This is a genomic window from Nocardia sp. NPDC127526 (genome assembly GCF_042672265.1).
Classification (GTDB): Bacteria; Actinomycetota; Actinomycetes; order Mycobacteriales; family Mycobacteriaceae; genus Nocardia.
Genome location: NZ_JBHXVO010000001.1, coordinates 120,385 through 323,566 on the forward strand (window position 1 = coordinate 120,385; position 203,182 = coordinate 323,566).

The window sequence follows — 203,182 nt, forward strand, 5'->3', positions numbered from 1 at the left end:
TGGTTGAACCAGGACGGGGGTTTCCTCCGGCGTGCCGCGAAGGGTTCGGTCGCGGCCCGGTCCTGTTTCAAGCCGCCCGGAACGGCATAGCGGTCAGCGCCGCCGCGTATTCGAGCGCCGCATGCAGATCACCGGCCGCCAACCCCGGATTGTCCGACAGAATCTCCGCCGCGGGCACCCCCGCCGCGAGCAGGTCGAGCAACAACTCGACGGGATAACTCGACCCCCGGATCACCGGCCTCCCTTTGCAGACGGCCGGGTCGGAGGTGATGCGCGCCAGATCGGACATGCCCCTCACACTACGGACAGACCGTAACCGCTCCTTGTGGGTAACTTGACCGAGCTCTGTGGTTCTGGGACAGGTATCGACCATGGTGTCCTTGATGCAGGACTCGATATCAATCTGTGGGAGGCCGCAATGGTATGGACCATGATCGACCTCGATGATCAGCTGGTTTCCGAGGTATCGAAGGCACTCGGGACCACTACGAAGAGGGATACAGTGCATGCGGCGCTGCGCGAGGTTCGGGATGTCAGGCGTCGTGAGCTCGCTCTGATGCGGATGCAGGCTGCGGTCGCAGCCTACGCGTTCGATCTCGAGCTGCTCGAGGATAAGCGGAGCTACCGCCGCTGAGCGCCGCGCAGTCTCCGCACTAGTTCACGGCTCTCGAGGCGAGGCTAGAGTCGGACGCTATGGACGAGATCGTGCTGTACGGAGCGGACTGGTGTGGTGACTGCCGGCGCGCGAAGGTCTGGTTGAAGGAACGCGGGGTGGCGTTCACCGAGATCGATGTGGAACAGGATGAGGTGGCGCGAGAGCGGGCCGTTGAGCTCGCCGGTGGGCGGAAGAATATTCCGGTGATCGTGGTGCCAGGCGGTGCGGTGCTGGTGGAGCCGACCAATGCTCAACTTGCCGAGGCACTCGGGCTCTGAACCCTTGGGCGAGAACGGTCGCCGTTGATGTTCAGACTGCGATCACTTCGGGCTTGTCTTCGGCACGGCGGTATTGGCCTGGGGCCGAGCCGTATTCGCGTTTGAAGGCCTTGGCGAAGGCGAATTCGGATTGGTAGCCGACCCTGCGGGCCACGGCGGCCAGTGGGGTGTCGGTTTCGCGGAGGAGGCGGGCTGCGGTGAGCATGCGCCAGCGGGTGAGGTAGGACAGCGGGGGCTCGCCGACCGTGGCGGTGAAGCGGCGGGCCAGGGTGGCGCGGGAGACGCCCGCCAGGTCGCTCAGTTCGGGGACGGTCCAAGCGCGTTCCGGCGCAGTGTGAATGGCGCGCAGGGTGGTGGCGACCGCGGGGTCGGTGAAGGCGCCGGACCAGCCGGTGGCGCGGGCCTCGGCCTGTTCGTCGAACCAGGCGCGCAGGATGAACAGCAGCAGCGAGTCCAGGAGTGCGGGGATGGCGGCGTCGCTGCCGGGGCGCGGCTCGGCGATCTCACCGGCCAGCAGGTCGACGGCGGCCCGTAGCGAGGGATGGCGGCCGGGGCGGGCCGGGAGATGGATGAACTCGGGTAGATCGTCCACCAGGGGATGACTGCGGCGGCGGCCCAGTTCGTAAGCGCCGCAGAGCAATGCGGTGCGGGCGCCCGGGCCGGGGATCTCGCGGGGTTCGCCGGGGCGGGCCATCTCGGTGATCGGGCTGCGCGGATCGTCCGCCAGGTCGTGGTCGGCGCCGCGGGGCATGAGCAGGACATCGCCGGGGCCCATCGCCATCGGTTCGCCCGACGGCGGGATCACCCAGCAGGAGCCTTGCAGCACCACATGGAATCCGACGCCCGGCACCACCGGATAGCGGCGGCCCCACGGTGCGTGCCGGATGAACAGGCCGGAGGCCGGATTGCCGGTGCGCAAGGCTGCGATGGTTTCGCTGAGGATGTCCACCGATCAACCATACCGCTCATAATATGAGCGTTTCGAGCATTTCCATGAGCAATCGAGCCATTCATTTGCTCATATCGAGCGAATAACTTCTGAGTCATGACGAACAAGGATCTGACCCCGACCATCGCCGTCTACGGAGCGAACGGCCACACCGCCGGCCACCTGCTCACCGAGCTGCGCCGCCGCGGCATCACCCCGATCCTGGTGGGCCGCAATGCCGAACGGCTGCGCGAGGCCGCCCTGGCCGCCGATCTTCCCGACGCCGAGATCCGGCTCGCCGATCTCGACGACCGCGCCGCCCTGGTGGCCGCCTTCACCGGCGCGGACGTGGTGATCAGCGCCCTGTCCGCGTTCGCCGTCCTGGGCGCCCCGGTGGTCGAGGCGGCCATCGCGGCGGGTGCGCACTACACCGACACCTCCGGTGAACAGCTCTTCGTGAAGCGCGTGCTCGAGGAGTACGGCGACCGCGCCGCGGCGACGGGCGTGACCGTGATTCCGGGCATCACCGACAACAACCTGCCCGGCGATCTGCTCGGCCACCTCACCAGCCGCCGGGTGCCCGGCCCGGCCGCGCTGGTGGTCAGCCATCTCAGCCGCAGCAAGGGCAACGGCTCCAAGGGCAGCGCCAAAACCGTTCTGGCCAGCCTGGATTGGTTCACCTCCGGCGGCTACCACTACGAGGACGGCGAACTGCGCACCGGCCCGCTCACCCGCTTCACCGAGGTGACCATGCCGGGCGACACCACCCCGACCGCCGTATCGAAGTTCCCGCAGTCCCCGGTCATCACCATCCCCCGGCACTCCGACGTCGCCTACGTCGCGGGCATCCTGGACAGCGAAATCCTCACCCACCTAGGCGAATTCACCCCCGAAGCCCTCGAATCCATCCCGGACGCACCGAGTTCCGACCTGCGCTACCACGTCATCGTGGATACCGTCGGCACGGACGGCACGCAGGTGCGCGGCCTGGTCAGCGGCGTCGACTCCTACCGCGACTCCGCCCTCATGGCCGCCGAGGTCGCCACCCGCCTCGCCACCGGCACGGCACGTCCGGGCGCGCTTGCTCCGGCCGAAGCCTTCGATCCGGTGGACCTGCTGGATTCCTTCGTCCCGCACGGCCTCACCTGGACCATCGAGTCCCGCTGAGTTGGTCCCCCAGGCATGTGATCAAGCGCCTACCCTGGCACCATGAGCGACGACCGGCCGAAGCTGGCTGCCGAACTGGATCTGCTACCGCATCCCGAGGGCGGCTGGTATCGGGAAACCTGGCGCAGCGGAGTCGAATTCGAGCCCGCGGGCTACGGCGGCAAGCGCGCCAGCGCGACCGCCATCTACTTCCTGCTGCTGCCGGGTGAGAAGTCCGCACCGCACACGGTGGCCTCGGACGAACTGTGGATGTGGCATCGGGGCGGGCCCCTGCTGCTGAACATCGGGGGCGAGGAGATCGTCCTCGGACCCGATGTCGAGCAGGGCCAGCGCCCCCAGGCGGTGGTTCCCGGCGGAATCAGCCAGGCCGCCCGGCCGGCGGGCGACGACTACGTGCTCGTGAGCTGTGTCGTCGCGCCGGGATTCGACTTCGCGGACTTCCGTCTCGACTAGTCGTCTATCTCGAGCAGCCCCTCCGCGATGGCATGCTCGATGGTCTTCTCCAGGTTGGGGCAGGAGTCCGGTTTGCCGAAAACCGGTCCGGCTTCGGCCATTTTGCGGAACACCGGGCAATGGTCGGCCGGATTGACCGTCCACTGCACGGTTTTCTGGTGCGCGCTGTGCTTGCGCACCAGCACCTCGGTTCCGCAGGACTGGCACGCGATGGGCGTCAGCCCGGACTCCATGTAGTGCTCTTTGTCGAGGACCGTCTGGGCGCGCACCCGGGCCTGCTGGTCGGGACGATCCGCGAAGTCGGGTGCTTTCGCCCAGCTGGTCATCAGACTCCCGCCTCCTGCGATTCCGCCGCGGCGGCAGCGGCTTCGGCGGCCTCCTTGGCTTCCTGGCGCTTGCGCAGGTTCTCGGCGACCTCCTTCTCCCAGGCCTCATTGGCCTTGGAGGTGTCGACCTCGAACTCGAAGCGCTGCGTCATCTTCGGATCGATGTCGGCGACGTCCACATAGAACTGCTCGTACCAGCGGCGCAGCTGGTAGACCGGCCCGTCCTCCTCGGTGAGGAGCGGATTGTCGATCTTGGACTTGTGCTTCCAGATCTCGACATCCTGCAGGAAGCCCTCGGAGATGCCCTCGGTCATCTTGTCGGCGAAGCTCTGGGCCTGCGCGTCGGGCAGGCCCTTCGGCTTCTCCAGCGTCACGCCCCACTGCAGCACGAAGGAGTCCTGCGTGACCGGGTAGTGGCAGTTGATGAGCACCGTCTTGACCTCGAAGCCGCTGTAGATATTGAGCAGCGGATTGATCATGTACGACGGCCCGAAGTACGAGGCCTCGGACTCCAGGGTCACGTCGATGCCCGCCTCGGCCGCGGAGCCGATATCGGGACGGCCCTTGGTCTTCAGGTACTGCGTCGCGACATGCCCTTCCAGGACGTTCTTGAAGTACGTCGGGAAGGCGTAGTGGATATAGAAGAAGTGCGCCATATCCACGACGTTGTCGATGATCTCGCGGCAGTTGGAGCCCTCGATCAGCATGGAATGCCAGGTCCAGGGCGTCCAGCCGTCGTTGAGCGTCTCGGCGGGGGTGCCGTCGGCATTGGTGAACGGCCCGTCGATGTAGGGGATGGTCACCTCGTCGGTGGGCTTGGACCCCTCGTGGTCGTGCCAGACGAACAGCTGACCATTGCGTTCCAGCGTGGTCCAGGCCCGGGTGCGGGCCAGCGGCGGCACCCGCCGGGCATAGGGGATCTCGGTGCATTTGCCGTCGCCGCCCCAGCGCCAGTCGTGGAACGGGCATGCGATGGAGTCGCCCTTGACCTCGCCCATGGACAGGTCGCCGCCGAGGTGGCGGCAGTAGCTGTCCAGTACCTTCAGCTCACCCTTGCTGTTCATGAAAACGACCAGCTTGGTGCCGAAAGCATTGACCGCGTGCGGTTTCCCATCACGGAACGTGCCGGCCAGTCCCAGGCAGTGCCAGCCCCGGGCGTAGCGGGTGGGCATGGAACCCACGTCGATCTCGCGGACCTTCCCGCGGGGCCCTTGGGGGGTTGTCGCCATCGTTTTCCTCCTTGGAAGTACTAGAACACGTTACAAAATTGATCGAAAGTTGGCCAGTAGAACGTCCAACTACCTGGCTGGGGCTGGTTCGAGCCGCGTTTGAACGCCGTTCTCGACAGGAATAGGAACGTGTTCTACTCTCAGGGGCACAGAGGAACCGCTTCCCGATACCGATTCACCAGGCAGGAGCAACTGGCGAGATGACGCAAGAAGTAGTTGAGCGGGTCGAGGCGCTGCTGCCCACGCTGCGCGAACGCGCGCAGGAGGCAGAGGATCTGCGCCAGATCCCGGAGGAATCCATCAAGGATCTTCAGAGCGCCGGGTTCTTCAAGTTGCTGCAGCCGCGCCAGTGGGGCGGCTACGCCGCGGATCCGGTCGTCTTCTACGACACCGTCCGCAAGATCGCCAGCGCCTGCGGGTCCACCGGCTGGGTGGCGGGCATCATCGGCGTGCACAACTGGCACCTGGCGCTGTTCGATCAGCGTGCGCAGGAAGAGGTCTGGGGCGAGAACACCGATGTCCGGATCTCCTCGTCCTACGCGCCCATGGGCGTGGGCGCGGTGACCGAGGACGGCAGCGGCTACACCGTCAACGGCTCCTGGGCGTGGTCGTCCGGCTCCGGGCACGCGGACTGGGTGGTCGTGGGCGGTCCGGTGATCAAGAACGGCAAGCCGGTCGACTTCGGCAGCTTCCTGATTCCCCGCAGCGAATACACCATCAACGACGTGTGGCACGTGGTCGGCCTGCGCGGCACCGGCTCGAACACCATCGTCGTCGAGAATGTGTACGTACCCAAGCACCGTTTCCTCAGCTTCCGCGCCATGAGCGAGCTGAAATCGCCTGGCCTCGAGCAGAATACCGACCCGGTTTACAAGATGCCGTGGGGAACCATTCACCCCACGACCATCTCGACCCCCATCGTGGGCATGGCCTACGGCGCCTACGAGGCGCACGTCGAGCATCAGGGCAAGCGCGTGCGCGCCGCCTACGCCGGCGAGCACGCCAAGGACGATCCGTTCGGCAAGGTCCGCATCGCCGAGGCCGCCAGCGATATCGACGCCGCCTGGCGGCAGCTGTCGGGCAATGTGGCCGAGGAATACGCGCATCTCGTTGCGGGCGAGGAAATCCCGTTCGACCTGCGCGCTCGGGCGCGCCGCGATCAGGTGCGGGCCACGGGCCGGGCCATTCAGTCCATCGACAAGCTCTTCGAGGCCTCGGGTGCGACCGCCCTCGCCAATGGCACTCCGCTGCAGCGGTTCTGGCGGGATGCGCACGCGGGCCGGGTGCACGCGGCCAATGACGCCGAGCGCGCCTACGTCATGTACGGAACGCACGCCTTCGGGCTGCCCGTCGGCGACACGATGGTGTAGCCCGATGACTTCAGTGGGAGAAATCACCTTCGAATCCACCTCGCGCTACGCGCAGGTGCGGCCGGATCTGAAGCTGCACTATCACGAGGCGGGCGTCGGCAACGGCCCCACCATCGTGCTGCTGCACGGCGGCGGGCCCGGCGCCACCTCGTGGTCGAACTTCTCGAAGAACATTCCGGTGCTGGCCAAGGACTTTCACGTCCTCGCCGTGGACCAGCCGGGCTTCGGGCTCTCGGACAAGCCGACCGAGCACCCGCAGTACTTCGTGCACAGCTCGTCGGCGCTGAAGGATCTGCTGGACACCCTCGGCATCACCGATCGCGTTCACCTGCTGGGCAATTCGCTCGGCGGCGGCGCCGCGACCCGGTTCGCGCTGGACTACCCCGATCGCGCCGGGAAGCTGGTGCTCATGGGTCCCGGCGGGTTGTCCACCAACCTGTTCGCGCCGGATCCGACCGAGGGCGTGAAGCTGCTGGCGAAGTTCAATTACGAACCGACGCGCGAGAATCTGGAAGCCTTCCTGCGCATCATGGTCTTCGACCAGTCACTGATCACCCCCGAGCTGATCGAGGAGCGGTTCGCGTCCGCGAGCAAGCCGGAGTCGCTCGCGGCCACCCGCGCCATGGGCAAGTCCTTCGCCGGACCGGATTTCGCCAAGGGCATGATCTGGCGCGACGCCTTCAAGCTGCGCCGGCCCGTGCTCATGATCTGGGGCCGCGAAGATCGCGTGAACCCGATCGACGGCGCTCTCGTAGCCTTGAAGATGGTGCCGCGGGTACAACTGCATGTGTTCGGCGGGTGCGGACACTGGGCGCAGCTCGAGAAGTTCGACGAATTCAACCGCCTGGCAACCGACTTCCTGCTCGGCGTCAAGGAGAAGTAGGCATGGGGATCAAGGCACTGGGGTACATGCGCATCGAGGCCACCGATATGGCGGCCTGGCGCGAGTACGGCCTGAAGGTGCTCGGCATGATGGAGGGCGACGGGCCCGATCCGGACGCGCTCTATCTGCGCATGGACGAGTTCGCCGCGCGCTTGGTGATCGTGCCCGGTGAGAAGGACCGGCTGCTGGTCTCGGGTTGGGAGGTCACCGACGCCCCTGCGCTGCAACGGCTTCGGGAGACGCTGTCCAAGGCGGGCGTGGCCTACACCGAGGGCACCAAGGAGGAACTGGCCGAGCGTCGCGTCGAGGGCATGATCCGATTCCAGGATCCCTCCGACAACACCCTCGAGGCGTTCCACGGCGCGCAGTACGTCGGCCGCCGGTTCGTGAGCCCCTACGGCCACAAGTTCGTGACCGCCGAGCAGGGTCTCGGACACGTGGTGCTCACCTGCACCGATGATGCTGCGGCACAGGCGTTCTACCAGGATGTGCTGGGCTTCCGGCTGCGCGACTCCATGCGGCTGCCCCCGCAGCTGGTGGGCCGCCCCGCCGACGGCGATCCGGCGTGGCTGCGGTTCTACGGCTGCAATCCGCGCCATCACGCGCTGGCCTTCCTGCCGCTGCCCAATCCGACCGGCATCGTGCACCTCATGGTCGAGGTGGAGAACTCCGACGACGTCGGCCTCTGCCTGGATCGCGCGCTGCGCAAGAAGGTGAAGATGTCGGCCACCCTGGGCCGGCACATCAACGACAAGATGCTGTCGTTCTACATGAAGACGCCCGGCGGATTCGATATCGAATTCGGTTGCGAGGGACTGGAAGTCGAAGACGAGTCGTGGATCGCCCGGGAGTCCACCGCGGTGAGCCTGTGGGGTCACGACTTCTCGATCGGGTTCAAGTAGCGATGACGGACGGGGCGGAGAACATGACAACGACAGACGCGCACCCGGTCATCGACCCGCGGGCGTTCCGGAATGTGCTGGGCCAGTTCTGCACCGGCATCACCGTCATCACCACCTTCGGCGAGGACGGCGCCCCGATCGGCTTCGCCTGCCAGTCCTTCGCCGCCCTGTCCCTGGAGCCGCCGCTCGTCCTGTTCTGCCCCACCAAGGGCTCCCGCTCCTGGGCGGCGATCGAGCGCAGCGGCACCTTCTGCGTCAATATCCTCGCCGAGGAACAACAGCCCGTCTGCGCCCGCTTCGGCTCCCGCGAACCCGACAAGTTCGCCGGAATCGCCTGGCGCACATCGGACCTGGAGCTCCCGCTCCTGGACGACGCCCTCGCCACGATCCAGTGCACTGTGGACCAGGTCGTCGACGGCGGCGATCACTACATCGTGATCGGCCGAGTACAGGCCCTGTCGGAGTCCACCGACTCCGGCAGGCCGCTGCTCTTCTACCGGGGCCAGTACACCGCCATCGAACCGGAGAAGACCACCCCCGCGCCCTGGCGCGCGGACCTCGAGCACTTCCTCACCACGACCACGCTGGACACCTGGCTGTGAGGTACCGGCAGTGAGGGAGGTTCCCCCTCGAATCGGCAACGGCCCCCGCGAAATCCGCGGGGGCCGTTGCTGTTGCGTCGACCTCATCGTGCACTCAACTCGTCGGGCAGCTGCCCGGTGCTCCAGCGTGCGTACGTGGCGTGCGGTTCAACCGTGATCACATCGGCCACCTGAACCAGCGCGGCGGGCACGGCCCCGCCGAAGTGCTCGAGGTTCGGCACGATTACGGCCTCGGCGCCGACACTACGAATGACGTTGATCAGCCGCTGGATCGGATCATCGGTGTGCCGACCGAACACGACGGTTCTCGAGAGGCTGTACCCGAGACGCTTCGCCATGCTGCGATTTTGAACCTCGTCCCAAGGCTGACGTGCACCGGAGACATCGGCCCGCAGGTACGCGATGGCCGTGGACTGTCCGAGCACGGTCACCACCTCCCGACCGGTGCAAAGGTGTGGCAGTGTTCGGCGTCCAGACGTGCCTCGATGGCGGCCACGGTCAACCCGTCACGATGCCGGCCGGTGCGCGTGGTGCCGGTGCGGGCGGATAGGGCTGCCGCGAGCGATACTGCGGCGAGCAGGAGGGCGAGGATGACTTCCATGTCTGGCACCTCTTCGGGTCCTCGACGGTCGTGGAGGGCGTCCGGTGCAGTGCGCTCCATCCCGGCACCAGGCGCTGTCAGCAAGTTCACTGCACGGCTGCCGACGTCGTAAGACGTGCGGCGCGGGTGGGTGTGTGCATAGAGGGCGTGCACGCTGTTCGATTGATAGCCCACCTGTATCGCAGCTGCCACACTCCAGATATGGGACGTCGTCCGAAGCAACCGAATCGACAACTTCACGAGCTGGTCGAGGAAGCCGGCGGGGTGCGCAAGGCGTTGGCCCGCCGCGTTGTCGACCGAGGTCGAGGATTGGGACTCGAGCTACGCTACGACCACAGCTCGGTGGGGCGCTGGCTCGCAGGCGAGCAACCGCAAGCGCCGGTGCCGCAGTTGATTGCGGATGTACTGACCGAACTGCTCGGCCGCAGGATCACACCGGCGGCGTGCGGCATGGCCGACAACTCCGAGGCTGCGGCAGACCTCGGTTTGGAGTTCTCGCTCAGCCTTTCCGGTGCGGTCTCCGCGGCTACTGCCCTGTGGCGCAGCGATGTTGAGCACCGGCGATTCCTGCAGGACACCTCATACGCTGTTGCGGTCTACCCTGCGGCATCGATGCGTTGGCTGACATTGCCCGGTCCCGAGCATCCTGTGTCGTGCGAGTCGTCGCGGCGTATTGGTCAGACGGACGTCGATGCTGTGCGGACGATGGCCGCCGCGTTCCGCGATCTCGATAACAAGGTCGGCGGAGGCAAGGTCCGCTCGACGATTGTGCAATACCTGCACAGTTCGGTCTCACCGCTGCTCCGAGGCAGCTACAACGAGCGGATCGGCCGCCAATTGTTCGGCTCTACAGCTGAATTGGTGAGGCTGGCCGGCTGGGCAGCCTACGACCAGGAGGACCATGGGCTTGCACAGCGCTATCTGATTCAAGCATTGCGACTCGCACGCGCGGCCGGTGACTCGGGGCTGAGTGCCGAGATCCTCGCAGCCATGAGCCACCAGGCAACCTATGTCGGCCGCCCAGGCGACGCTGTAGACCTTGCCCGCGCAGCCCGATTCGCAGCGCGTGGGGCAGCACTGCCGGCACTCGAATCCGAATGCCACCTGGTCGAGGCCCACGGCCATGCAGCGCGCCGGGATGGTTCGTCCTGCGCATCGTCGCTCAATGCGGCCGAGCGTGCATTCGGCAAGGCCGAGCGAGGCCGACAGCCGGAATGGCTGAGCTATTTCGACAGCGCGTACATGGCTGCAAAGATGGCGCATTGCTTCCGCGAACTCGGCGATGAAACGCGCACAGCGTATTTCGCAGAGAAGTCGCTCGGGATGTCCGCCGGATACCAGCGTGGCCGTGCCTTCAATCTCACCTTGCTCGCCTCGGCTCGGGTATCTGGAGATCCCCGGGAAGCTGTTCGGATAGGGAGAGGTGCGCTCGACATCGCAACCGAACTCGAGTCCCGCCGTAGCCTGTCTTACCTGCGCGACTTGCGGTATCGATTGGGCCGCTACGACGGGATCGTCGAGGTCACCGATTTCCGGCAGCAGGTTCGTGAGCTCACCGGTCGGCGAGGTTGAGCGCTCGATAGATCGCGACAACCGTTGCCGCACCGACGATCTCGCCACGATCGATCATGGCCGCCGCTTCATCGAGGGGAATCCATCGAATGTCTTCCGCTTCGTTGATATCCGGGGGTGTGTCGGTGAGATCGGCGCCGCGGGCCAGATAGATCTCTTGGGGCTGGTCCAACGACCCGATGGACGGCTGATAGGTCACCAGGCGCTCCATACTTCGAGGCCGCCAGCCGGTTTCCTCTTCGACCTCGCGCGCCGCCGCCGCCGCGACGTCCTCGGCGTGGTCCACATAGCCGCCCGGAAGCTCCCATACCCACTGGTCGATGATGAAACGATGTCGGTACATCAACAGGGCTTCGTGGTTCTCATTGAGCACCAGAGTCATTGCGCAGCGCGGCATGTGCGCTACGTACTGGGTGAACCGAACACCATCCGGTAATTCGATATCGACGGTCGAAAGACGGATGTGCCGATTCTCATCGACCAGCCGCTCACCGAGGATCTTCCACTGGGTAGGCCGCTTCACGGTTCCGACAGTACGTGGTGATGGCCGGCGCGGTGCCAGTCTGCAAGGTCCGCGTCGATCAGATGCGCCGCCGCAGCGATAGGCGAAATGCCCTGGCTCGGTCCCCTCCGACCGGACTACCCTCGGGCGAGTGACGGACTGGCGAACTCGCAAGGGCCCGATCGGCGTACTGACCGGTGCGGGCATTTCGACGGATTCCGGGATTCCGGATTTCCGTGGGCCGCGGGGAGTGTGGACCAAGGATCCGATTGCGGAGTTGCTGTCCACGTATCAGAACTATGTGGCGGATCCGGAGTTGCGGGTGCGGGCCTGGTTGGCGCGGCGGGACAATCCGGCGTGGCAGGCACGGCCTAATGCGGCGCACGAGGCGCTGGTGCGGCTTGCCGCCGAGCGTGAGGTGGGGATCATTACGCAGAACATCGATCGGCTGCATCAGCGGGCGGGGTCGGGGACCGTGGTGGAGATTCACGGCAATATGTTCGAGGTCGTCTGTATCGACTGCGATTTCACCGTGTCCATGGCGGCGACGCTGGAGCGGGTGGCGGCGGGGGAGGCGGATCCGGACTGCCCGGACTGCGGCGGGATTCTGAAGGCGGGTGTGGTCATGTTCGGCCAGCAGCTGGATTCGGATGCCATCCGGGGGGCGGTGGAGATCGCGGAGAGCAGCGCCATTTTCCTGGCCGTGGGCACCTCGCTGCAGGTGGAACCGGCCGCGTCCATGTGCGCGGTGGCGGTGGATGCGGGCGCCGATCTGGTCATCGTGAATGCCGAGCCGACGCCCTACGACCCGTATGCCGCCGAGGTGGTGCGCGACCCTATCGGGGTCGCGCTACCGCGGTTGGTCTCGGAAATCCTGGGGGAGTAGCGGATTCAGCTGAACGGGCTCTGCGGCCGGGCCTGCAGCTCGCCGTCCACCCAGATGTCGACCTTCTCGTTGTAGAAGCAGGCCATTCCCGCGATCTTCTGGCTCTCCGGCAGCGGGGTGCGGTAGATCCACACCAGGTCCGGGTAGTCGTTCTCGCCGATCCGGATGTTCCAGTATTCGGCGGTGCCCTTGTAGGGGCACTGGGACGTGGTGTCCGAGGGCCGCAGCAGATCCAGGCGGACATCGGTGAGCGGTAGGTAGTAGCGCGCCGGCAGGCCCGTCTCGAACAGGATGCGCGGGGCGTGCGAGTCGGCGACCGTCTGCCCGTCGATCTCCACGCGAATGTGGCGGGAGCTGCCGAGGATGTCGACCCGGCTGTAGGGGTCGCGGGGATGGACGTAGATGGGCTCGTCCTCCTCGAACCACTCGTCCATGGCGTCGAACTTCAACCGGACCAGATCGCGCAGCTCCTCGATGGGGGAGTCCGGGTAGCGCACGGCCGCGCCCGCCGCGACGGTCCCGTCGGCCACCACGTCGAATTCGAGGCCTTCGCCGCGCTCCGCGGAGGTGCGGCTCGCGCCCGTCGGTTCGAGCTTGGCGCGCAGATCGGCGGCCGGCAGGTAGTAGGTCGGATAGTAGGGGTGCTCCCACACCAGCCGGGGGCTGCTGGAATCGGCGACCAGATGGCCGCCCAGGTAGACGCGCACTCGCTTGGCGCACGGTTCGACGCGTACCTGCCCCGTCTTCGGCTCGGTCATGAGTTCGACGGTACCCCCGTTCGGAAGCGGCAGGCAGGGAACGTAATTCGGGCATTTCGGGGGTATTGGACGGCTATCGGGCGCACCTGCGATTTTTATAGCCTGACCAGCCCCGATATGGTATTCGGGCAACACTCGAGCAACATGAAGGTGGCGGTCAGATGTCGGAACCGAGCAGCACCGAGCAGCAAGGGCTGCGGACCGGACTGCGCCGTCGCCATATGACCATGCTGGCCATCGGCGGCGCCATCGGCGCCGGCCTGTTCGTCGGCAGCGGCTCGGTGATCGGCACCGCCGGTCCCGCCGCCATCCTGTCCTATGCCGCCGCCGGGCTGCTGGTGCTGTGCGTCATGCGCGCCCTCGGCGAGATGGTGGTGGCCCGCCCGGTGGCCGGCTCGCTGGCCGAATACTCGCGCATGGCCCTCGGCCCGTTCGCCGGGTTCACCATCGGCTGGCTGTACTGGTACCTCTACGTCATCCTGGTCGGCGCGGAAGCGGTGGCCGGGGCGGCCATTCTGGCGAGCTGGATCGATCTGCCGCAGTGGGTGCTCTCGGCCGGGCTGCTGATCGTCATGACGGCGGTCAACCTGGTGTCGGTGAAGTCCTTCGGCGAATTCGAGTTCTGGTTCGCCTCCATCAAGGTCGTCGCCATCGTGCTGTTCCTGGTCATCGGCGCGGCCTGGGTCTTCGGCCTGTGGCCCGACGCGGAAGCCGGGTTCGGCAACCTCACCGCTTTCGGCGGCTTCGCCCCCAATGGCGTCACCGGCATCTTCTCCGCCATCGTCATCGTCATGTTCGCCTTCGGCGGCACCGAGATCGTGACGGTCGCCGCGGCCGAATCCCGGGAGCCGGGCCAGGCCGTGGCCCGCGCCACCAATAATGTGCTCTGGCGCGTGGGCCTGTTCTACGTGGCCTCGATCTTCCTGGTCGTGACCATCCTGCCGTGGAACGACGCCCAGGTCCTGAAGAGCCCGTTCGTCAGCGCCCTCGACCGCATGGGCGTCCCGGCCGCCGGCACCATTATGGAGGTCGTCATCCTGACGGCCGTTCTCTCGGTGTTGAACTCGGCCATCTACGTCTCCTCCCGCATGCTCTACGTGCTCACGCGCGACGGCGACGCCCCCGCCTCTCTGGTCAAGGTCAACAAGCGTGGCGTGCCCGCGCGCGCTGTCCTGCTCGGTACGGTCGCCGCCTGGGGTGCGGTCATCGCCTCCTACGTCTCGCCGGACAAGGTCTTCAACTTCCTCGTCAGCTCCATCGGCGTGGTCCTGGCCTTCGTCTACCTGGCGATCATGTTCTCCCAGCTGCGCCTGCGCGCCCGGCTGCGCCGCGAGGACCCGTCGGCGCTCACCTACCGCATGTGGGGCTACCCCTACATCAGCTGGGCGGTCATCATCGCCATCTTCGCGGTCTTCGTGGCCATGGCCACCAAGGACGACCAGCGCTACCAGCTGATCGCGGCGACGGTCAGCCTGCTGATCGTGGCCGCCGTCTACCCCCTGCGCGCCAAGCTCGGCCGCAAGGCTCCGGTCCGCGAGGTCGAGGTCCTGCAACACTGACGTGAACACCGATCGGCCCCGCAAGGGATTGCGGGCCAACGGAATTCGGGTCATGCGAGGCTCTTCGGCCATCGGATAGCTTCTGCCATCAGAAGATCGCCCGAAGGAGCATCCATGACCACCGCAGTCCGCACCCTGATCACCGGCGCCCTGCTGTCCGCCGCCGCCGTCGTCTCGATGGCGACCGCCTCCGCCGAACCGCTCGAACTCGCGCCGCAGCAACCGGATCGGGCGGCGACGCCGATCAACTGCGACCCGAACAACTGGAACCAGTGGGCGTGCCTGTTGAGCGGCTCGTCCTCGCTCTCCGCCAAGTAGTACCCGGGTATCGCCCGGCTAGGCCGGGCGCGCGAGCGGGCGTGCGGGTGCGCCGAACAACTGGGCGTCCCCGTGCGCGCGCTTGAAGAACAGGTGCGCGTCGTGCTCCCAGGTGATGGCGATGCCGCCGTGCATCTGCACCGTCTCCGAGACAACGGCATTCAGCGCGGCGGTGGCGTGCAGGCGAGCGGCGGCGATATCGATCGCCTCCGCGGTGCCCTCGGCCAGCCCCGAAATCGCCAGATAGGTCAGCGAGCGCGCGGATTCCACCTGGACGTACATATCGGCCATGCGATGCTTCAGCGCCTGGAAGCTGCCGATGGGACGACCGAACTGCACGCGGGACTTGCTGTATTCGACCGTCATCTCGAGACAGCGATCCGCCGCGCCGACCTGTTCGGCGGTGACCGCGGCCCAGGCGATTTCCCGCAGCCGTGAGATATCGACGGAGCCGAGCGTGGTGGCGGGCACCGACTCGAAGGTAATGGTGGTGAGCCGCCGCGTCGGGTCCATGGTGGGGACCGCCGTCCGGGTCACGCCTGCGGCGCCGCCGTCCACCTCGAACAGGCCGTCCGCGGTGAGCACCAGAAGAGTGTCCGCGTAAGTGCCGTCGAGCACGTAATGAGCGGTGCCGGAGAGGTTTCCGTTCTCCGCGCGCACGCCGAACGCATCCCAGCCCTGCGCCCCGGCCCAGCACACCGCGAGGGTGCGGGTGCCTTCCGCGACCTCGGGCAGCAGCCGCTCGTTCGCCTCGGCGTTTCCGGCCAGCAGCAACGCCTGTACGCCCAGGACGGCCGACCCCAGCATGGGCGGAGCAGACAGTGTGCGGCCGAGTTCCTCGATCACCAGCAGTGATTCGACCAGACCCACGCCGACGCCGCCGAACTCCTCCGGAATGGCAAGCGCCGCAACGCCGACCTGCTCGCACAGCAGCGCCCACAACTGCTCGTCATAGCCGCGCTCGCTCTCGAGGCCACGACGCATGGCAGCGCTGTCGCCGTGCTTGGCCAGCACCGCTCGCACGGTCGTTGCGAGTTCCTGCTGCTCACCCGTGATGCTCATGCTTCCGATCCCGTCGACTCGTGCTGGTTCACACCCGAAGTTGCTGGTTCACACCCTGTTCGGGCGGTCGGCAAGAAATCGCCGACCCGATGGGGCGTGGCATACGGGCCAGCGGAATTCGTCGCGAGCCCAGAGGTCATGCGGCCGCTCCAGGGGAGGGCGCGCGGAGTGCGGTGGCGATCCGCGCACGATGGAAGGCCGGTGTGCCCCAGGCCGAGCGGATTGCGGTGACCTTGGTCAGCCAGAGGGACAGGTCGCATTCGGCGGTGTAGCCGATGGCGCCGTGCACCTGCAGGGCGGTGCGGGCCGCCTGATAGGCCGCTTCGCCGCAGGCCAGCTTGGCGGCCGAGATGTCGCGGGCGCGGGTCTGCGCGTCGGCGTCGTCCTGGAGGGTCAGGGCGGCGCGGTAGAGCAGGGGTTGGGCCATGTCGAGGCCGATGAGGACATTGGCCAGGTGGTGCTTGATGGCCTGGTATTGACCGATCGGTTTGCCGAACTGGTGACGCTGCTTGACGTAGTCGACGCTGGTGTCGAGCAGGGCGCGGCCCGCGCCGAGCAGCTGTGCCGCCGCGGCGAGAGCGCCTGTGTCGAAGGCTTTTTCGACGGCCTCGGCCACGCCTTCGCCTTCGGCGAGGACGTCGCCGGCGCTCACGGAGAACAGGCGGCGGGCCGCGTCGATGGACTTCGCCTGATCGCCGACGGAAGCGATGGAGACGCGGTCTCCCTCGGCGAGCAGGATCAGATCGGCGATATCAGCGTCGAGGGCGACGGGGACCCCGGAGGCCGCGAGCGCGCTGATCGCACCGACGGAACTTTCAGCCGTCCCGGTATGGGTCTCACCGGGGGGATCGTCGGTCCCGGGCCTGCCCGTAGTGGTGGCCACCGCGAGGGTGCCGAGCTTCGTGCCCTCGGCGAACTGCGGAAGCCATTCGACGGCAGCGGCGGAGTCCGGAAGGGCTTGCAGCAGTGCGGGAATGGCGGCGGCGGTTTCCACCAGGGGGCCGGGTGCGGCGGCGCGGCCGATTTCGGTGAAGGCCACGATCAGTTCGAGGGGGCCGGCGCCGAAGCCGCCATTGTCCTCGGAGATGGTCAGGCCCAGGGCTCCGGCTTCGGCGAGCTGGTTGATCAGGGCTCGTCCGGCGGCGGGATCGCCCGCGCCCCAGGCGCGTACGACCCCCGGGGTTTTGGCGGCCTCGCTCATTTTGCGCAGGCTGGCGGCGAAATCGAGTTGTTCTGCGGTCAATGCGAATCGCATGTCGTCCTCCGGGGGTCTCAGCGTGGCAGGCCGAGCAGGCGTTCGGCGATGATATTGCGCTGGATCTCGTTGGTGCCCGCGTAGATCGGGCCGGCCAGCGAGAACAGGTAGCCGTCGGTCCAGGGGGATTCCTGTTCACCGGCGGCGCCGTGGATTTCCAGGGCGGTTTCGTGCATGGCGATGTCCAGGTCGGACCAGAACACCTTGTTCACCGAGGATTCCGCGCCGAGCTGTCCGCCTGCGGCGAGCCGGGTGACGGTGGCCCAGGTGTTCAGGCGGTACGCCTCGGCGCCGACCCAGGCGTCGACGACGCGGTCGCGGACGGCGGTGTCGGACTCGGAAGCCGTTGTGCGCCACAGGTCGATGAGCTTGGCGGCGGTGGCGTTGAAGCGGCCGGGACTGCGCAGCGACAGCCCGCGCTCATTGCTGGAGGTGGCCATGGCGACCTTCCAGCCATTGTTCGGCTCGCCGATCACGTCCTGATCGGGAACGAACACATTGTCCAGGAAGATCTCCGCGAATCCGGGCTCACCGTCCAGCTGCGGGATGGGGCGCACGGTAATGCCCTCGGCCGTCAGCGGGAACATGAGATAGGTGAGGCCGCGGTGCCGTTCGGCCTCGGGATCGCTGCGAAACAGACCGAAGCCCCAATCCGCGTAGGAGGCCCGGGAACTCCAGGTCTTCTGGCCGTTGAGGAGCCACCCGCCCTCGGTGCGCCGCGCGGTGGACCGGATGCCGGCCAGGTCGCTGCCCGCCTCCGGCTCGGACCAGGCCTGCGCCCAGATATCCTCGGCGCGCGCCATTCTCGGCAGGATGCGGGCCAGCTGCTCGGGCGAGCCGTGCTCGAACAGGGTGGGCGCGAGCAGGAAGATGCCGTTCTGCGAGACCCGCCCCGGCGCTCCGGAAGCGTAGTACTCCTCTTCGAACACAACCCATTCCGTCAGCGAGGCGTCGCGCCCGCCGTACTCCGCGGGCCAGGCCACACACGACAGCCGGGCATCGGCCAGCGTGGCCTCCCAGGCCCGGTGCGCCTCGAAACCCTCCTTGGTGTCCATGGACGGCAGGGGAGCGGCGGGGACGTTGGCCGTCAGGAACTCGCGCACCTCGCGGCGGAATTCCTCGGTCCCGGCATCGAATTCGAGATCCACTTACTTCGCCCCGTTCTGTTCGGTGCCGGCCGTGGCGGCGGCCTTCATGGACTTGGCGTTCATCCCGCCGAGAGAGTCGGCGCCGACCTCGGCATTGTGGGCGTGCGCGAAATGGTGCAGCCCGAAGACCGAATCCATGCCGGCGCGCATCCCCATCAGGTCCTCGCACTGGTTGACGGCCTTCTTGGTCAACGCCAGCCCGAATTGCGGCATCTCCGCGATCTTCTCGGCGAGCGCGAAGGTTTGGGCCTCCAGTTCGGCGCGCGGCACGACCCGGTTGACCATGCCCCACTCGTAGGCCTGCGCCGCGGTGAAGCGCTCACCGGTGAACAGGATCTCCTTGGCGCGCCGCGGTCCCAGCACCCACGGGTGCGCGAAGTACTCGACGCCCGGAATGCCCATGCGCACCACGGGATCGGAGAAGAAGGCGTCCTCGGAAGCGACGATCATGTCGCACGACCAGGCCAGCATGAGCGCGCCCGCGATGCACGCCCCCTGCACCATGGCGATGGTCGGCTTGGGAATCTCCCGCCACCGCCGGCACATGCCCAGGTAGACCTCGGTCTCCCGGGCGAACCGCTGGTCGCCGCCGGGCCGGTCGGTGTGGTCCCACCACAGCGCGGCCTTGTTCTCGTACTCGACGTGATGGTCGCGCCCCGGGGTGCCGATATCGTGCCCGGCGCTGAAATGCTTTCCGGCCCCGGCCAAGACGATCACCTTCACCTCGGCGTCCGCCACGGCCCGCACGAAGGCGGCGTCGAGCGCATAGGTCATGACCGAGTTCTGCGCATTGCGGTAGTCCGGCCGGTTCAGCGTGACGACCGCGATCGGCCCGCGCTTCTCGTACAGGACGACCTCGCCCTCATCGGGAACGGAACCCGGATTGCCACTCTCGTCGGCACTCACGCCTTCTCCTCACGTAGTTGCCGCTTGAGCACCTTCCCGGCGGCGCTGTAGGGCAGCTGATCGCGGAACTCCACGAACCGCGGCACCTTGAAATTGGCGAGCAGCGCCTTGGCATGCGCCACCACGTCGTCCGCGGTCAGCGTGGCGCCGGGCCTGCGCACCACGTACACCTTGCCGACCTCGCCCATCCGCTCGTCCGGCACGCCGATGACCGCGGTCTCGGCGACGCCGTCCAGCCGCGCCAGCGCCTGCTCCACCTCGGCGGGGTACACATTGAACCCGCCGGAGATGTACATGTCCTTGAGTCGGTCGGTGACCTTCATGTACCCGCGCTCGTCGATCACCGCGACATCGCCGGTGTGCAGCCAGCCGTCCCGGTCGATGGTGTCGGCGGTGGCCTGCGGATCGTCCAGATAGCCGAGCATGATCTGCGAACTGCGCAGCAGCAGTTCGCCATTGTCGGCGAGTTTGATCTCGAACCCGTCGATGGCCCGCCCGCAGGTATTGGCAATGGTCTCCGCCGAGTCCTCCGGCCGGCACATGGTGCCGAAGCCGCCGGATTCGGTCTGCCCGTAAGCGGTCAGCACCACGTCGAAGCGCAGTTCCGCGCGCATGCGCTCGATGAGCACGACCGGCACGGTGGCCGCGCCGGTGACCGCCACGCGCAGCGAGGACAGGTCGGCCTGCTGCCGCGCCGGATGCTCGAGAAGGGTCTGGAAGATGGTCGGCGGCCCGGTGAGCACGGTGATGCGCTCGTCGTGAATGAGCCGCATGCTCTCCGGCACATCGAAGGTGGCCTGCGGCACGATGGTCGCGCCGGTGGCGAGGCAGGCGAGAATGCCCGCCTTGTAGCCGAAGCTGTGGAAGAACGGCGGCACCACCAGATAGCGGTCGTCGCTGTTCAGCGTCGCGCAATCCGCCCAGGCGCGGGCGCTGGTCAGCGCCTTGCCGTGCGAGATGAGCACGCCTTTGCTGCGCCCGGTGGTGCCGGAGGTGAACAGGATGTCCGAAAGGTCGTCCGCCCGCACGGATTCCGCCCGCGCAATGGCGTCCTCGAGGCCGACGGCCTCCGCCAGCTTCGGCAGTTCGCTCCAGCCGATGGCATTGTCGACGGCCGTCTCGGTCCCGGCCGGAATGACGATGACGGTCTCGATCGCCAGTTCGGGTGCGGCGGCCCGCAATTCGGCCAGCCGATCGCGGCCGAGGAACTCGCCCACGATGAACAGCGCCTTGGCGTCCACCCGGCGCAGCACATCCGCGGCCTCGTCGGCCACGTACCGGGTGTTCAACGGCACGATGGCCGCGCCCACGTAGTGGGTGGCCAGCACCGCGGTCACCCAGTGGTGGGTATTGGGAGCCCAGATGCCGATCCGATCGCCGCGTTGAATGCCGCGCGCAAGCAGGACGCGGGCAGTCTCACGGACCGAGTCGAGCAATTGTGCCCAGCTCAGCCGCGCGGCACCGTCGCATACGGCAGGTGCGTCGCCGTAGGCGCTCGCGGCGGCGTGCAGCGCGAGCGGGGTGGTCTGCGGTGGGGATGTCACGGGGTCTCCGAGCGTCCGGGAATGGGTCTAACAAAGCAAGTGCTTGGTAGGTTACTCTACGGAGGTGAGCATGATCCAGACCCCCGAACCGGACAGCGGGACGACCAGCGCCGATGAGGTGAATTTTCGCTCCGAAGTGCGGGAATGGCTGGCCGAGAACCTGAATGGGCAGTTCCGCGAACTCCGCGGACTGGGTGGTCCGGGCCGCGAGCACGAGGCGTTCGACGAGCGCCTGGAATGGGATCGGGCGCTGGCCGCCGCGGGGCTGACCTGCCTGGGCTGGCCCAAGGAATGGGGCGGGCGCGACGCCACGCTGCGGCAGCAGGTCATCTTCCACGAGGAGTACGCCAAGGCCGATGCGCCCAGCCGCGTCTCGCATCTGGGTGAGGAACTGCTCGGCCCGACCGTGCTGGCCTTCGGCACCGAGGAGCAGAAGCGCCGCTTCCTGCCCGGCATTCGCAATGTCACCGAGCTGTGGTGCCAGGGCTACTCCGAGCCCGGCGCCGGCTCGGATCTGGCGGCCGTGGCCACCTCGGCGTATCTGGACGGCGACGAATGGTCGATCACCGGCCAGAAGATCTGGACCTCGCTGGCGCACCTGGCCGACTGGTGCTTCGTGGTGGCGCGCACCGAGAAGGGCTCGCAGCGCCATCACGGCCTGTCCTATCTGCTGGTGCCCATGAAGCAGCCCGGCATCGAGGTGCGCCCGATCATCCAGCTCACCGGGACTGCGGAATTCAACGAGGTCTTCTTCGACAATGCCCGCACCGCAGCCGATCTCGTGGTCGGCGAGCCCGGCGACGGGTGGCAGGTCGCCATGGGCACGCTCACCTTCGAGCGTGGCATCTCCACGGTCGGTCAGCAGATCCGCTACGCGCGCGAGCTCGCCGATCTGGAAGCCGTCGCGCGCAAGAACGGCGCGTTCGAGAACCCGGTGCTCGCCGATCGCTTCGACACCGCCTGGGTCGGCCTGCGGGTGCTGCGCGCGCATGTGCTGCGCACCCTCGAATCCGGGCACGACGGCGCGTCCGTCGATGCCCGCACCGCCGCCGGGCAGGCATCGGTCACCAAACTGCTGTGGGCCAACTGGCATCGCGGCCTGGGCGAGCTGGCCATGGACGTGCTGGGCGCGCCCGGTCTCATCGCCGACGCCCCGGGCGCGGATCTCAATGCCTGGCAGCGGCTTTTCCTCTTCACCCGTTCCGACACCATCTACGGCGGCTCGAACGAGGTGCAGCGCAACATCATCTCCGAGCGCGTGCTCGGTCTACCCCGGGAGGCTCGTCCGTGACGGATCTGTCCATCGCTCCTGAAATCACCGGCGGGCACAACCTGCTGGCCGGCAAGACCGCGGTCGTCACGGCGGCCGCCGGCACCGGCATCGGCTCGGCCACCGCGCGCCGCCTGCTCGCCGAGGGCGCGGATGTGGTGATCTCCGATTGGCACGAGCGCCGGTTGAAGGAGACCGAGGAAGCGCTGACGGCCGAATTCCCGGACCGCCGAATCGCTTCCGTGCCGTGCGATGTGAGCAGCACCGAACAGGTGGACGGGCTCATCGCCGCAGCCGCGCAGGCGCTGGGCCGCATCGACATCATGGTCAACAATGCCGGTCTCGGCGGTGAGACGCCGGTCATCGACATGACCGACGAGCAGTGGGACAAGGTTCTCGACATCACCCTCAACGGGACCTTCCGATGCACCCGCGCGGTGCTGAAGTACTTCCGCGACGCCGGTCACGGCGGCGTGATCGTCAACAATGCCAGCGTCCTGGGCTGGCGCGCCCAGCACGGGCAGGCCCACTACGCCGCCGCCAAGGCCGGGGTCATGGCGCTGACCCGGTGCAGCGCGGTCGAGGCCGCCGCGTACGGCGTGCGCGTCAATGCCGTGGCGCCCAGCATCGCCCGGCACGCCTTCCTCGACAAGGTCACCTCCGGTGATCTGCTGGACCGTCTCGCCGCCGGTGAGGCCTTCGGCCGCGCGGCCGAACCGTGGGAGGTGGCCGCGACCATCGCCATGCTCGCCAGCGACTACACCACCTACCTCACCGGTGAAGTGGTTTCCATTTCCAGTCAGCGGGCCTGATTTCGCGATTTCGGATTTGCGCCGTTGATTTCGCTTCGGCGCAACCGAATTCCTGCGTTCGGGATGATGTGGAAAGCCGTGTCGCCGAGTAGCAGATTTCCTCACTGCCGCGTTCCGAGGGGGCGCGGCGGTGCGTATTTCGGCCGAGGCGGAAAATGGCTGGCGCGCGGGTGGTGCCATTGTGCAATCCTGGTTTAGGCCGGTTCCGCTAGTCGAAGGGCGCGACCCATGGGTCCGGATCGCCGAACACAAGCAGCCCACGAACCCCACGAAGAACTGGAACTCGAACTCGAGCTCGTGCGCGAGGTCGTTTTGGCGCGCCGAAGACTCGACAATGTCGTCCTGGCGGCATTGACCTTGGGTGCGGAATTGCTCGATCACGATTCCGAGCGCGCGACGGCCATGCGCGCCGCGCAGATCCTCGAACAACACGCGGTCGACGAGGGCGAGGTGTCCCGCGACCCGAAGGCCGCCCTCCGCCGCGACATGGTCCGCGACCGGGAACGCGCCCGCCGCATCGGCCTGGCCCGGGAATCCCTCCAGGGCCTCTCCGAAACCGAGAAGCGCCGCCGCAAACAGACCGCCCTACTGTGCGAAGTACGCGCCGACCTCCTCGAAGTGGTCCGCCAATGTCGCCGCCTCCGCTTCGACCACACCGCCTTCGCCGACGGCATAGCCCAGGGATTGTGCGCCGCCACGGACAAACTGGTGGTTGGAGCAGACATGGAGACATATCGGGCATGGCAGCGCGGCATGGTCCTCAAGATCAGCGAAGTGCCCACCCAGGACGGCGGCCTGCCCCGCGCCATGGTCACCGTCGACGCCGGTCCCGGCCGCGAACCTCTGACCGTCGAATGGGACAGCCCGGAACGCCGCCTCGCGCTGGTTGCCCGCATGGCCAGGGCCGGAATCTCCCCCGTGGTCATCTGCGACCGTCTATTGGCAGATCTGTCGATGTCCTCGCCGCTGAGGTACTCAATCCGCTAGCCGGCTGTACCAAGCAAATGCTTGGTTGTATATTGGGGCGGTGACCCCACCACCGGACCCCTCCAAGTCTGCGCGCCGGAGCGAGCTGCTCGGCTTGGCCGCCACCCTGTTCGCCGAGCGCGGACTGCGCGCCACCACGGTTCGCGATATCGCCGATGCGGCGGGGATTCTATCGGGGAGTCTCTACCACCACTTCGATTCCAAGGAAGCCATGGTGGACGAAATCCTCCGCGGCTTCCTCGACGACCTCTTCGGACGCTACCGCGAGATCGTCGCCGCCGGGCTCAGCGCCCGCGACACGCTCGAAGCGCTGGTGACCGCGTCCTACGAATCCTTCGATCACTGGCATGCGGCCGTGGCCATCTACCAGGCCGAGGCCAAACGCCTCAGCGGCACACCGCGGTTCGGCTACATCGACGACTACAACAAGGAATTCCGGGAGCTGTGGCACCGGGTGCTCACCCAGGGCGTCGCCGACGGCAGCTTCCGCCCCGAGATGGATATCGAACTGGCCTATCGATTCCTGCGCGACACCGTGTGGGTCTCGGTGCGCTGGTATCAGCCCGGCGGCCGCATCACCGTCGACAGCCTGGCCAAGCAATACCTCACCATCGTGCTCGACGGGCTCACCAATCCCGAAGCGAAATAACCCACTCTGGGGAATCTCAGGGGCAAGTCCTGAGACCCCGGGAGTTCCAGCGTTCCAGTAGGAGTTCCAATGTCTGCACCGTCCCGCCGTCAGTACACGCCGATGCGGGAGGCGTACGTGATCGACGCCGTGCGCACCCCGGTCGGCAAGCGCGGCGGCTCGCTCGCCGATGTGCATCCGGCCGATCTGGGCGCGGCGGCGCTGCGCGGACTGCTGGGCCGCAACAAGATCGACCCCACCGCCGTCGACGATGTGGTCTTCGGCTGCTGCGACACCATCGGCCCGCAGGCCGGCAATATCGCCCGCACCGCGTGGCTGGCGGCCGGCTATCCGGAGTCGGTGCCGGGCGTGACCGTGGACCGGCAGTGCGGTTCCTCGCAGCAGGCCATCACCTTCGGCGCGCAGGCCATCATGTCCGGCACCGCCGAGGTGATCGTGGCCGGCGGCGTGCAGAACATGAGCGCCATCCCGATCTCGGCGGCCATGCTGGCCGGTCAGCAGTACGGTTTCGACGCGCCGTTCGTGGGCTCCGAGGGCTGGGATCACCGCTACGGCACCGGTGAAGTGTCGCAGTTCAATTCGGCCCACATGATCGCCGAGAAGTGGAACATCAGCCGCGTCGACATGGAGCAGTGGGCGCTGCGCAGCAATGAGCGCGCCCGCAAGGCCATTGTGGAGGGCAAGTTCGAGAACGAGATCGTGCCGGTGCGCGACTTCTGGATCGACGAGACGCCGCGCGAGACCAGCATGGAGAAGATGGCCGGGCTCAAGCCCCTCGCCGAGGGCAGCCGCATCACGGCCGCGGTGGCCAGCCAGATCTCCGACGGCTCCGCCGCCACGCTGCTCGCCTCGGACTGGGCGGTCCAGGAGTACGGGCTGACCCCGCGGGCGCGCATCCATCACGTGAGCGCGCGCGGCGCGGATCCGATTCTCATGCTCACCGCGCCGATTCCGGCCACCAAGTGGGCGCTCGAGAAGACCGGGCTCACCATCGGCGATATGGACGTCATCGAGATCAATGAGGCATTCGCCTCGGTGGTGCTGGCCTGGCTCGAGGACACCGGCGCGGATCCGGAGAAGGTGAACGTCAATGGCGGCGCCATCGCGCTGGGTCATCCGCTGGGCGCGACCGGCGCCAAGCTGTTCGCCTCGCTGCTGCACGAGCTGGAGCGGGTCAACGGCCGCTACGGGTTGCTCACCATCTGCGAGGGCGGCGGCACCGCCAATGTCACGATTATCGAGCGGCTCGGCTGAAATCGTCTGAGCCACAGCTGATATGCGGCCGCGCACCGATTTCCGGTGCGCGGCCGCCATCATTTTGTGTCCGTAATGCCGTTTTAGCCCCATCCGATAGACCAGTTGAATAACGAAAAAGCACTGCCCCGGATGCCATGAGTATTCAGGGGAGAGAATCAACTGATCATGAACGCGAACCTGCCCAGACGGGGGTTCCTCCTGGGGGCTCTCGGCATTCTCGGACTCGGCGTCACCGCCACCGCGGGGGCCGATCCCGTTCCGCTGCCGCCGCCGCCGATTCCGATCCCGCCGCTGCCGCCGCCACCCCTGACCCCGCTGAACTATCACTCCCCGCCGCTGCAGCCGTTCGTCGACGTGCTGCCCATCCCCGAAACCGTCCCGGCCGCCGGGGAATTGGCCGCTACCGCCGATGTTCACCGCTACCACCGGGACCTCCCGGAAACCCGCAGCTGGGGATTCTCCCGCCCGGTACTCGGGCCGAATCTGGAGGCCTGGCGAGATCGGGTGGCGCGCATCGCCTTTCCGCAACGGCTCGGCGAGCACGTGCTGGCCTCGCACGTCGACGTGACCATGCACGGCGTGACCGACCTCGACCGCACCGATCCCCGCTTCACCGTGCACCTGCACGGCGGCGCGAACGCGCCCGACGCCGACGGGCATCCGCTCATCGGCTGGCGCAACGGCGGCCGGCCGAGCTTCACGTACACGAATCGGCAAGAGGCGGCGACGCTCTGGTACCACGACCACGCCATGGGCATCACCCGGCTCAACATTCAGGCAGGCCTGGCCGGAATGTACTACGTGCGCGATGAATTCGACACCGGCGCCGCGGACAACCCCCTCGGCCTGCCCAGCGGCGAGTTCGAGATCCCGCTCATCGTCCAGGACCGCACCTTCAACCCCGACGGCAGCATCCAGCCCATGGTCGGGGTCTATATTCCGGAGGGCTACAACCAATCCGGCCAGCTCGGCGACGTGGCCTGCGTCAATGGCATGGTCTGGCCGTGGCTCGGCGTCCGCCGCACCCTGTACCGGTTCCGGCTGCTGAACGGATCCAACTCGAGACCGTACATTTTCGAGTTCTCCAACGGCATGCCCTTCTTCGCCATCGGCGGCGATCTGGGCCTGCTCGACGCCCCCGTGCCCACGACCTCGATTCGCGTGAGCCCCGGCGAACGCGTGGACCTGCTGGTGGATTTCAGCGGGCTGCCCGACGGCACGGCGGTCGAGCTGATCAATACCGCCCTCAACGACCTCGGCAATACCATCTTCATGGTCCCCGAACTCCGGAACATCATGCGCTTCACGGTCTCCGGGCCGGGGCCGCCGGCCATCGTGCCGCCGGTGCTGCGGGGTTACGACGGGCTGCCGGAGGCCCTCGAACCGATCTACTCGCCGGAATCCGTTCGCGTCATGACCCTCATGGGCCTCAATGACGATTCCCGCTCGGCGGCCGTCTTCCCGACCATGATGTCGCTCAACAACCTGCCGTTCCTCAGCTCCGATATCGATATGGCCCGGGCGGGCACCACCGAACGCTGGGACATCGTCAACTGCACGCCCTTCGACCACCCCATTCACATCCACCTGGCCCGGATGCGGGTGATCAGCCGCCAGCCCATCCTCACCTTCGCCTACTGGCTGGCCAACTATCCGCCCGCCTTCGGCATCCGCTGGGCGCCGCCCGCCGACGCCCACGCCCTGGGGCCCGAACAACTGCCTCCGCCTTGGGAACTCGGCTGGAAGGACACCGTCGAATGCCCGACCGACACCATTACCCGCGTGCTGGTGCGCTGGCCGTCGGTCGAGGAGCTCGGCTTCGATCCGGACGCCGCCATACCCGTGCCCGCCGGGGCCGAGGCCATCGCGCCGTCGGGAACCCATGGCGCGGACCATCTCTCGGGACACGAGGACATCCGCGGATATGTCTGGCACTGCCACAATCTCGATCACGCCGACCACGACATGATGCAGCAGGTCCGGGTCACGACGGATTGAGCGACGGATGCCGGGAATCCGGGCGTGTGATTCGCGGCGGCGGACTATCAATGGGCTATGCAGGGGCGGTTCGAGGAGATCGGGCGCAGGGCCCGGCGCGTGCAGGAGGCCGTCGACCGGGTGCGGGGCGGTGCGCGCGTGGGCGGGGTGCGGATCGAGGTGGCGGCCGACGGGCGCATCACCGAGCTGGAATTGCCGGACCCGGCTGTGGCGCACGCGGTTCTGTTCGCACACGAGAAGGCCCTGCGGCAGGCGCGCGAACGCGCGGGGGAGTTGCGACGGGAATTGACGGATGATCCCGCCGTGGCGGAGGCGATGCGGCGGTTCCTCGCGGCCGAGGGCGCCGCTGGCGATCGGGTAGGGGCCACCGCCGGCGATCAGGCCGGGGCCGCCATCGGCGACCGGGCCGGGTCGCAGGACCGCGCCGGGAGCGCGGCGGCGCGGCCGGTGACCGATCCCGGTGAGGATCCCGGCTACGAGAATCCGTACGCGCTGCCGCCGGAGGTGCGGCGGCGACTGGGGATGTAGGCGGATCGTCGAATCGAGCACAGCGCGCCGCGCCTCGGTGCGGTGATAAACCGAACGGTTGCTCGCCTACGATGTCGGGGATTATCCGACCTGGTAGAAAGCGACGACACTATGGACCTCGGCGTGCGCTGGACTCTGCACGGCGACGGGCGAACTCCCGCGCCGGGCGCTGTGGTGAAGCCCGATGAGCGGCTGTCCTGGCCGCGCACCTTCGGACTGGGCGCCCAGCATGTGGTGGCCATGTTCGGGGCCAGCTTCGTGGCGCCGGTCCTCATGGGTCTGGATCCCAACCTGGCCATCATGATGTCGGGCGTCGCCACGGCGGTGTTCCTCTTGGCCACCAAGGGCCGGGTGCCGAGCTACCTCGGCTGCTCGCTGTCGTTCGTCGGCGTGGCGGCGGTGATCCGGGCACAGGGCGGCGGCAGCGCCGCGGTCACCGGCGCGTGCCTGGTGGTCGGGCTGGCGCTGTTCCTGGTCGGCCTGGCCGTGCAGCGGTTCGGGGCGCGCATCATTCACGCCGCCATGCCGCCGGTGGTGACCGGTGCGGTGGTCATGCTCATCGGCTTCAATCTGGCTCCGGTGACCGCCTCCACCTACTGGCCACAGGACCAGTGGACGGCGCTGTTCGTCATGCTGTTCACCGGTCTCGCGGTGGTCGCGCTGCGCGGATTCTTCTCGCGCATCGCGATCTTCCTCGGCCTGGTCTTCGGCTACGGCCTGTCCTGGGTGCTGGATCGCGTCTTCGGCAAGATCCACTCGGCCGACGGCAGCGGCGCGGTGACCGAGCACTGGCGCCTCGATCTCTCCGGTGTGTCCCAGGCGAATTGGATCGGGCTGCCCGATTTCCACGCCCCGGCCTTCGAATGGTCGGCCATCCTGGTGGCGCTGCCCGTGGTGATCGCGCTGGTCGCCGAGAATGCCGGCCACGTCAAGGCGGTCGGCGAGATGACCGGCCGCAATCTCGACGACAAGCTCGGCACCGCCATCGCGGCCGACGGCGCCGCCTCCATGCTCTCCACCGCGGTGGGCGGCCCGCCCAACACCACCTACTCCGAGAACATCGGCGTCATGGCGGCCACCCGCGTGTACTCCACCGCGGCCTATTGGGCCGCGGCCCTGTTCGCGCTGCTGTTCGGCCTGTGCCCGAAGTTCGGCGCGGTGGTCGCTGCCATTCCCGGCGGCGTGCTGGGCGGCATCACCGTCATTCTCTACGGCATGATCGGCCTGCTCGGCGCGCAGATCTGGACCAATGCCAAGGTCGATCTGCGCAATCCGCTGAACCTGGTCCCGGCCGCGGCCGGCCTGATCATCGGCATCGGCAATGTGAGCATCGAGTTCACCGAGAACTTCACCCTCAGCGGTATCGCGCTGGGCACGCTGGTGGTCATTACCGGCTATCACGTGCTGCGGCTGTTCGCCCCGGCGCACTTCAAGGTGGAGGAGCCGCTGCTGGACGAGGGCACCTCGTCCTATGACGAACCGTCCGAGCCGAAGTCCGACCGCTGAACCGTCAGCTGCGGGATCCGGCGTAACCGGTCGCGGTGTGCGAGGGGCCGTGGGACTGCTCGCAGTGCGAGGCGGTGTCGCGGCCCAGCGCCAGCACGCTGGGCGTGGCGTGATCGACCTGCAGGGTGGCGTGGTCGATGTGGAAGTCGTGGGACAGGAAGTGCGCCAGGTCTTCCCGGACCGCGTGGCAGTCGCTGCCGGGCTCGACCAGGACGTGCGCCGACAGCGCGGGGGAGCCGGAGGTGATCTCCCAGATGTGCAGGTCGTGCACCTCCACCACCTGCTCGCGGGCGGCCATGGCCGTGCCGATGGCGACCGGATCCAGGCCCTCGGGCGCGGCCTCCAGGAAGATCCGGGTGGAGGCGCGGACCAGGTCGACGCCGGCCTTCACCATGAGGGCCACCACGATCATGGTGGCGATGACGTCCGCCTGCACGAAACCGGTGAGCATGATGACCGCACCGGCGACCGCGGTGGCGATGAAGCCGTAGAGGTCATTGAGAATGTGCTGGTAGGCGCCCTCCACATTGAGGCTGGTGCGGTTGGCGCGATTGATCATGAGGGTGGCGATGAGATTGACCACCACGCCGATCAGGGCGGTGACCAGCACCAGGCCGCCGGTGACCTCGGGCGGCTCGAATAGTCGGCGCACGGCCTCGTAGGTGAGCCAGGCGGCCAGCAGCAGCAGGGTTGCGCCATTGGCGAAGGCGGAGAGGATCTCCACCCGCTTCCAGCCGAAGGTCATGCGGCCCGCGGCCGGGCGGGCGGCCAGCCGGATGGCCCAGAGCGCCAGCACGATGGAGGCCGCGTCGGTGAGCATGTGCGCGGCGTCGGAGAGCAGGGCCAGCGAGCCGGAGATGATGCCGACGACCACCTCGCCCGCCATGAAGACGACGATCAGCGCGAGGGCTCCGGCCAGCCAGCGCTTATCGCTGTCGGCCGTGGCGCCGTGCGTATGGCCGTGGCCGTGCGAATGTCCGTGATCGTGACCGTGCGCGTGTCCTGCACCCACCGTGTTCTCCTTTCGTGCAACCGCAGGCGATCATATGCACACATCACTATGTATGCAAGGGCAATGGACATCCGCCCAGCGTGCACGATGTGAGCCGGCGCTCACCCAGCGCGCGATTCCGCCAATTCCGCGGTGGCACAAGGAAGTTGCAGCACCGTCCAGGACTGCTCGGCCCGATAGCCCGGATGGCTGGAGGCCTCCGGATCGGCGCCCAGACCCTCCACCCGTGTCCACCGCCCATCCCCGCAGGCAATGGTCTCGGTATAGCGATAGTGCAGGTGACCGTGGAAATGCAGGCCCGGCTGCAGCGTCTGCACCACCAGCTGGATCCGATCCTGGTTCGGGAAGCATTCCGGCCGGTCCTTGCGATTGAACTTCGGCTCGGTGGCCCGCGGCTTGTCGTGGGTGAGCAGCACGTCCACCGGGGAACTGTCCGCGATGAGCAGGGCGTCCAGCTCCTCGTCGGTCATCTCCTCCTCCGGAAACCAGAGCGTCCCGGCCGTCATCGGCCGCCGCGAGGACCCGTACCCCCGCCGCCGCGCGGCCTGCTCCTCCTTGCGCGCCTCCCGCGCCAGCCGCCACCCCTTGTCCGTCGACCGCGCCCCGCCGAAGGCCGCGAACCGCGTCCCCTCCCACATCCACCGATGCCCGCGCGGCGCGTACCGCACGAACTTCCGGCACACCAGAAACCCCTCCTCGTCGCGCCGCTCGTCGTACATCTCGTGCAGCAGCGAGGACTTGTCGTGATTCCCGTCCAGGAAATACACCGTCACCCCGGCCTTCTTGGCCGCCCTATTCACCACGTCGAAGTACCGCCGCCCCGACGGCATGTGCTCCCACGCCCCGAAATCCCCCACCGCGAACATCCGCGCACAGTTCTCCCGCACCGCGACCTGCACCATGGCCAGCGCGTGGCTGGTGTTCCCGTGGAAATCCCCGACAATCAGCACATTCCCCATCGCCCCATGGTGGCAGCCGTCCGCCTCCGAAGCACCCCCAATTCCCGCCCTGCACGGGTGTGCGAGCGCTCACCCGACGCGCGATCCCGGCAATTCTTTGGTGGCACTCGCCGTTACGCCGCTCGGTCGACGAACTCGACCGCCAACTCCTCTCCCATGAACGACAGTTTGAGTTCCGCCTGCAGAGCGATGGACAACCTGTGCAGCAGGGGCAAGGTCGGCGTGACATCGCCGCCCTCGAGGCGACTGACCTGTGGCTGTGTCATACCAGCTCGATGCGCCAGCTCGGTCTGCGTGATGCCCAGCCTCGTCCGCCTGTCGTGGACAGCCTGGGCCAGTGCGAAAGCGTCAGCCGAGGCGATGTACTCCGGATCGGCTCGATGTTCGTCCGGGATCTTCCAGCGGCTGTGATGGCCACGGTTCATTGCTGATCCTCCTCGAAGTGCCTGTCGTAGATATGCGTCGCGGAGCCGTGTTCGGCTTCGCACTCCTTCTGGGCTTGGATCACTCGATCGACTTCGCGCGTCTCGCGCATTCGCGTTTTGTGAAACACGGTCAAGAGGACCACCCGTCGACCGGGAGCGAGCCAGTATCCGATTCGGATGGAAGCGCCACTCAATCGGAAACGTAGTTCACGTACCGGGCCGTCCAGCTGGCGCGTCCATGGTTCACCCAAAGTCGTTGGACTGTCGGCCAGTCTGTCGACCTTGAACTCGACTGCTCGATATTCGGCCTTGGTGAGCGTGTCGAGCCAAGCGCGGACCTCGGGTTCGAGTTCGATCGCGTACGGCTCCTCCATGCTTCGGACTGTATATACCATGCAGTGTATAACACCTGGTAATGGTCGGCGAGAGGGAATTGGGGGAAATGCGAAGACCGTCCCCGGGCGAGAGGTACCGGGGACGGTCCGTGCGCGACCGAACGGCTGTTGCCGCGCAATCGGATCCGGTGTCTTCCGGATCCGTCATACGCGGCCGGATTGTGGCGGCCGCGTAAGTCGGGGGTGGGTCAGGCGGTGGCGGTGTCGGTGACGCGGTAGCGCGCGAGACCGTCGATCCGGGCCACCGCGTCGTCGATGATGCGGTCGATGAGTTCCCGCACGGTGGGCAGGTCCTCGATGATGCCGGTGACCTGGCCCGCGGCCAGCACGCCCGCTTGGGTATTGCCTTCCACCAGACCGGCTTTGAGCAGCATGGGGGTATTGGCGGCCATGATCACCTGGGACCAGGTGAGGTCCTTGTGCTTGCGCATGGCCAGACCGTCCTTGACGATGGCCGACCATTTCATGCCGGTCATCCCCTTGAACTTCATGGCGTTTCCGGCCGCCGCGACGAACCCGCGGGCCTTGCCGGAGTGCTCCAGTTTCTGCACCAGCTCGGTATTGAGCACCCGGTGCGGCATGCCGTCCACCTTGGTGGAGACCACGGTGTCCTGCAGGCCGCGCCGCAGATACTCCTGCTTGACCGAGTCCGGCACACTGCTTTCCTGCGTGAGCAGGAAGCGAGTGCCCATCGCGACGCCGGCCGCACCGTAGGACAGCGCCGCGGCCAGGCCACGCCCGTCGAAGAAGCCGCCACCGGCGACGACCGGGATGTCGACCGCATCGAGGACCGAGGGCAGCAGCAGCGTGGTGGCGACCGGACCGGTGTGGCCGCCGCCTTCGCCGCCCTGCACGATAACCGCGTCGGCGCCCCAGGACGCCACCTTGACCGCGTGCTTGGCCGCGCCGATGGATGGAACCACCACGACCCCTGCGTCTTTCAGCCGGGCGATGAGTTCCTTCTTGGGTGCCAGCGCGAACGACGCGACCTTCACTCCTTCTCTGATGAGCAGTTCGATCCGCTCCGGCGCATCGGTGGCGTCGGCGCGGATATTCACGCCGAACGGCTTGTCCGTCTGGGCCTTGGTTTTGGCGATCGCGGCTTCCAGTTCGGCGAAGGTCATGGTCGCGGAGGCGAGAATGCCCAGTCCGCCCGCATTCGCGGTGGCCGAGACCAGGCTCGGACCGGCGACCCACCCCATGCCGGTCTGCACGATGGGATGCTCGATGCCGACCAGCTCGGTCAGCGGGGTCTTCAGCCGCGGTGTCATGCCGTCACCTCCTTCTCCCGGAAGCCCTTGGGGTCCAGCACGGTTCGAATGATCCGCAGCTCTTCCTCGGTGGGCAGCCGGGTCTCGCCCGCCGCGGCGAGCCCGGCGATCTCGAAGGAGGTGTTCTCGGCGACCTCGTCCGCGCTCACACCGGGATGCAGCGACAGCGCGCGCATGGTGTGCTCCGGCCCGCCGAAGTCGAAGACGCCCAGGTTCGAGACCACCCGGTGCAGGTGGTGGAAGCGGAAGGCCGGATTCTCCGGATCGACCTTGTCGTAACCGATTCCGGAGACGATGTCGACGTTCTCGCAGAACACCCGCTTGTTGTGCTTGGGCACGAAGTAGCTGGTGGCGTGGTTGATGGTATTGCCGGGCGCGCCGCGCACGCCGAACATCTGCCGGGTCGGCTGCTGCAGCGGGCCGAAGGCGGACAGGTTCTGATTTCCGAAGCGGTCCAGCTGATTCGCGCCCATGACGACATGGCGGCGGCCGGAGGCGACCACGTCGAACACCTTGGAGAACGGAATCCAGCCCTCGATCGGCGCCTTGCCGCCGATGGCCGGGACCTCGGCGAAGAACAGCGCCTCACCGTCGGACAGCAGCAGGTCCGGCTCGAAGGTCAAGCGCGCCAAGCGCGCTCCGATGGTGGTGACGGTGGACATGGGGCTGGCCATGATCTCGCCCGCGCCGCGGAAGATCTCGGCGGCCGCGACGACGCAGATCTCGGCCCGGGTAATGGTCTGGGTCTCGGTCATTACTGCTGCTCCTCGGCGAAAGCACGGACGGCGGCCTGGTATTCGTCCTCGGACACGTCCAGGTAGCGGGCCTTGAACGCCGCCCACGATTCGGGCGTCTTGGCGGCCTCGACATAGTGCCGCTGGAACTTCTCGTCCCGGCCGTAGCTGCCGGAGAAGGTGAAGTGCGCGCCGCCCGGCGCCTCGACCACACCGTCGACCATCATGCGGTTGAGAATGATCGCCTGCTGCGGCACGGCTTTCACCAGCTCGTCGGTCTCGACGAGCCGATCCACCGACAGGTACCGCCGCTCGGCGGCGAGCGCGTACAGATCGTCGAAGTACGGATCCACGCCGGTGTAGGCGGCATTGCCGTGCTTGTCACCCAGATCCAGATGCACGAAGGCGGCGTCCAGATTCAGGGCCGGCATGGCGATGAGGGTTTCGCTGCGCCCGTCGGCATCCTGGTACGGCGACTGCACGGTTTTCAGCTCGCCCTCCCAGAAATCCACCACGGCCGAACCCAATCCGGCGCGAATGGGCAGGAACGGCAGGCGCGCGGCGGCCGCTTGCAGCCCGCACTTCACCATGCCCTCGTCCATCTCGCGCACGGTGATCTCGCCGCCGGTGCGCGCCTTGGCGAACCAGGGATCGTAGAACGGCGCGGAATCCAGGGATACGAAGCCGTAGTAGGCCTTTCGCACCTTGCCCGCCGAGCACAGCAGGCCCAGATCCGGCCCGCCGTAGGTGACCACGGTCAGATCCTCGAGGTCGGACTTCAGAATCGCCCGCACGAAGGCCAGCGGCTTGCGCCGCGAACCCCATCCGCCGATGCCGATGGTCATTCCGCTGCGCAGCTCGCCGACGACCTCGTCGAGCGTCATTCGCTTGTCGCGCATACTCTTACGACTCCTTCTGCTGCGCTGATTTCTGGGCGGCCAGATCGTCGTCGAAGCGCGCCCGGATCTCGTCCGCCACGCCCGCCAGGTTGAGCTCCATGGTGAAGCCCTGTTCGAACCGGTAGGAGCGGTGCACGTCCTGCACGTCGATGCCGTTGAGCGCCTTCTTGGCGGCGCGGATGACCCGCCCGTCCTTGTTGGCGATGTTCTTGGCGACTTCCATTGCGGCGGCGTCGAGTTCGGCCCGCGGCACCACCTTGTACACCGATCCGTAGTGGTGCAGCTGCTGCGCGGTGAGGGTGCCCGCGGTGTAGAACATGGTCCGCATCAGATGCTGGGGCACCAGCCGCGCGAGGTGGGTGGCCGCGCCGAGCGCGCCGCGATCCACTTCGGGCAGCCCGAAGGTGGCGTCGTCGGAGGCCACGATGACATCGGAATTGCCGACCAGGCCGATGCCGCCGCCCAGGCAGAAGCCATTGACGGCGGTGACGACCGGCACCTGGCAGTCGTAGACGGCGGCGAAAGCCTCGAAGCAGCCGTGGTTGGCGCGAATGAGCGCGGTGTGCCCGGTGTCCCGGTTCATCTCCTTGATGTCGACACCGGCATTGAATCCCCGCCCCTCCGCACGCAGCACCACGACCCGGGTCGCCGGGTTGCGGCCGGCCTCCCGGATGGCGTCGGCCAGGGCGAACCAGCCGTCCGAAGGCAGGGCGTTGACCGGCGGGTAGTCGACGGTGACGACGTCGACGCCCTCGGTTTCGGTGTGACGGTTGATCCCCATCGCGTGTCCTTGGAGTTGTAGGAGCCATCGTTGGCAAAACAAGCAAGTGCTTGGTAGGTTAGCACGGTGGCAATCGAAGTGAACCTCTCCGGCTCGGTCGTCCTGGTCACCGGCGGCGTGCGCGGGGTCGGGGCCGGTATCAGCCGGGTCTTCCTGGACGCCGGCGCGACCGTGGTGGCCTGTGCGCGGCGGCCCGCGGACGTGCCCGTGGAAAGCAATGGACGGGGTATCGACTTCCTGCCGTGCGATGTGCGCGACCCGGATTCGGTGCGCGAGCTGATCGACGCCGTGGTGGGGAAGTACGGTCGGCTCGACACCGTGGTCAACAATGCGGGCGGTGCGCCGTTCGCCCTGGCCGCCGACGCCGGCGCCAACTTCCACTCCAAGATCGTGCAGCTGAACCTGCTTGCCCCGCTGCTGGTTTCACAGGTCGCCAATGAGGTGATGCAGAAGCAGGAGACCGGCGGCTCGATCGTGATGATCTCCTCCGTCTCCGGGCACCGGCCCTCGCCGGGCACCGCCGCCTACGGCGCCGCGAAAGCCGGTGTGGACAGCCTGGTTTCATCACTGGCCGTCGAATGGGCCCCGAAGGTGCGGATCAACTCGGTCATCGTCGGCCTGGTCAACACCGAGTCCTCGCATCTGCACTACGGCGACGAGGAAGGCATTGCCGCCGTCGCGCGCACCGTGCCGATGCAGCGCATGGCCGTGCCCGAGGACATCGGCCGCACCGCAGCCTTCCTGGCCTCGCCCCTGGCCTCGTACATCAGCGGCAGCGCACTGCTGGTACATGGCGGCGGCGAGAAACCGGCCTTCCTCGAAGCCTCCACCGCCGATGTTCCCGCCGGCCACTAAGCGCCCCTCTCCCTCCCAAGGGTGCCAACGTTCCAGCCGGCCGCCAGGCCCCCTCCTCCCTCCCGGGGTGTTGGGGCGTAGCCCCCAACTTCCCTCTTTCACTCCAGTGAGTACTCCAGCGAGGTAATCGATATGACCGACAACAAGATCTGCGAAGGCCGCGTCGTCATCGTGACCGGTGCGGGCCGCGGTATCGGCCGCGCGCACGCGCTCGCTTTCGCCGCCGCGGGCGCCAAGGTCGTGGTGAACGATCTGGGTGCCGAGCTCGATGGCGCACCCAGCCCGGAGTCCCCGGCCGCCCAGGTGGCCGAGGAGATTCGCGCCGCCGGCGGCGAGGCCGTCGTGAACGGCGACGACGTCTCCGACTGGGAGGGCGCCCGCCGCATGATCGCCACCGCCGTCGAGACTTTCGGCCGGCTCGACATCCTGGTGAACAATGCGGGAATCGTTCGTGACCGGATGCTGGTCAATCTCGGCGAGGACGAGTGGGACGCCGTCATCAAGGTGCACCTCAAGGGCCACTTCGCCCCCATGCGGCACGCCGCGGAGTACTGGCGCAACGAATCCAAGGCCGGCCGGCAGCCCGAGGCCCGGATCATCAACACCAGTTCCGGTGCGGGCCTGCTGGGTTCGGTGGGCCAGGGCAACTACTCGGCCGCCAAGGCCGGAATCGCGGGCCTGACCATCACGGCGGCAGCGGAATTCGCGCGCTACGGCATCACCGTCAATGCCATTGCCCCGGCCGCGCGCACCCGCATGACCGAGACCGTCTTCGCCGACACCATGGCCGCCCCGGAGCAGGGCTTCGACGCCATGGCCCCGGAGAATGTGTCCCCGCTGGTGGTGTGGCTGGGCAGCGCCGATTCCGCCGGCGTCACCGGCCGCATGTTCGAGGTGGAGGGCGGCAAGGTGACCGTGGCCGACGGCTGGCGGCACGGCGTCTCCATCGATCGCGGTGCGCGCTGGGAGCCGGCCGAGCTCGGTCCGGTGGTGCGGGATCTGCTCGCCAAGGCCACCGCGCCGGAGCCCGTGTACGGCGCCTGATTTCACAACCGCGCCACGAGTATTCGTCGCCGGCGTCCCGGAATGGGGCGCCGGCGATTTTTTCGTTGCCATCGGTGTGGCCTGTTTTCGGCCACGGCTATCGGTTTTGGGTCGCGGCGGGTGTGCCGGGGCGCCGGAATCGGTGGGCAGCAAGCGTCTGGAGACGCTTGTGAAGCGTGTGATGCTGGCCACTTTCAAGGTGGAATGTGATCTCCATCGGCATGTGCCGGGTTGTCCGGTTCGCCCGGATTGACCGAAGGGCAATGGGGCACTTGCGGCGAAACGCGTGACAGATGGGGCTGATGTAGGGGTCTGAGGTTGCGAAGACGGCCAATTGGCCTGTGCCGCTTGTTGATATTGGGCATGTCGGGGAGGACGCAGGCGTACGGTTTGTGAGCCCCCCTAATGCCGCCAGAACTTGTGTGGGGTCACATGGTGACCGGTACGATGACCGCGTTCCGCAAAGTTCCGGCAATCGGGGCGACCGGGCATTGTGTGAAACTGTCTCACCCCGCCTGATGCGGGTTGGGATTCCCGTATCGATCGGGGAGTTCTTCCCTACCCGCTGCGGGAGCAAAAGCCGACTGCGCAGTATCGATGAGGGGATGGCTGGCGCATGATCGTTGGTCGCGCATTGCGCCTGGTGGCAGTGATCGCAGCTGTCACCGGTTCGGCCCTGCTCGGGCCCGGGAGTGCCGGTGCGCAACCGGGCATCCCGCTCGAGCCCGCGCCGGACGATCCGGGCACCAGCCTGCCCCAGCAGCAAGAGGTCGGCGCGCCCGTCCCGGTGAATCCCGTTGCCGGTCCCGAGGATCTGGTGGCCGCCATCCTGGGCGTCGGCACCGGCTCGGCCGCGGTGGGTTCCGCGGGCGTCGGCTCGGCGGGCGTCGGCTCGGCGGGCGTGGGCTCCGCCGGCCTGGGCACCATCCTCGGCGGCACCGGCTCCGGCGTGCTGGGCACCGGTTCGGCCGCCGTCGGGTCCGCGGGCGCGGGCCTGGGGTCGGCGGCCGTCGGCACCGGCTCGGCCGGTCTGGCCACGGGTTCCGCGGCACTCGGAACCGGTTCGGCGGCAGTGGGTTCCGCCGGTCTCGGCGCCGGATCCGCCCTCGGTCTCGGTTCGCTCGGCGTGGGTTCGGCCGGTGTCGGCACCGGCTCGGCGCTGCTGGGCCTGCTGTTCGGAACCGGGTCCGCGGCAACGGGTTCGGCCGCCGTTGGTTCCGCCGCCGTCGGTTCCGCCGGAATCGCCGCGTTCTGCACCGGCTCCGCCGCCGTCGGCTCCGCCGGAATCGGTTCCGCCGCCGTGGGTTCCGCCGGTGGTTCGGCGGGCGCCGGTTCGGCGGCCGGTTCGTCCGGCGTTGGTTCGGCCGCGACCGGTTCGACCGGTGTGGGCTCGGCCGCGGTCGGTTCTGCCGGAGCCGGTTCGGCCGCAACGGGTTCCGCGCTGACCGGTTCGGCCGCGACGGGTTCGGCCGCGGTCGGTTCCGCCGCCACCGGGTCCGCCGCGCTCTGCGCCTCCCCGCTGCTGCTCCTGCTGATTCCGCTGCCGAGCCCGCCCGCGCCGGCGCCGCCGCCGGTCCCGCTGGAGATTCCGCAGCCCCCGAGCGCGCCCGCGCCCGCCGCCGTCGCTCCGGTGGTCGCGCCGGCCCCGCCCGCGCCGGCACCGGCGCCCGCCCCGCCGCCACCGCCGCCCGCGCCGGCTCCCGTTCTCGCGCAACCGGATCCGGCCGTGACGCCGACCTCGGCCAATAGCCCGCTGCCGCCGCTGAAACTGCTGTCGGTGGTGGGCGGCCTGATCGCGCTCACCCTGGCCGGCACCGGGTCGGGCGCGGTGAGCTTCCAGAGCGCGTCGGCGGCGCAGGGGCGGATCGACGCCGCCCGGGCCGCGTTCTTCGGACCGAGGCTGTGAGGGGACCGCGATGACGGAGAGCAAGGCGCATAGCATCGGGTCCTACCGCAGGGTGGCGGCCGCGGTGGACGCGGTGTGCGCGGTGGCCGCCGATTTCGACGCCACCACCCTGGACGAGGTCGTCGCCGCCATCTCGGCGGAGCGGCGCCGGCCCATCGAAATCGCCAGTGCGCAACTGGGTCCGGGCGTGTGCGGTCAGCGCCGCAGCTATCCGGACAAGGATGTGATCGTGCTGGCCCAGGCGCTGCCCAGCCGCGAGCACACCCTCGCGCACGAGCTCGGGCACATCGTCTTCGACCATCCCGGCGAGGCGGCCACCGAGGTGGTGCTGGAGGCCAGCGACGATCTCATCGCCTACATGCTCAGCCAGCGCGCCCATCAGAAGATCGTGGATCTGGGCGAGGACGAGCAGTGCGAATGGGAGGCGGAGACCTTCGCCAGCATGCTCATGACCCGGTTGCGTGTGTTCAACACCCGGGGCGCAGGCGTCTCGGTCCTTCGATTCGATGAGGCACTCGGATGACCTTCTGGTTGACGGCCATGCTGGTCTGGATGGCAGCCGGCGCCCGGGTGGGCCGGGTGCTGGTGAAGCCGGCCACCACCGCGCGCGTGGCCATAGTCGTCGCGGTGGCCGCGGTCGCCCTCACGGTCACCGTCGCCGTGCCGGATATCGGTGTGGCGGTGGACCATATCCTGCCGGCCGGCTTACGCGGCATGTGGCTGTCCGACCGGGCCACCACCGCCGCCTGGATCCTCTTCGCGACCGCCACCGCCGTGGTCGCGGCCGCCGCCTGGCCGGTGGTGTCGCGCCGCAATCTGCGTCAGATCGCCTGGATGATGTATGCGGGCGGTCTCATCGCCATGGTGCTCACGCTCATGTGGTCGGTCACCTTCGGCTGGGTGATCGTGCTGCTGGAGTGCGTGTTCATCGTGATCACCGGTGTGCGCAATCTGGACTGGACCACACTGGGCCGCGGTATCGCCTTGTACACCACCGGAACTCTGCTGGTCGGCGTGCTGGCGGGGCTGTCGGTGCGGCGCAATTTCCAGAATCAGCCCATGGCCGAGCCGGGCGACGGCGATTGGTTCTGGCCGGCCTGGCAGGCGGCGAGCCTGCTCATCGCCATCGGCGCGGTGTGGATCGTGATCGAGCTGTGGGTGCGAGCGCGCAGGCTGCTCAAGGACATTCGACCGCTGCACCGAGTGCTGATCGGGCGCTTCCCCGAGGTGGTGGCCAAGGATCAGACCGGGTCCACCACCCAGTTGAAGGCCTCCGATCAGGTCGCCCAGATCATGGACGCGCTCTACCTGCAGTCCGGCGGCGGTGTGGAGCTCGCCGCGGCGGGCGCGCCGCCGGAGGCGATAGCCGAGCGCGCGGCGCGGGTCGCGGAGTGGGCGCGGAATCCGTTCGGGGACGTATTGATCGACGGTCGCTGGATTGCCCCGCCGCCGGGCGTCGGGCCGCGCCGCTGGGTGCATGCCATTGCGCGGGCATTCACGGCGAGTAGCGAGAGCCGCACTCCCAGCGGTAGCCGCTGAATCGAACGTTCTATCCACTGAAACGAACCCCTGTGCACAGCACAGGGGTTCGTTTGTCGTACTTCGTGCATTGGGGGCGAAACACTCACAACGCGCAATTCGACATACTGCACAAAACAACTGGTCGGATAACTCGGTTTGACCCGAGCGCGTTTATGCCAGGATTGTGCATAATGCACCAGGCGCAGCGTTCTACGCCACATGGCCTCAGCGCCCTGAGACCGGTGCAACAGTCTTCGGCCGATCCGAATGGCTCAGCGGAGGAGCGACGCCGCCCTGCAAGCAGCGCCCCTCCGTCCGATCACCACCGCCACTACAGCGGGAGCAGTCCTGTTACAAACCAACACAGTGCGGCCTCCGAGCCAGCCGCACTGTGTTGCCTTGAGACGGGGCCTATTCCGTGCCGTCCGGAGGAATTTCGGGCAGCCCCTCGGAGGCCCGCAACTTCTCCGCCATGGAGGTGAGGAGGTTCTGAGATTCTTCGGACAGGTCGAACGCCCTACTCGACAGCCGACGCAGTCCGTAGCCCTGCAGCTGGGACAGCAGCTCTAGATCGTGATCGATCTTGGCCGCGTAGATGTCGTTGAAGAAGTAGTCCGGTTTTACCTTGAAGAACTTTGCCAGCGCGGCCACCGTCTCATCAGACGGGTTGGTCCGCTGTCCCGACCGCAACTGCGACAGATACGGTTTCGAGATCGGATGGCCGGACGCCGTCAAGGCAGCCGCCACCTCTGCGTTCGTGTGCGGCTTACGCCCCGGGGGATGCACGGTTTCGAACAGCTTGTTCAGCCGCGCCGCGAAATCAGCCATTGTGAGCCGCCCAATTCCCTTCGCTGTACTAACAGTCGTTATCTCGGATACGTATCATTGATATTAGCGGCTCAGTAACTGAAAACCTACGCCTGATTCGCGATTTCCTTGAAGCTTCTAGGCGGTGATCCGGGGAACCGGCCGTGGCTTGGGTGTTTGCGGGCCAACCCCACGGTTCTTGCGAGCCGCTTAAGAGCCCCGGTTCTGGCCCGTCGCGAGGGTCTTCTCCGACGGGCCACCGGTAGCCCTAAGATAGCTGACGTCTCATCTTCTTGTCTGTACCGGAGTTTGTGTGGCGTACGCCACGTTTCGCGGCACATGGGATGAACGTTCAACCATGGCCCAAATTGATTGGTATTGACTAGATCCGCTCGATGATGGTGCCTGTCGCAAGTGCGCCACCGCAGCACATCAGGATCATGGCGGTGCTCTTTCCGGAGCGTTCCAACTCGTGCAGCGCCGTGGTGATGAGCCGAGATCCGGTGCTGCCCACCGGATGACCGAGCGCAATTGCACCGCCGTTCACATTCACGCGATCGAAGTCCGGCTTGTGCACCGAGGCCCAGGACAGCACCACCGAGGCGAAGGCCTCGTTGATCTCGAACAGATCGATATCGGACATGCTCATGCCGCTGCGATCGAGCAGGCGCTGGCAGGCCTGCACCGGGCCGTCGAGGTGGAATTCCGGCTCCGAGCCCACCAGGCACTGCGAGACGATGCGCGCCCGCGGCCGCAAACCCGCACGCTCGGCGGCCTTTTCATCCATCAGCAGCACCGCGGCCGCGCCGTCGGAGACCTGCGAGGAGGTGCCGGCGGTGTGGATGCCGCCCTCGAGCACCGGCTTCAGTTTGGCCAGGCCCTCTTTCGTGGTCTCGCGCAGGCCCTGGTCCTTGGCGACGTCCAGGGTGTCGCCGGTGAGGTTGCCTTCCTTGTCCACCTGCGGGGCGTCCTTCAGGGCCAGCACTTCGCGATCGAAACGGCCCTCGGCCCACGCCTGTGCGGCCAGTCGCTGCGAGCGCACGCCCAATTCCTCGACATCGTCGCGAGAAATACCGCGCCGCTTGGCAATTCGCTCCGCTGCCTCGAATTGGTTGGGCATGTCGATATTCCACGAGGCGGGCCGCCGCGGCCCGGCGTGCGTTCCGACGTTGGCGCCCAAGGGAACATGCGACATGGACTCGATGCCGCACGCGAGGCCGATGTCGATGGCGCCGGTGGCGATGAGCCCGGCCACCATGCCCGCGGCCTGCTGTGCGGAACCGCACTGATTGTCGATGGTGACCGCACCGGTCTGCCACGGCAGCCCGGCATGCAGCCACGCGGTGCGGGTGACATTGTTGGACTGCTCGCCCACCTGCATGACGCAGCCGCCGACCACCTGCTCGACCAGTGCCGGGTCCAGGTGCGCGCGCTCCAGCACACCCTTCTGCGCGGCGCCGAGGAGCTCCGCGGCGTGCAGCCCGGCCAGCCAGCCATTGCGCTTGCCGATGGGGGTGCGCGCGGCCTCGACGATGACGGGTGTGCCCATTTCTTTCCTTCCGGTACAGAACTGCAACAAGTTCTCTGCGGGTGGTCAACCTTAGTTAACGGTGTTTTCCATTACCTCTTCTCCTGGTTTACCACCCGTGCTTCAATAACGGTAGAACAGGTTTCAGTTAGTCAAAGGAGACAGCTGGTGGCGGAGACGCACACACGCCCGAACGTGCCGGACGGATTCGATCTCACCGACCCGGAGATGTGGGCGCAGCGCGTGCCCGCCGAGGAACTCGCCGAACTGCGCCAGGCCGCCCCCGTCTGGTGGAACCCCAAGTCTCCGGAGATCGGCGGCTTCCACGACGACGGTTTCTGGGTGGTCAGCAAGCATGCCGACGTCAAGACGGTCTCGCGGCGCGACGATGTGTTCTCCACCTACGAGAACACCGCCATCCCGCGCTTCAACGACGACATCACCCGCGAGCAGATCGAACTGCAGCGCTTCGTCCTGCTGAACAAGGACGCCCCCGAGCACACCAAACTGCGGAAGATCATCTCCAAGGGCTTCACCCCGCGCGTCATCAATGGTCTGCGCGCCGAGCTGACCGCGCGGGCCGAGGCCATCGTGCAGGCGGCGGCGGCCGCCGGGACCGGGGACTTCGTGGAGCAGGTGGCGGCCGAACTGCCGTTGCAGGCCATCGCCGAACTGATCGGCGTGCCCCAGGAGGACCGGTTCAAGCTCTTCAAATGGTCGAATGAGATGACCAGCTACGACGATCCGGACAGCGACGCCGATCCCGTGGTCGCCTCCACCGAGATCCTGGGCTACTCCTACCAGATGGCCGAGGCCCGCCGGGCCTGTCCGGCCGACGATATCGTCACCGAGCTGATCAATGCCGATATGGACGGCGAGGCGCTGCTGCCCGAGGAATTCGGCTTCTTCGTCATGATGCTGGCCGTGGCCGGCAACGAGACCACCCGCAATGCCACCACCCACGGCATGGCCGCCTTCCTCGAAAACCCGGACCAGTGGGAGCTTTTCAAGGCCCAGCGCCCCAAAACCGCCGCCGACGAGATCATCCGCTGGGCCACCCCCGTCAGCACCTTCCAGCGCACCGCGCTCGAAGACATCGAACTCGGTGGGGCCCAGATCAAGAAGGGCCAGCGCGTCCTGCTCTCCTACCGCTCCGCCAACTTCGACGAAGAGGTCTTCGACGACCCCTTCACCTTCAACATCCTCCGCGACCCCAACCCCCACCTCTCCTTCGGCGGCACCGGCGCCCACTACTGCATCGGCGCCAACCTGGCCCGCCTGGAAATCGAGATCATCTTCAACGCCATCGCCGACCACATGCCCGACATCACCAAACTCGGCGACCCGAAACGGCTGCGCTCGGGCTGGCTGAACGGTGTGAAGGAATTCCAGGTCGACTACAAGACCAAGGGCGGCGGCTGCCCCGTCGCACACTGATCCGGCTGAAGCAGGGCGGGCGACCGGATTCCGGTCGCCCGCCCTGCATTTCACCACCCCTACGCGATCGGCCGCATCGTCGACCTCCCACCCCGGGCGTAAGTCTCCTCGGGATGCAGGGTGACAACGTCGACCTGCTCAACCAGCGCCCCCGGCACCCGCCCACCCTCGAAATGCTCCGGCCCGGGAACAATAACGGCCTCGGCATCGAGCCGATTCACCTGCGCCTTCAGCCGCGCCAGCGGCGGCCGCCCCGACGCGGGGTCATAAACGACCACACCCGCGAAGTCATACCCCAGCTGAGCGGCGCGCTGTCGCATCTGGCTCTCGTCCCAGAGCTGCCCAATCCCCGACACATCGGTCCGCAGATACCCGAGACACGTTGCCCTGAAACGCATATCCGCCCTTTGTTCAGTGGAATCGTCTCCGTAGTCGTTGACCTCCAAGAACCCGCCCGGGAACTCGAAGACCCGCTTCTGCCAAGACATTTCGCCCCTCCGTCCGCCGTTGATACGGCGGCTCGGAGCCGAGCCGACTGCACCGTCTCCGAGCGCCCGACCTTGACGCTCAACGGCTGCATTGCTGCAACTCCAGGAGCTTGCAGCAGCTTGCGCGCATTCCTCCAAACCATCTCAAGGCCGACAACAACGGAGGATCATGAGACGTGCAATCCGCAAGGTGCTGCACAGCAACGGGAGGACAGGCCATGAATCCTGAACAAACCACCGGACTGCGGTTCCTGGGCAAAGGCGGTACTACCGCCAACGGGTGCCCTTCCGCCTACGTCACCGGCCACGGCACATTCCTCATCCAGGGTTGGGTAACCGATCGGCCGGATACAGTTGAAATCCCGCACCTACTGCTAGGTTTCGTCGAGCCGGACACCTTCATCGGCGCGCATCTGTCCGATACCGGACGCGGAACCTTCCTGCTGACCGGGCGCGCCGTGACCGAACCCGAGGCGTTGGCGCAGCTAGACCTGTACGAAGACGAGGCCGCCATCGAGGTGCCGCTGTGCGAGAGGACGTTCTACGGTGTTGCTGCTGCCAGGTAAGGCGTTCAACGAGCCATTCGAGTCCTGCCAGAGAGAAGCCTTCCACTACGAGGTGCAGGACACCTACGAGACGCCGGAGGAGTCCGAGCCATTCACCAGGTTCCTCGCCGGGCAACCTGATGACTACGTGTGGATGGAGGGCTGGCTCGACCTGGTGCGGTCGATGACGGCACGTGGCGTCCATGTCCGTCGAGCCAGGGTGGTCACGGTTCCGCACACCGACTACACCCGTTTCGCACTTGAGGTCGCTATCCGGTGCAATTCCGTCGCGGGCGAGGAGATCAAGTACCTGCCCCGGCACCTGATCGACGCCAACCTCCTGACCACCGATGATTGGTGGCTGATGGATGACGAGACCGTGGCCTTCACGGTGTTCGAGCCGACCGGGCAATTCATCGGCGGCGCGGTCACCACCGATCCACGAATCGTGAGCTACATCAGGGAAGTGCGAGACCGGGTGTGGGAGCAGGCCATTCCGCTTGCTGACTACGGGGACCAGCCCTCTCGGTGACAAAAACAGCTCATGAGGCACGCGAAGCTCTCGGTATCCGGCTCCGGGAGCTTCGTCGTGATGCGGGACTGACCGGTCGTCGGCTCGCCGACCTCGCGGGCTGGCACGAATCGAAGACGAGCCGCATCGAGTACGGCAAGCAAACCCCCACCGAGGCAGACCTTCGCGCCTGGTGCGAGCACACCGGCAGCCTCGACCAACTACCGGACCTGATCGCGACCCTGCGGAACCTTCAGGCCGCCTACATGGAGTGGCGGCGAGTTCTAGGTACCGGCACGAAGCGCCGTCAGAAGATTCAGGTGAAGCTGGAGTCCGAAACCAATGCGATGCGTTGGTATGAACCATCTTTGGTGCCGGGATTGCTTCAGACACCGGAGTACATCGAGGAAGTCCTCACGCGCGTCATCAGATTCAACGCCATCCCCGATGACCTCGAACAGGGAATGACTGCCCGGATCGAACGGCAACGGGTGCTGTACCACGGCGCGCACCGGTTCTCCTTCGTGATTGCCGAACAGGTTCTGCAGACCACTTTGGGCAATGACTCGGTGATGGTAGGGCAGCTGGATCGGCTGCTGTCGATAATGGCGCTGCCCAGAGTTGCGATCGGGATTGTGCCCCGCCGCACCGCGATCGAGGCCCCGGCGCCCAACGGGTTCGTGATCTATGACAACCGTCTGGTGCAGGCGGAGACGGTAACCGCCGAGCTGTCGATCACCCAGCCCCGCGAGATCGCCTTGTACGGCAAGCTGTTCACCCACCTGACCAAGCAAGCCGTCTACGGCGAGGCAGCCCGCACTCTGATCATGTCCGAACTGGACCGGCGACGATCCCCATGAGAAACGGCCCACGGGTTTTCACCCGTGGGCCGTTCGCGCATGTCGCCGGACTGCACCGGACCACCCCGGCGCTCCACCGTGCCCGGCGACAAGGTCCCTTTAGTTCTCCCGGTACTCCATCGGAAGACCGAAGAGCGGGAAGAGCTTATCGGTATCGAGGAAGAAGTTGAGACCCGCGACCCGATCGCCGTCGATCTCGAGCATGGTGATCGACCACGGCACCCACACGCCGGGCTGATCCGCGCTCGGCTTGTAGTGCGCGAAGGCGGGCATGCCGTTGGCGCCGACCGGCACCATGCGCGAATTGCGGCAGGCATGGCCGGTGCCGAGCATGAACGCGGCCACGTTCTCCGGACCGGAGACCCAGAGCGGGATGGGCGGCATGGACAGCGCCACATCGGCTTTGAGCAGCTCGGTCAGCGCTTCCATGTCGTAGGACTCGAACGCCTTGACGAAATCGTCGATGAGCTTGCGCTGCTGCTCATTGGATTCGTCGAAGACATCCGAGGGCGTGGCCACCTCGTTCACCTTGGACATGGTGGCGCGGGCGCGCTGCAGCGCGCTGTTCACCGAGGCGGGCGAGACATTGAGCATGTCCGCGGTCTCGCTGGCGGAAAACCGCAGCACCTCGCGCATGATCAGAATGGCGCGCTGGGTGGCGGGCAGATGCTGGACCGCGGCCACGAAGGCCAGCCGCAGCGTGTCCTTGGCGCTGGCGGCCTCGGCCGGGTCCGCGCCGAAGGCCAGGGCATTCGGAATCGGTTCCACCCAGACGTAATCCGGCTCCGGCATGGGGAGCGGTGAATCGGGGGTGGAGGGACCGGACAGATCCATGGGCCGGGCGCGGCGCTGCGGACCGTCGAGCATGTCCAGGCAGACATTGGTGGTGATCTTGTAGAGCCACGAGCGGAGGCTCGAGCGGCCTTCGAACGCGTCGTAGGACTTCCACGCCCGGGTGAAGGATTCCTGCACCGCGTCCTCGGCTTCGAAGGACGAGCCGAGCATGCGATACGCGTACGCGCACAGCTCGCGCCGGTGCCCCTCGAACGATTGCAATACCTCGTCCGTGATGGTGCCGGACGGCCCTGCTGGCTTGCTCATGACTGACACTCTTGCACAGGCCACCGACAAGAAACACCGCTCGATTGCGCCATTTTTGCCACTTCAGAAACAGCCGTGCCCACCTGTATCAACAGGTGGGCACAGCGATAGCCGTTCTCGCCTATTTGGTCGTCGGCGCCTGGGCGTGGTTGTCGGCCTCGCGCGCCTCGGTCTGCGCCTTGGCCCACTTGTAGTCGGGCTTGCCGGCCGGCGACCGCTTGATCTCGTCCACGTACCACAGGCTGCGCGGCATCTTGTAGGAGGAGATCTCCTGAGTCAGCGTGGGGCGCAACTCTTCCAGGGTCGGGCGCTTGTCGTCGCGGCAGTGCACGACCGCGACCACGCGCTGTCCCCAGCGCTCGTCGGGCACGCCGACGACGAGCGCGTCGAAGACATCGGGGTGCGCCTTGAGCGCGCCCTCGACCTCCTCGGGGTAGATCTTCTCGCCGCCGGAGTTGATGGACACCGATCCGCGGCCGAGCATGGTGACGGTGCCGTCCTCCTCCACGCGGGCGTAGTCGCCGGGGATGGAGTAGCGAATCCCGTTGAACTCCTTGAACGTCTCCGCGGACTTGACCGGGTCGTTGTAGTAGCCGAGCGGGATGTTGCCGGTGCGGGCGAGCAGGCCGACCTGCCCGGAGCCCGGCACCACCTCGTTGCCGTTCTCGTCGAGCACCTTGGTGGAGCCGTCGATCTTGACGCGCGGTCCGCCGGTGTGGGTGGCGCCCTTGGTCGCCACGGCCAGCCCGCCGAAGCCGGTCTCCGAGGAGCCGATGGAATCGGTGATGAGCGCGTTCGGGAACTTCTCGATGAACTCGTCCTTCAGCGCCGGCGAGAACAGCGCCGCGCTGCTGGCCAGCACCCACAGGCTCGAATGCTGGTACGGCGCACCGGTTTCCGGATTGCCCTCGCGCAGCGCGTCCAGCATCGGGCGGGCCATGGCGTCACCGGTTATGAAGATCATGTTGATGCCGTGCCGCTCGATGGCCTGCCATACGCCGTGGCCGCTGAACTCGGGCAGCATGACGGCCTTGCCGCCGTCGAACAGGCTGTGCAGGGTCGCGGTGAACGAGCCGCCGTGGATCAGCGGCGGGATCGGGTAGCGCACCATGGCGGTGGCGCCGCTGGCGCCGCCCTTGGACTGCTCCCACTCGTCCTGGATGAATTCGCCGGTGTAGAAGTTGATGCCGCCGCCGAGGACGCGCCACCAGTCCTCTTGCCGCCACATCACGCCCTTGGGCAGGCCGGTGGTGCCGCCGGTGTAGATCATCATGATGTCGTCGGAGGAGCGCTCCTCGAAATCCCGTTCGCCGTGCGAGCCGGCAAGCGCGGCTTCGTATTCCACCGCATTCGGGGGGAGCGGGAGATCGGTGCCGTCCTCGACGGTGATGACCGATCCGATGGCGGCCACATTCGGCAGCACATTGGCCACCTTGTCGCTGTAGCGGCGCTCGTGGATGAGCGCGACCATATCCGAGTTGGTAAAGATGTATTGCAACTCGTTCTCGACGTACCGGTAGTTCACGTTGATCATGACTGCCCGGGCCTTGAAGATGGCCACCATGGCTTCCACGGCCTCAATGGTGTTGCGCGAGTAGACGCCGACCTTGTCGCCCGGCCGCACCCCCTGTTCCTGCAGGTAGTGCGCGAGCCGATTGGCTCGGTCCTCCAACTCGGCGTAGGTCACCGAACGAGTGTCATCGGCCAGCGCGACACGTTCCGGCATGAGGTCGATGGTGTGCTCGACGAGGTCCGCTATGTTGTAGCTCACAGGATGAAAATAGAACGTGTTCTTGCTCGCCGCAAGGTTGGATTTCGAGACCGGATTCCGCACCGATCGAGCGGGCGATGTGTCCCCCGTCACAGACTATGCGGTCAGATGACCAATCGCCAGCCCGAATGCGGATTTGAAACGCGTTCTACGACTGAATAAGCGGCTGCAACCGTTCCATTTGGGCGAGATCCCGGACGCCGACGAGCAGCATTGTCACGCCGGCCTTTTCCCATACCCGCAACTGCTGACGCACATGCGCCTCGTCGCCGATGATCATGGTGTCCAGAATCAGCTCATCGGGCACCGCGGCCGCCGCCTCGTCCTTCTTGCCCGCGCGGAAGAGCCGGGTGATCTCGTCGACCTGCTCGCCGTAACCCATGCGGCGGTAGACCTGCGCGTGGAAATTGAGCTCCTCCGCGCCCATGCCGCCGATGTACAGGGACATGACCGGGCGCAGGCGATCGAGCTCCGCCTTGGGGTCGTCGGTGAGGATGACCTGTGCGGTGGCGGCGATTTCGAAGTCCGCGCGGGAACGGCGCGCACCCGGCCGCGCGAAACCCTCGTCCAGCCAAGCGTTGTACATGTCCGCCAGCCGCGGCGTGTAGTAGATGGCCAGCCAGCCGTCGGCGATCTCGGCGGTCAGCGCCACGTTCTTCGGCCCCTCCGCGCCCAGCCAGATGGGCAGGTCCGCGCGCAGCGGATGGGTGATGGGCTTGAGCGGCTTGCCCAGCCCGCTGGCGTCGGATCGGTTGTAGGGCAACGGATAATGCGGCCCCGCGCTGGTCACCTTGCCCTCGCGGGCCAGCACCTGCCGGATGATGTCGACGTACTCGCGGGTGCGGGTCAGCGGCTTGGCGAAGGGCTGGCCGTACCAGCCCTCCACCACCTGCGGGCCCGAGACGCCGAGGCCGAGGATGGCCCGGCCGCCGCTGAGGTGATCGAGGCTGAGCGCGGCCATGGCGGTGGCGGTGGGCGTGCGCGCCGAGAGCTGCACCACGGAGGTGCCCAGGCGCACCCGGTCGGTGCTCGCACCCCACCAGGCCAGCGGCGTGAAGGCATCCGAACCCCAGGACTCGGCGGTGAACACCGCGTCGAATCCGGCGTCCTCGGCGGCGATCACCAATTCCTGTGCATTGGCGGGCGGCTGCGCGCCCCAATATCCGAGTTGCAACCCAAAGCGCATGTTCGGTTCCCTTCCCACTTGGGCTCTTGCGACCGTTGTTAGAACCTGTTCTACTCGATCTCGTGACTCTGGGGAACACCGAAGTACTCGCCGCACCGCTGCGGATGACGTTCGATTACACCCGCTCCACCGGCCCGACCATCGGACGCTTCCTGACCGGGCTGCGCGCCGGGCGGATCGTCGGGGTGCGGGGTTCCGATGGGCGCGTGATCGTGCCGCCCGCGGAATTCGATCCGATCACGGCGGAACCGCTGACCGAATTCGTCGACGTGGCCGATGTGGGCACCGTGCGCAGCTGGAGCTGGGTGGCCGAACCGCTGCCGGGCCAGCCCTTCGACCGGCCCTTCGCCTACGCGCTCATCGAGCTGGACGGGGCCGACACCGCGCTGCTGCACGCCGTGGACGTCGCCGCGCCCGAGGATATGAGCACCGGCATGCGGGTGCGGGCGCGCTGGGCCGGCGAGCGCGGCGGCTCCATTCACGACATCGCCTGCTTCGAGCCGGGTGAAACCTCGGTCGCGGCAAGCCCTTCCGAGCAGGAGGGCGAGCCGATCACCGGCATCGTCACCCCGATCGACCTGAGCTTCAAGCACACCGCCGCCCCGCAGGAGACCGAATTCCTGAAGGCCCTGGTCGAGGGCCGCCTGCTGGGTGCGCGCGCGGGCAATGACGGCAAGGTGTACTTCCCGCCGCGCGGCGCCGATCCGCGCACCGGCGCGCCCACCGAGGATTACGTGGAGCTGCCCGACACCGGCATCGTCACCACCTTCTGCATCGTGAACGTGCCGTTCCAGGGCCAGCGCATCAAGCCGCCGTACGTGGCCGCCTACATCCTGCTGGACGGGGCCGATATTCCGTTCCTGCACCTGGTGCTCGGCCTGGCGGCCACCGATGTGCGGATGGGCATGCGGGTCAAGGCGGTGTGGAAGCCGCGCGAGGAATGGGACTACGGGCTGGACAACATCCTGCACTTCGAACCCACCGGCGAGCCCGACGCGGCCTACGAGTCCTTCGCGCACCACCTGTAGAGAGGCGCTGAAACACCTTGAGCAACACAGCAAGTGACATCGCGGTGGTGGGGTTCGCCCACGCGCCGCACGTGCCGGAGACCTTCGGCACCACCAATGGCGTGGAAATGCTGCAGCCCTGCTTCACGGAGCTGTACGCGAAGCTCGGCATCAAGACCGCCGATATCGACTTCTGGTGCTCCGGATCCTCGGATTACCTTGCCGGGCGCGCCTTCTCGTTCATCTCCGCCATCGACTCCATCGGCGCGGTGCCGCCCATCAATGAATCCCACGTGGAGATGGACGCGGCCTGGGCGCTGTACGAGGCGTGGGTGAAACTGCGTTCCGGACAGGCGAAGACGGCCCTGGTCTACGGCTTCGGCAAGGCGTCGGCGGGCACGCTGCGGCAGATTCTCACCCTGCAGACCGATCCGTACCTGGTCGCGCCGCTGGGGCCGGACGCGGTGTCCATGGCCGGATTGCAGGCGCGGGCGGGCCTGTCCGCCGGGCGCTGGACCGAGCGGGACATGGCCGCGGTCGCCGCCAACGCCGCCGCCAATGGCGCGGGCGCCGCCACCGCGCGCACCGAGACCGATATCGACAAGCTGCTGGCCGCACCGTATGTGGCCGATCCGTTCCGCGCCCATGACATCGCGCCCATTACCGATGGCGCGGCCGCCATCGTGCTCGCGGTGGGCGATCGGGCGCGCGAGCTGTGCGAGCGGCCCGCGTGGCTGACCGGGATGGCGCACTACATCGACACCCCCATGCTGGGCGCGCGCGATCTCACCGTGTCGGCGTCCACCGCCAAGGCGGCGCGTGCCGTCACCGGCGGTGATGCGAGCGGATTCGATGTCGCCGAGCTGAATGCCCAGTTCAGCCATGAGGAGATCATTCTCAAGGAGGCGATCGGGCTGAACGGCTCGACCCGCATCAACCCCTCCGGCGGACCGCTGGCGGGCAATCCCATGTTCGCGGCGGGCCTGGAGCGCATCGGCTTCGCCGCCACCGAAATCATCAATGGCACCGCGAATCGCGCACTGGCCCATGCCAGTAGCGGTCCGGCGTTGCAGCAGAACCTGGTCGCCACCCTGGAGGCACGATGAGCAACCCGGCCGCCGTACTCGGCACCGGCCAGACCCACCATGTGACCAAGCGGTCGGACGTGTCCATGCCGGGCATGTGCCGCGAGGCCATCGACCGTGCGCTCGCCGATGCCGAGCTCACCATGGCCGATATCGACGCCGTCGTGGTCGGCAAGGCCCCCGATTTCTTCGAGGGCGCCATGATGCCGGAGCTGTTCATGGCCGATGCCCTGGGCGCGACCGGTAAACCGCTGCTGCGGGTGCACACCGCAGGTTCGGTCGGCGGTTCCACCGGCATCGTGGCCGCCAATCACGTGCAGGCGGGCGTGTACGGCAAGGTGCTGGCCGTCGCCTGGGAGAAGCAGTCGGAATCCAATGCCATGTGGGCGCTGTCGAATCCGGTGCCCTTCACCAAACCGGTCGGCGCGGGCGCGGGCGGCTACTTCGCCCCGCACGTGCGCGCCTACATCCGCCGCGCCAATGCCCCGCTGCACATCGGCGCCATGGTGGCGGTGAAGGATCGCCGCAATGGCGCGCGGAATCCGCTCGCGCATCTCAAGCAGGCCGAGATCACCATGGAATCGGTGATGGCCTCGCAAATGCTGTGGGACCCCATTCGTTTCGACGAGACCTGCCCGTCCTCGGACGGCGCCTGCGCCATGGTCATCGGCGACGAGGCCTCGGCCAAGGCGATGGAGGCCCGGGGGCGCAAGGTGGCGTGGGTGCACGGCACCGCCATGCGCACCGAACCGCTCGCCTACTCCGGGCGCGATCAGGTGAATCCCCTTGCGGGACAGGAGGCCGCCCGCGCGCTGTGGCGGCAGGCCGGGATCACCAATCCGCTCGAGGAGATCGATGCGGCCGAGATCTATGTGCCCTTCTCGTGGTTCGAGCCCATGTGGCTGGAGAACCTGGGCTTCATGCCCGAGGGCGAGGGCTGGAAGCTCACCGACTCCGGTGACACCGCCCTCGGCGGCAAGCTGCCGGTCAATCCCTCCGGCGGCGTGCTGTCCTCCAATCCGATCGGCGCGTCGGGCCTGATCCGGTTCGCCGAATCCGCCAAGCAGGTCATGGACCGGGCCGGCGACTATCAGGTCGCGGGTGCGCGCAAGGCCTTCGGCCACGCGTACGGCGGTGGGTCGCAGTACTTCTCGATGTGGGTCGTAGGAAGCGAGCAGCCATGACAACCGAGACCGGTACGACCACCGGAACCGATCATCCGGCGCGGGTGGCCGCCTTCGCCTCGCAGTCCGCGGTGCGCGCGCGGGACAAGGACACCTGGGTGTCGCTGTTCGCGGCGGACGGCATTGTCGAGGATCCTGTCGGCCCGTCCTTCTTCGATCCGGACGGCAAGGGACACCGCGGGACCGAGGCCATCGCGGCGTTCTGGGACAAGGCGATCGCCATGACGGACTCGATCGAGTTCCTCTTCGACGATTCCTTCGCCTGTGGTTCGGAGATCGCCTTCACCGGCCGCATCCGCTCCACCGTCGGCGGGAATGTCATCGACGCCGAGGGCGTGTTCACCTACAAGGTCGACGCGGACGGGAAGATCCTCGCGCTGCGCGCCTTCTGGGAGACCGAGCGCGCCATGGCGACCGCCAAACCCGCGTAAGAGGCCGAAAAGCAGGGCGGGCGACCGGATTCCGGTCGCCCGCCCTTGCGGCTTTCGGGTCAGTTCGCGCCCGGGTAGTCCATGTAGAACGGCTCCCACTGGTGCCCGTCCGGATCGATGAAGGTGCGGCCGTGCATGCCCGCCTGGGCTTCCTGGGCCCGCTTGTCGTCGTTCACCTCTTCGGTGGCGCCGGCGGCGAGCGCGGCCTCGGTGAGGGCGTCGACTTCCTGGGCGCTGCCCAGCGACAGGGCGTAGGCGGCGTGGATGGCGGACTTGGTGTCGGCGATCGGGCGCTTCGAGAAGGTCGGGAAGAAGTCCTTGGTCAGCAGCATGAGGCAGATGTTGTCGTCGATGACGATGCATGCGGCATTGCCGTCGGTGAAGTCCTGGTTCACCTTCCAGCCCAGCGCCTCGTAGAAGCCCTTCGACCGGTCCAGATCGGCCACGGGGAGGTTGATGAAGATCATTTTGCTGGCCATGTCGGCTCGTCCTTTCATCCGCATGTCGAGTGCGCTTCGTTGATGTCATGGATAGGGACGAACCGGGCGGTAAAAACTCATCGGTGCCGCGCGATCTGCCCGACCGTGACAGAGTGGCGGACAGGAGGTGCCCGATGACGTACAGCTACCTGGTCGCGCTGACCGGAAGCGGGGGGACGGTACCGGCGGAACTCGGGGTGGTGCGCAGGCTCGTGCGACGCGGGCACGAGGTCACGGTGCTGGCCGAGGAATCCCTGGCCGCGGAGGTGACGGCCGCGGGGGCGCGCATGCGGTCCCGGGCGGGCGCCGGCTTCGCGTGCGATACCGCCGCCGAGATCGACAGTGCGCGACCGGATCTGGTGCTGGCCTCGTATTTCGCGTTCGGCGCCATGGTGGCGGCGCAATCGCGCGGGGTGCCGTTCTCGGTGCTGATCCCCGGCATCTATCCGCTGCCGGTGGAAGGCGGCCCGCCGCCCGGATCCGGTTTCGGCCCGGCCCGCGGCCCGCTCGGACGCTGGCGGGACCGGATCATCGGGACGCTCGTGCAGCGCCGCTGGGACCAGGAACTGCTATCGCAGTTGAACGCGCTGCGCGCCGAATTCGATCTGGAGCGCCTGGCCCACTATCAGGATCAGGTCCAACTCGCCCATCGCCAGCTCGTATTGTCCAGCGAGGCATTCGATTTCCCGGCGCAGCACCCCGATGGCGTGCGCTGGGCAGGCCCCATCCTCGACGATCCGTCCTGGACGAGCGAGACCCCCTGGACCGTCCCCGACGGCGGCGACCCGCTCATCCTGATCTCCCTCTCCACCACCTTCCAGCGCCAAACCGATTGCCTGCAGCGCATTGCCACCGCCTTCGCCGATCTCCCGGTGCGCGGCATCATGACCACCGGCCCGGCCATCGATCCGGCCGTGATCACCGCCCCGCCGAATGTGACCGTCCTGCGCACGGCCCCCCACCACGAGATCATGCGTCACGCCAGCCTGGTCATCACCCACGGCGGCCACAACACCGTCCTCAAGGCCCTGGCCGCCGACCTCCCCCTGCTGGTCCTCCCACACGGCCGCGACCACGCCGACAACGCAGCCCGCCTGCGCGCCCACCGCGCCGGAATCACCCTGCCCCGCACCGCCACCCCACCCCGCATCGCCCGCACCGTCCGCCGCCTCCTCCGCAGCCCCGCCCACTACCGCGCCGCCGCCGAACTCGGCCGGGTCATCCGCCGCGACGCCCTGGGCGCGCAGTTGCTGCGGGAGCTCGAACCCGCCTCCGATAACGCGGACCCGGTCGCGGCCCGCGATTTCCCGGTGCGTGAGCTGGAATCGTGAGTCGCCGGGTGCCGGAGCGCGATCGGCTTTACGGTATCGGCATGGATTACATGGCCATTCTCCGCCAGCGGCTCACGGCGTTCGGTGAGCTCATCACGCCGGATCTGCCGTTGGGCGCGCCGGTGCCCGGGTGTGGTGATTGGACCTTCTATGAGCTGGCCGATCATCTCGGGCAGGGGAATATGTGGGTCGTGACGGCGGTCGCGGAGGGGCGGGGGGATTATCAGGGGGAGCCCGCGCCGAAGGATCCGGTGGAGTTGCGGGACTGGTTCGATCGGAGCTCGGAGGCGATCGTGGGGTCGCTGTCGGTGGATCCGGAGACGCCGGCGTGGACGTTCACCAGTCAGATGCCGCGGACCGTGGGGTTCTGGCAGCGGCGGCGGATGCACGAGACCGCCATGCATCTGTGGGATGGGCAGGATGCGCTGGGGACCGCCGCGCCGTTCGAGCTCGAGCTGGCGGTGGACGGGATCAATGAGGTGTTCGAATTGTTCGCGCCGCGCATGATTCTGCGCGGGCTGGCCACCGAACCCGATGTGGCGCTGCGGGTTCGGGCCACCGATACCGGGCCGCAGTGGACGTATGGGCCGGGGGAGCCGGTGGCCGAGATCTCCGGCACCGCATCGGATCTGCTGCTGGCGCTGTGGCAGCGCAAGCCGGCCACCGGCCCGGCCTTCGCCTGGGAGGGTGACCGGCTGGCCGGCGAGCGGGTGCTCGCCGGACCGCTGGTGCCCTAACCGGCCAGCAGGCCGCCGAGGGCGCGCAGGTGATCGGTGGCGCCGCCGAGGACGAACTCATTGTGCTTGGCGGCGGTGAAGTACTGGTTCACGATGTGGTCGCGGTCGATGCCGACGCCGCCGTGCACGTGCACCACGGTGTGGGCGACGCGGTGACCGGCCTCGGCGGCCCAGAACTTGGCGGTGTGGATCTCGGCGTCGGCGGACAGGCCCTCGGCCAGCCGCCACGCGGCCTGCTGGACGGCCAGCCGCACCGCCTGCACATCGATGTAGGCGTCGGCCAGGCGCTGGGCGACGGCCTGGAAGCTGCCGATCTTGCGATTGAACTGCTCGCGCTCCCGGGCGTAGTCGGCGACCAGCTCCAGGCCCTTCTCCAGGGTGCCGAGCTGCTGGGCGGCCAGGCCCAGCCAGGCGCGGTGCAGCAGCCAGTCCAGGATCTCCGGCCCCTGCTCCAGGGTGCCGACCAATTCGGCGGGCGCGCCCTCGAATTCGAGCTGCGCCTCGGGGGAGCGGTCGGTGACGATCTGATCGGCCAGGTGCACGGTCGCATCGGACGGGTCCACCAGGAAGAGCGCGGCCTGCCCGGAGACGGTGGCGGGCACCAGGATTCGGGTGGCCTGCCGTGCGAACGGCACGGTGGTCTTGAGACCGGTGATGCGCCAGGCGCCGTTCTCGTCGGCGGTGGTGACGGGCTTGGCGGGCTCCCAGTTGCGCTCCTCGGCCAGCGCCACGGTGAGGATGGCCTCGCCGGCGGCGGCCTGTGCGGCCAGCTCGCGCTGGGACTCGGAACCGAACCGCGCCAGCGCGCCCGCGCCGAGCACGATCGACCACAGGTACGGGACGGCGGCCACGGCCTTGCCCAGTTCCCGCAGGATCGACGTCTGCTCCAGCACGCCGAAATCGCTGCCGCCCACGGTTTCCGGGAGCGCGGCGGCCAGCACGCCGGTCTCGGCGAGCGAGGCCCACAGCGTCTCGTCGAAGCGCACGGTGCGCGCACCGGAGGCATCGGTGTTCTTGTCGAGGGCGCGCAGCTTGTCGGCGGTGACCAGCTTGCCGGTCACCTCGGCGGTGAGCCGGGCCAGGTCCTGCTGCGCTTCGGTGAGCGTGAAATCCATGTCTGATACCTAGCTTTCGATCAGCGCGCGGCCGGGGGCTGCTTGAGGGCGGTCATGGCGATGATGTCGCGCTGCACCTCATTGGTGCCGCCGCCGAAGGTGAGGATCAGGCAGGCGCGGTGCATGCGCTCGAGGCGGCCGCGCAGCTGCGCGCCCGGGGAATCCTGGCGCAGGTAGGCCTGAGGGCCGAGGACCTCCATGAGCGTGCGGTAGGCCTCGGTGGCCAGCTCGGTGCCGTACACCTTGCAGGTGGAGGCATCCCACGGCCGCGGCGCGGCATCCCCGCCGGCATCGGCGCGGGAGGCGATCTCCCAGTTCAGCAGCTTGAGGTACTCCACCTTGGCGTGCACGCGGGCCAGCGCGATCTGCACCCATTCCTCGTCGATGACACGGGAACCATTGCTGTTCTTGGTGTTGCGCGCCCATTCGGTGGTCTGCGCGACGGCCAGGGCCAGCGGCGCGGAGGAGGTCAGCGCCACGCGTTCGTGATTGAGCTGATTGGTGACCAGCGACCAGCCGCCGTTCTCCGGGCCGACCATATCGGTGTGCTTGACCCGCACGTCCTGGTAGTAGGTGGCGCTGGTGTCCGGGCCCGCCATGGTGTGCACCGGCGTCCAGGAGAAGCCCTCGGCCGAGGTCGGCACGATGAACATGGAGATGCCCTTGTGCTTCTTGGCCTCCGGATCGGTGCGCGCCGCCAGCCAGATGTAATCGGCGTAGGCGATGAGCGAGGTCCACATCTTCTGGCCGTTGATGATCCACTCGTCGCCGTCGCGCACCGCGGCGGTGCGCAGCGAGGCCAGGTCGGTGCCCGCGCCCGGCTCGGAATAGCCGATGGCGAAGTGCAGTTCGCCCGCCGCGATCTTGGGCAGGAAGAACTTCTTCTGCTCCTCGGTGCCGTAGTGCATGATCGTCGGCGCCACCGAGTTGATGGTCAGGAACGGCACCGGGGCGCCGGCGATGGCGGCCTCGTCGGTGAAGATCAGCTGATCCATGGTGGAACGGTCTTGCCCGCCATACTCTTTCGGCCAGCTCAGGGTGAGCCAGCCGGCGCGGCCCATCTCGGCCACCACCTCGCGGTAGACATTGCCCGAGCCGTATTCTCCGGTCTGGGCCGAAAGCGCTTCCCGCCGTTCGGGAGTGATGAGACGGGCGAAATAATCACGCAGCTCAGCGCGCAGCTGTTCCTGTTGCGGCGTGTATGCGATCCGCATAGCAGTACCTCTAGCCTTCGTTTCAGGGTTCAGCCGATCATTGCACAGCTAGTGAAACATGTTCCAGTATCGCACCCTGGACGGGCCGTTTCGGCTACCCGTGCGCACCCGTGCTTGTTACGCTCGGGCCATATCCGTGGTGAAGGAGTCAGCTATGAAGCTCACTGTCGATCTCGACCAGTGTGAAGCGAACGGAATCTGCGTCGGAATCGCCCCCGACGTCTTCGATCTCGATGACGACGATGTGCTGCACATCGTCGAGTCCGAGGTCACCGAGGCCAATAAGGCCGATATCGAGACGGCCGTGGCGCAGTGCCCCAAGGCGGCGCTGAAGCTGGGCTGAATTCGCTATTGCCCGGCAAGTGGAACACGTTCTAGAGTCGGCCCGGTGAGCGATTCTGATGTGAGTCTTGCCGGCCGGGTTGCCGTGGTGACCGGGGCCGGCGCCGGGCTGGGCCGGGCCGAGGCCCTCGAGCTGGCCCGCGCCGGTGCGTCGGTCATTGTGAACGACCTTGCCGAAAACGACGCGGTCGGCGCAACCCTCGCCGACATCCGGGCGCTCGGGGCCAAGGCGGAGTTCGTGGCCGGCTCGATTGCCGAGCGGTCCACCGCCGACGCGCTGATCGCCACCGCCGAGGCGGCCTTCGGCGGGCTGGACATCGTGGTCAACAATGCCGGGATCACCCGGGACAAGATGCTGTTCAACATGTCCGACGAGGACTTCGACGCGGTCCTCGCGGTGCATCTGCGCGGGCACTTCCTGTTGACCCGCAATGCCGGGGCCTACTGGCGGGCCAAGTCCAAGGAGGCCGGCGCGCCGGTGTACGGGCGCATCGTCAACACCTCCTCGGAGGCGGGTCTGCTCGGTCCGGCCGGGCAGGCGAATTATGGTGCGGCCAAGGCCGGTATCACCGCGCTGACGCTGTCGGCCTCGCGCGCGCTGGCCAATTTCGGCGTGACCGCCAATGCCATCGCGCCGCGGGCGCGCACCGCCATGACCGAGAAGGTCTTCTCCGCGGCCCCCGAAGAGGGTCCGGATCCGCTGTCTCCCGATCACGTGGCGCGCTTGGTGGCCTATCTGGCCTCGCCCGCCGCCGCGGCCGTCACCGGCCAATTGTTCGTCGTCTACGGCCCGATGGTGGCGCTCATGGCCGCTCCCGTGGTGGAGCGTCGCTTCGATGCCGAGGGTGAGTGGACCACAGCGGGTCTTGCAGAAACACTCGGCGGATATTTCGCCGATCGTCCTGCGGGCGCGAGTTTCTCCGCGTCGTCGCTGATGGATCTTGGTTAGTCGACCCTCACATCAGTTGTCGGAGGGTTTCGGCCCTCTGATCAGCGGTTGATCATGCGATCAAACGTTGGTAGGAATGGGGACTAACTATGTGTGACGCCTCACAAAGGCGTCATGCTCGTGACGGTGGGCGTGAGGTGAACGTGTTCTCAAAACTGGACACCAGTTCAGAAAGAAGCCCTGTTCAAAACCGTCGAAATCTTCCCGAACGGCACGAGAACGTGTTCTAATCTTCGAGTAGGGCCGGGATCACAAATCAATCTCGGCTGCTATGGCCAGGCAGGGGCAGGAGGAATCGCGGGAATGAATGATGTCCTCGCCGTACCGTTGCGGGCGGTCGGAGGGTTCTTCGAACTCGCCGGCGCCGTCGCCCGCGCATCGGTGCGGCCACCATTCCAGCGACGTGAATTCGTTGATCAATCGTGGTTTGTCGCAAGGGTTTCCATTCTTCCGACGGTGCTCGTGGCGATTCCGTTCACGGTGCTGGTGAGCTTCACGCTCAACATCCTGCTCCGGGAGATCGGCGCCGCCGACCTGTCCGGGGCGGGCGCCGCCTTCGGCGCGGTGACCCAGATCGGGCCCATGGTCACGGTGCTCATCGTGGCCGGTGCGGGCGCCACCGCCATCTGCGCGGACCTGGGCGCGCGCACCATCCGCGAGGAGATCGACGCCATGCGGGTACTGGGCATCGACCCGGTGCAGCGCCTGGTGGTGCCCCGCGTGCTCGCCTCCATGTTCGTGGCGGCGCTGCTCAACGGCCTCGTCTGCACCATCGGCATTCTCGGCGGCTTCCTGTTCTCGGTCTTCCTGCAGGACGTCAACCCGGGCGCGTTCGTCAACGGCATCACGCTGCTGACGAATCTGCCCGAACTCGTCATCTCGGAGGTCAAGGCCACCCTGTTCGGACTCGTCGCCGGACTGGTCGCCTGTTATCTGGGCCTGAACGTCAAGGGCGGGCCGAAGAGCGTGGGCGATGCGGTCAATCAGACCGTCGTCTTCGCCTTCATGGCACTGTTCGTCGTCAACGTGGTGGTTACCGCCGTTGGCATCAAGTTCACGGCGCGGTGATCAGATGGCTTTCGTGATTCAGTCCCGCTTTCCGAAGGTCATGCGGCGCGTGCGCCGGACCGGCGACGCCGTCGACTCGGTCGGCAAGCACGCGCTGTTCTACGCGCAGTCACTGGCCTCGGTGCCCAAGGCATTCGTGCACTATCGCACCGAGACCATCCGGCTGATCGCCGAGATCTCCATGGGCACCGGCGCTTTGGCGGTCATCGGCGGCACCGTCGTGATCGTCGGCTTCCTCACCCTGGCGGCGGGCGGCACCATCGCGGTGCAGGGCTACAGCTCGCTGGGCAATATCGGCGTGGAGGCGCTGACCGGCTTCTTCGCCGCCTTCATCAACGTTCGCATTGCGGCGCCGGTGATTTCGGGCATCGGGCTGGCGGCCACCATCGGCGCCGGCGCGACCGCGCAATTGGGCGCCATGCGCGTCGCGGAGGAGATCGACGCGCTCGAGGTCATGGCCATCCGCCCGGTTCCGTTCCTCGTCGGGACCCGGGTGCTGGCGGGCATGATCGCCATCATTCCGCTGTACTCCCTGGCCGTCATCGCCTCGTTCATCGCCAGTCGCTTTGCGACAGTGGTGATCTATGGGCAGTCGGCCGGCGTCTACGACCACTACTTCGAGACCTTCCTGATTCCCAGCGACATCCTCTGGTCGTTCGCACAGGCGATCGTCATGGCCATCACGGTCATGATGATCCACACCTACTACGGCTATCACGCCGCGGGCGGGCCGGTGGGCGTGGGAATCGCGGTGGGCAATGCGGTGCGCGCCTCCCTGGTCGCGGTCGTCACGGTGACACTGCTGATCTCGCTGGCCATCTACGGCACCTCCGGCAATTTCCATCTCTCCGGGTAGGGGCGGGACATGGTGACACAACAGCACCCGGTGCGGAGCCCGATCGGCTCCGGCTTCGTCGAGAAACAAAGGCCCAAAAGAGCATCCGAACAGGGCTGGGTCGTCAAACTGGCCGGCCTCGGGCTGATTCTGGGGCTCGTCGTCGTCGTGGTGATCTGCCTGGTCAGCTTTGCGGGCGGCTTCACCCGGACGGTCACGGTGACGGTGGCCGCACCCCGCAGCGGCCTGGTGCTGGATCCGGACGCCAAGGTCAAGGTGCGCGGCGTGGAAATCGGCCGGGTCCAGGATATTACGCAGACCGCCAGCGGCGCGAACATCGAATTGGCTTTGGACCCCGAGCAATTGAAACTAGTGCCCGCCAATGCGCTCGTGGATATTCGCTCCACGACCGTGTTCGGCGCCAAGTACATCAATTTCATGATGCCGGACAAGCCCTCCAGCGACTCCCTGCGGCCCGGCGCGATCGTGCAGGCGACCAACGTGACGGTCGAATTCAATACGCTTTTCCAGCATCTCAACGATGTGCTCGCCAAGGTCGAGCCGGAAAAGCTGAACGCCACCCTCTCCGCGCTCGGTTCGGCCCTGGAGGGCCGCGGCGAGAAGCTCGGCCGGCTGCTGGTCGACAGCGACGCCTTCCTGCGCGAGATCAACCCCGCGCTGCCGGCCCTGCAAGAGGATCTGCGGAAGACCACCCACGTGACCGGCCTCTACGCCGACACCGTGCCGGACCTGTTGCGCACCACCGACAATGCGGTGGTCACCAGCGGCACCATCGTGGACTCCGAGCAGAAGATCGACGCGGTGCTCACCAATCTCATCGGACTCGCCGATACGACCACCCCGATCCTCACCGAGACCGAATCACCTCTCGTGGAAGCACTCCGGCTGCTGCGCCCGACCACCGAGACCCTGTACGAGTACCGGGATGCGCTGTACTGCACCATTGTCGGCCTCGGCTCGAACATGCCCCTGGTCGGCGATATCTTCGGCGGCCGGTACGCGGCGGTCACCATGAACGCCAGCATCATGCCCGCCGGCGAGCCCTACAAGTATCCGGAGGACCTGCCGAAGGTGAACGCCACCGGCGGCCCGCACTGTGAGGGCGTGCTCGACCACAAGCCCGGCGACGAGGCCAACTACCTGGTCACCGACACCTCGGAGGGGCGCATCTTCCAGCCCTCGACCGAGTGGAAGGGCTCCGAGGGCACCATCTTCCAGCTGTTGTTCGCCGGACTGCCGGGGGTGAAGTAGTGAGGTTCAAGCCGCGCGCGGTCACCGTCAAGCTGGGGCTGTTCACCCTGGTCATGGTGCTGGTGCTGGGCATGCTCGGCATTGTCTTCAGCCAGATGCGCTTCTCCCGCGAGACCGCCTACAACGCCATCTTCACCAGCTCCTCCGGAATCCTGCCGGGCGCGAAGGTGCGCATCGCCGGTGTGCCGGTGGGCTCGGTGTCGAGCGTCGAGGTGGGCAAGGACAATCTCGCCCACATCGAGTTCGACGTGGACCGCAAGTACAAGCTCTACGGCAGCACCATCGCCGCCATCCGCTACGAGAACCTCGTCGGCGACCGGTATCTGGAGCTGCTGGAAGGTCCGGGGACCTCCGAGGTGCTGCGCGAGGGCGCCACCATGGGCACCGATCGCACCAAACCGGCCCTGGATCTGGACATGCTGCTGGGCGGGATGAAACCCCTGCTGCGCGGCCTGGATCCGGCGCAGGTCAACGATCTCACCGAGGCGCTGCTGCAGATCTTCCAGGGCCAGGGCGGCACCCTGGTGTCGCTGCTCAACAGCTCCGGCTCGTTCGGCCGGACGCTGTCGGAGCGAGATGCGTTGATCGGCAGCGTGATCGACAATCTGAAGACGGTGCTGGCCACCATCGACGACCGTGATCAGGAATTCGCCACCACCCTCGACGAACTGCAGCGATTGGTCAGCGGCCTGGCCGCTGACAAGGATCCCATCGGCGACGCCATTCCGCGCCTGTCCGGGGCCACCGGTGATCTCACCGAGCTGCTCGCCCAGGCGCGCCCGGATCTGAAGGACACCATCACCCAGCTGGGGCGCACCGCCGAGACCCTGGACAACGATTCCACCGAGGTCGAGTGGATCATCCAGAATCTCCCGGAGTCCTACAAGAAGCTGGTCCGCATCGGCTCCTACGGTTCCTTCCTGAACATCTACGTCTGCGGCACCAATTTCCTGGTCGACGGCCCCAATGGCCCGCTGCTGGTCAACCTGCCCGGCGCCCAGACCACCGGGAGGTGCGCGAAGTGAGCGAACAACGCTCGCCCGCAATCAATGTGGGCATCATCGGCATCGTGCTCGCGGTGACCGTCTCGCTGGCCGCCCTGCAATTCGACCGGTTGCCGTTCATCGCCTCCGGAGCCCAGTACACCGCGTACTTCGGTGACGCCGGCGGTCTGGTGCCCGGCGATCAGGTGCAGGTCGCGGGTGTGAAAACCGGACGGGTGGAAGAGGTTTCGCTCGACGGCGCCAAGGTGCTGGTGCGGTTCTCGCTGGAGGAGGGAATCCGGCTCGGGGACAGGACCGGTGCCGCCATCAAGACCAATACGGTGCTCGGGCGCAAATCGCTCGAGGTCACCCCGGCCGGCGGCGGCTCGCTCCGCAAGGACGATCCGATTCCGCTCGAGCGCACCACCTCTCCGTACTCGCTCAACGACGCGCTGGGCGATCTGGCCACCACCGTGCACGGCCTGGACATGGAGCAGGTGAACACCACCCTGGACGCGCTGTCGGAGACCTTCGCCGACACTCCCGCGCCCTTGCGGTCGGCGCTGGACGGCATCACCGCCCTGTCACGCAGTATCAATACCCGCGATCAGGCGCTGACCGAACTGCTGAGCAAGGCCCAGGGCGTCACCCAGGTGCTCTCCGATCGGGCCGCCAAGATCAGCGCGCTGCTGGTGGACGGCAATTCGCTGCTCGGTGAACTGGATGCCCGGCGCACCGCGCTGAGCCAGCTCATCGTGTACGTCAACGGCCTGGCCCAGCAGCTGACCGGCTTCGTCAACGACAACGAGGCGCAGCTCAAACCCACTCTGGATCGGCTGAATTCGGTGCTGGATCTGCTGCAGCGGAACAAGCAGGACCTCTCCGACGCGCTCGACGCCCTCGGCCCGTACGCGGGCGCCCTGGGCGAGCAGGTCGGCGGTGGCCCCTACTTCCAGGCCTACATCTCCAATGCCAGCAGCAAATCGCTGCAGCCGCTGGTGGATGCCCTGGTCTGGCCCCAGCACCTGCCCGCGGACCTGTGGTCCTATCTCGACAACAGTCCCGGTCTCCCCCCTGGCCTCTATCCCGCAGAGACGGAGCCCGGCAAATGAACGCTTTGCAGAAGGTCGGATCGCTGCCGCGCTGGGCGCGCATCGCGGCGATCGTGGCGCTGGTCGCGATCGTGGCCGCGCTCGCCTATCCGGCGCTGAACCGGATCGGCAAGACACGGATCACCGCCTACTTCCCGTCCACCAGCGGCCTGTATCCCGGCGATCAGGTGCGGGTGCTCGGGGTGCGGGTCGGCACCGTGGATTCGGTGGATCCGGGCAAGAATCAGGTCACGGTGAAGATGACCGTCGACCGCGGCGTCGATCTGCCCGCCGACGCCAAGGCCGTCATCGTCTCGCCCTCGCTGGTGTCCGCGCGCTTCGTGCAGCTGGCCCCCGCCTACACCGGCGGCGCCAAGCTGGAGAACGGCGGCACCATTCCGATCGAGCGCACCGCCATCCCGGTGGAGTGGGACGACATCAAGGCCGAACTGTCCAAGCTGGCAACGACTCTCGGCCCGGTGGGCAATGACGAGCAGGGTTCCTTCGGCCGCTTCGTCGATACCGCCGCCGACAATCTGGACGGCAACGGCGAGGCTTTCCGCAGTACGCTGCGGGAATTGTCCAGCGCCCTGAACACGCTCTCGGACGGTCGCACCGACCTGTTCGCCACCATCCGGAACCTGCAGCTGTTCGTGGACGTGCTGTCCAAGAGCAATGATCAGATCGTGCAGTTCGGCGGCCGGCTCGCCTCGGTGTCCTCGGTGCTCGCCGGGGTCTCCACCGATCTCGGTGCGGGACTGGACAATCTGGATATCGCGGTCGAGGACGTGCGGCGCTTCATCGAATCGCGCGGCGGCGCGCTGACCGAGGGCTTGCAGCGAATGGCCGACGTCACCCAGCTGCTGGTGGACAAGCGGCCCGAGATCGAACGCGTGCTGCATTCCGGTCCCACGGCGCTGGTCAACTTCTACCAGCTCTACAAGCCCGCGCAGGGCACGCTGACCGGTTATCCGGTGCTCACGAACTTCGCCGATCCGCTCAGCTTCCTGTGCGGTTCCGTCGAAGCGCTGGACACCAATGAGAGCGACAAGACCGCGGATCTGTGCGCCCAGAACCTGGCTCCGGTCCTGCAAGGACTGGCCATGAACTATCCGCCGCTCATGCTCAGCACGCCGACCAATGCCACCGCCTATCCGGAACAGCTGACCTACAGCACCCCGGAGGTCGCGGCCCAGGCGCAGGGTCAGGCCGCCGCTGAGGTCAGCGTGCCCGGCAGCCTTGCCGAACTGGCTCTTCCGGGAGGCATCCGATGAAGACTCTGCGCGGACGCCGCCGGGTGGCCGGCCTGGCGATCGGTCTGGCGATCGCCTTGGGCGCCACCGGATGTCAGTTCGACGGCCTGAATTCGCTACCCCTGCCGGGCGCGGAGGGCACCGGCGCGGATGCCTGGCAGGTCAAGATCCAGATGCCGAATGTCACCACGCTGACCCGCAATTCGCCGGTCCGCGTCAATGACGTCACCGTCGGCACGGTCACCGGCATCGAGGTGGAGGGCTGGCACGCGCTGGTCACGGTGAGCCTCGAGAAGGGCGTGACACTGCCTGCCAATGCCACCGCCAAGATCGGGCAGACCAGCTTGCTGGGCAGCAATCACCTCGAGCTCGGCGCACCGGAAGGGGTTGCGGCACAGGGCGAACTGAAGCCGGGCGACACCATTCCGCTGGAGCGGGCCGGTGCGTACCCGACCACCGAGCAGACGCTGTCCTCGCTGTCGGTGGTGCTCAATGGCGGCGGCATCAGCCAGCTGGAGAACATCACCACCGAACTGAACAAGGCGCTGACCGGCAATACCGACGCCATCCGCGACCTGCTGCCGCAGCTGAATACGCTCATCGGCACCCTCGACACCCAGACCAGCGACATCATCGCCGCCATGAGCGGGCTGGACCGGTTCTCCGGAATCCTCGCCCAGCAAAAGGATCAGGTGACCTCGGCCATCGAGAACATCCATCCGGCGCTGACCGTGCTGGCCGATCGGCGCGCCAACATCACCGGTGCGCTCAGCGCGCTGGGCGGTCTCAGCGATGTGGTGTCGCGCATCGTCGACGAGGGCGGCGACAATCTGACCGCCGATCTGGCCAACCTGTGGCCCGCGCTGGAACAGCTGGCCAATACCGGCACCAATCTGACCGCGGCGCTGAGCATGCTGCTCACCTTCCCGTTCCCCATGCACCAGATGGACGGCGCGGTCCGCGGCGACTATCTGAATGTGAAGATCACCTTCGACCTCACCGCGGCGCGCCTGTCGAAGAACTTCCTCACCGGTACCCCGCTCGGCCCGCGCTATGCGGGCGTGGAGGGCGCCCTCGGCCAGATGGGCGGCACCGCAGGCGATCCCGTCGACCCGAAGACCGCGCCCTTCCGGCCGGAGTCGCAGCAGCCGACCCTGCCCGGAATCGGGCCGATCCCGGGACTGCCCGCCATTCCGGGCATTACCGTGCCGCAAGGGAGTGGACAGTGAAACTCACCCGCTTCGTCAAGATCCAGCTCGCCATCTTCTCGGTGCTGACCGTTATCGGCATCACGGTGATGAGCGGTGTGTACGTGGGTGTTCCGGCCATGGTCGGCATCGGCCGCTACGACGTGATCGTGCAACTGGAGGCCACCGGCGGGCTCTACGAGAACGCCAATGTGGCCTATCGCGGCACCAATGTCGGCAAGGTGCAGGCGGTCCGGCTCACGCCGCAGGGCGTGAACGCCGAGCTGTCCATCGACAGCGACTACAAGATCCCCGCCGATGTGGACGCCTGGGTGCGCAGTGTGTCGGCGGTCGGCGAGCAGTACGTGGACCTGGTGCCCGCCGCGGATCCCAAGGGCGGCAACCTCTCCGACGGCTCGGTCATCCGGGTCGATCGCACCAAGCTGCCGCAGGATGTCGGCACGCTGCTCGATCAGACCGACCGGCTGCTCAACAGCGTCGCCGACACCAAGCTGCGGCAGGTCATCGACGACGCCTTCAAGGCCTTCGATGGGGCCGGGCCGGACCTGCAGCGCTTCATCGACTCCGCGTCGCTGCTGGTGCAGGAGGCCAAGAACAACACCGCGGCGACCAAGGACCTGATCGAGAAGATCGGCCCGCTGCTGGACACCCAGGTGCAGTCCGACGATGCCATCCGGTCCTGGACCCAGGATCTGGCCACGCTGACCGACCAACTGCGCGAACACGATCCGGCGCTGCGCAATGTGCTCGCCAAGACGCCCGGCGCGGCCACCCGCGCCACCCAGCTGTTCCAGGATCTGAAACCGACCCTGCCGCTGCTGGCCCGCAATCTGGTGAGCGTCGGGCAGGTCACCTACACCTACGATGCCAGTCTCGAGCAGTTGCTCGTGGTTTTCCCGCCGCTCATCGCCGGCCTGCTGACCGTGGCCACCGGCGGGCCGCTGGAATACGGCGCCATGGTGGACTTCATGGTCAGCGTGAATGATCCGCAGGGCTGCACCACCGGCTTCCTGCCCGCCGACGAACGGCGCTCGGCCGCCGAACGCGATTTCCCGGACACCCCGGAAGGTCTGTACTGCAAGGTGGCGCAGAACGCGCCCTTCGATGTGCGCGGCATTCGCAATACGCCGTGTATGGAAGTCCCGGGCAAGCGCGCACCGACCCCGGAACTCTGCCGTGACCCGCAGGGATACATTCCGCTGGGCGACAATCCGCCCTTCGGCGATCCCAATCCGGTGACCCCGGACGGGCAGCCCGCCGGTGCGGCCAATGGGACCCAGCCTGCTTCGGTGGAGACCCGGCCGTACGATCCGCTTACCGGAACTTTCCTGGGCGAGGACGGTCGGACGTACCGCATCGCCAATGTCGGAGCCGACGGCTCCGGGGTGGTTCCGGCCAGCCTGACAGCGATGGTCCAGGAGCAGTTGCGATGAATGAACCGAGTGCGGGGAAGAAGCGGACCCGGCGGCGGGCCGTGCGATCGGAGGGGCCGCCTGCCGAGGAGCAGACCACCACACCGGGGAGCGAGACCGTCGTCCCGGTGAGTGGGACCGCCGAGCCGCCGGCGGAGGAAGAGCGGATTCCGCAGCCACCCGTCGTCGCCGAACCGGTCGCGCTCACCAAGGTCTCCGACCAACCGGCCACGCCGGAAGCCGAGACCCCCGCCGACGAAGCCGAAGCGCCCGCAGCCGCTTCGGAGGACAAGTCGACCCGGTGGACCTGGTTCGTCTCGGCCGCCGCCCTGGTGCTCGCGGTCGCCATCGCCGCCGCGACGGTCTTCATGGCCGTGCAGCGCAACGAGCTCAGCAACGAGGACGCCCTGCGCGCGGACTACGTGCACGCCGCCAAGCAGGCCATGCTGAACATCACCAATATCAATGCCGACACCGCGCAAGACGACATCGACCGCGTGCTGGCGGTGACCTCGGGTGATCTGAACACCGAATACGCCCAGCGCAAGGAGGATTACGCGGCCATCGTGCAGAAGGCCGAGGTGCGCGCCAAGGGCGAGATCATCGAGGCCGCGCTGCAGAGCAGCGACGACCATTCGGCCATTGTGCTGGTGGCCGTCAAGCAGACCCTCACCAATGCCGGGGCCGAAGGGCCGCAGCAGCGGCAGTTCCGATTCAAGGTGACCATCGTCCGGGGCGAGAACGGTTTCACCGCAACCGCGATGGAGATGGTGGTATGACCGCGAAACTGCGTGATCTGCTGATTCTGGCCGGCGCCGCGGGCCTGCTGGTGATCAGCGTCGGAGCCGGGTCGTGGGTCGGCTACGGCTGGTGGCAGGACAATCAACTCGATTCCGCCCGTGAGGAATCCGTCGTGGTGGCGCGCCGCGCGGTGCAGGGCATGTTCGGCTACAACTTCCGCACCATCGACGCGCAGATGCCGAAGGTGATGGCGGATATGACCCCGGACTTCCAGGAGGACTGGAAGAAGGTCACCGAAACCGTGCTCGCGCCCGGCGCGAAGGAGAAGGAACTGACCGTCGAGGCCACCGTGGTGGAATCCGGCGTCATCAGCGCCGAGGACGACAATGCCGAGGTCATGATCTTCCTGAACCAGAAGAGCACCGGCAAGGATCCGTCCAAGGGCACCTACGATGCCAGCCGGCTGCGTGTGAAGCTGGACAAGGAGGACGGTCGCTGGCTGGTGGCCGACGTCGACCCGATCTAGGCTCCTGAGGTCCGTCCAAGGGGGCCTCAGGTGTCAGGAAGATCGAGTTGGGTGCCAAGAAGACGCCGTGGACCGCGGCCGACATACCGAATCTGCAGGGCCGCACCGCGATCGTGACCGGCGCCAGCGCCGGGCTCGGGCTGGAAACGGCTCGAATGCTCGCCGAGCACGGCGCTCACGTGGTGCTGGCCTGCCGGAACATCGAGAAGGCCGCCGGGGTGGCCGAACTCATTCGCCGGACCGCTCCGGCGGCCGAATTGACCGTCGTGCCACTGGATCTGGCCTCCCAGGAATCGGTGCGCACGGCCGCGGCGAAGGTGTGCGCCGAGTTCGATCGGATCGACCTGCTGATCAACAATGCGGGAATGATCAGCCAGCAGCGCGCGGTCACCGAGGACGGGTTCGAAACCGCCTTTGCCGTCAATCATCTCGGGCCGTTCGCCTTCACCGGACTGGTGCTGAATCTGCTGCGCGCCACGCCCGGTGCGCGGGTGGTGACCGTCAGCAGCGGCGGTTCCGAGGATTTCAAGCCCACCCTCGACCTGGACGATCTGTTCTGCGAGCGGCGCAAGTACAGGCCGCTGCAGGTGTACGCGGCGTCGAAGCTCGCGAATCTGTTGTTCACCTTCGAATTACAGCGCCGGCTCAATGGCGCCGATGCCGAACTGGAGTCGCTGGCAGCGCATCCGGGGGTGGCGCGCTCGGACTTCGCGGACAATATGGGCCCGTTCATCCGCTTCCTGCACCGGCCGTCGATGAAGTGGACGACCGATTGGCTGCTGCAGTCGGCGGAGATGGGCGCACTGCCGACGCTGCGGGCCGCGGTGGACCCCAAGGCGCGCGGCGGTGAGTTCTACGGTCCCTCGGGCAAATTCCGCGGCTACCCGGAATTGAACCGGGCCGGGCAGGCCGCACACGATCCGGACCTGGCCGCCGCCCTGTGGGCGGAATCGGAGCGCCTGACCGGGGTGTCCTACACCTTCGGCTGACGGATTGCGGCGCTGATCGCTCAGCGCCGCAACCATTCACAGCCCGCCCACTCCGGTCGCTACTGTCGTGGCGACCGAGGCCCTGCTCACTCGGGTTGTGATCGATGCCCCCTGTCGGGAGTCAACTGCCGACCTTTCAGTGGTCGAACTTGCAGCTCCTTCCCCTGACTGGCTGTCAGGGGAAGGTCCACGTCCAGCACCTGGCTAGGCAGGTGCAGGGGCCGTTGACTCGGCCCCGCGTTCCCAAACCACCGCCGCTTCGGCCGCGATGTTGTGAGAAGCATTCACGTCCGCGTGCGCAACGACGCCACACGAACGGCAGCGAAACTTGGCCTGGCTCACCCGATTGTTCTTGTCCACGTACCTGCACGCCGAGCACATGCGTGAGGTGTCGTGCGGGTCCACGAACACCACCGGCACACCGCGTTGGCGCGCCTTGTATTCGATGAACGTCCCGAGCTGGGCGAATGCCCACGAATGCAGTGTGGTCCGTTGGGGCTTTCGGAGCCGTGCCCGTTCACGGATACCGGTCAGATCTTCGAGACCGATTCCGTGCCCGGTGCGTTGAGCCTCGACCACAATGCTTTTCGAAATCACGTGATTGATGTCGGTTGCCCGGCGGGTCTCCTTGCGGCGCTGCCGTTTCAGTACCCGCTTGGCCGACTTCGTCCCTTTGGCTTGCAGTTTGGTTCGAAGTCGGCGCTTCTGTCCCCGGTGCCGATTCAATCCGCGCCCAGCAGCGCGGTAGCCGCCGCTGGTGGTGGCAATGTTGACGATCCCAAGATCGACACCCACCCACCCCTGGGGGTCGATCGGCTCGCCCTCGGGGATATCGCAGGTCGCGTACAGGAACCACATGCCGTCGCGGTATACGAGGTCGCTTTCTCCCTGCCGGTACAGCTGCAGTGTCTTCAATTGGTCCGGAGATCCTGTGAACCGCAGGTCTTTCAGGCGGCCTCGGGTCGTCCAGATGGAGACGGTGCCGGCGTCGTGCTGCCAGGACAGGCAGCGATCGTCGAACGGTTGCGCCGCATTCGGACGGAATCGGATTGGCCGCTCTGCAACACGTCGATAGCGGTCACCGGATGCCGGACCGTAGTTTCCAGCCCGAAGATTCGCCGACCGGAGTGTGTAGGCGTCAGCAACCTTGCGGATCACGTGCAAAGCGGGTTGCGCGGACAGGCCAAGCGCCTTTACGTCCCGATAGTGGTCTCTCTGCAATGCGGTCCGGCCACATCGCCGCGGATTGGCCTGCGCACGCTCGGAGAGCCGACAGGCAGCGTAGTTCGCGGTGCGGAGGGTGTCTTCGAGAGCGGCAACCTGTCCGCTATCAGGGAGGAGCTTGACCTGCACGACCAGCTTCACACCACGGAACCTATCATCTGTCTATGTCACCGCGATGGGAATCGAATAATGACTTACGCAGGGGACGGAGTGTCGTTCACGACCTACATGCGCATTTGGTCTTCGTCCCGAAATATCGGCGTGGACCGTTCACCGATGAGATCCTCTCGCGGTGTGAGGAGGTGATGCGGAAAGTCTGTGCCGACCTCGGCGCGGAGCTACAGGAGTTCGATGGCGACGCCGACTACGTGCACCTGCTGGTGAACTACCCGCCGCAGGTCAAGCTGTCCACACTCGCGGGGAGCCTCAAAGGTGTGTCGGCGCGACGGTTACGACAGGAGTTCCCCGACCACATCCAGTCGCACTCGTGGGGCACGCATTTCTGGTCTCCCTCATACTTCGCCGGATCATGTGGCGGTGCTCCGCTGGCCATGGTCCAGGAGTACATCGAGCAGCAGAAGGCGATCTGAGCACCTCGGCCGGCAATTCGAGTCGAGTTGAACGGCGGAGGAGCCGGAAAGTAGTGGCCGGCTTCCAGATTCGCTCAGCGCGATCAATAGGCGGCCACCTCGGGAGCCGAGATGGCCGCCATCGAGCCCCCCGTCGGGATCGAACCGACGACCTTCGCTTTACAAGAGCGGTGCTCTACCACTGAGCTAGGGAGGCGGAAGCGGTGCCCATCATAACCAGGCGCACCGGCTCTGCGGAAAAAGCCGGGTGCCCGGTTGGGCCGATATCTGGGCGGGCGGGACCGAAGTACGGCCGCGCGGGGCTTATGGCACCGCGCGGCCGTATTCGGAAGCCGTTCTGCGCAGTATCGGGCTAACCGCAGCTGTCTAGGATTGAGCCGCCTGACGTGCCGCATCATCGGCGGCCATGGCGTCACGCAGGCTCTTCGGACGCATATCCGTCCAGTTCTTCTCGACGTACTCCACGCATGCGGCGCGCGAGTCCTCGCCGAACACGACTCGCCAACCCGCCGGAACCTCGGCGAAGGCCGGCCACAGGGAGTGCTGTTCCTCTTCGTTGACCAGGACGAAGAACCGGCCGTCTTCGTCGTCGAAAGGATTGGTGCTCATTTCACCTCACTGGATACTGGCGCTGTGTACGGGAACGCTGAAGGATCGATTCCGGTGCTGGTTTGGCCCACAGCACAGGAGCGAACCCCCGACGTTGGATTCGACCCTAGCAAGGCAGGCGTTACGCCAGGGCGGTTACCTTCACCCAGCGAAGAAATCCAGCAGGATCTTGTTCACCGTCTCCGGGCGTTCCAGATAGCCGAAGTGGCCGGCATCGGGGACTTCCTGATAGCGGGCGCCCGGAATGACCTCGGCGACCTCGCGCGACAGATACGGCGGGATCATCCGGTCATCGGCGAAACCGACCGATAGGCACGGCACGGTGATACCCCGGTAGGCGGCCGTGCGGTCGAAATCATGGTCCATCCGGCGCTGCGCGCGCACGCCCGGCGACACGGGGCCGCCGGTGAACTCGAACAGATCCAGCCAGTCCCGCGCGGCATTGGTGTCGGCCATGGTGGCCGGGGACAGGTTCATGAGCGCGGTGATGGCGGCCTCGTACTTGGCGGGCAGCCGCACCCCGGAGGCGTCGAATTCGTGCTCGCCCAGCGAGAGCGTCTTCTGGAACTGGTCGAGGCGGGCGTGCCCGGCCAGGAAGACGGCCTTGCGCACCAGCTCCGGACGGGCCAGGGCGAGCTCCTGGGCCACGCGCGAACCCATGGACTGGCCGACCACGAGCGCCGGTCCCTCGTCCAGGAATTCGATGAGCGCGGCGGTGTCGCGCACCAGTTCGTCGATGGTCATGCCCTGCGCGGCCTCGAAAGAGGGTGCGATACCGCGATTGTCGAAGGTGCAGACCCGGTATCCGGCCGCGACCAGCGCGGGCACCTGGTGCAGTTCCCACACCCGGCCCGGGCTGCCGGTGCCCATGATCATGACGACCAGCGGCCCGCCGCCCTTGACGTCGGTGCCCTTGGCGCGGTCCCCCTTGACCTGGTAGTTCAGCGAGATTCCGTTCACCGTTGCCAACGGCATTGCTGTGACCCCTTCATCAGGACGTGCGACTGCTGCTTCCGCCCACCGTATCGGTTCCCCGCCCGGTCCGTTTCGGGTGGCAGATACGATGGAACTCTCGTAACCGAGGCAAACTCCCCGAGAGGACATGATGATGGCCGCGAAGAGCAGCGCCAACGACATCGCGGACGACGATCTGGAACCGCTCGCCGATGAGACCGCCCGTCAGGCTCAGCGCGTGGTGGCCGCCTATGCCACCGACGCCGACGAGTGCCGCATGCTGCTGTCGATGCTGGGCATCGGTCCGAACGCGCGAGGCGAATGACCCGTGAACCCGGATAGCTCCGGCTCGGGTTTCGTCGTCGTCGCCAACCGGCTGCCGGTCGACCTGGAACGACTACCCGATGGCACCACCCGCTGGAAGCGCAGTCCCGGCGGCCTGGTGACCGCACTGGAGCCGGTGCTGCGCAACAACAAGGGCGCCTGGGTCGGCTGGGCCGGCGTTCCGGATGTGGATATCGACCCGATCGTCGAGGACGGTCTGGAACTGCATCCGGTGCCGCTGTCCTCCGACGAGGTCGCCGACTACTACGAGGGCTTCTCCAATGCCACGCTGTGGCCGCTGTATCACGATGTGATCGTGCGGCCGGTCTACGACCGCACCTGGTGGCAGGCCTACGTCCAGGTGAACCGCCGGTTCGCCGAGCACACCGCGAAGGTCGCCGCCGAGGGCGCGACGGTGTGGGTGCAGGACTATCAGCTGCAGCTGGTGCCCAAGATGCTGCGCATGCTGCGGCCGGATCTGACCATCGGCTTCTTCCTGCACATTCCGTTCCCGCCGGTGGAACTGTTCATGCAGATGCCGTGGCGCACCGAGATCGTGGAGGGCCTGCTCGGCGCGGACCTGATCGGCTTCCATCTGCCCGGCGGCGCGCAGAACTTCCTGTACCTGGCCAGAAGGCTTGCCGGACAGCCGACTTCGCGCGGCAATGTGGGTGTGCGCTCCAAACTCGGTGTGGTGCAGGTGGGTTTCCGCACCGTGCGGGTGGGCGCGTTCCCCATCTCCATCGCCTCCACCGAGCTGGACGAGTACTCGCGGCGGCGCGGTGTGCGCGAGCGGGCCGCGAAAATCCGTGCGGAGCTGGGCAATCCGAAGACCATCCTGCTGGGTGTGGATCGACTGGACTACACCAAGGGCATCGATATCCGCCTGGCCGCGCTGGAGGAACTGCTGGCCGAGGGCCGCGTCGATCCCGCGGACACGGTCATGGTGCAGCTGGCCACCCCGAGCCGCGAGCGCGTCGAGTCCTACATCCAGATGCGCGGCGATATCGAACGCCAGGTGGGCCGGATCAATGGCGAGTACGCCCGCGTGGGCTATCCGGTGGTGCACTACCTGCACCGCCCCATCCCGCGCGAGGAGCTCATCTCATTCTTCGTGGCCGCCGACGTCATGGTGGTGACGCCGCTACGCGATGGCATGAACCTGGTGGCCAAGGAGTACGTGGCCGCCCAGGGCGGGCTGTCCGGCGCGCTGGTGCTGAGCGAATTCACCGGTGCGGCAGCGGAATTGCGGCAGGCCTACTTGTGCAATCCGCATGACCTGGACAGCGTCAAGGAGGCCATCGCGGCCGCCATCGAGGACGACCGCGATACCCGGCGCCGCCGCATGCGCTCGCTGCGCCGCCAGGTGCTCACCCACGATGTGGACCGCTGGGCGCGCGCCTTCCTGGACGCGCTGGCCCAGGACCGGGTGGCGGGCAGCGCACTGCTCACCGACGATGACGTCGATCCCGGCGTGCGCCGCTGATAAACACCGTTCCCAGGAAACGGGCCTCGGACGAGAAGATGCGCCGGTTCGTCGCCGCGCGGCGGCACCGGCCTGGGGCTGTCGATCGTGCAGGCGCTGGTCACCGCGCACGGCGGTACGGTCGCGGTGACCAGCGTCCCCGGCGAAGGCGCGACCTTCACCGTGCGGCTGTCCGGGGCTCAGGCCGGCACGTTGGCCCCGTAGCCGAGATCGCGCAGCGCCTGCTTGATCTTGGCCTGGGCCTCGTCGAGGGATTCCTTGCTCGGATCCGGATCCGCGCCGGTGATATCGAAATCGCCGAGCTCGAAGGCCGGGAAGACGTGTACGTGCAGGTGCGGTACCTCCAGTCCCGCGATCAGCAGGCCCGCGCGCGGCGCGTCCCATGCCGCGCGCACCGCCTGGCCGATCTTCTGGGCGAGGGCGGTCATCCGCGCGAAGGTCTCCGGATCGACGTCCTGCCACTGGTCGATCTCCTTGCGCGGCACCACCAGCGTGTGACCCTGCGTCACCGGGGCGATGGTCAGGAAGGCGACGAATTCGTCGTCCTCCCAGACAAAGCGGCCCGGCAGCTGGCCGTTGATGATTGCGGAGAAAACAGAAGCCATGCCCGGAGATTACGCGGAAACCCGCTGGGGGGCCTCCACCTACACCGCCACGAAATGCGACAGGATGCCCTGCACCTCGTAGATGTCGACCTGGCGGTTGAACCGCTTCTGCAGCGGCTCGCCCGTGCCCGCGATCCAGATCATCAGCTCGGCGTCCAGGTCGAAGGTGCCCGCCGTCTCCACCGAGAAGTGCGTGATGGCCCGGTAGGGAACGCTGTGATAGCTCACCTTGCGGCCGGTCAGACCCTGCTTGTCGACCAGGATGAGGCGGCGATTGGTGAACAGCATGGCATCGCGCACCAGCAGGTATGCCGCATAGATCTGTTCGCCCTGACCGAGTAACTTGCCGTACTCCTGTTGTGCGCCCGCGGGATCGATGCGTCCCGCATTGCCCATGATTCCGTCGATCAAGCCCATAGCAGGCACATCCTCTGATCGCTCGCGGTGACGGTCGCCACTGTCCATCATCCCCGGCGCGGTGCCCCCGCGCATGAACTCCGGGTGAGCGCCGGGTGGCCGAACAACCGCCATGATCAGTGCCGACGGCACCCTCTAAGCTGTCCGTCGTGCGCGTACTCGTCATCGGCTCCGGAGCCCGTGAACATGCCCTCGTCCTCGCCCTGCGCAAAGACCCGGCGGTGAGCGCCGTGTACGCGGCGCCCGGCAATGCGGGCATCGCCCAGCACGCCGAGGTGCGGCCGGTGGACGCCTCCTCCGGTGCGGAGGTGGTGGAACTGGCGCGGGAGCTGTCGGCCGATCTCGTGGTGGTCGGGCCGGAGGTGCCGCTGGTGCTCGGCGTCGCGGATGCGGTGCGCGAGGCCGGAATCGCCTGCTTCGGGCCGTCGGCCGCCGCCGCGCGCATCGAGGGCTCCAAGGCGTTCGCCAAGGATGTGATGAACACGGCCGGTGTGCGCACCGCACACAGCGAGATCGTCGACCATCCGGGCGAGCTGGACGCGGCGCTGGACCGGTTCGGGCCCACCTGGGTCGTGAAGGACGACGGGCTCGCCGCCGGCAAGGGCGTCGTGGTGACGGCCGACCGGTCGGTGGCCCGCGAGCACGGCGCCGAACTGCTCGAGCAGGGCCACCCGGTGCTGCTGGAATCCTTCCTCGACGGTCCCGAGGTGTCGCTGTTCTGCCTGGTCGACGGTGAGACCGTGGTGCCGCTGCTGCCCGCGCAGGACCACAAGCGCGTCGGCGACGGGGACACCGGGCCCAACACCGGCGGTATGGGGGCCTACACGCCGCTGCCGTGGCTGCCGGCGGAGACCCTCACCGCCATTGTCGACGATGTGGTGAAACCCGTTGCGGCGGAAATGGTTCGCCGCGGCGTGCCGTTCAGCGGCCTGTTGTACGCGGGCCTCGCCATCGGCCAGGCCGGACCGGCCGTGGTCGAATTCAACTGCCGCTTCGGCGATCCCGAGACCCAGGCCGTGCTGGCCATGCTCGACAGCCCGCTCGGCGAACTGCTGAACGCCACCGCCACCGGCACCCTCGACCGGGTCGCCGCGCCGCGCTGGAAGGACGGCTCCGCGGTCACCGTCGTGCTGGCCGCCGAGAACTACCCGGCCCGCCCGCGCACCGGGGATGTCATCACCGGCGCCGAATCCTCCGGCACCGGAACCGAATCCGAGGTCCTGCACGCGGGCACCGCACAGCGGGCCGACGGCGCGCTGGTCTCCGCCGGCGGCCGCGTGCTCGCCATTGTCGGCCAGGGCGCCGACCTGGAGGAGGCGCGAAAGAACGCCTACGACCGGCTCGCCACCGTCAAGCTCCCGGGCGGGCACTTCCGCACCGACATCGCGCTGGCCGCCACCGAGGGCCGCATCAGCGTGCCGACCCCGGCTGTCTGAGCCCGGCTCCTCCACGCCGCATCCCTCGTCGTCGCCTCGTCATCCCGGCGTGCTTGTGGCCGGGATCTCCCGCGCCGCTGTGGATTCCGGCCAAGAACGCGCCGGAATGACGAGGCGAACTCTGTTCGCTGGAGTCTGTCTATCCGAGCCGCAGCCCGTGCAGCGCCAGCCAGGCTTGCGGATCCACCCGCTGCCCGTTCTGGATGATCTCGAAATGCAGGTGCGGCCCGGTGGAATCACCGCGGTTGCCGATGCGGGCGATCTGCATGCCCGCCGGGACGCGCTCGCCCACCGAGACGAAGAAGTCGTACATGTGCCCGTAGACCGAGATCGTCCCGTCGTCGTGGCGGATCTGCACCCACAGCCCGAACCCCTGCGCCGGTCCGGCCGCGACGACCGTGCCCGCCGCCACCGCGTAGATCGGTGACCCGAGCGGCGCCGCGATATCGATGCCCGCGTGGAAGGTGCCCCACCGCGGCCCGAACCCGGAGGTGAACGCACCCCGCGCGGGCAGCGTGAACGCACCCACCCCGGGCAGTACGAACGTGGGATCGGTGCCCGCGGTCATCCACGGCTGATACTCCCCGGCCACCGCCGCGGCCGCCTCCGCCTTGGCCCGCTCCAGCGTATTGCGCGCCGCGGCCGCCACCACCGCCTGCTCACGAATCCGCTCGCCATTGGCGATGGCATCCAGATACCGCTTGGTCGTCGAGGCGGGCATCTGCACCTGCAAGGGATGCGCCGTCGGAACCCGCAGCGCCACACCAGGTTCCACCGCCGCATCGATGGGAATCCGCCCCAGCGTGCTGTCCGCTCCCGCGAAAACGAGCACCGCCGTGACCCCGGCGATCAGCGCCCTGTGCCGCAGCGCCCACTCCCGTGCCACCGGCGCCTGCCGCCGCACCTCGTCCCGGCCTCGCCCGACGAGTTCGGTCACCTCCGCGCGAGACCTGGGCCGCCGCGCCCACAGCGCCACGCCCTGATCCCGCATCCGCGGTGCGCGCGCACGTGCCCACGCCACCCCGTTCGCGGCTGCCCGCGCCATCCGTGCGCTCTGCCCCCGCGGCCCGTGACCGCGCGGCCCCGTCAGTTCCGAGCGCACCCCCGGGACATAGCTGCCCTCGCCGACACGAAACCCGTGGTCCCGGTCGGCAGCGTCCGCATCCGAGCTTCGATCGCTCGTAGCGGCCCCTTCGTCCGCGTCGTCCGACTCGGCCACGGCGAGCTCGCGTGATGCGGCCGGGTCCACGTCATCCGGCGGCACCCGTGCGGCGCGCTCGGCTCCGTTCCCGTGCGCGGCCGGTGCGGTGGGTGGGGTTTCTTGTTCAGCGGGCTTGCTCCCGTTGGCGGCCGGAGCCGTCGCGGACGGGGCGGCAGCAGATGGCCGCTTTCCATTGGTCGCGGGCTCGGCGGGCGCGGACTGGTGCCCCGCCGAGGTCTCCTCGGTGGTCTTTCCCCCCGGCACGAATCCCTCCTCAGCCATTCCAGGGGCCATTAGGGGACAGGCGGGGGAGCGGGTGCTCTACCGTCTGTCTCGTGCGTATCGAATCTCGCCGGTCGACCATTCCACCTTTTTACGTGATGGACGTCTGGAAAGCAGCAGCTGAACGGGCCCGGACACACGGGGATGTGCTGGTGCTGGCCGCGGGGCAGCCGTCCACGCCGGCGCCGCGGGCGGTGCTGCGGGCGACCCGGCAGGCAATGGACAGCGAATTGCTGGGATACACCGAGACTTTCGGAATCCTGGAGTTGCGACAGGCCATTGCCGAGCATCACCGGTCCACCTACGGGGTGACGGTGGACGCCGAGGACGTGGTGGTGACGACCGGGTCGTCGGGCGCGTTCACGCTCATCTTCCTGGCGGCGTTCGATCCGGGGGACGCCGTGGTGGTGGCCCGGCCCGGATATCCGGCGTACCGGAATACGCTCACCGCGCTGGGCTGCGAGGTGGTGGAGCTGGACTGCGGGCCCGAGACCCGGTTCCAGCCGACGGTGGCCATGCTGGAGGCGCTGCCGGAGCCGCCCGCGGGCCTGATCGTGGCGAGCCCGGCCAATCCGACCGGCACCATGATCGCTCCGGATGAGCTGGCGGCGCTGGCCCGCTGGTGCGACGACCACGGCACGCTGCTCATCTCCGACGAGATCTATCACGGCATCGTCTACGACGACACCGAGCCCACCTCCTCGGCGTGGGAGACCTCCCGCGAATCCGTGGTGATCGGTTCGGTCTCCAAATACTTCTCCATGACCGGCTGGCGGCTGGGCTGGATGCTGGTGCCCGCCGTCCTGCGCCCGGCCCTGCAGCGGCTGGCCTCGAATATGACCGTGTGCCCGCCGGCCATCTCGCAGTACGCGGCCGTGCACGCCTTCGGCGCGGAGGCCAAGGAGGAACTCGACGGGCATGTGCGCCGCTATGCGGCCAACCGTCAGCTGCTGCTGTCGGGACTGCCGAAACTGGGTATCACCGAGCTCGCTCCGGCCGACGGCGCGTTCTACGCCTACGCGGATATCGCTCACCTGACCGATGATTCGATGCGCTGGTGCACCGAGGTGCTCGATCACACCGGGGTGGCGCTGGCGCCCGGCATCGACTTCGACACCGTCAACGGGTTGCACACGGTTCGCTTCTCGTTCGCCGGGGCGAGCGCCGATATCGAGGAAGCGCTGGACCGGTTGGAACGCTATATGGCCTGATCTGCCAAGACTTTCCGGTCTCGCCCCCGAGCCCGCACAGATGCGGTACAACAGCAGTATCGCGTTTCCGCACGGCTCGTCCGATCGCCCACGAACCTGGGAATCCCCACAGATCGCACAGATTTGGCACAGATGAACCGATGATGACTGGCACGATTGCACCGTGACCACTGCGACGACTCCGAAAGGCGAACGGCGTCGCCAAGCGCTGGTTTGTGCTGCCGCCGAGCTGTTGCTCGAGGGCGGCTTCGAAGCGGTCCGGCACCGCTCGGTGGCGACCCGGGCGGAGCTGCCGCTGGCATCCACCACCTACTACTTCGACTCGCTCGAGGATTTGATCGCCCGCGCGGTGGAATTCTCCGGCAATGCCGAATTGGAGGCCATGCGCCGGCGCGTGGGGGAGGTGACCCACCGCCGCCGCGGGGCCGAGGCCACCGTCGATCTGATCCTCGATCTGCTCGTCGGCCCGGAGAATCCGGACGAGGACGCCCGCGGTCAGCTTATTGCCCGCTACGAACGCTCGGTGGCCTCCGCCCGCCATCCCGAACTACGCGAAGTCCAGCTCCGACTACGCGCCCAGCTCGACGAGTTGCTGGGCGACGTGCTGCGCCGGTCCGATCGGGTGGTTCGGGCCGAGCAGACGCGCCGCTTGGTCGCCGTGGTCGACGGCGCCGTGGTGACAGCCCTGGGTGAAGCTGATCCCCAACCTCGCCGCATGGCCCGGGGCGCACTGCTGGAGATCATCGATATCGTCGCTCCGCCTGCCTGAAGACAAGCTCGGAGTTCGCGGCCGTCCCGATTCTGGACCGAGTGCAGCGCGCGGGGGAGCGAAGCGGAGGAGCGTGCGGAGGGAGGGAAGAATCGGGACCAAGGGGCCGCGAACCCGCCGGAGCGCAGCGGAGGCAAAATAGACGCCGTGAGTCTTGTGCCGAACGTCCTCGCCACCCGTTACGCCAGCCCCGAGTTGGTGCGCCTGTGGTCGCCCGAGAACAAGATCGTTCTGGAACGGCGGCTGTGGCTGGAGGTGCTGCGCGCCCAGTCCGAACTGGGAGTGGACGTTCCGGCCGGTGTGGTCGAGGACTACGAGCGCGTCATCGATCAGGTCGATCTGGCTTCCATCGCCGAGCGCGAGCGCGTCACCCGCCACGATGTGAAGGCCCGCATCGAGGAGTTCAACGCCCTGGCCGGGCACGAGCACGTGCACAAGGGCATGACCTCCCGCGACCTCACCGAGAATGTCGAGCAACTGCAGATCCGCCTGTCGCTCGAGCACGTCCACGCGCACGGCATCGCCATCGCCGCCCGCCTCACCGAGCGCGCCGCCGAATACCAGTCGCTGGTCATGGCCGGTCGTTCCCACAATGTGGCCGCCCAGGCCACCACGCTGGGCAAGCGCTTCGCCTCGGCCGCGGACGAGCTGCTCATCGCCCTCACCCGCCTGCGCGAACTCATCGACCGCTACCCGCTGCGCGGCATCAAGGGCCCCATGGGCACCGCCCAGGACATGCTCGACCTGCTCGGCGGCGATGCCGCCAAGCTCGCCCAGCTGGAGCAGAAGGTCGCCCACCATCTCGGCTTCAAGAACGTGCTGACCAGCGTCGGCCAGGTCTACCCCCGCTCGCTCGACCACGATGTGCTCTCCGCGCTGGTCCAGATCGGCGCGGGCCCCTCGTCTTTCGCCCACACCATCCGCCTGATGGCCGGCCACGAACTCGTCACCGAGGGTTTCCAGCCCGGCCAGGTCGGCTCCTCGGCCATGCCGCACAAGATGAACACCCGCTCCGCCGAGCGCGTCAACGGCCTGCAGGTGGTGCTGCGCGGCTACGGCTCCATGACCGCCGAACTGGCCGGCGCGCAGTGGAACGAGGGCGATGTCTTCTGCTCGGTGGTCCGCCGCGTGGCGCTGCCGGACGCCTTCTTCGCCGTCGACGGCATGATGGAGACCTTCCTGACCATCCTCGCGGAGTTCGGCGCCTACCCGGCCGTCATCGACCGCGAACTCAATCGCTACCTGCCGTTCCTGGCCACCACCCGCATCCTCATGGCCGCGGTGCGCGCCGGCGTCGGCCGCGAGACCGCCCACGAGGTCATCAAGGAGCACGCGGTGGCCGTGGCCCTCGCCATGCGGGAGCAGGGCCGCGAACCCGATCTGCTGGACCGCCTGGCCGCCGACGAGCGCATGCCGCTGGACCGCGCCGCTCTCGACGCGGCGCTCGAGGACCGTTCCGCGTTCATCGGCGCCGCCGAAGCGCAGACCGCCTCGGTCATCGCCCAGGTGCAGAAGCTGGTCGAGGCCAATCCGGAGGCGGCCCGCTACACTCCGTCGCCAATCCTCTAGGGGCGTCCGGATTCTCCGGCCTTAGGCTGCCGGACATGAATCCGTACACGATCTTCTCCGATATCGTCGCCGGTCGTGCACCCGCCAGCCGGGTGTACGAGGACGCGGATGTGCTGGCGTTCATGGACATTCGGCCGCTGACGCCCGGACATGTCCTGGTGGTTCCCAAGATTCCCGCGCGGAGTCTGTCCGAACTCGATCCGGCGTTGGGCGGCAAGCTGTTTCAGGTGGGGCAGCGGGTGGCGGCGGCGCTGCGGGAATCCGAGGTCGGCTGCGACGGGGTGAATTTCTTCCTGGCGGACGGGGTGACGGCGGGTCAGGAGGTGTTCCACGTGCATCTGCATGTGATTCCACGCACTCCGGGGGACGGGTTCGGATTGCGGGCGCGGCCCACGTCTCCGGCGCGGGCGGACCTGGATTACCTGGCGGGATCCATTCGGGGAGCGTTGGGAAGAAACACTGGCGAGTAATAGCCGAAGCGCATTACCATATCCGAACCGACTGGTTTGCCAAGGACACGCCAAAACTTGAATCCTCCTCGAGGCGACCGCCTCTCGAGTTACGTTGAACGGCGTTCTTGGTGGGCTGATGGAGGTGGGGACATGCGCAGAAGAGTCGTTGCCGCAGCGATTTTCGCGATCGCCGCAAGTTTGCTGAGCCCGGTGCTGGCGTCCCCGCCAACCGCGAGCGCGGCCCAGGTGCTCCGCGTCGACGACCTCGGCCCCACCCGTTCCGCCCTCTTCATCGATTCCACCGCCATGGGCCGCACCATTCAGGTCCAGGTGCTGCACCCGGCCGGTGGCGGCGCCCGGCCCAGCTACTACCTGCTCGACGGGCTGGATCCCGGCGCGGGGCAGAGCACCTGGACCAATGCCACCGACGCCGAACCCTTCTTCGGCGGCAAGAACGTGAACGTGGTGCTGCCCATGGGCGGGCAGGCCAGCTACTACACCGACTGGATCGCCGATGATCCGCGCTTCGGCCGGTACAAGTGGGAAACCTTTCTGACACAGGAACTTCCGCCGATCATCGACAGTTACTTCGCCGGCAACGGCGTGAACGCCATCGGCGGGCTGTCCATGGGCGGCACCGCGGCTTTCGTGCTGGCCGTACGGCATCCGAACCTGTACCGCGCCGTCGCCGGATACAGCGCCTGTCCGGATCTCACCATCGCGCAGGGCGGCATGCTCTTCTCCATCGCGAATCGCGGTGGCAATCCGTTCAATATGTGGGGCGGTCCCGCGGATCCGGCCTGGGCCGCGCACAATCCGGCGATACTCGCGGATCGGCTGCGCGGCAAGACCCTCTACCTCTCCACCGGCACCGGTCTGCCCGGCCCGCACGAGCTGGAGATCAAACCGCAGCTGCCGGAGAACATCTTCTTCGGCGGGCCCATCGAAGTCGGTGTGAACGCCTGTGTCACCGCCTTCGAACAGCGGTTGCGCGAGTTGAGCATTCCGGCGCGCATCGACCACAGTCCGGTGGGCACACACTCGTGGTCGTACTGGCAGGACACGCTGCACGAATCCTGGCCGACCATCGGCGGTGCGATCGGCGCGTAGGCTCCGGCCCCGCGCGCAGCGCTACGGCGCGATGATCTCGACGCCCGCTCTCCGGGCTTGCTGGATGCCGTGCTCACCGGCGCGCGCACCGAGGCCGGTGCGCCGCCGATGGCCACGACGTGAATTCGATCAGCTTGCGGGACGGTTGAATTCGCCGTCCTTGGCCCCGGCCACGAAGGCCTTCCACTCGCCCGGCGTGAAGATCAGCACCGGTCCCTCCGGATTGCGGGAATCCCGCAATCCGATATTTCCACTGGCCAGGAAGGCGATTTCGACGCCATCGGCCTGGTCGTCACTGCGCCGCCAGACGGCATCGGGCTCGATCTCGCGGTTCTTCGCTTCCACTTCCGGACACTCCCTGTGCGATCGCTGCGAAGTACTGGACGGTGATGTAGATCGCACTCATCATGCCAGTGTTTGCGAGCGGCACGGATCGGATATTCCATTCTGTGTCAGCGGAAGGAGGTATGTGGTGCGCACGCCATGGTCCCCGCAGCGAGCCGCTCCCATCTCCGATAGCTGTGATGTCGTTCCCGCACGGTTCACGGTGGAGATGGCGCACAGCATTCTGCGGATTCATCGAAGTTGCCCGACCGACCAGTGTGCTCGACGCAAAGCGGCGGTCTTCTTCCTCTACGATCAGCGGCAGCATTCGGCAAACGGGCGCTCGCGCCGCCGATAGCCGACCGATCATCGGCTCGCTCATCGAGCGCTCGCCCTCGGCCGGGCGCTCGGATCATTTCACCGGCCGCGTGCCCGCCTGACCGCGAACACCACCGCCCAGGCGACCACCACTCCCGCGCCCACCAGCACGTATCCCGCTGGCATGCCGAGGAATACCACGAGCTCGGTGCGATAATCGACCTGCCGGAAGTCGCCCGCGGACGCGGCGGCGGGGACGAAGGCGAAGTCCGAGGTGATCTCGCCCGGCTCGCGGATGACGATATTCAGTTCCGTCAGGTAATCCTGGCGGCCGGCCACGACCTGTTGCAGCTCCGGCTCCGCCGGCTGCTCGAGGCGGCCGGCGAAGTCGACGGTCACCAACTGCCGCACCCGGTCCGGATCGGACCGCTCTACCCGCTGCGCGCCGAGCACGTACAGCTTGACCGTCTGCGCACTGTCGGCGGCGGCGGACATCCGCATCGGATACACCGGGCGATCGGCGGCGAAGGTCAATCGGATCGGATCCACCGCGCCGCGCAGCGGTTCATCGCCGACGAGCCGCACGGCCACGAACGACCAGCCCTCGTCCAGATAGGGCCGCACGGTGGCGGTGACCTCCGCCCGCAGGGCATACCCATTGTCGTCCAGCCACTTCTGCACGCCCGCCGGATCACCGCCGGTGAGGGTGGTGGCCTCGAGCGGGCCCAGCCGGACCCGGCTCACCACCTCCGGCGCGCCGCCGCCCGAGGTCTCGGCGGCTCCGGGCGCGAGATTGCCCGCGTCCCCGGCACCCTGGAGCAAGGCCAGGCCGCCGATCCCGGCCAGCGCCCGGAGATCGCCGAACCAGTCGAGCTCGGTGACCACCCGGGGGCCGGTCAGCTCGTCCAGCGCGGTGAACGCGGCCTGATCGCCGGCGGTGACGGTCGCCGGAGCGGGGGTCGGGACGAGCAGTGCGGCATGGTCGGAGGCGCTGTCGAAGCCGAGCCGCATGAGGATGGTCTCGGTGGCGCCGTCCCAGCTCACCAGCGCCGTCTCGTCGAAGACCCGCATGGACTCCCCGGCGGGCGTGGCGACGCCGCCGCACGCACACGCCGAAGCCGGCACGGCCACACCGATTCCCCCCACGCCGAGCGCGATGGCGACCACCGCGACCAGGCGTGCTGTCCTACGCAACAGCATGCCGCCAGGGTACGCACGCCGAGCGGCGGGCGCTCCCGCCTTTCGCAGCTGGACGCGGGTCCGGCGGGCTGGTTTCGGCGGGCACCACTAACGTGGACGCATGGCTTTGGACAGTGGTAGCGCGACCTCACAATCCGGCGCGATCGTGACGGCGCCGATCGCCAAACGGGTGCCGACCGAGCGCGTGCACCACGGTGACGTCTTCATCGACCAGTACGAATGGCTGCGGGACAAGGAGAACCCGGAGGTCATCTCGTATCTGGAGGCGGAGAACGCCTATACCGACGCGCAGACCGAGAAGTTGCGGCCGCTGCGGGAGAAGATCTTCGAGGAGATCAAGGGCCGCACCCAGGAAACCGACCTGTCGGTGCCGACCCGTATGGGCGACTACTGGTACTACTCGCGCAGCTTCGAGGGCAAGCAGTACGGCGTCCATTGCCGCTGCCCGATCGCGGACAAGAACGACTGGACCCCGCCGCAGCTCGAGGTCGGGACCGAGGTGCCCGGCGAGCAGGTGCTGCTGGATTCCAACGAGCTGGCCGAGGGCCACGACTTCTTCGCACTCGGCGCCTTCTCCATCAGCCACGCCGGCGACCTGCTGGCCTTCTCCGTCGACACCGTCGGCGACGAGCGCTACGTGCTGCGTTTCAAGAATCTGGAGACCGGCGAACTGCTGGCCGACGAGATTCCCGGCACCGCGCCCGGCGCGACCTGGTCCCTCGACGGCACGCACGTCTTCTACCAGACCGTCGACGAGTCCTGGCGGCCCGACACCGTGTGGCGGCACCGGCTGGGCGCCGCCCAGGACACCGACGTCAAGGTCTTCCACGAGCCGGATGAGCGCTACTGGGTGAGCATCGGCGCGACCCGCTCGGAGAAGTACCTGGTCGTATGGGTCGGCTCCAAGATCACCAGCGAGGGCTGGATCCTGGAGTCCGACAATCCCGAGGGCGAGTTCCGGGTCCTGCTGCCGCGCCGCGAGGGCGTGGAGTACTCGGCCGAGCACGCGGTGGTCGGCGGCGAGGACCGTCTGCTCATCCTGCACAACGATGTCATCGACGGGGTGAAGGCGGAGAACTTCGTCCTCGCCGAGGCCCCGGTCTCGGATCCGGCGAACCAGACCATCCTCATCCCGCACCGCGACGATGTGCGCCTGGAGGACGTCGATGCCTTCTCCGACAAGCTGGTGCTCAGCTACCGCCGCGAGGCGCTGCCGCGGGTGGCGGTCTGGCCGCTGACGCCCGAGGGTTACGGCGAGCCGAAGGAGATCGACTTCGAGCTCGAGCTCTTCGCCGCCGGCCTGGGCTCCAATCCGGAATGGGAGCAGCCCACCCTGCGCGTGGGCCTGACCTCGTTCATCACCCCGATGCAGGTCTTCGACTACGTGCCCGAGACCGGTGAGCTGCTGCTCCGCAAGGAACAGCCGGTGCTCGGCGGGTACGACGCCGGAGACTATGAGCAGCACCGGGATTGGGCGGTCGCCGCGGACGGCACCCGCATCCCGATCTCCATCGTGGTGCGCAAGGACGCCCCGGCCGGTCCGAAGCCGTTGCTGCTCTACGGATACGGCTCCTACGAGGCCAGCATCGACCCGGGCTTCTCGGTGGCGCGGCTGTCCATGCTGGACCGCGGCATGGTGTTCGCGGTCGCCCACGTGCGCGGCGGCGGCGAGATGGGCCGGCTCTGGTACGAGCACGGCAAGACGCTCACCAAGAAGAACACCTTCACCGATTTCGTCTCCTGCGCACGGCATCTCATCGACACCGGCGTCACCGCCCCCGACCGCATGATCGCCGACGGCGGCAGCGCCGGCGGCCTGCTGGTCGGCGCGGTGGCCAACCTCGCGCCGGAGCTGTTCACCGGCATCCTGGCCAATGTGCCGTTCGTGGACCCGCTGACCTCCATCCTGGATCCCTCCCTCCCGCTCACCGTCATCGAGTGGGACGAGTGGGGTAATCCCTTGGAGGACAAGGAAGTCTACGACTACATGAAGTCCTACTCGCCGTACGAGAACGTCGAGGCCAAGGACTACCCGGCCATTCTCGCCATCACCAGCCTCAACGACACCCGGGTCCTCTACGTCGAACCGGCCAAGTGGGTGGCCGCCCTGCGCGCCACCAAGACCGGCCACTCCCAGCTGCTGCTGAAGACCGAGATGTCCGCCGGCCACGGCGGCGTCAGCGGCCGCTACGAGAAGTGGAAGGAAGTGGCCTTCGAATTCGCCTGGGTCCTCGACACCGTCGGCCTCGCCGACCGCTAGGCGCCGGGACCGAGCGCTTTGGCCTTCACATCCTCCGGCGCGGCCCAGCCGGGTTTGCGGAGGCGCTCGACGACCATCGGGACCAGGCAGAAGAAGACGGTGCCGCCGGCGACCAGGGCAACATAGGTCGCCGGGTTGCCGATGGGGAGTTGCGAGGGCGGGACGAAGGCCGTCACCAGAGCGAACGCCATTGCGGCGAAGCCGGTTCCGGCGCAGGCCCAGATGCCGGCCTTCCCACCGGGGACCTTGAAGGGGCGCTCCAGCTCGGGCCGGGTATAGCGGAGCCGGATGGCGGCGGCGTACATGAAGAGATAGATGATGATGTAGATGCCCACGGCCATGGCGGTAATGAGGAAGAAGGCGCTGCTCACGTCGGCCATGAAGAAATAGGGGGCGCACAGGACGGTCACCATGACGCCCTGGGCGATCAGGATATTGGATTGCACCCCACGGGAATTCACCTTCTGCAGGATCGGTGGGAGCATGCCGTCGTGGGCGGTGGCCAGGACGCCGCGGCTGGGGCCGGTGATCCAGGCCAGGGTGCCGGCGAGGGCGCCGTACGCGATCAGGGCCGCCAGCACGAGGACCGGCCAGCCGATGTCCATCAGAGTGCCGAAACCGGAAGTGAGGGCGTCGAATACGCCGGAATTCAGGTTGATCCTGTCGTAGGGGAGGATGCCCGCCACCGCCAGCGCGCCGAGGGTGAAGATGGCGGCCGAGGCGACGGCGGCGATCATGATGACCACGGGATACTGGCGGCCCGGATTGCGCAGCTCGGTGGCGTGCACCGCCTGCGATTCGATACCGGTGAAGTTCTCCAGGATATTGCCGAGGAACGCCAGGGCGGACAGGCCCGCGATGTAGGGCATGAAGCGGGGCGCGTCGTGGCCGTCGCGCTCGACGGTGACCGCCGGATCGGTGGTGTGCTCCCAGCCGATGGTGTGCCCGCCGAGCACCCACCAGAGGAACAGGCCCAGCAGGATGAGACCCGGAATCGCGGTGCCGAGCAGGAACCCGGCCTGAGTCACCTTGGCCGCCAACTGATTTCCGGCCAGTGCGACCAGGGTGCAGGCCCAGTAGGCGATGACCGAGAAGATGCCGACGTACACGTGGTCCTGTGCCATATCGGGCCTGTCGATGGCGAAAGCGACACCGGCGGCGGCGAAGCTCAGTCCGGTGGGGAAGAAGACCATGGCCTGCAGCCAGGACAGGAAGATCACCCAGAAGCCCACCCTCTTACCGAAGGCTCCGCTGATCCAGGCGTAGAGGCCACCGGCCTTGCGGCCGAACGCACTGCCGAGTTCGGCCGACACCAGGCCGGCCGGAATCAGGAAGAGCACCACGGAGAAGCCGATGTAGAAGAACATGGTCAGTTCTTCCTTGGCCATCGCGGGCAGCCCGCGCAGGCTGGTGACAATGGCCGCGGCGGTGGTGAAGCCGAGGGCGATCGTACTCAGGTACCTGGTGTTCGACGGCGCACCGGCGGCGGGCGCCGCCACACTTCGGCCCGCCGCACCGGCGCGGTGCGCGCTGCTCACGACTTCGCCTTACCCGCAGCGGATTTCGCCCTCTTGCCGCCGCCCTTGCCGCCGGATCCGTTGGTTTTCGACTTGGCCGCAGCGGTTTTGGACTTGCCGGAACCTGCTTTGGTCCGGGCCGGCGTCACTTTCGGTGTCGGCACGGCCGCGGTCGCGCTGTGCGTGAACCCGCCCGCGTCCGCACGGGTGAGCGAGGTTCGCAAGGGATGCGCGTGCAGCTGGTTCATGCCGCGCCGCACATCCGCGAGCAGCAGATCGGCCATGTCGTAGGTGAATCCGTGCCGCAGCACCGCCCGCATGATGGTCTCGTTCTCGCGGTCGGCGGGCAACGGATAGGCGGCGATGAGCCAGCCGCGGGTGCGCAGCCGGTCGGACAGGTCGTAGAGGTTGAAATTCTCCTTACCCGACAGCCGCCAGGACACCGCCGTGATCCCCCGGCGCGGATCGGCGTCGTGGATCAGCTCGAAGGGCCCGACGTCGGTCAAGCCCTTGGCCAGATGCTGACCGGCGGCATAGATGGCGGACTGCACGCGCCGATATCCGGTGCGCCCCAAGCGAATGAAGTCGTAGTACTGGGTGATGGCCTGTCCGCCCGGGCGGGAGAAGTTGAGATTGAAGGTGGCCATGGAGCCGCCGAGATAGTCGACATTGAAGATCAGGTCCTGGGGCAGATCCGCGGCCGTGCGCCAGATGGCCCAGCCCGCGCCCAGCGGCGCCAGCCCGGTCTTGTGCCCGGAGGCATTGATGGATTTCACCCGCGGCAGCCGGAAGTCCCACACCAGCTCGGGCGCGCAGAACGGCGCGAGGAAGCCGCCGCTGGCCGCGTCCACATGGATCGGGATATCCAGGCCGGTCCCGGCCTGCAGGTCGTCGAGCGCCTTGCTGATCCCCGCGACATCCTCGAACAGGCCGGTGAAGGTCTGCCCGAAGGTCGGCACCACCATGATGGTGTTCTCGTCGCAGTAGGCGGCCACATCGTCGGGATGCATGGTGTACCGCGTACCGCGCAGCGGGACCTGCCGGATTTCCACATCGAAGTAGCGGGCGAACTTCTCCCAGCACACCTGGACCGGCCCGCACACGAAGTTGGGCATGCCCGTGCCGCCGCGCTGGCGCCAGCGGAACTTGGCCGCGAGCCCGCCCAGCATGGCGGCCTCGCTGGAGCCGGTGGTGGACGTGCCCAGGGTGCGCTCGGCGTCGGGCGAATGCCACAGATCGGCCAGCATGCGCACGCCGCGCCGTTCGATTTCGGCGGTCTGCGGGTATTCGTCCTTGTCGACGATGTTCTTGTCGAGGCATTCGTTCATGAGCCTTCGCGCCTGGTCGTCGACCCAGGTGGTGCAGAAGGTGGCCAGGTTCATCCGGGAGACGCCGTCGAGCAGCAGTTCGTCGTGCACGATCTGGTAGGCGACCTGGGGATAGATCTCTTGCTCCGGGAATCCGTGATGTGGGGCCGGGCGTTTGATGCCGGGCATCGCGTAGAGATCGTCGGGCTCCAGATTGCCGGTCATATGGCCTCCATAGCGGGTTCCATGCCTATCGAAACTGGTTGGGCAAGCTACCGTTTCGTAATCCAGAGATAGTTGCTGAACAGTTACTATTCAGCACTATGGACTATCAGCATGTCATAGAGCAGGTGATGTCCGCCACGGCGCCGCATATCGGGGAGGGTGCGGTCGCCGACTACATTCCGGGTCTTGCCGAGGTTGATCCCAAACAGTTCGGATTCGCCGTCGCCACCGTCGAGGGAAAGCTCTATACCGGCGGTGACGTGGATGTTCCCTTTGCGATCGAGAGTATTTCCAAGGCCTTCGCGCTCGCGCTGGTGCTCGCCCATCAGGACGGCGGGATCTGGAAGCGGGTGCGGCGCGAGCCTTCCGGGGTGGCCTTCAATGACCTGATCGAACTCCAACTGGAGGACGGCATTCCGCGCAATCCCTACATAAACCCCGGCGCCATCGTGGTCGCTGATCAGTTGCTGACAGATACCGGCGATGCCGTGGCCGCCCTGCGTGACCTCCTGCGGGCCGAGACCGGCAATCCGGCGCTGGACGTGGACAGCGTCATTGCCGAATCCGAACTGCGCACCGGCGACCGCAATCGGGCCATCGCCTACCTCATGGCGAGCTTCGGGAATATGCGCAACAGCGTGGAACTCGCTCTCGACCACTACTTCCGGCAGTGCTCGTTCACCATCACCTGCGCGGAGCTGGCCAAGGCCGGGCTGCTCATCGCCCGGCACGGCCTGCGCGCCGACGGCAGCCGGCTGCTGAGCCGCGACGACGCCCGGCACATCACCGCGCTCATGACCATGTGCGGCACCTACGACGGCGCGGGCGAATACGCCTACCGCATCGGCCTTCCGGTCAAGAGCGGGGTGGGCGGCGGGCTGCTCGCCGTCGTACCCGGCCAATGCTCGGTCGCCGCCTGGGGGCCCGGACTCGACGCGAAGGGCAACTCGGTTTCGGGCGCGGTGGCGCTGGAGACCTTCGCGCGCGTCGGCCAATTCTCGGTGTTCTGAATCTCGTCACAGCTCTGCGTTTTCCGCGTTCGATCGGACGGTTTCGGAAAGGATCGGCGATGACTGGCACGGCGACCAAGCCGGCGACGGCCACCAACTACATCTCCTGGGTGACGCTGGCCCTCATGACCACGAGCTCGGTGGCCAGCCTGCGGGCCTCGCCCACCATGGCCGTCTACGGATTGGCCTGTGTGTTCCTGTATCTGGTGCCCGCGCTGCTGTTCCTGCTGCCGACCGCCTTCGTGGCGGCCGAGCTGGCGTCGGGCTGGGCGGGCGGAGTCTACAAATGGGTGGGGGAGGGCCTGTCCCAGCCCATGGGCTTCCTCGCGGTGTGGTGCCAGTTCGCCATGACCATCTTCTACTACCCGAGCCTCTTGGCCTATGTGGCAAGCACTTTCGCCTACATCATCAACCCGTCGCTGGCGGCCAACGGCGTGTACGTGGCGATCGTCATCATCACCATCTACTGGGCGGCGGTCTTCGTCTCCTCGCAGGGCACCAAAACCGTTGCGGGACTGTCGAGTATGGGACTGATCATCGGCACGCTGATTCCCGGTGCGCTGCTGGTGATCCTGGGCTTCGTCTTCCTCGCCCAGGGCAACGAGCCCGCCGCGCCCATGGACGCCGCGCACCTGTTCCCGGCCTGGACCGGGCTGGCCAGCCTGGTGCTGATCGTCAACAACTTCCTGTCCTACGCGGGCATGGAGATGAACGCGGTGCACGTGTCCTCGCTGCGCGATCCCGGCAGGGAGTACCCGAAGGCCATGGCCATGGCGGTCGGCCTGGTGCTGATCATCTTCATCGTCCCGGCCGTGGTGATCAGCTGGGTGGTGCCCGCGCAGAACCTGTCCCTCACCGCCGGCGTCATGCAGGCCTTCGACGGGTTCTTCAACCACTTCGGCATCGGCTTCCTGACGCCGGTGCTCGGCGTCATGCTGGTGGCCGCGGCGCTGGGCGGCATGCTCACCTGGCTGGCCGGGCCGTCGAAGGGGCTGCTGCTCATCGGGCGCAAGGAAGGATATCTGCCGCCCGTGCTGACGCGGGTGAACAAGCATGGCGTGCAACAGAACATGCTGGTGGCCCAGGGCATCGTGACCACGCTGCTGGCCCTGCTGTACGCCTTCATCCCCGATGTCTCCAGCGCCTACTGGATCCTGTCGGTGATCACCACGCAGGTCTATCTGATCATGTACGTGCTCATGTTCGCGGCCGCGATTCGCCTGCGCCGCAACCAGCCCGACCATCCGCGCGGCTATCGGGCCCCGGCCCTGATCGCGCTGTGCGGGCTGGGCACCGTCTCCTCGGTCGCGGCCTTCCTCATCGGATTCGTGCCGCCCTCGCAGTACGGCAGCGGCAGCGCGCTCGGCTATGTGCTCGTCATCGGGCTCGGCATGGGCATAGTCGGCCTGCTGATTCCGTTCCTGTTCTTGAAGTTCCGCAAACCCGGCTGGAAGACCGATGTCCCCGAGGAGGCGCTGGCATGACCGACACCGGCGGTGCGCCCGCAAGCGTGCGGCGGACAACGTATCTCATGGTCGCGGTGATCCTGGTGGCGGTCGCGGTCATCGGGGTGATCATCTTCCGGCAGGAGCGCGGCTCCGATGCCGCGCTGCGCAAGGCGGAGGTCCTGCAGTCCCGGCTCACCGAGGCGGGACTGGCGGCGCCGGAACCGCGGGTGATCGCCGACTCCCTCGGCACCGATGGCGGGCTGGTGTGCCAGGATCCGGACTCGCCGCTGATCAAAGCGCGCTACCAGGCGGCCATCAGCAATGGCGCCAGTGGTCCGGGCAGCCGGCCGGTCATCGCGGACAGCGATATCTTCACGGCGACCGCCTTGGCCATCGAAACCTACTGCCCGGACAAGCTGGCGTCGTACCTGCAGGAAACCGGCACGCTGCGCACGAGCGGCACGGTGAAATCGGATACGGACAACTGAAACAGGAGATGTGAATGACCGAGAAAGAGCTCCGCGCCGCCGTGCAGGGCCTCATGCCGCGCGCGAAACAGGACCTGGCCGAACTGGTTTCGTACAAGTCGGTGTACGACGCGCGGCAGTTCCCGATCGAGGAATGCGAGAAGGCCGCGCAGTGGGTGGCGAATGCCTTCGCCGCCGAAGGGCTCACCGATGTGGGGCTGCACGAGACCTCCGACGGCAGCAAGGCCGTGGTGGCGCGGCGACCCGGCCCGCCCGGAGCACCGCACGTGCTGCTCTACTGTCACTACGACGTGCAGCCGCCGCTGGACGAAAAGGCTTGGCGCACACCGGTATGGCAGCTCACCGAGAAGGACGGCCGCTGGTACGGCCGCGGCGCGGCGGACTGCAAGGGCAATATCGTCATGCATCTGACCGCCCTGCGCGCGCTGCGGCAGATCGGCGGTGACGACTTCCCGGTGGGGATCACCCTGGTCGCCGAGGGTTCCGAGGAGCAGGGCGCCGGCGGGCTGGAGGACTTCGTCCCCGGGCACGCCGACCTGCTGCGCGCCGACACCATTCTGGTCTGCGACTGCGGCAATTTCGCCGTCGGCGTGCCGACCTTCACCGAAACCCTGCGCGGCAATGTGAATGTCGTGGTCACCATCGAAACCCTCGCCGGGGAAATGCATTCCGGCATGTTCGGCGGCGCGGCCCCCGACGCCCTCGCGGCCCTCATCCACGTGCTGGCCACCCTGCGCGACAAGGACGGCAACACCACCGTCTCCGGTCTGAGCAATGACCAGAAGTGGGACGGCGTCCAGTACCCGGAGGACCAATTCCGCGCCGATGCGGGCGTTCTCGACGGCGTCGATCTGCTCGGCTCCGGCACCGTCGCCGATATGCTCTGGGCCCGACCGGCTTTGACCGTCCTCGGCATCGACGCGCCCAAGGTGGTCGGGTCCGCGGCCGCCATTCAGCCCCGCGCGGCGGCGCGCATCAACCTGCGCATCCCGCCCGGCACCGATCCGCAGCAGGCGCTGAAAGCCCTGACCGCCCACCTCGAATCGAACACACCCTGGAACGCCAAGGTCACCGTCGAGAAGGAGGCCACCGGCGCGCCCTTCCGCTCCGCCACCGGCGGTCCGGCCCGCACCGCCATGGAGGCCGCCTTCGAGGCCTCCTACGGCCGCCCCGCCACCACCCAGGGCCAGGGCGGATCCATCCCACTCTGCAATGTCTTCGCCGACACCTACCCGGACGCGGAGATCATGTTGATGGGTGTGGAAGAACCGAAGTGCCTCATCCATGCCCCGAACGAGAGTGTCGATCCGACCGAGATCGAGCACATGGCCCTGGCCGAGGCGCTGTTCCTGGCTTCCTACCGCCGGACGACTTGATACGGTGGCTATCAAGTAGCAAACTCACGTAACGAGTGCACGACTGACCGAAAGCGCTATCCGGCGACCGCTAGGAGATGCTCGTGTCCGTCTATCTGTACCGGTGGGGCAGGTTCGCATATCGACGCAAGTGGATCGTGCTGCCGATCTGGCTATTGCTCTTCATGCTGCTCGGCGGCCTCGGCGCCGCCCTGCAGAAACCGATGAGCAATGACTTCGACATCCCGAACCTGCCATCGGAACGCGCCACCGAGATTCTGGACAAGCACTTCCCGGGCATGTCGCAGGCGTACAAGTTCGACGCGGTCACCGGTGTTTACGTGATCGGCGCGCCGGCGGGGACCAAGCTCACCGACGACGGCAATCAGCAGGCGATCAAGGGGCTCATCCAGCAGCTGGAGGGGCTGGGGATCGTCGATCACAGCAAACCGCTCACCGATCCCATTACCGCCGCACAGGAAATGGGGTGCCTGGACGGTGATCGCAACTCCAGCGAGTTCATCTCCAAGTGCTCCAACGCACCGCTGAACGTGCTCAACAAGGAGAATCCGGATTCCGTTGCGATTCTGAGTGTTCCGTTCACAATCAAGAACTTCGCCGATGTCACCGCGGATGATCGCAAGGCCGCCTACGACGTTGCCGATGGGGCGCGGCGGGCCGGGCTGACCGTCGAGCTGTCGGGCACCATCGCCATGGAGCAGCAGCAGCCCAGCGGTAAGTCCGAGATGATCGGCATGGGCTTCGCCTTCATTGTCATGATCATCTGCTTCGGCGCCATCGTGGCGGCCTTCGTGCCCATCATCACCGCCATCGTGGGCCTGGGCGCGGCGACCTCGCTGATCTTCCTGGGCACCTCGGTGCTGTCGGTGCCGAGCTTCACCACCTTCCTGGCCTCCATGATCGGCATCGCGCTGTCCATCGACTACGCGCTGTTCATCGTGTCCCGCTACAAACACGAACTGTCCGTACAGGATTCACCCGAGGAAGCCGCGGGCGTGGCGCTCGGCACGGCCGGGTCGGCGGTGGTGTTCGCCGGTCTGACAGTCATCATCGCGCTGGTCGGCCTGAGCATCGTGGGCGTGCGCTTCCTGACCTTCATGGGTCTGGGCGGCGCGGTCGCGGCCGGATTCGCCGTGCTGGTCGCGCTCACGCTCATGCCGGCGCTGCTCGGCGCGTTCGGGCGGTTCCTGTTCAAACCCAAGCTGCCGCTCATCGCCAAGTACGACCCGGAGGACGACACCCACGTCACCAATGGCATGCGAGTCGGGCAGCTGATCGGCAAGCTGCCGTGGGTCGCGCTGGCGCTCAGCGTGGTGGTGCTCGGCCTGCTGGCCGTGCCCGCCGCCAAGATGAATCTCGGCCTGCCGGGCGAGGATTCGATGCCCAAGACCTCCACCATCCGCAAGGCCTACGAACTGCGCACGCAAGGTTTCGGCGAGGGCAGCAATGGCGTGCTGCAGATCGCGGTGGATCTGTCCGACACCCCGGCCGAGCAGCGGCAGACCGCGGTGACGGCGCTGCGCGACCAGCTCGCCTCCTATCCGGACATGAACTACGTGACCGAGCCGACCTGGAGCGAGGACGGCCAGGGCGCGCAGTTCGAGGGCGTGCCCAAGACCGGGCCCAACAATCAGGAGACCAAGGACCTGGTGCGCGAGGCCCGCGACGCCGAGGCGCAATTCAAATCCGACTACGGCATGCAGTACGGAATTACCGGCACCACAGCCATTTACGCCGATATCGACCACGTGCTGCTCGGCAAGATCGTGCCCTATCTGGCCATTGTCGCCGGTGCGGCCTTCCTGTTGCTGATCGCCGTATTCCGTTCCGTGCTGGTGCCTTTGACGGCCGCGCTGGGCTTCCTGCTGTCCATGGCCGCCACCTTCGGCGCCACCGTGCTCATCTTCCAGGAGGGCAAGTTCGGCCTCATCGAGGAACCGCGCCCGATCATCAGCTTCATGCCGATCATGTTGATCGGCTTGGTATTCGGTCTGGCCATGGACTACCAGGTCTTCCTGGTGACCCGCATGCGCGAGGAATACGTGCACGGCGAGGAGCCCACCCAGGCCATGATCAAGGGCTACCACCACGGCGCCCGCGTGGTCACCTCGGCCGCCATCATCATGATCTTCGTCTTCGGCTCCTTCATTATGGAACCCGACGCCAGCGCCAAATCCATGGGCTTCGCCCTCGCCGCCGGCGTCCTGCTCGACGCCTTCATCGTCCGCATGATCCTCATCCCCGCCCTGCTGGTCCTCATGGGCAAGGCCGCCTGGTGGATGCCGAACTGGCTGAGCCGGATCGTCCCCGATATCGACGTCGAGGGCGCGCGCCTGCGCGAACTCCAGCGCACCGAGGCCGATGCGCGGGCGGGGGAGGCGGTCTCTCCGCACTGACCGGGAAAATACGCCCCCGAGGCGCTGGATTTACAGGTTGACAATATGTGTTGATCTGTAACAGACTCGCGGCGATCACGGTCATGAGGAGAGAGGTACGCCGATGACCGAGCACGCCCGGGTGGCGCTCGAACTGCTGCGCGACAGCAGTCAATTCAAGTGGTACATCGTTCCGTTGTTGTTGGTCGTCATCTATGTCTATGCGACCGAGGTGGAACGGCGGAATTGGAACGTGCTCTTCGCCGGGCTCGCGCTCTGGGGCATGGACTGGTTCAACGAGATCTGGAACTCGCTGGTCTTCCACGTCACCGGCCGCGCGCCGGTCTGGGGCGCGACCGGGCCGACGGCGTATCAGATCCTCATCGGGCTCAATATCGAGATCTGCTTCATGTTCGCCATCATGGGCATCGCCGCGGCGAAGATGCTGCCGCCCAAGGAAACCCGGATCCTCGGCCTGCCCAACCGGCCGGTGCTCATCGCGGTCAACTCGGCCGCCGCCGTGGGCGTGGAGGTGCTGCTCAACAAGGCCGGCGTGCTGACCTGGGACTGGAACTGGTGGCAGCCGAGCTTCCCGTTCCTCATCTGGCTCATCGGGTACGTGCCGTTCTTCGCGGCCTGCTTCTGGGTGCACGATCTGGCCACCGTGCGGTCGAAAGCCATTGCGGTGGGCGCGATTCTGGGAATCGACGCGCTCGCCCTCATTGTCTTCGGTGCACTGGAATGGTTGTGATCTCGATGCGCGCGACCGAGCGCGGCCTGCTCGCCGCCGTGGCCGGACTCGTATTCACCGGCCTCACAACGCATCCCGGAGCAGTCGCCGACCCGGGCGGGTGCACACTGATCGGCACGGTCGGCACCCCCGAGGTCACCGTCGACCATGGCGCCGCCGGGTTGACGGATCTCCCGCTCGCGGACATCGCGCTGCCCGACCGGGTGTACTTCCGGACCAGCACCGAGACGTTCAATCGCCGCTGGTCCTTCGCCGCTCGCAATGGCAACCTCTATGTGAAAGCAGCGGAGGCTCAGGGGGATTGGCGCTCGATGGCGCTGCCGGCCTGCCTCGGCGGCCGTATCGCCGGTGTCTCCGCCGACGACGACGAAGTGCTGGCCGTGGACGAGAGCGGCCGCTTCTACACCATGGACCACGCCCTCAGCGCGCCCCGCGACTGGAACTGGAGCAGCCGCTACGGCACCCCGCTGTGGACCGGGCCCGGAAACTCCCTGCCCCCGGGCACTCTCGACTGGACATGGTCGGTGCTCTCGCCTGCCGAGGACCACGTCTGGCGCGATACCGCCGGCAACGATCACCCGGTGGGCGGCGCGAAGGTCTCGCACGTCTTCGCGCTGACCGACGACGGCACCCGCATCCGCTACATCGACCCGTGGCTGCCGGTCGATCACAGCTACGAGATGGCGCTGCCGCCGCGATTCCGCGCAATCGCATTGTCCACCAGCGCGTCCACCACCCTGGTGGTGAACCGCCACGGCGACCTCTACACGCGCCTCTACGATTTCGACATCTCCGGCGCGGACAAGGTGTTCTTCCGCTACTCCTACGCGGACCAGCGCGGCCTGCCGGAGGCGCCGGACATGCTCAGCGAGCGGATCGACAATGGCACCGCCGCCATCCAACTGCCCGCCCCCGCGTGGGTGCGGCAGCCGAAGGTGCCCGGTGCGATCACCGATCGCATCTCCATCCACAAGACCGGGGCGGGCTCGGATGCCCGCGAACTGCGGGTGGAGGGCATCGATAATGGCCGGACCGGTTACTGGACAAAGGATCTCACTGCCGATCAGTGGGCCTTTGTGCCCACCGATCAGCCGTTGGGCGGTGAGCGGATCGCGAACACCGCCGACGATCGCAGTGCGGACCCCGCGGTGCCGCTCTCGCCGTACGACTACGCGGGCCGAGCTGCTGCGGGCTGGTCCGCTGCCATCGAAAACTTCGATGCGGCAGTGACTCCCACGCCCTTGCGGCTGGACTTCGGCGACGGCCTCCGGCTCGACCTGATCCTGCACACCGTGGACGGCCTGCGTCAGGCCCCGCAGGCACCGGGCCTCACGGCACAGCCTCGCCGTTTCGACGGCGCCATCGAAATCCCTTCGTACATAATGGAATCCCTCGCGGCGCAACCCGTGCCGATTCGCGAATTCCTCGAAACCACGCTCGGTGGACGGCGTTTCACCGATACCGGGGTCGTGGTCACGGCCGGAGAATTCACGATCGAGGGGCTCGGCGTCACGCTGGGCCGGGTTTCCTGATCAGAACTCGGTGTGGTCCTCGGCTTCGATGACCTTGAAATCGGTGCCGGCGGGCGCCATTTCGTTCAACCGACCGAAATAGATGCCCTGCGCCTCCGGAGCGATGATGCCGAAATGAATGGGAAAGGCGGTGCGGGGGTTTACCGCGCGCAGGTAATCCACCGCCTCGCTGATCCGCATCCACGGGGCGGCGGCGGGAATGGCCAGCACGCCGACATCGACCGGCGGGACCCACAGGGAATCGCCGGGATGGACGAATTGGGCCGGATCCTCGGGGGTGCCGAGCTGGAACACGGTGTTGTCGACGACCGGAATTTCCGGATGGATGACCGCGTGCCGGCCGCCGCCGCCGGTGATCTGTACGTTTCCGACCTTCAGGACATTGCCCGCATGCACCCCCTGCCAGGGCTCCTCTCGCGACGCCGCGGTCTGCGGGTCCGCGAGCAGCTGAGCCTGCGGATTGGCCTCGATCAGGGCGCCGATGCGGTTCGGGTCGATGTGATCGGGATGCTGGTGGGTGACGGCAATGGCGTCCAGCCCGGTAATGCCCTCGAAGCCGTGCGAGAAAGTGCCCGGATCGAAAAGGATCTTCGCGCCGTTCAACTCCACGAGAATGCATGAGTGTCCGAAATGGGCTATGCGCATGTTCGCAACGGTAGTCGCCGAGCGGTGTGTCGCACACCACGACCGGCGTGACCCGGCGGCACGCGCGCAACCATCGCCAACTACCCTGATCAGCGGAACCCCCGCTCGGCCAGTCGTAGGCCCGGGCGCCGCCCCACCAGCTGAGGAGCAACGCGTGGCACGTGTCGTTGTCGAGGTGATGCCGAAGGCCGAAATCCTGGATCCGCAGGGTCAGGCCATTGTCGGCGCACTGGGGCGCCTGGGGCACCCCGGAATCTCGGATGTGCGGCAGGGCAAGCGATTCGAACTCGACGTTGCCGATGACGTGAGCGACGCCGAACTCGAGCAGATCGCCGAATCGCTGCTGGCCAACACCGTCATCGAGGACTGGAAGGTCGTCCGGCTGTGAGCGCACGCATCGGAGTCATCACCTTCCCCGGCACGCTCGACGATGTCGACGCCGCCCGCGCGGCCCGGCTCGCCGGCGCCGAAGCGGTCGCCCTGTGGCATGCCGACGCCGATCTGAAGGGTGTCGACGCGGTCATCGTGCCCGGCGGCTTCTCCTACGGCGACTACCTGCGCACCGGGGCCATTGCCAAGTTCGCGCCGGTCATGGGCGAGGTCGTGCAGGCGGCCGGTCAGGGCATGCCGGTGCTGGGCATCTGCAACGGTTTCCAGATCCTCTGCGAGGCGGGTCTGCTGCCGGGTGCGCTCACCCGCAACGAGGGCCTGCACTTCATCTGCCGCGACCAGTGGCTGACCGTCGAATCCGCGGATTCCGCGTGGACCTCGCGGTACGAGCCGGGTGCGCAGATCCTGGTGCCGCTCAAGTCCGGTGAGGGGCGCTACCAGGCCTCCGAGGCCGTGCTCGACGAGCTCGAGGGCGAGGGCCGGGTCGTGTTCCGCTACGCGGGCGACAACCCCAACGGTTCGCAGCGCGGCATTGCCGGTGTGTCCTCGGCCAATGGTCGCGTCGTCGGCCTGATGCCGCACCCGGAGCACGCCACCGAGCCGCTGACCGGACCCAGCGATGATGGGCTGGGGATGTTCCTGTCCGTGCTGGACGCGCTCGTCTCTGCCTGAGGCAGAAGGGGGTGGGGGTTAAACCCCCATACCCCCTTAGCGGGGGAGACCTCCACACCCCTAACAAATCCTGTCGAGAATCTCGAACTCGACTCCCTCGGCGCGGGCGATATAGGCCGGGCGCACTACTTGGTTGCCGTCGAAACCAATTCCGCCCGAGGGAGTTTCCAGGGTCGTTCCCTCGTTCACGGCGGCATGCACCTGCGGTACTTCCAAAGATCCGGCGGCCTTGGCCAGTGCATGGAGCGTGTGCACGGCCTCGTACTCGGTATTGCTGAAGTTGGTGAGCGCCGGGGCGAATGCGCCGTGCAGCCGCCGGTAGCGCTCGGCGCGCTCGCGCCCCTCCGGTCCGTTGACGAAGAAGCTCGACGGCACATACAGATTCCGGTTCGCCCCGCGACCCGCGCCGAGCAGCACATTGTCGTCCACCGCCGGGCTCACCCGCAGTTGCCGCTCATCGCGCCCGAAATGGTGGAACTGCTTGTTGAAGCGCGCCACGTCCGCGCCCACCAGCAGCACGATCACCCCGTCCACCCGGTCCAGCCGGGGATCGGCGAGGAAGTCCGCGAAATCCTCGGTGCCCAGCGGTACGAACCGCTCCAGCGGCAGCGACGGCGCCAACTCCCCGTAGCGATCGGTCAATTCGGTGCGCACCACGTCCGCGGTGCGCCGCGGCCACACGTAATCATTGCCGATGATCGCCCACCGCCGGGCGCCCAGCTCGCGCCGCAGCCAGCGCAGGGCGGGCAGAATCTGTCGTCCAGGATCCGATCCGACCAGGAAAAGCCCCGGTGGCGGCCGGTCCACGCCTTCGTGATCGGTGGCGAACAAATACGGCACCCGCCCGGCATTGGCCCGGCTGACGGCCCGGCGCACGGCCGAGGTGTGCCAGCCGGTGATGGCGTGCACCATGCCCGTCGCCAGCAGGGCCGAGACCTCCCGCGCCACATCCTCGGGTTCGCGACCGCCGTCGAGGTGGGTGACCCGCAATTCCCGTCCGAGAATTCCGCTCCCGCCGTTGATTTCTTCCACCGCCAGAGAAATGGCGGCCTCGCAGGAGGGCGCGAAGATACCGCCCGGTCCTTGCTGCGGAACTATGTTGAGGACCTCGATACTGTTTTCGGGATTCCCGCCGAACGGGGTCATCGGTTACTCTTCCCCTCGTTCGAGCTGTGATTTGACGGGCGGGAAATATGGCGACAATTCTAGGTGGCATTTCCACCCTGCATCGGGCGCTGCGTGCCGCCGAGCGCAGTTGGCTTCGTCACCTTGACGCGGCCCTGTGTGCCAGGCGGCTGACGGCCGATCAATGGTGCATGCTGACCAATCTGTCCCCGGATACCGGCATCACCATGAGTGAGCTGGCCGCGCGGGCCCAGCTGCCGCCCTCCTCCGCCACCCGGCACGCCGATCACCTGGCCGAACGCGGTCTCATCTTCCGGGTCGCCGCCGCCGACGATCGCCGCCGCATTCTCATCGGCCTGAGCCGGCGCGGGGTGGAGCTGGTCGAGGAGGTGCGCGCCGAGGAGGTGCGCGCCGAGGCCGACCTGCGCCGCCGCCTGGGCGCGCAGGACTATCTGGAGCTGGTGCGCCTGCTCGAACAGGTCGCCGAGGCCGTCCCGGAACCGGCGCGCGGCGCCTGATCGCGGCCACCCTCCGAATACTGGTTATTACCAGTCTGCGAAATGCGGTATTTCCCAGACACTTCCGAAGAACCCGCCGGGCGCGCCGCCGATTGGGCAACCGGATCGGAAGAAACTGAACTGGGAATGCTTAGGATTGCGGCATGCCAGTTGCCGAGACCACCGCTACCGCCGCCGGACTGTGTGAATTCATCGATGCCTCCCCGTCGCCGTTCCACGTGTGCCGCACCGTCGCCGCGGAACTCGACGACCACGGCTTCACCAGACTCTCCGAGTCCGCGCCCTGGCCCTCCAGCAGCGCGGGCCGCTACTACGTGGTGCGCGGCGGCTCGCTGGTCGCCTGGGCCGACGGCGGCCCGGGCGCGCCCACCGGCTTCCGCACCGGGCAGGCGACCCCCTTCCGCGTGGTCGGCGCGCACACCGACAGCCCCAATCTGCGGGTGAAGCAGCATCCCGACACCGCGGTGGCGGGCTGGCAGATGGTCGGGCTGGAACCCTACGGCGGGGCCTGGCTCAACTCCTGGCTCGACCGCGACCTCGGCATTTCCGGACGGCTCTCGGTACGGGACGGAAATGTGGTGCGGGAACGGCTGATTCGCATAGACGAACCCATCCTGCGGGTGCCGCAGCTGGCCATCCACCTGTCCGAGGACCGGCGCGGGGTCACCCTCGACCCGCAGCGGCACGTGAACGCGGTGTGGGGGATCGGCGGGGAACCGCGCTCGTTCATGGCCTTCATCGCCGAGCGCTCCGGGATCGAGCCGGGCGCGGTGCTCGGCTGGGAGCTCATGACCCATGATCTGGTGCCGTCCAAGCTGATCGGCCGCGACCTGGATCTGGTGAGCGCGCCCCGGCTGGACAATCAGGGCACCTGCTACGCCGGGCTGCGCGCCTTCCTGGCCGCCATCGACGAGCCCGGGGTGGCGGTGCCGGTGCTGGCCATGTTCGACCACGAGGAGGTCGGCAGCCAGTCCGATCGCGGCGCCCAATCCGGGCTGCTGCCCACGGTGCTGGAACGCATCGTGCTGACCCGCGGCGGCGGGCGCGCCGAATACCTGGCCGCGCTGGCCGGATCCGTCTGCGCCTCCGGCGATATGGCGCACGCGACGCATCCGAACTACCCGGACCGGCACGAGCCCTCGCATCGCATCGAGGTCAATGGCGGGCCGGTGCTCAAGGTCAACCAGAACCTGCGCTACGCCACCGACGCGACCGGGGCGGGCGCGTTCGCACTGGCCTGCGCGCAGGCCGATGTGCCGTTGCAGCGCTACGTCCACCGCGCCGATCTGCCGTGCGGATCGACCATCGGGCCGATGACGGCCGCCCGCACCGGCATGCCGACCGTGGATGTGGGCGCGGCGCAGCTGGCCATGCATTCCGCGCGCGAAATGATGGGCGCGGCAGACGTTCCCGCCTACGCGGCGGCGCTGGCGGCGTTCCTTACGCCGGAAGCTCCGCGGTAGCGCGCTTGTCGGGGTGGTAGGTCAGAACCGCCGCCACGAAGATCGCCAAGGTGAACAGCACATAGCTGCTCCCGATGATCTGCTGCCACCAGGACCAGTCGAGTTCGCGATCGGTGTTGTGCGGCAGCACCCACTGCGGCCCGATGGCGAACATGACCAGCGCCAGGCCGACCGTGCCGAGATACAACCGGCTGCGGCGGCCGTTGGCGATGGCGTCGGCGGCCACGATGAGCGCCGGGGCGATCCACACCCAGTGGTGCGACCAGGACACCGGGGAAACCAGCAGTACCGCAGCGGCATTCACCATGAGCGCCGCGGTGTCGGCCCCCGCGTCGAACAGCCGCTTCATCCAGACCGCCGCCAAGACGACCGCCAGCAGCGCGAGCGTCACCCAGATGAGGGTGGCCGCCGAATCGGAGACCCCGAGCCGGAAGGCGAAGCCCTTCAGCGACTGATTGCCCGCGAAGTACGGCGGCCCGATGCGGCCGGTATCGGTCAGGGTGTGGAACCAGTACTGCACCGAATCCTTCGGGAAGACCGCGAATCCCACGCCCACCGCGGCGACCGCCGACAGCACCAGCGTGACCGCGCCCCGCCAGTCCTTGCGCAGCACGAAGTACAGCAGGTACCCGGCCGGGGTCAGCTTCACCGACACCGCGATGCCGATGAGCATGCCGCGCGGCCAGAACGGCTTGCGCACCAGGCAATCCAGCGTGATGGCCGCCATCAGCACCAGATTGATCTGCCCGAACCCGTAGGTCTGGCGAATCGGCTCCAGCAGCTGCAGCAGCGCCACCGCGCCGATCACGATGGCCAGCCGCGTGATCCGGTCCATGCTCGGCCGCAGCCGGTCCAGCACCACCCACAGTGTGAGCCCGAGCGAGGCAATGGAAGTCGCCAGCACCGCCCAGGAGGCGACCGGTAGCGACATGATCGCCAGCGGTGCGAAGAACAGCGCCGCCAGCGGCGGATAGGTGAACGGCAGCCCGATGCCGAACACCTGCGGCATGGGCCCGTACAGGTCCTTGTCGTCCAACCAGGCCCGCGCCCCGTTGCGGTACACCTGGAGGTCGATGTAGCCGTGCCAGAACTTGGCGAAATAGCTGACAAGTGCGGACACCACGAACAGCGCCACCGCGATCAGCAGCAACTTCGTCTGCTTCGGCGTCAGCCCTGCATTCCCCTTTTGCGCGGTCACGGGCTTCTCGGCCGGATCCGCTAGCCCGGATCGATCGCTCACGGGTGAAGCGTAGCTGCCCGTCCCCACCGGGGGTTAAACGCACGGCGGTGTGCTGCCGGTGTGCTGCCGGACACAGTCGCGGGTGGGCGAAGGCGCTGATCGAGCGGCAATTAGACTCACCGCTGTATCTCGCCGACTTCCTAGCAACGCCGGCACTCGGTTCCGCCTGCCCGGCCGAAAGGACTCTGGTATTCCCGTGACCAGCCACGTCGATACCGTCAGCAACGCCGCGGCCAACCCGGACAGCCCGCAGCCCTATAAGGAACTCGGCCTCAAGGACGACGAATACGCCCGCATCAAGGAGATTCTGGGCCGCCGGCCCACGGATGCCGAGCTGGCGATGTACTCGGTGATGTGGTCCGAGCACTGCTCGTACAAGTCCTCGAAGGTGCACCTGCGCTACTTCGGGGAGACCACCACCGAGGAAATGCGCTCGTCCATGCTCGCCGGCATCGGCGAGAACGCGGGCGTGGTGGACATCGGCGACGGCTGGGCGGTCACCTTCAAGGTGGAATCGCACAACCATCCCTCCTATGTGGAGCCGTACCAGGGCGCGGCCACCGGCGTCGGCGGCATCGTCCGCGACATCATGGCCATGGGCGCGCGGCCCATCGCGGTCATGGACCAGCTGCGCTTCGGCGCCGCCGACCACCCGGACACCCGGCGCGTGGTGGACGGCGTGGTGCGCGGCATCGGCGGCTACGGCAACTCCCTCGGCCTGCCGAATGTGGGCGGCGAGACCGTCTTCGACGCCTCCTACCAGGGCAATCCGCTCGTCAACGCGCTGTGCGCGGGCGTCATGCGGGTCGAGGACCTGAAGCTGGCCTTCGCCTCCGGCAAGGGCAACAAGGTCATCCTGTTCGGCGCGCGCACCGGCCTGGACGGCATCGGCGGCGTGTCCGTGCTGGCCTCGGACACCTTCTCCGGCGACGAATCCGGTTCGGGCCGTAAGAAGCTGCCGAGCGTGCAGGTGGGCGATCCGTTCACCGAGAAGGTGCTCATCGAGTGCTGCCTGGAGCTGTACCACTCCGGTGTGGTCGTCGGCATCCAGGACCTCGGCGGCGCCGGGCTGTCCTGCGCCACCTCCGAACTGGCGGCCGCCGGCGACGGCGGTATGCACATCGAGCTGGACCGGGTGCCGCTGCGCGCGGCCAATATGACTCCGGCCGAGATTCTTTCGAGTGAATCCCAGGAACGCATGTGCGCGGTCGTCGCGCCCGCGAATGTGGATCGCTTCATGGAGATCTGCAAGAAGTGGGATGTCACCGCCACCGTCATCGGCGAGGTCACCGACGGCGAGCACCTGCAGATCACCTGGCACGGCGAGACCGTCGTGGATGTGCCGCCGCGCACCGTCGCCCACCACGGCCCGGTGTACGAGCGGCCCGTGCAGCGCCCGGCCGACCAGGATGCGCTCAATGCCGACACCGCCGCCGGGCTGAACCGGCCCAAGACCGGTGACGAGCTGCGCGCCACGCTGCTGAAGATGATCGCCAGCCCGCAGCTGTGCTCGCGCAAGTGGATCACCGAGCAGTACGACCGCTACGTGCGCGGCAATACCGTGCTCGCCGAGCACGCCGACGCCGGCGTCATCCGCATCGACGAGGAGTCCGGCCGCGGCATCGCGCTGGCCACCGACGCCTCCGGCCGCTACACCAAGCTGGATCCCTACACCGGCGCGCAGCTGGCGCTGGCCGAGGCCTTCCGCAATGTGGCCACCACCGGCGCCACCCCGAAGGCCGTCACCAACTGCCTGAACTTCGGCTCGCCGGAGGATCCGGGCGTCATGTGGCAGTTCCAGCAGGCCGTGCGCGGCCTCGCGGACGGCTGTGCGGCCCTGGGCATTCCGGTCACCGGCGGCAATGTGTCCTTCTACAACCAGACCGGGCAGACCGCCATTCTGCCGACTCCCGTGGTGGGCGTGCTGGGCGTGATCGACGATGTGCACCGGCGCATCCCGACCGGGCTGGGCACCGAGCCCGGCGAGACGCTCATCCTGCTGGGCGAGACCCGCGACGAGTTCGACGGCTCCATCTGGGCGCAGGTCGAGCACGATCACCTGGGTGGCGTGCCGCCCAAGGTGGACCTGGCCCGGGAGCAGCTGCTCGCCGAGATCCTCACCGCCGGATCCCGCGACGGCATGATCTCCGCCGCGCACGACCTGTCCGAGGGCGGCCTCGCGCAGGCCGTGGTCGAGGCCGCGCTCGCCGGTGAAACCGCGTGCCGCATTATCGTTCCCGAGGGCGCCGACCCGTTCGTGACGCTGTTCTCCGAATCCGCCGGGCGCGTGCTGGTCGCGGTCCCGCGGTCGGAGGAGACCCGCTTCACCAAGATGTGCGATGCCCGCGAACTGCCGTGGGTGCGCATCGGCGTGGTCGACCAGGGTTCGGACTCCGTGGAGGTCCAGGGCCAGTTCTCGGTGACCCTGAACGAACTGCGCTCCACCTTCGAAGCGACGCTGCCCGCCCTGTTCGGGGCCTTCGAGCACTGACCAACTCTCGTAACTCTCAGGGGCAAGCCCCTGAAACCCCGGATGGAGATGGGGTGCTCAGGGGCAAGCCCCTGTAACCCCCGATGGAGGTGGGGTGCTCGAGGACAAGCCCTGAACCCGATGAGGGTCGGTGCCCCCTCGAGACCCTCGAACCTGCACGCATGACTCACCCCGCCGGGTCCGGACCCCTCGTGATCACCGGACTCGGCGGGGTGAGGCGTTTTCAGGGAACTTTGAACGGATCGTGTTCGGCCATCAGCTTTTCCAGGCGGGCTTCGTCTATGCGGCTGTGGACCTTCGAGGATTCGTGCTGGTCGCGGATGACCTTGGCGAGGGTGAAGCAGCTGCTCACCAGGAAAAGGGTGGACATCAGCAGGAATCCGCGCTGCCAGAAATCCAGGGGGAGGTTGACGATGCCGATGACGATGGCGGAGAAGCTGATTCCGAACGCGATCATGGCCTGGGCCAGAAAAGCCGTGGTGCTCTTGGTCTGTGCGCTGGGCGTGCTCATGGTTTCCGAGTCTGGCGAGCCGGGTCGCCGGAGGGTCCCGTACAACTACTCGAGTGCGGTGGGTAGATGCCGTGCGACCGGGGCGGCGATACCGGCGCAGCGGTGAGCATGCGGGTTGTCACAGGCCGGGATCCCCGGATTCCAGCGGTGGACGGCCATACTTGACGGGTGCTCGACACCGCTGACGCCCTCACGCGGCTGCGCGCTCGCGGCGCCGCGGTGTTCCGGCACGGCTGGGGGCAGCGGATCGCGCGGGTCGCACGCCGCGTCGAGGAGATCATCGACCTCAACCACGTGGGCCTGGTGGTGGCCACGGTGTTCTTCGCCTGGTCGGTCACGCCCTCGCTGCTGCCGCGCGACTGGCTGTTCCAGGGCCTGATCAGCGGCGTGAACGCCGCCCTCGGCTACGGCGTCGGCTGCGTGCTGGAATGGTTGTTCCGCAAATGGATTCGCCCCCGGCTGAAGATCGGCACCCCGCCGGAGTGGGTGCGCTACAGCGTGAAGGTGGCCGTGGTGCTCACCTGCGCGTTGGCCGCCGCCTACATGCTGGTGCTCTCCGCCGACTGGCAGCGCGAGATCTACCACCTCATGGGCATGGACGAGACCAGTTCCCGGGCCGCCTACCTGCGCACCGGCGGGCTCAGCTTCGTGGTGGGCGCGCTGGTGGTGGCGGTGTACCGGACGCTGCGGGAACTGGTGCGCTTCATTGCCCGCCAGCTCAGCCGCTGGGTGCGGGTGCCGCCCGCGCTGGCGCCGGCCACCGGGGCGCTGCTGCTCACGGTGCTGCTGGTCACGCTGTTCAACGGCGTCGCCACCACCGCCTTCTGGTCGGTGGCCAACTCCGCCTTCAGCGTCCGCAATGACCAGATGACCGACTACGCGGTGCAGCCGACGGAGCCGGAACGCTCCGGCAGCCCGCAGTCGCTGGCGAAATGGGAGACCCTCGGCTCGGAGGGCCGCTGGTTCGTCTCGCACGGTCCGGATCCGCTGCTCATCGGCGCGGTCACCGGCAAGCCCGCCCGCGAACCCATCCGGGTGTATGTCGGTCTCGAATCAGCGGGTGCGAACACCACCCAGGAAGATCTCGCGGTCGCCGAACTGGAACGGACGGGGGCCTTCGACCGGAAGGTTCTCGCCATTGTCACCACCACCGGCACCGGCTGGGTCAATTCCATGAGCGCCGCCGCACTGGAATACATGTACGGCGGCGACACCGCCATCCTCGCCTCGCAGTACTCGTACCTGCCGAGCGTGCTGTCCTTCCTGGCGGACCGCCAGAAGGTGGCCGTCGCCGGCAAGAAGATGTTCGACGCCGTCTACGCGCACTGGTCGGCCCGCCCGCCCGAAGCCCGGCCGAAACTGCTGGTGTACGGCGAGAGCCTGGGCTCACAGGGTTCGGAATCCGCCTTCTCCGGTCTGGCCGACCTGCGCTCGAAGGTGGACGGCGCGCTGTGGGTGGGCCCGCCCAATTCCAATGTCCTGTGGGAACAATTCGTCTCCCGCCGCGACCCCGGCACCCGCGAAGTGGATCCCATCTACGCCGACGGCCTCGTGGTCCGTTTCGCCGCCCAGGCAACGGATCTCGCCAAGCCATCCCCGGATTGGCGCCGCCCCCGCATCGCCTACCTCATGCACCCCTCCGACCCCATTGTCTGGTGGTCCTCGGATCTGCTGTTCTCCCAGCCGGATTGGCTCTCCGAGCCGCGCGGCGCGGACGTGTCCTCACAGATGCGCTGGTGGCCGGTGGTCACCTTCTGGCAGGTGGCGGCCGACCTCACCAATGCCCAGGGCGTCAGCGACGGCCACGGCCACCGCTACGGCTCCCTGGTGCTCGACGGCTGGAGCGCCATCGCCGAACCCCCCGACTGGAATCCGGAACTGCAGGAGAAGATCCGCACCCAGATCGAACTGGCCGAAGACTACGAGCGAACGGTCAAATAACGTGCGCCCCCGCCTGGAAACCCTTGCGGCCATGGCCCTCCCGCTGGCATGGAACAACTATCTCCTCCCCGCCATGCGCCTGCGCGTCCGCGGCCGCACCGCCGCCAACGCCGTCTTCGGCACCGCCTATGCCCTCACCTTCCACGGCGATCCGAACTGGCGCTCGGCGCGCAGCCTGCGGGTCGGCCTGGCGACGGCAGCGGTCGTCGCCGCCGGTTACGGTGTGGCCCTGCTCATTCCGTCCACCCGCCGCCACCTGGCCGGACTGGCCGATCGCGGACCGGAGGTTCCGACGGCCGAATGGGTGGCGGTGCACATCCCCGTCGGCACCGTCTACACCGAGGAATTGGTCTACCGCGCCACCCTCACCCCCCTCCTCACAGAGGCGCACGGACGCCCCGGAAGATGGCTCGGCGCAGCAATCTTCGGCCTGTCCCACATCCAACCGGCCCGCGCAGCAGGCGATCCCGTACCCGGCACAGTGCTCCTCACCGGTCTCGGCGGCTTCCTGCTGGACGGTCTGCAGAACCGCACCGGCAGCGTCACGGCCCCCGCCCTGCTCCATTTCGCCGTGAACGGCGGCGGCGCACTGACCCCCCGATCAGCCCGCCGCCACGAAAAGCGAATCACCCGCAAAGCCGAACGCCTCGCCGAACTCCGCCGCCAGCGCCGAGCAGCCCTACGCCCCAACAGCTCAACACCCTGAAACCGAAAAATCACAACCCCGCCCGCCCCAATCCGAGTCAGTCCGCCGAAGGCGAACCCCCAAACGCCGTGACCGGGTTGCTCTATCCGATCCCGTCCGCCGTAGGCGAACTGTCAATGAACGGCAGGGATGACAGTTGGTGCACTCGCTGTGTGGGTTCGGGGCCGTCCCGATACCCCAGCCCGTCCGGTCACGAGCTGGTCCGGTCGCCAGCCGGTCCGATTGTCGGCCGGTCCGGGCACCAGCCCGTCTGGTCACCAGCCCGTGTGCCTGTGTGTTGGTCCGCCGCAGGCGAACTGTCAATTAACGGCAGGGATGACAGTTGGTGCATCAACTGTGTGGGTTCGGGGCCGTCTCGATTTTGGACTGAGTGGAGCGTGCGTCGGAGCGGGGGAGCGAAGCGGAGGAGCTCCGGCGTGCGCGGAGGGAGGGAAAAATCGAGACCGTCAGGCCCCGAACCCCGCCGGAGCGAAGCGGAGGCAAATTAAACACAGCCACGAGCGTTTCTAGTGCAGACCAACCCGTCTTCCCTCTCGACAGCCGAGCGCAACGCGTCGGCCGACCCCGGTAACCTCACGCTGTGGCACGAGGAGCAGTGAATCCAGAGCAGTTGAAAGCAGCCCTGGCAGCGGTGAGCAACTGGCTGCGTGACGAGACAGCCGCCCCACCCGCCCGCCCAGAACTAGCCGCCGCTGTCCGCACCACAGCACGCACACTCGCCGCAGACGCACCGGGTTCATCCGTAGAAGTACGGGTCCCCCCATTCGTGGCCGTGCAATGCATCGAGGGCCCACGCCACACCCGCGGCACCCCGCCAAACGTCGTCGAGACCGATCCGCGCACCTGGCTATTGCTGGCCACCGGCCTCCTGACCTTCGAAGCCGCCCTGGAGTCCGCCGCACTGACCGCCTCGGGCAGCCGCGCAGCCGAGGTGGCGCGCTGGCTGCCCGTGGCACAGCTATGACGCCGGATTGGCGTTGACAGGCTTGCGCTCCAAGCCCTTCCGGTCATAGAAGCGCGTGATCCCGAGCCCGAACACAACGCCGATGCCCAGTCCCAGCGCCGCCATCCAGAAGCCGCGGCTCAGCCCCGCAATACCGCTGCCGTTGAAATAGAGAATCGCGCGAGTCCCCAGAAACACCTGATGCATAGGCTCGAACTTGGCCAGCCACCCGAAGTACTTCGGCGTCGCCTCAATCGGCACCGTGCCCCCGGAGGAAGGCAGGCCCAGAATGATGAAGATGATCAGATTGATGATCAGCCCCGCGGTGCCCACCGCGGCCAGGATCGACGAGCAGGTGAACCCGACCGCGATGATCACGAACGCGCCGTAGAGGAACAGCAACAACGGCTTGTCGATCGGCATCCCGAGCCACTTGCCGATCCCCATCAGCGCCCCCGACACCAGGCACGCCATCACCGCGATCGCCGACCATTTAATCAGCAGCGTCGTCACCCGCGAAACCGGCGCCCGCGGGAAATGCAAATACCAGGGCCCCCACTCGGTCGGCAGAAATCCCAGCGCAGAATCGATCAGCTGATGAATGATCATCGCCCCGACCATGCCGATCAGCAGCAACAGCAAGCTGTAAAAGAACGCCGTCAACCCCTCCCCGGAACCCCCCGGCAGCGGCCGGAATTGCTCGATCACAATATTGAGCGGCTTCTCCAGCGCGATCCGTGTGGCCCCGGTCAGCTCGGGCGCGGCCCCGCCGTCCGGCGGCGTCAGCTGCGCCTTCACCGTCTCGGTGAGCTGCTGCCCGACCTGCGTCTGCACCTGCGACAGCGCCTCCGCCCCGAACTTCTGCACGATGGCCGTGGCGAACGCGCCGGTACGCGGATTGGTCTGCAGCGTAAGCACGGGCTGTTGAATATCCCCCGGAATCACGCTGCCCACCCCGAGAATCCCGAGCCGCTTGGAGAAGTCGCTCGGAATAATGATGGTCCCGTAGACCTGTGCCTGCTGCATCTGCAGCTGCGCCTCGTTGATACCGAGCACCCGCAGATCGATTTTGTCCGCCGGAACCGCCTTCTCGAGCCCCTCCTGCACCTGATCGCCGAAATTGACGTGCCTGGTCTGCCCCGGCGCGCCGATATCGTCGCCGACATCCTGATTGACCAGCGCAATCGGGAAATTGTGCAGGTTCTTCTCCGGATCGACGACGTAGTCGAGGTACATCACGCCGAGCAGCGAGGCCAGCAGCGTGACGACGACAATCGGGAAGGCCCACTTGATCGGGGTCAGATGGCGGCGTTCGGCGCCGTCCGCGGTCTCGGTGTCCGTCACTCTCGAAAGCTAACAGCAAACCTCCCGCCACCGGGGTCAACCCAGCGGTGGGTTGCGCTCGGATTACCCGTAGAATGACCGGTGCCCCCCGCCCGCCTAACAGGGAGCAAACGGTGACCCTGCCCCCCGCCGCCACCACCCCCGATCAGGTCGAGAACGAACCGCGCGAAGAGTGCGGCGTCTTCGGAGTCTGGGCGCCGGGTGAGGATGTGGCCAAGCTCACGTACTACGGCCTCTACGCACTACAGCATCGCGGGCAGGAGGCGGCCGGCATCGCCGTCGCCGACGGCTCGCAGGTCCTGGTCTTCAAGGATCTCGGCCTGGTGAGCCAGGTCTTCGACGAGCAGACCCTGGCCGCCATGCCCGGCCATGTGGCCGTGGGCCATTGCCGCTACTCCACCACCGGCTCCACCACCTGGGAGAACGCCCAGCCGATCTTCCGCACCACCGCGGTCGGCACCGGACTGGCCCTGGGGCACAACGGAAATCTGGTCAACACCGCCGAACTGAGCGCGCGCGCACGGGAACTCGGCCTGATCAGCGGGCGGCTGGCCGGGAACATGGCCGCCACCTCCGACTCCGATGTGATGACCGCGCTGCTGGCGCACGCGGCCGCCGACAAGAGCATCGAGCAGGCCGCCATGGAACTGCTGCCGACGCTGCGCGGCGCCTTCTGCCTGACCTTCATGGACGAGCACACGCTGTATGCCGCACGGGATCCGCACGGGGTGCGCCCGCTGTGCCTGGGCCGGCTGGATCGTGGCTGGGTGGTCGCCAGCGAAACCGCGGCACTCGATATCGTGGGCGCCTCCTTCGTGCGCGAGATCGAGCCCGGCGAACTGCTGGCGATCGACGCGGACGGGGTGCGCTCCTCGCGCTTCGCCAATCCGACGCCCAAGGGCTGCGTCTTCGAGTACGTGTATCTGGCCCGGCCGGACTCCACCATCTCCGGTCGCTCCGTGCACTCCACGCGCGTGGACATCGGCAAGAGACTGGCCGCCGAACATCCCATCGACGCCGATCTCGTCATCCCCGTGCCGGAATCCGGCACGCCCGCCGCGGTCGGCTACGCGCAGGGCTCGGGTGTGCCCTACGGCCAGGGTCTGATGAAGAACGCCTATGTGGGCCGCACCTTCATCCAGCCCAGCCAGACCATTCGCCAGCTCGGCATCCGGCTCAAGCTGAATCCGCTGCGCGAGGTCATTCGCGGCAAGCGGCTCATCGTGGTGGACGACTCCATCGTGCGCGGCAATACCCAGCGCGCCCTGATCCGGATGCTGCGCGAGGCGGGCGCGCTGGAGATCCACGTGCGGATCGCCTCCCCGCCGGTCAAGTGGCCTTGCTTCTATGGCATCGACTTCGCCTCGCGCGCGGAGTTGATCGCCAATGGCGCGGGCCCCGACGGCATCGAGGGCACCAGCCTGGACGAGATGGTCGAGGGCGTGCGGCGTTCCATCGGCGCCGACAGCCTCGGCTACATCTCCCTCGAGGGCATGATCGCTGCCACCGAGCAGCCGCGCTCGCGGCTGTGCTGCGCCTGCTTCGACGGCGAGTACCCGATCGCCCTGCCGACCGAGGCGGCCATCGGCAAGAACCTGCTCGAGGGCATGCTCAGCGGAACGAGCGAATCGGAGCTGCTGGCCGACAACGCCAATGTGGACGCCCTGAGCCGTCCGTAAAATCGCTTGTCACAAGCGCCCGTCCATGGAAAACCGTGGGCGGGCGCCGGTGTTTCCGGAAGAAAATTGTTGTCGCACTTGCGCCATCGGCCCTGTCGCGTCCATGACAAAAAATCTGTCAGTTTGTTCGTAAACGCAACATATAAGCAACGACGCGCCGATACTGTGCCCAGCCAGACGAAGTCCATCGTGGTGCTCGGCTGTCCGTGATCCGGACTCCCGCACCACGTTTCGAGAGCAGGACAGGCATGCGAGCAAGAAGCGTTGCAGCAGTAGGTGTAGTCGGATTGATGACGCTGGCGCTAGCCGGCTGTGGTTCGGGGCGGACGGGGGATGGCGGGGGAGGTGCGGGACTCGTCATCGGCACCACCGACCGGATCTTCGCGCTGGATCCCGCCGCCGCCTACGACAATGGTTCACTGGCCGTGGAAACCCAGGTCTACCAGTATCTGCTGAACTTCGGCCCGGGCGACACCAAGCCCAAGCCGGATGCGGCCGAGAAGTGCGAGTTCACCACGCCGACCGTGTACCAGTGCAAGCTGAAGTCGGGCCTGAAGTTCGTCAATGGAAACCCGTTGACCGCCAACAGCGTCAAGTTCTCCTTCGACCGGATGCTCGGGATCAACGACCCCAACGGCCCGGCGGTGCTGCTGAACAACCTCGACAAGACCGAGGTGGTCGACGAGCTGACGGTCAACTTCACCCTGAAGGTCGCCAATGACCAGACCTTCCCGTCGGTGCTGCCCACCCAGGCCGGGGTGCTGGTCGACGAGAAGTCCTTCCCCAAGGACCGAGTGCTCCCGGACGAGGACGTGGTGAAGGCCCATCCGTTCTCCGGCCCGTTCGACATCACCAGCTACGACAAGAACAAGCTGGTCGAGTACAAGGCCAACAAGGACTACAACGGCCTGCTCGGCGCACCCAAGACCGAGACCGTCTCCGCGAAATACTATGAGTCGCCGGAGAATATGAAGCTCGACATCCAGAACGGCGATATCGACGTCGCCTACCGCTCGCTCTCGCCGACCGATATCGCGGCGCTGCGCAACGATTCCAATGTGAAGGTGCACGACGGGCCCGGCGGCGAGCTGCGCTACATAGTGTTCAACCTGAACACCATGCCCGGCAACGATCCGGCCCAGAAACTGGCCGTGCGCAAGGCGATCGCCTCCACCGTCGACCGCGACGCGCTGAGCCAGAACGTCTACAAGGGCACCTATCAGCCCGCGTATTCCTCTGTCCCGCAGGGCGTCACCGGCGCGACCGAGCCCTACAAGGAGATCTACGGCGCCAAGCCGAACAAGGACGCGGCCGCCAAGTTCCTCGCCGACGCCGGCGTGACCACCCCCGTCACGCTGAACCTGCAGTACAACCCGGATCACTACGGCGGCTCCAGCTCCGAGGAGTACGCGGCCATCAAGTCGCAGCTGGAGGCCAGCGGACTGTTCAAGGTCAACCTGCAGTCCACCGAATGGGTGACCTACCAGGACGAGCGGGTGCAGGACACCTACCCGCTGTACCAGCTGGGCTGGTTCCCGGACTTCCCGGATCCGGACAACTACCTGACCCCGTTCTTCGCGCCGAACAACTTCCTGGAGAACCACTTCGAGGATCCGGCCATCACCGCCCAGCTGACCGCCGAGACCGTCGAGGCCGATACGGCCAAGCGGGCCACCCTGCTCGCGCAGGTGCAGCGCGATCTGGCGGCCAATCACATCTCGATGCTGCCGCTGCTGTCCGGCAAGTCCATCGCGGTGTCGAAGCCGGAGGTCCAGGGTGTCGGCAGCACCCTCGACGCGTCGTTCAAGTTCCGATACGGCGTCCTGAGCAAGTGACCGCCTCGCTGAAGAGCGGGCCGGAAGCCCCGGCCCGCTCGTCTCGAATCAAACTGCCCCTCAACAGAATCAAGATTCCCGGCGCCGATTCCCGCTACGGCGCGCTGCTGCGCTACCTGGCGGTGCGGCTGGCGCTCATCCCGGTCACCACCTGGATTCTGGTGACCACCGTCTTCGTGCTCATGCGCGTGGTCGGCGATCCGATCAGCGCCGCCCTGGGCGGCCGGCTCCCCGCCGATCAGATCGAGGCCCGCAAGGAGGCGGCCGGGCTGAATCGTCCACTGCACGTGCAGTATTGGGAGTACATCACCGATCTGGTGCGCGGCGATTTCGGCTACACCCAGGACAAGCGGCCGGTCAGCGACGTCATCGTCACCTACGGCGCGGCCACCCTGGAATTGGTGTTCTGGGCGCTGCTGGTGGCCTTCGCCATCGGCATCCCGCTGGGCCGGTACGCGGCCACGCACCGCGATCGGCCCGCCGATGTGGGGCTGCGGCTGTTCGGCACGCTGGCCTATGCCGCGCCGGTGTTCTTCGTCGGCCTGCTGCTCAAGCTCATCTTCGCGGTGAACCTGGGCTGGCTGCCCGCCAACGGACGGGCCAGCACCAATGTCGAATTGGCGTTGCAGCACGTCTCGCCGAAGACCAATATCCTGGTCATCGACGCGATCCTGTACGGCGACAACGAATATCTGATCGACGTCCTGAAACACGCCGTGCTGCCCGCGGTGTCGCTGGGCCTGCTCGCGGCGGGCGTCTTCCTGCGGCTGGTGCGGATCAACCTGATCCAGACCCTGCGCAGCGATTACGTCGACGCGGCCCGGGCGCGCGGGCTGTCGCGCCGGGTGGTCATCGGGCGCCATGCCTTCCGCAATGCGCTCATTCCCGTGGTGACCGTGATGGGCCTGTACATCGCGTCCATGCTGGGCGGTGCGGTGCTCACCGAGCGCACCTTCGAATGGAAGGGACTGGGCAATCAGCTCGCCGTGTACCTGACCCAGCGTGACTTCATGGCGGTGCAGGGCATCGTCGTGTTCATCGCGCTGGTGGTCGCGGTGATGAGTTTCGTGGTCGACGTCATCGTCGCCATGATCGACCCGAGGGTGAGGTTCTGATGGTCGCACCGGAAGTGGTCACCGAACCCGTTGTGCTGCCCGCTGTTTCGAAGCGGCGCGGCATACCGGGCCTGCGCATTGTCGCCATGACCTCGGGTCTGCAGCGGGCCACGCTGGTCTTCGGGCTCGTCATCGTCGGCCTGTTCGTGTTCGTCGCGGTCTTCGCCCCGCTGCTGGCGCCCTACGGGCTCGCGCAGCGGGGGGTCGACGGCGTCGAGTTCCCGCAGCACGCCGAACCGTTCGGGGATCATCTGCTGGGCACCTCGGTGCGCAGCGAGGACGTGCTGTCCCGGATGATCTTCGGTGCGCGCACCGCGCTCATGGTGATCGGGCTGTCGCTGGTGCTGTCGCTGTTCGTGGGCGTGCCGCTGGGGCTGATCTCCGGCTACATCGGCCGGCGCCTGGACAAGGTGCTGGTGCTGGTCATGGACGCCATGTACGCCTTCCCGTCGCTGCTGCTGGCGATCGTGGTGTCGATCGTGGTGGCGGGCGGTGAATCCAGCGCCTTCGGCGGTGTGTTCTCCGCGGCCGTGGCGATCACGGTGATCTTCGTACCGCAGTACTTCCGGGTGGTGCGCAATGCGACGGTCGCCATCAAACACGAACCGTACGTGGACGCGGCCCGGGTGAGCGGGGCGTCCACGGCGCGAATCCTGGTGCGGCACATCTTCGCCAATGTCACGCAGTCGCTGCCGGTGATCATCACGCTCAATGGCGCGGAGGCGATCCTGACGCTGGCCGGGCTCGGGTTCCTCGGCTTCGGCATCGAGCCCACCCAGGCCGCCGAATGGGGTTACGACCTCAACAAGGCGCTCGGCGATGTGGGCAACGGGATCTGGTGGACCGGCGTCTTCCCGGGCATTGCCATCGTGACCGCGGTGCTCGGCATGACCCTGGTCGGCGAGGGCCTCAACGAGGTGCTCAATCCGCTGCTGCGCTCGCGTCGCAGCGTGCACGACGGCAATGGCAAGGACGGCGCGGGAGCGGAGGGCGGCGATGACTGACAAGACTCGCACGGCGCTCGAAAAAACCCGTCCCGCACTGTCTGTCGAATCCCTGTCGGTCACCTTCGCCACCGACGCCGGGCCCGTCTACGCGGTCAGCAAGGTGTCCTATGAGGTGTTCCCGGGCGAGGTGCTGGCCGTGGTCGGCGAATCCGGCTCCGGGAAGTCGGTGAGCTCGCGCACCGCCATGGGCCTGCTGCCGAGCACCGCGAGCGTGCGCGGCACCGTCACCCTGGGCAGCGACAAGATCACCGCCATGACCGAGAAGGAGCTGACCGCGCTGCGCGGCGGGGCGGTCTCCATGGTGTTCCAGGAACCCGGCAGCGCGCTGGACGCGCTGTACACCGTCGGCTTCCAGATCATGGAAGCCCTGCGCGCGCACAGCGATATGAATCGCAAGGCGGCCCGGGCGCGCGCCGTCGAACTGCTGCGCATGGTCGGGCTGCCCGATCCCGAGCAGCGGGTGGACTACTACCCGCATCAGCTCTCGGGCGGGCAGAAGCAGCGCGTCATGATCGCCATCGCCATTGCGTGCGAGCCCAAGGTGATCATCGCCGACGAGCCGACCACCGCCCTGGATGTCACGGTGCAGGCCGAAATCCTGGAACTGCTGCGGGATCTCAAGGATCGGCTGGGCAGCGCCATCGTGCTCATCACCCACAATATGGGCGTGGTCGCCGACCTCGCCGATCGGGTGGTGGTCATGCGTGAGGGCAAGGTGGTCGAAACCGCGCCCGTGGAACAGCTTTTCGCCGATCCGCAGCACGAGTACACCAAGGCGCTGCTCGCGGCCGTCCCGCACCTGGGCGCCTCGCGCATCCGGGACGCGGTCGCCGCGGACGGGTCCGGCGCCGCGGCCGAGCCGGCGGGTTCCGGGGGACCGGCGGCGGTCGCCTCCGTGCTCGTGAAGAGCTCGCCCATCGAACTCGCCACCCCCGCACCGGAACTGGCCGTCTCGGCGGGTACGCCGGTGCTGGACATCGCGGATCTGGTGGTGGAGTTCCCGGGCGGGCTCGGCCGCGCGGCCTTCCGGGCGGTGGACGATGTGACGCTGTCCATCGCCCGAGGCGAAACCCTGGGCCTGGTGGGCGAATCCGGCTCCGGGAAGTCCACCATCGGGCGCTGTGCGGCCGGATTGCAGCGGGCGAGCGCCGGATCCGTGCGGGTGCTCGGCACCGATATCGCGCGGCTGAGCGAGAAGAAGCTGCGGCCCATCCGGCAGCGGCTGGGTTTCGTCTTCCAGGATCCGGCGACCTCGCTGAATCCGCGTCTCACCGTGGGCGATTGCGTGGCCGAACCGCTGATCGTGCACCGCGCCGCCAATGGCACGGCGGTCCGCGACCGGGTCCAGCACATGCTCGACGACGTGCAGTTGCCCGCTGACACCGCCAAGCGGTACCCGCACGAACTGTCCGGCGGGCAGCGGCAGCGGGTGAGCCTGGCGCGGGCGCTGGTGCTCAATCCCGATCTGCTCATCGCCGACGAGCCGACCAGCGCCCTGGACGTCTCGGTGCAGGCCAGGGTGCTCGAGCTCTTCGCGCAGCTGCAACGCGAATGCGGGTGGGCCTGCCTGTTCATCAGTCACGACCTGGCCGTGGTGGATCAGCTCGCCGATCGCATCGCGGTGCTGTGCCGGGGCGCGGTGGTGGAGCAGGGCACCCGCGACGAGATCCTGCGGCACCCGACGCAGGAGTACACGCGGCGGTTGGTGGCGGCGGTGCCGGTGCCGGATCCGGTGGAACAGCGGCGGCGGCGCGCGGAATCGGCGGCGCTGTTTGCACAAGACCGATCGGCCTGATTTAGCGATTCGGCACGAGGCTGCGCCCGGAAAACCGGGCGCAGCCTTTGTTAATACGCGGTTACTACCAATTGGATAGGCTTCGCCTCTTGAAAAGCGCAGGCTGTACGGCGATCGGCGGAATCTAGAGCATTACTGCACCCATACGCAAGCATTGCTGAGAATTATGACTAAATGATCGTTTGAAACACAAAGGAAACACTTCATCTGGTTAACTTCGCGCAAAGATAGCTAGTCGCCGGATGGGCCGGAAGGTGAACCCTGCCGCCCATCCGGCGCTTGTTCGAGAGTTGGGTTATCCATGAGTTCAACGACGAGCCGGACCACGAAGATCGCCGCGGCCGGTATCGCCACCCTCGCTGTCGCCGCCCTGGCGGGCTGCGGCGCGGGCCGCACCGGAGACGCCGGCGCCGGCGCGGGCATCGTCCTCGGCACCACCGACAAGATCTTCGCCCTGGACCCCGCCGCCAGCTACGACAACGGTTCCAAGCAGGTTCAGGCCCAGGTCTTCCAGACCCTGCTCGACTTCCCCGCCGGCGGCAGCACCCCCCAGCCGGACGCCGCCGAGAAGTGCGAGTTCACCGCGCCCACCGTGTTCACCTGCACGCTGCGCCCCGCCCTGAAGTTCGCCAACGGGAACCCGTTGACCGCCAACAGCGTCAAGTTCTCCTTCGACCGCATGTTGAAGATCAACGACCCCAACGGCCCCGCCTCGCTGCTGGGCAACCTGGACAAGACCGATGTGGTGGACGAGCGCACCGTCGCCTTCACCCTCAAGGTCCCCAACGACCAGACCTTCGCCTCGGGCGGACTGTCGGCCAATGCCGGCTACATCGTCGACGAGAAGAGCTTCCCGGCCGACAAGACCCTCTCCGACGAGGACGTCGTCAAGGCCAACCCGTTCTCCGGCGTGTACACCATCGGCAGCTACGAGAAGAACAAGCTCGTCGAGTACAAGGCCAACCCGGGCTACAACGGCCTGCAGGACAAGCCCAAGTCCGACATCGTGTCGGTCAAGTACTACGCCTCCAGCGACAACCTCAAGCTGGACGTGCAGAACGGCGCCATCGACGTCGCCTACCGCTCGCTGACCCCCACCGACATCGACTCCCTGCGCGGCAACGACAAGCTCGCCGTGCACGAGGGCCCGGGCGGCGAACTGCGCTACATGGTCTTCAACCTGAACACCATGCCCGGCAACGACCCGGCCCAGAAGCTGGCCGTGCGCAAGGCGCTGGCCTCCTCCATCGACCGCGCCGCGCTCGCCACCGGCATCTACAAGAACCTCTACACCCCGGCGTATTCGTCGGTGCCGCAGGTCTTCCCGGGCGCCACCGAGCCCTACAAGGAGATCTACGGCGAGAAGCCGAACAAGGACGCGGCCGCCAAGTACCTGCGCGACGCCGGGCTGATCGTGCCGGTCCAGGTGAACCTGCAGTACAACCCGGACCACTACGGCACCTCCTCCTCCGAGGAGTACGCTGCCATCAAGAGCCAGCTCGAGGGCACCGGGCTGTTCCAGGTGAACCTGCAGGCCACCGAATGGGTCACCTACCAGAAGGAACGCGCCCGGGACGCCTACCCGGTGTTCCAGTTCGGCTGGTTCCCGGACTTCCCGGACGCCGACAACTACCTGACCCCGTTCTTCGCCCCGAACAACATGCTGCAGTCGCACTTCGAGGATCCCAAGATCACCTCGCTGCTCACCGCGCAGCTGACCGAGGCGGATCCGGCCAAGCGCAAGGCGCTGCTGGCCCAGGCGCAGACCGAGCTGGCGCAGAACCACATCCCGATCCTGCCGCTGCTGACCGGTAAGCAGATCGCGGTGGCGGGCAAGAACGTCCAGGGCGTCGACGAGACCCTCGATATGGCCTCCAAGCTGCGCTACGGCATGTTGAGCAAGTGATATGACGACCACGATGTCGAGCGGGCCGGAAACCCCGGCCCGCTCGGGCACCGACGTGCCCGCAAGCAAGCCGGAAACATCGGCCGGGCGACGGAAGTCGCCGCGCGGCAGCGGATCTCGCCACAGCGTGCTGCTGCGCTATCTGGGAATCAGGGCCCTGCTCATCGTGCCCACCACCTGGATTCTCGTCACCATCGTCTTCTTCCTCATGCGCGTGGTCGGTGACCCCATCACCGCCGCCATGGGCGGGCGGCTGCCCGCCGAGCAGATCGAGGCGCGCAAGGAGGCGGCCGGGCTGAACCGGCCCATCCTCACCCAGTACTGGGAGTACCTGACCGGGCTGCTGCGCGGCGATTTCGGCCGCACCCAGGACAATCGGGCCGTCAGCGAGGTCATCGTGACCTATGGCGCGGCCACCCTCGAATTGGTGTTCTGGGCGCTGCTGGTGGCCTTCGCCATCGGCATCCCGCTGGGCAGATTCGCTGCCACGCACCGGGATACGGCTCCCGATGTGGGGCTGCGGCTGTTCGCCGTGCTGTCCTACGCGGCGCCGGTGTTCTTCGTCGGCATGCTGCTGAAGCTGGTGTTCGCGGTCCAGCTGGGCTGGCTGCCGGTCGCCGGCCGGGCCAGCACCAATGTCGAACTGGCGCTGAACAATGTCTCGCCCAAGACCAACATCATGGTGGTGGACGCCATCCTCTACGGCGATCCCGGCTATCTGATGGACGTGCTGAAGCACGCCGTGCTGCCCGCCATCGCGCTCGGCCTGCTCACCGCGGGCGTGTTCCTGCGCCTGGTGCGCGTCAACCTGCTGCAGACCCTGCGCGCCGGATACGTCGACGCCGCCCGGGCGCGCGGGCTGTCCAAACGAGTCGTGGTGGGGCGGCACGCCTTCCGCAACTCGCTGATCCCCGTCGTCACCGTCATGGGCATGTACATCGCGGTCCACCTGGGCGGCGCGGTGCTCACCGAGACCACCTTCGAATGGAAGGGCCTCGGCTATCAGCTCGCGCAGTACCTGCAGGCCCGCGACTTCATGGCGGTGCAGGGCATCGTCGCGTTCATCGCGCTGGTCGTGGCGGTCATGAGCTTCGTGATCGACCTCGTCGTGGCCATGATCGACCCGAGGGTGAGGTTCTGATGACCACCACCGCACCGGCCCCCGCGCCGGTCACCGACGCGCAGTCCGCCGAGCCAGCGGCGAAACTGCCCGGCGCGCCGCGGAAGTCGCCGCTGTCGTGGCGAAAGCTGCCCGGCGCCAACCTGATCGGCCTGACCTCCGGCCTGCAGCGGGCCACCCTGCTGTTCGGCCTCGGCCTCGTCGGCCTGTTCGTGCTCATCGCGGTCTTCGCACCGCTCATCGCGCCCTACGGGTTCGCCCAGATCTCCGCCGACGGCGTGGATTTCGTGCGCCAGCAGGCGCCCTCGGCCGAGCACTGGTTCGGCACCTCCGTGCGCGGTGAGGACGTGTTCTCCCGCGTCGTGTTCGGTGCGCGCACCGCACTGCTGGTCATCGCCATCTCCCTGGTGCTGTCGCTGGTCGTCGGCGTGCCGCTGGGCTTGGTGTCCGGCTATGTCGGGCGCTGGCTGGACCGGATTCTGGTGCTGTTCATGGACGCCATGTACGCCTTCCCGTCGCTGCTGCTGGCCATCGTGGTCTCCATCGTGGTCGCGGGCGGGCAGTCCAGCAGCTTCGGCGGCATGATGTCGGCGGCCATCGCCATCACGGTGATCTTCGTGCCGCAGTACTTCCGGGTGGTGCGCAATGCCACCGTCGCGGTGAAACAGGAACCGTACGTGGACGCCGCGCGCGTCACCGGCGCCTCCACCACGCGAATCCTGTTCCGCCACATCCTCGCCAATGTGACCCAGTCGCTGCCGGTGCTCATCACCCTCAATGGCGCGGAGGCCATCCTGACCCTCGCGGGTCTCGGCTTCCTCGGCTTCGGCATCGAGCCCACCCAGGCCGCCGAATGGGGCTACGACCTCAACAAGGCGCTCGGCGATATCGGCAATGGCGTCTGGTGGACCTCGATCTTCCCGGGCCTGGCCATCGTGGCCATCGTGCTCGGCATGACGCTGGTCGGCGAAAGCCTCAACGAGGCGCTCAACCCCCTGCTGCGCACCCGCCGCGCCGATGCGAAATCACCCTCGGAGGGCACCGATGACTGAACCGGCCCTGTCCATCGAATCCCTGTCGGTCACCTTCGCCACCGACGCCGGGGCCGTGCGCGCCGTGCGGGACGTCTCCTACGAGGTGTTCCCGGGCGAGGTGCTCGCCATCGTCGGCGAATCCGGCTCCGGCAAATCGGTGAGCTCCCGCACCGCGCTCGGACTGCTGCCGCAGACCGCGCGGGTCAGCGGCACCGTCAGCCTCGGCACGCAGCGCATCACGTCCATGAGCGAGAAGGAACTGACCGCGCTGCGCGGCGGAGCCATCTCGATGGTGTTCCAGGAACCCGGTTCCGCCCTGGACCCGCTGTTCACCGTCGGCTTCCAGATCGCCGAGGCGCTGCGCGCGCACTCGGACATGGACAAGAAGGCGGCGCGGGCCCGGGCCATCGAACTGCTGCGCATGGTCGGGCTGCCCGATCCGGAGCAGCGGGTGGACTTCTACCCGCACCAGCTCTCCGGCGGCCAGAAGCAGCGCGTGGTCATCGCCATCGCCATCGCGTGCGAGCCGAAGGTGATCGTCGCCGACGAGCCGACCACGGCCCTCGACGTCACCGTGCAGGCCGAAATCCTGGAGCTGCTGCGGGATCTGCGCGATCGCATCGGCAGCGCCATCGTGCTCATCACCCACAATATGGGCGTGGTCGCCGACCTCGCCGATCGCGTGGTCGTCATGCGCAATGGCGAGGTCGTCGAAACCGCGCCCGTGGAAAAGCTTTTCGCCGAACCGAGCCACGAGTACACCAAGGCGCTGCTGGCCGCGGTGCCGCGACTGGGCACGGTCACCGGTGAAACGGCCGAATCCGGTTCCGCCGCAGCCCAGGTGAAGGTCGTCTCCGAACCGGCCGACACCGTGCTCGAGGTCTCGAACCTCACCGTGGAATTCCCGGGCCTGCTCGGCCGCCCGGCCTTCCGGGCCGTCGACGATGTGAGCTTCACCATCGCCCGCGGCGAAACTCTCGGCGTGGTGGGCGAATCCGGCTCCGGTAAATCCACCATCGGCCGGTGCATCGCCGCCCTGCAACGACCCACCTCCGGCACGGTGAAGGTGCTCGGCACCGATATCGGCGGACTCTCCGAACGCAAGCTGCGGCCCATCCGTCGCCGCTTCGGTTTCGTCTTCCAGGATCCGGCCACCTCGCTCAACCCGCGCCTCACCATCGGCGAGTGCGTGGCCGAGCCGCTGGTGGTGCACAAGGAGGCCAAGGGCGAGGCGCTGCGCGCCCGGGTCCGCCACATCCTCGACGACGTCCAGCTGCCCGCCGGCACCGAAGCCCGCTACCCGCACGAATTGTCCGGCGGACAGCGCCAGCGCGCCAGCCTGGCCCGTGCCCTGGTGCTCGGACCGGACCTGCTGCTCGCCGACGAACCGACCAGCGCCCTCGACGTCTCGGTGCAGGCGAAGGTGCTCGACCTGTTCGCCGAGCTGCAGCGCGAATGCGGTTGGGCCTGCGTGTTCATCACCCATGACCTGGCGGTTGTCGATCAGCTCGCCGATCGGATCCTGGTGATGCGCAATGGCGCGGTGGTCGAACAGGGCGATCGGGACGCCATCCTGCGGCACCCGGTGCAGGAGTACACGCGTCGCCTGGTGGCCGCCGTGCCCGTCCCCGACCCGGTCGAACAGCGTCGCCGGCGGGCCGAATCACTGGCGCCGGTCGGCTCCCGTTAACACGTATTGACAGCTATACGGGTGCAGGCTCGTTATTCGACTCAGGTAGCGTGAGCAGGCATCTATCCGGACGATTCGGCTTGGAGTTCTCCCCGACAATGACTGAACAGACACCCAGTGGCGCCGGTGCCTCGTACGCGGCTGCCGGTGTGGATATCGAGGCCGGCGACCGGGCAGTCGAGCTGTTCGCGCCACTGGCCAAGAAGGCCAGCCGGCCCGAGGTGCAGGGTGGTCTGGGCGGCTTCGCCGGATTGTTCGCGCTGAAGGGCGGATACAAGGAGCCGCTGCTCGCCGCCTCCACCGACGGCGTCGGCACCAAGATCGCCGTCGCGCAGGCCATGGACAAGCACGACACGGTCGGCCTCGACCTGGTCGCCATGGTCGTCGACGACCTCGTGGTCTGCGGCGCCGAACCGCTGTTCCTGCAGGACTACATCGCCGTCGGCAAGGTCGTCCCCGAGCGGGTCGCCCAGATCGTGGCCGGCATTGCCGAGGGCTGCGTCCAGGCCGGCTGCGCCCTGCTCGGCGGCGAGACCGCCGAGCATCCGGGCCTGATGGGCCTGGACGACTACGACATCTCCGCCACCGGCGTGGGCGTCGTGGAAGCCGATGCCGTGCTCGGCCCCGACCGCGTCCGCCCCGGCGACGTCGTCATCGCCATGGGTTCCTCGGGCCTGCACTCCAACGGCTACAGCCTGGCCCGCAAGGTCCTGCTGGAGATCGACCGCATGTCCCTGTCGGGGCATGTCGAGGAGTTCGGCCGCACCCTGGGCGAGGAGCTGCTCGAGCCGACCCGCATCTACGCCAAGGACTGCCTGGCCCTGGTCGCCGAAACCGATGTGCGGACCTTCTCCCACGTCACCGGCGGCGGTCTGGCCCAGAACCTGGCCCGCGTGCTGCCGGCCGGCATGGTCGCCGAGCTCGACCGCGGCACCTGGAACCCGGCGCCGGTCTTCAAGCTCATCGCTCAGCGCGGCCGCGTGGAGCGCGCCGAGATGGAGAAGACCTTCAATATGGGCGTCGGCATGGTCGCCGTCGTCGCCCCCGAGGACGCCGATCGCGCGCTCGCGGTCCTGACCGCCCGCCACATCGACTGCTGGACCCTCGGCACGGTCAAGAAGGCCAAGGACGCCGACGCCGAGCGCGTCGTGCTGGTGGGAGACCATCCGCGCTTCTGAGCCGAATGTGGTTCGGCCCCGGCGCCTTCGGGCGACCGGGGCCGTTCTCTATTCCGACCCGGATGTCCGTATGCCGACCCGGATGTCCGGAATGCCATGTCCCGGATACCAAAAACCCACCAGCGTCCGGCCCGTTGCGGGCGGGACGCTGGTGTCATTCAGCGGCCTTCAGACTGTGCGGTGCTCGGTGTATATCGACGTGTTAAGGGGGAGGCCAGTCGCGGCCTCCCCCTTAACACGTCGATAATCCGAGTCAGCGGCGCCAGTCGTCGTAGTCGTCCTCGTCCCAGCTCGACGGCGCATCATTGGCGTCGTGCTCGTCGGACAGAACTCCACTCCGCTGCGAGTCGGGGGATGAAGGTCCCCCCGACAGCTCGCGCTGAAGGCTCGCGAAGTCGGTTGGCGCCGAGCTGTACTTCAGCTCGCGTGCAACCTTGGTCTGCTTTGCCTTAGCCCGGCCACGGCCCATGGCTGACCCCCTCGCGTCACTGCGGGGCGGCCTGGGGTGGTTTGGCGGCCCCGTTCGAATTAATACTCTTCCTGACAGACACTTTAGCGTGTGTCCGGCGGTCGCGCTTCCAGGAGTGGGGGAGAAACCATCGAAGTGCCGCCCCGCGGCCGGACCGGCCGGGGGCGTGCGGCGCCGAGCAGGGGGTTTACAGCACCCCCGGGATCGCTCGGATGATGCCGACCCGGGCGCCGCCGCCGAGCACCGCGGGTGCGGCCAGCTCGGCGTGCTCGTCGGTCCACTCGATGCCCATACGCTGCAGAATGGCCAGCGTGAGTGGGAGGCGAGCGCGATCGGCGCCGTCGTCGATCTTGTAGGCGAAGGCCGAGCCGTCGGGCAGCGCGCCCGCGTGCACACCGTCCGCGCCGATCTTGCAGACCAGCCCGGGGGTTGCCGTCATCACGCGCAGATCCGGGCCGTCCGTGCCGGAAATCACTCGGGGATGGGCACGAATCGCGTCCGCGACCCGCCGTTCCGGGGTGCCCGCGGCGGCGGTAGCCAGGGTGGCGTAGGCGCGCGCCAGGTTCACCAGGGAGACCGGCACGATCGGCAGGCCGCAGCCGTCGATGCCCAGATCGGTCTCCGGTTCGCCGGTGACGTCGGCGATGGTCTCCAGCACCGCCAGCTGCAGCGGATGCCCGGCATCGAGGTAGCCGCGGGTGGGCCAGTCGTTGACCCGGCAGGTGGCCAGCATTGCCGCGTGCTTGCCGGAGCAGTTCATGTAGATGCGGCGCAAGGCTTTACCGCGCTCGTGGCCGGCCAGCGCCCGGGCGCGCGCCTGCTCGTCGAAGGGCAGATCCGGCGGGCACTCCAGATCGTCCTCGGTGAAACCGAACCGATCCAGCAACCGCTGCACCAGCTCCACATGATCGGGCTCGCCGAAATGCGAGGCGGTGGCAATGGCCAGCTCGGTGTCGTCGGCCGGTTCGAAACCATTGCGCAGCAGCGTCAATGCCTGCATGGGCTTATTGGTGGAGCGCGGGAAGATGGGGCCGTGCACCGCGCCGAGCTCGACCAGCGGCTCACCGTCGGGCCGCAGGATCACCGCCGAGCCCCGGTGCACGCACTCGCGGAATCCGGAGCGCACCACCTCGACCAGGTCCGTGCTCATGCTGGAATTCCCTTCTGCGCGCGACGGGGATCCGGTGCTCATGCGCGGACGCTCGCGTGGCGGCGGCGATGGCGTTCGATCTGCATGCGCACATCGTCGGAGAGGGTGGGTTCGGCGTCGAGCAGCCGGTCCAGGGCGGCCGGATCCGTGCCGGTGAACACCTCGCGCACGGTGATGCCGTGGGCGGGGGTGTGCACGATGCGGACCTCGTCGCCCGCGCCGATGCTGCCCTCGGTCAGGACCCGGAAGTAGGCGCCGGTATCGGCTTGCAGGGTGAAGCGTTTGACCCACTGGGGTTCGCCGGACCACTGCTGGAAGGTCGCGCACGGCACGCGCGGGGCCGAGACCTCCAGCAGGGTGTCGCCGATGGCCCAGTGCGCGCCGATCACGGCATCGCTCACCGGAAGGCCGCTGATGCGCAGGTTTTCGCCGAACCAGCCCGCCGGCAGCTCGCGGCCCAGTTCCGCGCCCCAGGTCCGCGCGTCCTCCTCGGCATAGGCGTAGACGGCCTGATGGACGCCGCCGTGATTCTTGGTGTCGCACACGTGATCACCGTCGAGGCCGAGCGCGCGCACCGGAACCCGGTGCGGCGCCGGGCGTTTGTCGATGGCGGTGCGGCCCACGCGGGTCTTCACCTCGAGCTCGGCGTGCACCACGCAGACGGCCAGGACCTGCCCGGTGTCACTCATCGGCCACGGAGCTTCTCGACGGCGAGCCGGCCGGCCTGCGGCTCGTCATGGGAGGGAACGGAATCCGCGTCGATGGAGGCCGCGCAGGGGCCCGCCTCGAGGACGGCGTCGGCGGGGATGGTGCGCTTGATCAAGGCCAGGGCGATCGGGCCGAACTCGTAGTGGTCGACCACGGTGCCCAGCACGCCGACCGCGCGGCCGCCGGCGGTGACCGGATCGCCGGGCTCGGGGCGGGCGTCGGCGGAACCGTCCAGGTGCAGCAGCACCAGATGCCGCGGCGGCTTGCCGAGATTGTGCACGCGCGCCACCGTCTCCTGACCGCGGTAGCAGCCCTTGTTCAGATGCACCGCGCCGAATTCCTCGACGCCGCCGACCCAGTTGGCCTCGTGCGGGATGGTGCGGTCATCGGTGTCGAGGCCGATGCGCGGGCGCAACGCCGCCACCCGCAGCGCCTCGAAGGCCCACATGCCCGCGGCCTCGGCGCCCGCGTCGCGCAGCCGGGTCCACCAGGAGGCCAGCTGCTCGCGCGGAACGATCAGGTCGAAGGAATCGGCGGTGGGCCAGGGCATCCGGCGGATGAAGCCGCCGCCGGGCAGGGCGACCGCCTCGTAGATCTCGGGCAGCCCCGCGATGCCGAGGGCGCCGAGCAGGCCGGTCGCCTTCGGGCCCAGCAGGCTCAGCACGGCGTGATCGGGAGCCGCCTCGGGTTTGGCGTCGGCCCAGAAGACCATCTTCTGGAGGAAGCTCAGCAGTTCGGGTCCGCGCGCGGCCTCGGTGTCGAACCACACCGTGCCGTCCAGCTCGGTGAGCACGAAGTGATGCTGCACGCGGCCGTTCAGATCCAGGTCCAGATTCTCCGCCGACCGGCCGTCGCGCAGGTCGGCGACGTGCTGGCTGGTAATGGTGTGCAGCCAGGTCAGGCGTTCCTTGCCGGTGATGGATCCGACGAAACGATGCGAGCGATCCACCACGGCCACGCGTTGAACGGCCGCGCGTTGCTCGCCGAGCGGATCCCCGTAATGCCACGCCACCGCGGCGTCGGGCGAGCCCGGCAATCCCGCGACGGCCCCCGGAAACTGAAGGATTGGACTGGGTGCAACCTCGGAGGACACCCCTCCACACTAGGTGCTGTGAATTTCCGCGGTGCCATCGGCGCGGGATTTCCGCGTGTCAGGGGTGTGATCTGTATTGCCCGATTGATTGTTTGCTGACGCCGTAATCCTGTGCCGACGGGCCGGTTGTCCTAGGCTCGGGCGCATGGTGGAACGGGTTCTGGTAACACTCGACGGCGCGATTCGGGATCCGGACGCGCCGTTGCTGTATTCGGACGATATCGGTGTGCTGCGCGGCGACGGGATTTTCGAGACCGTGCTGGTGCGTGACGGTGCGGCCTGCGCGCTGGAATTGCATCTGGCGCGACTACGGCGCTCGGCGGAGGCACTGGAATTGGCCGCGCCGGACCTGGAGGCGTGGCGCACGGCGGTGCAGACGGCGGCCAAGGAGTGGGGCGCCGAGCGCGAGGGTTTGCTGCGGATGGTGCTGACCCGGGGGCGGGACAGCGAGCACGGCGCCACTGGCAAACAATCAGCTATCAAGGCCGGCGACCTGGCCGGCGCCGAACCCGCCACCACCGGTTACGTTCTCGTGCTTCCGGTCCCCGAGCGGGTCAAAACCGCCCGGACCGAAGGCGTTTCGGTCATCACCCTGTCGCGGGGCATCTCCATCGATCTGGCGCAGGAGGCGCCGTGGCTGTTGCTCGGGGCCAAAACCCTGTCGTACGCAACGAATATGGCCGCGCTGCGGTTCGCCCAGCGAATGGGCGCCGATGACGCGATCTTCACCAGCACCGAGCATCGCGTCCTGGAGGGGCCGCGCTCGACCGTGGTGATCGCCCGCGACAACCAGTTGATCACCCCGCCCGCGCGCAATGGCGTACTGCCGGGAACCACGCAGCGCGTGCTGTTCACGGAGGCGGAGAAGGCCGGCTGGGAGTGCAAGTACGAACCGCTGTTCATCGCCGACCTGATCACCGCCGACAGTGTGTGGATGCTGTCCAGCGTCACCCTGGCGGCGCGGGTCAACTCGCTGGACGGATTGCGAATGTCGGCCCCGGACAACGCCGCCGAGATCGCGGAACTGGTGCACCGAGGCGTCACGCAGCCGGGCAACATCACCGACTGGTAGTCCGGATCCAGGGTCTTTCGCCGTATCCATACCTGTCTTGGGTCATGCACGGCAGGGTCCTTGGCGGTGTGTTCGTCACATGTCAGCAAACTTTCTGCACGGTGTGGCGCGGCGCATGTTGATCTGAAGGACAACCGGCGTAGTGTTCGGTACTACGTCATGTCGTAGATCGGCAGGAGATCGGATGAGCGTCGTAGACCTAGCGCGCTGGCAGTTCGGCATCACCACCGTCTATCACTTCATTCTGGTGCCGCTCACCATCGGCCTCGCCCCGCTCGTCGCGGCGATGCAGACCGCGTGGGTGATCACCGGGAAGGAGCACTGGTACCGGCTCACCAAGTTCTTCGGGAAGCTGTTCCTGATCAACTTCGCCCTCGGCGTCGCCACCGGCATCGTGCAGGAATTCCAGTTCGGCATGAGCTGGAGCGAATACTCCCGCTTCGTCGGCGACGTATTCGGCGCACCGCTGGCCATGGAGGCGCTGGTCGCCTTCTTCATGGAATCGACCTTCCTGGGCCTGTGGATCTTCGGCTGGACCAGGCTGCCGAAGAAGCTGCACCTGGCCACCATCTGGATGGTCGCCATCGGCGTGAACGCGTCGGCGTACTTCATCATCGCCGCCAACTCGTTCATGCAGCACCCGGTCGGCGCGAAGTACAACCCGGAGACGGGACGCGCCGAGCTGCACAGCATTTGGGAACTCATCACCAACAACACCACCCTCGCGGCCTTCCCGCACGTGGTGGCCGGATCCTTCCTCACCGCGGGCACTTTCGTCGCCGGCATCGCCGGCTGGTGGATGGTGCGCAATGCCCGCAGGGGCAAGGCGAACGGCGACGAGGCGGCCATCGAGGAGGCCCGCACCATGTGGCGGCCCGCCGCCCGGGTGGGCATCTGGGTGAGCCTGGTGGCCTGCGTGGCCCTCATCTACACCGGCGATGTGCAGGGCAAGCTCATGTTCGAGCAGCAGCCCATGAAGATGGCCTCGGCGGAATCGCTGTGCCACACCGAAACCGATCCGGACTTCTCCGTCCTCACCGTCGGCACGCACAACAACTGCGACAGCGTGGATCACCTCATCGAGGTGCCCTATGTGCTGCCGTGGCTGGCCAAGGGCGAGTTCACCGGAGTGACCCTGGAAGGCGTCAAGGATCTGCAGGTCTCCTACAACGAGAAGTACGGCGTCGGCGACTACCGGCCCAACCTCTTCGTGACCTACTGGTCCTTCCGCGCCATGATCACCTTCATGGCCGGGTCGATCCTGCTGGCCGTGGTGGGACTCTGGGTCACGCGCCGCGGGCGGGTGCCGGATCAGAAGTGGTTCTCGTGGCTGTCGCTGCTGGCCATCGCCACCCCGTTCCTGGGCAATATCTCCGGCTGGGTGTTCACCGAGATGGGCCGCCAGCCCTGGGTGGTCGCGCCCAATCCGACCGGGGACCAGAGCATTCGAATGACCGTGCAGCAGGGCGTATCCGGGGTCTCGGCGGGCACCATCCTGACCTCGCTCATCGTGTTCACGCTGCTGTACGGCCTGCTCGCCATCGGGTGGTTCTATCTGATGCGCCGCTACGTGGTCGCCGGGCCGGAACCGGCCGCCGACGAGTCCGATACCCCGAAGATGACCGGGGATTCCGTCGAGAAGCTTTCCTTCGCCTACTGAGGAGACGGGGATGACTCTGCAAGTTTTCTGGTTCATACTCATCGCCGTTCTCTTCACCGGGTACTTCGTGCTCGAAGGTTTCGATTACGGCGTCGGCATGCTCATGCCGATCATCGGCAAGGGCAGCGAAGTCAAGAAACGCGTGGTGCTCAACACCATCGGTCCCGTGTGGGACGGCAACGAGGTGTGGCTGCTGACCGCGGGCGGCGCCATGTTCGCCGCCTTCCCCGAGTGGTACGCCAGCGTGTTCTCCGGGTTCTACCTGGCGCTACTGCTCATTCTGGTCGGCTTGATCGCGCGGGCCTGCGCCATCGAATGGCGTAGCAAGATCAATGACGATAAGTGGCGGCGCTGGTGCGATATCGGCATCGGGCTCGGCTCCTGGATTCCCGCCATCGCCTGGGGCCTGGCCTTCGCCAATATCGTGCGCGGCGTGAAACTCGACGAGAAGCGGCAGATCCAGGGCAATCTGTTCGATCTGCTCAATCCGTACGCGCTGCTCGGCGGCGTCGCCATGCTGCTGCTGTTCCTGCTGCACGGCGCCATGTTCATCGCGCTCAAGACCGGCAACGAGGTGCGCGACGACGCCCAGCGCGTCATCCGCCTGCTGTTCGGGCCCACCGCCCTCGTGGTGGCGGCCTTCGGCATCTGGACCCAGCTCGCCTACGGCAAGGGCTGGACCTGGATTCCCTTGGCGCTGGCCGTGATCGGCATCGTGGTGGCGGGCTTCGCGGCCACCCAGGGCCGGGACGGCTGGTCGTTCGCCGGCACCGCGCTCACCATCGCCTCGGCCACCGCGCTGCTGTTCGGCGCGCTGTTCCCGAATGTGCTGCCCTCCACCATCGACGCGGCCTTCAGCCTCACCGTCGACGGCCGGGACGGCACCGTGAGCGCCTCCTCCACGCACTACACGCTGGTGGTCATGAGCTGGGTCGCGGTGGTGGTCACCCCGATCGTCCTCATCTACCAGGGCTGGACCTACTGGGTGTTCAGCAAGCGCCTGACCATGGAGCACATTCCGGCGCCGATCGGACTGCCCATGGAGAAGGCGAAGAACTGAGTTCGGACGAACCACACTGATGCCGACAGTACGGATGTGACATGGCACGACCGGTAGACCCGCGCCTGTGGCGGCACGCCCGCTCGGCCCGACGGTATCTCGCGCTCAGCGTGGGCCTGTCGCTGGCGACCACGCTCTGCATCGTGGTCGCGGCGCTGGCCCTGGCGCGGGTCCTCTCCGGCGTCATCACCGATCCGTCCCGTCGCGACATCGGCTCGTGGACGGCCGAACTGGCGATCTTCGCGGTGGCCGTGCTGTGCCGGGTCGCCGCCACCTGGTGGCAGTCCCGGCTCGCGCACCGCGCCGGAGCACAGGTGGTCACCGAACTCGAGACCGCCGTCCTGCGCACCGGCGCGGAACTGCCGCCGCGCGAATTGGAAACCCGCCGCACGGAATTGGCGGTGGTGATCGGCTCCGGGCTGAGCGGCCTGCGTGCCTACCTCGCCGGTTACCTCCCCGCCCTGCTGCTGGCCTGCCTGGCGCCGCCCATCGTGCTCGCGGTCATCGCCGCGCACGACTGGATCTCCGGCGTGATCATCGTGATCACCCTGCCCCTCATCCCGATCTTCATGATCCTGATCGGCCTGCTCACCCAGGGCCGCGCCAAGGACACCCTGGCCGCCACCACGCGGCTGTCGGATCAACTCCTCGACCTCTTCGCCGGTATGCCCACCCTGCGCGCCCTCGGCCGCGAAACGGCGCACACCACCGAAGCGCCTGCCGGAACCGATGATTCGCGCACCACCATGCGCGGTCGCGTCCGCGAACTAGGCGACTCCCTGCACCGCCGCACCATGTCGGCCCTGAAAATGGCCTTCCTGTCCTCCATGGTGCTGGAAATGCTCGCCACCCTGTCGGTCGCGCTCATCGCCGTATCCATCGGCATGCGACTGGTTTTCGGCGATATGGGCCTGTACGCCGGCGTCCTCGCCCTCATCCTCGCCCCGGAGGTCTACCTCCCCCTGCGCGCCGTCGGCGAACGCTTCCACGCCGCCCAGGACGGCATGGCCGCCGCAGAGCAGGCCTTCGCCATCCTGGAACCTGCCTCCGCGGCCGAGCGGCCCGCCACCGAGCAGCGATCCGAACCCAACGTCGAGAATCGCGAATTCCAGGGCCGCATAGCAATACGCGATTTGACCGTCGCCGCCCGCGACGGCGCGGCACCAGATGGGCTGAGCGCGAACCTGGAGCCGGGCACGGTCACAGTCCTGACCGGCCCCAACGGCTGCGGGAAATCGACCGCCTTACAAGCGATCTTGGGCCTGATCCGCCCCGACGGCGGCGAAGTCGCGGTCGACGGCGCCCCCGTCGCGGCCCTGCGCCCCGACCACTGGTGGTCGCACCTGGCCTGGCTGCCGCAACGCCCGGTCCTGGTGCCCGGCACCCTCCGCGCCAACCTGGAACTGCTCGGCCCACCCTCCGGCCCCGACGCCCTCGAAGCCGCGTGCACCGCAACCGGATTCGATGCCGTCCTCGACGAACTCCCCGACGGGTGGGACACCCTCGTGGGCGCCGGCGGCCTCGGCCTGTCCCTCGGCCAGCGCCAGCGTCTCGCCCTCACCCGCACCCTCGCCGCAGACCGCCGCATCCTGCTCCTGGACGAGCCCACCGCCCACCTGGACCCCGCCGCCGAAGCCCGAGTTCTCGACGCCCTCGTCACCCGAGCCCGAGCCGGAGCCACCGTCGTAATCGTCGGCCACCGCCCCGCCGTCCTGTCCATCGCCGACCGGATTGTCCCGGTCCGCTCCACCTCCTCCGCGTCCGCGACACCGCCCGCCACCGAGGAGGCTGCGGACGACGAGCCCGGCGAACCTGCCGGACAACGCCTTTCCCGACAGAACGTGGTGAGTGTGCGATGAACGCGATACTGGACGATTTCCGGCGGATCCGGGGGCTGCTGGAGCTGTCGCCGTGGCGAATGGCGGTATCCATCCTCTGGGGCGTGGCCGCGCTCGGCAGTGGGCTCTCCTTGGCGGCCTTGGCGGCGTGGTTGATCGCGCGGGCGTGGCAGATGCCGCCGGTGCTGGATCTGACCATTGCGGTGGTGACGGTGCGGGCGTTGGGGATCGCGCGGGGGGTGTGCCGGTATCTGGAGCGGCTTGCTACGCATGATGTGGCGTTGCGGTCGATGAGCCTGGCGCGGACCACCACCTACGGTGTGCTGGCGGGGGCCGATATCTGGCGGCCGCGGCGCAGTGGGGGATCGGAAGATGGTGCGGGGGAGGGGGATCCGACCCGGATGCGGCGGGGGGAGCTGCTGGGGCGGGTTATGAGCGATATCGATGATCTGGGGGCGGTGGTGGTGCGGGCGTTCGTGCCGATCGCGGTCGCCATCGTGTTGTCGCTCATCGCGGTTGGGCTGCTGGCGGCCATTTCGATTCCCGCCGCCCTGATTCTTGCGGTGGCGCTGGCGGTTTCGGGCATTGTCGCGCCGTGGCTGTCGGCGCGGGCCGCGCGGGAGGCGGAGGTGGCGGTGCGGGCGGATCGCACCGAGTTCACCGCCGAGGCGTTGACCGTGCTCGATCATGCGCCCGAATTGCGGGTCGCGGGAAGGCTTTCGGGGGCGATCGAGGCCGCCGAACGGGCCGGTGGACGGGCCGTCGCGGCCGAGGACCGCGCCGCCTCGCACACCGCCTGGTCCGCGGCGGTGCTGCCGCTCGCCATCGGGGCGAGCGTGCTGGGTGCGCTGCTCATCGGCATCGTGCTCTACGGCGCCGGGCCCATGGTTCCCACGGACGGGTTCCAGACCGTTCCGGGCGGCGGTATCACGCCCATGGCCTTCGCGGTGCTGGTGCTGGTCCCGCTGTCGGCCTTCGAGGCCGTGGCCGTGCTCCCGGCCGCCGCCCAGGCGCTCACCACCGGTCGCGCCGCCCTGCATCGCCTGGCTCGCCTCGAACGGTCCGAATCACCCTCTCCCGCCGTGGATTTCCCGCCGCTGCCGGACGGCCGCCGGATCGCGGTCACCGGTCCCAGCGGTGCGGGCAAGACCACTCTGCTCATGGCTTGGGCGGGACTGTTCGATACACCGCGCCCCGGCGTCACCTTCTTCGCCGAGGACGCGCACTTGTTCGGCACCACGGTGCTCGAGAACCTGCGCGTGGCGCGCGGCGACATCACCGAGCGGGAAGCCGAGGACACGCTGCGCGCGGTGGGCGCGGGCGACTGGCTCGACGCACTGCCCGACGGTGTGCACACCGACCTCGTCGGCGGTGCGGCGGCCGTCTCCGGCGGTCAGCGCCGCCGCATCCTGCTCGCCCGCGCCCTGCTCTCCCCGGCGCGGGTACTGCTCCTCGACGAGCCCACCGAGCATCTCGAGGCCGAGCCCGGCGCGGAACTGCTGCGCCGCCTGCTCGACGAGTCCAGCGGGCTCGTCGACCCCGGCCGCACCGTCGTGGTCGTCACCCATCAGCTGCCCCCCGACCACCGCGGCGACACCCTGGTCGAGGTCGCCGCGGACGGCCACACCTCCATCACCCGTCTTATTCCCGCAAACCAGTCCTGAACTGCGTTTTTCGCAGTCCGAGAAAATCCGTTGCCGCGGATCGCATGTCCGACTAACTTTCTCGGTACACGAGGAAGGAGGTGGTTCCAAGAATGAGTAATTCCAGGACACGTGAGGTGGCTGTCCGCTAGTCGCCACCGCTGCAATGGATTCCATGGCGCGAACGCCTAGCGAAATCCAGGCAGTCACCCGGCCCCCGAGTCTCCGGTCTTGTCCGACCGGATCGCGTGAGTTGCATCCGCGATCACAGACTCGGGGGCCGTTCCCTTTTCAGCTCCCTGTCAACGCGAATAGCCCCGTCCGGCAGGGCCGGAGGGGCCGATCGGACGGCTGATCAGCCGATGTAGCGCTGCAGGCGCGCGGACAGGCGGGGTTCGAGGCCGCCGTCGGGGGTGATGCGCTCCTCGACATAACCGAGGTCGCCGCCTTCGACAATGCCGTAGAGGCGCTTGGCGCCGCCGACCACGATGCCGGACTGGCTGCGGATCACCACATCGGTGGCGAGCTCCCAGGAGGACTGGGTGAGGGCCTGGCCGTAGAAGAGTTCGACCACGCCGGAGGAGTGGGTGAGCAACAGCTCGAGCACCTCGTCGTCGCCGTCGATGCCCACCCGCCAGAAACCGCTCTCGCGCAGATCCGGACCGGAGTACTCGCCCTTGGCGTCGATGACCCAGGAGCGGGCCTCCCAGGCGAGGTAGTCGCCGCCGTCGTGCGAGACGACGATCTGCTGGCCGAAGCGGTAGTCGCCGTTCTCGGGGTGATTGCCCTCGCCCTCACCGCGCCACACGCCGACCAGCGGCAGCAGCGCGAGCATGGAGGAGCTCAGATCCGGGCCCAGCCGCAGATTCGCGGTGTCCTCGGGCAGGGGCAGACCGGCGAGCGTGGGAATGTTCAGGACGCCGGTCGACTTGGCGCGCTCGACAGCCTCGGCGACCGCCTGATCACCACTGCGACGCGCGACATCACCACGGTCGGCCGACGCGTCCTGCGCCGTGCCATTGGCCGTTGTGTTCTCGACGTTCTCGCTCGCCGACTCGCTCACGACTCGGTGAACAGCCGGTAGAGGACGTACAGACCGAACCACGCGATCAGTACGGAGACGAGAACCAGCAGAATCTCGAAGGCAAGCACCACGTGTCGGAGTCTAGCGGCCGGGTTGCCGGACATGAAAACGGCCCCGGGAAAAGGATTCCCGGGGCCGTTGCAGGTGCGGGGGTTACACCCCATCCCACTTACTTGGCGACAGTGACGTCGATGTTGTGGATGCCCGCGCCGTCCGGCGCGACCTCGGCGGTGCCATTGCCCGACGCCGACAGCGCGCGGATGGTCCAGTTGCCCGGCGCCGCGAAGAAGCGGAAGTCACCGGTGCCCGAGGCGACGACCTCGGCGGTGAAATCGCCATTGCCGTCCAGCAGGCGCACGAACGCGCCACCGACGGTCTGGCCGTCAGCGGTCAGGACGCGGCCGGTGATGACCGTCTCCTTCTCCACATCGACGCCGGCGGGGATGGCCTGACCCTGGGTAGGTGCTGCACACATATTGATTACGCTCCCAACTCGATCGGTGCACCGACGAGGGAGCCGTACTCGGTCCAGCTCCCGTCGTAATTCTTCACGTTCTTGTGGCCCAGCAGCTCCTGCAGCACGAACCAGGTGTGCGAGGAGCGCTCACCGATGCGGCAGTAGGCGATGGTCTCCTTCTCGCCATCCAGCCCGGCCTCCTTGTAGAGGGTGGCGAGCTCGTCGTCGGACTTGAAGGTGCCGTCCTCGTTCGCGGCCTTGGACCACGGCACGTTGATGGCGCCGGGGATGTGGCCGGGACGCTGCGACTGCTCCTGCGGCAGGTGGGCCGGGGCCAGGATCTTGCCGGAGAACTCATCGGGCGAGCGCACGTCGACCAGGTTCTTGTTGCCGATGGCGGCGATGGCGTCATCGCGGAAGGCGCGGATGGACAGGTCCTGCTCGCTCGCCTTGTAGGCGGTGGCCGGGCGCACCTTGACGTCCTTGACCAGCGGGCGGCCGTCGAGCTCCCACTTCTTGCGGCCGCCGTCGAGCAGCTTCACGTCCTGGTGGCCGTAGAGCTTGAAGTACCAGTACGCGTAGGCCGCGAACCAGTTGTTATTGCCGCCGTACAGCACGACGGTGTCGTCGTTGCCGATGCCGCGGGCCGACAGCAGCTCGGAGAACTGCTCCCGGTTGACGAAGTCACGCCGGACCTGGTCCTGCAGATCCTTCTTCCAGTCGAGGCGGACCGCCCCTTCGATGTGGCCCAGGTCGTAGGCCGAGGTGTCTTCATCGACCTCGACGAGCACGACGCCCGGGGTGTTCAGGTTCTCTTCGACCCAGTCTGCGGAGACCAGGACATCGGCGCGAGCCATGTTGTTCCTTTCGAGGGTGGTGCCGGAGTCAGGCGGTGGGATTCGGGTGGGTCGGCGCGGATTTCGGGACGAACCGCGTGACGAGTGGGTAGATCTTGCAGCCCAGGCAGATGCCGAAGGCCGCATTGAGGAAGGCCGCGAACAGGGCGAAACCGGTGAAGATCGCACCGGCGACCGGGCTGCCGGCGGCGAAGCCGAGCACGCCGAGCGCGGCGAAGACGAAGCCGACCAGCTGCGCGAACCGCAGCGGCGCAACGGGTTCCAGCTCCGGGGCCGGGCCGACGCGGGGCGCGACGGCGGCGGCGTAGATCCGCCCGTACGGGCTGCGCCGCGGACCCTGGGCCGCGCCGAGCGCGAACACCACGGCCTGCGCGGCCAGCAGCACGGCGGCGAGCGGGACGGAGAAGACGGCGACGATCAGGACGAGAGCCAATACGGCGGTGGTGATCCAGGCGGCGAAACGCGGGCCGCGGACATCCACTTGTCCCTCAGAGGGTTTGGTGATGTTCGGGTTCGACATGAGTGTGCTCCTGCGCTGGGTGGTCTATATGGCCAGATCGCCGGAGGATCGAGACGATCTCTCAACGGCGGGGACAAACCCGGTCGGCGACAGAAGATACGAAAGGCCGACCGGCTAGCGGCACAGGCAGCAACAACCACCGAGCCGGCACAGGTCTACCGTGCGGCGTCGGGTGAGCATCAGCTCGCGGTTGGATTGCACGAGGGGGAGTTTACCCAATTTTCGGGGGAAATTGGACCCGGGGTTTGTAAGGCTGGTCACTCTGGCGCCGTCGGGACGGTTAAAGGCCCTAGTGAAGCGCGTAAATCGGCGGGCTTGGGAACTCCGGAAATCCGGTAGCGCTCCCGGCCCTCGGCATCCAGGACGAAGGTGGTGGGCAGCGAGAGCACGTTCAGTTCCCGCGCCAGCGCCGGGTTGGCGTCGAGGTCGATCTCGAGATCGAGCGGGGCGGCGGGAGCCGCGGCCAGCTCGGCGACGATAGTGGCCACCACGCGGCGCACCGCCGCGCAGGGGCCGCACCAGTCGGCGGAGAAGTGCAGCACGGTGGGGCGGCCCGGCAGCACGCCCGCCGCGGTGAGCAGTTCGGCCCGAAGGCCTTGCGCCGCCGGTGTTTCCGGGTCGGCACCGGCCCGCACCCGGCCTTCGTTGCGGCGCACCAGGATTCCCACGCCGATCGCGGCGACGACGGCGGCGGCGAGAATCCCGAGCGTGATCACGGCTGCTGCAGCCGATCCAGATCGACGCTGACCTTCTCCTCGCGGCCCTCCACCACGATCTGCCCGCCCTCGGCCCGGACCTTGGCGGGCCGGACCCCGAAGGACAGGCCGTGGGTGTCGATGGTGCGGGTGAACAGGGCCAGCACCTTGGCCTTGTCCAGCTCGGGCGTCGTGGTGGAGATGGGGATGGGGGTGGCGGGCTGGGGATCGCGGTAGATATCGGTCGCGGTGATCTGCACCTGGTTGCCCACCAGGCGCATATCGGCCAGCACGCTCACGATCTGGCCGTTGCGATTGTTGGCGGCGGTCACCGCGCCGTCGCCGGCGGCGCGGTCCATGGACACCGTTCCGGTGAGGACGATCGTCGCGGTGGTCTGGAACTTGGTCGAGTCCGATCCGCCGACACCGCCGAAACCATCCGACTTGCCGGGGCCGAAGATCGGCTGGTCCGGGTTCTTGATCTCCAGATCCGGAATCTTGAACAGCTGCCCGAGCTCATTGGGCTCGATCCGGATGCGCGACTCCACCACGTCGACGGGGACGGAGCTCACCTTCTTGTCCACCAGGCTGCTGAACGGGAGTTCCGCGCCGCGCAGATTGGCTTCGACCACGATGTCGCCCGGAATGTCCGGCCGTTCCTCGCGGGCGCGAATGTCGATATTGCGGAAATCGCCGGACAGCGCCTGCGTCGCGAACGGGTACCGCAGGGACGAGTTGAAGGTGACCTCCGGATCGGCGCCGAGATCCGATCCGGCGCGCAGCAGCCGCGACACGCGGTACTCCGAATACGCGGCGAAACCGAAGTCGAGCAGGACGGCCAGCGCCGCCGCACAGAGCAGCGCGATGATCAGCCTCCGGAAATGCATAAGAGCACTGTAGTTCCCCAGGGGCTCCGCCCCCGGACCCCCGGACGTCAGGGGCCGGCCCCCGAACCCCCATTGGTGGCTACGCCCCCCAAGCCCCCGAACCGCGATGTCCAGACCGGTCGGTGATGTGATCTCGAGGACAGTGCGGCAGATAAGGGGGTTGCCGAGACCCGTGTACGCCGCCCGGAATGCGTGGTCATGGGTGCGGACACGCTAATGTAGGCACCGACTTACCTGTGATGACGAGCATGGAGTCGTGGCCTACAGAGCGGTTGCCACACACATGCCAGATGGGATGGAGGGCCCCCATGGAGCTGCTCCTGCTGACCTCCGACCCCAACCCCGAGTCGGTGCTGCCCTCGCTGGCGTTGCTACCGCACCATGTGCGGCCCGCGCCCACCGAGGTGGCGTCCCTGCTCGAGGCCGGTTCCGCCGATGTGGCACTGGTCGACGCCCGCACCGATCTGGCCGCCGCGCGCGGCCTTTGTCGTTTGCTGGGCAGCACCGGGTCCTCGGTGCCGGTGGTGGCGGTCCTCACCGAAGGCGGCCTGGTCGCGGTGAACGCGGATTGGGGGCTGGACGACATCCTGCTGCCCGGTACCGGTCCCGCCGAACTGGATGCCCGGCTGCGGCTGCTGGTCGCCCGCAACGGCGGCGCCGCCAGCCCGGAGAACACCGGCAAGATCACCCTGGGTGAGCTGGTGATCGACGAGGGCACCTACACCGCGCGGCTGCGCGGCCGCCCGCTCGATCTCACCTACAAGGAATTCGAGCTGCTCAAATACCTCGCGCAGCACGCCGGCCGGGTGTTCACCCGCGCCCAGTTGCTGCAGGAGGTGTGGGGCTACGACTTCTTCGGCGGCACCCGCACCGTGGACGTGCACGTGCGGCGACTGCGCGCCAAGCTCGGCAGCGAATACGAATCGCTCATCGGCACGGTCCGCAATGTCGGCTACAAGGCGGTGCGCCCGGCGCGCGCGGCCGGCGGCAAGGGCGACGCGGTCACCTTCCCCGATGCCGAACCCACCGACGATCCCGAAATGACCACGGCGAACGGCACTTTCTGATGGCTTCTTTCACCGACCGGCTGCCCGACGCGACCGCCGCGGAGGTGAGGGGTCTGCTGGAGCGCGCCACCGCGGCCGACGGCGTCGCGCCCGTCTCGGAGCAGGCGGTGCTGTCGCTGGCCGGCGAGCCCGCGGCGCGGCATGCCGTCGCCACGGCGGACGGCGCGGTCGCCGGGTACGCGAATCTGGCGCCCGCACATGACGAGCACCCCGCCATGGCGGAGGTTGCTGTGGACCCCGATCATCGCGGTCGTGGAATCGGCGCGAACTTGGTGCGATCCGCGCTGGAAGCGGGCGGTATGGGCGCGCGGGTGTGGGCGCACGGAAATCTGCCCGCCGCGCGGGCGGTTGCTACCCGGCTCGGGCTGCGCGTCGCGCGCGAGCTGTGGCAGATGCGCCGCGATCTGGCGAATTCCGAGCTACCGGAGCTGGCGGTTCCGGACGGGCTGGAATTGCGCACCTACGCGGGGCCTTCCGACGATGCCGAGGTGCTGCGCGTGAACAACGCCGCCTTCTCCTGGCATCCGGAGCAGGGCGGCTGGACCGAGCGCGATATCGCGGTGCGCCGCGCGGAATCCTGGTTCGACCCGGCGGGCCTGTTCATCGCCGTCGATCCGGCCGAGCCGGACAAGATCCTCGGCTTCCACTGGACCAAAGTGCACCACGACGAGAACCCGCCGGTCGGTGAGGTTTACGTGGTGGGCGTCGATCCGTCCGCGCAGGGGCGCGGGCTGGGCCGCCTGCTCACCCTCGCGGGCCTGCGGCATCTGCGCGAGCGCGGGCTCGGCGCGGTGCTGCTCTACACCGAGGCCGACAACACCGCCGCGGTGCACACCTACACCAAGCTCGGCTTCGAGCGCTCGCACGTGGACGTCGCCTACACCGTCGGCTGACGCCGGCCCGGTCCGGGGGGGGGCGCGTAGATCACTCCGGAGGCGGAGGCGACCACGGGGCAAACCGGTGAGCGGCAACAGTGCGGCAAATGTCACACACAAAGGTTGCAATCGCTCCGGGTTGTTCACCTTCCGTTCACCTGCCCTGGTCCAACTGTCTACCGGACACAAATACGTTGCATGTGGGCGGCACTCGCTGCCCGGTGCGCGAGTTCGCAGCGAACAGCCACCAACATTCGCCCGTCCAGCCGTTGAGGGGTTGGGCGTGCAAGACCGTGATTCCCGGAGGAACAGGTGAATCTCAAGCGCAGCAGCGCCCTGGTCGGTGTGCTGGCAGTCGTTGCCATGCCCCTCGCCGCGTGTGGAAGCGATGACAACACGGCGGAGACCGGTAACAATGTCGCCAAGGTCGAGGTGCCCTGTGGTGGCAAGACCAACCTGAAGGCCAGCGGCGCCACCTCGCAGAAGAACGCGATGGATCGCTTCGTCTCGGCGTACCAGCAGAACTGCGACGGCTTCTCGCTGGACTACACCTCCAGCGGCTCCGGCGCCGGCGTCAAGGAATTCCTGGGCGGCCAGACCGATTTCGCCGGTTCGGACTCCCCGCTGTCGTCGAAGAAGGACGAGCCGGCCAAGGCCGCCGAGCGCTGCGGCGCCCCGGCGTGGAACCTGCCCACCGTCTTCGGCCCGATCGCCGTCACCTACAACATCAACGGCGTGACCGATCTGGTGCTGGACGGCCCGACCATGGCCAAGATCTTCAACGGCGCCATCACCCAGTGGGACGACGTCGCCATCAAGGCCCTGAACCAGAAGGCCACCCTGCCGGCCGAGAAGATCAACGTGATCTACCGCTCGGACGAGTCGGGCACCACCGACAACTTCCAGCTGTACCTGGACGCCGCCTCCAACGGGGCGTGGGGCAAGGGCGCCGGCAAGACCTTCAACGGCGGTGTCGGCGAAGGCGCCAAGGGCAACGAGGGCACCTCGGCCGCGGTCAAGAACACCGCGAACGCCATCACCTACAACGAGTGGTCCTTCGCCAAGGCGCAGAACCTGTCCATCGCCAAGCTGCTGACCGTCGACTCCTCCAACGACCCCAAGCCGGTCGAGCTGAGCGTCGAGTCCGCGGGCAAGGCCATCGCCGCCGCCAAGATCACCGGCGAGGGCAATGACCTCATCCTGGACACCTCGGCCTTCTACAAGCCGACCACCGCGGGCGCCTACCCGCTGGTCATGCCGACCTATGAGATCGTGTGCTCGAAGTACAGCGACGCGAACACCGGCAAGGCCGTGAAGGCGTTCATGCTCTCGGCCATTCAGAACGGTCAGAACGGTCTGGACGAGGCCGGGTACATCCCGATCCCGGACGCATTCAAGACCAAGCTGACCACCGCGGTCAACGCCATTTCCTGATCGCGATCCCATGACCGTGCACGATGAAGTGACCGCCGCGGGCCAGTCGGATTCGACCGGCCCGCGGGCGGGCGGAGATACTGCGCACATGTCTCTTACCAAGACAAGCACCGGGCCGGCCCCGAAGGCCAAGAGCAAGGCCCACAATCAGCGAGCGGAGTTCATTTTCCGATCGCTGGCGACGGCGGCCGGGGCGACCATTGTCGCCGCCATCGCGCTGATCGCGCTGTTCCTTCTCATCCGCGCCGTGCCATCGGTCATGGCCAACGAGTCGAACTTCTTCACCAGTACGGAGTTCGACGTCCGCGATGCGAACGATCTGCACTTCGGCATCCGTGACCTGCTCATGGTCACGGTGCTGAGCTCGATTTTCGCGCTGATCATCGCGGTGCCCATCGGGGTGGGCATCGCGCTGTGCCTGACCCAGTACGCGCCGAAGGCGCTGGCCCGGCCGTTCGCGGTGCTGGTGGACCTGCTGGCCGCGGTGCCCTCCATCGTGTTCGGCCTGTGGGGCTTCCTGGTGCTCGCCCCGCGGCTGACCCCGGTGCAGGAGTTCCTGAACGACAAGCTCGGCTGGTTGTTCCTGTTCTCCGACGGCAATGTGACCATCGCGGGCGGCGGCACCATCTTCGTCGCCGGTGTGGTGCTGGCGGTGATGATCCTGCCGATCATCACCTCGGTGAGCCGCGAGGTCTTCAATCTGACGCCGCAGGCGCACATCGAGGCCGCGCAGGCGCTCGGCGCGACCAAGTGGGAAGTCGTGCGCATGACGGTGCTGCCCTACGGCCGCTCCGGCATGATCGCCGGTTCCATGCTCGGTCTGGGCCGCGCGCTCGGCGAGACCATCGCGGTCCTGATCGTGCTGCGCACCGCGGCGCAGCCGGGGCACTGGTCGCTGTTCGACGGCGGCTACACCTTCGCCTCCAAGATCGCCTCGGCCGCAGCGGAATTCAGTGAGGCGCTGCCGACGGGCGCGTACATCGCGGCCGGCTTCGTGTTGTTCGCGCTGACCTTCATCGTCAACGCCCTGGCCCGGCTCGCGGCCGGTGGGAAGGTGAACGCATGACCGCCACGCTCGACAAGCCGATCAAGGCGCCGACATTCCGCAATGTCAGCACCGGCCGGCGGATTCGCAACAATCTGGCCACCGGCATCGTCTGGCTGTGCTTCGGCATCGCGCTGATTCCGTTGATCTGGGTGCTGTACACGGTGCTGAGCAATGGTTTCGAGGCCATTGTCTCGGCCAACTGGTGGACCAAGTCGCAGAAGGGCGTGCTGCCCGAGCAGAACGCCGGTGGTGTCTATCACGCCATCTACGGCACCATCGTGCAGTCGGCCATCGCCGCCGTCATCGCGGTGCCGCTGGGCATCATGGCCGCTGTCTTCCTGGTCGAGTACGGCCGCGGCTGGCTGGCCAAGACCACCACCTTCATGGTCGACATCCTCGCCGGTGTCCCGTCCATCGTCGCGGCGCTGTTCATCTTCGCGCTGTGGATCGCTACCCTCGGCGCGCCGCAGAGCGCGTTCGCGGTGTCGCTGGCGCTGGTGTTGTTGATGCTGCCGGTCGTGGTGCGCAGCACGGAGGAAATGCTCAAGCTGGTGCCCGACGAGCTGCGCGAGGCGTCCTACGCGCTGGGTGTGCCGAAGTGGAAGACCATCCTGCGCATCGTGATTCCGACGGCCGCGCCCGGCATGATCTCCGGCATCCTGCTGGCGCTGGCCCGCGTCATGGGCGAGACCGCGCCGGTGCTGGTGCTGGTCGGTTACAGCCGATCGATCAACATGAACGTGTTCGACGGCAATATGGCCTCGCTCCCCCTGATGATCTATCAGGAACTGGCCAACCCCGAGGCCGCCGGCCGGCTGCGCGTCTGGGGCGCGGCGCTGACCCTGATCCTGATCATCGCGGCGCTGTACCTGGCTGCGGCCGCAGTCAACAAGCTGCTCACGCGGAACCGATAAAGCGAACGGAAACTACTGATGGCCAAGCGGATCGACATCAAAGACCTGAACATCTACTACGGCAAGTTCCACGCCGTAGCCGATGTCCAGCTGACCGTGCTGCCGCGCAGTGTGACCGCGTTCATCGGTCCGTCCGGCTGCGGCAAGTCCACCGTGCTGCGCTCGCTCAACCGGATGCACGAGGAGACGCCGGACGCCCGCGTCGAGGGTGCGGTGTTGTTGGACGGCGAAGACATCTACGGCGCAACCATCGACCCGGTCGGCGTGCGACGGACCATCGGCATGGTGTTCCAGCGCCCGAACCCGTTCCCCACCATGTCCATTCGCGACAATGTGGTGGCCGGCCTCAAGCTGCAAGGGATGCGGAACAAGGCTCAACTCGACGAGGTGGCCGAGCGCTCACTGCGCGGGGCCAACCTGTGGAACGAGGTCAAGGACCGCCTAGACAAGCCCGGCGGCGGCCTGTCCGGTGGTCAGCAGCAGCGTCTGTGCATTGCCCGCGCCATCGCGGTGTCGCCTGACGTACTCCTCATGGACGAGCCGTGTTCGGCCCTGGACCCCATCTCCACACTGGCGATCGAAGACTTGATCGCTGAGCTGAAGAAGGAGTTCACCATCGTCATCGTCACTCACAACATGCAGCAGGCAGCCCGCGTGAGCGATCAGACGGCCTTCTTCAACTTGGAGGCCCAGGGCAAGCCAGGCAAGCTGGTGGAGATCGACGAGACCGAGAAGATCTTCTCCAACCCATCCCAGAAGGCAACCGAAGACTACATCTCCGGCCGCTTCGGCTAACCCCGCCCCCGATCCTCCTGTGGCCCCGGTCCTTACAGATCGGGGCCACATTTGTATCTCTGCGGGTATTCCCCTCCGAGACGTCCGCCGAAGGCGAACCGTCAATTAACGGCAGGGATGACAGTTGGTCCACCCACTGTGTGGGTTCGGGGCCGTCTCGATTTTGGACTGAGTGGAGCGTGCGTCGGAGCGGGGGAGCGAAGCGGAGGAGCTCCGGCGTGCGCGGAGGGAGGGAAAAATCGAGACCGTCAGGCCCCGAACCCCGCCGGAGCGAAGCGGAGGCAAATTAAACACAGCCACGAGCGTTTCTAGCGCAGACCAGCCCTCCCCGCGTGCTCAAGAACCCGTGCCCGGCCCGCCCACCGCAGACAGCATCCGCTCTTTCCCCGACCGGATATGCGCCGTCATCAGCCGCTCCGCCAAGTCCGCATCCCCCGCCGCAAGGCTGTCGATGATCTCCCCGTGCTGGCAATTCGAGGTCGTCCGCGCAGTTTCCGTCTCCAACCCGTGCCGGCGAAACAGGTGCAGTTCCTTCGAAACATCGTCATAGAGATCAATGAGCCGAGGATTCCCCGACAGGCCGACCAGCGCGCGATGCAGGTCCACATTGCCCGGGTAATAGTCGTCCACCGCGGGAACAGCCTGGTCCAGCCGGGTTACCTTGGCACGCAAGGCTTCCACGTCCGCGGGAGTGGCATTGACCGCTGCCAGCCGCCCGGCCAGCCCGAACAGCGCGGCGCGAATGTCGTAAAGCTGAGCGGCTTCGTCCACAGAGATCTCACGGACGAACATCCCCCTGTTGGTACGAAATTCGACAAGCCGGCTGTACTCGAGCTGACGCAGCGCCTCACGCACCGGCCCACGGCTGGTACCGAGCTGCAGCGCCAGAGCGGATTCGTTGATCCGGTCGCCGCCCTTCAACGCACCGTTGATGATCATCTGCTCGAGTTCCGTGGCGATGAGTTGCAGCAGAGACGTGGACTGCCGCTCGGCCACTCGCTGCTGAAGCGCATTCATCGCATCCCGGTGCTCGGCCATGGCCCGGCATTCTGTCACCCCCAATCGTCAATTGCAAATCGTTGACAGTTGACAATTCTCCAGCGCAGACTCGATGCACCGTCCGGTCGAAACGAAGGAGGACGGAAATGAAGATCAAGGACATCCGAGCCAGCGTGCACACCACCTCGATCGAGGTACCCCTGCTGCGCGAGCGAGTCAGCGGCTACGGCCGGGAGGAGCAGAAGGAGTTCGTCTTCTGCGAGGTCGAAACCGACGAAGGACTCACCGGTGTCGCGGTCACCGGCCATTTCCTCGCGCACGCCGTGGTGGTGGCGCTGGAGCAGCACTTCCTTCCGACGGTCGTGGACATGGACCCGCGCGAGATCGAGGCCGTGCACCAAAAGGTCTGGCGCACATTGAATCCACGCACCATGACCGGCGTGGTATCCAGCGCCCTGTCACTACTGGACATCGCCCTCTGGGACATCGCGGGCAAGGCGGCGGGCCGCCCGGTGGCAAGCCTGCTCGGCGGAGCGCGCACCGAGGTGCCGGTCTACGTGACTTTCGGCTTCCCGCAATACGATCGGGAAACCCTGGCCGAAGCCGCCAGACTGCAACTCGACCAAGGCGTTTCGGCCCTGAAGATGGTCGTCGCCGTCAACGAGGGCGGCTGGCGCGAAGACGCCGCCCGAATCCACGCCGTGCGCACCGAGATCGGCGGCGATATCGATCTGATGATCGACGCCAACTACCTCTTCACCCCGACCGAGGCCGCCCAATTGTGCCGGGCGGTCGAAGACGCCGAGCTCACCTGGTTCGAGGAACCGCTGCACCAGAACGATGCCCGCGCCCTCGCGGATCTGCGCGCGCACACCAGGATTCCGCTGGCGGCCGGGCAGATGGAGGGCCACCGCTGGCGGTTGCGGGAACTGGTCGAGCGGCAGGCGATCGATGTCCTGCAGCCGAATGTCTGCTACTGCGGCGGTTTCACCGAGGCGCGCAAGGCCGCGCATCTGGCGCAGATCTACAACCTGCCGCTCGCACACGGCGGCGGCTGGCCGCTGTTCAATCTGCACACCCTGGCCGGAATGATGAACGGCTGGATCCTGGAATGGCATCTGGGCATGGTGCAGGTCGGCGAACTGCTCTTCCCGGACGCGCCGAAACCGGTGAACGGGCGGATCACCGTCCCGGATCGCCCGGGCCTGGGGCTCACCGTGGACCGCGACGCGCTGCGCTCGACTCTCGTTCCGGCCAAGTGATTCCGGGCGGTGAGTCAGATGAGCACCTCCGAGCTCGACACCGCGCCCGACGCCGCGGCCCCCCGGCCGCGCTGGCGCCGGGCGCTGGCCAACACCAGTTTCCAGGTGTTGATCGCCGCCCTTGCCGCCGCGGTTCTCGGGCTGGCGGCCCCGGACTTCGCTGCGGGCCTGAAGCCGATCGCCACCGGCTTCATCGCCCTGATCCAGATGCTGATCGCGCCGATCGTCTTCCTGGTGACGGTCACCGGCATCGTCTCGGCCGGCGGCATGAAGACCGTCGGCCGGATCGCGGCCCGCACGATCATCTACTTCGAGATCGTCACCACCGCGGGCATGCTGCTCGGGCTGCTGGCGGTCAATGTGTTCCAGCCGGGCGTGGGAGTGGCGCCGCCCGCGGACGCGTCCAGCGAGATCGACAGCTATGTGCCCGGGAAGACGCACGATTCGTTCGGCGAGTTCGTGCTGGGCATGGTGCCCGACAATGCCGTGGGCGCTTTCGCCGAGGGCCACATCATCCAGGTGCTGATATTCGGCGTGCTCTTCGCCATGGCGCTGCTGCGCATGCCCGCCGGAGTTCAGGAGCCGATCGTGGGCGCCTGCACCCGCTTGTCGCAGGTGCTGTTCCGGATGATCAATATGATCATGCTGCTCGCGCCGATCGGCACCTTCGGGGCGGTGGCGTTCACCGTCGGCAAGTACGGGCCGGAGACTCTGACGGCGCTGATGAAGCTGGTGGCCGTATCCGGGCTCGCCCTGGCGGTTTTCGTCTTCATCGGGCTGGCGGTGATCTGCCGGCTGGCGGGATTCTCACTGCTGCGGCTGATCCGGTCGCTGCGCCGGGAACTGATGGTGGTGCTCGGCACCTCCTCCTCGGAAGCCGTACTGCCGCAGCTGATGGCGCGCATGGAGGAGGCGGGCTGCCGTCGCAGTGTGGTGGGTCTGGTTGTGCCGACCGGCTTTTCGTTCAATCTGGACGGGGTCGCGGTGGTGATCCCGATCTGCGTGGTGTTCATCGGCCAGGTGTACGGCGTGCCGATGACCTTCGGTGATCAGCTGATGCTGTTCCTGGTGTTCCTGGTGCTGTCCAAGGGCACCGCCGGGATCAGCGGTTCGGCCTTCGTCACGCTCGCCAATACGGTGGCCGCGACCGCGCTGGTGCCCGTGGCGGGGCTGGCGCTGGTGCTGTCGGTGGACCGATTCCTTTCTCTCATGCGGGCTTTGACCAATGTGCTCGGCAATGCCGTGGCGGCGGTTGTCATCGCGCGCTGGGAGCCCGACGGCCTGGATTCCGAGCGTGCCGCCGCGGCACTCGGGTTCCGGTCGAAAACTGCTCGAGGAGTATAGAAATGGTTCGAATCGTCGCCGTTCACGAAGGCGTGGTGCCCATCAGCTCGTCGATGAGCAATGCCTTCATCGATTTCAGCACCATGGACAGTTCGATTGTCGCGGTGGTCAGTGACGTCGTCCGGGACGGGGAGCCCGTCGTCGGATACGGCTTCAATTCCAATGGCCGCTACAGTGCGGGAGAGATCCTGCGCCGCAGGATCATTCCACGACTGCTGGCCGCCCCGCCGGAAGAATTGCGCACCGCGGACGGCGCCGCCGTCGATCCGGCGCGGGCGTGGGAGTTCATGACCCGCAATGAGAAGCCGGGCGGGCACGGTGAACGCTCGGTCGCGGTGGGCGTGATCGATATGGCCCTGTTCGATCTGGCCGCCAAACTGGCCGGGCTGCCGCTGTATCAGTGGCTGGTCCGGCACTACGGCCTCGGCGAGCCCGACGAGGACGTATTCGTCTATGCCGCCGGCGGCTACTACGCCCCCGGCAAGGGGCTCACCGAACTCCAGGACGAGATGGTGGAATTCCTCGCGCAGGGCTATGACGTGGTCAAGATGAAGATCGGCGGCGCGAGCCTGGCCGAGGACCTCGCGCGGATCGAAGCGGTGCTGGAGGTGCTCGGCGGCGACGGTTCGCGCCTGGCCGTGGACGCCAATGGCCGCTTCGATCTCGACACCGCCCTGGCCTACGGCCGCGCGCTCGAGCCCTACGGCCTGTTCTGGTACGAGGAGCCCGGCGACCCGCTGGACTACGCCCTGCACGCCACGCTGTCCGAGCACTATCCGGGCCCGCTGGCCACCGGCGAGAACCTCTTCTCGGTCCAGGACGCCCGCAATCTGATCCGCTACGCGGGCATGCGCCCGGACCGCGACTACCTGCAATTCGACCCGGTCCTCGGCTACGGCCTGGTCGAGTATCTCCGCATCCAGGACATGCTCGGGCAGCACGGCTGGTCCTCCCGCCGCTGCATCCCGCACGGCGGCCATCAGTTCTCCCTGCACATCGCCGCGGCCCTGCGCCTCGGCGGCAACGAGTCCTATCCGGGCGAATTCCAGCCCACCGGCGGCTTCGCCGACAACGCCGTGATCGAGAACAGCCGCCTTCGCCTGAACTCGACCCCCGGTATCGGCTTCGAGGACAAGGCCGAGCTCCACAAGGTCTTCCGTGCCCTGCACGCCGGTCGCTGAGTGTGTCCTGCGCCATACCCCCGGCGCGCCATTGTGTGGAACCGTCGGTAACGGTTAATCTGACCTCAATAAGTAAACCGATCGGTTTAGTGGGAGGTGTCGGATGACGGTGTCAATGGCGAGCCGGGGATCCGGGCTGACCGTGGCGACGCTGTCGCGGCGGGGGCGGGTGGCGGCGCTGGTCGCCATCTGCCTGGCGGAACTGCTTGTGGTGCTGGACAACACGCTCGTGAATGTGGCGCTGCCGTCGATGGCGGTGCAGCTGCAGGCCGATATGAGCGGGTTGCAGTGGATCGTGGACGCGTTCACGCTGGCGTTCTCCGGGCTCCTGCTGGCCATGGGGCACCTCGGGGACCGCTACGGGCGGCGGCGGTTCATGGTGATCGGCCTGATCGGCGTGGCGGCCATGTCGGGCGCGGGGGCGCTGTCCTCCGGGCTCGGACAGGTCATCGCGGCCCGCGCGGGTATGGGCGTCTTCGCGGCCGTGGTGTTCCCGGCGACGCTGGCGCTGATCACGAATATCTTCACCGAGGCCCGGGAGCGGGCCGCGGCCATTGCCGCGTGGACGGCCATGGCGGGCATTGCCGTCGCCATCGGGCCGACCGTCGGCGGGTGGCTGCTCGAGCACTTCTCCTGGCATTCGGTGTTCTGGATCAATGTGCCCGTGGCGCTGATTGCCATTGCGGCCGTGCTCATTACGGTGCCGGAGTCGCGGGCCGAGCAGGTGGACCGGCTGGACAAGATCGGCATCGTGCTGTCGCTGGCGGGTGTGACCATGCTGGTCTACTCGATCATCGAGGCGCCCAAGCACGGCTGGCTGTCCACACAGAGCATCATCGGCTACCTGCTCGCGGCGGCGGCGCTGGCGGTGTTCGTGGCGTGGGAGCTGCGGGTGCGCACGCCCGTGCTGAACATGCGCCTGTTCCGCAACCGGCGGTTCGCACTGCCGTCCCTGGCCATCACCGTGTCCTACTTCAGCGCCTTCGGATTCCTGTTCCTGATCACCCAGTACTTCCAGGGCGTGAAGGAGCTCTCGCCGCTCGAATTCGGCATCCACTCACTGCCTTTCGCCATTGCCGTCGGCTTCGGCGCGCCCATCGCGACCATGCTGGCGCAGCGGCTCGGCACCACGGCCATGCTGGTCACCGGCCTGCTCATCCTGGCCATCGCCATGTACATCGCCGGGCAGACGAAGGTCGAAACCCCTTATCTGGGGCCGGTTGTCATCTCGATGATCCTGATGGGCCTGGGCTTCGCGGTGGTGCAGGGCCCCGCCACCGAATCCATCATGGGCTCGGTGCCTTTGGAGGAGGCAGGCGCGGGTTCCGCGGTCAACGACACCACCCGCGAGGTGGGCGGCGCGCTCGGTGTCGCACTGCTGGGCTCGATCATGACGACGGTCTACGCCCAGCGCGTGGGCGGCCGGATCGAGTCCATCCCGGGCCAGATCATGAACGACCAGCAGAAAGAACTGGCCAGCAATACCCCGATCAGCGTCCTGGAGGTCATCAAGGCGCCGGTGAATCCGCTACTGCTGCAAGCGAAGACCGACCTGATCCACGCCATGAAGGCCGCCGCCCTGGCCGGCGCGCAGGCGGCCTCCTACGTCGCGGTGGGCACCATCCTGGTAGCCGCCGTGATCGTCGCGCTCGCCCTGCCCTGGAAGCCGCAGCGCGGCAACTCGATCCTGCTCGGCTGGCGCGAGAAGCAGCCCACCCCAACCGATCCCACCGACAGCTGAGACAACTCGGCACCCGCACCGTGTCGTGTGCGGGTGCCGATTCGTCGGATGCGCCCCTGAGAGCCTCTGTTCCGGGGGGTTTCAGGGGTTCGCCCCTGAGAATCTCTGCTCGAGGGGTATCAGGGGCTTGCCCCTGAGAGCCTCTGAGAGTTAGAGGGTCTCTTTCTCGGAATCCGGGTCCGGCGGCAGCACGCCGGTCACCAGGAACACCACCCGGCGCCCGATCTCCACGGCGTGGTCGGCGAACCGCTCGTAGTAGCGGCCCAGCAGCGCCACGTCGACCGCCGACGCCACGCCGTGCGGCCAGTCGCGATCCATGATGAGCGTGAACAGATGCTTGCGCAGATCGTCCATCGCCTCGTCGTCGTCGGTCAGCTTGGCGGCCCGCTCAGGATCCCGGGTCTCCAGCACCTCCTTGGCGGTGGCGCTCATCTTGACCGCGATGCGACCCATTTCGGCGAAGTAGCTGTTGACCGCCTCGGGCACGGCGTGCGCCGGGAAGCGCCGGCGGGTCATCTTGGCGACGTGCAGGGCGAGCGCGCCCATGCGGTTGACGTCGGAGACGATCTGGATGGCGCTGACCACCTGCCGCAGATCGCCGGCGACGGGGGCCTGCAGGGCCAGCAGCGCGAACGCCTTCTCCTCGGCCAGCTGGATCATCTCGGCAATGCGGTCGTATTCGGTGATCACCTGCTCCGCGAGCTCGAGATCGGCGTCGAGCAGCGAGTTGGTCGCCCGCTCCATCGCCGACCCGGCGAGCCCGGCCATGCCGCCGAGCAGATCGGCGAGCTCGGCCATTTGTTCGTTGTAGATGACACGCATGAGTCAAGACATTAGTAGGAGCTGCTGACCAAGTCACCAACGGTGGGTGAATCGTCGGTGCCGCTGCTACTTACAGGTGTCGTCGGCCGCGTTCACGTGTTCCAGGTCGGAGGGCAGTGTGACCTGCGCCGCATCGGTGGCGGCCGGCGCGTCCGCCAGCGTCTGCCCGAAGGCGGTCGGCGTGCGCACCGTGCCGGCGTAGTCCGAGCCCAGCACGACCTCCACAATGCTGCCCAATCCGCTGGCGGCCTCGAGGGACGCGCCCGGGATGGCGCTGGCCACGGTGGCGGCCGCGGCCTCCTGCCCGCTGGAGTAGCGGACCTTGGTCTTGGCGGAGGCGCCTTCGGCGTAGTTGCCGGTGCTGTAGATCTGGAAGCCCTGGTTGGCCAGCTTGGTGGCGGCCGTGGCCGCGGTGCCCCCGATGCCGGAGCCATTGGAGACCTGCAGCGACACCGTGCTCGGATCGACGGCGGTCAGCTTGGGCTTGGGCGCTTCCTCGGTGGTGGTGGTCGCCGGGTCGGGCGCCTTCTCACCGGGCAGCGGCTGATCGTCGATGACCGCGCGGAAGATGGCCTTGATATCGGATTCGCGCGGAATCTCATTGCCGTAGGACGTGGTTCCCGCCGTGGGCACGGTGAGGAAGGTGATGGCCCCGGCCTCCACCTTGCGCAGCGACTGCCCCAGCATGAGCAGGTCCTTGGTGGTGACGTTGTCCATGAACGAGTGGTTGGCGAAGGCGTTGATGAACCCGTTCAGCTTGCCCGGATCGAAGAGCACCTTGCTGGACAGCGCCCCGCGCAGCAGGGAGGACAGGAAGCGCTGCTGTCGGCTGATGCGGTCGTAGTCGCTGCGTTCCTCGCCGTACACGTGCCGGGCGCGCACATAGTCGAGGGCGGTGGCGCCATTGACGATCTGCTTGCCGGGTTCGGTGAGGATGGTGCCGAGCGTGTCGTCGATGAGCGGCTTGGTGGCGCAGACCTCCACGCCGCCGATGGTGTCGACCATGGATTCGAAGCCGGCGAAGTCGATGCCGACGAAGTGGTTGATCTTGAGGCCGGACAGCTTCTGGATCACCTTGGTCAGGCACTTCGGCCCGCCGAGCGCGTAGACCGCATTGAGCTTGTCGCCGATGGCGGACGGGAAGGACTCCCCGGTGTAGGTGCCCTTGTCATTGTCCCAGCCTTCGCAGACCGGCCGGGTGACGTCCAGGTCGCGCGGGAAGGACACGGCGACCACGCGATCGCGGTTGGCCGGAATGTTCACCAGCATGACCGTGTCGGCGCGCGCTCCCTCGGCGTCGTCGGTGGTGCCTGCGCCCAGGTCGGCATTGACGCCCGCGCGGGTGTCGGTGCCGATGACGAGGAAGTTCTCATCGCCGTACTGGGCATTGGCGTCGACCACGTCCGGGGAGTTCGGATCGATGGCGGTCACCTGGTTGAAGCCGTTGTCCTTGGTCTTCAGATAGCTCCAGCCGGTGCCGGTGACCAGCATGGTGAGCACCGCGAAGACGGCGAGCGCGCTGCGCCCGGCGACCTGCATCTTGCGATTGCGGCGGCGCCGACCGGCGGCCAGCCGCGAGACGGACTGTGCGCCAACCGAGGTCGGCAGCGCGGTGGTCGGATAGTCGGCGGGGGATTCGACGCGGGCGGCGCGCGGCGTCTTGGCGGATTTGGCGCGCACCGGGGGCGGATCGGTGATCGTGGGTAGCTCTTCGGTGACCGGATCCGCGGTCGGGTCGACCCGTCGCTTGCCGGTGGTTTCCACGGCCGCGTACTGAGAAGTCTTGGCGGCGGCCGAGTCCGGCGCCACGGACCGGCGGGCGCCGGTCGTGCCCGGATCGGCGGGGCGGCGGGCGCCATTGGGGGCGGGCGCTTCCGCGGGGATGGTGTGGCGGGCCCCGGTGGTCTCGGCGGACACGGCGCGCCGGGAACCGGTGGCGGCGGGCGACTCCGGCGGTACGGCGCGCCGGGCGCCGGTGGTGGCCGCGCCCGGCCAGCCGACGGTCGCGCCGTGGCGGCGGGTGCGTCCGGGGGCTATCGATTCGTCGTCGGGTGCGGCGGCCGCGGGCGGGGCGGCGGGGGGCTCGGGTTCGGCGCGGCGCCGGCGGCGCGACTTGCGCTCGCTGTCCACGCGTTCGACGAGATCCTGCACCGAGATGGGCGCGGAGCCGTGCGTCGCATTGTCGCCGTGCCGCGCGCGGCGGCCGGTGGATGACTGGGCGTCCTCGTCCGCGGGGTAGCGCTCCCACGGGGCGCGACCTCCGGGCCGTGGCGTACGCCCGTACCGATCGTCACCCACCAACGAACCTCACTTTGCTATTCGATGCCGACCGTCATGATAACGATTCCGCCACGATGGACCACTCGAACGGAAATCCACCGGGTGTAGCTCACAGAAAAGTCTGCCAGGGGTACGGCGATCGGTTCGGGAACGCGAGGGGCGATATTTTCAGCCGCCGCTGTGCATTACATCGGCGGCGCACGGGACGGTGGGATCCTCGGGATCGTCGAGCCAGCCGTGCGGCAGCGCCACCTTGCCCGGCGAGCCCTGCCGGCCGCGCGGGCCCTCGGCGTCCTTGGGGAAGGGGGCGGTGGGGTCGAGTCTGCCGATCAGGTCCTGCAATTGGGCCAGGCTGCCCACGGTGGCGAAGGAGCGCCGCAGATCCCCGCCGACCGGGAATCCCATGAGATACCAGGCCATGTGCTTGCGCAGGTCCCGCATGCCCTTCTCCTCGCCGTCGTGGTCGACGAGCAAACTGGCGTGCCGGTACAGGATTTCGCCGACCTTGCCCAGATTCGGCGGGGCCGGAAGGGGTTCGCCGCGCAGCGCGGCCTCGAGTTCGGCGAACAGCCACGGGCGGCCGAGGCAGCCGCGGCCGACCACGACGCCGTCGCAGCCGGTTTCGGCCATCATGCGCACCGCGTCGTCGGCGCTGAAGATATCGCCGTTGCCGAGCACCGGGATGCCGGTGACGGCCTCCTTGAGCCGGGCGATGGCGGTCCAGTCGGCCTCGCCGGAGTAGCGCTGCGCGGCCGTGCGGGCGTGCAGCGCAACCGCTTTCGCGCCCTCCTCGGCGGCGATGCGCCCGGTGTCGAGATAGGTGTGGTGTTCGTCGTCGATGCCGATGCGGAACTTCACGGTGACCGGCACCCCGGCCGGCTCCGCCGCCGACACCATCGCCTTCATGATGTCGCGGAACAGCTGCCGCTTGTACGGCAGCGCCGCACCGCCGCCCAGCCGCGTCACCTTGGGCACCGGGCAGCCGAGGTTCAGGTCGATGTGATCGGCCCACCCCTCGCCGACGACGATGCGCACGGCCTCGCCCAACGTCTTGGGATCCACGCCGTACAGCTGCATGGAGCGCGGGCTCTCGTCGGGCCCGAACGCCATCATGTGCAGCGTCTTCTCATTGCGCTCGACCACCGCCCGCGCCGTGATCATCTCGCACACGTAGATCGAGGTGGCGCTGCCGAACTCCCGGCACAGCGTCCGGAACGCGACATTGGTGATCCCCGCCATCGGAGCCAGCACGACCGGCGGATCGACCGGGTACGGGCCGATTCGCAGCGCGGTCTGGGTGGCTTCGATCGAGGTTGTCACGTCGCCCAGTGTCTCATCACGGCGACTGTGCCCGGGAACACATACCTCCGAACTGGGTATGAAAGGGGGGTCCGGGGGCTTGGCCTCCGGACCCCCCTCTTTTCGTACTGGGGGTGTGGGGGCGAAGCCCCCGCCACCTACGCGTCCTGGAGCTCGCGCTCGCGCTTGGCCGCCTCGCGGGCGAGCATGCGGTCGCGCTGTTCCTCGAACTTCACCACGTCCTTGGACAGCTTCTCCAGGAACTCGCCGAGGCGGTTGCGCACCGCGTCACCGCGGGCGGAGAAGTCGTCGCGCTCGAAGATCTTCCACTTCTTGAGCACCGGGTTGACGACCTCTTCCAGGTGCTGGCGCAGGTCGTAGATGCCGTGCTTGGCCATGAGCACGCCATTGCGGCGGAAGTTGGGCATGCCCGCGCCCGGCATCTGGAAGTTCTCCAGAATCAGGGTGATGGCCTCGAGCGCCTGGTCGGGCGAGAGGTCCAGGGCCGCGCCGCACATGTTCCGGTAGAAGATCATGTGCAGGTTCTCGTCGGCCGCGATGCGCTGCAGCATGCGGTCGGCAATGGGGTCGTCGCACACCTTGCCGGTATTGCGGTGTGAGACGCGGGTGGCCAGCTCCTGGAAGGTGACGTAGGCGACCGAGTGCAGGAAGCCGGCGTCTTCCTCTGTGGGAGAGGCGAATCCGTTGGTCATGTGGACCATGCGCGCCTGTTCGAGGGCGACCGGATCCACACCGCGGGTCACGACCAGGTAGTCGCGCATGACGATGCCGTGCCGGTTCTCCTCGGCGGTCCAGCGACCGACCCAGGTGCCCCAGGCGCCGTCCTGGGAGAAGTTCTCGGCGATCTCACGGTGGTAGGAGGGCAGGTTGTCCTCGGTGAGCAGGTTGGTGATCATGGCCGCCTTGGCCAGCTCGCTCAGCTTCGACTGCGAGGGGTCCCAGTCGATGCCGCCCATGGCGGCGAAGTTGCGTCCTTCGTCCCACGGCACGTAGTCGTGCGGATGCCATTCCTTCGCCAGGGAGAGGTGGCGATCGACATTCTCCGCGGCAACCGGCTCCAACTCCGTGAGCAGCTCGAGTTGAGTCAGATCCCTTGCCATGTATGCGCCCTTCGTTGTCGTGCGGTTGTGCTGTCTTCCCTCGCCGGCCTGCCGCCGAGCCCATACCCTACGTGACCGTAGGGTGATGTGAAACTCACAAGTCCTCGATTGCGGTACAGGTGAGGGATGTCATATGAGAGCGGCCCGCGGCGACTGTCTATCGCCGTGGGCCGCAGTTCGTTAGCCGCACACCGGAATTCGGTGTGATCTCACTTCTTGCCGCCGAGCAGTCCGCCCAGCACGTTGCCGAGCACGTTCCCGGCGTCCTTGCCGCCGAGCGCTGAGCCGAGGATGTCGCCCAGTCCGCCGCCGCCCTTGCCGCCGGTCGCTCCACCGAGCAGGCTACCGAGAATGTCGCCGAGTCCGCCGCCGCCGGCGGCCTGGGTGCCCGCGGCCCCGCCGCCGCCCATCGCCTTCTTGCCGATGTAGGCCAGCACGATGGGCGCCAGCATGGGCAGCAGCTTGCCCATGAGGTCCTGGGTGATATTGCTGCCGCCGACATTGCCCAGGGCGCTCATCACGGTGTTCTTCTCCGCGCCGAAGGTCTGGTCGACGATCTTGCCGCCGCCGGCGACATCGACCTGGTCGATATTCACGCCGCCGTCGAGCAGGTCGTCGGGCTGCTTGGCGATGGCGCCTTCTATCTCCGTCGCCGCGTCCGGGTTGCTGGCTTTTGCCTGTAACCCGCCGAGGAGAACCGGAATGGCCGCGCTGATTGCCGTGGTCGCGGTGGCCTGATCGACACCGAGCTTATCGGCGATCTGGGCGACGGGCACTTGGGAGAGCAGGTCATCGAAGGAAGTCATGAACTCCGCCTGAGTTGATGGGGTCCCGGAAAAGCCCTACTCAGGCCACGGTAGGCGAAAATCGGACAGATTGCTACAGATTCGCAGATGTGGCGAAGGGCCCGAACGGAGTGTTCGGGCCCTTCGGCGTTTTGCACGCCCACCTGGGCATACGTGTGCCCCCACCAGGGCTCGAACCTGGGACCTGCGGATTAAAAGTCCGTAGCTCTACCAACTGAGCTATAGGGGCGCGGGACGACAGTTTAATGTGCCGGTCGGCCAGTTGTTAAACGAGTATCCGATTGTGGTGCGCGGCCGGATGTTTGCGCAGGTCGAGGAGGTTCGGGCGGTACGGCGTGGCGCGCGGGCCCGGGCGCTGTCACCGGGGGTTGCGGGTACGGGCGCGAGCGAACCGGGGGGTTCGGGAGGGGGTGGGAGGGGGTACGGCCGGGGGAGCGCGCTGGGGAGGCGGTGGGCGGATCGGGGGAAGGATCGGGATGCCGGGAGCGTGCGGACCGGTCGGTGGGGCGGGCTGGGGCCCGGCGCGGGGATTCGATGGGGCGGCCGCGGAGCGGGGCGCGGGGGTCCGGCGCGGAGGTGAGCGCCCGCTGACCCCTAAGGGGTGGGGTGGCCCGGCAATCGCGTTGCCACTCAGTTTGTTTCGTTCCGGCCGATTGTGAATATCATCCAATGGTGATGTCGGGCAATCAATTTGGGGTGGGGGGTGGGAACCGGTCGGAGCCGGCGCCGCGGGGATGGCGTCGGTCCGGTGGTGATGCCGTGCCGATGGGGGTGGCTCGGGCGGGTATGACCGGTGGATCGAACATCCGTGGGATAAGGGCGAATTCGCCTATTCGGACCAATCGCCCAGCTGGTAGCTGCGAAATTGCGGTGTTCGATAGGGGGCATGCTGGCTAACTGACTTTCCGGTACACCTCACGCGGGGTGCGCTTTCCGGGTACGGTGACCGACTGGTGAATTCCCGAAGAACCGGGATTGCCCCGGCGGCACGGGATTCGGCTTATCGTTGATGTGCCCGATACGTGTCGCGACCGGTCTGGCCGATCGCGGCGCAATGGATGTAGCTGCGGGAGGCGGACCAGACGACGAGAACGCCCGGGTGCGCACCCCCTGCGGCGCACCCGGGCGGGAAAACTATACCAGTTGGTGTGTTTCAAGTTTTTCGCGCTTTTTCGTACCAAGAGTTTGGTAATTCGGGCACAAGCCCGTTCTGAAGTATTTGAAAGACACGTAACTTTGCGTCGAGGCCCGGTAAGGGGTTCGCGACGGTAGCTAGCTTCGGAGGCGTTTCGAGCATGGCACGGCAGCAAGAGCGGGCCCGCCGGACACGCGCGGCGATCATCAGGTCCGCCGCCGTTGAGTTCGGGAAGAGCGGCTATGCCGCTGCATCGCTCAACCGCATATTGGAGGGGTCACGCGCCACCAAGGGCGCGATGTACTTCCACTTCGACTCCAAGGAGGATCTGGCGCGCGCGGTCTTGGAAGCCGCCGTCGACCGATATCGAGCATCGACCGAAAGATGGCTCGCCCGAGGCGATCTGGGCCCGCTGGATGTGCTGCACGGCATGATCGACGAGATCGCGCTGCGGCTGGAGAACGACATCATCATCCAGGCCGAGTTCCGGCTCATCATCGAGCCCGAGTTCTATCGCGACATCCAAGCCGGCGGCGGCCGCATCCTGGGGCGGGCCATCCGGCTGCTCGCGGTGCGCGCCACCGAGCACAAGCAGTTGCGCGACGACGCCGATCCGGACCGCTTCACCCGCACCCTGGCGGCGGCGCTGGCCGGTCAGCGTTATATCGCCGATGTACTGGGCGGTCCGGTGGATCTGCGTTCCCGGTTCACCGAGGCGCTCGAGGTGATCGTGGAGGCCACCGCGACCCCGGAGTGGACCGAGGAGTTCCGCCGCGTGGGCTGGCGCGTGACGGCTCGGCTGGAAGATCTCAATTTGGGAGGCTGACCAGCGGATTTGGGAATAACCCGGAGACTGTCATAAGCTATCTCCGCTCCCAACGGAAGCCGTTGAGCAAACGGTCCAGAGAAATCTGGCGGGCCCCCTTCGTCTAGCGGCCTAGGACGCCGCCCTTTCAAGGCGGTAGCGCGGGTTCGAATCCCGTAGGGGGTACCAGCAGTGGCGACATTGCTGGAGGAGCAAGCAAGGCCCTGTGGCGCAGTTGGTTAGCGCGCCGCCCTGTCACGGCGGAGGTCGCGGGTTCGAGTCCCGTCAGGGTCGCAAGACTATAGCTTTGGCATTCGGTTCGGGTGCCTCCGGCCAGGTAGCTCAGTTGGTACGAGCGTCCGCCTGAAAAGCGGAAGGTCGCCGGTTCGATCCCGGCCTTGGCCACCAGTTCGAGAAGGCCACACCCTCAGGGTGTGGCCTTTTTCTCGTGTTCCGGCCAGTCCTTCCGATCTTGGTGTAATCCTGGAACCATGGCTGACTCTGACGACCAGGCGTGGTACTACGACCTGAAGGAACACAAGGCCGTACAAGGTAAGCAGGGCTGGGTCAACGATCGGATGGGCCCCTACCCCGACAAAGCCACTGCCGAACGGGCTTTGGAGATCGCGCGGGCCAGGAACAAAGCCGCCGATAATGAAGACGACTGACCGCTGAGCGCGCCCCGCTGGTGCGCTCACATATCACTCAGGTGTATCGACTAGGGTTTCGGGAGCCAATAGCGACTTAGCGGGAGGGATGAGCCTTGAAGGTGACCGTGGTGGTGCCGACCTACAACGAGCGGGAGAACCTGCCGGTGGCGGTGGAGCGACTCACCGCGCTACCGGTGGCCGACCTGCATGTGCTGGTCGTGGACGACAACTCGCCGGACGGTACCGGTGAGGTGGCCGACAAGCTGGCCGCGGATCTGCCGAATGTGGTGAGCGTGCTGCACCGGACCGAGAAGGACGGGCTGGGGCGCGCCTACATCGCCGGCATCACCAAGGCGCTCGACGAGGGCGCGGACGTGGTGATCCAGATGGACGCCGATCTCTCGCATCCGGCCGAGGTCATTCCGGCCATGCTGGAGAAGCTGGAGACCACCGACGCCGGTGTGGTACTCGGATCCCGTTATGTGCCCGGCGGTTCCACCGCCGAGGAGTGGAAGTGGTACCGCAAGGCGCTCTCGGCCTGGGCCAACTTCTACGTGAATGCGATTCTGCGCCTGGGCGTGAAGGACGCGACCGCGGGATTCAAGGCGTGGAAGGCGGATACGCTGCGCGCCATCGATGTGGCTTCGATCAAGTCCAATGGTTACTCGTTCCAGGTCGAGATGAACTATCGGACGGTCAAAAAGGGCATCAAGATTGCCGAGGTGCCGATCCGGTTCGAAGAGCGCACCCTGGGCGCGTCCAAGATGAGCCTGAAGGTGCAGCTCGAGTCGGCGGCCATGCCGTGGAAGCTGCTGTTCGGCAAGCAGGTCTAGCTCTCGCCCTTCGGCCAGTGCAGCAGCGTGTCGACGAACAGCTGACGCACGGCCTCGACCTCGGCGTCCATATCGGCGGGATCCCAGCCGCTCACGTCGATGGGCGGTAGCACCGCCACGTCCACGACGCCTTTGCGCACGATTGCCGAATTGCGCCACGCGATTTCACCGGCATTGCGGATCACCACCGGAATGACCGGCACGCCCGCCTGAATGGCGATGTGGAACGCGCCCTTTTTGAACGGGCCGATGCGCGGGGTCATGGAGCGGGTGCCCTCGGGCGCGATGACCACCGACAGCCCGCCGCGCAGGGTGTCGACCACGGGCGCGAGCGCGGCCTTGGCGGCCGCCTTGTCGGCGCGATCGATGAAGGTGACCTCCACGAACCGCATGAGCGGGCCGAAGACCGGATTCTTGGTGATCTCCTTCTTGGCGATACCGGTGAATCCGGTGTCCAGCACCTCGGTGAGCACCACGATGTCGAACTGGCTCTGGTGATTGAAGATGAACACCGCCGGTCGCGGCGCACGGGTGTATTCGGCCCCGGTCACGCGGACCCGGACTCCGGAACCGCGCAGGGTGGAGTCGGCGGCGTGCACCAGCATCGAATCCGCCATCTGCCGCCGCTGTTTGGTGTGCGCCTTGGCGGCGACCCCGAACAGCGCGCCGCCCAGCAGGCCGCCGAAGCCGGCGAGGGTGCGGGCGTAGTCGAGCGCAGCCGGCGCCTGCCGGGGGCGGAAATGCAGGACCGGCCAACCCTTTTCGGCGGCCTCGAGCACCACCCGGGGATCCGGATTGACGGCGACGGGCTGCCCGGCGAGCTGGAGCAGGGGCAGATCGGCGGCGCTGTCGGCGTAGATCCAGCTGTGCGACAGGTCGATTCCGTGCGCGTCGGCGAAGCGGCGGACGGCGTCGGCTTTGCCATTGCGCCACAGCGGCTTTCCGTCCACGTGCCCGGTGAGGACGCCGTCCTGGACGCTCATGGCGGTGCACAGCACGTGCTCGATGCCGAGTTCCTCGGCCACCGGCCGCACCTGGTACCGGGTGAGCGAGCTGACCAGCAGCACGGTGTGCCCGGCGGCCTCGTGCTCGCGAATCAGCCGCCAGGCCTCGGGATACAGGTGCCCGTGCACCGTCCGCTCGAACAGCCGCGCGCCGATCTCCTCCAGTTCGGCCTCCGGCACGCCCGCCCAGGTGTACATGGTGTGCTGCAGGAAGCGCTCGTACTCGCCCTCGCTGCGCGCCCCGCGAATGCTGCCGAGCAGGGTGGCGGCCAGGGTGCGCCGGCCGGCGCGGCGGCGCACCATGCGGCGCATGAGGGCGGGCGGGTCGAAGCCGGCCACCACGGTGCCGCCGAAGTCGAAGACCGCGGCGATGTGCGGGCCCTGCGGGCCGCTGCGCACGGACTCGACGGCTTGGTCGAGTTCCATTGCGCCGATGGGTTGTTGGGTGATGCCGACCCCGGGCCGGGGCGGATGCGGTGCGGCCACGGTGTCCGCGCCGGGGGCCCGGTGCGTCACAGCGCGTCCATCCGGTTGGACGGGTCGAGGGTGGCGGCGCGCGAGATGCGGCCGCCGATGGCCCGTAGTTCCGCGGCGAAGCGGGTGCGCCGCGCCGCCAGGTCGGCGGCATTCTCGCCGAGCGTGAGCAGCCCGTGGTTGTCCGCGAGTCGCAGTGCGCTGGCGAACAATTCGGAGGACACCGATTCCGGGCTGTGCAGCCGCTGCTGCAGCAGCATCTGTTTGCCGACGTGCAGGCATTCGTCGATGAACACCTTCTTGTCGATCGGCGTCTCCGGATCGCGGGCGGCCAGCCGTTCGGCGACCACCAATTGCGCGTCGAAGAACGACCGCAGCACGCGGTGCGCCATCATGAATCCGGATTCCGCCAGCTGTGCCAGGATTTCGGCCCCGACGGTGCCGGCGGCGGTGCGGCGATGCCATTCCGGATCCACGCGCAGCATTTCCGCGGTGAGCTGACTGGTGAACTCGGTGCGCTCGGGGAAGAAGAATTCGAATTTGAGCAGGTCCCGCAGCCGGTAGGCGGCCTCCCAGCCGACCCGCAGCTGATCGCCCTCGGTCGCCTCGACGGCGGTGAGAATGGCCAATTCGAGAATGGCGCGGTTGACGAACCAGTGCACGGCGCTGTTGCGGTAGAACGCCGCCTCCAGATGCGCGCCCGCGCCGATGGAGTACACCGGTTCCAGGCCGCCGCGGTAGATGGTCACCACCTTGGCGATGGCGAGCTGTTCGAGCACCACCGCCAGGCCGTGATCGTCACGCAGCGTGGCCAATTCGCCGCTCGGCAGCTCCCGGCCCTCGATATAGCCGAGCACGGGGGCGATGGCCGCGCGCAATTCGTCGCGGGTCAGGGCGCGTTCGTGCACGCCGAGCAGGACCAGGGTGGTGAGGGCATTGACGGTGATGGGCGTGACGGCATTGATGCCGACCGCGACCTCGAAGGCCAGCTGCTGCACCGCCCGGTGCTCGAGATCCTGTTTGTCCGCGGGATCGGCGGTGTCTGGAATCGTGGGCACCGGTTGCGGGCTGAGCGGATCACCGTGTGCGGCAAGCCGATCGCGCGCCGAGAGGGGAGTTCCGAAGCGCACGTACACGTGCCCGGCCGAATGCTGCTGGCTGCGGATGTAGCGCGCCATCCAGGCCAGCCCCTCGGCCTGCTTGCTGCCGCCGGTCTGCTCGTCGGCAATGGCCCCGATCTCGTTGAGCCGCTCATAGGTGATGGAGACCGGCACCAGCATCACATCGTCGATGCGCGCCGAACGCAGCGCTGCCGCAAGGTAGTTCAGCAGTCCGTAGCGCGGCGGCCGCAGCTTTCCGGTGCGGGTGCGCCCGCCTTCGAAGTACCACTCCAGATTGAATCGCTTGGCCAGCAGATAGGCGAAGTACTCCTCGACGACGGCCTTGTACACCTCGTCGTCGCCGAAACTGCGCCGGATGAACACGGTTCCGGTGCGCCGCGCGATCGGCCCGATCGGCCAGAACTTCAGATTGGCCCCGCCCACCACGTGATTGGGCGGGAAGTCGTTGCGCGCCAGAATGTCTCCGAGCACGAACGCGTCGACGTAGGACCGGTGCGAGGGCAGGAAGACCAGCGGATAGCGCCGGTTGAGCGTGCGCAGCCGGTCCAGCCCGCTCTCGTCGCTGTCGACCTTCCAGGTGGAGGCGTGCACCGGGCGCATGGCCTGGGTGAACAGATCCGACACCAGCCGGCTCTGCGCGGCGACCAGCTCCCGCAGGCCCTTCTCCGCGCGCCGGTAGACCTCGCGCGCCTGGGTCCCGGTCTCCTCGGCGATGGCATCGAGCCGCCGCAGGAATTCCGGCGAGTCCAGGATCTCCTCGACCACCAGCCGCGGCACCTTGTAGCGGTCGCCGATGACGGCCCGCTCGGCGCGCTCGAGGGCCACGATGCCCGCGCGCACGATGGCGCGCGCGAAGGCCTCCGGCGCTCCGGCGGCGCCGGGATGATTGGCCCGCAGCTCGCTCAGCCGCGCGGGCTGCCCGGTGAGCACGAGATGCCGGTCCGGCGATTTGGTGATGAGGCGGCGCTGCATGAGCCGGTTGGGCTTGCGCGGATTGGACAGGGTGAGCAGATCGGTGAAGGTGGTGCGCCGCACGCCATCTCGCTCCGGCGGCAGCCACAGCACCCGCACCGGCACCACCAGCGGGTCGTCGCTGCGCCCGACGAGGCGGGTGGTGACGGCCTCGGCGTCGAGGTCGAGCTGGGTGACCGGCGCGCCGGTGCCGAACTCCTGGGCGATGCCGCCCTCGGCCAGCCAGTTGCCGACCAGCTCACGTTCCACGCGGCCGGCGGCGTCGACTAGTGCGACGACCGATCCGGGGGTGGTGGTGGCCTCCGGGAGCCGACTGTCATGATCGAGCATCTTCGTTCCCTCCGCGCGTGAGCCGCCGCAATCCATTCAAGCGGAAACCGCGCCGCGGGGTTGCCGAGTAGGTCAATTCCGGGATCGGAGTGCCGGATTCAGGCGGTGGTCCGGTGCGTGATCAAGGTCCCTCCGCCGCTATCGCAATTTGAAAAGAGGTAATGCTAACCTCACTGCACTGAGTAAGGTAAGCATAACCTTGGAGGAGCGGTGTCGGCCACGGATGAACGGGTACGGCTCGACGGCGAGCAACGGGCCGGCGAGCGCGTCACCGATCCGATCGCGGCCATGGCCGCACTGGCCTCGGCGGATCGCTTCGGCGAATACGTGGTCTACGAACGGCCGGGCTCCTGGGTTTTCGCCACCGCTCCGCTCGGCGGTGTCGAACTCGACGCCGGCGAACTGCGCGTCACCTGGGACGGCGATACCACCGCGGGGCCCTGGTCGGGCAGCCCGGCGCAGGCCGTGGACCGCGCCCTGGCCGGACTGCCGCTCGGCTCGAGCAATGCCTACGGCTGGATCGGGTTCGAATTCTGCGCCTGGTCGCTGGGCGCGACCGCGCACGTGCATCCCCGGGCCACGCTGGCGCAGTTGATGATCCCGCGCATCGAGGCGCGCATCGACGAGGCCGGCGTGCGGGTCTCCGGTGCGACGCCCGCCGAGACCGCCGCTATCCACGAACTCATCGCCCGCTCGCAGGACAGCGCCGTGCCGGTCGCCCATCCGGTGGACATCAGCCTGGACCCGACCGGATACCGCGACCGCGTCGCGGCCGGGGTCGCCGAGATCAACGGCGGCAAGTATCAGAAGGTCATCCTGTCGCGGAAGGTGGATCTGCCCTTCGCCGTGAACGTTCCGGGCACCTACCGGCTCGGGCGCATGCACAACACCCCGGCGCGCTCGTTCCTGCTGCGACTGGGCGGGCTGGAGGCCGCCGGTTTCAGCCCGGAGCTGGTGGCCGCGGTGGCCGCCGATCGCACCGTCACCACCGAACCGCTGGCCGGGACGCGGGCCTTCGGGCGCGGGCACGCCGCCGACACGGCGGCGCGCGCCGATCTGATCAGCGATCCCAAGGAGATTGTCGAGCACGCCATTTCGGTGCAGACCTCCTTCGCGGAGATCGCGGCCGTCGCCGAGCCGGACACCACCGCGGTCTCCGATTTCATGGCGGTGCGCGAACGCGGCAGCGTGCAGCATCTGGCGTCCACGGTGAAGGGGCGGCTGGCCGCCGGCCGGAGCCCGTGGGACGCGCTGGAAATGCTCTTCCCGTCGGTGACCGCCTCCGGCATCCCGAAGGCGGCCGGGGTGGACGCGGTGTTCCGGCTGGATCACGATGCGCGCGGACTGTATTCCGGCGCCGTCGTGACGGTATCGCCGGACGGGGCGCTGGAAGCGACCCTGGTGCTGCGCGCGGTCTACCAGACCGGCGCCGGCGCGTGGCTGCGCGCGGGCGCGGGCGTGGTCGGGCAGTCGCGGCCGGAGCGGGAGTTCGAGGAGACCTGCGAGAAGCTGGGCAGCGTCGCGCCCTACGTCGTCCGGGCCTGACGGGCTCCGATCAGGCGGCCGGGAAACGGAATTCGACGCCGGTCAGTTCTTCGGCGCGCTCCCACAGGCGCTGTGCGGTCTTCTCGTCGTGGGAGGCCGCACTGGAGTCGACCCGCACCGGATGCCCGCGGAAGCCGAGCCACTCGTCCGGGCCGTAGTAGCCGCCGGGCTCGACCTCGGCGGTCGCCGCGAAGAGCGTTGGCAGGGCGCCCATCTCGGCGCTCTGCGCGACCAGGCGATTACCCAGGCCGATGAACTGCTCGAACAGATTCTGGGTCTTGGAGTTGATCTCGGTGGCCGCGTATCCGGGATGCGCGGCCAGCGCCAGCTGCGCCGATCCGGCGGTGTGCAGTCGGCGCTGCAGTTCGTAGGTGAACAGCAGCAGCGCCAGCTTGGTCTGCGCGTAGGCGCCGATTCCGGTGTAGGCGCGGTGTTCCCAGTGCAGATCATCCAGGTCGATGCGGCCGATGTAGTGGGTGTGGCTGGAGACGTTCACCACCCGCTCGGCAATGCGGTCCAGCAGTAGGCCGGTCAGCGCGAAGTGGCCGAGGAAATTGGTGCCGATATGCGATTCGAAGCCGTCGGCGGTGACGCCCTTGGGGACCGCCATGACACCGGCATTGTTGATCAGGCCGTCGGCCCGGTCCACGGTGTCGGCGAAGGCGCGCACCGAGGACAGGTCCGCCAGGTCGAGCGGGCGCACGTGCACGCGCCCGCCGATGCTCTTGGCGACGGCCTGGCCTTTGATCTCGTTGCGGCAGGCCATGATCACGTGGGCGCCTGCCGCGGCCAGCCCGCGCGCGGTGGCCGCGCCCAGGCCGCTGGTCGCGCCGGTAACGATGAACGTCTTGCCGGTCTGGTCAGGGATATTCGATTCGTTCCACCCACCCATAGAAGAACTCTATGGTGTGTGCGCCGTGGCGTCGCGCGGGAGAGCGGTGAGGAAACCCACACCCGCGCAAGGGGAATTGACGCGCGGCCGGTCAGGAATCGCGCAGGGCCTTCTTGTCGATCTTGCCGACGGCGGTGATGGGCAGGGCATCGGCCCGGCGCAGCACATCCGGCAGCTTGTAGGTGGCCAGCCCGCGCGCGGTGAGGAAGGACTTGATCTCCGCCAGGGTCGGCATCTCGCCGTCGACAACCAGTACGGCGCAGACCTTTTCGCCCAGGGCCGCATCGGGCAGACCGACCGCGGCCGCGTGCCGGACGGCCGGATGCGTCAGCAGGTGCTCCTCGAGCTCATCGCAGGAGATGTTCTCGCCGCCGCGGTTGATGACGTCCTTGATGCGACCGGAGACCATGAGGTGCCCGCTGGGCAGCCGGCGCACCAGATCGCCGCTGCGGTAGAAGCCGTCCGGGGTGAAGGCGCGCGCATTGTGCTCGGGGGCACGGTAATAGCCGCGAATGGTGTACGGGCCGCGGGTGAGCAGTTCGCCCTCCGCGCCGTCCGGGACGTCGTTGCCCGCGGCGTCGACGACCCGCACCTCGTCGGCGGGGGAGAGCGGGCGGCCCTGGGTGGTGCAGACGAGATCGGCGGAATCCCCGGCGCGGGTGTAGTTGAGCAGGCCCTCGGCCATGCCGAACACCTGCTGCAGGCGGACTTTCAGCGCGGGCTCCACCTCGCGGGCATTGACCTCGGCCAGGCGCGCGCCGCCCACCTGGAGCAGGCGCAGCGTGGACAGGTCGGCCTCCTCCCATTCGACCGCGGCGCACCAGAGCTGGGCCAGCGGCGGGACGACGGCGGTGACGGTCACGCCGTGCCGTTCGATGGCGGCGAAGGCGTTCTCCGGGCTGGGGTCGGTGGTGAAGGCCATGCCGCCGCCGGTGGCGACGGTGCCCAGAATGCCGGGGCAGGCGAGCGGGAAGTTGTGGGCGACAGGCAGTGTCGCGAGATAGACGTCCTCGGGGCCGAGCTCGCAGACCGCGGCGCTGGCCTTGGCGTTGTAGGTGTAGTCGTCGTGGGTGCGGGCGATCAGCTTGGGCAGGCCGGTGGTGCCGCCCGAGACCAGCATGAGGGCGATATCGGCGGCGTCCGGCTCGGGCAGCGAAGTGCCGTCGGCGGGAACGGAATTCAGGGCGGTGTGGCGGCCGGGCTCGCCGAGCACCAGGATGTGCCGCAATGTGGGCGCGGCGGCCGCGACCTCATCGGCCAGGACGCGATAGTCGAAATCGCCTACGCGGTCGGCGATCACGTACGCCGCCGCGCCGGAAAGCCTGGTGAGGTGCTCGATTTCGGCCCGCCGGTGCGCGGGCAGGGTCAGGACCGGAATGATCCCGGCGCGCAGCAGGCCGAACAGCACCGCCGGGAACTCGGGCACGTTCGGCAGCTGCACGACGACGCGGTCGCCGGGGGCGATGCCGAGCGCCAGGAAGCCGTGCGCCATCCGATCGGCCGCCGCATCCAGTTCGGCGTAGCTGATGTGCTCCCAGTCGGTCAGCACCGCCGGGCGATCCGGCCACTGCCGGGCGGCATCGCGCAGCAGCTCGCCGAGCGGGCGGCCCGCCCAGTACCCCGCCTGCCGGTAGCTCGCGGCGAGATCGGTCGGAAAGGGCACGAAGCCGTCGCGGTGGTCCGCGGCGGCGGTACGGATCGAATTCACAGCTCTGGCCTCTGGCGAGTAAGGATGCGATTACATAGGTTAGGCAACCCTATCTCAATCCAGTACGCTGCTGCCAAACACTTCCGGAAATCCGGAAACCCAGCGGCGTGCCCGCCGCTCCGAACAAGGAGTACCAGCGGAAATGGAGTCAGCCCAGGCCTCCGGATCGCCCATTGCCCTAGATGAGATCCGCACCGCGATCGCCGGTCACCTCGGCCTCGCCCCGGACGAGATCGCCGATCACGCCGACCTCATCCAGCTCGGCCTGGACTCCATCCGCACCATGAAGCTCGCTGGCTCCTGGCGCAAACGCGGTTTGGCCGTCAACTTCGCCCAACTCGCCGCCGAACCCACCGTCGCCGCCTGGCACCGCCTGCTCGGCGGAACCGGTGACGCGGCCACCGCTGACGAGCAGCCGAATCCGCTCGGCGCATCGCTTCCGGCCGCCACCGTCCCCGCGGAGTCCGCGCCCGCGGCCGGATCCGGACCGAGGGATGCTGCCACCGCACACGCGAACCGCGGTGCCGCCGCGAGCGCTCGCGGTGCCGCAGCCGACGACGGTGACGCGATAGCCGGTCCGAGCATGGATGCCGCGAATACCGTCGTGGTGGAATCCAATTCGAGTGCCGCGGAGTCGCGGACGGCAGACGGCTCGCCCGTCCTCGTCGATGACGGCAGCCCGTTCGCGCTGGCGCCCATGCAGCACGCGTACTGGATCGGGCGGTCCGAGGGACAGGAACTCGGGGCGGTCGCGGCGCATCTGTACGTCGAATTCGACGGGGCGGGAGTGGACGCGGAGCGGCTGGGCGCGGCCGTCGAGGCGTTGGTGCAGCGGCATCCCATGCTGCGCACCCGATTCCTGCCGGACGGCACCCAGCAAACCCTCGACCGCCCCGGCCGCCCGGTGTGGAGCGTCACCGATCTGCGCGACGCCGCGGCCGCCGAGGCCGAGCGAGTCCTGGAAGAGCTGCGGGACAAGCGCACTCATCAGCTGATGGCGGTGGAGGACGGCCAGGTCGTCGATATCGCCCTCACCTTGCTGCCGGAGGGCCGCACCCGCCTGCATCTGGACGTGGACATGCTCGCCGCCGACGCCATGAGCTACCGCATCCTGGTCGCCGACCTCGCCCGCCTCTATCACGGCGAGCAGCTCCCACCGCAGACCTACACCTTCCGCCGGTACCTCGCCGACCGCTCCGGACCCGCGCCAGAGCGCGACGCCGACCGCGCATGGTGGCAGCAACGACTCCCGGAACTCCCCGGCGCACCCGAACTTCCGCGCGCAACCGCGATCATCGCCGGCTCCGCCACCCGCGGTAGTGACGCTACCGCCGCCACCGGCGCGGCATCGAATTCGGCGGCCGCGAGAGGTGCAGGGGCAGTGGGTAACTCGGCTGCGACCGCGGTAGGCACCAGCGCGCCTTCCGCTACATCGCCAGACCGTTCGGCGGCCGCACATGCTGCCGGGTCAGCGAGCATTTCAGCTGCGGCCGAAGTGTTCACCGGCGGCGGAATCGCCGAGGTTGCGCCCGCCGGAGCGACCGGCGCGGAGAGAACTGGTTCGCCGGCCGCTGGGGTGGGAGAGGCCGGGGGCAATGCCGCGCGCACCGTTCGCTTCCATCGGTGGCTGGCGCCAGAGGCGAAAGCGCGCATGTTCGCCGCGGCCCACTCGCGTGGTGTGACTCCGGCTATGGCACTGGCGTCGGTGTTCGCCGAGACCATCGGCGGGTGGTCGGCGCAGCGGCGGTTCCTGCTGAATCTGCCGTTGTTCCATCGGGAACCGGTGCACCCGCAGGTGGATGGGGTGGTCGGGGACTTCACCTCCTCGGTGTTGCTGCAGGTCGATGTGACCGAACCCGCCACCGTGACCGAGCGGGCGCACGCCCTGCAGCGCGAATTGCATGCCGCCGGTGCGCATTCCGGCTATGCGGGGTTGGAGGTGCTGCGCGATCTCGGGCGTCAGCGCGGGGAGCCGGTGCTCGCGCCGATCGTTTACACCAGCGCCATCAACCTCGGTGAGCTGTTCGCCGACCGGGTCACCGACACGTTCGGCGATCCGGTGTGGATCATCTCGCAGGGCCCCCAGGTGCTGTTGGACGCGCAGGTCACCGAGGTGCGCGGGGGTCTGCTGCTGAACTGGGACGTACGGGAGAACGCTTTCCCGGCGGGCATGGTGGAGAGCATGTTCGCCCGCTACATCGACGCCGTGCTGCGTCTGGCGGGCACCGAGGAGGCCGCAGGCGGCCGTGGCGGTACCCGCGACGCGGGCTGGGAGGCCGATGCGGCCGTGCGGATTCCGGTGGAACAGGCCGTGATTCGCGCCCGCGTCAATGCCACGGACGGGCGCGTGAGCGGACGCACCCTGCACGCGGGACTTTTCGCGCACGCGCGCACGAGTCCTGATGCGCCCGCGGTGATCTGGGAGCAGGACCACCCTGCCGCCCCCACGTCGGGCACGAGTCCCGCCCGTCATCCCGGCGTGCTCTTGGCCGGGATTTCCGGCAGCGCGGTGGATTCCGGCCAAGAACACGCCAGAATGACAGGGAGAACTTCCGGCCGGGCGGCGGGCAGTCGTGGCGATGCCGCACCCTCGGGTTCCGTCGCCTGTGTGCTGACCTACGGTCAGCTCGCCGCCGAGGCGCTGGCGGTGGCCGGTGCGCTGCGGGCGGCGGGGGTGCGGCCGGGTGATGCGGTGGCCGTGCAGTTGCCGAAGGGGCCGGATCAGATCGTGGCTACCGTCGGTGCGCTGGCGGCCGGGGCGGTGTACGTGCCGATCGGGTTCGATCAGCCCGCCGCGCGGCGGGCCGAGATCCTGCGGACCGGTGGCGTGGTGGCGGCTGTGACGGCCGGTGCCGAGGTGCCGGAGGTGCGGACGCTGGCGCTGGCCGAGGCTCGGGTGTATCCGGAACCGTTGGCGGAGCCGGTGTTCCCGGATCCGGAGGCCATCGCCTATGTGTTGTTCACCTCCGGATCGACCGGCAAGCCCAAGGGTGTGGAGGTGCCGCATCGGGCGGCCATGAACACCATCGACGATCTCAATGAGCGCTTCGAGATCGGTGCGGCCGATCGGGCGTTGGCCTTGTCGGCACTGGAATTCGACCTGTCGGTGTACGACATCTTCGGTTTGCTGAGTGCCGGCGGCGCGGTGGTCGCCCTCGACGAGGCGCAGCGTGGTGAACCTGCCCGCTGGCTGGAACTGGTGCGGCAGCACCGGGTTTCGGTGCTCAACTGTGTGCCGAGCCTGCTGGACATGCTGCTGACCGCCGCGGCCGGACAGGACCTGGGCAGCCTGCGCATGGTGATCCTGGGCGGTGACTGGGTGGATGTGGCGCTGCCGGGCCGCTTGGCGGCGGTGGCCCCCGGGTGCCGCTTCGCGGGGTTGGGCGGCGCCACCGAGACCGCCATCCACTCCACCATCTGTGAAGTGGTGAATGCCGAAGTGCCGAAGGAATGGTCGGCGGTGCCGTACGGCACGCCGCTGCGGAATGTGCGATGCCGCGTGGTCGGTCCCGCCGGGCACGACTGCCCGGACTTCGTGTCCGGGGAACTGTGGATCGGCGGCGACGGCGTGGCCGCCGGATACCGCGGCGATGCCGAGCGCACCGCCGACCGGTTCGTCACCCACGAGGGCGTGAACTGGTACCGCACCGGCGATCTCGCCCGCTACCTGCCCGACGGCACCCTGGAGTTCCTGGGCCGCGTCGACCATCAGGTCAAGATTCGCGGCTACCGGGTGGAGCTCGGCGAGGTGGAGAGCGCGCTGCGCGGTCTGCCCGGCGTCCGGCACGCCGTTGCCGCCGTGATCGGTTCGTCCGCACCGAAACTCACCGCCGTCGTGGTGCCGGTGGACGGCGTCGCTCTCGAGGTGGACGCGCTGCTGACCGCCGCCGCGGACCTGCTGCCCGCCTATATGATTCCCACCCGGGTCGAACTGCTGGCCGAACTGCCCTTCACCTCGAACGGCAAACCGGATCGCAAGGCCATCACCGCGCTGCTGTCCGCCGGGGATCAGGCCGGTGAATTCATCTCCCCCCGAACCGATCTGGAGCGCGCGCTCGCCGATATCGTCGCCCTCGTCCTGGAGCGCGAGCAGGTCGGCGTGACCGACGACTTCTTCGCCCTCGGCGGCGATTCGGTGCTGGCCACCGCCGTCATCGCCCGGGTTCGGGACTGGCTGGATTCCCCCGACGCCGTGGTGTCGGACTTCTTCGCCGCCCGCACCGTGGCGGGTCTGGCGCAGCGTCTGCTGGATCGCGAGCAGCGGGCGGGCGCGACCGGCCGCCTGGACGCGGTCGCCACCCTCTACCTGGAGGTGGCGGCCATGTCCGACGACGAGGTGCTCGCGCACTCCTGAGCTCTGGAAAACGCGATCCCCGTGCCCTTTTCGCAGGGCACGGGGACCTGGGCGTACCGGATCAGTGATCCTTGGGCAGCATGCAGCCGCCATCGAGAATGCCGAGATCGTGCAGCAGCTGGTAGCAGGCCGGATCGTCGGGCAGCACCCAGTGGAAGCCCTCCAGGAAGAACACCGCGACCAGATTCACCACGATGATCAACGCGCAGAACCCGATCGCCAGCTTGCCGATCAGGTGATGCGGGGTGTCCGGGATCCTGGTGTGCGCGGTCGGGTACGAGAACACCAGCACCACACCGATTGTCGTGATCGCCGCCACGAACAGGATCAGCGCCCACACATACAGGTGCAAGCCGAGCACCGCCCCGCCATAGCCCGGATCGCCGGGCAGGATGTGCAGCATGGTCTGCCGCCAGGCGGCGAACCCGCCGCCGAAGCAGCCCACGATCGCCAGGCCCCAGCCGACCGCGTAATCGCGCGGCGCGATGGATCCGGTCATGCCCTTGCGCACGATGTACACCCCGCCCAGCGCGGCCAGGAACATGAAGTAGCGCTGGATCATGCACAGCGGGCACGGATAGTCCCAGGTGAGGAATTGCACGCCGAGTCCGCCGCAGACCACGCCCGTCCAGCCGATGATGAAGATGACGGCGAGCCAGTACTGCAACTGCCCCAGCGGGCCGCCGCCGTCCTCCGTGGCGCCGGTGCGCTCGGCCGGGGTGGCGGTCACCATGTCAGACCCAGGCCGAGGCCGCTGGTGATGTGGTACTTCAACAGCGCGCACACGGCGAAGAACGCGATCCACCAGCCCCACAGGATGGTGCGGCGGGGACTCTGCTTGTAGATGAGATACAGAACGCACAGCAAACCCGCGAGTATGAGCGTGTCCATAGTCGCGGACGCTACAGCTTCACCTGGTCGACGCCATCGATGTCGGGTTTGACACGCCGTCGGCCAGACCCGGTTCGCGGGCAATGGCAATTCGAGAGCAATTAGGGGTTCGAAAAGAGGCTCAGCGGTCTGCCGCATCCCCACCTAGACTCGATCGCGTGAGCGGTTGGGACATCTCGGACATCCCCGATCAGAGCGGCCGGACGTTCGTCGTCACCGGCGCCAACAGCGGCCTCGGTGCGGTCACCGCGCGGGCATTGGCCGGCAAGGGCGCGCAGGTGATCATGGCCTGCCGCAACGAGGTGAAGGCGCGGTCGGTGGCCGATGCCATCGGCGCGGGCGCGCAGGTGCGCCGCCTCGATCTCGCCGATCTGGCCTCGGTGCACGAATTCGCCGACTCCATCGACTCGGTGGACGTGCTGATCAACAATGCCGGCGTCATGGCGGTCCCGCTCGGGCGCACCGCCGACGGCTTCGAAATGCAGATCGGCACAAACCATCTCGGCCATTTCGCGCTGACCGGCCTGCTGCTGCCCAAGGTCCGCGAGCGCATCGTCACCCTGTCCAGTGGCCTGCACTCCATCGGCAAGATCGATCTGCACGACCTGAACTGGGAGCGCCGCCGCTACCAGCGCTGGGCCGCCTACGGCCAGTCCAAACTGGCCAACCTGATGTTCGCCTACGAACTCCAGCGCCGCCTGACCGCTTCCGGCTCGGACAAGCTGTCCCTGGCCGCCCACCCCGGCTACGCCGCCACCGACCTGCAATCGCACACCGAGTCCATCCAGGACAAGCTGATGGCCATCGGCAACAAGGTCTTCGCCCAGAGCGCCGAAATGGGCGCCCTGCCAACCCTGTTCGCCGCCATCTCCCCCGACGTGGCGCCCGGCCGCTTCTACGGCCCCACCGGCTTCATGGGCCAGCGCGGCTACCCCGGCCCCAGCGGCTCCACCGCCGCCTCCCGCGACGAGGTGACCGCCCGCCGCCTGTGGGAGCTGTCGGAGCAGCTGACCAAGGTCAGCTACTCCTTCAACCGCCGCTAGCGGCGGCCGTCAGCCAACCCGCCACACCTGGACGGTGTGGTCGTAGCCGCTGGACGCCACATGGATGCTGTCCGGCGCCCAAGCCAGCGAGCTCGGCAACCTCTGACCGGAATAGGTGAAGACCTTTTCGCCGGTCGGGCCGCGCACCTCTGTGCCGTCGCGGCCGGCGATCGCGATGCGTGTGCCGTCCGGGGACCAGGCGAGGGCAGCCGTTTCGGGGATGTCCGGCTCGAAGGTCATCTCCACCTTGCCCGTTGTGACATCGATGATCTCGATGTCGCCATTGGGGCCGGTGTCGGCGGCGACCCGCCTGCCGTCGGGTGACCACGCGACCGCGTCCACCCTGAGGGCGCCGTTGAACACGGCCGTTGCCGTCGAACCGCCGGTTACGTCCCAGATCTGTACCGAGCTCGAACCGAGCACCGTCGCGCCGCCACCGCCAGAGGCGATCCGGGTGCCATCCGGTGACCAGGCCACCGCCGACACGATGTTCCGATGGCCCTCGTAAACGCGGTCCTGTTGCAACGTGGCAGCGTCCAGCAGCAGCATCTTGCCGCCCGCGGTGCCTACCGCGAGTCGCTTGCCATCCGGGGACCAGTCGATCGCCCAGACGGCGGTGGCGGAGGCACCCGGCGTCATGGCGACAGTGGTCTCCCCGGTGTTGGCATCGCAGATGCGGAGTGTTCCTTTGGTATCCGCGGCCGCCACTCGCGTGCTGTCGGGCGACCAGTCCAGCGACCTGACGAACGATGGGAACTTCTCGCACTCGACTACCGGCTCGCCGCTGGTCGCGTCGTAGACATGCAGCGTTCCGTTCTGCGAGCCGGAGGCGATGTGCTTGCCGTCCGGTGACCAGCCGACAGACAACACCACGTCACCGTGGCCGCGATAGGTGAACGGCGCGAACGCCGGAAGGTCGTTTGCCTTGTCGCCGGTGCGGAGCAGGGCGACTGCCACGGCGGCCGCCACGATCAGGATCAGCGCCATCCCGCCGATGATCACCGCCGGTTTCCCCCGTCGGCGTGAAACCGGTTCGGTGTCTTGCTCATTGGTATCGGTACTCATGCGAAATGATCGCGTCCGGATCCGGGAACGCAACCGCGGGGTGTGATCTAGGTCTATCGCGCGGACTTGCGAACCCACCCGGGCGCGCTGCCGCAGTAGCGTGAATTTCGTGGACGCGACGGTGTTTCCGGGCAGTGCGCGAGTGTCCGATGAGTGGACCTCTATCCCGGATAGTGAGACGACATTCCAAAATGTGTCGGCGCCCACACGCACGATTCGTCATTTCTGGTACTGTCCCGGGCATGCAGCGCGCGTATTTCTGGTTTAGCCAGCCGGCCCCGGGTGGGTCGAGCGGCGTGAACCTGCGCTGACTTCTTCCACCCCGAGCCGGATTACAAGACCGGCTCCGAGGGATTTCCGAAGCTCTCACCCGTGGGCCGGCCTGAGAAAAGGAACCCACGATCATGACCCTCGCCGCCGATCTCGACTCGCATGCCGACCTCGACGACCAGCGCACTCTCAGCGTGAGCCCGTTGCGCTCGCCGCGTGAGGTGCGCGCCTCCCATCCGATCAACGATCTGCTCGCCGAGACCGTGCGTGCCGGGCGCAAGGCCACCGTCGACGTGCTCAATGGCGATGACGACCGCCTCATGGTGATCGTCGGCCCGTGCTCGGTGCACGACACCGAGGCCGCCATGGAGTACGCGCGCCGGCTCGCGGTCAAGGCCGCCGAGGTCTCCGATCGGCTGCACGTGGTCATGCGCGTTTACTTCGAGAAGCCGCGCACCACGCTGGGGTGGAAGGGCCTGATCAACGACCCGCACCTGGACGGCAGCTTCGATATCAACACCGGCCTGGATCTCGGCCGCCGGCTGCTGGTCGACATCACCGGGCTGGGTCTGCCGGTGGCGTGCGAATTCCTCGATCCGATCACCCCGCAGTACATCGCGGACCTGGTCTCCTACGGCGCCATCGGCGCGCGGACCGCGGCCAGCCAGGTGCATCGCCAGCTGTCCTCGGCGCTGTCCATGCCGGTGGGCATCAAGAACGGCACCGACGGCGATGTGCAGGTCGCGGTGGACGGCGTGCGCGCCGCGGCGGCCAGCCACGTGTTCCCCGGCACCGATCTCGACGGGCGCTCGGCGCTCATCCGCACCGCGGGCAACCCGGACTGCCACGTGATCCTGCGCGGCGGCAGCAACGGCACCAACTACGACGCCGCCTCCTGCGCGGAAGCCCTGCTCCGCCTGGAGAAGTCGGCGCTGGCACAGCGCCTGGTGGTGGACGCCAGCCACGGCAACTCCAACAAGGATCACACCAAGCAGGCCCTGGTGGTGACCGATATCGCCGAGCGCATCGCGCAGGGCGAGAACACGGTGGTCGGTCTCATGATGGAGAGCTTCCTGGTCGGCGGCCGCCAGGATCTGACCCTCGGGCACTCGGAGGATCTGACCTACGGGCAGTCCATCACCGACGCCTGCCTGGACTGGGACACCACCGCCGCGCAGCTCGACCGGCTCGCCGACGCCGTCGCCCGCCGTCGCGCCGGCAGCAACTGAAAGGGACGGAAGCCCCTCGTCATCCCGGCATGCTTTTGGCCGGGATCCACTGCAGAACGGTGGATTCCGGCCAAAAGCGCGCCGGAATGACGATGACTGCGCGCCGGAATGACGATGACTGCGCGCCGGAATGACGATGACTGCGCGGCGGAATGACGATGACTGCGCGGCGGAATGACGGTGGTGCGGTGAGCACTCAGTGCGCGCGCGGGGTGGCGATGACACACAGGAGGTCGCCGGAGGAGACGGCGTGGGCGTCGAATCCGGCGGCTTGCAGGTGGCCGGACAGTTTGCCTGGCAAGGGTTTCGGGCTGGTGTCCGCGCCGTCCGGATCGCCGTAGCCGTAGGTGAGGTAGAGGGAACCGCCGGGGGAGAGCAGCTGACGGATCAGAGCGAGTTCGGTTGCCGGGCTGCGGGTCCAGAAGAGGTTCACATTGACGGCCAGGATCTTGTCGAAGGCCGGAACGGCCTCGCTCAGCACGTCCGCGGGGCGCAGGTCTTCCAGCGCGATCGGGAGCAGTCGCAGCCTGCCCGAATCGATCAGGGCGGCATGGCGTTTCGCGGAGCGGGCGACGGCGGTGGCGGAGCGGTCGATGGCGGTGACCCGCCCGCTGGTGAGCACCGCCGCGAGATGGGCCACGGAAGGGCTGGTGCCCGCGCCTATTTCGAGGATGTGGTCGGCGGGGCGCACCTCCATGGTCGCGACGATCCAGTCGAAGCGGGCTTCGCTTGCCATGCGTCCCTTCCTTACACGCCGGCGGGCCAATCCGTGGCGGGTCCCGGCGGATCGGTGAACAGACGCCCGGCGATCCAGCTGTCGCGGCGCACGCCGCGCTGCACGCAGCCGCCGCGGAGCAGGCCCTCGTAGTGGAATCCGGCGCGGCGGGCCACCGCGGCCGAGGCGTGATTGCCGGCGATGGCGCGCCATTCGATGCGTTCCAGGCCCAGCCAGGCGGGATCGAAGGCGGCCCGGCAGACCAGGTTCACCGCCTGGGTCATGAGGCCGCGGCCGCGCACGGCGGGCGACATCCAGAAGCCGATCTCCGATGACGCATCGTCGCGGCGGGTTTCGCTGGGGCCCAGGCCGATCATGCCGACCACCGGCGCTCCTTCGCCCAGGCGCAGGGCCCAGGTGGGGCTGCGCCCGGCCCAGCCGGCGGTGACGATGTCGTAGACGAATTTCTCGGCGTCGGCGCGCTGATAGGGGACCGGCATGGTGGTCCACCGCCCGATCGACGGTTCCTGGCAGCACGCGGTGATGGTGTCGATATCGTGCACCGTCGGCGGCGACAGCCGGATGGCGTCGTTCCAGAGCGCTTGCGGGTCCATCGAGTCATGCTGTCACGGAACGGTGCGGCGGCGCATCGTGTTTGTCCGGGTCCGGTGTGGGCGGTCCGGGGCCCGGCCGTAGGATCGATCCGATGGTTGCCGCTCTTCTCGCCGACTTGTTCGAATCACATCGGCCGCATCTGCTCTCCGTGGCCTATCGGCTGACCGGCAGCGTGACCGATGCCGAGGACGCGGTCCAGGAGAGCTGGCTGCGCCTGGCCGTGGCGCGCCAGCACGAGATCGAGGATCTGCGCGCCTGGCTCACCACCGTGGTCGGCCGCATCTGCCTGGACCGGCTGCGCAGCGCCGCGGTGCGGCGGGAAAAGTATGTGGGGCAATGGCTCCCGGAGCCCATTGTCACCTCGGCCCTGCCGTCCAGCAGCCCCGATCCGCTGGCGGCGGTGGTGCGCAAGCAGGACGCGCGCTTCGCCGCCCTGGTCGTGCTGGACACGCTCACTCCGCCGCAGCGTGTCGCCTTCGTGCTGCACGAGGGTTTCGCCGTGCCCTACGACGAGATCGCCGACATTCTCGACATCTCCACCGAGGCGGCCCGTCAGCTGGCCGCGCGGGCGCGCAAGGCCTTCGCCCGGACGCCGGACCCGGTGCCGGACGAGGAGCACGCCGCCGTGGTGGGGCAGCTGCTGGCGGCGCTGAACTCCGGTGATGTGGATGCCGTTGTGGCACTGCTGCATCCGGAGGTGCACACGGTCGGCGATGCCAATGGCACCACCTCCACGGCCATCAATGTGGTGGCCGGACCGGAGAAGAACGCCCGGCTGTGGCTGGGGCTGCGGACCAAGCTGGGCTTCGATGTGCCGGAGCGGGCGTCCGGATTCGAATTCGTGCTCGTCAACGGGCAATTGGGGGTGCTGGTACACGAACGTGCCCCCGAGCACGGCTATCCCGGCAATCCGATGCGGGTGTACGGGTTCACCGTGCACGAGGGCAAGGTCTGGGGCATCTACGATCTGGTCAATCCGGCGAAGCTGAGCGGAATCCGGCTGCCGCACTGACCATCTGGCCCGGATGGATCAGGGATAGGTGACGCCGGAACCGGTTCCGCACTCCATGCCGCCGGAGAAGGTGACCGAGCCGGTCGGCACGCAGTTGCCGATGCCCGAGCCGGTGCCCGAGCCCGAGGGCGGGAAGCTGGAGCCGAAGCCGGTGTCGGCGACGAATTGCACGGCGAGCTGATGAACGAAATCGACCGCGAGCGCTGGATGCAGCAACAGGTCTATGAACGAGGGCATTGTTCGCCCCTTTCGCGAAAACCGCGGATAACGGTGTGAGATAAAACACCGGCAGGCTAGCTGCCTGTCGGGCAATGCGCAATGAGCCTGGTAGAGCGGGTAATTCAAATGTGAAACATAGATGTTCGCTATGATGTCGCAACCATTTCCGCCGGTGGACTATCCTCCGGACATGCCGTCGCACATCCCCACCGTCGCCCGCCTGCGTCCCTTCGCGTCGACGATCTTCGCGGAAATGACCGAACTCGCCGTCCGCCACGGTGCGGTCAATCTCGGCCAGGGCTTCCCGGACTCCGACGGCCCCGCCGGCATGCTCGAGGTCGCCCGCCAGGCCATTGCCGACGGCCTCAACCAGTACCCGCCCGGCCGCGGCATGCCGGTGCTGCGCCAGGCCATCGCCGCCGACCGCGCCCGCCGCTACGGCGTCACCTATGACCCGGACAGCCAGGTGCTGGTCACCGTAGGCGCCACCGAGGCCATTGCCGCCACCATCCTCGGCCTGGCCGAACCCGGTGACGAAGTGGTCCTCATCGAGCCCTACTACGACTCCTACGCCGCCGCCATCGCCCTCGCCGGCGCACAGCGCCGCACCGCCCGCCTGGTCCCCGACGGCGACGGCTTCGCCCTCGACCTGGACAGCCTGCGCGCCGCCATCACCCCCAAAACCCGCCTGCTGCTGGTGAACTCGCCGCACAACCCCACCGGCGCCGTGCTCTCCCGCGCCGACCTCACCGCCATCGCCGAACTCGCCATCGAACACGACCTGTACGTCATGGCCGACGAGGCCTACGAACACCTCGCCTTCGACGGCCACGAACACATCAGCCTGTCCACCCTCCCCGGCATGTTCGAACGCACCGTCACCATCTCCAGCGCCGCCAAAACCTTCAGCGTCACCGGCTGGAAAATCGGCTGGGCCTGCGCCCCCGCCCCCCTCCTGGACGCCGTCCTCGCCGCCAAACAGTTCCTCACCTTCGTAGGCGGCGGCCCCTTCCAGCCCGCCGTAGCCCACGCCCTCGACAACGAACAGCAATGGGTGGCGGCCCTCCGCGACACCCTCTCCGAAAAACGCCTCCGCCTCTCCGCCGCCCTCGCCGAAGCCGGCTTCGCCGTAAAACGCAGCGACGGCACCTATTTCGTCTGCGCCGACATCACCCCCCTCGGCGCCACCGACGCCTACGCCTTCTGCCGCGAACTCCCCGAACGCCTCGGCGTAGCCGCCGTCCCCGTCAGCGTCTTCGCCGACGACAAGGCCGCCTGGAACCGCCTGGTCCGCTTCACCTTCTGCAAGAAGGAAGAAACCATCGCCGAGGGCGTCCGCCGCCTCCGCGCCGGTCAGATCGCCGCCTCCCCGCACTGAAACCCGGCACCCGCGGTGAGATCCGCAGTTGGACAGTCGATCACCGGGAACTGGTGGCGGCATTTCGCGAGTAGCCGCCGCCACCAGTTCCCGGTCGGCGTCGTTTCGGATTAGCGGCTGGGGGTGGGGGCTGCAGGCCAGCGGCTGTCGACTGGACCGCGACAGGGGTGCGCGGGGTCGGCCACGATCGAAGGCATGATCGAGACGACGGCGGTGCTCGGAGTGGCGGCGGCGGCGCTGGGGATGGTGCTGACGCCCGGGCCGAACATGATGTATCTGGTGTCGCGCACCGTGTCGCAGGGGCGGCGGGCGGGGATGGTGTCGCTGTCCGGGGTGGCCGTCGGGTTCGCGGTGTATCTGGCCGCGGCGACGGCTGGGATCACGGCGGTGTTCGCCATGGTGCCCGCGCTGTACCTGGCTCTGAAACTGGCCGGTGCCGCCTATCTCGGGTGGCTTGCCTGGAAGGTGTTGCGGCCGGGTGGGGTTTCGGCCTTCACGCCCACCGAGTTGCCCGCCGATCCCACCCGGCGGCTGTTCACCATGGGGCTGGTGACCAATCTGCTGAATCCGAAGATCGCCATCATGTACATGGCGCTCATTCCGCAGTTCGTCGCGCCCGATCACGGGCAGGTGTGGTTGCAGAGTCTGGCGCTGGGAGCGGTGCAGATCGTCATCGCGCTCACGGTGAATTCGCTCATCGTGTTCGGGGCGGGCACTGTTGCCGGTTTCCTTGCGGGACGGCCGCTCTGGCTGCGGGCGCAGCGCTATGTCACCGGATCGGTGCTCGGTGCCATGGCCGCGCTGGTGGCCACGGACAAGGCGCGGCCGGTGGCGGCCTGACGGGCTAGGCGTGCAGCGCGCCGGGGTAGAGGTACTGCTCGGCGGGTGGTTCCTCGGTGTCGAGCCAGGCTGCGAGGAAGCCGGTCAGGTCCTGAGTGGCCTTGGACTGCAGGAATTTCCGGAAGTCGGCCATGGAAGCGTTGCCGTACTTGTGTGACTCGACGAATTCGCGGATTGCCGGGAAGAAGACCTCGTCGCCGAGCGTGTGGCGCAGGGCGTGCAGGAAGAGCGGGCCGCGGTAGTAGACCGAGGTGAATTCGAAGCCGACGCCGGGGTTGTCCAGCTTCACTTCCCAGAACTTGGGCTTGTCGAGGAACTTCGTGAGGGTTTCGCGGTACTGGTCGTCGACGTTGACGCCCTCTTTGCGTTCCTTCCACAGGTAGTCGGCGGTGTAGGAGGCGAAGCATTCGTTCAGGCAGATGTCGGACCACTGCTCGATCGACATGGAATCGCCCCACCACTGGTGCGCGATCTCGTGCACCACGGTGTCGAGCTCGGTCCACGGCGCGTAGATGGGCCGGGACTGCGTCTCCAGGGAGAACTCCAGTTCCGAATCCACATAGATGCCGCCCGCCACATCGAATGGATACGGGCCGTACAGCTCCTCGGCGAAGTCCAGGATCTCCGGCAGCCGCAGCTCCATCTCCTTGGCGTCCAGCGCCTGCGGGGCGAAGGCGCTCAGCAGCGGAGTTCCATTGGCGCGCCGCTGATCCAGGAATTCGAACTTGTCGATGGCGATGGTGGTGAGGTAGCCGATGATGGGCTGGCGCATCTCCCAATCGGTGTGCCGCATGCCGTCGAGCACCACATTGCGCATGGGCACCCCGTTCGACATCACCTCCCACTCCTGCGGCACCGACGCGTGCAGGGTGAAAGTGGCCTTGTCCAAAGGCGTGTCGTTGAGCGGATACCAGCTGGTGGCCGAATGCGGTTCGCCCGCAACGAAAGCGCCGCCGCTGGGCGAGAGCACCCAGCCCTCGCCCTCGGTATCGGTGACCGGGCCCGCGTACTCCACCCGCACCCGGAACGGCAGGCCCGGCAGCAGCGGCAGCAGCGGGGTGATCACCAGCTCGTGCTCATCGGTGCGCTCGAACCAGGCGGGCAGGTTGTTCACCGTCACCTTCGACACCTCGGGTCCGCTGAAATCGAGGTTGAAGGTGCGCAACGGCTGGGTGGCCACGGCGTCGACCTCGGCCGCCCCGGTCAGGTGCCGCGCGGGCGGGTCATAGGCAATGGTGACGTCGTAGTGCCGGGCGTCGTAGCCGCCATTGCCGTCGAGCGGGTAGTACGGGTCGCCGAGGCCGGCCGCGCCCGTGAACGGGTCGGTCGAATCCGCCTGCGCGGGTGCCGCACTCACCGCCAAGAGCAGCGCCGCTCCCGCCACCGGGTACCGCCACCAGCCAGACCTCATGCGTTCCGGGCGCCCCTTTCGGCGTATTTCCCCCATTTGCCGATGCTAGCCGTCCGGCGCGTCAGTGACTGGTGCCCGACACGGCCACGCTGGCGCCCAGTCCGATGATCATGACGCCGCCCGCGCCGCCGACCGCCTCCAGGCGCTTGGGCGAGCGTGCGAACCAATCGCGCGCCAGCCCGGCCGCCAGGCCCCACGCGCTGTCGGACACCAGCGCGATCAGCAGGAACACCAGGCCCAGGATCAGCAGTTGCAGCGGCACCGCCCCGCTGGCCGGATCCACGAACTGCGGCAGCACCGCGGCGAAGAAGATAATGGCCTTCGGATTGCTGATGCCCACCAGGAAGGCCTGCTTCAGCATGCGGCGATCCTGCGGCGGCTCGGTCCGCGACTCCCACGCCTCGCGCAGCGACTTGCGCTCCCGGATGGACTGGATCCCCAGGTAGATGAGGTACAGCGCGCCCACGAACTTGACCACGGTGAGCGCCACCGCCGAGGCCGCCAGCACCGCGCCGAGCCCGATGACCGTGAGCAGCAGGATGACGAGCACGCCGACGGAATGGCCCAGCACCGACAGCAGCGCCGCGCGCCGCCCGGACGCCAGCGCCCGGCCGATCACGAAAAGCACACCGGGACCCGGAATCACGATGAGGATGGTGGCGGCGACGAGGAACGCCACCAGATTCGCGGCAGGGATCATCGCCCCAGCGTACGAGCGAGTTCGAACAATGTCCCGCCTTTTTCCCGCCGCCGGGCCTCAGGTCGCGTAGCTGCGTAGTTCGTCCGGCAACTGCTGCGGATCCAGCAGCAGCCGCTTGGCGTCCACCCGCCGGACCTTGGCGGCCAGCTCCAGATTGTCGGTGAGCAGCTGCCACTCCACCTCGCGAATGGCCTTGCGGGCCCGCTCGATAATGTTCAGATCGCGGGTGGCCCAGGCGATCGGTATGGCGCTGACGGTCTGCCGCAGATCGCCCATCGACGTCGGCGCCCGGTCGATGCGGACGGTCACCGCCGGCACCCGCTCCCCGGGCCGGCCGTGATGGCCGGGCAGCGTGCGCACGGTCCGGGTCACCAGCGCATAGCGCGGGCCGTCGGAATTCGGCTTGGCCAGATCCACCAGCGCCAGCAGCGTGGTGGCCTTGTCACTGGTCTCCGACACCACCGCGGGCACCAGCTCGCCCACGGTGTACAGCTTGTCCACGCGACCGCGATGCGGCGTCCACAGGCCGATGAACAGCGCCGTGGCCGCGCCCAGGGCGAAGGCCACCGCCAGCAGATACGACCAGGGGTGGTTGAGCCAGATCAGGTATCCGGTGCCGACGCCGAACAGCCCGGCGGCGGCGAGGGCCAGCACCCGCAACCGGCGCAGATCGGCGACGATTTCGTTGACCGCCCTGGCATGCTCACGGTCCACCGCGAATTCGAAGCGCCGCACGTGCGTTCCCTCCCGCCCTCTTTCGGAGGATCGTCCTCCATTTATCCTATCGTCGGCCCCAACAGGTCGTCCGCATCGGTGATGCGATAGGCATACCCCTGCTCCGCCAGGAAACGCTGCCGATGTGCGGCGTATTCGGCGTCCAGCGTGTCACGTGCGACCACCGAATAGAAGTGAGCCTGACCGCCATCGTGTTTCGGCCGCAGCAGCCGGCCCAGGCGTTGGGCTTCCTCCTGACGGGATCCGAAGGTGCCCGAAACCTGGACGGCCACAGACGCTTCCGGAAGATCGATGGAGAAATTGGCGACCTTGCTGACCACCAGCACCGGAATTTCCCCGCGCCGGAAGGCATCGAAGAGCTCCTCGCGCTCCTTGGTGCGGGTGGAGCCCTGGATGACGGGCGCGTTCAGATGCTCGCCGAGCTCGTCGAGCTGATCCAGATACGCGCCGATGACCAGGCTCGGCGCATCCTTGTGCTGGGCCAGGATGGATTCCACCACAGGCAGTTTGGTGCGCGCGGTGGAGCACAGCTTGTAGCGCTCCTCGGGCTCGGCCACCGCATAGGCCATGCGCTCGGCGTCGGTGAGCGTCACCCGCACCTCGACGCAGTCGGCCGGCGCGATCCAGCCCTGTGCCTCGATGTCCTTCCACGGCGCGTCATAGCGCTTGGGGCCGATGAGCGAGAACACATCGCCCTCGCGCCCGTCCTCGCGAACCAGGGTCGCCGTCAAGCCCAGTCGCCGCCGGGACTGCAGATCCGCGGTCATGCGGAAGACCGGCGCGGGCAGCAGATGCACCTCGTCGTAGATGACCAGGCCCCAGTCGCGACTGTCGAACAGCTCCAGATGCCGGTACTCGCCCTTGGTCTTTCGCGTGATCACCTGATAGGTGGCAATGGTGACCGGCCGGATCTCCTTGCGCTCGCCGGAGTATTCGCCGATCTCGTCCTCGGTGAGCGAGGTGCGCGCCAGCAGCTCCCGCCGCCACTGCCGCCCGGCCACGGTATTGGTGACCAGGATGAGCGTGGTCGCCTTGGCCTTGGCCATGGCCGCCGCGCCGACCATGGTCTTGCCCGCGCCGCAGGGCAGCACCACCACGCCGGACCCGCCGGCCCAGAAGGAATCGGCGGCCATCTCCTGATAGTCGCGCAGATGCCACTTGTCGTCGGTGTAGTCCAGCTCGATGGGATGCGCCTCGCCGTCCACGTACCCCGCGAGGTCCTCGGCCGGCCAGCCGATCTTCAGCAGCATCTGCTTGATGCGGCCGCGCTCGGAGGGATGCACCATGACGGTGTCGTCGTCCAGGCGGGCGCCCAGCATCGGGGCGATCTTCTTGTGCCGGAGCACCTCCTCCAGCACCGCCCGGTCCAGGCTCACCAGCGTGAGCCCGTGCGCCGGATGCTTCACCAGCTGCAACCGCCCGTACCGGGCCATGGTGTCGACAATGTCCACCAGCAGCGGCTGCGGGACGGCATAGCGCGAATAGGTGACCAGCGCGTCGACGACCTGCTCGGCGTCGTGCCCGGCCGCGCGCGCGTTCCACAGCGCCAGCGGCGTGATGCGGTAGGTGTGCACGTGCTCGGGCGCACGCTCCAGCTCCGCGAACGGCGCGATGGCCTGGCGCGCCGCATCGGCCGACTCGTGGTCGACCTCCAGCAGCAGGGTCTTGTCACTCTGCACGATCAGCGGACCGTCGGTCACGGCACCTCCTGGCTTGTCTGGGCCCGTCCCCGCCGGACCGTCGTCCATTCTTCCTGACGGCACCGACAGCGCGGTGACGGGCATTTCCGCGAAAACCGTCAAGCCCCGAATTCCCGTGGCTACGATCACACATCTTGGACGATTGTCCATTTTGGCTTGATTCGATTGATTGAACAGGGATGAGTATGCGCAAATTCCCAGGCAGAGCCATTGCGCGTGCGGCGGCGTGCGCTGTCGCGGCGGTGCTGGCAGGTGTGTTGACCGTGACCGCGCCGACCGTGCGGGCCGAACCCGCCGGGGCCGGATCGGTGCGGATCGAGGGCGATCGGTTCGTGGACGAGCACGGGCGGGTCGTGCTGTTGCACGGGATCAACAATGTGGACAAGGACGCCCCGTACGTCGAACTCGGCGACGGTTTCACCCTCACCGCGGACGATGCGGCGCTGCTGGCCGGGCACGGATTCAATACCGTGCGGCTGGGCGTCTCCTTCGACGGGCTCATGCCCAGCCGGGGCGTTATCGACACCGCGTACATCGATCGAGTGGTCGGCGTTGTGGACACCTTGGCGCGGTACGGGATTCACACCCTGCTCGACCATCATCAGGACGGGCTGTCGAAGATCTGGGGCGGCAACGGCTTTCCCGAATGGTCGATCCGGGCGCGGCCCGGGGCGCTGGAGCCGAATCCGTCGTTCCCGCTGTACTACCTGATGCCCAGCATGAACAAGGGCTGGGACGAGGTGTGGAACAACAGTTACGGCGTGCTCGACCACCTCGGCGAGGCGCTGGGCGCGCTCGCGGCGAGGCTGAACGGGCGGGCCGGGGTGCTGGGCATCGAGCTCATGAACGAGCCGTGGCCCGGAACCGCCTTTCTGAGCTGCTTCCCCAACGGGTGCCCGGGATTCGACGCCAAATATCAGGCGGCCATGCAGAAGCTGACCGATGCGGTACGCGGGCGCAATGGCGACATCAATGTCTTCTGGGAGCCGAATGTGACCTGGAACGAGACCATGCCGACCAATCTCGGCAAGAATCCGCCCATCACCGCGCCGGGTATCGCGTTCGCGCCGCACGATTACTGCATTCCGAGTCAACTGGCGATCTATCTGGGGCTGCCCGAATTCCTGCGCGGACTGTGCCCGGTGCAGCACGACAAGACCTGGTCGAATATCGACGCCTTCGCGAAGAGGACACATCTGCCGACGCTGATCACCGAATTCGGCGACGGCGATCCGGATGTGCTGAGCAATACGCTGACCCGGGCCGACGAGCGGTTCATCGGCTGGCAGTACTGGCACTATTCGTCGCGCTTCGGGGCCGGCGGGCCGCGGCCGGATCCCTTCCTCGGCGATATCGGGCGGCAGCTGGTGCGCACCTATCCGCGGGCCACCGCCGGTACGCCGGAGCGCATGAGTTTCGATCCGGCTACCGGGGATTTCAGCTATCGGTACACCCCGCTGCCGGGCGGTGCGGCGACCGAGATCTATGTGTCCGATCTGCACTATCCGCAGGGCTATCGAGTCCGGGTCGAGGGCGGTCGCGTCACCTCCCCGGCGGGGGCCCGGGTGGTGACGATCGAGGCCGATACCACGGCGGCGGTGAGTGTGTCCATTGCGCGCGTTTAACCGAAAGTTGTTGATGCCCTTAGATTTCCCTTATGTAACGCCAGCCGGGGGCGGAGCGACTACAGTGTGCAGCGCACGTATCTGGACGAGCGCCCAGATCGGAAGGGAACACCGTGACAGTCTTCAGCCTCCAGCTCCTCAACAGCCTGCTGCCGGCCATCCTCAACTACTCCATCCTGGGTATGCGCGGCCTGTCGATGATCTGAGATCATTCGCCGCGCTGATGCGGTCGCCGGTCACCCACGGGTATCCTCACCGCGTTCACGGCAGCCGTGAACTGTTCGGTGAGAAAGGTTTTCGCAGGTGAAGTTCACAGGGACGAGGGCGATCGCGCGCCTCGTGATCGCCCTCGTGGCGATGGCCGTGGCCGCGCTGGCCGTGACCGGGTGTTCCATGATCGAGGACGCCAGCAAATCCGATACCGCCAAGGCGAAGGTCGGCGACTGCATCAACGTCATCGAGGGGTCGACGGTCGATTCCAAGACCGAACCGGTCGACTGCGCCAACGAGAAGGCGGTCTACCAGGTGGTCTCGGTGTACGACACCAAGACCGACTGCAAGGAGGAGCAGACCTCCTACGAGGAGACCCTCAATGGCGGCACCACCGCATTCCTGTGCCTGACGCCCAATTTCAAAGAAGGCGCCTGCTACAACGAATCGTCGTCCACCGGCTACAAGTTCGTGGATTGCACCGCGCCCGAGGCTTCCTTCAAGGTGGCCAAGCGCATCGACGGCCAGGCCGATGAATTCCTGTGCGACGCGACCACGGCCATCGGCTTCCGCGTCGTTCCGGAGCCGAAGACCACTTTCTGCTTGAGCAGCCCCAAGAGCTGAAACATCCCGGGGGCACGCCCTCGAACCCCGAATTGGAAAGGGGCGCGGCTCGCAGAGCCGCGCCCCTCTTCTATTGCGCGTCTATTCGACCAGGGCCACCGATGCGATCCGGTGCAGGGTGAAGTGCCGGATCGCGCCGGTGACCGGATCCAGGGCGTCCAATTGGCCGCTGCCGACCTTCAGCGGTTCCACCACCCGCTGGGTGGCGATGCCCGAGGCGTCGACATAGCCGATGTGGACCGGGCGGCGGGTGCGCGCCGCCAATTGCAGCAGGTTCAAGGTCGCGGCCGTGGTGGTGCGACTGCCGTCGCTGCGCACCGCCTGGCCGGGGCGGGCGGTGGCGGCGCGCTCGCCGGCGCGGAGTTCGGCGACCAGGGACTGCAGCTGTTCGGTGCTGGGCGGGTTCGGCCGCCAGTTGGGCTTGGGCTGCTGGCGGGCGGAGATGCGGGCGCCGCGGGCGCGCAGGTCCACGATGGCGCCGGAGGAATCCTCGCCCGCGGGGCTGAAACCGGCGGCTCGCAACCGTTCGAGGACCTCGCCCAGAGGAGCCTGGGAAATGGCCACGGTGGGCGCCACCGCCCGCAGCGCCAGTTCGCCCGCCACGGGGGCGGCCAGGACCTCGGCCAGCAGGGTGGGATCCTCACTGCGGACGAAGGATTGGGCCATTCCGGCGCGCAGGCGGCCGTGGCGGCGGGCCACATCGTCGATCAGATAGGTGAGCGACTGGGGGACCGGGGTGCGCGAGTGCGTGGTGAAGAGGTTGTGTAGCTCGGCGGCCGTCGCGCCGGCGTCCAGGGCGCGCCGGACCGAGGTCTCGCTGATGCGGTAAACCGTTGCGGCGCCCGCGGATTCGACATCCGCGACGAGCGCGACGCGATCCTCCAGGTCGGGGGTGAGCGGGCCGGGGGCGATGACCGTCAGATCCGCTTGCACGAGAACGTGGTCCACCGGCTCGGGCAGCGCCGTGGCCATCTCCGATTCGGCGTCCTCGGGGCTGCCGTGCAGCAGCGCGCGGCCGGCGGAGGTGACCGCGCCGCGCGCGATCAGGCCCAGCGCCTCGGCTTCGGCCAGGGTGCGCTCCACCGCCTCCAGGCGGTAGTGCCGCCGCCAGCGCGGCTGCCGCCAGGCCAGGACGCGGCCCAGATCGGCGGCGGAGAGGGCGGTGCCGGTGGGGAATTCGGCCAGCAGGCCGAGAATGGCGCGGCGGTCGCGGACGGCGTGCACCACGCGGAGTTCGGCCGACAGCGCCGCCAGGGGTTTGTCATTGGCGTCGCGCAGGCCGATCATCCACGGGAAGCGGTCCAGCTCCAGCCAGGCGTGGGCGAGAACGGCCCAGCGGTGCGGCGGGACGACCGCCAGCCAGGCGTCGGCGGTGGTGGTCGGCGCCCAGTAGTCGTCGGCGCTGTCCGGTTCGGGCAATGGTTCGGGGGAACCCTTGTCCAGCAGCCGGGCCGCCGCCAGGACCTCGGCGAGCAGGCCGACGCGATTCTCGTCGATACCGGTCTGTTTGGCGACGCGGCGGATCTCGCGCACGCCCAGCCCGCCCGAGCGCAGGGCGGGAGCGGGCGTCTGCCCGAGCACCTCCAGCACGGCGGCGCTGTGCCGCAACAGTTCTCCCACCTCGCCCGCGGCGGCGGCATTCACATCGGCGGGCGCGTGCTTGGTCTGGTTCGGCTGCGGCGGCGTCAAGGCGTGCGGATCGGTGACCGGTTCCCCGCGCAGCACCTGCCCGACCGAGACGGGCAGCTCCACCGTCTCCTCGTCGATCCAGTTCAGCAGCCGCCGATGCAGCAGCCGCTGCACCGGCCGATCGTCGGGGGTGCCGGGCGCGGCGTCGCGCGTGCGGCCGCGCGGACCGGTGGTGGCCAGCTTCTCCAGCAGCCCGCGCTCCTGCTGGGTGAGTTCGCCCAGGGCGGCGGTGATCTCGGGTTCGGTGAGCGCGTCGGGCAGTTCGGTGGTGCTGCCGAGCGGCCACGGCAGCGCCTCCTGCGCGGCGGCGGTCAGGCGCAGGCCCGCATCCGGCCCCCAGACCAGGGCGCGCTCGCGCAGCTTGTCCACGGCCGCGTCGATGGCCGTCGCGGCCACGCGATCGCCGAGCAGTTCGTGTAACCGGGTGCGCGGGACCGGTTCCGCCTGGCGGCCGTCGGCGGCCCCTTGCACCACAAGGGTTTCGATGACGGCGAAGTCGAGGGTGTCCAGCTCGTCGGTGGCGCGCAGCACCGAGGCCCGCTGCTCGGTGCGGGCGGCCAGCACCGCCATGGCGGAGGGCAGCGGAACAGCCAGATCGGGGCGCAGCTGCAGCAGCGTGACGAGCTCGTCGTCGCCGCGGGCCGACAGCCATTCCGGCAGGGTGAGTTCGGCCGCGGCCGCGGCCCGCTGGGCGGCCTTCGCGGATTTGGCGGACTTACCGGTGGCCTTCGCGGGGGTATCGGTCACTTCATCCGATCCAGGCTGGAGCGTGCCGTCCGTCCCGGCGCCCGCGTAATCGGGCCCCGGGCACGGCGAGATGGCGGGATGGGACGCGGTTCAGCGGCCGCCGCGGCGACGAGAGCCGGGTGCGCGGCGGCCGCTGCACAGAAGGCCGCGCCATCGACCGCATGGTGTCGGTTCGAGAGGCGTATCAGCGGTTGATGACCGTGCGCGGGTGCACGTAGGGCAGCTGATCGACCGGAAGCGGGAACTCGGTGTCCTCACCGTAGGGGGAGAGGTTGCCGGAGCGGGTCGACGACAGCTCGGTGACGGCGTGCTCGCCATCGCTGACCTCGGGCCAGCCATTGTCGACATAGGGCTTCTTCGTTTTGTTCACCACGGGCTCATTCTGGCATGACCGGTTCGGCAACGCCCCTTCCGGCACCCCCGAAGTTAGCCGGTTCGCACGGCGTTCCGGCGGCAAACCCGGTCCGGCACAAATGCAAACGCCCCGCATCGCCATTGATGCGGGGCGTCTGGATACGCGAACGCGGGGTTCTAGCTGGGCAGCAGGCCCTTGTTCGCCTGGTAGAAGTTCACGATGTTCGGGTCGAGCTGGCCGCCGGCCTTGGTGGCGTTCAGGAAGTCGAGCACCGGCTGGGGGATGTTCACACCCTGCTGCTGGGCGATCTCGACGGCGCGGTCGACGGCCTGGAAGACCTCCTGGGTGCCGTCGGCGGCCTGCTGCTGGCCGCCCGGGTTCGGGTTCCAGCGCGGGGTCTCCGGAGCCGGCGCGGTGCGCTCGGTGGGGCCGCTGGAGAGGCCGAGGCTCGAGGAGCAGGACGGCCACGCGCCCCAGCCCTGGGTGGCGAGCACCTTCTCGGCGATGACGATCTGTTCTTCGCGGCTGGCCTGGTTGGCGGTGGGGGCGAATTCGCCGCCGCCGTGGGAGATCCAGGTGCTCGGCGAGAACTGCAGGCCGCCCTGGTATCCGTTGCCGGTATTGATCTGCCAGTTGCCGCCGGCTTCACACTGAGCGAGGCGATCCCAGTCGGAGTCGGGTGCCGCGCTGGCGTTTCCGGCCAGGGCCACTCCGGCTCCGCCGACGATCGCTCCGGTCAGGGCGACCTTGGCGACGGTGCGGCCGGTGTTACTCGGCTTGCGATGGCGTCCACTCATGTTCGGGTCGTTCCTCTCGTACGCGCCTGCGAGGCCGACTACCGGGGTCGAACTGAGAGGTCGTCCGGCCCGGCGCGCTGTTGCGCGCTATCCCTCGCTCTCGCCCCTCGTTCCAGTTGGGGGTCCGTACCCGCGGGGCGAGATTCGGTGCGGCGGGCCGGTGGCGCCGGGGTGACCCGGCTGGTGAGAGACCTTACGACGGTCGCCGCGAAAAATCACCATTTGGTAACCGCCGTGTCTGTCCGGGTCACCAACCGGCGCAAGGTGTTCCGCTTCACGTCTTTGCTGGTGGTCACGGCGAGTCCCGGCCGATAGGGGTCTGTCACCGCGCTGTGACCATTCTGTTATGTGACGAAGATCACATGTGTACGCGAGTAACAGAAGGGGAATTCGGGCGTGTCAGCGTGCGCGTCGGCCGGACCACAGGGCGAACACGATCGCCAGCAGAAACCCGAGCGGCGCGGCCATGGCGAGCAGATACAGCCACAGCCCCGGATCCGAATCGGTCAGGATTCCGATGCCGAAGATTGCGACAATCGCCAGCAATCCCGTTGCGAACAAGACCATTGCGACATTCAGCAGCCAGCTCCCGGACCTGCGCGGCGGCTGCTTCGGGGATGTGTCGGACACCTGTAGACCGTAAAACTGATGTGCTCGCGCTATTCACACCGGGGTAGACTCGATGACAATCGCGTCCTGCATAGCTGTGTGGGGCGCGTTCTTTTCGCAAACGGAACGGTTGGCGGACTTGCACGTCCGACAACCACGACTGTGCCCGGCAAGGCCCGGGCATCGAAACAACGAACGGGTGAGCGCAGTGCCGACCGGCAAGGTGAAGTGGTACGACGTCGAAAAGGGCTTCGGCTTCCTTTCCCAGGATGAGGGTGAGGACGTCTACGTTCGATCGTCGGCGCTGCCCGCGGGTGTGGAAGCGCTCAAGCCGGGGCAGCGCGTGGAATTCGGCATGGCGGCCGGGCGGCGCGGGCCGCAGGCGCTGAGCCTCAAACTCCTCGAGACCCCCTCGCTGCGCAATGAGCGCGGCGGCGAGCGGCGCGGGAGCAAGAGCGAAACCCCGGTCACGCGTAAGGAACCCGACGAGCTGCACGGCTTGATCGAGGACATGATCACGCTGCTGGAAACCAAGGTGCAGCCGGACCTGCGCCGGGGCAAGTACCCCGACCGCAAGATGGCGCAAAGGATCGCGGAGGTCGTCCGCGGTGTAGCGCGAGAACTCGACCACTGAGCTAAGGGGGTTTGGGGGCTTAGCCCCCATCTCTTCTCCCACAAACAGTGGGCCCCGGCGGGCTTTTGTCGCCCGGGGCCCTTTGGTTTATAACGGAGTACGAAACCACCAAGCCGCGGGCGGCCTATAACCCACATGGCCGGTAGCC

190 protein-coding genes, 5 tRNA genes and 1 pseudogene are annotated in these 203,182 nt (G+C 67.6%); 115 read left to right on the plus strand and 81 right to left on the minus strand.

Annotated features, from left to right (window positions below; all coding sequences use genetic code 11):
• Window positions 1–67: 67 nt before the first annotated feature.
• Window positions 68–289 carry a DUF433 domain-containing protein gene (locus tag ACFVIV_RS00615; RefSeq protein WP_379192393.1) on the minus strand — a complete coding sequence of 74 codons (222 nt, stop codon included), beginning with the start codon at window positions 287–289 and terminating at the stop codon, window positions 68–70.
• A 141-nt stretch (window positions 290–430) separates the two neighbouring features.
• On the opposite strand from ACFVIV_RS00615, the gene ACFVIV_RS00620 reads away from it, so the two are divergent.
• A complete protein-coding gene (locus ACFVIV_RS00620; protein ID WP_379192395.1) occupies window positions 431–634 on the plus strand; it encodes a type II toxin-antitoxin system VapB family antitoxin in 204 nt (67 codons plus the stop codon).
• Window positions 635–693: 59 nt separating this feature from the next.
• Window positions 694–933, plus strand: coding sequence for a glutaredoxin family protein (locus ACFVIV_RS00625; RefSeq protein ID WP_379192397.1), 240 nt, complete (start codon window positions 694–696; stop codon window positions 931–933).
• 31 nt (window positions 934–964) lie between these two features.
• Here the strand turns inward: ACFVIV_RS00625 and ACFVIV_RS00630 are convergent, their stop codons facing one another.
• Entirely contained in the window at window positions 965–1,882 is a 918-nt protein-coding gene (locus tag ACFVIV_RS00630; protein WP_379192399.1) for an AraC family transcriptional regulator, read from the minus strand.
• Between the two features lie 96 nt (window positions 1,883–1,978).
• Between ACFVIV_RS00630 and ACFVIV_RS00635 the strand changes: the two genes are divergently transcribed.
• Both ACFVIV_RS00635 and ACFVIV_RS00640 read left to right on the plus strand, forming a co-directional pair.
• Window positions 1,979–3,028: a saccharopine dehydrogenase family protein gene (locus tag ACFVIV_RS00635; RefSeq protein WP_379192401.1), complete on the plus strand. Its 1,050-nt coding sequence runs from the start codon at window positions 1,979–1,981 to the stop codon at window positions 3,026–3,028.
• A gap of 42 nt (window positions 3,029–3,070) precedes the next feature.
• Complete coding sequence (locus tag ACFVIV_RS00640) at window positions 3,071–3,481, plus strand: cupin domain-containing protein (protein ID WP_379192403.1); 411 nt, start codon at window positions 3,071–3,073, stop codon at window positions 3,479–3,481.
• Here the strand turns inward: ACFVIV_RS00640 and ACFVIV_RS00645 are convergent.
• Together ACFVIV_RS00645 and ACFVIV_RS00650 are read right to left on the minus strand one after the other, a co-directional pair.
• Window positions 3,478–3,807: a hypothetical protein gene (locus ACFVIV_RS00645; RefSeq protein ID WP_379192405.1), complete on the minus strand. Its 330-nt coding sequence runs from the start codon at window positions 3,805–3,807 to the stop codon at window positions 3,478–3,480. The genes ACFVIV_RS00640 and ACFVIV_RS00645 overlap by 4 nt on opposite strands.
• Window positions 3,807–5,036, minus strand: coding sequence for a Rieske 2Fe-2S domain-containing protein (locus tag ACFVIV_RS00650; protein WP_379192407.1), 1,230 nt, complete (start codon window positions 5,034–5,036; stop codon window positions 3,807–3,809). Before ACFVIV_RS00650 ends, ACFVIV_RS00645 begins: the two co-directional genes overlap by 1 nt.
• A gap of 200 nt (window positions 5,037–5,236) precedes the next feature.
• On the opposite strand from ACFVIV_RS00650, the gene hsaA reads away from it, so the two are divergent.
• Genes hsaA through hsaB form a run of 4 tightly spaced genes read left to right on the plus strand, consistent with a single transcriptional unit; the run spans window position 5,237 to window position 8,793 of the window.
• Window positions 5,237–6,406: a 3-hydroxy-9,10-secoandrosta-1,3,5(10)-triene-9,17-dione monooxygenase oxygenase subunit gene (hsaA, locus tag ACFVIV_RS00655; RefSeq protein ID WP_379192409.1), complete on the plus strand. Its 1,170-nt coding sequence runs from the start codon at window positions 5,237–5,239 to the stop codon at window positions 6,404–6,406.
• A gap of 4 nt (window positions 6,407–6,410) precedes the next feature.
• Window positions 6,411–7,289, plus strand: a complete 879-nt coding sequence (gene hsaD, locus ACFVIV_RS00660; protein WP_379192411.1) for a 4,5:9,10-diseco-3-hydroxy-5,9,17-trioxoandrosta-1(10),2-diene-4-oate hydrolase — start codon at window positions 6,411–6,413, stop codon at window positions 7,287–7,289.
• Window positions 7,290–7,291: 2 nt separating this feature from the next.
• The gene (gene hsaC, locus ACFVIV_RS00665) at window positions 7,292–8,191 is read left to right on the plus strand and encodes an iron-dependent extradiol dioxygenase HsaC (protein ID WP_379192413.1); all 900 of its coding nucleotides are present in this window, start codon (window positions 7,292–7,294) and stop codon (window positions 8,189–8,191) included.
• Between the two features lie 23 nt (window positions 8,192–8,214).
• The gene (gene hsaB / locus ACFVIV_RS00670) at window positions 8,215–8,793 is read left to right on the plus strand and encodes a 3-hydroxy-9,10-secoandrosta-1,3,5(10)-triene-9,17-dione monooxygenase reductase subunit (protein ID WP_379192415.1); all 579 of its coding nucleotides are present in this window, start codon (window positions 8,215–8,217) and stop codon (window positions 8,791–8,793) included.
• Between the two features lie 83 nt (window positions 8,794–8,876).
• On the opposite strand, the gene ACFVIV_RS00675 is transcribed toward hsaB, so the two are convergent.
• Together ACFVIV_RS00675 and ACFVIV_RS00680 are read right to left on the minus strand one after the other, a co-directional pair.
• The gene (locus tag ACFVIV_RS00675; protein ID WP_379192417.1) at window positions 8,877–9,218 is read right to left on the minus strand and encodes a hypothetical protein; all 342 of its coding nucleotides are present in this window, start codon (window positions 9,216–9,218) and stop codon (window positions 8,877–8,879) included.
• A 2-nt stretch (window positions 9,219–9,220) separates the two neighbouring features.
• Window positions 9,221–9,394: a hypothetical protein gene (locus ACFVIV_RS00680; protein ID WP_379192419.1), complete on the minus strand. Its 174-nt coding sequence runs from the start codon at window positions 9,392–9,394 to the stop codon at window positions 9,221–9,223.
• A gap of 201 nt (window positions 9,395–9,595) precedes the next feature.
• Here ACFVIV_RS00680 and ACFVIV_RS00685 point away from each other — a divergent pair, with 201 nt between their 5' ends.
• Window positions 9,596–10,966, plus strand: coding sequence for a hypothetical protein (locus ACFVIV_RS00685; protein WP_379192420.1), 1,371 nt, complete (start codon window positions 9,596–9,598; stop codon window positions 10,964–10,966).
• Here ACFVIV_RS00685 and ACFVIV_RS00690 read toward each other — a convergent pair.
• A complete protein-coding gene (locus tag ACFVIV_RS00690) occupies window positions 10,947–11,489 on the minus strand; it encodes an NUDIX domain-containing protein (RefSeq protein ID WP_379192422.1) in 543 nt (180 codons plus the stop codon). The two genes, ACFVIV_RS00685 and ACFVIV_RS00690, sit on opposite strands and share 20 nt — an antisense overlap.
• A 130-nt stretch (window positions 11,490–11,619) precedes the next feature.
• Here ACFVIV_RS00690 and ACFVIV_RS00695 point away from each other — a divergent pair, with 130 nt between their 5' ends.
• Complete coding sequence (locus tag ACFVIV_RS00695; protein WP_379192424.1) at window positions 11,620–12,354, plus strand: NAD-dependent deacetylase; 735 nt, start codon at window positions 11,620–11,622, stop codon at window positions 12,352–12,354.
• A 5-nt stretch (window positions 12,355–12,359) separates the two neighbouring features.
• On the opposite strand, the gene ACFVIV_RS00700 is transcribed toward ACFVIV_RS00695, so the two are convergent.
• Entirely contained in the window at window positions 12,360–13,112 is a 753-nt protein-coding gene (locus ACFVIV_RS00700; protein ID WP_379192426.1) for a DUF427 domain-containing protein, read from the minus strand.
• A gap of 161 nt (window positions 13,113–13,273) precedes the next feature.
• On the opposite strand from ACFVIV_RS00700, the gene ACFVIV_RS00705 reads away from it, so the two are divergent.
• A complete protein-coding gene (locus ACFVIV_RS00705; protein WP_379192428.1) occupies window positions 13,274–14,671 on the plus strand; it encodes an amino acid permease in 1,398 nt (465 codons plus the stop codon).
• Between the two features lie 114 nt (window positions 14,672–14,785).
• The gene (locus ACFVIV_RS00710; protein ID WP_379192430.1) at window positions 14,786–14,989 is read left to right on the plus strand and encodes a hypothetical protein; all 204 of its coding nucleotides are present in this window, start codon (window positions 14,786–14,788) and stop codon (window positions 14,987–14,989) included.
• 18 nt (window positions 14,990–15,007) lie between these two features.
• On the opposite strand, the gene ACFVIV_RS00715 is transcribed toward ACFVIV_RS00710, so the two are convergent.
• The 5 genes from ACFVIV_RS00715 to ACFVIV_RS00735 form a co-directional block, all read right to left on the minus strand.
• Entirely contained in the window at window positions 15,008–16,051 is a 1,044-nt protein-coding gene (locus ACFVIV_RS00715; RefSeq protein WP_379192432.1) for an acyl-CoA dehydrogenase family protein, read from the minus strand.
• Window positions 16,052–16,187: 136 nt separating this feature from the next.
• A complete protein-coding gene (locus tag ACFVIV_RS00720) occupies window positions 16,188–17,306 on the minus strand; it encodes an acyl-CoA dehydrogenase family protein (RefSeq protein WP_379192434.1) in 1,119 nt (372 codons plus the stop codon).
• A 17-nt stretch (window positions 17,307–17,323) separates the two neighbouring features.
• A complete protein-coding gene (locus ACFVIV_RS00725) occupies window positions 17,324–18,454 on the minus strand; it encodes an acyl-CoA dehydrogenase family protein (RefSeq protein WP_379192436.1) in 1,131 nt (376 codons plus the stop codon).
• A complete protein-coding gene (locus tag ACFVIV_RS00730; protein WP_379192438.1) occupies window positions 18,455–19,360 on the minus strand; it encodes an enoyl-CoA hydratase in 906 nt (301 codons plus the stop codon).
• Complete coding sequence (locus tag ACFVIV_RS00735; RefSeq protein WP_379192440.1) at window positions 19,357–20,904, minus strand: FadD3 family acyl-CoA ligase; 1,548 nt, start codon at window positions 20,902–20,904, stop codon at window positions 19,357–19,359. The genes ACFVIV_RS00730 and ACFVIV_RS00735 overlap by 4 nt, the downstream gene beginning before the upstream one ends.
• Before the next feature lie 70 nt (window positions 20,905–20,974).
• Between ACFVIV_RS00735 and ACFVIV_RS00740 the strand changes: the two genes are divergently transcribed.
• The 8 genes from ACFVIV_RS00740 to ACFVIV_RS00775 all read left to right on the plus strand — a co-directional run bounded on the left by ACFVIV_RS00740 (window position 20,975) and on the right by ACFVIV_RS00775 (window position 29,911).
• Window positions 20,975–22,195, plus strand: coding sequence for an acyl-CoA dehydrogenase family protein (locus ACFVIV_RS00740; RefSeq protein ID WP_379193098.1), 1,221 nt, complete (start codon window positions 20,975–20,977; stop codon window positions 22,193–22,195).
• Window positions 22,192–22,986, plus strand: coding sequence for an SDR family oxidoreductase (locus ACFVIV_RS00745; RefSeq protein ID WP_379192442.1), 795 nt, complete (start codon window positions 22,192–22,194; stop codon window positions 22,984–22,986). Before ACFVIV_RS00740 ends, ACFVIV_RS00745 begins: the two co-directional genes overlap by 4 nt.
• A 228-nt stretch (window positions 22,987–23,214) precedes the next feature.
• On the plus strand, window positions 23,215–23,973 hold the full coding sequence (locus ACFVIV_RS00750; protein WP_379192444.1) for a hypothetical protein: 759 nt from the start codon (window positions 23,215–23,217) through the stop codon (window positions 23,971–23,973).
• A 40-nt stretch (window positions 23,974–24,013) separates the two neighbouring features.
• Entirely contained in the window at window positions 24,014–24,622 is a 609-nt protein-coding gene (locus ACFVIV_RS00755) for a TetR/AcrR family transcriptional regulator (protein WP_379192446.1), read from the plus strand.
• 102 nt (window positions 24,623–24,724) lie between these two features.
• On the plus strand, window positions 24,725–25,876 hold the full coding sequence (locus ACFVIV_RS00760; protein ID WP_379193099.1) for an acetyl-CoA C-acetyltransferase: 1,152 nt from the start codon (window positions 24,725–24,727) through the stop codon (window positions 25,874–25,876).
• Between the two features lie 168 nt (window positions 25,877–26,044).
• On the plus strand, window positions 26,045–27,877 hold the full coding sequence (locus ACFVIV_RS00765) for a multicopper oxidase family protein (RefSeq protein ID WP_379192448.1): 1,833 nt from the start codon (window positions 26,045–26,047) through the stop codon (window positions 27,875–27,877).
• Between the two features lie 57 nt (window positions 27,878–27,934).
• Window positions 27,935–28,405: a hypothetical protein gene (locus ACFVIV_RS00770; protein WP_379192450.1), complete on the plus strand. Its 471-nt coding sequence runs from the start codon at window positions 27,935–27,937 to the stop codon at window positions 28,403–28,405.
• Window positions 28,406–28,528: 123 nt separating this feature from the next.
• Window positions 28,529–29,911: a uracil-xanthine permease family protein gene (locus ACFVIV_RS00775; RefSeq protein WP_379192451.1), complete on the plus strand. Its 1,383-nt coding sequence runs from the start codon at window positions 28,529–28,531 to the stop codon at window positions 29,909–29,911.
• A 4-nt stretch (window positions 29,912–29,915) separates the two neighbouring features.
• Here the strand turns inward: ACFVIV_RS00775 and ACFVIV_RS00780 are convergent, their stop codons facing one another.
• From ACFVIV_RS00780 to ACFVIV_RS00815, 8 genes are all read right to left on the minus strand, one after another.
• Window positions 29,916–30,923, minus strand: a complete 1,008-nt coding sequence (locus tag ACFVIV_RS00780; protein WP_379192453.1) for a cation diffusion facilitator family transporter — start codon at window positions 30,921–30,923, stop codon at window positions 29,916–29,918.
• A gap of 101 nt (window positions 30,924–31,024) precedes the next feature.
• A complete protein-coding gene (locus ACFVIV_RS00785; RefSeq protein WP_379192455.1) occupies window positions 31,025–31,882 on the minus strand; it encodes a metallophosphoesterase in 858 nt (285 codons plus the stop codon).
• 113 nt (window positions 31,883–31,995) lie between these two features.
• Window positions 31,996–32,307 (minus strand): helix-turn-helix domain-containing protein, encoded by a 312-nt coding sequence (locus ACFVIV_RS00790; RefSeq protein WP_379192457.1) that lies wholly within the window; start codon window positions 32,305–32,307, stop codon window positions 31,996–31,998.
• A complete protein-coding gene (locus ACFVIV_RS00795; RefSeq protein ID WP_379192459.1) occupies window positions 32,304–32,681 on the minus strand; it encodes a type II toxin-antitoxin system RelE/ParE family toxin in 378 nt (125 codons plus the stop codon). The genes ACFVIV_RS00790 and ACFVIV_RS00795 overlap by 4 nt, the downstream gene beginning before the upstream one ends.
• A gap of 209 nt (window positions 32,682–32,890) precedes the next feature.
• A complete protein-coding gene (locus ACFVIV_RS00800) occupies window positions 32,891–33,973 on the minus strand; it encodes an NAD(P)H-dependent flavin oxidoreductase (RefSeq protein ID WP_379192461.1) in 1,083 nt (360 codons plus the stop codon).
• On the minus strand, window positions 33,970–34,728 hold the full coding sequence (locus ACFVIV_RS00805; protein WP_379192463.1) for a CoA-transferase subunit beta: 759 nt from the start codon (window positions 34,726–34,728) through the stop codon (window positions 33,970–33,972). Before ACFVIV_RS00805 ends, ACFVIV_RS00800 begins: the two co-directional genes overlap by 4 nt.
• On the minus strand, window positions 34,728–35,606 hold the full coding sequence (locus ACFVIV_RS00810) for a CoA transferase subunit A (RefSeq protein WP_379192465.1): 879 nt from the start codon (window positions 35,604–35,606) through the stop codon (window positions 34,728–34,730). Before ACFVIV_RS00810 ends, ACFVIV_RS00805 begins: the two co-directional genes overlap by 1 nt.
• Window positions 35,607–35,610: 4 nt before the next feature.
• Entirely contained in the window at window positions 35,611–36,387 is a 777-nt protein-coding gene (locus ACFVIV_RS00815) for an enoyl-CoA hydratase family protein (RefSeq protein ID WP_379192467.1), read from the minus strand.
• A 72-nt stretch (window positions 36,388–36,459) separates the two neighbouring features.
• On the opposite strand from ACFVIV_RS00815, the gene ACFVIV_RS00820 reads away from it, so the two are divergent.
• From ACFVIV_RS00820 to ACFVIV_RS00840, 5 genes are all read left to right on the plus strand, one after another.
• Complete coding sequence (locus ACFVIV_RS00820; RefSeq protein ID WP_379193100.1) at window positions 36,460–37,242, plus strand: SDR family oxidoreductase; 783 nt, start codon at window positions 36,460–36,462, stop codon at window positions 37,240–37,242.
• Window positions 37,243–37,374: 132 nt separating this feature from the next.
• A complete protein-coding gene (locus ACFVIV_RS00825; protein ID WP_379192469.1) occupies window positions 37,375–38,286 on the plus strand; it encodes an SDR family oxidoreductase in 912 nt (303 codons plus the stop codon).
• A gap of 616 nt (window positions 38,287–38,902) precedes the next feature.
• Window positions 38,903–40,192, plus strand: a complete 1,290-nt coding sequence (locus ACFVIV_RS00830; protein ID WP_379192470.1) for a hypothetical protein — start codon at window positions 38,903–38,905, stop codon at window positions 40,190–40,192.
• A gap of 10 nt (window positions 40,193–40,202) precedes the next feature.
• The gene (locus tag ACFVIV_RS00835) at window positions 40,203–40,715 is read left to right on the plus strand and encodes an ImmA/IrrE family metallo-endopeptidase (RefSeq protein WP_379192472.1); all 513 of its coding nucleotides are present in this window, start codon (window positions 40,203–40,205) and stop codon (window positions 40,713–40,715) included.
• Entirely contained in the window at window positions 40,712–41,731 is a 1,020-nt protein-coding gene (locus ACFVIV_RS00840) for a hypothetical protein (RefSeq protein WP_379192473.1), read from the plus strand. The genes ACFVIV_RS00835 and ACFVIV_RS00840 overlap by 4 nt, the downstream gene beginning before the upstream one ends.
• A gap of 393 nt (window positions 41,732–42,124) precedes the next feature.
• Here the strand turns inward: ACFVIV_RS00840 and ACFVIV_RS00845 are convergent, their stop codons facing one another.
• Window positions 42,125–42,541, minus strand: coding sequence for a helix-turn-helix domain-containing protein (locus ACFVIV_RS00845; protein ID WP_011207048.1), 417 nt, complete (start codon window positions 42,539–42,541; stop codon window positions 42,125–42,127).
• 361 nt (window positions 42,542–42,902) lie between these two features.
• Window positions 42,903–44,069 (minus strand): steroid 3-ketoacyl-CoA thiolase, encoded by a 1,167-nt coding sequence (locus ACFVIV_RS00850; RefSeq protein WP_379192475.1) that lies wholly within the window; start codon window positions 44,067–44,069, stop codon window positions 42,903–42,905.
• A gap of 207 nt (window positions 44,070–44,276) precedes the next feature.
• On the opposite strand from ACFVIV_RS00850, the gene ACFVIV_RS00855 reads away from it, so the two are divergent.
• Entirely contained in the window at window positions 44,277–45,485 is a 1,209-nt protein-coding gene (locus ACFVIV_RS00855; RefSeq protein WP_379193101.1) for a cytochrome P450, read from the plus strand.
• Window positions 45,486–45,544: 59 nt separating this feature from the next.
• On the opposite strand, the gene ACFVIV_RS00860 is transcribed toward ACFVIV_RS00855, so the two are convergent.
• Complete coding sequence (locus ACFVIV_RS00860) at window positions 45,545–45,973, minus strand: hypothetical protein (protein WP_379192477.1); 429 nt, start codon at window positions 45,971–45,973, stop codon at window positions 45,545–45,547.
• A gap of 218 nt (window positions 45,974–46,191) precedes the next feature.
• Between ACFVIV_RS00860 and ACFVIV_RS00865 the strand changes: the two genes are divergently transcribed.
• The 3 genes from ACFVIV_RS00865 to ACFVIV_RS00875 are packed head-to-tail and all read left to right on the plus strand — an operon-like array spanning window position 46,192 to window position 47,889.
• Window positions 46,192–46,539, plus strand: coding sequence for a hypothetical protein (locus ACFVIV_RS00865; RefSeq protein ID WP_379192479.1), 348 nt, complete (start codon window positions 46,192–46,194; stop codon window positions 46,537–46,539).
• Window positions 46,520–47,050, plus strand: a complete 531-nt coding sequence (locus tag ACFVIV_RS00870; protein WP_379192480.1) for a DUF6879 family protein — start codon at window positions 46,520–46,522, stop codon at window positions 47,048–47,050. Before ACFVIV_RS00865 ends, ACFVIV_RS00870 begins: the two co-directional genes overlap by 20 nt.
• The gene (locus tag ACFVIV_RS00875; protein ID WP_379192482.1) at window positions 47,047–47,889 is read left to right on the plus strand and encodes a helix-turn-helix domain-containing protein; all 843 of its coding nucleotides are present in this window, start codon (window positions 47,047–47,049) and stop codon (window positions 47,887–47,889) included. Before ACFVIV_RS00870 ends, ACFVIV_RS00875 begins: the two co-directional genes overlap by 4 nt.
• Window positions 47,890–47,988: 99 nt before the next feature.
• Here ACFVIV_RS00875 and ACFVIV_RS00880 read toward each other — a convergent pair whose 3' ends face one another.
• From ACFVIV_RS00880 to ACFVIV_RS00890, 3 genes are all read right to left on the minus strand, one after another.
• Entirely contained in the window at window positions 47,989–48,990 is a 1,002-nt protein-coding gene (locus tag ACFVIV_RS00880) for a sigma-70 family RNA polymerase sigma factor (RefSeq protein ID WP_379192484.1), read from the minus strand.
• Between the two features lie 121 nt (window positions 48,991–49,111).
• On the minus strand, window positions 49,112–50,761 hold the full coding sequence (locus ACFVIV_RS00885; protein WP_379192486.1) for an acyl-CoA synthetase: 1,650 nt from the start codon (window positions 50,759–50,761) through the stop codon (window positions 49,112–49,114).
• 148 nt (window positions 50,762–50,909) lie between these two features.
• The gene (locus ACFVIV_RS00890) at window positions 50,910–51,947 is read right to left on the minus strand and encodes an LLM class F420-dependent oxidoreductase (protein WP_379192488.1); all 1,038 of its coding nucleotides are present in this window, start codon (window positions 51,945–51,947) and stop codon (window positions 50,910–50,912) included.
• Between the two features lie 104 nt (window positions 51,948–52,051).
• On the opposite strand from ACFVIV_RS00890, the gene ACFVIV_RS00895 reads away from it, so the two are divergent.
• Genes ACFVIV_RS00895 through ACFVIV_RS00910 form a run of 4 tightly spaced genes read left to right on the plus strand, consistent with a single transcriptional unit; the run spans window position 52,052 to window position 55,654 of the window.
• Entirely contained in the window at window positions 52,052–52,975 is a 924-nt protein-coding gene (locus ACFVIV_RS00895; RefSeq protein WP_379193102.1) for a Zn-ribbon domain-containing OB-fold protein, read from the plus strand.
• Window positions 52,976–52,992: 17 nt separating this feature from the next.
• Complete coding sequence (locus tag ACFVIV_RS00900) at window positions 52,993–54,060, plus strand: thiolase domain-containing protein (RefSeq protein ID WP_379192490.1); 1,068 nt, start codon at window positions 52,993–52,995, stop codon at window positions 54,058–54,060.
• The gene (locus ACFVIV_RS00905) at window positions 54,057–55,223 is read left to right on the plus strand and encodes a thiolase domain-containing protein (protein ID WP_379192491.1); all 1,167 of its coding nucleotides are present in this window, start codon (window positions 54,057–54,059) and stop codon (window positions 55,221–55,223) included. The genes ACFVIV_RS00900 and ACFVIV_RS00905 overlap by 4 nt, the downstream gene beginning before the upstream one ends.
• Window positions 55,220–55,654, plus strand: a complete 435-nt coding sequence (locus tag ACFVIV_RS00910) for a nuclear transport factor 2 family protein (RefSeq protein ID WP_379192493.1) — start codon at window positions 55,220–55,222, stop codon at window positions 55,652–55,654. The genes ACFVIV_RS00905 and ACFVIV_RS00910 overlap by 4 nt, the downstream gene beginning before the upstream one ends.
• Window positions 55,655–55,713: 59 nt before the next feature.
• On the opposite strand, the gene ACFVIV_RS00915 is transcribed toward ACFVIV_RS00910, so the two are convergent.
• Window positions 55,714–56,133 carry a VOC family protein gene (locus ACFVIV_RS00915; RefSeq protein ID WP_379192495.1) on the minus strand — a complete coding sequence of 140 codons (420 nt, stop codon included), beginning with the start codon at window positions 56,131–56,133 and terminating at the stop codon, window positions 55,714–55,716.
• Between the two features lie 134 nt (window positions 56,134–56,267).
• Between ACFVIV_RS00915 and ACFVIV_RS00920 the strand changes: the two genes are divergently transcribed.
• On the plus strand, window positions 56,268–57,464 hold the full coding sequence (locus ACFVIV_RS00920; protein WP_379192497.1) for a glycosyltransferase: 1,197 nt from the start codon (window positions 56,268–56,270) through the stop codon (window positions 57,462–57,464).
• Between the two features lie 41 nt (window positions 57,465–57,505).
• Window positions 57,506–58,201: a maleylpyruvate isomerase family mycothiol-dependent enzyme gene (locus ACFVIV_RS00925; protein WP_379192499.1), complete on the plus strand. Its 696-nt coding sequence runs from the start codon at window positions 57,506–57,508 to the stop codon at window positions 58,199–58,201.
• On the opposite strand, the gene ACFVIV_RS00930 is transcribed toward ACFVIV_RS00925, so the two are convergent.
• The gene (locus ACFVIV_RS00930; RefSeq protein ID WP_379192501.1) at window positions 58,198–59,316 is read right to left on the minus strand and encodes an acyl-CoA dehydrogenase family protein; all 1,119 of its coding nucleotides are present in this window, start codon (window positions 59,314–59,316) and stop codon (window positions 58,198–58,200) included. The genes ACFVIV_RS00925 and ACFVIV_RS00930 overlap by 4 nt on opposite strands.
• 20 nt (window positions 59,317–59,336) lie before the next feature.
• Window positions 59,337–60,530 (minus strand): acyl-CoA dehydrogenase family protein, encoded by a 1,194-nt coding sequence (locus ACFVIV_RS00935; RefSeq protein ID WP_379192503.1) that lies wholly within the window; start codon window positions 60,528–60,530, stop codon window positions 59,337–59,339.
• 154 nt (window positions 60,531–60,684) lie between these two features.
• On the opposite strand from ACFVIV_RS00935, the gene ACFVIV_RS00940 reads away from it, so the two are divergent.
• The 13 genes from ACFVIV_RS00940 (at window position 60,685) to ACFVIV_RS01000 (ending at window position 73,199) form a co-directional block, all read left to right on the plus strand.
• The gene (locus tag ACFVIV_RS00940) at window positions 60,685–60,873 is read left to right on the plus strand and encodes a ferredoxin (protein ID WP_379192505.1); all 189 of its coding nucleotides are present in this window, start codon (window positions 60,685–60,687) and stop codon (window positions 60,871–60,873) included.
• A gap of 45 nt (window positions 60,874–60,918) precedes the next feature.
• Window positions 60,919–61,821, plus strand: coding sequence for a 3-oxoacyl-ACP reductase (locus ACFVIV_RS00945; protein ID WP_379192507.1), 903 nt, complete (start codon window positions 60,919–60,921; stop codon window positions 61,819–61,821).
• Window positions 61,822–62,124: 303 nt separating this feature from the next.
• Entirely contained in the window at window positions 62,125–62,889 is a 765-nt protein-coding gene (locus ACFVIV_RS00950; protein WP_379192508.1) for an MlaE family ABC transporter permease, read from the plus strand.
• Between the two features lie 4 nt (window positions 62,890–62,893).
• The gene (locus ACFVIV_RS00955; protein WP_379192510.1) at window positions 62,894–63,745 is read left to right on the plus strand and encodes an MlaE family ABC transporter permease; all 852 of its coding nucleotides are present in this window, start codon (window positions 62,894–62,896) and stop codon (window positions 63,743–63,745) included.
• Between the two features lie 9 nt (window positions 63,746–63,754).
• Window positions 63,755–64,996, plus strand: a complete 1,242-nt coding sequence (locus tag ACFVIV_RS00960; protein ID WP_379192512.1) for an MCE family protein — start codon at window positions 63,755–63,757, stop codon at window positions 64,994–64,996.
• A complete protein-coding gene (locus ACFVIV_RS00965; RefSeq protein WP_379192514.1) occupies window positions 64,996–66,021 on the plus strand; it encodes an MCE family protein in 1,026 nt (341 codons plus the stop codon). Before ACFVIV_RS00960 ends, ACFVIV_RS00965 begins: the two co-directional genes overlap by 1 nt.
• Window positions 66,018–67,091: an MCE family protein gene (locus ACFVIV_RS00970; protein WP_379192516.1), complete on the plus strand. Its 1,074-nt coding sequence runs from the start codon at window positions 66,018–66,020 to the stop codon at window positions 67,089–67,091. Before ACFVIV_RS00965 ends, ACFVIV_RS00970 begins: the two co-directional genes overlap by 4 nt.
• Window positions 67,088–68,344: an MCE family protein gene (locus ACFVIV_RS00975; protein ID WP_379192518.1), complete on the plus strand. Its 1,257-nt coding sequence runs from the start codon at window positions 67,088–67,090 to the stop codon at window positions 68,342–68,344. Before ACFVIV_RS00970 ends, ACFVIV_RS00975 begins: the two co-directional genes overlap by 4 nt.
• Window positions 68,341–69,552: an MCE family protein gene (locus ACFVIV_RS00980; protein ID WP_379192520.1), complete on the plus strand. Its 1,212-nt coding sequence runs from the start codon at window positions 68,341–68,343 to the stop codon at window positions 69,550–69,552. Before ACFVIV_RS00975 ends, ACFVIV_RS00980 begins: the two co-directional genes overlap by 4 nt.
• Complete coding sequence (locus tag ACFVIV_RS00985) at window positions 69,549–70,964, plus strand: MCE family protein (protein ID WP_379192522.1); 1,416 nt, start codon at window positions 69,549–69,551, stop codon at window positions 70,962–70,964. The genes ACFVIV_RS00980 and ACFVIV_RS00985 overlap by 4 nt, the downstream gene beginning before the upstream one ends.
• On the plus strand, window positions 70,961–71,722 hold the full coding sequence (locus ACFVIV_RS00990; protein ID WP_379192524.1) for a hypothetical protein: 762 nt from the start codon (window positions 70,961–70,963) through the stop codon (window positions 71,720–71,722). The genes ACFVIV_RS00985 and ACFVIV_RS00990 overlap by 4 nt, the downstream gene beginning before the upstream one ends.
• Window positions 71,719–72,210, plus strand: a complete 492-nt coding sequence (locus tag ACFVIV_RS00995; RefSeq protein ID WP_379192525.1) for a h domain protein — start codon at window positions 71,719–71,721, stop codon at window positions 72,208–72,210. Before ACFVIV_RS00990 ends, ACFVIV_RS00995 begins: the two co-directional genes overlap by 4 nt.
• Before the next feature lie 47 nt (window positions 72,211–72,257).
• Entirely contained in the window at window positions 72,258–73,199 is a 942-nt protein-coding gene (locus ACFVIV_RS01000; protein ID WP_379192527.1) for an oxidoreductase, read from the plus strand.
• Between the two features lie 204 nt (window positions 73,200–73,403).
• On the opposite strand, the gene ACFVIV_RS01005 is transcribed toward ACFVIV_RS01000, so the two are convergent.
• Window positions 73,404–74,564, minus strand: coding sequence for an RNA-guided endonuclease InsQ/TnpB family protein (locus ACFVIV_RS01005; protein ID WP_379192529.1), 1,161 nt, complete (start codon window positions 74,562–74,564; stop codon window positions 73,404–73,406).
• 23 nt (window positions 74,565–74,587) lie between these two features.
• On the opposite strand from ACFVIV_RS01005, the gene tnpA reads away from it, so the two are divergent.
• Complete coding sequence (gene tnpA / locus ACFVIV_RS01010) at window positions 74,588–75,013, plus strand: IS200/IS605 family transposase (protein WP_379192531.1); 426 nt, start codon at window positions 74,588–74,590, stop codon at window positions 75,011–75,013.
• Between the two features lie 124 nt (window positions 75,014–75,137).
• Here the strand turns inward: tnpA and ACFVIV_RS01015 are convergent.
• The 3 genes from ACFVIV_RS01015 to ACFVIV_RS01025 form a co-directional block, all read right to left on the minus strand.
• Window positions 75,138–75,209, minus strand: a tRNA-Thr gene (locus ACFVIV_RS01015).
• A gap of 170 nt (window positions 75,210–75,379) precedes the next feature.
• Complete coding sequence (locus ACFVIV_RS01020; RefSeq protein ID WP_379192533.1) at window positions 75,380–75,622, minus strand: MbtH family protein; 243 nt, start codon at window positions 75,620–75,622, stop codon at window positions 75,380–75,382.
• Between the two features lie 141 nt (window positions 75,623–75,763).
• Window positions 75,764–76,597, minus strand: a complete 834-nt coding sequence (locus tag ACFVIV_RS01025) for an alpha/beta fold hydrolase (RefSeq protein WP_379192535.1) — start codon at window positions 76,595–76,597, stop codon at window positions 75,764–75,766.
• A 133-nt stretch (window positions 76,598–76,730) separates the two neighbouring features.
• On the opposite strand from ACFVIV_RS01025, the gene ACFVIV_RS01030 reads away from it, so the two are divergent.
• The 3 genes and pseudogenes from ACFVIV_RS01030 to ACFVIV_RS01040 all read left to right on the plus strand — a co-directional run.
• Complete coding sequence (locus ACFVIV_RS01030) at window positions 76,731–76,901, plus strand: hypothetical protein (RefSeq protein WP_169814712.1); 171 nt, start codon at window positions 76,731–76,733, stop codon at window positions 76,899–76,901.
• Window positions 76,902–76,904: 3 nt separating this feature from the next.
• Window positions 76,905–78,386, plus strand: coding sequence for a trehalose-6-phosphate synthase (locus ACFVIV_RS01035; protein ID WP_379192537.1), 1,482 nt, complete (start codon window positions 76,905–76,907; stop codon window positions 78,384–78,386).
• Between the two features lie 60 nt (window positions 78,387–78,446).
• A pseudogene (locus ACFVIV_RS01040) lies at window positions 78,447–78,590 on the plus strand (ATP-binding protein); the annotation flags it as partial.
• Here the strand turns inward: ACFVIV_RS01040 and ACFVIV_RS01045 are convergent.
• Window positions 78,566–78,991, minus strand: coding sequence for an HIT family protein (locus ACFVIV_RS01045; RefSeq protein WP_379192539.1), 426 nt, complete (start codon window positions 78,989–78,991; stop codon window positions 78,566–78,568). The pseudogene ACFVIV_RS01040 and the gene ACFVIV_RS01045 overlap by 25 nt on opposite strands.
• 39 nt (window positions 78,992–79,030) lie before the next feature.
• Window positions 79,031–79,408 carry a PH domain-containing protein gene (locus ACFVIV_RS01050; RefSeq protein WP_379192541.1) on the minus strand — a complete coding sequence of 126 codons (378 nt, stop codon included), beginning with the start codon at window positions 79,406–79,408 and terminating at the stop codon, window positions 79,031–79,033.
• A 149-nt stretch (window positions 79,409–79,557) separates the two neighbouring features.
• Between ACFVIV_RS01050 and purD the strand changes: the two genes are divergently transcribed.
• Entirely contained in the window at window positions 79,558–80,844 is a 1,287-nt protein-coding gene (gene purD / locus ACFVIV_RS01055; RefSeq protein WP_379192543.1) for a phosphoribosylamine--glycine ligase, read from the plus strand.
• A 139-nt stretch (window positions 80,845–80,983) separates the two neighbouring features.
• Here the strand turns inward: purD and ACFVIV_RS01060 are convergent, their stop codons facing one another.
• Window positions 80,984–82,309, minus strand: coding sequence for a M23 family metallopeptidase (locus tag ACFVIV_RS01060; protein ID WP_379192545.1), 1,326 nt, complete (start codon window positions 82,307–82,309; stop codon window positions 80,984–80,986).
• A 71-nt stretch (window positions 82,310–82,380) separates the two neighbouring features.
• On the opposite strand from ACFVIV_RS01060, the gene ACFVIV_RS01065 reads away from it, so the two are divergent.
• The 5 genes from ACFVIV_RS01065 (at window position 82,381) to ACFVIV_RS01085 (ending at window position 87,438) form a co-directional block, all read left to right on the plus strand.
• Window positions 82,381–83,538 carry a pyridoxal phosphate-dependent aminotransferase gene (locus ACFVIV_RS01065; RefSeq protein WP_379192548.1) on the plus strand — a complete coding sequence of 386 codons (1,158 nt, stop codon included), beginning with the start codon at window positions 82,381–82,383 and terminating at the stop codon, window positions 83,536–83,538.
• Between the two features lie 163 nt (window positions 83,539–83,701).
• Window positions 83,702–84,307, plus strand: a complete 606-nt coding sequence (locus ACFVIV_RS01070; protein ID WP_379192550.1) for a TetR/AcrR family transcriptional regulator — start codon at window positions 83,702–83,704, stop codon at window positions 84,305–84,307.
• A gap of 147 nt (window positions 84,308–84,454) precedes the next feature.
• Window positions 84,455–85,876, plus strand: a complete 1,422-nt coding sequence (gene purB, locus ACFVIV_RS01075; RefSeq protein ID WP_379192552.1) for an adenylosuccinate lyase — start codon at window positions 84,455–84,457, stop codon at window positions 85,874–85,876.
• 35 nt (window positions 85,877–85,911) lie between these two features.
• Complete coding sequence (locus tag ACFVIV_RS01080; protein WP_379192554.1) at window positions 85,912–86,346, plus strand: HIT family protein; 435 nt, start codon at window positions 85,912–85,914, stop codon at window positions 86,344–86,346.
• Window positions 86,347–86,478: 132 nt separating this feature from the next.
• Entirely contained in the window at window positions 86,479–87,438 is a 960-nt protein-coding gene (locus tag ACFVIV_RS01085; protein ID WP_379192556.1) for an alpha/beta hydrolase, read from the plus strand.
• A 129-nt stretch (window positions 87,439–87,567) separates the two neighbouring features.
• Here the strand turns inward: ACFVIV_RS01085 and ACFVIV_RS01090 are convergent, their stop codons facing one another.
• Together ACFVIV_RS01090 and ACFVIV_RS01095 are read right to left on the minus strand one after the other, a co-directional pair.
• Window positions 87,568–87,783, minus strand: a complete 216-nt coding sequence (locus ACFVIV_RS01090; protein ID WP_379192558.1) for a DUF397 domain-containing protein — start codon at window positions 87,781–87,783, stop codon at window positions 87,568–87,570.
• 396 nt (window positions 87,784–88,179) lie between these two features.
• A complete protein-coding gene (locus tag ACFVIV_RS01095) occupies window positions 88,180–89,280 on the minus strand; it encodes a DUF2330 domain-containing protein (RefSeq protein WP_379192560.1) in 1,101 nt (366 codons plus the stop codon).
• A 100-nt stretch (window positions 89,281–89,380) separates the two neighbouring features.
• On the opposite strand from ACFVIV_RS01095, the gene ACFVIV_RS01100 reads away from it, so the two are divergent.
• Window positions 89,381–91,540, plus strand: coding sequence for a S9 family peptidase (locus tag ACFVIV_RS01100; RefSeq protein WP_379192562.1), 2,160 nt, complete (start codon window positions 89,381–89,383; stop codon window positions 91,538–91,540).
• On the opposite strand, the gene ACFVIV_RS01105 is transcribed toward ACFVIV_RS01100, so the two are convergent.
• Window positions 91,537–93,078: an APC family permease gene (locus ACFVIV_RS01105; RefSeq protein WP_379192564.1), complete on the minus strand. Its 1,542-nt coding sequence runs from the start codon at window positions 93,076–93,078 to the stop codon at window positions 91,537–91,539. The genes ACFVIV_RS01100 and ACFVIV_RS01105 overlap by 4 nt on opposite strands.
• Entirely contained in the window at window positions 93,075–94,589 is a 1,515-nt protein-coding gene (locus tag ACFVIV_RS01110) for a glutamate decarboxylase (protein WP_379192566.1), read from the minus strand. The genes ACFVIV_RS01105 and ACFVIV_RS01110 overlap by 4 nt, the downstream gene beginning before the upstream one ends.
• Before the next feature lie 98 nt (window positions 94,590–94,687).
• On the opposite strand from ACFVIV_RS01110, the gene ACFVIV_RS01115 reads away from it, so the two are divergent.
• The 7 genes from ACFVIV_RS01115 (at window position 94,688) to ACFVIV_RS01145 (ending at window position 103,569) form a co-directional block, all read left to right on the plus strand.
• On the plus strand, window positions 94,688–95,599 hold the full coding sequence (locus ACFVIV_RS01115; RefSeq protein WP_379192568.1) for a glutaminase: 912 nt from the start codon (window positions 94,688–94,690) through the stop codon (window positions 95,597–95,599).
• 59 nt (window positions 95,600–95,658) lie between these two features.
• Window positions 95,659–97,083 (plus strand): APC family permease, encoded by a 1,425-nt coding sequence (locus tag ACFVIV_RS01120; protein WP_379192570.1) that lies wholly within the window; start codon window positions 95,659–95,661, stop codon window positions 97,081–97,083.
• The gene (locus ACFVIV_RS01125; RefSeq protein ID WP_379192572.1) at window positions 97,080–97,535 is read left to right on the plus strand and encodes a hypothetical protein; all 456 of its coding nucleotides are present in this window, start codon (window positions 97,080–97,082) and stop codon (window positions 97,533–97,535) included. Before ACFVIV_RS01120 ends, ACFVIV_RS01125 begins: the two co-directional genes overlap by 4 nt.
• 14 nt (window positions 97,536–97,549) lie before the next feature.
• On the plus strand, window positions 97,550–98,911 hold the full coding sequence (locus ACFVIV_RS01130; RefSeq protein WP_379192574.1) for a dipeptidase: 1,362 nt from the start codon (window positions 97,550–97,552) through the stop codon (window positions 98,909–98,911).
• A gap of 83 nt (window positions 98,912–98,994) precedes the next feature.
• Window positions 98,995–101,307 carry an MMPL family transporter gene (locus ACFVIV_RS01135; RefSeq protein ID WP_379192576.1) on the plus strand — a complete coding sequence of 771 codons (2,313 nt, stop codon included), beginning with the start codon at window positions 98,995–98,997 and terminating at the stop codon, window positions 101,305–101,307.
• A 103-nt stretch (window positions 101,308–101,410) separates the two neighbouring features.
• Window positions 101,411–102,037: a hypothetical protein gene (locus ACFVIV_RS01140; RefSeq protein WP_379192578.1), complete on the plus strand. Its 627-nt coding sequence runs from the start codon at window positions 101,411–101,413 to the stop codon at window positions 102,035–102,037.
• The gene (locus ACFVIV_RS01145; RefSeq protein WP_379192580.1) at window positions 102,028–103,569 is read left to right on the plus strand and encodes a hypothetical protein; all 1,542 of its coding nucleotides are present in this window, start codon (window positions 102,028–102,030) and stop codon (window positions 103,567–103,569) included. Before ACFVIV_RS01140 ends, ACFVIV_RS01145 begins: the two co-directional genes overlap by 10 nt.
• On the opposite strand, the gene ACFVIV_RS01150 is transcribed toward ACFVIV_RS01145, so the two are convergent.
• A complete protein-coding gene (locus ACFVIV_RS01150) occupies window positions 103,570–104,214 on the minus strand; it encodes an MBL fold metallo-hydrolase (RefSeq protein ID WP_379192582.1) in 645 nt (214 codons plus the stop codon).
• A gap of 154 nt (window positions 104,215–104,368) precedes the next feature.
• On the opposite strand from ACFVIV_RS01150, the gene purS reads away from it, so the two are divergent.
• The gene (gene purS, locus ACFVIV_RS01155; protein WP_067531202.1) at window positions 104,369–104,602 is read left to right on the plus strand and encodes a phosphoribosylformylglycinamidine synthase subunit PurS; all 234 of its coding nucleotides are present in this window, start codon (window positions 104,369–104,371) and stop codon (window positions 104,600–104,602) included.
• A complete protein-coding gene (gene purQ, locus ACFVIV_RS01160; RefSeq protein WP_379192583.1) occupies window positions 104,599–105,276 on the plus strand; it encodes a phosphoribosylformylglycinamidine synthase subunit PurQ in 678 nt (225 codons plus the stop codon). Before purS ends, purQ begins: the two co-directional genes overlap by 4 nt.
• 60 nt (window positions 105,277–105,336) lie before the next feature.
• Here purQ and ACFVIV_RS01165 read toward each other — a convergent pair whose 3' ends face one another.
• Window positions 105,337–106,422, minus strand: coding sequence for a substrate-binding domain-containing protein (locus ACFVIV_RS01165; RefSeq protein WP_379192585.1), 1,086 nt, complete (start codon window positions 106,420–106,422; stop codon window positions 105,337–105,339).
• A 47-nt stretch (window positions 106,423–106,469) separates the two neighbouring features.
• On the opposite strand from ACFVIV_RS01165, the gene ACFVIV_RS01170 reads away from it, so the two are divergent.
• A complete protein-coding gene (locus ACFVIV_RS01170) occupies window positions 106,470–106,919 on the plus strand; it encodes a MarR family winged helix-turn-helix transcriptional regulator (protein ID WP_379192587.1) in 450 nt (149 codons plus the stop codon).
• A 143-nt stretch (window positions 106,920–107,062) separates the two neighbouring features.
• Window positions 107,063–108,382 carry a M18 family aminopeptidase gene (locus ACFVIV_RS01175; RefSeq protein ID WP_379192589.1) on the plus strand — a complete coding sequence of 440 codons (1,320 nt, stop codon included), beginning with the start codon at window positions 107,063–107,065 and terminating at the stop codon, window positions 108,380–108,382.
• Here the strand turns inward: ACFVIV_RS01175 and ACFVIV_RS01180 are convergent.
• Complete coding sequence (locus tag ACFVIV_RS01180; protein WP_379192591.1) at window positions 108,360–109,622, minus strand: glycosyltransferase 87 family protein; 1,263 nt, start codon at window positions 109,620–109,622, stop codon at window positions 108,360–108,362. The genes ACFVIV_RS01175 and ACFVIV_RS01180 overlap by 23 nt on opposite strands.
• Window positions 109,623–109,818: 196 nt before the next feature.
• Here ACFVIV_RS01180 and purL point away from each other — a divergent pair, with 196 nt between their 5' ends.
• A complete protein-coding gene (gene purL, locus ACFVIV_RS01185; RefSeq protein ID WP_379192593.1) occupies window positions 109,819–112,113 on the plus strand; it encodes a phosphoribosylformylglycinamidine synthase subunit PurL in 2,295 nt (764 codons plus the stop codon).
• 223 nt (window positions 112,114–112,336) lie between these two features.
• Here purL and ACFVIV_RS01190 read toward each other — a convergent pair whose 3' ends face one another.
• Window positions 112,337–112,624, minus strand: a complete 288-nt coding sequence (locus tag ACFVIV_RS01190) for a YiaA/YiaB family inner membrane protein (RefSeq protein WP_379192595.1) — start codon at window positions 112,622–112,624, stop codon at window positions 112,337–112,339.
• Between the two features lie 168 nt (window positions 112,625–112,792).
• Between ACFVIV_RS01190 and ACFVIV_RS01195 the strand changes: the two genes are divergently transcribed.
• The 3 genes from ACFVIV_RS01195 to ACFVIV_RS01205 all read left to right on the plus strand — a co-directional run bounded on the left by ACFVIV_RS01195 (window position 112,793) and on the right by ACFVIV_RS01205 (window position 116,235).
• The gene (locus ACFVIV_RS01195) at window positions 112,793–114,565 is read left to right on the plus strand and encodes an alpha/beta hydrolase (protein ID WP_379192597.1); all 1,773 of its coding nucleotides are present in this window, start codon (window positions 112,793–112,795) and stop codon (window positions 114,563–114,565) included.
• Between the two features lies 1 nt (window position 114,566).
• A complete protein-coding gene (locus tag ACFVIV_RS01200) occupies window positions 114,567–115,271 on the plus strand; it encodes a type II CAAX prenyl endopeptidase Rce1 family protein (protein ID WP_379192599.1) in 705 nt (234 codons plus the stop codon).
• A 580-nt stretch (window positions 115,272–115,851) separates the two neighbouring features.
• On the plus strand, window positions 115,852–116,235 hold the full coding sequence (locus tag ACFVIV_RS01205) for a sterol carrier family protein (protein ID WP_379192601.1): 384 nt from the start codon (window positions 115,852–115,854) through the stop codon (window positions 116,233–116,235).
• On the opposite strand, the gene ACFVIV_RS01210 is transcribed toward ACFVIV_RS01205, so the two are convergent.
• Window positions 116,230–117,558: a YhgE/Pip domain-containing protein gene (locus ACFVIV_RS01210; RefSeq protein ID WP_379192603.1), complete on the minus strand. Its 1,329-nt coding sequence runs from the start codon at window positions 117,556–117,558 to the stop codon at window positions 116,230–116,232. The genes ACFVIV_RS01205 and ACFVIV_RS01210 overlap by 6 nt on opposite strands.
• Before the next feature lie 113 nt (window positions 117,559–117,671).
• On the opposite strand from ACFVIV_RS01210, the gene purF reads away from it, so the two are divergent.
• The 10 genes from purF to purM all read left to right on the plus strand — a co-directional run bounded on the left by purF (window position 117,672) and on the right by purM (window position 131,917).
• Window positions 117,672–119,237, plus strand: coding sequence for an amidophosphoribosyltransferase (purF, locus tag ACFVIV_RS01215; protein ID WP_379192605.1), 1,566 nt, complete (start codon window positions 117,672–117,674; stop codon window positions 119,235–119,237).
• Window positions 119,238–119,527: 290 nt separating this feature from the next.
• Window positions 119,528–121,072, plus strand: a complete 1,545-nt coding sequence (locus tag ACFVIV_RS01220; protein ID WP_379192607.1) for an ABC transporter substrate-binding protein — start codon at window positions 119,528–119,530, stop codon at window positions 121,070–121,072.
• A 104-nt stretch (window positions 121,073–121,176) separates the two neighbouring features.
• The gene (locus tag ACFVIV_RS01225) at window positions 121,177–122,187 is read left to right on the plus strand and encodes an ABC transporter permease (RefSeq protein ID WP_379193103.1); all 1,011 of its coding nucleotides are present in this window, start codon (window positions 121,177–121,179) and stop codon (window positions 122,185–122,187) included.
• Window positions 122,187–123,191, plus strand: coding sequence for an ABC transporter permease (locus tag ACFVIV_RS01230; RefSeq protein ID WP_379192609.1), 1,005 nt, complete (start codon window positions 122,187–122,189; stop codon window positions 123,189–123,191). Before ACFVIV_RS01225 ends, ACFVIV_RS01230 begins: the two co-directional genes overlap by 1 nt.
• The gene (locus ACFVIV_RS01235) at window positions 123,184–124,989 is read left to right on the plus strand and encodes an ABC transporter ATP-binding protein (protein ID WP_379192611.1); all 1,806 of its coding nucleotides are present in this window, start codon (window positions 123,184–123,186) and stop codon (window positions 124,987–124,989) included. Before ACFVIV_RS01230 ends, ACFVIV_RS01235 begins: the two co-directional genes overlap by 8 nt.
• 301 nt (window positions 124,990–125,290) lie before the next feature.
• Window positions 125,291–126,895 carry an ABC transporter substrate-binding protein gene (locus ACFVIV_RS01240; protein WP_379192613.1) on the plus strand — a complete coding sequence of 535 codons (1,605 nt, stop codon included), beginning with the start codon at window positions 125,291–125,293 and terminating at the stop codon, window positions 126,893–126,895.
• 1 nt (window position 126,896) lies between these two features.
• Window positions 126,897–128,036, plus strand: a complete 1,140-nt coding sequence (locus tag ACFVIV_RS01245; protein ID WP_379192615.1) for an ABC transporter permease — start codon at window positions 126,897–126,899, stop codon at window positions 128,034–128,036.
• Window positions 128,036–129,067 carry an ABC transporter permease gene (locus tag ACFVIV_RS01250; RefSeq protein WP_379192617.1) on the plus strand — a complete coding sequence of 344 codons (1,032 nt, stop codon included), beginning with the start codon at window positions 128,036–128,038 and terminating at the stop codon, window positions 129,065–129,067. The genes ACFVIV_RS01245 and ACFVIV_RS01250 overlap by 1 nt, the downstream gene beginning before the upstream one ends.
• Window positions 129,060–130,739 carry an ABC transporter ATP-binding protein gene (locus ACFVIV_RS01255; RefSeq protein WP_379192619.1) on the plus strand — a complete coding sequence of 560 codons (1,680 nt, stop codon included), beginning with the start codon at window positions 129,060–129,062 and terminating at the stop codon, window positions 130,737–130,739. Before ACFVIV_RS01250 ends, ACFVIV_RS01255 begins: the two co-directional genes overlap by 8 nt.
• 98 nt (window positions 130,740–130,837) lie before the next feature.
• Window positions 130,838–131,917 (plus strand): phosphoribosylformylglycinamidine cyclo-ligase, encoded by a 1,080-nt coding sequence (gene purM, locus ACFVIV_RS01260; protein ID WP_379192621.1) that lies wholly within the window; start codon window positions 130,838–130,840, stop codon window positions 131,915–131,917.
• Between the two features lie 253 nt (window positions 131,918–132,170).
• On the opposite strand, the gene ACFVIV_RS01265 is transcribed toward purM, so the two are convergent.
• The 4 genes from ACFVIV_RS01265 to ACFVIV_RS01280 form a co-directional block, all read right to left on the minus strand.
• Window positions 132,171–132,386, minus strand: coding sequence for a DUF3073 domain-containing protein (locus ACFVIV_RS01265; protein ID WP_084528327.1), 216 nt, complete (start codon window positions 132,384–132,386; stop codon window positions 132,171–132,173).
• Between the two features lie 187 nt (window positions 132,387–132,573).
• Complete coding sequence (locus ACFVIV_RS01270; protein ID WP_379192623.1) at window positions 132,574–133,536, minus strand: asparaginase; 963 nt, start codon at window positions 133,534–133,536, stop codon at window positions 132,574–132,576.
• Window positions 133,537–133,574: 38 nt separating this feature from the next.
• Window positions 133,575–134,225: an MOSC domain-containing protein gene (locus ACFVIV_RS01275; RefSeq protein ID WP_379192625.1), complete on the minus strand. Its 651-nt coding sequence runs from the start codon at window positions 134,223–134,225 to the stop codon at window positions 133,575–133,577.
• Window positions 134,222–135,337, minus strand: coding sequence for a YgfZ/GcvT domain-containing protein (locus ACFVIV_RS01280; RefSeq protein ID WP_379192627.1), 1,116 nt, complete (start codon window positions 135,335–135,337; stop codon window positions 134,222–134,224). Before ACFVIV_RS01280 ends, ACFVIV_RS01275 begins: the two co-directional genes overlap by 4 nt.
• Before the next feature lie 145 nt (window positions 135,338–135,482).
• Here ACFVIV_RS01280 and ACFVIV_RS01285 point away from each other — a divergent pair, with 145 nt between their 5' ends.
• The 5 genes from ACFVIV_RS01285 (at window position 135,483) to ACFVIV_RS01305 (ending at window position 142,631) form a co-directional block, all read left to right on the plus strand.
• The gene (locus ACFVIV_RS01285) at window positions 135,483–136,409 is read left to right on the plus strand and encodes an aminodeoxychorismate lyase (protein ID WP_379192629.1); all 927 of its coding nucleotides are present in this window, start codon (window positions 135,483–135,485) and stop codon (window positions 136,407–136,409) included.
• A gap of 184 nt (window positions 136,410–136,593) precedes the next feature.
• Entirely contained in the window at window positions 136,594–138,069 is a 1,476-nt protein-coding gene (locus tag ACFVIV_RS01290; RefSeq protein ID WP_379192631.1) for a cytochrome ubiquinol oxidase subunit I, read from the plus strand.
• Window positions 138,070–138,079: 10 nt separating this feature from the next.
• Window positions 138,080–139,129, plus strand: coding sequence for a cytochrome d ubiquinol oxidase subunit II (gene cydB, locus ACFVIV_RS01295; RefSeq protein ID WP_379192633.1), 1,050 nt, complete (start codon window positions 138,080–138,082; stop codon window positions 139,127–139,129).
• A gap of 41 nt (window positions 139,130–139,170) precedes the next feature.
• Entirely contained in the window at window positions 139,171–140,988 is a 1,818-nt protein-coding gene (cydD, locus tag ACFVIV_RS01300; RefSeq protein WP_379192635.1) for a thiol reductant ABC exporter subunit CydD, read from the plus strand.
• Complete coding sequence (locus ACFVIV_RS01305) at window positions 140,985–142,631, plus strand: thiol reductant ABC exporter subunit CydC (protein ID WP_379192637.1); 1,647 nt, start codon at window positions 140,985–140,987, stop codon at window positions 142,629–142,631. The genes cydD and ACFVIV_RS01305 overlap by 4 nt, the downstream gene beginning before the upstream one ends.
• A 334-nt stretch (window positions 142,632–142,965) precedes the next feature.
• On the opposite strand, the gene ACFVIV_RS01310 is transcribed toward ACFVIV_RS01305, so the two are convergent.
• From ACFVIV_RS01310 to ACFVIV_RS01335, 6 genes are all read right to left on the minus strand, one after another.
• A complete protein-coding gene (locus ACFVIV_RS01310) occupies window positions 142,966–143,673 on the minus strand; it encodes an FABP family protein (RefSeq protein WP_379192639.1) in 708 nt (235 codons plus the stop codon).
• Between the two features lie 190 nt (window positions 143,674–143,863).
• Window positions 143,864–144,169 (minus strand): DUF1416 domain-containing protein, encoded by a 306-nt coding sequence (locus ACFVIV_RS01315; protein ID WP_379192641.1) that lies wholly within the window; start codon window positions 144,167–144,169, stop codon window positions 143,864–143,866.
• Window positions 144,170–144,174: 5 nt separating this feature from the next.
• Window positions 144,175–145,008 (minus strand): sulfurtransferase, encoded by an 834-nt coding sequence (locus ACFVIV_RS01320; RefSeq protein ID WP_379192643.1) that lies wholly within the window; start codon window positions 145,006–145,008, stop codon window positions 144,175–144,177.
• A 28-nt stretch (window positions 145,009–145,036) separates the two neighbouring features.
• Entirely contained in the window at window positions 145,037–145,528 is a 492-nt protein-coding gene (locus tag ACFVIV_RS01325; protein WP_379192645.1) for a DUF4395 domain-containing protein, read from the minus strand.
• A 257-nt stretch (window positions 145,529–145,785) separates the two neighbouring features.
• Window positions 145,786–146,244, minus strand: coding sequence for a TlpA family protein disulfide reductase (locus tag ACFVIV_RS01330; protein ID WP_379192647.1), 459 nt, complete (start codon window positions 146,242–146,244; stop codon window positions 145,786–145,788).
• Window positions 146,241–147,110: an LmeA family phospholipid-binding protein gene (locus ACFVIV_RS01335; protein WP_379192649.1), complete on the minus strand. Its 870-nt coding sequence runs from the start codon at window positions 147,108–147,110 to the stop codon at window positions 146,241–146,243. Before ACFVIV_RS01335 ends, ACFVIV_RS01330 begins: the two co-directional genes overlap by 4 nt.
• A gap of 308 nt (window positions 147,111–147,418) precedes the next feature.
• Between ACFVIV_RS01335 and ACFVIV_RS01340 the strand changes: the two genes are divergently transcribed.
• From ACFVIV_RS01340 to pstB, 6 genes are all read left to right on the plus strand, one after another.
• On the plus strand, window positions 147,419–148,177 hold the full coding sequence (locus ACFVIV_RS01340; protein ID WP_379192651.1) for a winged-helix domain-containing protein: 759 nt from the start codon (window positions 147,419–147,421) through the stop codon (window positions 148,175–148,177).
• Complete coding sequence (gene mshD, locus ACFVIV_RS01345) at window positions 148,177–149,070, plus strand: mycothiol synthase (protein WP_379192653.1); 894 nt, start codon at window positions 148,177–148,179, stop codon at window positions 149,068–149,070. Before ACFVIV_RS01340 ends, mshD begins: the two co-directional genes overlap by 1 nt.
• A gap of 294 nt (window positions 149,071–149,364) precedes the next feature.
• On the plus strand, window positions 149,365–150,486 hold the full coding sequence (gene pstS, locus ACFVIV_RS01350; protein ID WP_379192655.1) for a phosphate ABC transporter substrate-binding protein PstS: 1,122 nt from the start codon (window positions 149,365–149,367) through the stop codon (window positions 150,484–150,486).
• A gap of 88 nt (window positions 150,487–150,574) precedes the next feature.
• Window positions 150,575–151,552, plus strand: coding sequence for a phosphate ABC transporter permease subunit PstC (gene pstC, locus ACFVIV_RS01355; protein ID WP_379192657.1), 978 nt, complete (start codon window positions 150,575–150,577; stop codon window positions 151,550–151,552).
• On the plus strand, window positions 151,549–152,448 hold the full coding sequence (gene pstA / locus ACFVIV_RS01360) for a phosphate ABC transporter permease PstA (protein ID WP_379192659.1): 900 nt from the start codon (window positions 151,549–151,551) through the stop codon (window positions 152,446–152,448). Before pstC ends, pstA begins: the two co-directional genes overlap by 4 nt.
• Window positions 152,449–152,466: 18 nt before the next feature.
• Window positions 152,467–153,243 carry a phosphate ABC transporter ATP-binding protein PstB gene (gene pstB / locus ACFVIV_RS01365; RefSeq protein ID WP_379192661.1) on the plus strand — a complete coding sequence of 259 codons (777 nt, stop codon included), beginning with the start codon at window positions 152,467–152,469 and terminating at the stop codon, window positions 153,241–153,243.
• 336 nt (window positions 153,244–153,579) lie between these two features.
• On the opposite strand, the gene ACFVIV_RS01370 is transcribed toward pstB, so the two are convergent.
• Entirely contained in the window at window positions 153,580–154,281 is a 702-nt protein-coding gene (locus tag ACFVIV_RS01370; RefSeq protein WP_379192663.1) for an FCD domain-containing protein, read from the minus strand.
• 107 nt (window positions 154,282–154,388) lie between these two features.
• Between ACFVIV_RS01370 and ACFVIV_RS01375 the strand changes: the two genes are divergently transcribed.
• The 4 genes from ACFVIV_RS01375 to ACFVIV_RS01390 all read left to right on the plus strand — a co-directional run bounded on the left by ACFVIV_RS01375 (window position 154,389) and on the right by ACFVIV_RS01390 (window position 159,770).
• Entirely contained in the window at window positions 154,389–155,504 is a 1,116-nt protein-coding gene (locus ACFVIV_RS01375; protein WP_379192665.1) for a mandelate racemase/muconate lactonizing enzyme family protein, read from the plus strand.
• An 18-nt stretch (window positions 155,505–155,522) separates the two neighbouring features.
• Window positions 155,523–156,848, plus strand: coding sequence for a cation:dicarboxylate symporter family transporter (locus ACFVIV_RS01380; RefSeq protein ID WP_379192666.1), 1,326 nt, complete (start codon window positions 155,523–155,525; stop codon window positions 156,846–156,848).
• Window positions 156,849–156,850: 2 nt separating this feature from the next.
• Window positions 156,851–158,029 (plus strand): mandelate racemase/muconate lactonizing enzyme family protein, encoded by a 1,179-nt coding sequence (locus ACFVIV_RS01385; RefSeq protein ID WP_379192668.1) that lies wholly within the window; start codon window positions 156,851–156,853, stop codon window positions 158,027–158,029.
• 103 nt (window positions 158,030–158,132) lie between these two features.
• Window positions 158,133–159,770 carry an MFS transporter gene (locus ACFVIV_RS01390; protein ID WP_379192670.1) on the plus strand — a complete coding sequence of 546 codons (1,638 nt, stop codon included), beginning with the start codon at window positions 158,133–158,135 and terminating at the stop codon, window positions 159,768–159,770.
• 150 nt (window positions 159,771–159,920) lie between these two features.
• Here ACFVIV_RS01390 and phoU read toward each other — a convergent pair whose 3' ends face one another.
• The 6 genes from phoU to ACFVIV_RS01420 form a co-directional block, all read right to left on the minus strand.
• Window positions 159,921–160,592, minus strand: a complete 672-nt coding sequence (gene phoU / locus ACFVIV_RS01395; protein ID WP_379192672.1) for a phosphate signaling complex protein PhoU — start codon at window positions 160,590–160,592, stop codon at window positions 159,921–159,923.
• Window positions 160,593–160,658: 66 nt separating this feature from the next.
• Window positions 160,659–162,890, minus strand: a complete 2,232-nt coding sequence (locus ACFVIV_RS01400; RefSeq protein ID WP_379192674.1) for an LCP family protein — start codon at window positions 162,888–162,890, stop codon at window positions 160,659–160,661.
• 150 nt (window positions 162,891–163,040) lie between these two features.
• Window positions 163,041–164,192, minus strand: a complete 1,152-nt coding sequence (gene dusB / locus ACFVIV_RS01405; protein WP_379192676.1) for a tRNA dihydrouridine synthase DusB — start codon at window positions 164,190–164,192, stop codon at window positions 163,041–163,043.
• Window positions 164,193–164,329: 137 nt separating this feature from the next.
• Complete coding sequence (locus ACFVIV_RS01410) at window positions 164,330–165,292, minus strand: acyl-ACP desaturase (protein ID WP_379192678.1); 963 nt, start codon at window positions 165,290–165,292, stop codon at window positions 164,330–164,332.
• Window positions 165,293–165,501: 209 nt separating this feature from the next.
• A complete protein-coding gene (locus ACFVIV_RS01415) occupies window positions 165,502–166,098 on the minus strand; it encodes a DUF937 domain-containing protein (protein ID WP_379192680.1) in 597 nt (198 codons plus the stop codon).
• 156 nt (window positions 166,099–166,254) lie between these two features.
• A tRNA-Lys gene (locus ACFVIV_RS01420) sits at window positions 166,255–166,327 on the minus strand.
• A gap of 1,066 nt (window positions 166,328–167,393) precedes the next feature.
• Between ACFVIV_RS01420 and ACFVIV_RS01425 the strand changes: the two genes are divergently transcribed.
• The 6 genes from ACFVIV_RS01425 (at window position 167,394) to ACFVIV_RS01450 (ending at window position 169,521) form a co-directional block, all read left to right on the plus strand.
• The gene (locus ACFVIV_RS01425; protein WP_379192682.1) at window positions 167,394–168,059 is read left to right on the plus strand and encodes a TetR family transcriptional regulator; all 666 of its coding nucleotides are present in this window, start codon (window positions 167,394–167,396) and stop codon (window positions 168,057–168,059) included.
• 92 nt (window positions 168,060–168,151) lie between these two features.
• Window positions 168,152–168,227 (plus strand) — tRNA-Glu (locus ACFVIV_RS01430).
• A 31-nt stretch (window positions 168,228–168,258) separates the two neighbouring features.
• Window positions 168,259–168,332 (plus strand) — tRNA-Asp (locus ACFVIV_RS01435).
• A 37-nt stretch (window positions 168,333–168,369) separates the two neighbouring features.
• A tRNA-Phe gene (locus tag ACFVIV_RS01440) sits at window positions 168,370–168,446 on the plus strand.
• An 83-nt stretch (window positions 168,447–168,529) separates the two neighbouring features.
• A complete protein-coding gene (locus ACFVIV_RS01445) occupies window positions 168,530–168,706 on the plus strand; it encodes a hypothetical protein (RefSeq protein WP_379192684.1) in 177 nt (58 codons plus the stop codon).
• A gap of 113 nt (window positions 168,707–168,819) precedes the next feature.
• Window positions 168,820–169,521, plus strand: coding sequence for a polyprenol monophosphomannose synthase (locus ACFVIV_RS01450; protein ID WP_379193104.1), 702 nt, complete (start codon window positions 168,820–168,822; stop codon window positions 169,519–169,521).
• On the opposite strand, the gene ACFVIV_RS01455 is transcribed toward ACFVIV_RS01450, so the two are convergent.
• Together ACFVIV_RS01455 and ACFVIV_RS01460 are read right to left on the minus strand one after the other, a co-directional pair.
• Window positions 169,518–171,041 (minus strand): HAD-IB family hydrolase, encoded by a 1,524-nt coding sequence (locus tag ACFVIV_RS01455; RefSeq protein WP_379192686.1) that lies wholly within the window; start codon window positions 171,039–171,041, stop codon window positions 169,518–169,520. The two genes, ACFVIV_RS01450 and ACFVIV_RS01455, sit on opposite strands and share 4 nt — an antisense overlap.
• The gene (locus ACFVIV_RS01460) at window positions 171,038–173,422 is read right to left on the minus strand and encodes a glycerol-3-phosphate 1-O-acyltransferase (RefSeq protein ID WP_379192688.1); all 2,385 of its coding nucleotides are present in this window, start codon (window positions 173,420–173,422) and stop codon (window positions 171,038–171,040) included. Before ACFVIV_RS01460 ends, ACFVIV_RS01455 begins: the two co-directional genes overlap by 4 nt.
• 210 nt (window positions 173,423–173,632) lie before the next feature.
• Between ACFVIV_RS01460 and ACFVIV_RS01465 the strand changes: the two genes are divergently transcribed.
• Window positions 173,633–174,967, plus strand: coding sequence for a salicylate synthase (locus ACFVIV_RS01465; protein WP_379192690.1), 1,335 nt, complete (start codon window positions 173,633–173,635; stop codon window positions 174,965–174,967).
• A 10-nt stretch (window positions 174,968–174,977) separates the two neighbouring features.
• Here the strand turns inward: ACFVIV_RS01465 and ACFVIV_RS01470 are convergent, their stop codons facing one another.
• Both ACFVIV_RS01470 and ACFVIV_RS01475 read right to left on the minus strand, forming a co-directional pair.
• Entirely contained in the window at window positions 174,978–175,859 is an 882-nt protein-coding gene (locus ACFVIV_RS01470) for an oxidoreductase (RefSeq protein ID WP_379192692.1), read from the minus strand.
• 91 nt (window positions 175,860–175,950) lie between these two features.
• Window positions 175,951–177,567, minus strand: coding sequence for a (2,3-dihydroxybenzoyl)adenylate synthase (locus tag ACFVIV_RS01475; RefSeq protein WP_379192694.1), 1,617 nt, complete (start codon window positions 177,565–177,567; stop codon window positions 175,951–175,953).
• Window positions 177,568–177,709: 142 nt separating this feature from the next.
• Between ACFVIV_RS01475 and ACFVIV_RS01480 the strand changes: the two genes are divergently transcribed.
• A complete protein-coding gene (locus ACFVIV_RS01480) occupies window positions 177,710–181,921 on the plus strand; it encodes an amino acid adenylation domain-containing protein (protein WP_379192696.1) in 4,212 nt (1,403 codons plus the stop codon).
• 61 nt (window positions 181,922–181,982) lie between these two features.
• Here ACFVIV_RS01480 and ACFVIV_RS01485 read toward each other — a convergent pair whose 3' ends face one another.
• Both ACFVIV_RS01485 and ACFVIV_RS01490 read right to left on the minus strand, forming a co-directional pair.
• A complete protein-coding gene (locus ACFVIV_RS01485; protein ID WP_379192698.1) occupies window positions 181,983–182,654 on the minus strand; it encodes a disulfide bond formation protein B in 672 nt (223 codons plus the stop codon).
• On the minus strand, window positions 182,648–182,812 hold the full coding sequence (locus ACFVIV_RS01490) for a DUF5993 family protein (protein WP_379192700.1): 165 nt from the start codon (window positions 182,810–182,812) through the stop codon (window positions 182,648–182,650). Before ACFVIV_RS01490 ends, ACFVIV_RS01485 begins: the two co-directional genes overlap by 7 nt.
• 158 nt (window positions 182,813–182,970) lie before the next feature.
• Here ACFVIV_RS01490 and ACFVIV_RS01495 point away from each other — a divergent pair, with 158 nt between their 5' ends.
• Entirely contained in the window at window positions 182,971–183,855 is an 885-nt protein-coding gene (locus ACFVIV_RS01495; protein WP_379192702.1) for an oxidoreductase, read from the plus strand.
• Between the two features lie 9 nt (window positions 183,856–183,864).
• On the opposite strand, the gene ACFVIV_RS01500 is transcribed toward ACFVIV_RS01495, so the two are convergent.
• Window positions 183,865–184,920 (minus strand): WD40 repeat domain-containing protein, encoded by a 1,056-nt coding sequence (locus ACFVIV_RS01500; protein ID WP_379192704.1) that lies wholly within the window; start codon window positions 184,918–184,920, stop codon window positions 183,865–183,867.
• A 404-nt stretch (window positions 184,921–185,324) separates the two neighbouring features.
• Here ACFVIV_RS01500 and ACFVIV_RS01505 point away from each other — a divergent pair, with 404 nt between their 5' ends.
• Window positions 185,325–186,419 (plus strand): 3-deoxy-7-phosphoheptulonate synthase, encoded by a 1,095-nt coding sequence (locus tag ACFVIV_RS01505; RefSeq protein ID WP_379192706.1) that lies wholly within the window; start codon window positions 185,325–185,327, stop codon window positions 186,417–186,419.
• A 196-nt stretch (window positions 186,420–186,615) separates the two neighbouring features.
• Here ACFVIV_RS01505 and ACFVIV_RS01510 read toward each other — a convergent pair whose 3' ends face one another.
• The gene (locus tag ACFVIV_RS01510) at window positions 186,616–187,155 is read right to left on the minus strand and encodes an SAM-dependent methyltransferase (protein WP_379192708.1); all 540 of its coding nucleotides are present in this window, start codon (window positions 187,153–187,155) and stop codon (window positions 186,616–186,618) included.
• An 11-nt stretch (window positions 187,156–187,166) separates the two neighbouring features.
• Entirely contained in the window at window positions 187,167–187,748 is a 582-nt protein-coding gene (locus ACFVIV_RS01515) for a GNAT family N-acetyltransferase (protein WP_379192710.1), read from the minus strand.
• Between the two features lie 92 nt (window positions 187,749–187,840).
• Here ACFVIV_RS01515 and sigJ point away from each other — a divergent pair, with 92 nt between their 5' ends.
• Complete coding sequence (gene sigJ, locus ACFVIV_RS01520; RefSeq protein ID WP_379192712.1) at window positions 187,841–188,761, plus strand: RNA polymerase sigma factor SigJ; 921 nt, start codon at window positions 187,841–187,843, stop codon at window positions 188,759–188,761.
• Window positions 188,762–188,779: 18 nt separating this feature from the next.
• On the opposite strand, the gene ACFVIV_RS01525 is transcribed toward sigJ, so the two are convergent.
• On the minus strand, window positions 188,780–188,998 hold the full coding sequence (locus ACFVIV_RS01525) for a hypothetical protein (RefSeq protein ID WP_379192714.1): 219 nt from the start codon (window positions 188,996–188,998) through the stop codon (window positions 188,780–188,782).
• 172 nt (window positions 188,999–189,170) lie between these two features.
• Between ACFVIV_RS01525 and ACFVIV_RS01530 the strand changes: the two genes are divergently transcribed.
• Together ACFVIV_RS01530 and ACFVIV_RS01535 are read left to right on the plus strand one after the other, a co-directional pair.
• The gene (locus ACFVIV_RS01530) at window positions 189,171–190,358 is read left to right on the plus strand and encodes a pyridoxal phosphate-dependent aminotransferase (RefSeq protein ID WP_379192716.1); all 1,188 of its coding nucleotides are present in this window, start codon (window positions 189,171–189,173) and stop codon (window positions 190,356–190,358) included.
• Window positions 190,359–190,553: 195 nt separating this feature from the next.
• Window positions 190,554–191,198 (plus strand): LysE family translocator, encoded by a 645-nt coding sequence (locus ACFVIV_RS01535; protein ID WP_379192718.1) that lies wholly within the window; start codon window positions 190,554–190,556, stop codon window positions 191,196–191,198.
• A gap of 4 nt (window positions 191,199–191,202) precedes the next feature.
• Here the strand turns inward: ACFVIV_RS01535 and ACFVIV_RS01540 are convergent, their stop codons facing one another.
• The 4 genes from ACFVIV_RS01540 to ACFVIV_RS01555 form a co-directional block, all read right to left on the minus strand.
• The gene (locus ACFVIV_RS01540) at window positions 191,203–192,609 is read right to left on the minus strand and encodes a M1 family metallopeptidase (protein ID WP_379192720.1); all 1,407 of its coding nucleotides are present in this window, start codon (window positions 192,607–192,609) and stop codon (window positions 191,203–191,205) included.
• 61 nt (window positions 192,610–192,670) lie between these two features.
• On the minus strand, window positions 192,671–193,309 hold the full coding sequence (locus tag ACFVIV_RS01545; protein ID WP_379192722.1) for a LysE family translocator: 639 nt from the start codon (window positions 193,307–193,309) through the stop codon (window positions 192,671–192,673).
• 57 nt (window positions 193,310–193,366) lie between these two features.
• Window positions 193,367–194,044 carry a DUF3239 domain-containing protein gene (locus tag ACFVIV_RS01550; RefSeq protein ID WP_379192724.1) on the minus strand — a complete coding sequence of 226 codons (678 nt, stop codon included), beginning with the start codon at window positions 194,042–194,044 and terminating at the stop codon, window positions 193,367–193,369.
• A gap of 41 nt (window positions 194,045–194,085) precedes the next feature.
• Window positions 194,086–195,744: a DNA repair helicase XPB gene (locus ACFVIV_RS01555; protein ID WP_379192726.1), complete on the minus strand. Its 1,659-nt coding sequence runs from the start codon at window positions 195,742–195,744 to the stop codon at window positions 194,086–194,088.
• 185 nt (window positions 195,745–195,929) lie between these two features.
• Here ACFVIV_RS01555 and ACFVIV_RS01560 point away from each other — a divergent pair, with 185 nt between their 5' ends.
• Both ACFVIV_RS01560 and ACFVIV_RS01565 read left to right on the plus strand, forming a co-directional pair.
• Window positions 195,930–197,369: a cellulase family glycosylhydrolase gene (locus ACFVIV_RS01560; RefSeq protein ID WP_379192728.1), complete on the plus strand. Its 1,440-nt coding sequence runs from the start codon at window positions 195,930–195,932 to the stop codon at window positions 197,367–197,369.
• 303 nt (window positions 197,370–197,672) lie between these two features.
• The gene (locus tag ACFVIV_RS01565; protein ID WP_379192730.1) at window positions 197,673–198,203 is read left to right on the plus strand and encodes a hypothetical protein; all 531 of its coding nucleotides are present in this window, start codon (window positions 197,673–197,675) and stop codon (window positions 198,201–198,203) included.
• Between the two features lie 81 nt (window positions 198,204–198,284).
• Here the strand turns inward: ACFVIV_RS01565 and ACFVIV_RS01570 are convergent, their stop codons facing one another.
• From ACFVIV_RS01570 to ACFVIV_RS01585, 4 genes are all read right to left on the minus strand, one after another.
• Entirely contained in the window at window positions 198,285–200,639 is a 2,355-nt protein-coding gene (locus ACFVIV_RS01570) for a helicase-associated domain-containing protein (RefSeq protein ID WP_379192732.1), read from the minus strand.
• Between the two features lie 184 nt (window positions 200,640–200,823).
• A complete protein-coding gene (locus ACFVIV_RS01575) occupies window positions 200,824–201,012 on the minus strand; it encodes a hypothetical protein (protein WP_379192734.1) in 189 nt (62 codons plus the stop codon).
• Window positions 201,013–201,170: 158 nt separating this feature from the next.
• Window positions 201,171–201,791, minus strand: a complete 621-nt coding sequence (locus ACFVIV_RS01580) for a transglycosylase family protein (protein WP_379192736.1) — start codon at window positions 201,789–201,791, stop codon at window positions 201,171–201,173.
• A gap of 399 nt (window positions 201,792–202,190) precedes the next feature.
• Window positions 202,191–202,421 (minus strand): hypothetical protein, encoded by a 231-nt coding sequence (locus ACFVIV_RS01585; protein WP_379192738.1) that lies wholly within the window; start codon window positions 202,419–202,421, stop codon window positions 202,191–202,193.
• 187 nt (window positions 202,422–202,608) lie between these two features.
• On the opposite strand from ACFVIV_RS01585, the gene ACFVIV_RS01590 reads away from it, so the two are divergent.
• Complete coding sequence (locus ACFVIV_RS01590; protein ID WP_379193105.1) at window positions 202,609–203,034, plus strand: cold-shock protein; 426 nt, start codon at window positions 202,609–202,611, stop codon at window positions 203,032–203,034.
• Window positions 203,035–203,182 lie beyond the last annotated feature (148 nt).

Coding starts and splice junctions, on each gene's coding strand:
- ACFVIV_RS00615 (WP_379192393.1), bottom strand. CDS start 289: ATGTCCGATCTGGCGCGCATCACCTCCGACCCGGCCGTCTGCAAAGGG.
- ACFVIV_RS00620 (WP_379192395.1), top strand. CDS start 431: ATGATCGACCTCGATGATCAGCTGGTTTCCGAGGTATCGAAGGCACTC.
- ACFVIV_RS00625 (WP_379192397.1), top strand. CDS start 694: ATGGACGAGATCGTGCTGTACGGAGCGGACTGGTGTGGTGACTGCCGG.
- ACFVIV_RS00635 (WP_379192401.1), top strand. CDS start 1,979: ATGACGAACAAGGATCTGACCCCGACCATCGCCGTCTACGGAGCGAAC.
- ACFVIV_RS00640 (WP_379192403.1), top strand. CDS start 3,071: ATGAGCGACGACCGGCCGAAGCTGGCTGCCGAACTGGATCTGCTACCG.
- ACFVIV_RS00645 (WP_379192405.1), bottom strand. CDS start 3,807: ATGACCAGCTGGGCGAAAGCACCCGACTTCGCGGATCGTCCCGACCAG.
- ACFVIV_RS00650 (WP_379192407.1), bottom strand. CDS start 5,036: ATGGCGACAACCCCCCAAGGGCCCCGCGGGAAGGTCCGCGAGATCGAC.
- hsaA (WP_379192409.1), top strand. CDS start 5,237: ATGACGCAAGAAGTAGTTGAGCGGGTCGAGGCGCTGCTGCCCACGCTG.
- hsaD (WP_379192411.1), top strand. CDS start 6,411: ATGACTTCAGTGGGAGAAATCACCTTCGAATCCACCTCGCGCTACGCG.
- hsaC (WP_379192413.1), top strand. CDS start 7,292: ATGGGGATCAAGGCACTGGGGTACATGCGCATCGAGGCCACCGATATG.
- hsaB (WP_379192415.1), top strand. CDS start 8,215: ATGACAACGACAGACGCGCACCCGGTCATCGACCCGCGGGCGTTCCGG.
- ACFVIV_RS00680 (WP_379192419.1), bottom strand. CDS start 9,394: ATGGAAGTCATCCTCGCCCTCCTGCTCGCCGCAGTATCGCTCGCGGCA.
- ACFVIV_RS00685 (WP_379192420.1), top strand. CDS start 9,596: ATGGGACGTCGTCCGAAGCAACCGAATCGACAACTTCACGAGCTGGTC.
- ACFVIV_RS00700 (WP_379192426.1), bottom strand. CDS start 13,112: ATGACCGAGCCGAAGACGGGGCAGGTACGCGTCGAACCGTGCGCCAAG.
- ACFVIV_RS00705 (WP_379192428.1), top strand. CDS start 13,274: ATGTCGGAACCGAGCAGCACCGAGCAGCAAGGGCTGCGGACCGGACTG.
- ACFVIV_RS00710 (WP_379192430.1), top strand. CDS start 14,786: ATGACCACCGCAGTCCGCACCCTGATCACCGGCGCCCTGCTGTCCGCC.
- ACFVIV_RS00715 (WP_379192432.1), bottom strand. CDS start 16,051: ATGAGCATCACGGGTGAGCAGCAGGAACTCGCAACGACCGTGCGAGCG.
- ACFVIV_RS00720 (WP_379192434.1), bottom strand. CDS start 17,306: ATGCGATTCGCATTGACCGCAGAACAACTCGATTTCGCCGCCAGCCTG.
- ACFVIV_RS00740 (WP_379193098.1), top strand. CDS start 20,975: ATGATCCAGACCCCCGAACCGGACAGCGGGACGACCAGCGCCGATGAG.
- ACFVIV_RS00750 (WP_379192444.1), top strand. CDS start 23,215: ATGGGTCCGGATCGCCGAACACAAGCAGCCCACGAACCCCACGAAGAA.
- ACFVIV_RS00760 (WP_379193099.1), top strand. CDS start 24,725: ATGCGGGAGGCGTACGTGATCGACGCCGTGCGCACCCCGGTCGGCAAG.
- ACFVIV_RS00765 (WP_379192448.1), top strand. CDS start 26,045: ATGAACGCGAACCTGCCCAGACGGGGGTTCCTCCTGGGGGCTCTCGGC.
- ACFVIV_RS00770 (WP_379192450.1), top strand. CDS start 27,935: ATGCAGGGGCGGTTCGAGGAGATCGGGCGCAGGGCCCGGCGCGTGCAG.
- ACFVIV_RS00785 (WP_379192455.1), bottom strand. CDS start 31,882: ATGGGGAATGTGCTGATTGTCGGGGATTTCCACGGGAACACCAGCCAC.
- ACFVIV_RS00790 (WP_379192457.1), bottom strand. CDS start 32,307: ATGAACCGTGGCCATCACAGCCGCTGGAAGATCCCGGACGAACATCGA.
- ACFVIV_RS00795 (WP_379192459.1), bottom strand. CDS start 32,681: ATGGAGGAGCCGTACGCGATCGAACTCGAACCCGAGGTCCGCGCTTGG.
- ACFVIV_RS00800 (WP_379192461.1), bottom strand. CDS start 33,973: ATGACACCGCGGCTGAAGACCCCGCTGACCGAGCTGGTCGGCATCGAG.
- ACFVIV_RS00805 (WP_379192463.1), bottom strand. CDS start 34,728: ATGACCGAGACCCAGACCATTACCCGGGCCGAGATCTGCGTCGTCGCG.
- ACFVIV_RS00810 (WP_379192465.1), bottom strand. CDS start 35,606: ATGCGCGACAAGCGAATGACGCTCGACGAGGTCGTCGGCGAGCTGCGC.
- ACFVIV_RS00815 (WP_379192467.1), bottom strand. CDS start 36,387: ATGGGGATCAACCGTCACACCGAAACCGAGGGCGTCGACGTCGTCACC.
- ACFVIV_RS00825 (WP_379192469.1), top strand. CDS start 37,375: ATGACCGACAACAAGATCTGCGAAGGCCGCGTCGTCATCGTGACCGGT.
- ACFVIV_RS00830 (WP_379192470.1), top strand. CDS start 38,903: ATGATCGTTGGTCGCGCATTGCGCCTGGTGGCAGTGATCGCAGCTGTC.
- ACFVIV_RS00835 (WP_379192472.1), top strand. CDS start 40,203: ATGACGGAGAGCAAGGCGCATAGCATCGGGTCCTACCGCAGGGTGGCG.
- ACFVIV_RS00840 (WP_379192473.1), top strand. CDS start 40,712: ATGACCTTCTGGTTGACGGCCATGCTGGTCTGGATGGCAGCCGGCGCC.
- ACFVIV_RS00845 (WP_011207048.1), bottom strand. CDS start 42,541: ATGGCTGATTTCGCGGCGCGGCTGAACAAGCTGTTCGAAACCGTGCAT.
- ACFVIV_RS00850 (WP_379192475.1), bottom strand. CDS start 44,069: ATGGGCACACCCGTCATCGTCGAGGCCGCGCGCACCCCCATCGGCAAG.
- ACFVIV_RS00855 (WP_379193101.1), top strand. CDS start 44,277: ATGTGGGCGCAGCGCGTGCCCGCCGAGGAACTCGCCGAACTGCGCCAG.
- ACFVIV_RS00860 (WP_379192477.1), bottom strand. CDS start 45,973: ATGTCTTGGCAGAAGCGGGTCTTCGAGTTCCCGGGCGGGTTCTTGGAG.
- ACFVIV_RS00865 (WP_379192479.1), top strand. CDS start 46,192: ATGAATCCTGAACAAACCACCGGACTGCGGTTCCTGGGCAAAGGCGGT.
- ACFVIV_RS00880 (WP_379192484.1), bottom strand. CDS start 48,990: ATGAGCAAGCCAGCAGGGCCGTCCGGCACCATCACGGACGAGGTATTG.
- ACFVIV_RS00890 (WP_379192488.1), bottom strand. CDS start 51,947: ATGCGCTTTGGGTTGCAACTCGGATATTGGGGCGCGCAGCCGCCCGCC.
- ACFVIV_RS00895 (WP_379193102.1), top strand. CDS start 52,052: ATGACGTTCGATTACACCCGCTCCACCGGCCCGACCATCGGACGCTTC.
- ACFVIV_RS00905 (WP_379192491.1), top strand. CDS start 54,057: ATGAGCAACCCGGCCGCCGTACTCGGCACCGGCCAGACCCACCATGTG.
- ACFVIV_RS00910 (WP_379192493.1), top strand. CDS start 55,220: ATGACAACCGAGACCGGTACGACCACCGGAACCGATCATCCGGCGCGG.
- ACFVIV_RS00915 (WP_379192495.1), bottom strand. CDS start 56,133: ATGGCCAGCAAAATGATCTTCATCAACCTCCCCGTGGCCGATCTGGAC.
- ACFVIV_RS00920 (WP_379192497.1), top strand. CDS start 56,268: ATGACGTACAGCTACCTGGTCGCGCTGACCGGAAGCGGGGGGACGGTA.
- ACFVIV_RS00925 (WP_379192499.1), top strand. CDS start 57,506: ATGGATTACATGGCCATTCTCCGCCAGCGGCTCACGGCGTTCGGTGAG.
- ACFVIV_RS00930 (WP_379192501.1), bottom strand. CDS start 59,316: ATGGATTTCACGCTCACCGAAGCGCAGCAGGACCTGGCCCGGCTCACC.
- ACFVIV_RS00935 (WP_379192503.1), bottom strand. CDS start 60,530: ATGCGGATCGCATACACGCCGCAACAGGAACAGCTGCGCGCTGAGCTG.
- ACFVIV_RS00940 (WP_379192505.1), top strand. CDS start 60,685: ATGAAGCTCACTGTCGATCTCGACCAGTGTGAAGCGAACGGAATCTGC.
- ACFVIV_RS00950 (WP_379192508.1), top strand. CDS start 62,125: ATGAATGATGTCCTCGCCGTACCGTTGCGGGCGGTCGGAGGGTTCTTC.
- ACFVIV_RS00955 (WP_379192510.1), top strand. CDS start 62,894: ATGGCTTTCGTGATTCAGTCCCGCTTTCCGAAGGTCATGCGGCGCGTG.
- ACFVIV_RS00960 (WP_379192512.1), top strand. CDS start 63,755: ATGGTGACACAACAGCACCCGGTGCGGAGCCCGATCGGCTCCGGCTTC.
- ACFVIV_RS00975 (WP_379192518.1), top strand. CDS start 67,088: ATGAACGCTTTGCAGAAGGTCGGATCGCTGCCGCGCTGGGCGCGCATC.
- ACFVIV_RS00980 (WP_379192520.1), top strand. CDS start 68,341: ATGAAGACTCTGCGCGGACGCCGCCGGGTGGCCGGCCTGGCGATCGGT.
- ACFVIV_RS00990 (WP_379192524.1), top strand. CDS start 70,961: ATGAATGAACCGAGTGCGGGGAAGAAGCGGACCCGGCGGCGGGCCGTG.
- ACFVIV_RS00995 (WP_379192525.1), top strand. CDS start 71,719: ATGACCGCGAAACTGCGTGATCTGCTGATTCTGGCCGGCGCCGCGGGC.
- tnpA (WP_379192531.1), top strand. CDS start 74,588: ATGTCACCGCGATGGGAATCGAATAATGACTTACGCAGGGGACGGAGT.
- ACFVIV_RS01020 (WP_379192533.1), bottom strand. CDS start 75,622: ATGAGCACCAATCCTTTCGACGACGAAGACGGCCGGTTCTTCGTCCTG.
- ACFVIV_RS01025 (WP_379192535.1), bottom strand. CDS start 76,597: ATGCCGTTGGCAACGGTGAACGGAATCTCGCTGAACTACCAGGTCAAG.
- ACFVIV_RS01030 (WP_169814712.1), top strand. CDS start 76,731: ATGGCCGCGAAGAGCAGCGCCAACGACATCGCGGACGACGATCTGGAA.
- ACFVIV_RS01045 (WP_379192539.1), bottom strand. CDS start 78,991: ATGGCTTCTGTTTTCTCCGCAATCATCAACGGCCAGCTGCCGGGCCGC.
- ACFVIV_RS01050 (WP_379192541.1), bottom strand. CDS start 79,408: ATGGGCTTGATCGACGGAATCATGGGCAATGCGGGACGCATCGATCCC.
- ACFVIV_RS01080 (WP_379192554.1), top strand. CDS start 85,912: ATGAATCCGTACACGATCTTCTCCGATATCGTCGCCGGTCGTGCACCC.
- ACFVIV_RS01085 (WP_379192556.1), top strand. CDS start 86,479: ATGCGCAGAAGAGTCGTTGCCGCAGCGATTTTCGCGATCGCCGCAAGT.
- ACFVIV_RS01095 (WP_379192560.1), bottom strand. CDS start 89,280: ATGCTGTTGCGTAGGACAGCACGCCTGGTCGCGGTGGTCGCCATCGCG.
- ACFVIV_RS01100 (WP_379192562.1), top strand. CDS start 89,381: ATGGCTTTGGACAGTGGTAGCGCGACCTCACAATCCGGCGCGATCGTG.
- ACFVIV_RS01110 (WP_379192566.1), bottom strand. CDS start 94,589: ATGACCGGCAATCTGGAGCCCGACGATCTCTACGCGATGCCCGGCATC.
- ACFVIV_RS01115 (WP_379192568.1), top strand. CDS start 94,688: ATGGACTATCAGCATGTCATAGAGCAGGTGATGTCCGCCACGGCGCCG.
- ACFVIV_RS01120 (WP_379192570.1), top strand. CDS start 95,659: ATGACTGGCACGGCGACCAAGCCGGCGACGGCCACCAACTACATCTCC.
- ACFVIV_RS01125 (WP_379192572.1), top strand. CDS start 97,080: ATGACCGACACCGGCGGTGCGCCCGCAAGCGTGCGGCGGACAACGTAT.
- ACFVIV_RS01130 (WP_379192574.1), top strand. CDS start 97,550: ATGACCGAGAAAGAGCTCCGCGCCGCCGTGCAGGGCCTCATGCCGCGC.
- ACFVIV_RS01140 (WP_379192578.1), top strand. CDS start 101,411: ATGACCGAGCACGCCCGGGTGGCGCTCGAACTGCTGCGCGACAGCAGT.
- ACFVIV_RS01145 (WP_379192580.1), top strand. CDS start 102,028: ATGGTTGTGATCTCGATGCGCGCGACCGAGCGCGGCCTGCTCGCCGCC.
- ACFVIV_RS01150 (WP_379192582.1), bottom strand. CDS start 104,214: ATGCGCATAGCCCATTTCGGACACTCATGCATTCTCGTGGAGTTGAAC.
- ACFVIV_RS01165 (WP_379192585.1), bottom strand. CDS start 106,422: ATGACCCCGTTCGGCGGGAATCCCGAAAACAGTATCGAGGTCCTCAAC.
- ACFVIV_RS01170 (WP_379192587.1), top strand. CDS start 106,470: ATGGCGACAATTCTAGGTGGCATTTCCACCCTGCATCGGGCGCTGCGT.
- ACFVIV_RS01175 (WP_379192589.1), top strand. CDS start 107,063: ATGCCAGTTGCCGAGACCACCGCTACCGCCGCCGGACTGTGTGAATTC.
- ACFVIV_RS01190 (WP_379192595.1), bottom strand. CDS start 112,624: ATGAGCACGCCCAGCGCACAGACCAAGAGCACCACGGCTTTTCTGGCC.
- ACFVIV_RS01220 (WP_379192607.1), top strand. CDS start 119,528: ATGACGCTGGCGCTAGCCGGCTGTGGTTCGGGGCGGACGGGGGATGGC.
- ACFVIV_RS01230 (WP_379192609.1), top strand. CDS start 122,187: ATGGTCGCACCGGAAGTGGTCACCGAACCCGTTGTGCTGCCCGCTGTT.
- ACFVIV_RS01235 (WP_379192611.1), top strand. CDS start 123,184: ATGACTGACAAGACTCGCACGGCGCTCGAAAAAACCCGTCCCGCACTG.
- ACFVIV_RS01240 (WP_379192613.1), top strand. CDS start 125,291: ATGAGTTCAACGACGAGCCGGACCACGAAGATCGCCGCGGCCGGTATC.
- ACFVIV_RS01245 (WP_379192615.1), top strand. CDS start 126,897: ATGACGACCACGATGTCGAGCGGGCCGGAAACCCCGGCCCGCTCGGGC.
- ACFVIV_RS01250 (WP_379192617.1), top strand. CDS start 128,036: ATGACCACCACCGCACCGGCCCCCGCGCCGGTCACCGACGCGCAGTCC.
- ACFVIV_RS01255 (WP_379192619.1), top strand. CDS start 129,060: ATGACTGAACCGGCCCTGTCCATCGAATCCCTGTCGGTCACCTTCGCC.
- purM (WP_379192621.1), top strand. CDS start 130,838: ATGACTGAACAGACACCCAGTGGCGCCGGTGCCTCGTACGCGGCTGCC.
- ACFVIV_RS01265 (WP_084528327.1), bottom strand. CDS start 132,386: ATGGGCCGTGGCCGGGCTAAGGCAAAGCAGACCAAGGTTGCACGCGAG.
- ACFVIV_RS01270 (WP_379192623.1), bottom strand. CDS start 133,536: ATGAGCACGGACCTGGTCGAGGTGGTGCGCTCCGGATTCCGCGAGTGC.
- ACFVIV_RS01275 (WP_379192625.1), bottom strand. CDS start 134,225: ATGAGTGACACCGGGCAGGTCCTGGCCGTCTGCGTGGTGCACGCCGAG.
- ACFVIV_RS01285 (WP_379192629.1), top strand. CDS start 135,483: ATGGTGGAACGGGTTCTGGTAACACTCGACGGCGCGATTCGGGATCCG.
- ACFVIV_RS01290 (WP_379192631.1), top strand. CDS start 136,594: ATGAGCGTCGTAGACCTAGCGCGCTGGCAGTTCGGCATCACCACCGTC.
- cydB (WP_379192633.1), top strand. CDS start 138,080: ATGACTCTGCAAGTTTTCTGGTTCATACTCATCGCCGTTCTCTTCACC.
- cydD (WP_379192635.1), top strand. CDS start 139,171: ATGGCACGACCGGTAGACCCGCGCCTGTGGCGGCACGCCCGCTCGGCC.
- ACFVIV_RS01305 (WP_379192637.1), top strand. CDS start 140,985: ATGAACGCGATACTGGACGATTTCCGGCGGATCCGGGGGCTGCTGGAG.
- ACFVIV_RS01315 (WP_379192641.1), bottom strand. CDS start 144,169: ATGTGTGCAGCACCTACCCAGGGTCAGGCCATCCCCGCCGGCGTCGAT.
- ACFVIV_RS01320 (WP_379192643.1), bottom strand. CDS start 145,008: ATGGCTCGCGCCGATGTCCTGGTCTCCGCAGACTGGGTCGAAGAGAAC.
- ACFVIV_RS01325 (WP_379192645.1), bottom strand. CDS start 145,528: ATGTCGAACCCGAACATCACCAAACCCTCTGAGGGACAAGTGGATGTC.
- ACFVIV_RS01335 (WP_379192649.1), bottom strand. CDS start 147,110: ATGCATTTCCGGAGGCTGATCATCGCGCTGCTCTGTGCGGCGGCGCTG.
- ACFVIV_RS01340 (WP_379192651.1), top strand. CDS start 147,419: ATGGAGCTGCTCCTGCTGACCTCCGACCCCAACCCCGAGTCGGTGCTG.
- mshD (WP_379192653.1), top strand. CDS start 148,177: ATGGCTTCTTTCACCGACCGGCTGCCCGACGCGACCGCCGCGGAGGTG.
- pstC (WP_379192657.1), top strand. CDS start 150,575: ATGTCTCTTACCAAGACAAGCACCGGGCCGGCCCCGAAGGCCAAGAGC.
- pstA (WP_379192659.1), top strand. CDS start 151,549: ATGACCGCCACGCTCGACAAGCCGATCAAGGCGCCGACATTCCGCAAT.
- pstB (WP_379192661.1), top strand. CDS start 152,467: ATGGCCAAGCGGATCGACATCAAAGACCTGAACATCTACTACGGCAAG.
- ACFVIV_RS01370 (WP_379192663.1), bottom strand. CDS start 154,281: ATGGCCGAGCACCGGGATGCGATGAATGCGCTTCAGCAGCGAGTGGCC.
- ACFVIV_RS01375 (WP_379192665.1), top strand. CDS start 154,389: ATGAAGATCAAGGACATCCGAGCCAGCGTGCACACCACCTCGATCGAG.
- ACFVIV_RS01380 (WP_379192666.1), top strand. CDS start 155,523: ATGAGCACCTCCGAGCTCGACACCGCGCCCGACGCCGCGGCCCCCCGG.
- ACFVIV_RS01385 (WP_379192668.1), top strand. CDS start 156,851: ATGGTTCGAATCGTCGCCGTTCACGAAGGCGTGGTGCCCATCAGCTCG.
- ACFVIV_RS01390 (WP_379192670.1), top strand. CDS start 158,133: ATGACGGTGTCAATGGCGAGCCGGGGATCCGGGCTGACCGTGGCGACG.
- phoU (WP_379192672.1), bottom strand. CDS start 160,592: ATGCGTGTCATCTACAACGAACAAATGGCCGAGCTCGCCGATCTGCTC.
- ACFVIV_RS01410 (WP_379192678.1), bottom strand. CDS start 165,292: ATGGCAAGGGATCTGACTCAACTCGAGCTGCTCACGGAGTTGGAGCCG.
- ACFVIV_RS01415 (WP_379192680.1), bottom strand. CDS start 166,098: ATGACTTCCTTCGATGACCTGCTCTCCCAAGTGCCCGTCGCCCAGATC.
- ACFVIV_RS01425 (WP_379192682.1), top strand. CDS start 167,394: ATGGCACGGCAGCAAGAGCGGGCCCGCCGGACACGCGCGGCGATCATC.
- ACFVIV_RS01445 (WP_379192684.1), top strand. CDS start 168,530: ATGGCTGACTCTGACGACCAGGCGTGGTACTACGACCTGAAGGAACAC.
- ACFVIV_RS01460 (WP_379192688.1), bottom strand. CDS start 173,422: ATGCTCGATCATGACAGTCGGCTCCCGGAGGCCACCACCACCCCCGGA.
- ACFVIV_RS01470 (WP_379192692.1), bottom strand. CDS start 175,859: ATGGGTGGGTGGAACGAATCGAATATCCCTGACCAGACCGGCAAGACG.
- ACFVIV_RS01480 (WP_379192696.1), top strand. CDS start 177,710: ATGGAGTCAGCCCAGGCCTCCGGATCGCCCATTGCCCTAGATGAGATC.
- ACFVIV_RS01485 (WP_379192698.1), bottom strand. CDS start 182,654: ATGGTGACCGCCACCCCGGCCGAGCGCACCGGCGCCACGGAGGACGGC.
- ACFVIV_RS01490 (WP_379192700.1), bottom strand. CDS start 182,812: ATGGACACGCTCATACTCGCGGGTTTGCTGTGCGTTCTGTATCTCATC.
- ACFVIV_RS01500 (WP_379192704.1), bottom strand. CDS start 184,920: ATGAGTACCGATACCAATGAGCAAGACACCGAACCGGTTTCACGCCGA.
- ACFVIV_RS01505 (WP_379192706.1), top strand. CDS start 185,325: ATGACCCTCGCCGCCGATCTCGACTCGCATGCCGACCTCGACGACCAG.
- ACFVIV_RS01510 (WP_379192708.1), bottom strand. CDS start 187,155: ATGGCAAGCGAAGCCCGCTTCGACTGGATCGTCGCGACCATGGAGGTG.
- ACFVIV_RS01515 (WP_379192710.1), bottom strand. CDS start 187,748: ATGGACCCGCAAGCGCTCTGGAACGACGCCATCCGGCTGTCGCCGCCG.
- sigJ (WP_379192712.1), top strand. CDS start 187,841: ATGGTTGCCGCTCTTCTCGCCGACTTGTTCGAATCACATCGGCCGCAT.
- ACFVIV_RS01525 (WP_379192714.1), bottom strand. CDS start 188,998: ATGCCCTCGTTCATAGACCTGTTGCTGCATCCAGCGCTCGCGGTCGAT.
- ACFVIV_RS01530 (WP_379192716.1), top strand. CDS start 189,171: ATGCCGTCGCACATCCCCACCGTCGCCCGCCTGCGTCCCTTCGCGTCG.
- ACFVIV_RS01535 (WP_379192718.1), top strand. CDS start 190,554: ATGATCGAGACGACGGCGGTGCTCGGAGTGGCGGCGGCGGCGCTGGGG.
- ACFVIV_RS01540 (WP_379192720.1), bottom strand. CDS start 192,609: ATGAGGTCTGGCTGGTGGCGGTACCCGGTGGCGGGAGCGGCGCTGCTC.
- ACFVIV_RS01545 (WP_379192722.1), bottom strand. CDS start 193,309: ATGATCCCTGCCGCGAATCTGGTGGCGTTCCTCGTCGCCGCCACCATC.
- ACFVIV_RS01560 (WP_379192728.1), top strand. CDS start 195,930: ATGCGCAAATTCCCAGGCAGAGCCATTGCGCGTGCGGCGGCGTGCGCT.
- ACFVIV_RS01580 (WP_379192736.1), bottom strand. CDS start 201,791: ATGAGTGGACGCCATCGCAAGCCGAGTAACACCGGCCGCACCGTCGCC.